The sequence below is a fragment of the Providencia sp. PROV130 genome (assembly GCF_028482225.1).
GTDB lineage: Bacteria > Pseudomonadota > Gammaproteobacteria > Enterobacterales > Enterobacteriaceae > Providencia > Providencia rettgeri.
Window position 1 is genome coordinate 1 of record NZ_JAMPQC010000016.1, and the last position, 229,478, is coordinate 229,478.

206 protein-coding genes, 1 tRNA gene, 7 pseudogenes, 1 riboswitch and 1 other annotated feature are annotated in these 229,478 nt (G+C 39.4%); of the genes and pseudogenes, 104 read left to right on the plus strand and 110 right to left on the minus strand.

What is annotated here, in order from left to right; genetic code table 11:
• Positions 1-286: 286 nt before the first annotated feature.
• Complete coding sequence (locus tag PSF28_RS11005) at positions 287-556, plus strand: helix-turn-helix domain-containing protein (RefSeq protein WP_272685059.1); 270 nt, start codon at positions 287-289, stop codon at positions 554-556.
• Between the two features lie 39 nt (positions 557-595).
• Here PSF28_RS11005 and PSF28_RS11010 read toward each other — a convergent pair whose 3' ends face one another.
• Both PSF28_RS11010 and PSF28_RS11015 read right to left on the minus strand, forming a co-directional pair.
• A complete protein-coding gene (locus PSF28_RS11010; protein ID WP_272564854.1) occupies positions 596-874 on the minus strand; it encodes a hypothetical protein in 279 nt (92 codons plus the stop codon).
• Positions 871-1,116, minus strand: coding sequence for a DinI-like family protein (locus tag PSF28_RS11015; protein ID WP_272685060.1), 246 nt, complete (start codon positions 1,114-1,116; stop codon positions 871-873). The genes PSF28_RS11010 and PSF28_RS11015 overlap by 4 nt, the downstream gene beginning before the upstream one ends.
• Positions 1,117-1,335: 219 nt before the next feature.
• On the opposite strand from PSF28_RS11015, the pseudogene PSF28_RS11020 reads away from it, so the two are divergent.
• The 3 genes and pseudogenes from PSF28_RS11020 to PSF28_RS11030 all read left to right on the plus strand — a co-directional run.
• Positions 1,336-1,500 (plus strand): annotated as a pseudogene (locus PSF28_RS11020) (NADP-dependent isocitrate dehydrogenase); the annotation flags it as partial.
• A 627-nt stretch (positions 1,501-2,127) separates the two neighbouring features.
• A complete protein-coding gene (locus tag PSF28_RS11025) occupies positions 2,128-2,577 on the plus strand; it encodes a hypothetical protein (RefSeq protein WP_210836858.1) in 450 nt (149 codons plus the stop codon).
• Positions 2,564-3,007 carry a hypothetical protein gene (locus tag PSF28_RS11030; protein WP_210836859.1) on the plus strand — a complete coding sequence of 148 codons (444 nt, stop codon included), beginning with the start codon at positions 2,564-2,566 and terminating at the stop codon, positions 3,005-3,007. Before PSF28_RS11025 ends, PSF28_RS11030 begins: the two co-directional genes overlap by 14 nt.
• 427 nt (positions 3,008-3,434) lie before the next feature.
• On the opposite strand, the gene PSF28_RS11035 is transcribed toward PSF28_RS11030, so the two are convergent.
• Both PSF28_RS11035 and PSF28_RS11040 read right to left on the minus strand, forming a co-directional pair.
• Positions 3,435-4,055: a glutathione S-transferase family protein gene (locus PSF28_RS11035; protein ID WP_210836860.1), complete on the minus strand. Its 621-nt coding sequence runs from the start codon at positions 4,053-4,055 to the stop codon at positions 3,435-3,437.
• Positions 4,056-4,234: 179 nt separating this feature from the next.
• Complete coding sequence (locus PSF28_RS11040; protein WP_210836861.1) at positions 4,235-4,717, minus strand: glutathione peroxidase; 483 nt, start codon at positions 4,715-4,717, stop codon at positions 4,235-4,237.
• 429 nt (positions 4,718-5,146) lie between these two features.
• On the opposite strand from PSF28_RS11040, the gene PSF28_RS11045 reads away from it, so the two are divergent.
• Genes PSF28_RS11045 through PSF28_RS11075 form a run of 7 tightly spaced genes read left to right on the plus strand, consistent with a single transcriptional unit; the run spans position 5,147 to position 12,419 of the window.
• Positions 5,147-7,297 (plus strand): TonB-dependent receptor, encoded by a 2,151-nt coding sequence (locus PSF28_RS11045; protein ID WP_210836862.1) that lies wholly within the window; start codon positions 5,147-5,149, stop codon positions 7,295-7,297.
• The gene (locus PSF28_RS11050; protein WP_442958807.1) at positions 7,285-8,139 is read left to right on the plus strand and encodes a heme/hemin ABC transporter substrate-binding protein; all 855 of its coding nucleotides are present in this window, start codon (positions 7,285-7,287) and stop codon (positions 8,137-8,139) included. Before PSF28_RS11045 ends, PSF28_RS11050 begins: the two co-directional genes overlap by 13 nt.
• A 4-nt stretch (positions 8,140-8,143) precedes the next feature.
• The gene (gene hutW / locus PSF28_RS11055; RefSeq protein ID WP_210836864.1) at positions 8,144-9,478 is read left to right on the plus strand and encodes a heme anaerobic degradation radical SAM methyltransferase ChuW/HutW; all 1,335 of its coding nucleotides are present in this window, start codon (positions 8,144-8,146) and stop codon (positions 9,476-9,478) included.
• An 11-nt stretch (positions 9,479-9,489) separates the two neighbouring features.
• Positions 9,490-9,984 carry a heme utilization cystosolic carrier protein HutX gene (gene hutX / locus PSF28_RS11060; RefSeq protein ID WP_272685062.1) on the plus strand — a complete coding sequence of 165 codons (495 nt, stop codon included), beginning with the start codon at positions 9,490-9,492 and terminating at the stop codon, positions 9,982-9,984.
• The gene (locus PSF28_RS11065) at positions 9,984-10,607 is read left to right on the plus strand and encodes an SDR family oxidoreductase (RefSeq protein ID WP_210836866.1); all 624 of its coding nucleotides are present in this window, start codon (positions 9,984-9,986) and stop codon (positions 10,605-10,607) included. The genes hutX and PSF28_RS11065 overlap by 1 nt, the downstream gene beginning before the upstream one ends.
• A gap of 55 nt (positions 10,608-10,662) precedes the next feature.
• Positions 10,663-11,652 (plus strand): FecCD family ABC transporter permease, encoded by a 990-nt coding sequence (locus PSF28_RS11070; protein WP_210836867.1) that lies wholly within the window; start codon positions 10,663-10,665, stop codon positions 11,650-11,652.
• On the plus strand, positions 11,649-12,419 hold the full coding sequence (locus tag PSF28_RS11075) for a heme ABC transporter ATP-binding protein (RefSeq protein WP_272685063.1): 771 nt from the start codon (positions 11,649-11,651) through the stop codon (positions 12,417-12,419). Before PSF28_RS11070 ends, PSF28_RS11075 begins: the two co-directional genes overlap by 4 nt.
• A gap of 205 nt (positions 12,420-12,624) precedes the next feature.
• Here PSF28_RS11075 and PSF28_RS11080 read toward each other — a convergent pair whose 3' ends face one another.
• Positions 12,625-12,876: a helix-turn-helix domain-containing protein gene (locus PSF28_RS11080; protein WP_336298958.1), complete on the minus strand. Its 252-nt coding sequence runs from the start codon at positions 12,874-12,876 to the stop codon at positions 12,625-12,627.
• Positions 12,877-12,917: 41 nt separating this feature from the next.
• The gene (locus PSF28_RS11085; protein ID WP_272664726.1) at positions 12,918-13,241 is read right to left on the minus strand and encodes a helix-turn-helix domain-containing protein; all 324 of its coding nucleotides are present in this window, start codon (positions 13,239-13,241) and stop codon (positions 12,918-12,920) included.
• Between the two features lie 1,092 nt (positions 13,242-14,333).
• On the opposite strand from PSF28_RS11085, the gene PSF28_RS11090 reads away from it, so the two are divergent.
• Both PSF28_RS11090 and PSF28_RS11095 read left to right on the plus strand, forming a co-directional pair.
• Positions 14,334-14,729 carry a hypothetical protein gene (locus PSF28_RS11090; RefSeq protein ID WP_210840543.1) on the plus strand — a complete coding sequence of 132 codons (396 nt, stop codon included), beginning with the start codon at positions 14,334-14,336 and terminating at the stop codon, positions 14,727-14,729.
• A 290-nt stretch (positions 14,730-15,019) separates the two neighbouring features.
• Positions 15,020-15,376 carry an MmcQ/YjbR family DNA-binding protein gene (locus PSF28_RS11095; protein ID WP_210839790.1) on the plus strand — a complete coding sequence of 119 codons (357 nt, stop codon included), beginning with the start codon at positions 15,020-15,022 and terminating at the stop codon, positions 15,374-15,376.
• Between the two features lie 53 nt (positions 15,377-15,429).
• On the opposite strand, the gene tam is transcribed toward PSF28_RS11095, so the two are convergent.
• Together tam and PSF28_RS11105 are read right to left on the minus strand one after the other, a co-directional pair.
• A complete protein-coding gene (gene tam, locus PSF28_RS11100) occupies positions 15,430-16,188 on the minus strand; it encodes a trans-aconitate 2-methyltransferase (protein ID WP_210839792.1) in 759 nt (252 codons plus the stop codon).
• Between the two features lie 67 nt (positions 16,189-16,255).
• On the minus strand, positions 16,256-17,143 hold the full coding sequence (locus PSF28_RS11105) for a PhzF family phenazine biosynthesis protein (protein ID WP_210839794.1): 888 nt from the start codon (positions 17,141-17,143) through the stop codon (positions 16,256-16,258).
• Positions 17,144-17,477: 334 nt separating this feature from the next.
• On the opposite strand from PSF28_RS11105, the gene PSF28_RS11110 reads away from it, so the two are divergent.
• Positions 17,478-17,696, plus strand: coding sequence for a YdcH family protein (locus PSF28_RS11110; RefSeq protein WP_004911507.1), 219 nt, complete (start codon positions 17,478-17,480; stop codon positions 17,694-17,696).
• 55 nt (positions 17,697-17,751) lie between these two features.
• Here the strand turns inward: PSF28_RS11110 and PSF28_RS11115 are convergent, their stop codons facing one another.
• Together PSF28_RS11115 and PSF28_RS11120 are read right to left on the minus strand one after the other, a co-directional pair.
• Positions 17,752-17,961, minus strand: a complete 210-nt coding sequence (locus tag PSF28_RS11115) for a hypothetical protein (RefSeq protein ID WP_210839796.1) — start codon at positions 17,959-17,961, stop codon at positions 17,752-17,754.
• Between the two features lie 176 nt (positions 17,962-18,137).
• Complete coding sequence (locus PSF28_RS11120) at positions 18,138-19,163, minus strand: isoaspartyl peptidase/L-asparaginase family protein (RefSeq protein ID WP_210839798.1); 1,026 nt, start codon at positions 19,161-19,163, stop codon at positions 18,138-18,140.
• A 459-nt stretch (positions 19,164-19,622) separates the two neighbouring features.
• Between PSF28_RS11120 and PSF28_RS11125 the strand changes: the two genes are divergently transcribed.
• Positions 19,623-20,012 (plus strand): nuclear transport factor 2 family protein, encoded by a 390-nt coding sequence (locus tag PSF28_RS11125; RefSeq protein ID WP_210839800.1) that lies wholly within the window; start codon positions 19,623-19,625, stop codon positions 20,010-20,012.
• A 101-nt stretch (positions 20,013-20,113) separates the two neighbouring features.
• Here PSF28_RS11125 and PSF28_RS11130 read toward each other — a convergent pair whose 3' ends face one another.
• Positions 20,114-20,956, minus strand: coding sequence for an MBL fold metallo-hydrolase (locus tag PSF28_RS11130; RefSeq protein WP_272685064.1), 843 nt, complete (start codon positions 20,954-20,956; stop codon positions 20,114-20,116).
• A 183-nt stretch (positions 20,957-21,139) separates the two neighbouring features.
• A complete protein-coding gene (locus PSF28_RS11135) occupies positions 21,140-22,807 on the minus strand; it encodes a methyl-accepting chemotaxis protein (protein ID WP_247605444.1) in 1,668 nt (555 codons plus the stop codon).
• Between the two features lie 359 nt (positions 22,808-23,166).
• Between PSF28_RS11135 and PSF28_RS11140 the strand changes: the two genes are divergently transcribed.
• Both PSF28_RS11140 and PSF28_RS11145 read left to right on the plus strand, forming a co-directional pair.
• Positions 23,167-23,505 carry a GlpM family protein gene (locus tag PSF28_RS11140; protein WP_004911490.1) on the plus strand — a complete coding sequence of 113 codons (339 nt, stop codon included), beginning with the start codon at positions 23,167-23,169 and terminating at the stop codon, positions 23,503-23,505.
• 211 nt (positions 23,506-23,716) lie between these two features.
• A complete protein-coding gene (locus PSF28_RS11145) occupies positions 23,717-24,055 on the plus strand; it encodes a hypothetical protein (protein ID WP_247605445.1) in 339 nt (112 codons plus the stop codon).
• A 47-nt stretch (positions 24,056-24,102) separates the two neighbouring features.
• Here the strand turns inward: PSF28_RS11145 and PSF28_RS11150 are convergent, their stop codons facing one another.
• Positions 24,103-24,885, minus strand: coding sequence for a class I SAM-dependent methyltransferase (locus PSF28_RS11150; protein WP_210839806.1), 783 nt, complete (start codon positions 24,883-24,885; stop codon positions 24,103-24,105).
• Positions 24,886-24,969: 84 nt separating this feature from the next.
• Complete coding sequence (locus tag PSF28_RS11155; protein ID WP_272685065.1) at positions 24,970-25,461, minus strand: N-acetyltransferase; 492 nt, start codon at positions 25,459-25,461, stop codon at positions 24,970-24,972.
• 134 nt (positions 25,462-25,595) lie between these two features.
• Here PSF28_RS11155 and PSF28_RS11160 point away from each other — a divergent pair, with 134 nt between their 5' ends.
• The gene (locus tag PSF28_RS11160; RefSeq protein ID WP_115167132.1) at positions 25,596-25,940 is read left to right on the plus strand and encodes a DMT family protein; all 345 of its coding nucleotides are present in this window, start codon (positions 25,596-25,598) and stop codon (positions 25,938-25,940) included.
• 45 nt (positions 25,941-25,985) lie between these two features.
• Here PSF28_RS11160 and PSF28_RS11165 read toward each other — a convergent pair whose 3' ends face one another.
• From PSF28_RS11165 to PSF28_RS11175, 3 genes are all read right to left on the minus strand, one after another.
• Positions 25,986-27,137 (minus strand): pyridoxal phosphate-dependent aminotransferase, encoded by a 1,152-nt coding sequence (locus PSF28_RS11165; protein ID WP_272685066.1) that lies wholly within the window; start codon positions 27,135-27,137, stop codon positions 25,986-25,988.
• Positions 27,138-27,387: 250 nt separating this feature from the next.
• Positions 27,388-27,726 (minus strand): hypothetical protein, encoded by a 339-nt coding sequence (locus PSF28_RS11170; protein WP_210839812.1) that lies wholly within the window; start codon positions 27,724-27,726, stop codon positions 27,388-27,390.
• Positions 27,727-27,900: 174 nt separating this feature from the next.
• Positions 27,901-28,140 (minus strand): HEAT repeat domain-containing protein, encoded by a 240-nt coding sequence (locus PSF28_RS11175; protein WP_004911467.1) that lies wholly within the window; start codon positions 28,138-28,140, stop codon positions 27,901-27,903.
• Positions 28,141-28,427: 287 nt separating this feature from the next.
• On the opposite strand from PSF28_RS11175, the gene PSF28_RS11180 reads away from it, so the two are divergent.
• On the plus strand, positions 28,428-28,805 hold the full coding sequence (locus PSF28_RS11180; protein WP_210840507.1) for a hypothetical protein: 378 nt from the start codon (positions 28,428-28,430) through the stop codon (positions 28,803-28,805).
• A gap of 57 nt (positions 28,806-28,862) precedes the next feature.
• On the opposite strand, the gene PSF28_RS11185 is transcribed toward PSF28_RS11180, so the two are convergent.
• Both PSF28_RS11185 and PSF28_RS11190 read right to left on the minus strand, forming a co-directional pair.
• On the minus strand, positions 28,863-29,234 hold the full coding sequence (locus tag PSF28_RS11185; protein WP_109912418.1) for a hypothetical protein: 372 nt from the start codon (positions 29,232-29,234) through the stop codon (positions 28,863-28,865).
• Positions 29,235-29,613: 379 nt separating this feature from the next.
• On the minus strand, positions 29,614-29,862 hold the full coding sequence (locus PSF28_RS11190) for a DinI-like family protein (protein ID WP_004253462.1): 249 nt from the start codon (positions 29,860-29,862) through the stop codon (positions 29,614-29,616).
• Positions 29,863-30,444: 582 nt separating this feature from the next.
• On the opposite strand from PSF28_RS11190, the gene PSF28_RS11195 reads away from it, so the two are divergent.
• Both PSF28_RS11195 and yddG read left to right on the plus strand, forming a co-directional pair.
• A complete protein-coding gene (locus PSF28_RS11195; protein ID WP_272685067.1) occupies positions 30,445-31,905 on the plus strand; it encodes an alanine/glycine:cation symporter family protein in 1,461 nt (486 codons plus the stop codon).
• Positions 31,906-32,094: 189 nt separating this feature from the next.
• Positions 32,095-32,994, plus strand: a complete 900-nt coding sequence (gene yddG / locus PSF28_RS11200) for an aromatic amino acid DMT transporter YddG (protein ID WP_272685068.1) — start codon at positions 32,095-32,097, stop codon at positions 32,992-32,994.
• A gap of 63 nt (positions 32,995-33,057) precedes the next feature.
• On the opposite strand, the gene yidA is transcribed toward yddG, so the two are convergent.
• On the minus strand, positions 33,058-33,870 hold the full coding sequence (yidA, locus tag PSF28_RS11205; protein WP_210836339.1) for a sugar-phosphatase: 813 nt from the start codon (positions 33,868-33,870) through the stop codon (positions 33,058-33,060).
• Positions 33,871-34,095: 225 nt separating this feature from the next.
• Positions 34,096-34,479, minus strand: a complete 384-nt coding sequence (locus PSF28_RS11210) for a helix-turn-helix domain-containing protein (protein WP_004911441.1) — start codon at positions 34,477-34,479, stop codon at positions 34,096-34,098.
• A gap of 333 nt (positions 34,480-34,812) precedes the next feature.
• Between PSF28_RS11210 and mgrB the strand changes: the two genes are divergently transcribed.
• Entirely contained in the window at positions 34,813-34,959 is a 147-nt protein-coding gene (mgrB, locus tag PSF28_RS11215) for a PhoP/PhoQ regulator MgrB (protein WP_004911439.1), read from the plus strand.
• A gap of 230 nt (positions 34,960-35,189) precedes the next feature.
• Positions 35,190-36,566 carry an amino acid permease gene (locus PSF28_RS11220; protein WP_210836338.1) on the plus strand — a complete coding sequence of 459 codons (1,377 nt, stop codon included), beginning with the start codon at positions 35,190-35,192 and terminating at the stop codon, positions 36,564-36,566.
• Between the two features lie 78 nt (positions 36,567-36,644).
• Here the strand turns inward: PSF28_RS11220 and pagP are convergent, their stop codons facing one another.
• The gene (gene pagP / locus PSF28_RS11225; RefSeq protein WP_109912424.1) at positions 36,645-37,220 is read right to left on the minus strand and encodes a lipid IV(A) palmitoyltransferase PagP; all 576 of its coding nucleotides are present in this window, start codon (positions 37,218-37,220) and stop codon (positions 36,645-36,647) included.
• Positions 37,221-37,885: 665 nt separating this feature from the next.
• Between pagP and PSF28_RS11230 the strand changes: the two are divergent.
• The 3 genes and pseudogenes from PSF28_RS11230 to thiD all read left to right on the plus strand — a co-directional run bounded on the left by PSF28_RS11230 (position 37,886) and on the right by thiD (position 41,272).
• Positions 37,886-39,442: pseudogene (locus tag PSF28_RS11230) on the plus strand (YjjI family glycine radical enzyme).
• Positions 39,414-40,280: a YjjW family glycine radical enzyme activase gene (locus PSF28_RS11235; protein WP_272685069.1), complete on the plus strand. Its 867-nt coding sequence runs from the start codon at positions 39,414-39,416 to the stop codon at positions 40,278-40,280. The pseudogene PSF28_RS11230 and the gene PSF28_RS11235 overlap by 29 nt, the downstream one beginning before the upstream one ends.
• 194 nt (positions 40,281-40,474) lie before the next feature.
• Entirely contained in the window at positions 40,475-41,272 is a 798-nt protein-coding gene (gene thiD, locus PSF28_RS11240; protein WP_210836335.1) for a bifunctional hydroxymethylpyrimidine kinase/phosphomethylpyrimidine kinase, read from the plus strand.
• A 46-nt stretch (positions 41,273-41,318) separates the two neighbouring features.
• Here thiD and yegS read toward each other — a convergent pair whose 3' ends face one another.
• From yegS to purM, 14 genes and pseudogenes are all read right to left on the minus strand, one after another.
• Positions 41,319-42,218 (minus strand): lipid kinase YegS, encoded by a 900-nt coding sequence (gene yegS, locus PSF28_RS11245; RefSeq protein ID WP_210836333.1) that lies wholly within the window; start codon positions 42,216-42,218, stop codon positions 41,319-41,321.
• A gap of 463 nt (positions 42,219-42,681) precedes the next feature.
• The gene (trhP, locus tag PSF28_RS11250) at positions 42,682-44,067 is read right to left on the minus strand and encodes a prephenate-dependent tRNA uridine(34) hydroxylase TrhP (RefSeq protein WP_210836332.1); all 1,386 of its coding nucleotides are present in this window, start codon (positions 44,065-44,067) and stop codon (positions 42,682-42,684) included.
• 128 nt (positions 44,068-44,195) lie between these two features.
• Positions 44,196-44,891 (minus strand): two-component system response regulator BaeR, encoded by a 696-nt coding sequence (gene baeR / locus PSF28_RS11255; protein ID WP_210836330.1) that lies wholly within the window; start codon positions 44,889-44,891, stop codon positions 44,196-44,198.
• Positions 44,888-46,276: a two-component system sensor histidine kinase BaeS gene (gene baeS / locus PSF28_RS11260; RefSeq protein WP_210836327.1), complete on the minus strand. Its 1,389-nt coding sequence runs from the start codon at positions 46,274-46,276 to the stop codon at positions 44,888-44,890. The genes baeR and baeS overlap by 4 nt, the downstream gene beginning before the upstream one ends.
• Positions 46,266-49,367, minus strand: a complete 3,102-nt coding sequence (mdtC, locus tag PSF28_RS11265; RefSeq protein WP_210836326.1) for a multidrug efflux RND transporter permease subunit MdtC — start codon at positions 49,365-49,367, stop codon at positions 46,266-46,268. Before mdtC ends, baeS begins: the two co-directional genes overlap by 11 nt.
• Positions 49,367-52,489 (minus strand): MdtB/MuxB family multidrug efflux RND transporter permease subunit, encoded by a 3,123-nt coding sequence (locus tag PSF28_RS11270; RefSeq protein ID WP_272685070.1) that lies wholly within the window; start codon positions 52,487-52,489, stop codon positions 49,367-49,369. The genes mdtC and PSF28_RS11270 overlap by 1 nt, the downstream gene beginning before the upstream one ends.
• On the minus strand, positions 52,489-53,733 hold the full coding sequence (locus PSF28_RS11275) for an MdtA/MuxA family multidrug efflux RND transporter periplasmic adaptor subunit (RefSeq protein WP_210836324.1): 1,245 nt from the start codon (positions 53,731-53,733) through the stop codon (positions 52,489-52,491). The genes PSF28_RS11270 and PSF28_RS11275 overlap by 1 nt, the downstream gene beginning before the upstream one ends.
• Before the next feature lie 246 nt (positions 53,734-53,979).
• Positions 53,980-55,332 carry an MFS transporter gene (locus tag PSF28_RS11280; RefSeq protein ID WP_272664744.1) on the minus strand — a complete coding sequence of 451 codons (1,353 nt, stop codon included), beginning with the start codon at positions 55,330-55,332 and terminating at the stop codon, positions 53,980-53,982.
• A 584-nt stretch (positions 55,333-55,916) separates the two neighbouring features.
• A pseudogene (mgtE, locus tag PSF28_RS11285) lies at positions 55,917-57,203 on the minus strand (magnesium transporter); the annotation flags it as partial.
• A gap of 360 nt (positions 57,204-57,563) precedes the next feature.
• A complete protein-coding gene (locus tag PSF28_RS11290) occupies positions 57,564-59,093 on the minus strand; it encodes an exopolyphosphatase (protein ID WP_210836321.1) in 1,530 nt (509 codons plus the stop codon).
• A 4-nt stretch (positions 59,094-59,097) separates the two neighbouring features.
• Complete coding sequence (gene ppk1, locus PSF28_RS11295) at positions 59,098-61,167, minus strand: polyphosphate kinase 1 (protein WP_210836319.1); 2,070 nt, start codon at positions 61,165-61,167, stop codon at positions 59,098-59,100.
• A gap of 54 nt (positions 61,168-61,221) precedes the next feature.
• The gene (speG, locus tag PSF28_RS11300; protein WP_272685071.1) at positions 61,222-61,809 is read right to left on the minus strand and encodes a spermidine N1-acetyltransferase; all 588 of its coding nucleotides are present in this window, start codon (positions 61,807-61,809) and stop codon (positions 61,222-61,224) included.
• A gap of 234 nt (positions 61,810-62,043) precedes the next feature.
• Positions 62,044-62,682 carry a phosphoribosylglycinamide formyltransferase gene (gene purN / locus PSF28_RS11305; RefSeq protein ID WP_272685072.1) on the minus strand — a complete coding sequence of 213 codons (639 nt, stop codon included), beginning with the start codon at positions 62,680-62,682 and terminating at the stop codon, positions 62,044-62,046.
• A complete protein-coding gene (gene purM / locus PSF28_RS11310; RefSeq protein WP_272664748.1) occupies positions 62,682-63,722 on the minus strand; it encodes a phosphoribosylformylglycinamidine cyclo-ligase in 1,041 nt (346 codons plus the stop codon). The genes purN and purM overlap by 1 nt, the downstream gene beginning before the upstream one ends.
• A gap of 353 nt (positions 63,723-64,075) precedes the next feature.
• Here purM and upp point away from each other — a divergent pair, with 353 nt between their 5' ends.
• From upp to hda, 3 genes are all read left to right on the plus strand, one after another.
• On the plus strand, positions 64,076-64,702 hold the full coding sequence (gene upp, locus PSF28_RS11315; protein WP_004253541.1) for a uracil phosphoribosyltransferase: 627 nt from the start codon (positions 64,076-64,078) through the stop codon (positions 64,700-64,702).
• Positions 64,703-64,800: 98 nt separating this feature from the next.
• A complete protein-coding gene (gene uraA, locus PSF28_RS11320) occupies positions 64,801-66,096 on the plus strand; it encodes a uracil permease (RefSeq protein WP_210836314.1) in 1,296 nt (431 codons plus the stop codon).
• A gap of 127 nt (positions 66,097-66,223) precedes the next feature.
• Positions 66,224-66,925 (plus strand): DnaA inactivator Hda, encoded by a 702-nt coding sequence (hda, locus tag PSF28_RS11325; protein ID WP_210836344.1) that lies wholly within the window; start codon positions 66,224-66,226, stop codon positions 66,923-66,925.
• Positions 66,926-66,968: 43 nt separating this feature from the next.
• Here the strand turns inward: hda and arsC are convergent, their stop codons facing one another.
• On the minus strand, positions 66,969-67,325 hold the full coding sequence (gene arsC, locus PSF28_RS11330) for an arsenate reductase (glutaredoxin) (RefSeq protein ID WP_210836313.1): 357 nt from the start codon (positions 67,323-67,325) through the stop codon (positions 66,969-66,971).
• A 12-nt stretch (positions 67,326-67,337) separates the two neighbouring features.
• Positions 67,338-68,801 carry a beta-barrel assembly-enhancing protease gene (locus PSF28_RS11335; protein WP_210836311.1) on the minus strand — a complete coding sequence of 488 codons (1,464 nt, stop codon included), beginning with the start codon at positions 68,799-68,801 and terminating at the stop codon, positions 67,338-67,340.
• Between the two features lie 195 nt (positions 68,802-68,996).
• Between PSF28_RS11335 and PSF28_RS11340 the strand changes: the two genes are divergently transcribed.
• A complete protein-coding gene (locus PSF28_RS11340; protein ID WP_210836307.1) occupies positions 68,997-70,061 on the plus strand; it encodes an AI-2E family transporter in 1,065 nt (354 codons plus the stop codon).
• Between the two features lie 47 nt (positions 70,062-70,108).
• On the opposite strand, the gene bcp is transcribed toward PSF28_RS11340, so the two are convergent.
• On the minus strand, positions 70,109-70,579 hold the full coding sequence (gene bcp / locus PSF28_RS11345) for a thioredoxin-dependent thiol peroxidase (RefSeq protein WP_004253548.1): 471 nt from the start codon (positions 70,577-70,579) through the stop codon (positions 70,109-70,111).
• A 14-nt stretch (positions 70,580-70,593) separates the two neighbouring features.
• A complete protein-coding gene (locus PSF28_RS11350) occupies positions 70,594-71,151 on the minus strand; it encodes a glycine cleavage system transcriptional repressor (RefSeq protein ID WP_004253549.1) in 558 nt (185 codons plus the stop codon).
• 287 nt (positions 71,152-71,438) lie between these two features.
• Between PSF28_RS11350 and dapA the strand changes: the two genes are divergently transcribed.
• From dapA to purC, 3 genes are all read left to right on the plus strand, one after another.
• Entirely contained in the window at positions 71,439-72,347 is a 909-nt protein-coding gene (gene dapA, locus PSF28_RS11355; protein WP_210836306.1) for a 4-hydroxy-tetrahydrodipicolinate synthase, read from the plus strand.
• A 16-nt stretch (positions 72,348-72,363) separates the two neighbouring features.
• Positions 72,364-73,416 carry an outer membrane protein assembly factor BamC gene (gene bamC / locus PSF28_RS11360; protein WP_004911365.1) on the plus strand — a complete coding sequence of 351 codons (1,053 nt, stop codon included), beginning with the start codon at positions 72,364-72,366 and terminating at the stop codon, positions 73,414-73,416.
• Between the two features lie 525 nt (positions 73,417-73,941).
• Positions 73,942-74,655, plus strand: coding sequence for a phosphoribosylaminoimidazolesuccinocarboxamide synthase (purC, locus tag PSF28_RS11365; RefSeq protein ID WP_004911363.1), 714 nt, complete (start codon positions 73,942-73,944; stop codon positions 74,653-74,655).
• Between the two features lie 232 nt (positions 74,656-74,887).
• Here the strand turns inward: purC and PSF28_RS11370 are convergent.
• The 5 genes and pseudogenes from PSF28_RS11370 to PSF28_RS11390 all read right to left on the minus strand — a co-directional run.
• Positions 74,888-75,529, minus strand: a pseudogene (locus PSF28_RS11370) (energy-coupling factor ABC transporter ATP-binding protein); the annotation flags it as partial.
• A complete protein-coding gene (locus PSF28_RS11375; RefSeq protein WP_272685073.1) occupies positions 75,516-76,379 on the minus strand; it encodes an energy-coupling factor ABC transporter ATP-binding protein in 864 nt (287 codons plus the stop codon). The pseudogene PSF28_RS11370 and the gene PSF28_RS11375, both read right to left, overlap by 14 nt.
• The gene (locus PSF28_RS11380; RefSeq protein WP_210836295.1) at positions 76,370-77,074 is read right to left on the minus strand and encodes an energy-coupling factor transporter transmembrane component T; all 705 of its coding nucleotides are present in this window, start codon (positions 77,072-77,074) and stop codon (positions 76,370-76,372) included. The genes PSF28_RS11375 and PSF28_RS11380 overlap by 10 nt, the downstream gene beginning before the upstream one ends.
• On the minus strand, positions 77,075-77,656 hold the full coding sequence (locus PSF28_RS11385) for an ECF transporter S component (RefSeq protein ID WP_272685074.1): 582 nt from the start codon (positions 77,654-77,656) through the stop codon (positions 77,075-77,077).
• Positions 77,657-77,692: 36 nt separating this feature from the next.
• Entirely contained in the window at positions 77,693-78,118 is a 426-nt protein-coding gene (locus PSF28_RS11390; protein WP_210836291.1) for a PPC domain-containing DNA-binding protein, read from the minus strand.
• 582 nt (positions 78,119-78,700) lie between these two features.
• Between PSF28_RS11390 and PSF28_RS11395 the strand changes: the two genes are divergently transcribed.
• Both PSF28_RS11395 and PSF28_RS11400 read left to right on the plus strand, forming a co-directional pair.
• The gene (locus tag PSF28_RS11395) at positions 78,701-79,153 is read left to right on the plus strand and encodes a DUF441 domain-containing protein (RefSeq protein WP_004911348.1); all 453 of its coding nucleotides are present in this window, start codon (positions 78,701-78,703) and stop codon (positions 79,151-79,153) included.
• 7 nt (positions 79,154-79,160) lie between these two features.
• A complete protein-coding gene (locus PSF28_RS11400; protein ID WP_210840245.1) occupies positions 79,161-81,182 on the plus strand; it encodes a tRNA(Met) cytidine acetyltransferase TmcA in 2,022 nt (673 codons plus the stop codon).
• Here PSF28_RS11400 and PSF28_RS11405 read toward each other — a convergent pair.
• Together PSF28_RS11405 and PSF28_RS11410 are read right to left on the minus strand one after the other, a co-directional pair.
• Positions 81,163-81,354, minus strand: coding sequence for a YpfN family protein (locus tag PSF28_RS11405; protein ID WP_210840246.1), 192 nt, complete (start codon positions 81,352-81,354; stop codon positions 81,163-81,165). The genes PSF28_RS11400 and PSF28_RS11405 overlap by 20 nt on opposite strands.
• Positions 81,355-81,500: 146 nt before the next feature.
• The gene (locus PSF28_RS11410) at positions 81,501-81,752 is read right to left on the minus strand and encodes a hypothetical protein (protein WP_247605479.1); all 252 of its coding nucleotides are present in this window, start codon (positions 81,750-81,752) and stop codon (positions 81,501-81,503) included.
• Positions 81,753-81,995: 243 nt separating this feature from the next.
• Here PSF28_RS11410 and PSF28_RS11415 point away from each other — a divergent pair, with 243 nt between their 5' ends.
• Entirely contained in the window at positions 81,996-82,388 is a 393-nt protein-coding gene (locus PSF28_RS11415; RefSeq protein ID WP_210840247.1) for a DUF454 family protein, read from the plus strand.
• Positions 82,389-82,448: 60 nt separating this feature from the next.
• Here the strand turns inward: PSF28_RS11415 and PSF28_RS11420 are convergent, their stop codons facing one another.
• The 4 genes from PSF28_RS11420 to PSF28_RS11435 all read right to left on the minus strand — a co-directional run bounded on the left by PSF28_RS11420 (position 82,449) and on the right by PSF28_RS11435 (position 85,396).
• Positions 82,449-83,117, minus strand: a complete 669-nt coding sequence (locus PSF28_RS11420; protein ID WP_272664761.1) for a M15 family metallopeptidase — start codon at positions 83,115-83,117, stop codon at positions 82,449-82,451.
• A complete protein-coding gene (gene dapE / locus PSF28_RS11425) occupies positions 83,114-84,244 on the minus strand; it encodes a succinyl-diaminopimelate desuccinylase (RefSeq protein WP_210840251.1) in 1,131 nt (376 codons plus the stop codon). The genes PSF28_RS11420 and dapE overlap by 4 nt, the downstream gene beginning before the upstream one ends.
• Positions 84,245-84,257: 13 nt before the next feature.
• Positions 84,258-84,629, minus strand: coding sequence for an ArsC family reductase (locus PSF28_RS11430; RefSeq protein ID WP_247605480.1), 372 nt, complete (start codon positions 84,627-84,629; stop codon positions 84,258-84,260).
• A 146-nt stretch (positions 84,630-84,775) separates the two neighbouring features.
• Positions 84,776-85,396, minus strand: coding sequence for a LuxR C-terminal-related transcriptional regulator (locus PSF28_RS11435; RefSeq protein ID WP_272685075.1), 621 nt, complete (start codon positions 85,394-85,396; stop codon positions 84,776-84,778).
• A gap of 543 nt (positions 85,397-85,939) precedes the next feature.
• Here PSF28_RS11435 and maeB point away from each other — a divergent pair.
• The 5 genes from maeB (at position 85,940) to PSF28_RS11460 (ending at position 94,697) form a co-directional block, all read left to right on the plus strand.
• Positions 85,940-88,219 (plus strand): NADP-dependent oxaloacetate-decarboxylating malate dehydrogenase, encoded by a 2,280-nt coding sequence (gene maeB, locus PSF28_RS11440; protein WP_210838489.1) that lies wholly within the window; start codon positions 85,940-85,942, stop codon positions 88,217-88,219.
• A gap of 118 nt (positions 88,220-88,337) precedes the next feature.
• Positions 88,338-89,204 (plus strand): ChaN family lipoprotein, encoded by an 867-nt coding sequence (locus PSF28_RS11445; RefSeq protein ID WP_272685076.1) that lies wholly within the window; start codon positions 88,338-88,340, stop codon positions 89,202-89,204.
• A 145-nt stretch (positions 89,205-89,349) separates the two neighbouring features.
• Positions 89,350-90,153, plus strand: a complete 804-nt coding sequence (locus tag PSF28_RS11450; RefSeq protein ID WP_272683733.1) for a cell envelope integrity protein TolA — start codon at positions 89,350-89,352, stop codon at positions 90,151-90,153.
• A gap of 12 nt (positions 90,154-90,165) precedes the next feature.
• Positions 90,166-92,298 (plus strand): S9 family peptidase, encoded by a 2,133-nt coding sequence (locus PSF28_RS11455; protein ID WP_272685077.1) that lies wholly within the window; start codon positions 90,166-90,168, stop codon positions 92,296-92,298.
• 140 nt (positions 92,299-92,438) lie between these two features.
• On the plus strand, positions 92,439-94,697 hold the full coding sequence (locus tag PSF28_RS11460) for a TonB-dependent receptor domain-containing protein (protein WP_272685078.1): 2,259 nt from the start codon (positions 92,439-92,441) through the stop codon (positions 94,695-94,697).
• Positions 94,698-94,759: 62 nt separating this feature from the next.
• Here PSF28_RS11460 and xseA read toward each other — a convergent pair whose 3' ends face one another.
• Positions 94,760-96,127, minus strand: coding sequence for an exodeoxyribonuclease VII large subunit (gene xseA / locus PSF28_RS11465; protein ID WP_272685079.1), 1,368 nt, complete (start codon positions 96,125-96,127; stop codon positions 94,760-94,762).
• A 169-nt stretch (positions 96,128-96,296) separates the two neighbouring features.
• Here xseA and guaB point away from each other — a divergent pair, with 169 nt between their 5' ends.
• Complete coding sequence (guaB, locus tag PSF28_RS11470; RefSeq protein WP_210838479.1) at positions 96,297-97,763, plus strand: IMP dehydrogenase; 1,467 nt, start codon at positions 96,297-96,299, stop codon at positions 97,761-97,763.
• A gap of 85 nt (positions 97,764-97,848) precedes the next feature.
• The gene (gene guaA / locus PSF28_RS11475; RefSeq protein WP_210838476.1) at positions 97,849-99,426 is read left to right on the plus strand and encodes a glutamine-hydrolyzing GMP synthase; all 1,578 of its coding nucleotides are present in this window, start codon (positions 97,849-97,851) and stop codon (positions 99,424-99,426) included.
• 241 nt (positions 99,427-99,667) lie between these two features.
• Here guaA and PSF28_RS11480 read toward each other — a convergent pair whose 3' ends face one another.
• Positions 99,668-100,588: a LysR family transcriptional regulator gene (locus tag PSF28_RS11480; RefSeq protein ID WP_210838474.1), complete on the minus strand. Its 921-nt coding sequence runs from the start codon at positions 100,586-100,588 to the stop codon at positions 99,668-99,670.
• A gap of 105 nt (positions 100,589-100,693) precedes the next feature.
• Here PSF28_RS11480 and PSF28_RS11485 point away from each other — a divergent pair, with 105 nt between their 5' ends.
• Complete coding sequence (locus PSF28_RS11485) at positions 100,694-101,719, plus strand: zinc-dependent alcohol dehydrogenase family protein (protein WP_210838472.1); 1,026 nt, start codon at positions 100,694-100,696, stop codon at positions 101,717-101,719.
• A 73-nt stretch (positions 101,720-101,792) separates the two neighbouring features.
• On the opposite strand, the gene PSF28_RS11490 is transcribed toward PSF28_RS11485, so the two are convergent.
• Positions 101,793-102,887, minus strand: coding sequence for a porin (locus tag PSF28_RS11490; protein ID WP_272685080.1), 1,095 nt, complete (start codon positions 102,885-102,887; stop codon positions 101,793-101,795).
• A gap of 367 nt (positions 102,888-103,254) precedes the next feature.
• Here PSF28_RS11490 and alr (PSF28_RS11495) point away from each other — a divergent pair, with 367 nt between their 5' ends.
• Positions 103,255-104,484 carry an alanine racemase gene (alr, locus tag PSF28_RS11495; protein WP_272685081.1) on the plus strand — a complete coding sequence of 410 codons (1,230 nt, stop codon included), beginning with the start codon at positions 103,255-103,257 and terminating at the stop codon, positions 104,482-104,484.
• Positions 104,485-104,702: 218 nt separating this feature from the next.
• A complete protein-coding gene (locus tag PSF28_RS11500) occupies positions 104,703-105,440 on the plus strand; it encodes a phosphatase (protein ID WP_210838466.1) in 738 nt (245 codons plus the stop codon).
• Between the two features lie 69 nt (positions 105,441-105,509).
• On the opposite strand, the gene PSF28_RS11505 is transcribed toward PSF28_RS11500, so the two are convergent.
• Entirely contained in the window at positions 105,510-105,980 is a 471-nt protein-coding gene (locus PSF28_RS11505; protein ID WP_210838464.1) for a GNAT family N-acetyltransferase, read from the minus strand.
• 133 nt (positions 105,981-106,113) lie between these two features.
• Here PSF28_RS11505 and rlmA point away from each other — a divergent pair, with 133 nt between their 5' ends.
• Entirely contained in the window at positions 106,114-106,938 is an 825-nt protein-coding gene (rlmA, locus tag PSF28_RS11510) for a 23S rRNA (guanine(745)-N(1))-methyltransferase (RefSeq protein WP_272685082.1), read from the plus strand.
• Between the two features lie 36 nt (positions 106,939-106,974).
• On the opposite strand, the gene mntP is transcribed toward rlmA, so the two are convergent.
• The 8 genes from mntP to pabB all read right to left on the minus strand — a co-directional run bounded on the left by mntP (position 106,975) and on the right by pabB (position 115,400).
• The gene (gene mntP / locus PSF28_RS11515; RefSeq protein WP_004911288.1) at positions 106,975-107,556 is read right to left on the minus strand and encodes a manganese efflux pump MntP; all 582 of its coding nucleotides are present in this window, start codon (positions 107,554-107,556) and stop codon (positions 106,975-106,977) included.
• Between the two features lie 46 nt (positions 107,557-107,602).
• A riboswitch (yybP-ykoY riboswitch) is annotated at positions 107,603-107,747 on the minus strand.
• A 151-nt stretch (positions 107,748-107,898) separates the two neighbouring features.
• Positions 107,899-108,357 (minus strand): DUF986 family protein, encoded by a 459-nt coding sequence (locus tag PSF28_RS11520; RefSeq protein WP_004911283.1) that lies wholly within the window; start codon positions 108,355-108,357, stop codon positions 107,899-107,901.
• An 89-nt stretch (positions 108,358-108,446) separates the two neighbouring features.
• Positions 108,447-109,298: a PTS mannose transporter subunit IID gene (locus PSF28_RS11525; RefSeq protein WP_102138691.1), complete on the minus strand. Its 852-nt coding sequence runs from the start codon at positions 109,296-109,298 to the stop codon at positions 108,447-108,449.
• Positions 109,299-109,310: 12 nt separating this feature from the next.
• Entirely contained in the window at positions 109,311-110,114 is an 804-nt protein-coding gene (locus PSF28_RS11530; protein WP_004253851.1) for a PTS mannose/fructose/sorbose transporter subunit IIC, read from the minus strand.
• 80 nt (positions 110,115-110,194) lie between these two features.
• Positions 110,195-111,157 (minus strand): PTS mannose transporter subunit IIAB, encoded by a 963-nt coding sequence (manX, locus tag PSF28_RS11535; RefSeq protein WP_272685083.1) that lies wholly within the window; start codon positions 111,155-111,157, stop codon positions 110,195-110,197.
• Between the two features lie 674 nt (positions 111,158-111,831).
• Complete coding sequence (locus PSF28_RS11540; protein WP_210840165.1) at positions 111,832-113,196, minus strand: L-serine ammonia-lyase; 1,365 nt, start codon at positions 113,194-113,196, stop codon at positions 111,832-111,834.
• 280 nt (positions 113,197-113,476) lie between these two features.
• On the minus strand, positions 113,477-114,037 hold the full coding sequence (locus PSF28_RS11545) for a CoA pyrophosphatase (RefSeq protein ID WP_210840166.1): 561 nt from the start codon (positions 114,035-114,037) through the stop codon (positions 113,477-113,479).
• Positions 114,030-115,400 (minus strand): aminodeoxychorismate synthase component 1, encoded by a 1,371-nt coding sequence (gene pabB, locus PSF28_RS11550; RefSeq protein WP_210840167.1) that lies wholly within the window; start codon positions 115,398-115,400, stop codon positions 114,030-114,032. Before pabB ends, PSF28_RS11545 begins: the two co-directional genes overlap by 8 nt.
• Positions 115,401-115,524: 124 nt before the next feature.
• On the opposite strand from pabB, the gene PSF28_RS11555 reads away from it, so the two are divergent.
• Together PSF28_RS11555 and yebF are read left to right on the plus strand one after the other, a co-directional pair.
• Positions 115,525-115,704: a YoaH family protein gene (locus PSF28_RS11555; RefSeq protein ID WP_210840168.1), complete on the plus strand. Its 180-nt coding sequence runs from the start codon at positions 115,525-115,527 to the stop codon at positions 115,702-115,704.
• Between the two features lie 180 nt (positions 115,705-115,884).
• Complete coding sequence (yebF, locus tag PSF28_RS11560; protein ID WP_272685084.1) at positions 115,885-116,250, plus strand: protein YebF; 366 nt, start codon at positions 115,885-115,887, stop codon at positions 116,248-116,250.
• Between the two features lie 76 nt (positions 116,251-116,326).
• Here yebF and PSF28_RS11565 read toward each other — a convergent pair whose 3' ends face one another.
• Positions 116,327-116,557, minus strand: coding sequence for a DNA polymerase III subunit theta (locus PSF28_RS11565; RefSeq protein ID WP_004253885.1), 231 nt, complete (start codon positions 116,555-116,557; stop codon positions 116,327-116,329).
• Positions 116,558-116,847: 290 nt separating this feature from the next.
• Between PSF28_RS11565 and ftnA the strand changes: the two genes are divergently transcribed.
• The 4 genes from ftnA (at position 116,848) to PSF28_RS11585 (ending at position 119,286) form a co-directional block, all read left to right on the plus strand.
• The gene (gene ftnA, locus PSF28_RS11570; RefSeq protein WP_210838350.1) at positions 116,848-117,351 is read left to right on the plus strand and encodes a non-heme ferritin; all 504 of its coding nucleotides are present in this window, start codon (positions 116,848-116,850) and stop codon (positions 117,349-117,351) included.
• 238 nt (positions 117,352-117,589) lie between these two features.
• Positions 117,590-117,976, plus strand: coding sequence for a copper homeostasis periplasmic binding protein CopC (gene copC / locus PSF28_RS11575; RefSeq protein WP_210838348.1), 387 nt, complete (start codon positions 117,590-117,592; stop codon positions 117,974-117,976).
• Position 117,977: 1 nt separating this feature from the next.
• Complete coding sequence (gene copD / locus PSF28_RS11580; RefSeq protein ID WP_210838346.1) at positions 117,978-118,874, plus strand: copper homeostasis membrane protein CopD; 897 nt, start codon at positions 117,978-117,980, stop codon at positions 118,872-118,874.
• Positions 118,875-118,938: 64 nt separating this feature from the next.
• Entirely contained in the window at positions 118,939-119,286 is a 348-nt protein-coding gene (locus tag PSF28_RS11585) for a DUF2511 domain-containing protein (RefSeq protein WP_272685085.1), read from the plus strand.
• Between the two features lie 423 nt (positions 119,287-119,709).
• Here the strand turns inward: PSF28_RS11585 and PSF28_RS11590 are convergent, their stop codons facing one another.
• From PSF28_RS11590 to yebS, 3 genes are all read right to left on the minus strand, one after another.
• Complete coding sequence (locus tag PSF28_RS11590) at positions 119,710-119,943, minus strand: DUF1480 family protein (protein ID WP_004253902.1); 234 nt, start codon at positions 119,941-119,943, stop codon at positions 119,710-119,712.
• Positions 119,944-120,090: 147 nt separating this feature from the next.
• Positions 120,091-122,430, minus strand: a complete 2,340-nt coding sequence (locus PSF28_RS11595) for a PqiB family protein (RefSeq protein WP_272685086.1) — start codon at positions 122,428-122,430, stop codon at positions 120,091-120,093.
• On the minus strand, positions 122,405-123,631 hold the full coding sequence (yebS, locus tag PSF28_RS11600) for a membrane integrity lipid transport subunit YebS (RefSeq protein WP_210838340.1): 1,227 nt from the start codon (positions 123,629-123,631) through the stop codon (positions 122,405-122,407). The genes PSF28_RS11595 and yebS overlap by 26 nt, the downstream gene beginning before the upstream one ends.
• A 132-nt stretch (positions 123,632-123,763) precedes the next feature.
• On the opposite strand from yebS, the gene PSF28_RS11605 reads away from it, so the two are divergent.
• The 7 genes from PSF28_RS11605 to PSF28_RS11635 all read left to right on the plus strand — a co-directional run bounded on the left by PSF28_RS11605 (position 123,764) and on the right by PSF28_RS11635 (position 131,566).
• A complete protein-coding gene (locus tag PSF28_RS11605; RefSeq protein WP_004911236.1) occupies positions 123,764-124,246 on the plus strand; it encodes a GAF domain-containing protein in 483 nt (160 codons plus the stop codon).
• Positions 124,247-124,356: 110 nt separating this feature from the next.
• On the plus strand, positions 124,357-125,046 hold the full coding sequence (gene proQ, locus PSF28_RS11610) for an RNA chaperone ProQ (protein WP_004911233.1): 690 nt from the start codon (positions 124,357-124,359) through the stop codon (positions 125,044-125,046).
• Between the two features lie 19 nt (positions 125,047-125,065).
• On the plus strand, positions 125,066-127,108 hold the full coding sequence (gene prc, locus PSF28_RS11615; protein ID WP_210838338.1) for a carboxy terminal-processing peptidase: 2,043 nt from the start codon (positions 125,066-125,068) through the stop codon (positions 127,106-127,108).
• Between the two features lie 283 nt (positions 127,109-127,391).
• On the plus strand, positions 127,392-128,063 hold the full coding sequence (locus tag PSF28_RS11620; protein ID WP_272685087.1) for a cell envelope biogenesis protein TolA: 672 nt from the start codon (positions 127,392-127,394) through the stop codon (positions 128,061-128,063).
• A gap of 417 nt (positions 128,064-128,480) precedes the next feature.
• Positions 128,481-129,362, plus strand: coding sequence for a protease HtpX (gene htpX, locus PSF28_RS11625; RefSeq protein ID WP_004911228.1), 882 nt, complete (start codon positions 128,481-128,483; stop codon positions 129,360-129,362).
• A gap of 344 nt (positions 129,363-129,706) precedes the next feature.
• On the plus strand, positions 129,707-131,089 hold the full coding sequence (locus PSF28_RS11630) for an alanine/glycine:cation symporter family protein (RefSeq protein WP_210838333.1): 1,383 nt from the start codon (positions 129,707-129,709) through the stop codon (positions 131,087-131,089).
• 198 nt (positions 131,090-131,287) lie between these two features.
• Positions 131,288-131,566 carry a hypothetical protein gene (locus PSF28_RS11635; protein ID WP_004911225.1) on the plus strand — a complete coding sequence of 93 codons (279 nt, stop codon included), beginning with the start codon at positions 131,288-131,290 and terminating at the stop codon, positions 131,564-131,566.
• A 175-nt stretch (positions 131,567-131,741) separates the two neighbouring features.
• On the opposite strand, the gene PSF28_RS11640 is transcribed toward PSF28_RS11635, so the two are convergent.
• On the minus strand, positions 131,742-131,963 hold the full coding sequence (locus PSF28_RS11640; RefSeq protein WP_102138673.1) for a DUF2594 family protein: 222 nt from the start codon (positions 131,961-131,963) through the stop codon (positions 131,742-131,744).
• 370 nt (positions 131,964-132,333) lie between these two features.
• On the opposite strand from PSF28_RS11640, the gene PSF28_RS11645 reads away from it, so the two are divergent.
• The 4 genes from PSF28_RS11645 (at position 132,334) to PSF28_RS11660 (ending at position 136,924) form a co-directional block, all read left to right on the plus strand.
• The gene (locus PSF28_RS11645) at positions 132,334-133,533 is read left to right on the plus strand and encodes a sugar transporter (RefSeq protein ID WP_210838331.1); all 1,200 of its coding nucleotides are present in this window, start codon (positions 132,334-132,336) and stop codon (positions 133,531-133,533) included.
• A 140-nt stretch (positions 133,534-133,673) separates the two neighbouring features.
• The gene (locus PSF28_RS11650; RefSeq protein WP_272685088.1) at positions 133,674-134,006 is read left to right on the plus strand and encodes an SMR family transporter; all 333 of its coding nucleotides are present in this window, start codon (positions 133,674-133,676) and stop codon (positions 134,004-134,006) included.
• Positions 134,007-134,053: 47 nt separating this feature from the next.
• Positions 134,054-134,353 carry a DUF333 domain-containing protein gene (locus PSF28_RS11655; RefSeq protein ID WP_004911219.1) on the plus strand — a complete coding sequence of 100 codons (300 nt, stop codon included), beginning with the start codon at positions 134,054-134,056 and terminating at the stop codon, positions 134,351-134,353.
• 288 nt (positions 134,354-134,641) lie between these two features.
• On the plus strand, positions 134,642-136,924 hold the full coding sequence (locus tag PSF28_RS11660) for an FdhF/YdeP family oxidoreductase (RefSeq protein WP_210838329.1): 2,283 nt from the start codon (positions 134,642-134,644) through the stop codon (positions 136,922-136,924).
• Positions 136,925-136,981: 57 nt separating this feature from the next.
• Here PSF28_RS11660 and dsbB read toward each other — a convergent pair whose 3' ends face one another.
• A complete protein-coding gene (dsbB, locus tag PSF28_RS11665; RefSeq protein ID WP_210838327.1) occupies positions 136,982-137,497 on the minus strand; it encodes a disulfide bond formation protein DsbB in 516 nt (171 codons plus the stop codon).
• A gap of 150 nt (positions 137,498-137,647) precedes the next feature.
• Positions 137,648-139,198, minus strand: coding sequence for a sodium/proton antiporter NhaB (gene nhaB, locus PSF28_RS11670; protein ID WP_272685089.1), 1,551 nt, complete (start codon positions 139,196-139,198; stop codon positions 137,648-137,650).
• A gap of 221 nt (positions 139,199-139,419) precedes the next feature.
• On the opposite strand from nhaB, the gene fadR reads away from it, so the two are divergent.
• Positions 139,420-140,136, plus strand: coding sequence for a fatty acid metabolism transcriptional regulator FadR (fadR, locus tag PSF28_RS11675; protein WP_210838323.1), 717 nt, complete (start codon positions 139,420-139,422; stop codon positions 140,134-140,136).
• Between the two features lie 93 nt (positions 140,137-140,229).
• Here fadR and PSF28_RS11680 read toward each other — a convergent pair whose 3' ends face one another.
• Complete coding sequence (locus PSF28_RS11680) at positions 140,230-140,580, minus strand: hypothetical protein (protein ID WP_117162238.1); 351 nt, start codon at positions 140,578-140,580, stop codon at positions 140,230-140,232.
• Positions 140,581-141,024: 444 nt separating this feature from the next.
• Between PSF28_RS11680 and PSF28_RS11685 the strand changes: the two genes are divergently transcribed.
• The 3 genes from PSF28_RS11685 (at position 141,025) to PSF28_RS11695 (ending at position 144,352) form a co-directional block, all read left to right on the plus strand.
• Positions 141,025-142,326 carry a D-amino acid dehydrogenase gene (locus tag PSF28_RS11685; protein WP_272520108.1) on the plus strand — a complete coding sequence of 434 codons (1,302 nt, stop codon included), beginning with the start codon at positions 141,025-141,027 and terminating at the stop codon, positions 142,324-142,326.
• A gap of 60 nt (positions 142,327-142,386) precedes the next feature.
• The gene (gene alr / locus PSF28_RS11690; RefSeq protein ID WP_272685090.1) at positions 142,387-143,466 is read left to right on the plus strand and encodes an alanine racemase; all 1,080 of its coding nucleotides are present in this window, start codon (positions 142,387-142,389) and stop codon (positions 143,464-143,466) included.
• 133 nt (positions 143,467-143,599) lie between these two features.
• A complete protein-coding gene (locus PSF28_RS11695) occupies positions 143,600-144,352 on the plus strand; it encodes a MipA/OmpV family protein (RefSeq protein ID WP_004911202.1) in 753 nt (250 codons plus the stop codon).
• A 102-nt stretch (positions 144,353-144,454) separates the two neighbouring features.
• Here the strand turns inward: PSF28_RS11695 and PSF28_RS11700 are convergent, their stop codons facing one another.
• Positions 144,455-145,336, minus strand: a complete 882-nt coding sequence (locus PSF28_RS11700) for a D-hexose-6-phosphate mutarotase (RefSeq protein ID WP_004911200.1) — start codon at positions 145,334-145,336, stop codon at positions 144,455-144,457.
• 292 nt (positions 145,337-145,628) lie between these two features.
• The gene (gene gapA, locus PSF28_RS11705) at positions 145,629-146,624 is read right to left on the minus strand and encodes a glyceraldehyde-3-phosphate dehydrogenase (protein ID WP_004911198.1); all 996 of its coding nucleotides are present in this window, start codon (positions 146,622-146,624) and stop codon (positions 145,629-145,631) included.
• Positions 146,625-146,979: 355 nt separating this feature from the next.
• On the opposite strand from gapA, the gene msrB reads away from it, so the two are divergent.
• On the plus strand, positions 146,980-147,393 hold the full coding sequence (gene msrB, locus PSF28_RS11710; protein WP_210839378.1) for a peptide-methionine (R)-S-oxide reductase MsrB: 414 nt from the start codon (positions 146,980-146,982) through the stop codon (positions 147,391-147,393).
• A gap of 107 nt (positions 147,394-147,500) precedes the next feature.
• Entirely contained in the window at positions 147,501-147,806 is a 306-nt protein-coding gene (locus PSF28_RS11715) for a YeaC family protein (protein ID WP_004911191.1), read from the plus strand.
• A gap of 110 nt (positions 147,807-147,916) precedes the next feature.
• Here the strand turns inward: PSF28_RS11715 and pncA are convergent, their stop codons facing one another.
• The 3 genes from pncA to sppA all read right to left on the minus strand — a co-directional run bounded on the left by pncA (position 147,917) and on the right by sppA (position 151,609).
• Positions 147,917-148,543 (minus strand): bifunctional nicotinamidase/pyrazinamidase, encoded by a 627-nt coding sequence (gene pncA, locus PSF28_RS11720; protein ID WP_272685091.1) that lies wholly within the window; start codon positions 148,541-148,543, stop codon positions 147,917-147,919.
• Between the two features lie 22 nt (positions 148,544-148,565).
• Complete coding sequence (gene ansA, locus PSF28_RS11725; RefSeq protein WP_272664812.1) at positions 148,566-149,585, minus strand: asparaginase; 1,020 nt, start codon at positions 149,583-149,585, stop codon at positions 148,566-148,568.
• A gap of 167 nt (positions 149,586-149,752) precedes the next feature.
• Positions 149,753-151,609, minus strand: a complete 1,857-nt coding sequence (gene sppA / locus PSF28_RS11730) for a signal peptide peptidase SppA (protein ID WP_272685092.1) — start codon at positions 151,607-151,609, stop codon at positions 149,753-149,755.
• A gap of 471 nt (positions 151,610-152,080) precedes the next feature.
• Here sppA and PSF28_RS11735 point away from each other — a divergent pair, with 471 nt between their 5' ends.
• The 3 genes from PSF28_RS11735 to PSF28_RS11745 are packed head-to-tail and all read left to right on the plus strand — an operon-like array spanning position 152,081 to position 155,616.
• Positions 152,081-152,632 (plus strand): NAD(P)H nitroreductase, encoded by a 552-nt coding sequence (locus PSF28_RS11735; RefSeq protein WP_004911180.1) that lies wholly within the window; start codon positions 152,081-152,083, stop codon positions 152,630-152,632.
• Between the two features lie 11 nt (positions 152,633-152,643).
• Complete coding sequence (selD, locus tag PSF28_RS11740) at positions 152,644-153,687, plus strand: selenide, water dikinase SelD (RefSeq protein ID WP_272685093.1); 1,044 nt, start codon at positions 152,644-152,646, stop codon at positions 153,685-153,687.
• A 3-nt stretch (positions 153,688-153,690) separates the two neighbouring features.
• Positions 153,691-155,616 (plus strand): DNA topoisomerase III, encoded by a 1,926-nt coding sequence (locus tag PSF28_RS11745; protein ID WP_272685094.1) that lies wholly within the window; start codon positions 153,691-153,693, stop codon positions 155,614-155,616.
• A gap of 65 nt (positions 155,617-155,681) precedes the next feature.
• Here the strand turns inward: PSF28_RS11745 and xthA are convergent, their stop codons facing one another.
• Positions 155,682-156,494: an exodeoxyribonuclease III gene (xthA, locus tag PSF28_RS11750; protein ID WP_210839365.1), complete on the minus strand. Its 813-nt coding sequence runs from the start codon at positions 156,492-156,494 to the stop codon at positions 155,682-155,684.
• 565 nt (positions 156,495-157,059) lie between these two features.
• On the opposite strand from xthA, the gene PSF28_RS11755 reads away from it, so the two are divergent.
• The gene (locus tag PSF28_RS11755) at positions 157,060-157,935 is read left to right on the plus strand and encodes a LysR family transcriptional regulator (RefSeq protein WP_004911163.1); all 876 of its coding nucleotides are present in this window, start codon (positions 157,060-157,062) and stop codon (positions 157,933-157,935) included.
• A gap of 1 nt (position 157,936) precedes the next feature.
• On the opposite strand, the gene PSF28_RS11760 is transcribed toward PSF28_RS11755, so the two are convergent.
• From PSF28_RS11760 to PSF28_RS11770, 3 genes are all read right to left on the minus strand, one after another.
• Positions 157,937-158,021 (minus strand) — tRNA-Tyr (locus tag PSF28_RS11760).
• Between the two features lie 159 nt (positions 158,022-158,180).
• The gene (purU, locus tag PSF28_RS11765; protein WP_210840352.1) at positions 158,181-159,029 is read right to left on the minus strand and encodes a formyltetrahydrofolate deformylase; all 849 of its coding nucleotides are present in this window, start codon (positions 159,027-159,029) and stop codon (positions 158,181-158,183) included.
• Between the two features lie 93 nt (positions 159,030-159,122).
• Complete coding sequence (locus PSF28_RS11770) at positions 159,123-159,602, minus strand: YchJ family protein (protein ID WP_272685095.1); 480 nt, start codon at positions 159,600-159,602, stop codon at positions 159,123-159,125.
• A gap of 125 nt (positions 159,603-159,727) precedes the next feature.
• On the opposite strand from PSF28_RS11770, the gene rssB reads away from it, so the two are divergent.
• Together rssB and galU are read left to right on the plus strand one after the other, a co-directional pair.
• On the plus strand, positions 159,728-160,738 hold the full coding sequence (gene rssB, locus PSF28_RS11775) for a two-component system response regulator RssB (RefSeq protein WP_210840354.1): 1,011 nt from the start codon (positions 159,728-159,730) through the stop codon (positions 160,736-160,738).
• 159 nt (positions 160,739-160,897) lie between these two features.
• Complete coding sequence (gene galU, locus PSF28_RS11780) at positions 160,898-161,818, plus strand: UTP--glucose-1-phosphate uridylyltransferase GalU (protein WP_210840355.1); 921 nt, start codon at positions 160,898-160,900, stop codon at positions 161,816-161,818.
• Between the two features lie 464 nt (positions 161,819-162,282).
• Here galU and hns read toward each other — a convergent pair whose 3' ends face one another.
• Complete coding sequence (hns, locus tag PSF28_RS11785; protein ID WP_004254106.1) at positions 162,283-162,693, minus strand: histone-like nucleoid-structuring protein H-NS; 411 nt, start codon at positions 162,691-162,693, stop codon at positions 162,283-162,285.
• A 532-nt stretch (positions 162,694-163,225) separates the two neighbouring features.
• On the opposite strand from hns, the gene PSF28_RS11790 reads away from it, so the two are divergent.
• Entirely contained in the window at positions 163,226-163,855 is a 630-nt protein-coding gene (locus PSF28_RS11790; protein WP_210838696.1) for a thymidine kinase, read from the plus strand.
• Between the two features lie 197 nt (positions 163,856-164,052).
• On the opposite strand, the gene adhE is transcribed toward PSF28_RS11790, so the two are convergent.
• Positions 164,053-166,758, minus strand: coding sequence for a bifunctional acetaldehyde-CoA/alcohol dehydrogenase (gene adhE / locus PSF28_RS11795; protein WP_210838698.1), 2,706 nt, complete (start codon positions 166,756-166,758; stop codon positions 164,053-164,055).
• A gap of 482 nt (positions 166,759-167,240) precedes the next feature.
• On the opposite strand from adhE, the gene PSF28_RS11800 reads away from it, so the two are divergent.
• From PSF28_RS11800 to oppF, 7 genes are all read left to right on the plus strand, one after another.
• Positions 167,241-167,885 (plus strand): YchE family NAAT transporter, encoded by a 645-nt coding sequence (locus PSF28_RS11800; RefSeq protein WP_004254112.1) that lies wholly within the window; start codon positions 167,241-167,243, stop codon positions 167,883-167,885.
• A gap of 529 nt (positions 167,886-168,414) precedes the next feature.
• Positions 168,415-170,028 carry an ABC transporter substrate-binding protein gene (locus tag PSF28_RS11805; protein ID WP_210838700.1) on the plus strand — a complete coding sequence of 538 codons (1,614 nt, stop codon included), beginning with the start codon at positions 168,415-168,417 and terminating at the stop codon, positions 170,026-170,028.
• A gap of 93 nt (positions 170,029-170,121) precedes the next feature.
• Positions 170,122-171,762, plus strand: coding sequence for an oligopeptide ABC transporter substrate-binding protein OppA (oppA, locus tag PSF28_RS11810; protein ID WP_272685096.1), 1,641 nt, complete (start codon positions 170,122-170,124; stop codon positions 171,760-171,762).
• Positions 171,763-171,833: 71 nt separating this feature from the next.
• The gene (gene oppB, locus PSF28_RS11815; protein ID WP_004254116.1) at positions 171,834-172,754 is read left to right on the plus strand and encodes an oligopeptide ABC transporter permease OppB; all 921 of its coding nucleotides are present in this window, start codon (positions 171,834-171,836) and stop codon (positions 172,752-172,754) included.
• A gap of 14 nt (positions 172,755-172,768) precedes the next feature.
• The gene (gene oppC / locus PSF28_RS11820; protein WP_004911132.1) at positions 172,769-173,677 is read left to right on the plus strand and encodes an oligopeptide ABC transporter permease OppC; all 909 of its coding nucleotides are present in this window, start codon (positions 172,769-172,771) and stop codon (positions 173,675-173,677) included.
• A gap of 10 nt (positions 173,678-173,687) precedes the next feature.
• A complete protein-coding gene (locus PSF28_RS11825) occupies positions 173,688-174,677 on the plus strand; it encodes an ABC transporter ATP-binding protein (protein WP_272685097.1) in 990 nt (329 codons plus the stop codon).
• Positions 174,674-175,675 carry a murein tripeptide/oligopeptide ABC transporter ATP binding protein OppF gene (gene oppF / locus PSF28_RS11830; protein ID WP_004254119.1) on the plus strand — a complete coding sequence of 334 codons (1,002 nt, stop codon included), beginning with the start codon at positions 174,674-174,676 and terminating at the stop codon, positions 175,673-175,675. The genes PSF28_RS11825 and oppF overlap by 4 nt, the downstream gene beginning before the upstream one ends.
• Positions 175,676-175,754: 79 nt before the next feature.
• Here the strand turns inward: oppF and PSF28_RS11835 are convergent, their stop codons facing one another.
• Entirely contained in the window at positions 175,755-176,087 is a 333-nt protein-coding gene (locus PSF28_RS11835) for an HI1450 family dsDNA-mimic protein (protein WP_210838707.1), read from the minus strand.
• Between the two features lie 22 nt (positions 176,088-176,109).
• Positions 176,110-177,570: a cardiolipin synthase gene (cls, locus tag PSF28_RS11840; RefSeq protein WP_117162234.1), complete on the minus strand. Its 1,461-nt coding sequence runs from the start codon at positions 177,568-177,570 to the stop codon at positions 176,110-176,112.
• A gap of 288 nt (positions 177,571-177,858) precedes the next feature.
• Here cls and PSF28_RS11845 point away from each other — a divergent pair, with 288 nt between their 5' ends.
• Entirely contained in the window at positions 177,859-178,032 is a 174-nt protein-coding gene (locus tag PSF28_RS11845) for a YciY family protein (RefSeq protein ID WP_004254127.1), read from the plus strand.
• A gap of 126 nt (positions 178,033-178,158) precedes the next feature.
• Positions 178,159-178,878, plus strand: coding sequence for a TonB family protein (locus tag PSF28_RS11850; RefSeq protein WP_198634851.1), 720 nt, complete (start codon positions 178,159-178,161; stop codon positions 178,876-178,878).
• Positions 178,879-178,964: 86 nt separating this feature from the next.
• On the opposite strand, the gene yciA is transcribed toward PSF28_RS11850, so the two are convergent.
• On the minus strand, positions 178,965-179,393 hold the full coding sequence (yciA, locus tag PSF28_RS11855) for an acyl-CoA thioester hydrolase YciA (RefSeq protein WP_004911119.1): 429 nt from the start codon (positions 179,391-179,393) through the stop codon (positions 178,965-178,967).
• Positions 179,394-179,682: 289 nt separating this feature from the next.
• Here yciA and PSF28_RS11860 point away from each other — a divergent pair, with 289 nt between their 5' ends.
• The gene (locus tag PSF28_RS11860) at positions 179,683-179,880 is read left to right on the plus strand and encodes a YqaE/Pmp3 family membrane protein (RefSeq protein WP_004911118.1); all 198 of its coding nucleotides are present in this window, start codon (positions 179,683-179,685) and stop codon (positions 179,878-179,880) included.
• A 59-nt stretch (positions 179,881-179,939) separates the two neighbouring features.
• On the opposite strand, the gene PSF28_RS11865 is transcribed toward PSF28_RS11860, so the two are convergent.
• Positions 179,940-180,497 (minus strand): septation protein A, encoded by a 558-nt coding sequence (locus PSF28_RS11865; protein ID WP_210838709.1) that lies wholly within the window; start codon positions 180,495-180,497, stop codon positions 179,940-179,942.
• A 225-nt stretch (positions 180,498-180,722) separates the two neighbouring features.
• Here PSF28_RS11865 and PSF28_RS11870 point away from each other — a divergent pair, with 225 nt between their 5' ends.
• Positions 180,723-182,525, plus strand: a complete 1,803-nt coding sequence (locus tag PSF28_RS11870) for a SulP family inorganic anion transporter (RefSeq protein WP_210838710.1) — start codon at positions 180,723-180,725, stop codon at positions 182,523-182,525.
• A 105-nt stretch (positions 182,526-182,630) separates the two neighbouring features.
• On the opposite strand, the gene PSF28_RS11875 is transcribed toward PSF28_RS11870, so the two are convergent.
• Positions 182,631-183,383, minus strand: a complete 753-nt coding sequence (locus tag PSF28_RS11875; RefSeq protein ID WP_210838713.1) for a YciC family protein — start codon at positions 183,381-183,383, stop codon at positions 182,631-182,633.
• A gap of 404 nt (positions 183,384-183,787) precedes the next feature.
• Between PSF28_RS11875 and ompW the strand changes: the two genes are divergently transcribed.
• Positions 183,788-184,426 carry an outer membrane protein OmpW gene (gene ompW, locus PSF28_RS11880; RefSeq protein ID WP_210840439.1) on the plus strand — a complete coding sequence of 213 codons (639 nt, stop codon included), beginning with the start codon at positions 183,788-183,790 and terminating at the stop codon, positions 184,424-184,426.
• Between the two features lie 344 nt (positions 184,427-184,770).
• On the opposite strand, the gene PSF28_RS11885 is transcribed toward ompW, so the two are convergent.
• The 7 genes and pseudogenes from PSF28_RS11885 to PSF28_RS11920 form a co-directional block, all read right to left on the minus strand.
• Positions 184,771-186,447, minus strand: a complete 1,677-nt coding sequence (locus tag PSF28_RS11885) for a ShlB/FhaC/HecB family hemolysin secretion/activation protein (protein WP_272685098.1) — start codon at positions 186,445-186,447, stop codon at positions 184,771-184,773.
• Between the two features lie 531 nt (positions 186,448-186,978).
• Positions 186,979-189,132, minus strand: a complete 2,154-nt coding sequence (locus PSF28_RS11890) for a two-partner secretion domain-containing protein (RefSeq protein WP_272685099.1) — start codon at positions 189,130-189,132, stop codon at positions 186,979-186,981.
• Between the two features lie 489 nt (positions 189,133-189,621).
• Positions 189,622-190,428 (minus strand): tryptophan synthase subunit alpha, encoded by an 807-nt coding sequence (gene trpA, locus PSF28_RS11895; RefSeq protein ID WP_210839762.1) that lies wholly within the window; start codon positions 190,426-190,428, stop codon positions 189,622-189,624.
• Complete coding sequence (gene trpB, locus PSF28_RS11900) at positions 190,428-191,618, minus strand: tryptophan synthase subunit beta (protein ID WP_210839760.1); 1,191 nt, start codon at positions 191,616-191,618, stop codon at positions 190,428-190,430. Before trpB ends, trpA begins: the two co-directional genes overlap by 1 nt.
• Before the next feature lie 63 nt (positions 191,619-191,681).
• A complete protein-coding gene (trpCF, locus tag PSF28_RS11905; RefSeq protein WP_272685100.1) occupies positions 191,682-193,058 on the minus strand; it encodes a bifunctional indole-3-glycerol-phosphate synthase TrpC/phosphoribosylanthranilate isomerase TrpF in 1,377 nt (458 codons plus the stop codon).
• 1 nt (position 193,059) lies between these two features.
• Positions 193,060-194,694 (minus strand): annotated as a pseudogene (trpD, locus tag PSF28_RS23650) (bifunctional anthranilate synthase glutamate amidotransferase component TrpG/anthranilate phosphoribosyltransferase TrpD).
• The gene (locus tag PSF28_RS11920; RefSeq protein ID WP_210839744.1) at positions 194,694-196,268 is read right to left on the minus strand and encodes an anthranilate synthase component 1; all 1,575 of its coding nucleotides are present in this window, start codon (positions 196,266-196,268) and stop codon (positions 194,694-194,696) included. The pseudogene trpD and the gene PSF28_RS11920 overlap by 1 nt, the downstream one beginning before the upstream one ends.
• A gap of 26 nt (positions 196,269-196,294) precedes the next feature.
• Positions 196,295-196,396: a sequence feature (Trp leader region), on the minus strand.
• 139 nt (positions 196,397-196,535) lie between these two features.
• Between PSF28_RS11920 and rnm the strand changes: the two genes are divergently transcribed.
• The 4 genes from rnm to aphA all read left to right on the plus strand — a co-directional run bounded on the left by rnm (position 196,536) and on the right by aphA (position 200,404).
• The gene (rnm, locus tag PSF28_RS11925) at positions 196,536-197,432 is read left to right on the plus strand and encodes an RNase RNM (protein ID WP_210839742.1); all 897 of its coding nucleotides are present in this window, start codon (positions 196,536-196,538) and stop codon (positions 197,430-197,432) included.
• Between the two features lie 150 nt (positions 197,433-197,582).
• Positions 197,583-198,203, plus strand: coding sequence for an L-threonylcarbamoyladenylate synthase (locus PSF28_RS11930; RefSeq protein WP_004911068.1), 621 nt, complete (start codon positions 197,583-197,585; stop codon positions 198,201-198,203).
• Between the two features lie 202 nt (positions 198,204-198,405).
• Positions 198,406-199,323 carry a 23S rRNA pseudouridine(2605) synthase RluB gene (rluB, locus tag PSF28_RS11935; RefSeq protein WP_210839740.1) on the plus strand — a complete coding sequence of 306 codons (918 nt, stop codon included), beginning with the start codon at positions 198,406-198,408 and terminating at the stop codon, positions 199,321-199,323.
• A 367-nt stretch (positions 199,324-199,690) separates the two neighbouring features.
• Positions 199,691-200,404, plus strand: a complete 714-nt coding sequence (gene aphA, locus PSF28_RS11940; protein WP_004911059.1) for an acid phosphatase AphA — start codon at positions 199,691-199,693, stop codon at positions 200,402-200,404.
• A 68-nt stretch (positions 200,405-200,472) separates the two neighbouring features.
• Here the strand turns inward: aphA and PSF28_RS11945 are convergent, their stop codons facing one another.
• The 3 genes from PSF28_RS11945 to PSF28_RS11955 form a co-directional block, all read right to left on the minus strand.
• The gene (locus tag PSF28_RS11945) at positions 200,473-202,620 is read right to left on the minus strand and encodes a two-partner secretion domain-containing protein (protein WP_272685102.1); all 2,148 of its coding nucleotides are present in this window, start codon (positions 202,618-202,620) and stop codon (positions 200,473-200,475) included.
• A gap of 543 nt (positions 202,621-203,163) precedes the next feature.
• Positions 203,164-203,754 carry a cob(I)yrinic acid a,c-diamide adenosyltransferase gene (gene cobO, locus PSF28_RS11950; RefSeq protein WP_210838672.1) on the minus strand — a complete coding sequence of 197 codons (591 nt, stop codon included), beginning with the start codon at positions 203,752-203,754 and terminating at the stop codon, positions 203,164-203,166.
• 5 nt (positions 203,755-203,759) lie between these two features.
• Positions 203,760-204,524, minus strand: a complete 765-nt coding sequence (locus tag PSF28_RS11955; RefSeq protein WP_210838670.1) for a YciK family oxidoreductase — start codon at positions 204,522-204,524, stop codon at positions 203,760-203,762.
• A gap of 177 nt (positions 204,525-204,701) precedes the next feature.
• Between PSF28_RS11955 and sohB the strand changes: the two genes are divergently transcribed.
• Entirely contained in the window at positions 204,702-205,748 is a 1,047-nt protein-coding gene (gene sohB / locus PSF28_RS11960; protein ID WP_004911048.1) for a protease SohB, read from the plus strand.
• Between the two features lie 96 nt (positions 205,749-205,844).
• Here the strand turns inward: sohB and PSF28_RS11965 are convergent, their stop codons facing one another.
• The gene (locus tag PSF28_RS11965) at positions 205,845-206,102 is read right to left on the minus strand and encodes a DUF2498 family protein (RefSeq protein ID WP_094960535.1); all 258 of its coding nucleotides are present in this window, start codon (positions 206,100-206,102) and stop codon (positions 205,845-205,847) included.
• A gap of 290 nt (positions 206,103-206,392) precedes the next feature.
• Here PSF28_RS11965 and topA point away from each other — a divergent pair, with 290 nt between their 5' ends.
• Together topA and sodC are read left to right on the plus strand one after the other, a co-directional pair.
• A complete protein-coding gene (topA, locus tag PSF28_RS11970) occupies positions 206,393-208,999 on the plus strand; it encodes a type I DNA topoisomerase (RefSeq protein ID WP_004911045.1) in 2,607 nt (868 codons plus the stop codon).
• Between the two features lie 318 nt (positions 209,000-209,317).
• A complete protein-coding gene (gene sodC / locus PSF28_RS11975; RefSeq protein ID WP_210838668.1) occupies positions 209,318-209,842 on the plus strand; it encodes a superoxide dismutase family protein in 525 nt (174 codons plus the stop codon).
• A 377-nt stretch (positions 209,843-210,219) separates the two neighbouring features.
• Here the strand turns inward: sodC and PSF28_RS11980 are convergent, their stop codons facing one another.
• Positions 210,220-212,253, minus strand: coding sequence for a M13 family metallopeptidase (locus PSF28_RS11980; RefSeq protein WP_272685103.1), 2,034 nt, complete (start codon positions 212,251-212,253; stop codon positions 210,220-210,222).
• Positions 212,254-212,563: 310 nt separating this feature from the next.
• Here PSF28_RS11980 and cysB point away from each other — a divergent pair, with 310 nt between their 5' ends.
• The 3 genes from cysB (at position 212,564) to PSF28_RS11995 (ending at position 217,221) form a co-directional block, all read left to right on the plus strand.
• Positions 212,564-213,538: an HTH-type transcriptional regulator CysB gene (gene cysB / locus PSF28_RS11985; protein ID WP_004911040.1), complete on the plus strand. Its 975-nt coding sequence runs from the start codon at positions 212,564-212,566 to the stop codon at positions 213,536-213,538.
• 269 nt (positions 213,539-213,807) lie between these two features.
• Positions 213,808-216,480 (plus strand): aconitate hydratase AcnA, encoded by a 2,673-nt coding sequence (gene acnA, locus PSF28_RS11990; RefSeq protein WP_210838664.1) that lies wholly within the window; start codon positions 213,808-213,810, stop codon positions 216,478-216,480.
• Between the two features lie 297 nt (positions 216,481-216,777).
• Complete coding sequence (locus tag PSF28_RS11995; protein WP_272685104.1) at positions 216,778-217,221, plus strand: hypothetical protein; 444 nt, start codon at positions 216,778-216,780, stop codon at positions 217,219-217,221.
• Positions 217,222-217,331: 110 nt separating this feature from the next.
• On the opposite strand, the gene hemB is transcribed toward PSF28_RS11995, so the two are convergent.
• Positions 217,332-218,309 carry a porphobilinogen synthase gene (gene hemB, locus PSF28_RS12000; protein ID WP_210838660.1) on the minus strand — a complete coding sequence of 326 codons (978 nt, stop codon included), beginning with the start codon at positions 218,307-218,309 and terminating at the stop codon, positions 217,332-217,334.
• Between the two features lie 190 nt (positions 218,310-218,499).
• Positions 218,500-219,096, minus strand: coding sequence for a GTP cyclohydrolase II (gene ribA, locus PSF28_RS12005; RefSeq protein WP_004911029.1), 597 nt, complete (start codon positions 219,094-219,096; stop codon positions 218,500-218,502).
• Between the two features lie 213 nt (positions 219,097-219,309).
• Here ribA and PSF28_RS12010 point away from each other — a divergent pair, with 213 nt between their 5' ends.
• From PSF28_RS12010 to yciH, 5 genes are all read left to right on the plus strand, one after another.
• Positions 219,310-220,032: a phosphatase PAP2 family protein gene (locus PSF28_RS12010; RefSeq protein WP_210838658.1), complete on the plus strand. Its 723-nt coding sequence runs from the start codon at positions 219,310-219,312 to the stop codon at positions 220,030-220,032.
• Positions 220,033-220,177: 145 nt separating this feature from the next.
• Positions 220,178-220,495, plus strand: coding sequence for a LapA family protein (locus PSF28_RS12015; protein WP_004911022.1), 318 nt, complete (start codon positions 220,178-220,180; stop codon positions 220,493-220,495).
• Positions 220,496-220,501: 6 nt separating this feature from the next.
• Positions 220,502-221,674 (plus strand): lipopolysaccharide assembly protein LapB, encoded by a 1,173-nt coding sequence (gene lapB / locus PSF28_RS12020; protein ID WP_210838656.1) that lies wholly within the window; start codon positions 220,502-220,504, stop codon positions 221,672-221,674.
• A 44-nt stretch (positions 221,675-221,718) separates the two neighbouring features.
• The gene (gene pyrF / locus PSF28_RS12025; protein WP_210838654.1) at positions 221,719-222,444 is read left to right on the plus strand and encodes an orotidine-5'-phosphate decarboxylase; all 726 of its coding nucleotides are present in this window, start codon (positions 221,719-221,721) and stop codon (positions 222,442-222,444) included.
• Positions 222,441-222,767, plus strand: coding sequence for a stress response translation initiation inhibitor YciH (yciH, locus tag PSF28_RS12030; RefSeq protein WP_210838652.1), 327 nt, complete (start codon positions 222,441-222,443; stop codon positions 222,765-222,767). The genes pyrF and yciH overlap by 4 nt, the downstream gene beginning before the upstream one ends.
• Positions 222,768-222,839: 72 nt before the next feature.
• Here the strand turns inward: yciH and nadS are convergent, their stop codons facing one another.
• The 9 genes and pseudogenes from nadS to PSF28_RS12075 form a co-directional block, all read right to left on the minus strand.
• Positions 222,840-223,124 carry a NadS family protein gene (gene nadS / locus PSF28_RS12035; protein WP_210838650.1) on the minus strand — a complete coding sequence of 95 codons (285 nt, stop codon included), beginning with the start codon at positions 223,122-223,124 and terminating at the stop codon, positions 222,840-222,842.
• A 1-nt stretch (position 223,125) separates the two neighbouring features.
• A pseudogene (locus PSF28_RS12040) lies at positions 223,126-223,445 on the minus strand (type II toxin-antitoxin system RelE/ParE family toxin).
• Positions 223,446-223,606: 161 nt separating this feature from the next.
• Positions 223,607-223,825, minus strand: coding sequence for an osmotically-inducible lipoprotein OsmB (gene osmB / locus PSF28_RS12045; protein ID WP_004911006.1), 219 nt, complete (start codon positions 223,823-223,825; stop codon positions 223,607-223,609).
• Positions 223,826-224,026: 201 nt separating this feature from the next.
• Positions 224,027-225,970: an exoribonuclease II gene (locus tag PSF28_RS12050; RefSeq protein WP_210837306.1), complete on the minus strand. Its 1,944-nt coding sequence runs from the start codon at positions 225,968-225,970 to the stop codon at positions 224,027-224,029.
• Between the two features lie 138 nt (positions 225,971-226,108).
• A complete protein-coding gene (nth, locus tag PSF28_RS12055) occupies positions 226,109-226,750 on the minus strand; it encodes an endonuclease III (protein ID WP_210837307.1) in 642 nt (213 codons plus the stop codon).
• A gap of 19 nt (positions 226,751-226,769) precedes the next feature.
• Positions 226,770-227,486 carry an electron transport complex subunit E gene (locus PSF28_RS12060; protein ID WP_004910994.1) on the minus strand — a complete coding sequence of 239 codons (717 nt, stop codon included), beginning with the start codon at positions 227,484-227,486 and terminating at the stop codon, positions 226,770-226,772.
• Entirely contained in the window at positions 227,486-228,115 is a 630-nt protein-coding gene (rsxG, locus tag PSF28_RS12065; protein WP_210837308.1) for an electron transport complex subunit RsxG, read from the minus strand. The genes PSF28_RS12060 and rsxG overlap by 1 nt, the downstream gene beginning before the upstream one ends.
• Before the next feature lie 10 nt (positions 228,116-228,125).
• Positions 228,126-229,211: an electron transport complex subunit RsxD gene (rsxD, locus tag PSF28_RS12070; protein WP_210837309.1), complete on the minus strand. Its 1,086-nt coding sequence runs from the start codon at positions 229,209-229,211 to the stop codon at positions 228,126-228,128.
• A gap of 11 nt (positions 229,212-229,222) precedes the next feature.
• Positions 229,223-229,478, minus strand: a pseudogene (locus tag PSF28_RS12075) (electron transport complex subunit RsxC); the annotation flags it as partial.

Here is a 229,478-nt window from a genome sequence, read left to right on the forward strand (position 1 = left end):
TGAGAGACTCGCTAAGATAGAAGCAGAGCGATTAGCGCAAGAAGAAGCTAAACGTATTGCTGAAGAAGCGGAAAGGGCAGAGCAGAAAGTCGAATAAATTTAGCAATATTATATTCGATTGTATAAAACCTGATAATGGAGTTAAAAAGATAATACCGCTTTAAAGTAAATAATAAAACGTATCATTATGCGGTGAATAAAAAATCCCCTTTTAATATACTTATTAAAGGGGGCATTAAATCGATTTTGCTTGCAGCAAGAGCATTATTTGAATGGAGTCGCATGAATGATTGCTAAAAATACATATACGGTATTAATTGGGAAAAAAATTAAAAAGTTAAGGATAGGGTCTGGTTACAAGTGTTTTCAGTTCGCTCAACTTATAGGTTGCAAGAGTGAGCAGCAATTGTACCGTTACGAAAGAGGGATAAATAAAATTGACATAGATACATTGATGTCAGCGTTAAAAGTATTAAATGTTGATGTTAGAGAATTTTTTGAACAGTTAGATGAAGAATTCATTCAAGAATCAACAGATAGCAATATGAATATATAGTTGTTATCAAATCAAAGCCGCAATATCTGCGGCTCGTTTTCACATCAAATATTTTTTTACTGGCTCAGGATAGTCATTGTCTGTTTTTTCCAAATACTCTCCGATCTTAGCGTACATATGTTCTGCAATATCACGAGATAAATAGGTTCGCTGTGCCGGTCTATCAATATCTTCCCACTCACGAGTTTCTTTGTTAATGGAACCATCAGCAAAAGTGATTTCCAGTACAAGAACTTCATAAGGGCTATTAACGCCTACCTTCACTTCTGTAATTCTAGGAACAATATCAACGTTGCTTTCACCACGATCATTTTTCATGCTGGTACCCATGAGTCATCAAGCCATATATTTTCGATAATTTCATTTATTTCTTTAGTCGCCTCATCAGTTTTAGCGCCAGTAACAACTAATGATGTTGACGAACTTAACGCTACCCTGACGTTTAGAGGACCGTATTTGTCACCAACCTTGTGTATCACTTGTTCACGTAGGGCATTGCGTACTTTTTCAGATGGCTTATTGTTGTTTTCTTTATCAAAGAGAATTTCAATACGTGGCATAATGTAACCTCTCATTTAACTGTTAATTCATACAGTGTATTTATATACAGTAAATTATCAAATTGCAAATCTTAATTGCCCCTAAAAGCATTCCCCAAAACTATTTATCACTACGATATAAATCAACGGGTTATATGTATAATTCAAACACTTAAAACCATAAATATTAAAGTTTAAATTTATTTAAAATCAATATGATATAGATTAATTGGGAATATACTGCTGCGCCATATGGGCTGGACTGAAGCGGCTGACCTAATCGTTAAAGGTATGGAAGGCGCAATTGCGGCTAAAACTGTCACTTACGATTTCGAACGTCAGTTAGAAGGCGCTAAATTACTGAAATGTAGCGAATTCGGCGATGCAATGATTTCACACATGTAGTTTATTACGTGGTGTAATTAATAACGGGAGCCTAATGGTTCCCGTTTTATTATGGTTTGATAATTTGGTACGGGCGCTTCAAACTCTTACTACACCCAAGTTTTCAATGTTTTTGTCTGTGTCACAGAAAATACTGCCACACATCTGTCTCATACAGATTTAAAATTAAATAATATCGCTATCAGGTTTAATTAAATTTGGTGGATAATATCTACCAGCACGTGGGTATATTTCATTTTATTCTCCCTCCATGTTTATTTAGAAAAAAGTAAATTCATAAATCGTGCGAATTCCTCTAAATCACAATCAATAAAATTAGCGCTATATGCGCTGATTGAATGATTTCGTGCAAATAGAACGCCAAATTTCATTTGTTTTTTTGTTGTATAACGAGTCACTACTAACAGTGATAGAACAATGTGATGTAGATAAAAAGGCCATTCGAGAGATTGAAGTGGGAAGGCATAAAATTGAATTATCTTAGAATGGAGTAACAGTATTTTTTAGTGTTTATATTAAACATGATATAAAATAGCTATACAGTTTGTTTAATAAAAAATGTTTTCTGGCTAACAAGTTTATTCACTGAATATAATGGGTGTTATGTCACCCTTTTGAGAGCGATAAATGAAATTTTTTGTTTTTTTAAAAGGATACTACTATAAAAGGATACTACTAGTAGTCTTCATTGCTCATCTATCATCTTGTGCTACTTTCAAAGGTGGTGATCCTATAGATGGAGGGGTAATCGATTATTTGGAGACTCAATATCCCGAAGATTCACATATCAGAACGATAGTGGCTAAAAGGGTCATCGAGTTAGATTTAGCTCAGATCCGATTTTTGGCACTAAGAGAATTTTGTGAGAGCAATGGCGGAAATTTTCAGCAATCTTATATTTCTTTGGCTTGGTGCTTGAATAAGAACAATGAACCTACATTCATAGTGCACTCTTCTAGGCGCGACTATATGATCGCAGTGGTTGAAAGAAATAAAGGGATTAGCGTTAATGAATGGATAGATTCCGCTAAAGATATTTTCCCAGCTATATGGAAGAACCCTAATGAAAATAATTAAAAATAAATTGCTTCATTATTTATTTCTAATAACGACTATATTCATTGTTTCTGGTTGCTCAAATGGTAAATTGCGCCTAGGGGAGCCAAGAAATAATGGCACTATACAATACATTGAGAAAAACTTACCAGGCGCAGCTGGTGGGATGACAGACAGCGGCCCAATTTCAATACTTAATCTTCGTGAGGATATTTTTTTAAAACTAAAAGAATATTGTGAAGAAAAAAATTACACATTTGAAAACCCATTATTATCTATGGGATGGTGTATTGATAAGGGTAGCATACCTGTGTTTGTTTTTTATGATAGTTTGTATGGGATGAGCATTTATGAGCGTTCAGCGGAAGGTACTGAAGAAGAATGGATAGCCTATACTAAAAACAGATTCGGTATACTTTGGGTTATGTCAAATGTAATGAATTCAAATTAATTATTGGCTCTGGTGAATATGATGAGATGAAATAACGGGGGAAATAATTCGTCAAAGTGGAACTATGCTACTGAGAGCATTTATACTGTATCTAATTAATGCTCTCAAGGTAGCGATATGAGTGATTTTATGATTTTTATTTTAGTTTTGTTTATTTGCGTGGCTATGATGCGCCATCAAGTAAAATCAATGGCCACATATAAACACTTTTTGTTATTTTTTATTGGCATATCAATAGTAATGGTTGTCTACATTGTAAATGCTATATATATGTGGCTGAAATTTGACCTTACTCTAGATTATTGGTTAGTTCTTACTTTATCTATAGTGCTTATAACTTCTGTATTTTCCCTCATTAGAATACTTAGAGATTGATTATATTTAATTCTACAAATGCTATTCATTGAGTAGAATTTGGTATACCAGATTAACTACCTATGACTGCTTTCATTGCTTCGTTTTGTTTCGCAACTGCACTCAGGTAGGCGGGACTCGATTTTAAATTATCATGATGGTTAATAACATTTTGAGGTATTTTGAATCCTAAATTCAAAGCCCATTGAGTCGTTTGGAAAAGGAAAATATCGGCGATAGAAAATTTATTATTAGCGATGAATACATTCCTGTTTAATGCTGAGGAAAGAACTTCAATCGATGAAAGGTATTCTTCTTTAGCTATAGGGATTATATCAACAACTCTCTTTGACTCGGGAAGAAACATTGAATGCTTTAAGATGGTCCATAGTGGGGATTCAAGTTCGTTAATGATAAAAGCAAGCCATTGGTTTATTAAAGCTTTTTCATTGATATCAATTGGAGATAAAAGGTTGCTTCCATACTTCTCAGATAAATAAGTACAAATAGCGGAAGATTCAAAAAATACTAAATCGCCATCGACAAGAGTAGGAACTTTCATTGTAATGCTTGGATTATCTTTATTTTTGTTCATCACATCAAAAAAGATGCATTTGTATTCTAAACCAAGAGCTTCAGCTGTCCACGTTACACGAATAGATCTAGATTTAGGGTAAGTATAGATTTCCATCATTAGCATCCTTTTAGTTAATTTTTTACTCTAGTATATAATCAACTTATCTCAAATTAGACCAGTAGTGTTTATAGAAAGCTCTTGGGAAGACGACAGGTAGAAAAGAATTCTGTTTCTCGCTATTTCTAGATAACAGATATAATCAAATCTCTTGTGATGTAGAGATTTAATTATGATTGTTATTTTGAAAGTGCTGCAAAGATTGCCGTTTCCATTTTTTCAGGGGGTGTATTGGGTGCAAAGCGCTTGAGCGGGGCGCCGTCACGACCAATTAGAAACTTAGTAAAATTCCACTTAATCCTCTTACCTAACAAACCGGGCAGCGCGTTCTTAAGATAGTGAAACACTGGATGTGTAGCGGCTCCATTGACTTCTATTTTCTCGAACATCGGGAAACTTACACCATAGTTAATGTAGCAGGTTTGTGCGATTTCATCAGCGTTGCCAGGTTCCTGCTTCCCAAACTGATTGCAAGGGAAACCTAGCACCACCAAACCTTGGGCGGCGTATTTCTTGTAGAGTGATTCAAGTCCACCGTATTGTGGAGTAAAACCGCAATGACTGGCTGTATTAACGACTAGAACCACCTTACCTGTGTAGTCTGCCATAGAGACAAGCTGACCACTAAGACTTCTAGCTGTTAGTTGGTAAAAGGTATTCATATTCTAGTCCTCAAATGTGTGCGATGTAGCATTGAAGATATTGATGATACAGTTTAGTGCTTTAATTTTATTATTTACATAAATAATTATTCGCAATTGCCATCTCGATTTTTGTCATAAAGCTTAAGAAATTACAGCTTGTGATAATCATAACCTCTATGAACTTAATCAGCTCCAGCGAGAATTTGACGATCTTTCTTTCAGGAACAGGGGCAACTTTGAGCAATATTTTCCCTTTCAGTTTTATGGGGGGAATAAGTTCAGTCTACTGCTGCAACGGATTGCTGGAGCGTGGACTTATAATCTTCGTTATGCTTTTTTGATTTAAATCAAAGTTGCATGCTATTTGCAATTTATTAATTGACCATTAATTATCCTTTAAATTATAAATGATAATGATACTAATTATTATTATCATAAAGGTTAACTATGCGTACGGATATTAATGGAACATTTTTACTCAGCTCATTAGCGCTTTTTGTTAGTCAAGGCGCCTTCTCTGCATCAACGCCTTCACCGCGTGCCCATATTGATGCCAGTGAAACGATGGTTGTCACTTCAACTCGAAGTGAAAGTAGTTTATGGAATAGCCCAGTAACAATGCAAGTCATTGATAAGCAACAGCTTGATAGTTCGACAAACATAGCGCTAGCAGATGATTTACGCGATATTCCAGGTGTTGAAATTACCGATAATGCCTTAGCGGGACGTAAACAAATTCGTATTCGTGGGGAAGCATCTTCTCGAGTATTGATCTTAATTGACGGGCAAGAAGTCACTTATCAACGGGCAGGGCAAGACTATGGTGCTGGCTTGCTTATTGATGAATCCGCATTGGAACGAATTGAAGTGGTGAAAGGCCCCTATTCAGTACTTTACGGCTCTCAAGCTATTGGTGGTATCGTTAATTTCATAACCAAAAAAGGTGGCAATAAGCCATTGGGTGGCACTGTTAAGGCGGTATATAACTCCGCAACGACAGGGTGGGAAGAGTCAGCAGCAGCATGGGGGAGCATAGGCAAGTTTGATTATCGGCTCAACGGAAGTTACTCCGATCAAGGTGACAGAGATACTCCTGAGGGGCGCCTAAAAAATACAAACCATCGCAATAATAGCCAAGGTATGTGGTTAGGTTACACCGAAGGTAAACATAAATTTGGTCTTTCCCTTGATAGATATAAATTGTCGACACAAACATGGCATGAAGACCCAAGCTATGAACACTTCAGTGTCAAAATTCCTGATTTAACTCGTGAAAAAATTGGTCTTTTTTATGATTATCAAGCGGATGGTGAATATATTAAAAATATTCATTTAGATGCTTATGAACAAACTATTGAGCGTGATTTTGAAAATAAGCTGGCAGTTGTGACACCAACAGGGAGCCCAATGATTGGCGATTTACGGGTGGCTAATCAGACTCAATCGAATGACAAACAATATACTCAAGGGATCACACTACAAACAGATATTACATTACCCGCGAATAATCAACTGGTTGTGGGAGCTCAGCTTCAGCGCGACCGTGTAAAGCAGTCTTCAAAAAGTTCAACAGAATCCCAAAGCTCAACGCAGTTCCCTCCTGCCGTCAATTATACAAAAACCAGTGATTCACATAATCGAACAGAGCAAACGAATTGGTCAATATTCGCTCAAAATCAATATGCTTTTGCAGATGATTGGAAGTGGACATTAGGGGCGCGGCAGTATTGGTTAAGTTCGGAGTTGTTAAGTGGTTTTGAAAACACAAATCACTCAACAACGGGGAACACTTATTATAACCTTAAAAGCTCAAAAACTCATGATAATCAATTTATTACATCAACAAGCTTACGATATTCAGGGTTTGAGAATACAGAGCTGCGTATCGCATTCGCTCAAGGTTATGTATTTCCAACATTGAGCCAGTTATTTATGCAAACCTCAGCGGGGGGAAGTATCAATTATGGAAATGAGGGACTGAAAGCTGAGCGTTCTAATAACTATGAAATCGGTGCGCGTTATAACGGTAATCAATGGTATATCGATAGCGCTTTATATTATTCCGAAGCGAAGGATTATATCGCCTTAGTCACATGTTCAGGGCAGTCAATATGCAGTGGAAACAGTAATTCTTCACGAACACGATATCACTATTATGACAATATCAATCGTGCAAAAACATACGGGCTAGAAATGACCGCCGAATACCAAGGGTGGGATATCACTCCCTATGCCACAGGGAATTATTTACGTCGTCAATTTGATGGTGTGAATATAAAAACTTGGGATACCGGAGAGCCTAATGTTAGTGGGCGCTTTGGGGCTAAACATCAACTGATTTTAGACCAAGTGAACTTAACCTCAGATTTATATCTTCGAGCCGCTGCAAAAGCACAGGATAAAACGGGTGAAAAGCCAACAAGCACAGCAGGCTGGGCCACTCTTAACCTTGCGTTTAATACAGAATTTGGCTCAGACGATCAGTACCAAATTAACTTATCGTTAAATAACTTAACCAATAAAAAATACCAAACTGCCCACGAATCAATCCCTGCTTCTGGTTTTAGCGCTGCAACAGGCTTTGTATGGAAATTCTAAAAATGAAAAAAATGATAGCGGCACTATTTGTACTCAGTTTTTCAATGGTGAGTGCTGCGAGTGAAAGAATTGTTGTGGCAGGAGGCTCTCTCACTGAGTTGGTATACGCTTTAGGTGCTGGAAACCAAGTGGTTGGTGTTGACGAAACAACCACTTGGCCAGTAGAAACAGCAAAATTACCTCATATTGGTTATTGGAAACAGTTAAGTACTGAAGGGATTTTATCTTTGCATCCAACGTTGTTTATCACTTGGCAAGATGCAAGCCCTCAACTGGTTTTTGAACAGCTAAAACTGCAAAAAGTCAGTGTATTAACGTTACCTCGAATACCAGCCACAGTTGAACATATGTATCTCAATATTCATACCTTATCGGAGGTGTTACATAAACCGGAACAGGGGAATGCGTTGGTTAATCAGTTACGTAGCCGGTTGGATAATATTGCTCAACTGAATGAAAAGAAAGGCAAAAAAATCAATGTGCTATTTATTCTTTCCGCGGGTAGTAGTGTGCCACAAATTGCAGGGAAAGGTAGCGTTGCCGATATCATTTTGACACTGGCGGGTGCGAACAATCTTGCACAACATACACAGTACAAAAGTTATAGTGCAGAAGCTCTGATTGCGGCAAACCCTGAAGTGATCATTGTAACCAGCCAGATGGCAGAAAAGGGACTTAACCAACTAGAACAAGTTCCCGGACTTACCCGAACTTCTGCTTGGAAAAATAAACGTATTGTGAATATCGATCAGGCACTCATTTTAGGTATGGGGCCTCGAATTGCGGATGCCGTCGAGATTTTACACCACAATCTTTGGCCAGATGAAACGGATAGTGAGTGATAATATGAAATATGATATTGATTTATCGCCTTATTTTGCATTAGAAGGCCATCAACCATTTAAAGATAGGCATGCAACAATGCCTTGGCGCGGGGCGGTACCAATTAGTGCTGATAAACGCCAAGACACATGGCAGAAATTAACCAATTCGACGTTTGAACCACGTAAGCGATTGGTGTACCTGCATATTCCTTTTTGTGCAACACATTGTACTTTCTGTGGTTTCTACCAAAATCGCTATGATGCCTCTGAAAGCCATATTTATACAGAGTATTTGATCCGGGAAATTGAAACGGAAGCTGACAACGTATTACACCAGTCTGCCCCGATCCATGCTGTTTATTTTGGCGGTGGAACCCCCTCTGCACTTTCTGCTAATGATTTAGCGCGTATTATTAATGTGTTACGCCTTCGTTTACCATTAGCCCCTGATTGTGAAATAACCATTGAAGGGAGAGTTCTTAATTTTGATGATGCACGTATTGATGCATGTCTAGATGCAGGAGCAAATCGTTTTTCAATTGGTATTCAGTCATTTAATAGCAAAATTCGCAAAAAAATGGCCCGGACATCAAATGGTGAGGAAGCTCGGAAATTTATGGAAAAACTGTGCCATCGAGATAGAGCGGCGGTGGTTTGTGATTTGTTATTTGGTTTACCAGAGCAGACAACCGAGTTTTGGGGTGAAGACCTGAGAATTGCAAGTGAGATTGGCCTAGATGGTGTCGACCTTTATGCACTTAACTTGATCCCAAGTACGCCACTTGGCAAAGCGGTTGAAAATAATCGAGTCACAGTTCCTGATCCTGCCAAGCGTCGTGACTTGTATTTACAAGGCTGCGAATTTATGGATAAACAAGGCTGGCATTGCATCAGTAATAGCCACTGGGCGCGGACAACACGGGAACGCAATTTATATAATTTGTTGATTAAACAGGGGGCTGATTGCTTGGCGTTTGGCTCTGGTGCAGGGGGCTCTCTCAATGGATATTCATGGATGGGAGAGAGGAATCTGACCTCATACTATGAAGCAATCAATGCGAAAAAAAAGCCACTCATGATGATGATGCAGACGACCGATCCGCAGTATCAATGGCGCCATCGCTTACAGGCTGGTATTGAAACAGCGCGAGTTGTACTTGAACAATTTACCCCTCATGCACAAATGCTGTTTCCACTCTTACAGCAGTGGCATCAATCAGGATTAACACAAGATACTTCGACGGATTTAAGACTAACGAATGAAGGCCGTTTTTGGGCAAGTAATATTCTTCAATCACTTCAAGAGATTATCGTGAATCTTAATTCTATCCAATTCACGCAAGAAAAAATATCGTAAAGGAACATTTAATGAGTAATGTAGCGTTAGCTGATTTTTTGAAAACAGAGCCCGATGGAACATTAGAAACTATTGCAAAACAATATGATACCACCTTATTGGATGTAGTAAGACATTTGCCAGATATAGCTTTGACGACAGGAAAACATTTTGACTTGATTTGGGATGCTGTCCATACATGGGGCAATGTCACCACGCTGGTTCATACGCAGGATGTTATTTTAGAATTTTCAGGTGAATTACCTTCAGGTTTTCATCGCCATGGTTATTTTAATTTACGTGGCAAAAAAGGCATGACAGGGCATATCAAAGCTGAAAATTGTACCTATATTGCACTGGTTGAACGAAAATTTATGGGAATGGATACCGCCTCGATTTTATTTTTTAATCAATCAGGAGATGCCATGTTTAAAATTTTCTTAGGGCGTGATGAACATCGCCAATTATTACAGGAACAACTTGAAGCTTTCCGTTTATTAGTTAAGCAACTTAAAGAGAATAATTAATGGCAAAATGGTTAGTTTTTGGCGCTGGTGGGCAGGGTGTTGGCAACATGATTGCTCAACTGGCAATCGCGGATAAGCAGTCAGTGGTTGCGGTCGTTCGTAATGCAGGAGCCGCCGATAAACTATTAGCGATGGGTATACAGGTATTTGTCGGGGATGCTTGTGACAACCAGGTGGTCACGGAGGCATGCCAAGCTGCAGGTACTCAGGCGACTGTGGTTTCTACCATAGGTGGGGCGCAGGATTATTTAGCTCATCGCACAATCATTGATAATGCTGAGCAAGCAGGTATTACTCGCATGGTTTTAGTGACATCGTTAGGGTGTGGGGATTCATGGCCTTATTTGTCATTGCGCGCTCGGACTGCATTTGGTCAAGCTGTTCGTGAAAAAACGTTAGCTGAATCATGGTTACAAACAAGCTCTCTTGATCATGCCATTATTCGTCCTGGTGGCTTACTCAATGGCGATGCAACTGGAAAAGCAATTCTACAACAAGGTATTGAGGTGCATGGCTTAGTGATGCGAGCCGATGTTGCTGCGTTAGTATACCAACTAGGTCAACAGCCAGAGCTGAAAAAACAAATTTACAGTGTTATTCAACCAGATTTAGCACCTGCTTGAATTAATTGCGGCCAATTTGGTTAAGGCCGCCTTATTTGTCGTGAGTTAATGGAATATGAATGAGTTACGTGCATCTTCTTCTGTATTGTTAGGGTTGACTGTCGTTTTAGGAATATTAGTTTTTATTGCATCAGGACAAGGCGCAATTAAGCTCTCATTTGCCTCTTTGCAAGATGAACAATACCGTGATATTTGGCTTAATATTCGTCTACCTCGAGTATTGCTGGCGGTTTTAGTGGGAGGGGCTCTTGCCGCATCAGGTGTAATTATGCAAGGCTTATTTCGTAATCCTATGGCAGACCCTGCTTTACTCGGCGTCAGTAGTGGGTCGGCACTAATGGTTGGCATTGCCATTGTCATTCCATTCTCTTTTCCAGCGATTTTAATTCTTTATGAGCAAATGATTTATGCCATCACTGGTAGTTTGATTGTTTGCGCTATTATTTATCTGATTAGCCGTCGTTACACGCATGGTGGCGTGATGCAGTTATTATTAGCAGGGATCGCAATCAATGCATTATGTGGTGCCGCAATTGGTGTATTGAGTTATGTAGGAGATGAGCAGCAATTACGCCAACTAACTTTATGGATGATGGGTAATTTAGGACAAGCGCAATGGCCGACCTTGTTGGTTTGTGTTTCATTTATTTTCCCTGCCTTAATCGCTGCAAGTTACCTGAGCCAGCGGCTCAATCTTCTGCAACTTGGTGATGAGGAAGCTCATTATTTAGGTGTGAACGTAAAACGAACTCGCCAGCAATTGTTGTTAATTAGCTCATTATTAGTAGGAGCAAGCGTTGCTGTTAGCGGAGTAATTGGCTTCGTCGGGTTAGTTATCCCCCATTTAGTGCGCATGACGATAGGTGCAGATCACCGTTGGTTATTACCATGTTCAGCGCTTGCAGGGGCTTGTTTATTATTAGGAGCAGATACATTAGCGAGAACAGTGGTTCAACCAGCGGAAATGCCAGTAGGATTACTAACCAGTTTAATTGGCGGGCCTTATTTTCTTTGGTTAATTTTACGTGTACGGAGAATGGCATGATTATCGCGAAAAATTTGAACTATAGCGTGGGCAATAAAAAATTAACCGATAACGTCTCGTTAGTTTTACCTGACGGTGAAATTGTCGCAATTTTAGGCCCTAACGGAGCCGGTAAGTCGACACTTTTACGCCAATTAACAGGTTTTTTACCTTCAGATAGTGGTGAGTGTATGTTGTTGGGGAAATCTCTTAAAGAGTGGCAACCCGAGGCATTAGCTTGTGTTCGAGCCGTTATGCAGCAAAATAGCAATATGGCTTTTTCTTTTCGTGTGCGGGAAATTGTTCTAATGGGATGCTATTTGTCTCCTTCATTAAAAAAGAAGGATAATGCTCAATATATTATGGAATTGTGTGACTGTGCGAGTTTAGCTCACCGTGACTATATGAGCTTGTCAGGAGGAGAGCAGCAACGGGTGCAATTGGCTCGGTTATTGGCTCAGCTTTGGGAGGATGAACCTGTATCTAAATGGTTATTTTTGGATGAACCGACATCAGCGCTCGATATTCACCACCAACAACATCTTTTTCGCTTGCTACGGCAACTAGTCAATACACGAAAAATAAATGTGTGCTGTGTATTACACGATTTAAATCTTGCAGCTCGCTTTGCTGATCGCATTATTTTAATGCATCAAGGGCAAATTATTGCTAATGGATCCCCTAAAGGAATTTTAACCCAGCAGCAAGTGAATACGTTGTACCAAGCCGATATTTCAGTTATTGATGACCCTCATTGCGGAGTGCCTTTCATTATATTAAATCCTTAGTCCTCTAGCTAACAAGGAGCGGCCTTTTTACTGGAACTATCCAAATTATTGCGCTTCATGCAGCCAGCCGCTAGCTTTTTTGCATTTCTTGTTCGCTTGATTTAGGTAAAACAATTGTTTTCTTCAAGTTTAAGTATGAGGCAAATCAGGGTCAGAAGGTTAAAAGGCTAGTAGGAGCCAAGCCTTCTGACACAAGTGGTATTATCTAGTTTTTCAAATAAACATTTAATAATACATTTATATTGATATTAAAAATTTTAGATATGGATATTAAATGGTCTGCATAAATTGAAGTGTCCCCATGCTCATACTCTATGTAATGATTTTCTGTAATATTCAGATGGCTTGCCATTTCATGAGTCGATATCGTACTTTTTACTCTTATAGTTTTTATATATTCACCAAGGTTCTTATTCCTTTGTGTGATTTCTTTCATTATTATTTTTTTATCTGGCATATTGGTGTTGTGCAGTATTTTTTATTTGAGAATAAATATCTTCATAAATAAAGATATTGGTTTCTATTTGGTGATGAGTTAGAGTATAATTTTAATCCTAAATCAATAATCTCACCTTCACTCTCCAATTCTTTTAATAAAGAAACAAAGAAGGATTCTACACTAATATTTAATTGTATTAAAAATAGTAGAATTAGACTGAATGATATAGTATTAACACCATTTTCGTAACGTGAAACCTGTTGTTGGCTGACATGAAGTAATTTGCTTATATCTTCACCGGTCAGGTCATTTTCAATTCGTTTCTGTCTTAAATAATTTCCAATTAAGATGTTTACTTTGCTATTTAAAATAGCACGATCCATATTAACTCCTATAATGAGTAAGAACTTTCTGAGATAAAAAATTAGTCAAATAATAATACTAAGTACAATCGTTTAAAACGCTCAATGGTATATTTTTCATAGGTACAATCGATTGAAATGGAATAATCAATCGTTTGATTTTAATCTTCATTTTGTTATAAATGGATGATAAATAAAAATTAAATTGGTTTTTGTTGTTTTTTTAATATTGCGACATAAATGAATTGATAATCGTAAATACTCGTATGAAGAGTATTTGCAATTTCATTTTTGTATGATACTTTGAATATTAATTTTAATGATTAAATTATGCTTATTGTTTAGTGTTTTATTTATTCTATTTTTTATTCTATATTTCCATTTAATTTATACATATATAAATATTCTTATTTACAATGTCATATCATGTTTGTAATAAAATATTACCAACTGAAATGTTTTGTTACAAATTAATTGATTGGATAATAATAAATCAGTCCGAGAAATTTTATTATGTACGGATTTTACTGTAAGTAATAACGAACCTATATTAAATCTAGTCGTGATTATTTAGAATATCGGCAGTGGTTTTACATACTTGAGTAAATTAATCGTGAAGGGTGAAATTTTCCTGTCTCGTTTCAATATGGAACGATGCGTTTGTTATTCATTTGCTGCTGAAAAATAAAACGGTATAACCATTCATGTTTTCAAAGGTAAAGATTATCTTTAGTGTTTATTGTTATATTCTTTAAATAATTACTTCCTATGTGAATTAAATTGGTGCGTTTTTAACTAAATGTAAAAATCAGCACACTCAAATATTAACTTTCTTATAAAGTAATGGGTAAATATACATATTAAAGATTGATTAAATACACATAATTGATGTTTTATCAGTTGTAATTTCTGTATCAGATTTTATCTGCCATGATAGATACAACATCGAATGATAATAGCGAATTTTAACCGAAAAGGGTTCATGTAAGTGCAAAACAGATATGGTTTTCTTCAAAGGATAAGCAAATCACACGCTAAATAGGGGTTATGATTGCCCTAAACGTATATTAGGAATACATTACAAGCAATTAATTTCAGGAGTGGTAGCTTGCTGTGTACACCAAAATTTTGCGAGTTTTATGTGTTTTATTGTTGATATTATTAGCCTTTATCATAGGTGTTTCAATAAACTTTAGTAAAAAACCAACCCTTATTGATGGCGCTAAACAAACAGTAGTGGATTTTATGCACCAACCGAAAGCTGCTGACATGAGAAATGTTAAATTCTATTCACATGGTTCAATGATGGGTCATAAGGTTGTTGGAGATGTATGTGGTGAAGTATTTACATTTAAAGATGATTTACCATATAAGTATAAGCGGTTTATTGTTGAAGTTGCTGCTAATCATGAAGGCCAGTGCGTGTTTTCCATTCCTTTATTTGATTTCGAGGGGGAAATGATCTCTGAGCCGGATTTTCAGAAGATTTGGGATAATCGATGTCAGTAATTAAGCACATTATTCACTACAATGGTGTTGTGGTTGCTTGGGATCATTAAAGTGATTTCTATTTAGTAACTGTTCTTTGTTAATTTATCGTTCGAAAAATAAATATCGGTGCGATAGTTCCTCTAGAAGATTCACTGGTAATATTCTTGTTTTCATAAGAATTTTAGTAAAAAAACTACTTTAAGTATAACTGCATGAATAAAGATATTGTTACAGAGTGAGCGAGAAGGCGTATAATTCTGTAGGTAAGTAATTTTATTTAATCATCATTGATGAGATGGAATGATAAAATGAACAGAAGTGAATTGATTGATTATATTCAGTATAATTATGGTGTGGAGCCTGAAAGTCCATGGATGAAGTATCCTGAATATATTGTTTTTAGACGAAAAAATAACGCAAAATGGTTTGCAGTTATTATGTGTATTTCATCTAAAAAATTAGAAATAAATAAAAATGAGGAGGTAATTAATATTATCAACCTTAAAGCTCCTCCTGAACTTATTGGTTCATTGCGGTTAAAAGATGATATTTATCCAGCGTATCACATGAATAAAGAGCATTGGATTACGATAAAGTTGCCAGGGCGCCTTACTGATGATGAACTCAAGGAGTTAATCGAAGATAGTTATAGGTTAACAGCATAGTATTTCATTATATTGCTAGACTATCCCATCCGTGGGAAAAGTTTCCATACTAATTAGTTAAGCATTCTTGCGATGATAAACAATCGAGGAAATGGCATTAAAACATGGCCATTATCTTGTGTTGGGTAAGCTTCTGTTAATAATTCATGGTAACGCGCGAGAAATTGTTCGGTTTGTTTTTTATCTAGGTTTTCAACGTAGGGTCTTAATCCTGTCGCGCTTAACCAATCAATGATTGAATCAATAGATGGCATGACGTGATAATAAGTCGTTTGCCATATATCAACAGAACAATGGGCTGCTGAAAGCAAATCATAATATTCAGCTATTGATAAAAGCGCTGTTCTATTGACGGCGGAAATAGCTTGCTCACTGGCCACTTTGCGCATTAAAGCATGTGTGGGTTCATTCCAATTATTTGGCATCTGGATGGCTAAAATACCGTTGCTTTTTAATTGATTAACTAGATGAGGGAATAATAGGTTGTGATCAGGTAACCATTGTAGCGAAGCATTAGCAAATATAAGGTCCTGTTTGATTTCAGGAACCCAGGTTTCAATGTTTGCATCTATAAACTGGCAGTCAGGAAGGTTCTTTTTCGCTTCAACTAGCATGGCAGGAGAGTTATCGACCCCAATTATTCTTGCTAATGGGTATATTTCACGAAGTATTTGAGTTGAATTACCCGGACCACAACCTAAATCGGTTAAATTACATACGTTATCGGCATGAATATGGCTGATTAAGTCGTATGATGGACGCGTTCTTTCCTGTTTAAATTGCAGATACAAATCTGGGTTCCAATCTTGCATGTGCTAGCCTCATTGTTTTATTGAATAATTAAATCATAATTTATGGCCTAAGATATTGTCTTTCTAGTTAAATATGTATTGATCGAGTTCCCATCATGGCGGCTTGGCCGCCAACTTTCACTTGAGTAATATTTTTCGCTTGTGAGTGAATGTTGACTTGAATCGATGAGGAGCATCCCATGGCACGACCTTGCTCAAATAGAAATTGAGTTTCATTTGGTAAGACATAATTGACCAAATAGCAGCCAAGCGCTCCGCTAGCGCTGCCTGTTGCCGATTCCTCATTTATTCCATAGAGCGGTGCGAAATTTCGACAATGTGCTGTGATTGAGGTGTCTTGATTTAACTCAAATACATGAAAGCCGATAGCATTTGATTCTCTACTTATTGTGGTTATTGCGTCATAATTAGGCTGTAGTAAATCTAAATGACCTGTTTTTACAGGAATTATAATGTCGGGTAATCCAGTTGAAATTATCATGATAGGTAAGCTTGTTTCAGTGATAATTTCACTCGTTATGCCAAGGGCTGCTGCAACTTCATTGATATTAGGCCCATCTCGCAGGGTGGGTAGCGCCTGCTCCATAACGATATTGTTCGGGCTAACAGACACACTTAGAATACCGGCCTTGGTTTTTTGGGTGTAACACCCAGAGGAAATCAGCTTAAGTGACGCTAAAGTAAAAAACACCGCTAATGTGGCATGACCACAAAAATCGACTTCACCTTCGGGGGTGTAGAAATCTACTTCAAAATCAGTTTGTTCACCATTATAGACAAATGCTGTTTCTGAAAAACCGACTTGTTGCGCAATAGCTATTTTTTGTGAAGTATTGAGTGCTGGCGGGTTGAGAACAACACCAGCAGGGTTACCACCAGTATTATTTTGTGTGAAAGAATTTACAAGGTATACCTGAATATCTTGCTCAATTTCGCCGGTATTTTTAATTTGCATTTATTTTCCCGAGTTCTAAATAGATATCTTAAATTTTCGAGTGTACCTTACTCGTTGGTTTAAATTTAATAAGAGATAGAAACGCCATATTAACATTAACGCATTGTGTAATAGAGTCATTATGATGCTATTTTTTATTGATAGTTTAATGAACTCATAAATAAAGTATTAATAACCTGCTTAAACTAACATAGTGATGATACTTCACTCAAAATGACATAAAATTTAGTTGAAGTTGGTTAGGAATTTGATATAAGGTGGATGATATTATTTTTGATTTAGGTGAAAATGACTAGATTATGTGCTGATATAACTAACGCAGGAGAAATAACTTATGTTTCCAGAGTACCGCGATTTAATTTCTCAACTTCGTCAATCAAACCCACATTTTCGTGCTCTTTTTGAAAAACATAATCAGTTAGACCATGAAATTGCAAGATTGGAACATTCAGACCGAAGAGGGTATGGCGATGAGGTGGTTGAGTTAAAAAAACAGAAACTACGATTAAAAGAAGAAATATATAAAGTACTTAAAAACCCTGATGAAGAGTAAAATTTTTATTTATATGGCAATAAATTTTATTATTGCCTAGAAGTAATCGTATAATTTAACCATTAGAACAATGTTCAAAGTTATGTTTAAGTTGTTTAATGGCATACTTTTCTATATCCCTTAAACTCATATTCATGGTATCCAAACCTTTTATATCCATTTTAAGTGCATGAACAGAGCTATCATCACCGAGTAAAGTTATATGTAACCCTGTAATCTTTGTGTTTTCTTCTAATATATTTACTTGAGTTAGATTAAATCGCATAAAAATACCTTTTATAAAAGTTATAATTATTAATTAATCTACTCTAATTGCATGTTTATTTCCTTTACAAATAGTTAAAGATTGTAACTGTCATTTATCTTAATATTGTCATAATAGAAATAAAATCCCTCAATACTTATTAATTAAGTCGTGAGGGATTGTTGTTTACTTAAAGTTTATTCTTTATAAATAGATACATGAGGGATACCGTCATTACCTATGGTTCCACGGTACATACCTTCTGAATTAAATTCCATTGCGTAATTGCCAGATTTATCCAACACAATCACACCGCCACTGCCTCCGATAGCTTTAACGTCATCGAGTGCATTACGAGATGCATCAGAAAGGCTGGCTTTATTATATTTTACCTGTGCTGCAATATTATGAGCCGTAGCTGTTCGAATAAACATTTCTCCAGAGCCTGTTGCGGAAACAGCTACGGTATTATTATCTGCATAATTTCCTGCACCAATAATAGGGGAGTCGCCAACGCGACCATACCGTTTGTTTGTCATACCCCCTGTTGATGTACCAGCTGCAAGGTTACCTTGTTTGTCTAAAGCAACAGCTCCAACAGTGCCATATTTATAATCGTATAACATAGGGTCTACAAATAAGGCAGCTGTTTTCCCATCATGATCTAATACGACTTTTTCTTTTTCTTTCGCTTTTTGCAATTGCTTCCAGCGAAAATCAGTACGGAAATAAGCTGGATCGACAATTTCAATGCCTTGCTCAGCAGCAAATTGCTCAGCACCTTTAGAAACCATCATCACGTGAGGGCTTTTTGTCATAACAGCATAGGCGGCATTGATTGGGTTTTTGATAATGGTAACACCAGCAACGGCGCCTGCTTTCAGGTTACTACCATCCATTATTGAGGCATCCATTTCATTTTTTCCATCGTGAGTGAATACCGCACCTTTGCCTGCATTAAATAAAGGCGAATCTTCCATTACATTAATGGAAGCTTGTACTGCATCAAGGCTAGAACCTCCTTTATTCAATATGTTATAACCTGCTTCTAGCGCTTCATTTAGTTTATCTTGGTATGCTTTTTCTTGTTCAGGCGTGATTGTATTTTTCGTAATAGTACCTGCACCACCGTGGATAACTAGTCGGATCGGCGTTTCGGTAGCGGCAATTGCTTGCAAAGAAAAAGAAGCAGTAAGTATGCATCCTAACAAAAGTAACTTCATGATTAACCTCTTTAGGTGATTAGCTAAGATATTTTCATAATGCTTAAAAAGTATGGGATTGGAGTATGATGTTAGCAATTAGGAGAGTCGTAAAATGAGGAAAAAGTCACAGGTTATCAATAATGGTTCTTTAGGGGATGAAATTATTTAATAAAAAAAAGCCCCTGCATGCAGGGGTATCTAATGGAAATGTATATTTATAGTTATTGTTATAAGGTGTCTATTGCTTAGATAGACCATTAGATAATACCAGTGATTAGTACTTAATCCAAATCAGAGTAATCATAAAAATGGTAAATTAAGTGGTGTTTTGTAGATTAATTTACGGACAAATAAGAAATTATTGAAATATAGTATAGGAATAAAATTAAAAAGATAATAAATTGGTTTTTGACTTGAAATACAAAATAATACTCCCATAACAATTATTAATGCTGTTTTTATGATAAGGGATAAAATATGACTAATGCACAGTGGGTAACACAAGCATTAAATGCGGTATTAGGCGAGGATATAGGTTCATTGTCTGTGGCTAAGCAATATTTTTCAGACAAATATATCCAAGTTGTTGATGGGAAACAAATTGATTTTAATGAGTTTATTGCCCATTTGCAGGTATTGAAAGAAGCCACTGAATCAATCGTTATTACTATAAAATCGATCGCAGAAGGGAATGGGTGTGTTCATACTCAGCATCTGGCAAAAGCGACTAAAAAAGATGGTTCAATAAGTGAATTTGAGGTATTTGCTTGTTTTCAAATAGAAGATGGGAAAATTATCCGTTGCGAGGAAATGACAAGAATGATTAAAGGCAGTAATACGGATGAAGATTTGGGTTCAAGAACCTAAATTTTGATTGTTTTTGTAAGGGCTTAATATTACTGGTGTAGGTAAAACCTAATGTAACACTAGGTTTTACCTTATTCTATTTTGTGTTAACTGGTTTTATACTAACTTGAGTAAGTTAACTGTAATCCTGTGCCAACTTCTTGTACGGGCGCAAATTTCGCTAAATGTATTTTGGCGTTAAGATCGGTACAGTGACATGGGTGTATAAATTTTAAATCTTGCTGGCGAAAGTAATTACCTGTTTGTTCTAAAACTTCTTCTGAGGCTTGCTGCAAATGAAACCCGCCTATCACAGTCACAATGTTATTGATGCCAGTTACATGCTTTGCATATTCAGTAATATTGCAAATTCCAGAATGAGAGCAACCCGTTATCACAATTAGGCCTTCCGATGTTTTAATGGCAAGTGCAGAGTCATCAAAGACATAGTCGTCAACGATATTATGGTTGAAGTCGAGGGTAGTACCAATGGGGTCTTTTCCTTCAAAGCTATTGGCTCTAGGAATTTGGCCTAAAAATATAATATTTTCAGAAAGATAATATGGCTTAGTCGTTTCAATACAATGAAAATAAGAAGCTAAAAACTCTTTAGGTGTATTTGCTCCGATGACTTTAGATTGAAATTTTTTGGGAATTAAGGCATCTGGATGGTATATCAGGTGCTTAGCTTCTTGTGTTTCAATGTTACGGCGGTCAAAATGTTGAATTAAGTGACTTAAGCCCCATGTGTGATCGTTGTGGCCGTGAGAAAGAACCAGATCAGTGATATCAGCAAGGTCAATATTTAAGATATGTGCATTATCAATAAATATATCTGAATAGCCTGTATCGAATAATATTTTTTTATTATCAGCTTCGATATAGTAGCAAACACCGGGCTCACCGCAAAAATAGCTATCAATCAGGGTATTATTATCTACAAGAACAGTAATTTTTATTGTCATCATGAACTCATGTTTAATAGAAGTAATCGTAATCAGTTATATCAGATAAACTGTAAAAAGTTATTAAATGGCGATAAAACATAGTAACAAAAATTGGAGGAATGAGAGGGACATGAGAAAATTATCGGAGGCGACTATCGAAAGCCAACCTCCTAAATAAACGGCATACAAAATAATACATGATTAGACAAATTGTTTTACTTTTTTCACTTCGTGGTGAATATCACTGTCAACTTCATGGTCAGTTTTCGGTTCAGTGTGAAAAATAGAAATAATATCTTCTAATAAATCTGATTGAGATTCTAACGCTTTTAAGGATGATTGTAATTCGCGAGTCATAGCCGCATTCGCTTGTGTGGTATTATCTAACTCATTAATTGCTAAGTGTATTTGGCTTACCCCATGGGTTTGCTCATTTGAAGCAAGTGCAACACTTTGGATCATTTCATTGATATTAGATGTGTCTTGTGCAATTGAAACGATATTATCATTTGCATCCGCAGCTAATTGGAAACAGTGATTAATTTTATCGTTTGAATTATTAATTAATAACTTAATTTCTTTGGATGCTTGAGTACAACTAATTGATAATTCGCGTACTTCATTTGCGACAACCGCAAAGCCTTTGCCATGTTCACCTACTCTGGCAGCTTCTACAGCGGCATTCAATGCTAATAAATTAGTTTGAAAAGCAATGTTATCGATGGTGGAGGTGATTTTACTGATTTCTTTGGAAAAATCGACAATATCATCCATGTTTTCTACAACATCAGAAATAAGTTCATTACTTTTATCAATCGTTACACTCGTCTCGGACATCAATTGGCACGATTGATTAGTGTGGGCCGTATTTAATTTAAAAGATGAATCGAGTTCTTCGACACTGGCTGCTGTTTCAACAATGGCTGCGGCCTGTTGATCTGCTCGAATAGAAAGATCGTGATTCATCTGAGTGATGTCACCAAGTTCAACTTTTATATGGTGAGTGTTGTCATAAATATTTTTGACGATATCAATCAGTTTACTTTGCATATTAGACACATGCTGTTTAAGTAACTTGATCTCATATAACCCCTTATTATCAAAGCTGTGATATAAAACGCCTTGGCTAACTTTTTCAATACCATCAATAACTTGGTTTAGCGGACGAATAAAGAAAAGTTGTAGAATAAATCGAATAAATAGAGCTAAGAGGATAACTATTGAAATAGTAATAATTAAACCAATCAAACTTTGTTTATACAGTTGCTCACTTGCAAGAGCAATATCATGATAACTACTATTTAATTGTTGATGATAACTTACGTAGTTTTTTTCAAATGTATCCTGAAATCCTTGAGTAGGCTGATTTAAAAAGTCATATGTTTTTCCTTGAACTAAAAAGACTGAAAGCTCATTCAATGCAGCATATAACGCTTTATATGATTTTTCTAACTCAGCAAATTCACCGCTGTTTTTGTAGAGTGAGGTGGCAGTGAATGCATCCCAATAATTACCTGTTTCTGCCATTTTTTTATGATAAAACTCGATAAGGCTATCTATGTCAGTATTTGAAGTTTTCATCTTATTGATAATCAATAAATGGCGAGAGCTGGCACGATTTAAGGTATTTCGTGCCTGCAATAAAGACTGCCATGTATTATTCAACTGTGTTTGTTCGTTATAGATAGTATCGAGCTTGGTTAATGTTTCTTGATATTGTTTTAAAGAACTAAAGAAAAACCAACAAGTTGAAAGAAGAAGGGCGATAAGTAGGCCTGAAATAAACCAGACTAGGGTTGTTGTCTTAAAACCAGAAAAAGAGACTTTAGCTGAACTAAAATTAATTTTTTTTAAATTACCAGACATCATTGATTATTTCCTTTCATACCATCGAGTAGTATGTTTGTACGCATACTAAGAACGACTTCTAAACATAACGTTATTAACCATGAGCAAATCGAAGCTGTCCGATAGCTAAAAAGTTATATGTAGTCACGCGAAAGCATCAGGCGTAGGGACTAAGTAAATGTATCGGCACTAATTCTGGATACTTTATATTCAACAATTTGACTTAGCTCATAAAATTGAAAGGGATTAGGCAACTTTTACTGATAACGAGGGAATTAAGAGGAAATAATTGTTGTAGATTGCTACCTACAAGAGAGTTAATTTACGAGTGATTTGTGATAATAATAGTCAACGTTTAAAATTTGAGTCTTGAGTACGGTATGCTTTCTTTATTCTTTAAATGCCTTTTAGGTGCTTTAGCCGTATTGATTATTGCACTATTTTCACGTAGCAAAATTTACTATATTGCAGGTTTAGTTCCGTTATTTCCTACATTTGCATTAATTGCACATGTTATTGTCGTTCAAGAACAAGGAACAGAAGCTCTCAGAAAAACTGCACTGTTTGGGCTCTGGTCTCTCATTCCTTATGCAATGTATTTACTAACGGTATATTTATTAGCAACGAAAATGACTGCTTGGGGAAGTTTAAGTATGGCAACCGCTATTTGGATAATAACAGCGGCAATATTAGTTTATATATGGCAACTAACTCAATAAATAACATAGAGTGAAATAATTAGCTATAAAACATCATAAAACTAAACTCTTTCGATATGCTGACGGCTTAAACACACTTGGTTATAGTCGCAAAAATTTAAGTATTAACTATAATGATAAGCAGTGTTTTCTATTGAACTGTACCATTAAAATGTTATTAAGAACCCTGGTATTACTGTTAGTTGCTGGCTGTGCGTATATTGCAGGAATTATGACTGAAGTTAAACTTGATGCTGAGTTAGATACCGAAAGCCGAGTGAAAAGTTCTGTCGAAGATTTTCTTGCTTACCCCTCGGCTGCAAATTATAAAAATGTTCAATATTATGTATTGACGAAAAGTGAAGAAGGGGATGAAACGGGCTATTATTGCGGTGAAGTCTTTGGTTTTGAAAATGAATTACCCCATGGCTATAAAAGGTTTATCGTTAGGCTTCATAAAAATAGAGCTGGAAAAGTAATGATATCCATTCCTTTTGTAGAAAAAACAGATGATATTATTCCCGCAGAACAATTTGAAGCTGTGTGGGATAGATATTGTAAAAGAAGCTAAATTAATGATAGCTCGTTGAGTTGCTAGCAAAACGAGCGTCACTAATATTAATTTGATTTAACTGCCATCGTCGTTAGGAATGTGGGTAGATAATTATCAACGACAAACCGTGGATTAGGTTGCCAGTCCTCTTTAAAGCCAGTGATATGAAAGCCTACCTTTATTTGCCCACCAATGAGATCTGTCAGTGAGTGACCAAATACAAAAGCTTCTTGCCTTGCCTGCTTTTGTGCTATTTGCTCTGCTGATAAAGTAGATAATTCGGAGTAAGGCATAGTATAACTTGGCTTTATTATGCCTTGTTCGTCATATTGTTTATCACGTGCTCCAATAAAAACAACAGGATTAAAAAAACTGGATAACAGCCGTCCATTTGGTTTTAAAACACGGTAGCATTCTTGCCAGACAGGGTTAACATCTGGAATATATAGATTAGAAATAGGATGAAATATAATATCAAATGTTTCATTAGCAAACATGTGTAATGATCGCATGTCACCTTGAACGATCTCTAAGGTTAAATTATCTCTTTCTGCCACCATTTTGTCTTGATCAAGCTGTTTCTGAGAAAAATCAAAAACAGTCACATTTGCTCCTGCTGCCGCGAGTACCGGCGCTTGCTGTCCCCCAGCAGAAGCTAAGCAAAGAATTTTTTTATCTTTTACATTCCCTAACCAAGCATCATCAACAGGAGTTGGTGTTAAATGAACTTGCCATTTTCCCTGTTTGGCATCATTGATAGTTTTGGAATCAACGGGGGTTGACCAAGCAAGTTGTGATTCAGCTTGTTTATCCCATGCTTTTTGATTTGCACTAATGAAATCTGTCATAAAATGACTCCTGTATACAATAATTTGTCACAGTGTAGCAAAAAATAAGCAAATTAAAATAAAAATGTACTAATTAGTACACAATCAATTCCCAACCATTAGTTGATATGTGATGCCATTAAATTCAAAATTAGTGGCATTGCTCATGCCTATTTTTTGATGTGCCATAAGTGATCTGAGATTGTCTGCATTAATAAAGGCAACAGGTTTTCCTTGATTGTATGAACAAATTTTATCAAAAAGAGATTTGAGAATATTTTTCCCTCGATAATCACTATCGATACAAACAGGGCCATAGAACCAGTTATCTTGTATAATTTCTGCATGCTGTTTAATGATCAAATGCGCTATAGCGGGTAGGGATGAAGAGTTAGCGTCAAAGCTAAATACGACAGCAATAATTTTATTTCCATCTCGAGCTACAACGGTAGTCAGACTTCCAGCAAACATTGCATTGACTTTGGCTTGAGGATACTCACCGAGTAACCCACCTTGTTGGGATTCAGAATTAGATTGCAATAATTGGGCGACAGCAGGACAATCTGGTTGTGTCATTAATTCATATTTAATATTCATTATTACCTCGTAATGATTGCTAAATACGTTTAAATTTATGATATGAAGTGCAGGGGTATTTATGGGAGCACATTGTCGTGTGTTAATTCTAACCTCATAATATCGGTTATTTATTCTTTGTCTATTGAATCAGCATGTTAACTAAATTTTACCCAGTATTCTTACTTATTATTTCAAATGTATTTATGATGTTTGCTTGGTACGGGCATTTAAAGTTCACAACAAAGCCGTTGTATGTTGTTATTTTCTTTAGCTGGTTAATTGCATTGGTTGAATACTGTTTTGCAGTGCCAGCTAATCGGTTAGGGCATCAGTATTACAGTGCGGCTGAATTAAAAACAATGCAAGAGGTGATAACACTCTGTGTTTTTGTTCTTTTTTCGGTATTGTATTTAGGTGAAAGCTTTACCATTAACCATTTAATTGGTTTTATTCTTATTTTTGCTGGCGCCTTTTTTATCTTTAAGGGCCCATTTTAATATAAAAAGAGCAGCTTGAACTGCTCTTTTGGGGTTTAACTTAATTTATGCCCACCCTTTTTCATGAAACTGCTTTAATATCACAACAAATTGCTGCATTTCTTCGGGGGTTCCTAGTGTGAGTCTATTCCAGCCAATGGCTGGTGGGAATTCACGGCCAACCATAACATGAGCTTCAGCCATACGTTGTTGATAGGTTTTTACGTCACCTTTAACTTTATGGAAAATAAAATTAGCCTGAGATTGGGCATATTCTAACCCAATCTCATTTAATGCTTTTTCTACGATTTTTCTCGAAATATTGTTAGATTTTAGGCTGTATTCAATAAATGATTTATCCTTTAGAGACGCGATTGCAGCGACTGCTCCTGCTGTATTGGTATTATCAATAGATAAAAATTCGTCTACAGCAGCAATAATTTCGGGAGCCGCAACACCATAGCCAACTCTTAAACCTGCTAAGGCGAAAATTTTTGAGAAAGTACGTGTGACAATCAGGTTACTTTGGCCTTTTTTGACTAATTCAATAGCACTCGTAAAATTCGGGTCTTCAACAAATTCGGCGTAAGCTTCATCAACGATAAAAAATGTGTTGTCAGACTCTTTACCCATCCATTTAACCAACTGGCTATAAGGCGTGATCATTGCTGTCGGATTATTCGGGTTACAAATATAGACCATTGATAAACCGTCAAAATCATTAGCCGCTTTTTCCATTCCTTCTAAATCAAATGATAAATCAGTTTTTAAAGGAATTTTCGTTATCGTAATACCCAATGGCAGAGAATAAAGTTCTGCATAATTGAACGTTGGGTCAGGAGTGACTAGTTGAATTTTTTTACCGAGTTTGTTTGCTTTATTTGCCAACATAGCGACAGCAGCTTGAATCGTTTCAGATGATCCATTACCCATGCTAATGTGCTTATTAGATAAACTGTAGCGCTCACCAATATTATGCTGTAATTCAGCGCGAGCGTCATCCGGATAACGAAATGCATTAGGTAACGCTTTGATAATGGCCTCTTTTGCACTCGGTGACATCCCTAATGAATTTTCATTAAAATTCAGCAAGAGAGGTTGTTTTTCACTTGGTATATTTATGTTGTTTGTTTGCGCAATGGCTTGATTAAAAAGCGAGTTAAGTGCAATTCCACCTGCAACTACTGATGTGGATTTAAGAAACGAACGGCGATCCATAGTTATTCCCTGAAATTATTATCTTTGAAAGTATTAGATTACTCAAAATAGTCTTAAAGTAAATAATTATTTACTTTTTATGATTACTTATTCATTTGATTGGCTTGTGAACTATTGCAAATTTATCTATGGTAAATATGAAAAGAAACATGCCAAGGTAGCAAAGTAAGGGAGAGCAATTATATGGGGGGTATAACCATTGAAGTGATATAAACAAAAAAGGGTAGTGTTATTCTACCCTTGGTAAAAATTATTGGCCTTGTACAGGGGGATTAGGTGTAATTTCTACAACCGCAACTTTAACCATATATTGTTTACCATTTTCTCCTTTAGGAGCATCCGCAGCAATTTTTTTCAGTGTTTCATCTGGTTGAGTAGTTTGAATTGATGTTGAATACTGCATCATACCACGGTGACGATTTGCATAATTAGAGTGGCGGTAATTATCGCAAGGCCTATCATTATATTGCTGTTGGTTTTGGTACCCTCCGCGGTGCCATGAACCATTGCCATCTCCTGGGTAAGCGAATGTTGAAAAGCTAACCGCGATTAAACTTGCACTGAGAATTAATGGCTTTAATATATTCATGTTATATCTCCTTTAGATATTTATTAATTATTATTCTGCCATTTGAATTAATTAATTCAATTGTATTTACTTATCTAAATGAATAAACCATAATTCAGTCATGTTTCTTCCATTATTTTCTCATAATGAAAATTATTTGTTAAATAAATGAATTTTACGTTAAATTGATATTTTTTAGTTGGTTTTATTTTGTTGGGTTTCATGGAAGAATTTGGCTAATTTGCTAATTGATACAATTGATGCGACAGCTATATCTTTATTATAATCCTCACATAAGGCTAATAGTCTATCGATAGCATCTTCTTGCTCAATAGAACAAATATAATCGCCTAATGCATTTATTGCCGCTATTTTAACATCATTGTTGGTTCCATGAGTCAGGCTAACAAGGTTTTTAACGATTTTTTCTTTCATAAAAATATATTAAATCAGTCAAGTAGTATATAGGCCAGTATAAAACTAACTAACTAAATAAAAAATGTTTTTTTTATTAATGTTAATTTAATAGATATAGATTGAATCAATAATAACAGGAAGGATATTGGTAATATTCTCAGTTTATAAAAATTAATTTTTATAAACTAGTGTCAGCTGGTTAGGACAAACGTAAATGAGTAAGGCAAAAGCTCAAATTGTTTACTCAAATTGATATAATACACCTATACTAGGTTGAGTTGTCATAAAATAGAAAGGGTGATGCGTTGAAACGTATAAAAACAAAATTATTAATTGTATTGCTATTGGCTTTAGGCGTATTTGCATACCATTCTTATACCAGTATTGGTGACTCAGATGTTAAAAATGAAGCGCAAAGCATGGTGGAAAAGAAGCTAGGAAACGCATCAGCGATTGAGTTCAGTGATGTGGATATAGTACAAAAAAGTGAGTTTAAGGAAGGAGAAAGTTATCGGGTTTGTGGCTTATACCGCTTATCGACCCAAGATAGCTCGCTACCATTTGTTGCAAATGTCAGCATTAAAGAAGGGCGTTTCTCTGAGCATGGGCAATTGATTATTAGTGAAACACCTGAATTACAATTCTCGATTGAACAGTTGTGTATTAAAAAACCAACCAATTAATAAAAAAACGCTCAAATTTTAGTTTGAGCGTTTTTTCTTTTCTAAAAAATTAAATCATTAAGATTTATTCAAAAGCAGTTCAGTTTGAATTTTACAAGCTGAAATAGAGTCATTTAGTGATTTATTGAAGTCGGCTTCATTAGCAAACTTAGATTTATTGCTACGTACGGCGTCAATCGCTGATGTTAGATTTTCTCGTAGGTCTGACTCTACAGTGGCTAATTGCTTGAGGTCGACATTTTCACTTTTCAATTTAGCAATAGTTGATTGGGTTAATTCACTGCTAGTTTTGTCAGTGCTGTATGCTTCACTTAGTGCTTGACCAGTGATCTCACAATAATCTTTGGCTATTTCACTAATATTTAATGGGGCATTATCAGCCATAACAAGGGCTGGAGCCAGGCAAAAAGCCAGTAACAAACGCTTCATAGTCATACCTCTATTTTGCACACAATGAATAATAACTCTATCTGGTACTAGAAAAATACTATAGCAGATTAGGCCTAAAATGGGGGATGACGAGTAGGTTTTTAGCATGATTTCATAAAAAAGAGCCAGTATAAATACTGGCCGCTATAATTAGCAAAAGCAATGTAAATGAAAATTACGTTATATACATTATCATATAACGGTGTAAGGTAAAGCGATTTTAACTTGTTTTGGTGAAAGTTAAGGTTAAGTATGATCTTGATCAGAGTTTGAACCCATATTAGAGGCGTGTTATCGAAATATGGGCGAAATAAAAAATAACCAGCTAGAGGTCAGGTAGACTCATAGCTGGTTTTGTTCATGTAACCTAACAGGGAGATTACTGCTTTAACCAATGGCCATGTTTTAAGACATCTTCGACAAGTTCATGTAAGACAATATGTGCTTCGTTATCATCATGAAAGCCTTTAGTTTGAAAGGTTGTTGGGCCATTATCATGAGTAATCAAAAGATAGCTGCCAGGGTAGACTTCTAAAACACGTGCTTTTAGCTCAGCAATGAAGGACTCATATGATTTTTCAGGGAGCTGAGAAAGTGGGTCATCAGATAACTTGATATTAATTTCCATACGTTAACCTCTTGTCTATAAAATTTAATTAGGCTCAGTTTATTGTTAAGTGAAAGTATAAGCAACTATCTAATTACGATGGTTGTGCGGTGACGGTTTTTTTGATTATAAATTAACCTCATTCATTGATTAGATATTCCAAATAATAAATAAATTAAACAAAAGAAATATTATAAATATTTTTGTTAAGAAATAAGCTAATTAAGAATGAAACGATGAAATGAATAATGTTTTTTTATTTATTCAAGTAACTTGCTGGTTAAAATAAATACTGAAAATCAATCATTTGATTAATTTCTTACTTAATCATAAAGAATTTTTTCTTGGTTAGGTTTTTCAAGGTGTTATATGTGTTTATTTGGGAGTGTCTAACTTGTTTTAATTAAAACACAATGTAGTTAACGATTGATGAAACGGAAATTAATTTACAATAAAGAGAAAAAAATATAATTTCTGATAATCATATTAAGATGATTGAGCTTTTGTAAGCTAAACTCCTTTTTCTGGGGGTATGTTTTAAATGTGAGGGGTTGATTTTCGATTAATACATTATTAATCGTTCTAATAAAAAAGGAGTGTAATTTGATAGAATTTATAAACTCATTAACTAATATTATTTGGGGTTCGTTACTTATTTATTTATTACTGGGGGCAGGCCTGTATTTTACGCTTCGATCAGGGTTTATTCAAATTAGGCATTTTGGCCATATGTTTAGTGTCTTAAAAAACAGTAAACAATCGGATAGCGCAGGTATTTCCTCTTTTCAGGCACTATGTACAAGTTTAGCCGCTAGAGTCGGTACAGGAAACTTAACCGGGGTCGCAATTGCACTAACAGCTGGCGGACCCGGTGCTATTTTTTGGATGTGGGTCGTAGCTATACTCGGAATGGCAACATCTTTTATTGAATGTACTTTAGCACAGTTATATAAAACCAAAGATGATAAAGGAAATTATCGTGGTGGGCCTTCATTTTATATGCAAAAAGGCTTAAACCAACGTTGGATGGGGGTGTTGTTTTCAATATTCCTGATTATTGCCTTTGGTTTAGTATTTAATGCAGTACAAGCTAATTCTATTGCTCAAGCAACCGCAGTCGCCTTTGATTTCAATCCAATTTATGTTGGCATTGGCTTAGTTTTATTAAGCGGAGTTATTATTTTTGGTGGATTGAAATCCATTGCGAGGGTTGCTGAATTAGTTGTTCCTGTCATGGCGTTAGCCTATTTGTTATTGGCATTTTGGGTTGTTGGGCACCATATTGAACGATTACCTGAAGTTTTTATGCTGATAATCCGAAATGCATTTGGTTTGCAAGAGGCAGCGGGGGGGGCTGTTGGCTATGGTGTTGCTCAGGCTATGACACAAGGTATTCAGAGAGGGCTATTCTCTAACGAAGCCGGGATGGGGTCAGCACCAAATGCAGCGGCATCCGCAGCACCTTATCCACCTCATCCTGCATCTCAAGGATATGTGCAGATGCTTGGTGTTTTTATGGATACCATTGTTATTTGTAGTGCGACCGCAATTATTATTTTGTCATCTGGTGTTCTAGAAAGTGGGATGGATAACATTAATGGCATTGAATTGACACAACTTGCGCTATCTTCTGCCGTTGGTAGCTGGGGAAGCACCTTTATTGCGATTGCTATCTTCTTTTTTGCGTTTACATCAATCATTGCTAACTATGCATACGCTGAAAGCAATATGATTTTTCTAGAAAATAATCATACAGCGGGTTTATTTATTTTCCGTTTAGCTGCATTAGGTATGGTGATGTTTGGTGCACTTGCTGAAATGCCATTTATTTGGAAACTTGCTGATTTATCCATGGGGTTAATGGCAATAACAAATCTAATCGCGATCCTTTTATTATCGGGTATCGCTTTCAAACTCGCTAAAGATTATAACCAGCAATTGGTTGCAGGTAAAATACCGACTTTTGATATTAATCAGCACCCTGAATTAAAGAAACAGTTTGAGGAGGGGATATGGGAAAAAGAAGAAGTCGATAAGTGGGTTGAGAAAGAAACATCTCGCTAATATAAAAAACGTAAAGCATAAAATTCTTAGGTGAAAGCCTGAGAATTTTTTTTATGCAATATTATCAAGGTTTAATAAGAATAAACGCTTGTTTTATAATTCTTTGAGCTATAAGGTTTTTTAAGGTGATGAAATAAATGTATTATCACAGTATATATCCTATTTCTAATTTAAATAGCCGAGAGAGTTATGAAATTGAATCAGTACGCCGCAACGCTGTATGGAGTTATTTCAATCTTGTTGTGGAGCACAATGGTTGGGCTGATCCGCAGTGTAAGTGAAGATTTTGGGCCTGTCGGTGGTGCAGCATTAGTTTATACAGTCGGTTCCCTTGTGTTAGTACTTGCCATGGGGGTGCCTAAAATAACGAAGTATCCCAAACGCTATTTACTCTGGGGAACGGTACTGTTTGTTAGTTATGAAATCTGTTTTGTATTGGCGTTAGGCTTAGCCAATAGCCGGCAGCAAGCTATTGAACTTGGTATGGTGAATTATTTGTGGCCAAGTTTTACTATCGCACTGGCGGTATTTTTTAACCGTCAACGTTTCACTTTATTATTGGGATTAGGGTTAGTTTTAGCATTTATGGGGTTGATCTGGGTAATTTCAGGAAATCAGCCATTGTCGGTGCAAACGATTTGGGAAAATATTCAAAGCAATCCACTGTGTTATTTTTTAGCCTTTATTGGGGCTATTGTTTGGTCGTTTTACAGCAATGTCACTAAGCGAATTTCTGGAGGTCACAATGGTATGGTACTATTCTTTATCATGACCTCTATTGGGTTATGGATTTTGTATTTTTTCAGTACCCCAACACCGTTTATTATCAATAAAGAAAGCCTGTTATTATTACTGGTTGCCTCAATTGCGACTGGCGGAGCGAATGCATTATGGACATTTGCGGTTATCAAGGGCAATGTGGCTTTTTTAGGGACACTTTCTTATTTTACCCCAGTTATATCAACTGCATTCGCGTCTATGTTATTAAGCACGGCATTAACGTTAAGTTTTTGGCAAGGTGTGTTAATGGTGACAATGGGGTCGGTGATTTGCTTTTTAGCGACGAGGCAAAAACCAATAAGTGGTTAAAAGGTGCAGCGCGTCCAGATAAGCGCTGCAACAGAAATTAGACTAAAGTGAATTTTTGCGGACTTATACATTAATAAATTTATTAATGGCGACAGCAACGCCATCTTCATCATTAGTTGTGGTCACAAATTTAACCATTTGGCGAATTGGCTCTAAAGCATTGCCCATTGCGACAGAAACACTGGCGTATTGTAGCATTTGGATATCATTATTTTGGTCACCAATACTCATGACTTTGTCAGGTGTAATACCCAGTTTTTCACAGATACATTGCAATGCCGCGCCTTTACTTGAGGTTTTATTTGACACCTCTAGGAAATACGGGCTTGTTCGGGTTAAAGCGTAATTATCGAAGACATTCTCTGGAAGATAACTGATACCAATATCTAATTTCTCTGGATGGTCAATCATCATAAATTTAGTAAATTCCAAAGAAGAGTCCATTTCATTAACGGGGCAATAGATTAGTGGAGTATGAGTTAAATAAGCATCTGCAACTGTATAGTGACTAATATGGCGGTTTGCCGTGAACATGCTGTTATCCGCAAGAGCATGCATGTGAACCCCGACATTTCTAGCTAGTTCTTCAAAATATTGGAAGTCAGCGAAATCTAACAAATTCTCTGCCAGATGACTTCCATCATTGGCTTGGTGAATGACACTACCATTATTGCTAATACAATAGTTATCTGCGGTATTTAAATCTAATTCCCGTAGGTAAGGGGAGATCCCCGAAAATGGCCTACCTGAGGCTAAGATAATATGTACACCTTTTTGTTTGGCTTGAGTGATAGCCTCTTTTACTGCGGGAGATATTTGGTGTTGGGAGTTAAGTAATGTGCCATCTAAATCAATGGCGACCAGTTTGATTGACATCCAATGCCTCCTAAAATGCGTGCTTTCTGCCAATACCTTACTCCAATTATTCAGAATGTAAATTATACGAATAGTTATAATTTTACTCACAATAGAATAATGGGTGTTTGATATGAAATTGAACAGAATACAAAGCAGGAACTCTGTTCAATAGTCGAAGCTTGAAATGACAATGTTTTATAGCATTAGCATGTGAATCAATAGATTAATGCGGCTAAAATATTCTCACTCATAATTATGAATTAAATGAAGCGGTTGCTTCACATCTAATTGAATTTGGTCATTCTGTCTAAAATCAAATGGCGTAATGCCATATTCTTTACGGAACATATAGGTAAAGTGGGATTGTGACCCAAAACCAAAATCCAGAGCGATATCGAAAATAGACTGGCTGCTATTGCGCAGTAAGTTAACCGCACCAGCAAGACGGCGTTGGCGGATATATTTACCCAGTGAAATCCCTGTGACTTCTTTAAAGATTTTTTGCATATGCCAAAGTGAATAGCCTGAATAAGCCGCGAGCTCTTCTAAGTGGATCACGCGCCCTAAGTGTTCTTCTATCCATTTACTCAAAGCATAAACAAGTGCTAAGTGGTTATCTTGTGGCATCTCAAATGTTTTCTAGTTTTACGGTAGCAGAAGTATACACAACTTCATTTCATGATGACAAAGGCTGCTTGTGCGGTATTTCCCATTTTTAGGGTAAAAAAAGCACAATCAGAATAAGTTAATGACCAATAGCGCCTAAAATGAGCGGAATTTTTGTAAAAAGAGGTCAATTGCATATTTTCCTCAAATTTGATGCTCTAAATTAGAGTACCATTTGTTCTATAAACGCATTACGTGCAATGCCATAAATGATATCTATCATAAAATGGCAGTACCTTAATATTGTAATCATTTGAAAAATAAAATCATCATAGAAATATGAAGGAATTGTCGGTGTTTGGTCGTAAATTAATTATTGCTGTAAGTGCTGTCTTAGCGTGTCTTTTTTTCTATCTCTTAGCGATGGACAACCTGTGTGATCAGGGGGGAGAAAACTTTATTTTTGGTATTTGTCGTGTAACTGACTTGTTACCATTTTGAATTTGCTTTTTAATGCACAATCCATGATATTGAGTTGGGGTAACTATCCTGCGGTATCATTTTGTTATGTGATGAAAAAAAATAACTAATAGCACCTGCTTTTGGGCCGTAAAATATGGTAAAAACAGCGCCAGAAGAATGTAGTGTTAATAAGAAAATTCAAATAAACTTGTGTCATTATCATTATTTTGGACGATAAAAAGCAAGTAAGAGGACGAAAGGGTAAAGTTATGGCGCAACAGCAACAGACGCTAAAGCGGGGATTAAAAAACAGGCATATCCAATTGATTGCTTTGGGAGGCGCTGTTGGTACAGGGTTATTCCTCGGAATAGCAACAACCATACAAATGGCAGGGCCATCGGTTTTACTTGGTTACGCACTGTGTGGGTTTATTGCTTTTCTTATTATGCGCCAGTTGGGAGAAATGATTGTTCAGGAACCTGTCGCGGGTTCGTTTAGTCATTTTGCATTTAAGTATTGGGGTGGCTTTGCAGGTTTTCTCTCAGGGTGGAACTACTGGGTCATGTTTATCCTTGTTGGGATGACAGAACTAACCGCCGCAGGTAAATATATGCAACATTGGTGGCCTGAACTCCCGATATGGGTTTCTGCCGCGGTGTTTTTTATTGCTGTGAATGCGGTTAACTTGGTCAATGTGCGCTCTTATGGGGAAACTGAGTTCTGGTTTGCATTAATCAAAGTCATTGCAGTCGTTGCTATGATTATTTTTGGTTGCTACTTACTGCTCAGCGGTCATGGCGGCCCACAAGCGAAAGTCAGTAACTTATGGGAATATGGTGGTTTCTTTGCTAATGGCTTTAATGGGCTAATAATGGCTTTGGCAATTATTATGTTTTCATTTGGGGGCTTAGAGCTTGTCGGTATTACCGCTGCAGAGGCCGAAGACCCAGATAAAAGCATTCCAAAAGCAATAAACCAAGTGGTATATCGCATCTTGATTTTTTATATTGGCTCGTTAGCGGTATTACTCGCGTTATATCCTTGGGTTGATCTTGATGGCAAAACAAGCCCATTCGTCTTGATTTTCCATGAATTAGGCGATTTACTGGTTGCTAATTCATTGAATGTGGTTATTTTAATTGCTGCGTTGTCTGTGTATAACAGTGGGGCTTATGCAACAAGCCGTATGTTGTTTGGTTTAGCACAACAAAGTAATGCACCTAAATTTCTTGCGAAAGTGAATAAAGGTGGCGTCCCCGTCATGGCATTATTCGTTTCAGGTATTGCGACTTCTGGTGGAATTTTAATTAACTTTGTGATGGAAGGTAAAGCTTTCGAATTGTTAATGTCATTGGTCGTGACAACCTTGGTTCTGAACTGGATTATGATTTGTGTTTCAAATTTGAAGTTCAGAGCAGCAATGAACAAACAAGGTGTTGAAACGAAATTTAAAAGCATTTGGTATCCATTTGGAAACTATCTGTGCTTAGCATTTTTACTGTTGATTTTAGGGATCATCCTGACAATGGACGGCTTGCGCATTTCGGTATTAATTATGCCATTATGGATAGCAGTTCTATGGGTTGGGTATCAATTCTCAGGGGCTAAAAAGCAAGACTTAGCCAAAAGCCAACAATTAAGCTAGATTTGGTTTTTTTCTTATAATAAAAAGACCGGTGGGAATACCCGACCGGTCTTTTTATACTGCGATGAAGCCGTTAGGTCACCACTGCCAACGTAGCCAAGCAAATAATACGTTACCGTTATTATAAGTTCCTGGAATATAAGTGGCTTGCAGCGAAAGCTTGTCATATTCCACTGATACTAGCGGGAGCGGTGCTGGGATTGGAATGTAGTACATATCCCTACGGGCAGTGACACTTAGAGTGAAGCCTGCTCCCATACGAAAACCATCAATGTCCCCTGGGATCCACATTTTTTGGAATGCATAACCACCAATTGGTTCCCAATCATTATGTGAATCTTTAAATGCCATTGCATAGATAGCATGCCAGTCATTGTCTTCATCATAACGATATTTACCAAGGCCAAAACCCCAAGGTCGCTCGTTATACTCATCCGTTTTTTTCTTGTCGTACATTGCACGGTTGTGCCAAGTCACCGCAGGAACATATAACTCATATTTGTCAGAGTCCCATGTGGTACTGACATTATTTTTAAATTTATCCCATAAATTTGCCGATTGCTCTTGCGCAACGGCAGGCGATGATATGCAGATTGAGGCGCTCATGAGTAGCGAAGCACCTACGGCCAACTGTATGTTTTTATAAACTCTCATTGTAAATCCAGTTCTGTATCGCAGATATAAAAATGATGATTAGCTCGCTAATGATTATCAGATTAGCATTATTATTATAATTTTGAGCTCAATTATTTTAATTAAGATGTACAGAATATAACAGTATTAATTACATAGTTAAGGATAATAACTAGCTGGTCATATTAGAACTGTTTAATTTTGCCTATTTTTAAGGGGGATAACTGACAGTAAAAAGGGATATTAGCTGATCAAATTGGCTATTGAATAGGTTAATTCTCCTAAAAAACCAATAATTGACAAAATACTCCATTTTTAATTAGATAATGTGATTACTTGATGAAAATAAATGAGCTGAATTGAGTTAGTAAAGATAAGAAAAACCAATGTATCACTCATTATAGATGTGGCTAACTTTCTGTAATAAAGAGGTATTTCGTATTATTTAGGTGATAACGACTAGTAATGTTGATAGAGCAGACATTTATGAAAAATAGCGTGCAAACAAATCCAAAAAGTATGACGCACGTCAAATAATGACTTGTCTCAATGGGATGAAATGGAGGATATAGGCGGCGGTTATAAGTTGCTGCATGTCAACACGGCTAGGAGCTAGTTCTTGAAAGTCTACGGCATATACATTGCTGTAAGCAACGTTAGCTTCTAACTAAAAAAGGAACATCACCATGATGAAACGTCAAGAACCACTGACTGAATACCAAGCTAAATGCTTGGCTATCGCCACAGATAAAATATTATCACCAAAACAAAAAGCCAATTTTTTAGCGGTAGAGGCGGATAGCCACATTCCCTATCTTGCGATGAGCCAACCCCTCGCAGAGGCGTTAAGTGAACGTGTTATTTGTGATATGTATGAAGGAAATGCACCGTATAAGCCACGCTATGTGTTGCCTGATTATGTAAAATACCTCAACCAAGGTTCAGCATACCTAGAATTAGCCCCTGCAGAGGACTTTGATGATGCGCTTAATCATCTGATGATTTTATATCATCACGTTCCATCGGTAACTAATTTCCCTGTATTTTTAGGGTACTTAGATAAAGTACTCATGCCATATGTAGGGGAATTGACAGAAGAACAATTGTATCCAAAATTAAAAAGATTTTGGATACAATTAGACCGAACTCTACCTGATGCCTTTATGCATGCCAATATTGGGCCGGATGACAACGTGATTTGCCGTTTGATTTTACGTATCGATGCGGAATTGAAGTAAGTCGCACCTAACCTGACATTTGTTTATCACCCACAGCGCACACCTGAATCACTTTTCTTACAAGCGATTGAAAATATTTGTGAATGCAGCAAACCGCATATTGCGAATGATATCATTCATCGTGCTGCATTTGATGAACAAGGTTACGGCATTGTCAGCTGTTATAATGCATTGCCTGTTGCAGGCGGAGGAAGCACTTTAGTTCGTATTAATTTGCGCAAGGTTGCATTACGCAGTCAAAATTCAGCTGATTTTTTAAATGTGCAATTGAAAAAGTATTGTGAGTTACAAATGGAACTCATTGAAACACGTAGCGCATTTTTATTTGAGGAATCAAACTTCTTCCAAACCAGTTTTCTTGTCCAAGAAGGATTAATAGAGCCAGAACGCTTTGCCCCGATGTTTGGTATTTATGGTTTAGCTGAAGCCGTGAATATCCTTATGGAAAAAGATGGAGCGAAAGGTGCGTATCAAGCAAATTCACCTGCCTTGCCACTGTCTTATCAAATCAGTGAACAGTTGGCAGACTTTGTCGAAACCACACCTGTTAAATATGGTTATAAAAACCGAGCCATGCTCCATGCCCAATCTGGGATCAGTTCGGATATAGGGACTACACCGGGGGCTCGCATTCCATACGGTGAAGAGCCCGATCCTGTTTCGCATATCCAAGCCGTAGCGCCTCATCACAAACACTATTTGTCTGGGATCAGTGACATTTTAACCATCGATGAAACGATTAAACAAAACCCGCAAGCATTAATGCAATTGTGCAAAGGGGCATTTAGCTGTGGAATGCGTGAGTTTACTGCAAACGTGGCGAGTAATGATTTAGTCCGTGTTACTGGCTACATGGTACGTTTGTCGGATATCGAAAAATACAAAGAACAAGGTTCTAGAAGTAACACTACCTGGTTAGGAGAGGAAGCGACTAAGAACTGTAAAATTACAGCCCGTCAGCAACGAGTAATTAGTCATGAGCAATCGATGCGCTACGCTGAATAAGGTTATTTCTTTTTCCTGTGTAGATGGCCCTGGTAATCGGCACGTTATTTTTTTGCAAGGTTGCAATTTACGGTGTTTGAATTGCCATAACCCATATACCATGGCGCTTTGTGACCATTGTGGGGACTGTGTTTTAACCTGTCCTCACAATGGGTTATCGTTTGTGGATGGTAAGGTTATCTGGGATAGCGATGCCTGCCAGCTTTGCGATACCTGTTTGCAAACGTGCACTAAAAATTCAAGCCCGATGACGGTGCCATTAAGTGTTAATGACGCCATCAATGACTTGAAAAAAAATGTTGTTTTCCTGAATGGCGTAACGATTAGTGGTGGGGAAGCAACAACACAATTACCTTTTATTATTGAATTATTTAAAGCAATTAAGGCCACACCGGAGCTCAAGCATTTAACCTGCTTTATTGACAGTAATGGACATCTGGCTTCTGCGGGTTGGAATAAAGTGATTGAGTATACGGATGGCGTGATGATTGACCTAAAATCATGGAGTGATGAGTGTGCTTTAAGGCTAACAGGAAAAGATAACCAGCGTGTTTTTCAATCGATTCAATATTTGGCGCAAGCAGAGAAATTGTATGAATTGCGCTTATTGTATATTCCTCAGCAAACAGATTACCTAGAACATATTGATGAACTTGCTGATTTTCTAAATCAACTTCCTACGAGCACACGGATAAAGATTAACGCCTTTCAACAGCATGGCGTAAAAAATGAAGCAGCTAACTGGCCTGCGGCAACCCAAATAGAAGTGGAGGCATTCGCTCAACTATTACAGCAGCGAGGTGTTGATAATATTCATTTGCCTAATGTGTACTTATAAATTATGTTAATTCTCCCTGCGTGAGATATCCTCTCTTTTTATCTAACTCATTAAAATTCATTCACTAACCGCTGGTATTTGTTAAATGTTATGAGACAATTAAGGCGGTTTTATTGTTTGATTTAAAATGATTTCAGTAAACCTTGCTTATCAATCTATTCAATTGCTTTAGCCGACGAAAAGGGGAGTCACTCATGAGGATCAATGCGTTAACCATAGCCGGAACAGACCCATCGGGTGGGGCGGGTATTCAGGCAGACTTAAAAACGTTCTCTGCGTTAGAGGCTTATGGTACGAGCGTGATGACAGCATTGGTGGCTCAAAATACCCGAGGTGTACAATCTGTTCAAGACTTACCCCCTGAATTTGTGGCAGCGCAATTAGACTCGGTTCTCAGTGATGTGCGAATTGATAGCGCAAAAATCGGTATGCTGTTTAATCAAAGTAATGTCGCCGTTGTGGCGAATGCGCTGAAACAATATCCTATTCCGTATGTGGTATTGGACACCGTCATGGTGGCTAAAAGTGGCGACCCGTTGCTATTACCAGATGCGGTTGATGCGCTGCGCCAACAGTTATTACCCCTCGTTTCTATTATTACACCAAATCTACCCGAAGCAGCGGTATTGTTAGACGAAAAAGTCGCACAAACAGAAAGTCAAATGCTGACTCAAGGGTATAAATTGCTTGAAAAAGGTTGCCAAGCGGTATTAATGAAAGGCGGGCACCTAAGTGATGCTGAAAGCCCAGATTGGTTAATCACACCAAAAGGCGAATGGCGTTTTACTTCTGTTCGCATAAATACAAAAAATACCCATGGTACAGGGTGTACTTTGTCGGCAGCTTTGGCTGCGTTGCGCCCTCGTTGCGCGGATTGGCAAGAAACCGTTACGCAGGCTAAAGCGTATTTACAAGCCGCGTTAGAACAAGCGGATAGCTTAGAAGTTGGAAAGGGAATAGGTCCTGTGCATCACTTCCATGCATGGTGGTAACCTTAAAAGATTGAAAGCCCAAATACTCGGGCTTTCATATTATGCTTTAAGTTAATAAGTTACATTGAGGAGGTAACCGGCACTGAATGGCGTTTGGCTGCACTGAGAACGTAAAGGTATCTCCCGAGAGTGGCTCACCATCAAGGTTTAAGATCATATCGTGAGGAGATGAAATTTTTACCCACGATAATTGCTTTTCAACTAAGTGTTCGTTTTTATCAGCTGAAAATAAATTCGATAAAAATGCGGGTATCACATCCCTTGCAGGAATAATCAGTAAATTTAATGCACCGTCATTAATGAGTGCTTGTGGTGTCAGTTGCTGGCCTCCACCTGCTTGCCGGCCGTTTCCGACAGCAATGACTAACGTCTCCCCCTCCCAACTAAAATTTTCCCCTTCAATATGGCAAATGTCCGTTTTCAGTGTGTCAGGACGCAGTAAGCCATTTATTACGTAAGCCGCTCCTCCTAACGCCGACTTTAGTGCTTCTGGTGTTTCGGTGGTAATACGTGTCCCAAAGCCGCCAGTGGCCATATTAAGGAAATAATATTGCTCATTGACTTGCACAATATCAATAGGCACAGCTTTGCCTTTTAATGAGAGTGCTAGTGCTGATTCAATATCCATTGGAATATTCGCGCTAGTGGCAAAATCATTTGCTGTGCCCATCGGGAGGATCCCTAAAGTAGGACGGGACTCGCTAGGGAATTTCATCAGGGTACTGGCAACCGCATTCACTGTGCCATCACCTCCGGCGGCAATGATGGTATCAACACCGTATTTTATCGCCTGAGAAATAAAATAATGCGTATCATCCAGCTCCCAAGGAATACGGACTTGAATTTGATGGCCTTCTTTACGCAGGTGAGTAATGGCTTTTCGCAGCTCGATGTGATTTGCTTGTTTACCATTAAGAATAACCATGGCTGACTGATATTGATTCATAAATACCCATCCATTTGGCTTAACGTATGTCAAATATTCGTTAAAACGAGTATAAATGGATTAATAAAATATGGATGAGTTTTTTTTGATTTTTTTACAGAAATAGCGTTAACAAGAGAAATGAAATAAAAGTAGCAGATAAAAGAAATGGCTAGCTCAAGGGAGATTGAGCCAGCCAAGGAGGTGGTTCCTAGTCTTATTTTATGACTTTCTAGTTCTTCGTTTTCGAGAGTGACTATACGATATTGAATAACCAATTGATGTGATCTGTTGCATAAAATTGGATATTCAGCGCATTTTTTAATGGAAATGTCAATAACGCGAATGATTATCATATAAGAAAAAAGCATATAAAGTGAAATAATATCGTTTTATAGGTAAAAAAAAGCCAAAATATCAAAGTATTAAACGATGAGATTTTGGCTTTTAGTGGGCAAGCTATTTAAAAATAACTCAGTGGTGCTTAGCCTGCAATTTGCTTTTCTGGCTGAGTTTGATGAGGTGCCCGGGTGGTTGTTCCTGCTAGGTTACGGATCAACAAACCAAAATTGACATCAACATCTTCAGGGATTGGTAGATAAACCACATGGCCGTTGCCTGGTGCAACATCAATCGTTTCGCCTTTGCGGTTTGCTAAAGCGTCTAAGGTAAAGACAATATTACCCGCAGGTGTCATCATCTCTAAGCTATCTCCAACGCTAAATTTATTTTTTACATCAACTTCAGCCATACCATTGACACGTTTGCCGGTAAATTCACCCACAAATTGCTGAGTTTCAGAAACAGAGTAGCCATATTCATAGGTTTGGTAGGCATCGTGGGTATGGCGACGTAAGAAGCCTTCAGTATAACCACGGTGGGCTAATCCTTCTAAAGTGGAGAGTAACGTTGGGTCAAAGGGTTTTCCAGCGACAGCATCGTCAATTGCACGCCTATAGACTTGTGCAGTACGAGCACAGTAATAAAACGATTTTGTACGGCCTTCAATTTTTAATGAGTGAACACCCATTTTTGTTAAGTTTTCAACGTGCTCGATTGCGCGTAAATCCTTTGAGTTCATGATATAAGTGCCATGTTCATCTTCAAAGGCAGTCATATATTCGCCAGGTCGTTTGGCTTCTTCTATCATAAAGACTTTATCTGTTGGCGCACCCGCACCTAAGGTTGGCGTCACATTTTGTACTGGGATGGGCTCATGGATATGGACAATGTTACCCACATCGTCTTCTTTACCTTCTTGTACGTTGTATTCCCAGCGGCAAGCATTGGTGCAAGTCCCTTGATTAGGGTCGCGTTTATTAATATAACCGGAAAGTAAACAACGGCCGGAATAGGCCATACAAAGGGCACCATGGACAAAGACTTCAAGCTCAATTTCCGGTACTTGTTGGCGAATTTCAGCAATTTCATCGAGGGATAATTCGCGCGATAAGATCACGCGTGTTAAGCCCATTTGTCTCCAGAACTTCACCGAAGCCCAGTTAACCGCATTGGCCTGTACAGATAAATGAATATCCATCTCAGGAAACGCTTCACGAACCATCATAATAAGGCCAGGGTCAGACATAATCAGTGCATCTGGGCCCATTTCAATGACGGGGGTTAAATCACGAATAAAGGTTTTTAATTTTGCATTATGAGGGGCAATATTCACAACCACATAAAACTTTTTACCCAGCTCATGGGCTTCTTGAATGCCTTTGGCTAAGTTTTCGTGATTAAATTCGTTATTTCGTACGCGTAAGCTGTAACGAGGCTGGCCCGCATAAACGGCGTCTGCGCCATACGCAAAAGCGTAGCGCATATTTTTTAACGAACCGGCAGGGGATAAAAGCTCTGGTGTAAACATGGTTATTCTCTATCTGATGTCAAGTCAGCACTCACTCATACGAGAGAGTGTTTTTAAGGGATGGGGATTTTACTCCTATTTACTAAAAAAACCAAATATCCCACAAGAATAGTATGTCTATTGATTACTTAACATTCATCCCAGCGGTAGCCGAGGCCATAGATTGAACGGATAAAAGTTTTTTCGTTATCGAGGGACTCTAATTTACGGCGTAAATTTTTGACGTGGCTATCAATTGTGCGGTCCGTTACCACGCGGTGGTCGTCATACAAGATGTCCAGTAACTGGTCGCGAGAAAATACCATACCTGCATTATCAGACATAAATTTAAGCAATCGAAACTCAGCAGGTGTGAGTTCAAGTAACTGAGAGCCGTAACGTACTTGAAAGGCATTTTCATCGATAATAAGTTTGGTTTGATTATTGCTGGTCGTTATGTTTGGTTGGCAACGACGTAAAATCGTTTTGACACGAGCCACAACTTCTCGTGGGCTAAAAGGTTTACAAATATAGTCGTCAGCGCCGATTTCTAACCCTAATAAGCGATCAATCTCTTCAGTTTTTGCCGTCACCATAATAATGGGAACATCACTGAATTTTCGCAATTCACGACACACCGAAATGCCGTCCAGACCCGGTAACATTAAATCTAATAAAATGAGCGCAGGTTGGTGCTGTTTCACATAGTCAATGACTTCGTCACCACGTGCAATTAATGCGGGTTGGTAGTTTGCAGCTTGTAAGTAATCAAACAGCAGTTGGCCTAGTTTAGGTTCATCCTCCACAACCAAAACAGGGGTGTTGCTTTGTTCAGCCATGATCATAACCCTTTATCTTTTAATTGAATCGGCAAATTGATGGTAATTTTGACACCTCCTAATGATGACGGTGCTGCAGAAATTGTACCATGGTGAGCTTCAACGATATTATAGCAAATGGCTAGCCCTAAACCAGAACCACCACTGGCGCGATTACGTGAGCCTTCAGCACGATAAAAACGCTCAAATAAATGTTGGCATTGCTCAGTTGTAAGCCCCGGGGCGCTATCTTGCCAAATTATACAGAGCTGGTCTTGGTCTTGTGTGACTTGGATGGCAATTTTACCTTGTGGATCCGTATAGCGTAAGCTGTTTTCCATTAAATTATAGAACAACTGGGTGATGCGATCTGGGTCTGCAAACACGTAACCTTGTGCAATAAATTGTCGTTCAACCGAAAGTTGTTGGTCTTCTAACCGCCAGCGAGCTTGGCCTATTGCCATTTCAATTAAAGGAATAATATCGGTAAGTTGCATGCGATAAACCAATGAGCCTCTATCCGATAATGAGAGCTGGTGGAGGTCATTAACTAGCTTAATTAAAGTTTGGGTTTCATTGAGTAGGGAATTGATTGTTTCGGGAGTAGCTTGGCGGACACCATCTTGCACGGCTTCTAATTCGCCTCGCAGAACTGACAACGGCGTGCGGAGTTCATGGGAAATGTCCGCCATATAGTCACGACGCATTTGTTCATTTTTTTCGAGGGTCGAGGCAAGATGGTTAAAATCTTTAGCCAGTTGCCCTAACTCATCGCGACCAGACTCGGGAACCCGTGTGGCAAAATCACCATTGGCGAGCCGGTTAGTGCCCTCGAGTAACCGCTTAATCGGTTTTAAAAAACTACGAGCAAGGAACAATGTGGCAATCAGAGCCACAAACAAAGACAGCCCAGCGATGATCCAACTGGTATACATTTGCTTGGTATCAAAACGGCGGTCAAGGGCGCTGCTAATTCCTGTTTCATAACTGGCAACGAGCCAGCCGACGGTATCGCCATTGCTAGTCACAATAGGTTCACGAAGAACTTTGCTCGGTAAGGGCGTGTCTTGCCCGAAAATGAGTCGGTCTTGTGTATCATAAACCCAGAAAATGGTTCGCCAGCGTTGGCGCATCGGGCCGCGATGTTGTTGATGTTCTACAGAGCGCAAAATTCGAAAGAAAATGCGCTCATTACCAATCAGAAAAGCCCAATTACCCATTTCTTCATATTGTTCCGCAAGGGCAGAAGAAACCAGCTCAACACGTTGTTGATCATTTTCTTTAATATAATCAATAAAACCGTGTTGAAAGCTCATGCGTACGCCTTGGTGCATAATCAACACGAGCAGCAAGCATGTCGCAAAAATAGCCAGAAAGAGCCGAGTACTTACGCTATTCAACCTAAGCTTCATGGGTATCCTCCGCAATTTGCTGTGTTACTGATTTCTTGCGCTGCCAACGTTGTCTCAAGCTATCAAAACTTAAATACACAACAGGAGTGGTAAATAAGGTCAGCAATTGGCTCATTATTAAGCCACCGACAATGGTGATCCCGAGAGGTTGACGCAATTCCGCGCCATCACCGCTACCTAACATTAACGGTAATGCACCAAAAATAGCGGCGAGTGTTGTCATTAAAATAGGGCGAAAACGTAATAAACTGGCACGGAAAATGGCTTCTTGGGCCGTTAAACCCGCGGTTCTTTGTGCTTGAATGGCGAAGTCGACCATAATAATCGCATTCTTCTTGACGATCCCAATTAACAGCATGATGCCTATTAAGGCGATTAAACTAAATGGCGTATCGAATAATTCAAGAGCTAATAATGCCCCGACACCTGCAGAGGGTAGGGTTGATAAAATAGTCAGTGGGTGAATATAACTTTCATATAATATACCCAGTACCAAATAAACGGTCACAATGGCGGCTAAAATTAAAAACAATTGTGACTGCAAGGTTTCTTGGAATATTTGTGCCGTTCCTGCAAAAGTGCCTCTCACTGTCGATGGCACGCCAAGTGCAGTCATGGTTTTTTCAATTTCGACAATGGCATCATTTAAGGTATAACCGTCCGCGACATTAAATGCGATAGTGGATGAAGCAGATAGCCCTTGGTGATTCACACTTAGCGGTGCATTTGCGGGTTGCCAACGTGCAAAATAAGACAGTGGGATAGCGTCGCCATCTTTGTTGATGACAAACATTTTGTCGAGAGCACTGACATCTTGCGTATATTCAGGAGCAACTTCCATTACGACTTTATATTGGTTCATTGCCTCATAAATAGTGGAAACTTGGCGTTGGCCAAATGCGTTGTTAAGCAAACTGTTAGCTTCACGGACATCGATACCTAGCTGGGCCATTAAGTCCCTATCGTAGGTGATCGCCATTTCCGCACCTTTGTCTTCCTTATCCGAGTTCACATCTGTCAGCTGTGGCAATTCACCGAGTGCTTTACGAATGGCGGGTTCCCAGTCACGCAATGCAGAAAGTTCATCTGCAAGCAGGGTAAACTGGTAACTGGCATTGGCCTGTCGACCGCCCACACGAATGTCTTGTACTGGCATCATAAACAGGTTAGCCCCAGGCTCATTGGCTAATTTCATGCGTAACCGATTGATGACTTCAGCTGAACTTTCAGTACGTTCACCCAGTGGTTTTAATGAGATATACATAAAACCGCTGTTGACCCGGCTACCGCCAGTAAAACCCGTGACATTATCCGTCGCTGGGTCGGCTTTAACTTGCTGCATAAAACGGGTCATTTTTTCTTTCATTGACTGGAATGAAATACTTTGGTCTGCGCGCACAAAGCCCAGCACTCGGCCAGTATCTTGTTCAGGAAAGAAAGTTTTCGGAACGGTGATATACAGGTAAACATTTAAGCCGATTGTGGCAAATAGCACTGCGAGAACACTCCGTCGATGTCCGAGCACCCAATTTAAAGCGACACCATAACTTTCTTGCAAACGCAGTAATACACGTCCAAATCCGCGATGCTTGGCTTTGACGTTGCGAGGACGTTTCTTCAGTAAATAAGCACACATCATGGGGGTGAGCGTTAGCGAAATCACCAATGAAATACCGATAGCGGTTGCAAGGGTAATGGCAAATTCGCGAAATAAGCGCCCGACTAGCCCATCCATTAGCAATAGGGGAATAAAAACAGCCACTAATGAAATGCTCATGGAAACGACGGTAAAGCCGACTTCATGCACGCCTTTAACCGCGGCAATAAACGGTTTTGTGCCATTTTCGATATGACGTGAGATATTTTCTAATACCACAATCGCATCATCGACCACAAAGCCAGTCGCAACCGTTAATGCCATCAATGACAAGTTATTTAAACTAAAGCCACATAAATACATGGCCGTAAACGTCCCAATCAATGAGACGGGGACGGCAACGGCAGGGATCAAAGTAGCGCGACCTGAACGTAAGAACAGCAGCACCACGAGGATCACCAAGGCAACGGCAATCAGTAAGGCGCGCTCAACTTCTGCTAAAGATGCGCGGATGGTCGGAGTTCTATCTTGTGCCACTTTTAACTCGATGGCGGCGGGGATCATGTCATTGAATTCGGGTAATTCATCACGAATACGGTTAACCGTTTCAATGATATTGGCACCCGCTTCACGACGAATGACAATCAAAATAGCCGGTTTACCGTCTGCCATACCTGCCGCACGCACGTTTTCAATGGAATCTTTAACATTGGCGACATCACTGAGTTTAACGGCATTGCCTTGGCTATAATGAACAATAATAGGCCGATAATCTGCGGCTTTTTTTAATTCATCATTGGTCTGTACCTGATAACGTTTTTCGTCATCATTGATATAGCCTTGCGGTTGGCGAACGTTAGCACTGCTGATGGCTGAGCGCACGGCATCAAGGGAAACCCCTTGGTTAAATAGGGCAGTTGGGTTGAGTTCAACGCGTACGGCAGGGAGCGAGCCTCCCCCCACAGAAACTTCGCTAACCCCTTCAATTTGGGCAATTCGTTGGGCTAAACGCGTCGAAGCAATATCATAAATTTCGCCAGTATTTAGGGTGTCTGAGGTCATGGTCAAAATCATAATTGGCGCATCAGACGGGTTTGACTTGTAATAACGTGGACGGCTTGGCATACCGCTGGGTAGTAGGTTCTGTGCGGCATTAATTGCGGCTTGAACTTCCCGTGCAGCGTTATTAATGTCTTTGTCGAGATTGAACTCAAGGGTAATGGTGGTTCGCCCAAGCGCACTGCTTGAAGTCATTTCGCTGATCCCAGCAATACTGCCTAAAGAGCGTTCAAGTGGCGTCGCAACGGAGGACGCCATCGTTTCGGGTGATGCCCCTGGAAGTGACGCTGTCACGTTAATCACAGGGTAATCCACTTGAGGCAACGGAGAAACGGGTAAAAACAGAAAGCTCAGGGCACCACACAAAGTAATCGCAACGCTGATAAGCGTCGTTGCTACCGGGCGGCTAATAAACAGAGCAAAGAAGCGCTTCATTATGACACCTGTGCCTTCTTCGCTTGGCGACGATCTTTAAAGTAATGAGAAAGACGGTCGAACAATAAGTAAATAACCGGTGTGGTAAATAAAGTGAGGATTTGGCTCATAATTAAGCCACCAACCATACAAATCCCTAATGGTTGACGTAATTCTGCACCTACCCCAGTACTCAGCATCAATGGTAAGGCACCCAGCAAGGCCGCCATGGTGGTCATTAGAATTGGGCGAAAACGCAGTAAGCAAGCTTGATAGATGGCATCATAAGGGGACATTCCCTGTTCACGTTCCGCGGCAAGGGCAAAGTCAATCATCATAATGGCATTCTTTTTCACAATACCGATTAGTAAGATGATGCCGATGACCGCGATGACATCAAGGTCTTTCCCTGCCATCATTAAAGCAAGTAATGCACCAACCCCGGCTGTCGGTAGGGTAGATAAAATGGTAATCGGGTGGATAAAGCTCTCATATAAAATACCTAATACGATATACATCGCCACAATAGCAGCCGCAATTAACCAAATAGTGCTGCTCAGTGCAGCCTCAAAGGCTAAAGTCGCCCCTTGGAATTGCGTTGTAATAGATTTTGGCATCGCAATTTGTGATTCGGCTAATTTCACTGCATTGACAGCTGACTCTAGAGAAGCGCCATCCGCCACATTAAACGAAAAGGTTACAGCGGGAAATTGATCGAGGTGATTAATGGCTAATGGCCCATTACCTTCTTGAATATTCACTAAAGTACTCAGCGGTACAATGGCACCATCAGTTCCTTTTAGACGGATATCATTCAGCGCATCCATACCATCACGAGTTTGTGTGTCATGCTCTAATATCACACGATATTGATTTGACTGCGTATAGATAGTCGAAATCATTCGCTGCCCAAACGCATTATATAAGGCGTTATCAATAGCCGACATCGTGATACCAAAACGGCTTGCCGTATCACGATTAACATTCACATAGGCAACTAACCCTTTATTTTGCCAATCACTACTGACATCGGTGAGTTCAGGTTGCTGTTTGAGCACATCTAATAACTGGGGAACCCAAGTGGTTAATTCTTCTAATGAACCAGCCTGTAAAGTAAATTGATACTGTGTGCGCGCTACTTGCGTATCGATGGTGAGATCTTGCATGGGTTGCAGATAGAGATTCACTCCAGCAATGTTATCCACGGATTGCTGGAGACGATCAATAATCGCCATCACTCTGTCTTCACGCTCATCAAGAGGCTTTAATGTAATTTGGAGACGCGCATTGTTTAATGTCGGGTTGCTGCCATCAACACCCACATAGGTGGTGACATTGTCGACTGCAGGGTCTGCCAATAATTTTGACGCGACTTCTTGCTGCTTTTGCGCCATGGCTGCAAATGAAATAGATTGGCGGCTTTCAATTGAGCCCTGAATAATTCCACTGTCTTGCAAAGGGAAAAACCCTTTTGGGATCCACAGATACAGTAAAACAGTCAGCACCATGGTACCTAGCGCCACAGAAAGGGTTAACCATTGGTGATTAAGAATACGTTTTAACCAAATTGCGTATCCAGCAACCATACGGTCAAAGAAGCGCTCACACGCTAGTTCAAAACGGTTATGTTTATGCTGCGACTCCGGTTTTAATAAACGCGCACACATCATTGGCGTTAGCGTCAATGAGACGACAGCAGAGATCAAAATAGCCACGGCTAGGGTAATGGCAAACTCGCGGAATAACCGGCCGACAATATCCCCCATAAATAACAGTGGGATTAATACTGCAACCAAGGAAAAGGTGAGGGAAATAATGGTAAATCCGATTTCACCAGCCCCTTTGAGTGCGGCGACCAGCGGTTTATCGCCTTGCTCTAAGTAGCGAGAAATATTTTCAATCACCACTATCGCATCATCGACCACAAAACCGGTGGCGATGGTTAAAGCCATTAGGGTGAGGTTATTGACAGAAAAACCACAGAAATACATCACTGCAAAGGTACCAACAAGTGACAACGGTACGGCAATACCCGGAATTAAGGTGGCAATTCCATTACGTAAAAACAAGTAAATCACCATCACAACGAGGGCGATGGCTAACATTAATTCAAATTGGACATCATTAACAGATGCACGAATGGTACTGGTTCTATCGGTTAAAATTTCAACATTAACCGATTTAGGTAAGCTTTCAATCAATTCGGGCAATAGCGTACGAATGGTATCTGTGGTTTCAATCACGTTAGCGCCGGGCTGTCGCTGAACATTGATCACAATCGCTTGCTCATTATTGGCCCATGCACCTAAATAGGCATTTTCAGCACCTTGTGCAATCGTTGCTATATCGCCTAAACGCACAGGCGCACCATTTTGGAAGGCCACAATAAGTTGACGATAGTCGTCAAGTGATTTCATTTGGTCGTTAGCAGACAGCGTTACCGCACGTGTAGGGCCATCGAAACTCCCTTTTGCGGAGTTGACGTTCGCATTATTAATGGCAAGGCGAATTGTTTCGCTATCCAGCCCTTTAGCAGCCATGGCTTGTGGGTTAATATTCACACGAACAGCAGGGCGCTGGCCGCCAGCTAAGGTCACTAAGCCCACCCCATTCACTTGGGATATTTTCTGAGCAATTCGCGTTTCAATAATATCCTGTACTTGCGTTAACGGCATTGCATCAGAGGTGACCGCTAAGGTGAGTACAGGTGGATCTGCGGGGTTTACCTTATTATAAATTGGAGGATAGGGTAAATCCGAAGGTAGTAAGCTACTGGCGGAATTAATCGCTGCTTGAACTTCTTGTTCGGCAACCTCTAGAGGCAAGGTTAGTTGGAACATCAGCGTGATAACGGATGCCCCTCCTGAACTTTGCGATGACATCTGTTTAAGCCCCGACATTTGGCCGAACTGGGTTTCCAGTGGTGCCGTCACTGCCGAGGTCATCACATCAGGGCTAGCGCCTGGATAAAGGGTAACAACTTGAATCGTTGGGTAATCGACTTCGGGCAGGGCTGAAACAGGTAAGAAGCGATAACCGATGATCCCTGCGAGTAATATAGCCACCATGAATAATGTGGTTGCTACAGGGCGCAAAATAAATAAACGAGAAGGCCCACCGCCTTTTAACATTTCAGGCCGCATTACGCTTTCTCCGCGCTATTAGGTTTACCTTTGCGGGGCTCTTTTTTAGCGATGCCTTCAGGGGTAACGACTTCGACCGTTGTGCCATCGGTGAGTTTATCAACACCATCGGTGATAACTTTGGTATTTGCCGCGAGCCCACTTTCAATAACCACTTGTTGGCTATCTTGCATACCCACAGTTACATTGTGTTTGCTGACTTTATTATCATCACTCAATATCCAAACATAGTGGCCTTCATTGCCCATTTGCAGTGCAGCGGTTGGAATGACCACGGCATTTTGCAGCGTTTCAACTTGCATTTTTACGTTAACAAATTGATTAGGAAAAAGTTTTTCTTCTTCATTGGTAAAGCGGGCTTTTATTTTAAGAGTACCAGTCGCAGCATCAATTTGGTTATCAGTACTGAGTAGCTCACCACTTGCGATTAGCGCGATATTGTTTCTGTCCCAAGCTTCAATCAATACTTTCTCACCAGAGGATTGTGCCTGCTGGATCGCAGGAATATCGCCTTCAGGTAAAGCAAAAAGGACATCCGCGGGTTGAGTTTGTGTGATGACGACAAGAGGGGTTGAGGTCCCGGAAGAGATAAAGTTTCCAACATCTACTTGTTTTAAACCCACGCGTCCTGAGATAGGCGCAGTAATTTTACTGTAGGTTAATTGCAGTTTGGCATTATCAACAGCCGCTTGGTCGACTTTAATACTGCCTTGCGCCTGTAATACCGCCGCTTTTTGGTTGTCTAACTCTTGTTGCGAAATTACTTTAGTGCCAGCAAGCTTTTGATAACGAGCTAAATCTAATTGTGCATTTGCTAATGTTGCTTTGTCTTTTGCCAATTGCCCCTCTGCTTGTGATAGCTGAACTTCAAATGGGCGAGGGTCAATTTGCGCCAATAAATCTCCCTTATTGACGTATTGCCCTTCAGTAAAATACAGCTGCATTAACTGGCCTTCAACACGGCTGGTTACGGTGACAACATTCGCGGCTTGGACTGTGCCTAAACCCGATAAAAAGCGCGGAACGACTTTCTGTTCAGCGACGGCAAATTGTACAGGGGCTAAAACACGTGGTGGGCGGCCCATTGCACTTCGCTGTGAATTTGGTTTTGCTACAGCATCAGTAGATTGTGTATCTGATTGTTTGTCTTGATGATAAAAATACCAAGAAGCGCCAGCTGCCGCAATAATGGCAATAAAAATGGCAGAGCGAATAAAAGGTTTACGTTGTTTTTGTTTATTCATTTTGGGTAATTCGCTTAACTCAAAAAAGTGGATGAGATCCGTCAGGCTGTATACTAAAAAACTAACAAAAAAGAGTCAGTTAGACATATTAGTAGTTTAACGTGATAGGTACAAAGAAAAATGGAGGAAATATGAATAAGTGTCAATTTCTGTACTGGTATGCTGTTGTGTGTGTAAAGGAGGGCGTGGGGGAAATTAACTTTTCTCGATGAGAATTGCACCCTAATAAATAGGGTGCAAGAGATTTTATAGACTAGAAGCGTTTAGAACCGCAGATTTTTCGTTTGAGGACTCAGAATTAACTGTCCAACCTTTCCAAGATAGTGGAATAAAGGCCACAGCAACTGCTAATAATGAGACGCCAGCAACATAATAGGCAGGTGCCATGTGAGACTGCTGTAACCAAGCACCGGTTAATATTGGTGTTAAACCACCAAAAATTGCATAAGCCACATTGTAAGCGAATGACAGGCCAGAATAGCGAATTTCAGGTGGAAATGCGCGTGTACTGATAATTGGTGTCGTTGCAATCGCGCCAACAAAGAAGCCCATCAAGCCATAGTTAAAAATCAATGTACTCGCCGCAATATCACTGGATAATGACGAATAGAAGTAAATTGCTGTTACGGCTAACCCACCCCAGGATAAAGTCATTGAAGCACGTGTTCCTGTTTTATCACCTAACCAACCCCAGAAGATACAGCCTAATGTTAAGGTTAATGTTGCGGCACAGTTGGCTTGCAATGCAATATTTCGGTCAATGTTATAGATCCCTTTTAACACCACATCTGGCGTCATCAAAATAGTGACAACAATAGCGGTTGATAATGACCACGTCAGTGCCGCCGTGATCATACAGGCTTGCTTATGAGATTTAATCACAGTTTTGACGGGTAATTCTTGTGACAAAGCCTTTTTCGCTGCCAGTTCTTTGAATATTGGGGTTTCTTGTAAAAAACGGCGTAAATACACAGAAATAAACCCGAAAATACCACCAAGAATAAATGGAATACGCCATGCGAAATCATGAATTTCAGTTGTGGTATAAGAGCGTTCAATAATAATAGCGACGATAGAGCCTAATAAAATACCGCCAGTGATCCCTGAAGTCAGTGTACCAACACCTAAGCCATAGCGTTGCTTTGGTGTATGCTCTGCAATAAATACCCATGCTCCTGGCATTTCACCACCAATCGCGGCACCTTGCATAATACGCATTAACAGCAGCAATAATGGGGCTGCAGCACCAATGGTTTCAAAAGTTGGCAAAAAACCAATGACAAATGTTGGGAATGCCATTAAGAAAATACTTAAGGTAAACATTTTCTTGCGGCCAATTTTATCCCCAAAGTGAGCCATAATAATGCCACCAAGAGGACGAGCAAGATAACCTGCTGCAAATAGACCCAGAGTTGCCATTAGCGCGAGAAATTCGTTATCCCCTGGAAAAAATAGTTGGGAAATAATTTTTGCGTAAAAAACAAAGATAACGAAGTCGTAAAACTCAAGGGTACCCCCTAAAGAGGATAAGCCTAATGTTTTATAGTCTTCTTTGCCCAAAGGCCTCGCAGAGGGCTGGCTGGCTGTTTGCGGTGTCATTATAGTTTCCTTCTAACTACCTGAAATACTAAATTGCATAAATTCAAAGTAATAAGCATTGGCTCATAATAATGAGCTAATCATTTTTATTGGTGCAGATAAGAGGTATAAAACGTTGGATGGGTATAACTTAGTTTAATACACAGTATCTTTTTTGCATGTGTATATTTATAGCAGGAAATTCTATATTCTGTAAACCTCAACCCTAAAAACAAGAATAACATTCCAATTAATTTTGTTTGTCTGGATTATTGATTCGGCGTGGTGATAAATAACCTTATATGATGTTAATAATATGAATTTTGCAGAATATCGTATATTTAAATTAGTCAGTTACAGTGTTAATTATATTTAATTTAATAAATTCTTACTGAAATATAGTAAACAAATATTACCTAATTATTTTTCGTTATAATTAACTTTACTCATCTCGATGAGCTAAATAACTATAAAAGCATTTAATTAATAGATAAATAATAAGTCTACTTGTGAAATTTTGGATTTTTAACGGGGTTTTGTTAGTACAGGGAGTGTTTTGTAAATGGCACGCGCCCGCCAAGAAGCAGGACGCGTGCAAAGTAAATTTAAACGAGGAACAGTGTGGCTAAGCCAAGGAAAATAAAGAATCCGCCAGTGTCTGTGATAGCGGTGATCATCACGCTAGAGCCGATAGCAGGGTCTTTGCCCATTTTCAGCATAATGAGTGGAATAAGTACCCCCATAATCGCTGCCATTAGTAGGTTCAAGATCATTGCTAATGTCATTACAGCGCCCATAGCGATATCGCCATACAGGAAGTAGGTAACGACACCCATAATTCCGCCCCAAACAACGCCATTAATAAAGGCGACGCCAAGCTCCCTTAACATTAAGAAAGAGAAACTATTATTTTGTATCTGGTGCAGGGCAATGGCGCGCACAATCATGGTGATGGTTTGGTTTCCCGTATTCCCCCCAATTCCTGCCACAATTGGCATTAATGTGGCTAACGCAACTAATTGGGAAATGGTATCTTCAAAGACGCCAATAACACGAGAAGCGACAAAAGCGGTACATAGGTTAATGGCTAACCATGTCCAACGGGTTTTAACGGCTTGGCCAACCGGGGCGAAAACGTCTTCTTCAGGGCTTAACCCCCCCATACGACGAATACTGTTATCGTTTTCTTCACTGATGTTATCAACGATATCTTCAACCGTCAGGCGGCCCATCAGTAGGCCGCTGTTATCAACAACAGCAGCAGAAATTAAGTCATAACGTTCGAACGCACTAGCGGCGTCTTCGCCTTTTTCATCGGGCAAGAAGGTCACAGTGTCAGTTTTCATGACATCGGCCACTATTTTTTCAGGGGATTGCGTCAAAATAGTGGTTAGTGGCAATTCACCTTGCAGATAATTATTGTTATCGACAACGAAAATTTTATCGGTGGCTTCTGGGATTTTGCCTCGTTGGCGTAAATAACGTTGAACCGTTTTCAGCGTCACATTTGGGCGTACGGTGACGAATTCAAAATCCATCATTTGCCCGACGCTATCTTTCGCATATTGTAAAACTTCGCGAATGCGGCTACGTAGGCTAGGCTCTAAATAGGTGAGGAGTCGGCGCATGGTGTCACGAGGTAAATGCTCAGCAATATAAGCTTGTTCGTCAACATGCAAATTAGCAACGGCGCGAAGCAGTTCTCTGTCCGACATATCCTTAATGAGGCTATCCCAAACAGACACGGAGGCCTCAACTAAGACTTCACCACGTTCGTTATTATCAACAAGACGCCATAACGCGAGACGCTCATCATAAGGGAGCATTTCTAAGATATCGGCGATATCCGCAGTATGTAAATCAAGCAGCAATTCTTTTACAAGACTAATTTTTTCACTAATTGCTTTGTCATCAATACTGACGTGTTGATCATTTTCAACAAGCGCATGGACGAACTCTTCGTCATCTAAAAATAGCGTCAGGATTTGCTGGCGAATATGTGCCAGCTTTTGAGAGTGCGGATTGACTGTTGGCACCGCATCGATTGAAAAAGCAGGTTGTGACATTTTAATCCTTAAAGCAATAGCAGCGCAAAAGCGCTTTTTATGAATTCGTCTGCGAGCGGACGAAATTTATTATCATTATTGTCGCCTATTTAAATAATATATCAAATAGTTGAGTCAAATAAGCGGTGATTTTAAAGTCATCAGTGATGTATAATAAGCATAAATCACTACAATAATGGCCGCAAATCACTCATTTTCTGCACAAATTGTTAACGACCAACCGGGGACATCTTCCCAATAGCCACTTTCCTTTTCTAAATCCAATATCATCAATGTATTTTGTACGAGATATTCAGATGGTAAATAGAGAGTCCAGTGCCCATCATCCGTTTCTATCCGTAACGAAGAGGGGATTGTGGTAGATTGGCGTTGGTTATTTAACAAAATGGCTAGCCGCAAAATTTGAATAAGCGGCATAAATTGTTTTCTTTTAAATAAATTAAATTTAGGGATATCGTCATACTTGATAGCCCTTCGATGGTTACGCACCAATGTTGCCAGTAATAACTGCTGTTCTTGGTTGAAACCCGGTAAGTTGGTATTTTGCAAAATATAAGCAGAATGGCGGTGCATACCACTATGATTAATACTTAACCCAACTTCATGGAGCATAACTGCCCATATTAAAATGGATTCCAGCTGTGGGTTAAGTTGCTTGGGGTTTTGTTGCCCCCACTGGAAATAGAGTTCTTCCATGGTTTTTAATACGCGTTTAGCTTGCTCTCTATCGATATTATAATGCTCAGCAAGGCTTAAAGCAGTACGCTGGCGGATATCTTGGTGACGGAAGCGGCCTTCCATTTCATACAAAACACCTTCACGCAATGCACCGTCAGATAAACGTAACTCTTTAATTTCTAATGAATCAAATACGGCAAGTAAAATCGCTAAGCCAGGAACAAATACGTGTTTACGTTCATTCGATAGGCCTAATATATTCAGGGTGCTAAATGACTTATATTTCAGCGCCATTTGCTTGATTTCGATAAGACGTTCCCGTGTAATAATACCGTCTTTATAACCTAATTCTTGTATCACACTATGGGCAGCTTTGATGGTGCCCGAGGCGCCCATCGCAACGTCCCAAGTTTGTTTCTTAAATAAAATTGCGGTGCTTTCTAACTTTAAGCAAGCCCCTAGGTAGGCTCGATTAAAAAATTCAGGGGTAATTTCTTCATTTGGAAAGTAAGTACGGGCAAAGCTAACACAGCCCATACGGCGACTTTCAATCAAAAGCGGCTCAAATTTTTCACCAATAACTAACTCTGTTGAACCACCACCGATATCGAGTACTAATTTACGGCCTTTTTCGGGTTGAGTGTGCTCAACTCCCATAAAAATCAACCGTGCCTCTTCTTGGCCTGAAATGATTTCAATAGGGTAAGGCATGATTTCTTTCGCGCGCTGCAAAAACAGTTTTACATTCGTTGCTACACGTAATGAGTGAGTGCCAACAATGCACACGTTTTCAGGGGGAAAGCCTTGTAACCGTTCGGCAAACAACGCGAGGCAGGCAAGCCCACGTTCCATGGCTTCTTCACTTAATTCATTGGTATCACTTAGGCCATCAGCAAGATGAACACGCTTTTTTAACCGTGTGAGAACTTGCAATGCACCGTTAACGATGCGAGCTATGACCATATGAAAACTGTTTGAACCTAAATCTATAGCCGCAATTTCTTGTGGTCTCGGTGTTGAGGCGTTGGTTATTGGCATATTTTTAAGCTCTTGTATCCGGTGTTTCGATTGATTTTAAATAATCATACACAGCAAGCTGGGCCTGAATTTTACGTTTATTTCCGCGGGGAACATAATGATTACTTAAATCTTTGTCAACATAACGTGCTTTAACAGTATCACTAAATTGCAGCTCTAAAATATCCAATACCCGTTGTTTTAAATGCGGGTCGACTAAGCTAACGGCGACTTCAATGCGGTAATCAATGTTGCGGGTCATCCAGTCAGCAGAAGAAATAAAGACTTTTTCGTCACCCGCATTGGTGAAAACATAAACACGGTCATGTTCAAGGAAGCGGTCAACAATACTGGTTACCTGAATATTTTCACTGTAGCCGACTTGGCCGGCGACTAAAGAGCACATCCCTCTGACTAACAAACGAATTTTGACACCTGCGTTGGAGGCATCGTACAGTTTGTCAGTCAATTCTTTGTCGACTAAGTTGTTAATTTTTAATGTAATGCCACTGGGCCGTTCAGCGAGCGCATTTTCGATTTCTTGGTCAATTAAGGCCATCAAACGAATACGTGTATTTTGTGGTGACACCATTAAATTATCAAAAGTCACTGGACGATAAGGATTTTCAATAAAACTAAAGACCCGCCGAACTTCGTTGGTGATCAGCTCATTTGCAGTGAGTAGGGAGTAATCGGTATAAAGCCGAGCGGTTTTTTCGTTAAAATTGCCCGTACCAATATGGGCATAACGCACGATTTGGCCTTCTTCCATGCGTGAGATAATAAATAATTTTGCATGAATTTTCAGCCCTGGCGCGGAGAAAATAACATGTACGCCCGCTTCAGTTAATCGTTTTGCCCAATGAATATTAGCGGCCTCATCAAATCGTGCTTGTAACTCAACGACCACCGTGACTTTTTTTCCATTATGGGCGGCATGAATGACAGAATCGATAATGCGTGAGTCTTTTGCAACACGGTAAATATTAATTTTTATCGATAATACATTCGGGTCAAAAGACGCTTGGCGCAATAATTCTAAAGTATGTTCAAAGGTATAGTAGGGATAATATAACAGTACATCGCGTTCGCGAATGGCATCGAAACCGTTACGGAAGTTATCAAACCAGCGGTGACGCAGCCTTGGTAATGGCTTGTTTAATAGGTTTTTATTTCCTTCATTAGGGAAATTAATAAAGTCTTTAAAATTGTGGTAGCGACCACCGGCAATCACGGAGTCATCGTTGGATAGCCCCAGTTTTTCACGTAAAAGAGCAACCATTTCGTCAGGCATATCACGCTGATAGACAAAGCGGACGGGTTCTGCGGTTAAACGTTGCTTTAATGTGGATGACATTATTTCGAGCAAGCTCGATTCCATCTCTGTTGCGATGTCGTACTCTGCATCACGCGTCATTTTCATCGAATAGGCATTGAGCTTATCGTAATCAAAGAAGCCTTTGAAAATTTCATCGAGCGTATAGCGAAGGATATTATCAATTAGGATCATCGACTTGCGACGTTTTGGCATTTCCGGAGGCAGGTTAACAAACCGCGGTACTTTATCGGATGGAATTTCCAATAGTGCATATTGAATCTGATTGCCATTGATGATTTCAACAGCAAGATAAGTGTAGTCATCTTTTAGAAATTCAACGAGATTGGTATCAGGATTAATTAATATTGGCGTAATATGCTGGCGCAGATTCTGGCGGAAATACTGGCGTAACCAAATCTGTTGGCGAGGTGAAATTTGACGTTCGTTAATTAAGAATATTTGATTGCGCGCCATTTCCAATAATAAGTCATTATAGAGAATGTCGAATTCTTGTTCTTGTTTGGCAACTCTTGACTGAATTCGTTTTAATAAGTGGCGAGCACCGCTTGCCGAACCGCGCTCTTCATTGATTAAAATACGGCGTTTAACATCGGCGAAGCGGACTTTATAAAACTCGTCTAGATTATTAGAATAAATTCCCAAAAAACGCATTCGCTCAATAAGAGGGTTACGCTTGTCGGCTGCTTCTTGTAAAACACGCTCGTTAAAAGACAGCCAGCTTAACTCTTTTTCATGATAGAGACGTTCTTGGGACATTCTAACTCCGTATTAGACTCTTGTTACTTTATGGCTATGATACCAGTCAGTTAGCTAAATGTGTTGTTTAATTGCTTTATCTTGGGTAATAACACTTTCAGGATTGGCAAATTGTTGCTTCATCGTAAAATATTGCTGCTGAAAAATACACATACGGATAGCGGTGTGATAACGACCATTGACAAAAAATTCGTCGATCAATTCACCTTCAGTATGGAAGCCTAGTTTATTATAAATATGGATAGCTTTAACATTTTCTTTATCAACAATAAGATAAAGTTTATATAAGTTTAGTACGGAAAACGCGTAGTCCATTGCTAATTTTGCAGCACGACTCGCATAGCCATGCCCTTGATGGCTCGGAGCAATGATAATCTGAAACTCAGAGCGTCGGTGAATATAATCAATTTCGACTAACTCAACTAGGCCAACTTTCTCACTGTCATTTTCAACGATAAAGCGGCGTTCAGACTGGTCATGAATATGTTTATCGTAAAGATCGCTTAATTCAACAAAAGCTTCGTAAGGTTCTTCAAACCAATAGCGCATAACACTGGCATTGTTATCAAGCTGGTGAATGAATGCTAAATCTTCACGTTCAAGTGGGCGCAACCTAAACGGATGAACTTGCCCGATCGTCATAAAAATACCTCTATTTAGTTAGGAAAATGGTTTTGTTCTTCGACTATAAGGATAACATTTATTTGCGATAAAATAATGACACAGCACAGAGAGATTATCACCTTGTTGAAAAATAGTTCACGTTACCCAACGCTAATGTTTTTTATGTAATAGCTTGCGGTCGTGTTTTTATGTGAATGCGAAGAAAAAGGGTGGTTACCCACCCTTGAAATGAAGTTTTGGTCATCACGAATATTATTCGTTAGCATAACCTTGTTGCGGTAAAATTTTGTTATCTAACATAGCCTTACCATTTTGCATTGCTAATCGGCCACTAATGAACCACTCAACGACTAATGGGTAAATCATATGTTCTTGGGTTTTTACCCGCTCGATAATATCGTCTTCGGTATCTTGTTCAAAGATAGGCACTTTGGCTTGCAAAATAACGGGTCCACCATCCAGTTCTTCGGTAACGAAATGAACGGATGTGCCATGTTCTTTATCCCCATTTTCCAGCGCCTTACGGTGCGTGTGTAAACCGGGGTATTTCGGTAACAAAGAAGGGTGGATGTTGAGTAATTTACCAGCAAAGTGGTTGACGAATTGGGCTGATAAGATACGCATAAAACCCGCTAATACGACTAAATCAGGTTGAAATTGGTCGACTTGTGCGAGTAATGCAGCATCATATGCTTGGCGGTCAGTATACTGTTTGGCATCTAAAAAACAGGCTGGTATTCCAGCCTGTTGTGCTCGAACAAGCCCATAAGCATTGGCTTGGTTGCTAATGACAGCAACAATGTGAGCGCCAATTGCCCCAGTGCGGCAGCTATCAATTAATGATTGCAAATTACTACCGCTGCCAGAAATGAGGACAACAATTTTTTTCATTAGCGGATCACAACCTGCTCTTCACCCGCGGGTAATGCGCCAATTGTACCGATTTGCCATGCGTTTTCACCAAGCTTGTTCAACAGAGCAAGTGCATTTTCAACTTCCTGCTGTGGCAGAGCAATAATAATTCCCACACCACAGTTGAAGGTACGGTACATTTCATGAGTGCTCACATCACCAGCTTGCTGTAGCCAGTTAAAGACAGCAGGCCATTGCCAGCTGCTACCGTCAATAATGGCTTGTGTGTTGTCAGGCAGTACGCGAGGAATATTTTCCCAGAAACCACCGCCAGTAATGTGGGCAATTGCATGGATATCACTGTTTGCGATCAGCTCTAATACATTTTTAACGTAAATGCGTGTTGGTTCTAATAAGTGGTCAGCTAAAGATTTCCCATCTAATTGAGTTTCTTCTGGATTGGTTTGACTGACTTCGAGGATCTTGCGAACCAGCGAGTAACCATTTGAATGTGGGCCACTAGAGGCTAAAGCAATTAAGGCATCTCCGGCACTCACTTTGCTACCATCGATGATTTCTGAGCGCTCAACAACTCCCACACAGAAACCCGCTACATCGTAGTCTTCGCCATGGTACATTCCTGGCATTTCGGCGGTTTCACCACCCACTAACGCACAACCCGATTGTTTACAACCTTCTGCGATACCCGTAATCACACTCGCAGCGGTATCGACATCCAGTTTACCGGTCGCGTAATAATCAAGGAAGAACAGGGGCTCTGCGCCTTGAACAATCAAGTCATTGACACACATTGCCACGAGGTCAATTCCAATGGAATCATGACGTTTTAAATCCATTGCTAAGCGTAATTTGGTACCGACACCGTCAGTGCCTGAAACTAAAACGGGCTCACGGTATTTCTGTGGTAGGGAACATAATGCACCGAATCCCCCAAGACCTCCCATGACTTCTGGGCGGCGGGTTTCTTTTACGACACCTTTAATACGTTCAACCAAGGCGTTACCCGCATCAATATCAACACCGGCATCTTTATAGCTGAGAGAGGTTTTATCAGTCACTACGGCCCCCAAGGCAATTACATTTTTGAGAAAAATAACATCATTGACATTATTCTAACAGGCTAGGCAAACGTTTGCGATAGCTTTGTGTTGGAAATTTTTGGGTACGTACAATCAAAGAATGGAGAACGTTATAGAAGTTGTACAGCAAAATAATAAATGTATTTATTTAAATCAAATTTGCGGTTTAGCCAATTTCAACTTAACTGAGATGAGGTATAATTTAAAAAAAATGATGTTAATCGTTGTTGTTTTGACCAAAATCAAGCGTTATCTAGTGGCAACCAAAGCTAAAAGAGGTATAATCCGGCGATTTTTTTGTCCGCCGCCGTCTTAAATAGTAGGAGAAACCCATGAAGATCGTTGAGGTAAAACACCCTCTCGTTAAACATAAACTCGGCCTGATGCGAGATCATGATATAAGCACAAAACGCTTTCGTGAACTGGCCTCAGAGGTTGGTAGCCTACTGACTTATGAAGCAACTGCTGACCTTGAAACTGAAAAAGTGACTATCGATGGTTGGTGTGGTCCTGTAGAAATAGAACAAATTAAAGGTAAGAAAATCACTGTAGTACCAATTCTTCGTGCGGGTATTGGTATGATGAACGGTGTATTAGATAGCATTCCAAGTGCACGTATCAGTGTGGTAGGTGTTTATCGTGATGAAGAAACACTGCAGCCTGTCCCTTATTTCCAAAAACTCGCGTCTAACATTGAAGAGCGTATGGCATTAGTGGTCGACCCAATGTTAGCGACGGGTGGCTCAATGATTGCTACCATTGATTTATTAAAAAATGCGGGTTGTACCTCGATTAAAATCTTAGTTCTTGTTGCAGCGCCTGAAGGTTTAAAAGCGTTGGAAGCTGCGCATCCAGATGTTGAATTATATACCGCTTCAATTGATGAGTATTTAAATGAAGAGGGATATATCGTTCCGGGTCTCGGTGATGCGGGCGACAAGATATTTGGTACTAAATAATGATAAGCCGACTGAGAAGTCGGCTTTTTTTTGATTAATTGTAGAGACTCACTGCTTATTCAGTGATTAGCCATTTCGCTAAAAGAGGATAAAGTCAAATGACACGTCGCACCATCAGTGTTGAAGAAAGACCCCCATTATTACAAACTATACCACTGAGCCTTCAACACCTATTTGCTATGTTTGGCGCAACCGTTATCGTACCGATTCTGTTTGGTGTAAACCCCGCTACAATTTTGCTGTTTAATGGGATCGGAACGCTGCTGTATCTGTTTATTTGTAAAGGGCAAATACCTGCTTATTTAGGTTCAAGTTTTGCATTTATTTCCCCAGTGCTGATTTTATTACCATTAGGTTATGAACTGGCGCTTGGCGGCTTTATTATCTGTGGCGTGCTATTCTGTATTGTTGCGCTGATTGTTAAAGTTGCAGGAAGAGGGTGGATAAACGTTATGTTTCCCCCAGCAGCCATGGGGGCAATCGTAGCCGTAATTGGTTTAGAATTAGCTCAAACGGCTGCAGGTATGGCTGGGCTATTGCCTAAAGATGGGGCTGCGGTCGATTCGAACACGTTAATTATTTCTCTGACCACGTTATCAGTCACTATTCTCTGCGCTGTCGTTTTCCGTGGATTTTTATCTATCATTCCAATTTTAATCGGTTTTTTAGCGGGTTATGCATTGTCCTATTTTATGGGTATTGTGGACTTTACCCCAGTTATTGAAGCGCCGTGGTTTGCTATCCCAACGTTTTATACACCGCGTTTTGAATGGTTTGCTATTTTAACCATTTTACCTGCCGCGCTAGTCGTTATTGCTGAACACGTGGGGCATTTAGTGGTGACAGCAAATATTGTTGAACGTGATTTAATGAAGTCGCCAGGCTTACACCGCTCAATGTTTGCAAATGGGTTTTCTACGGTGATCTCCGGTTTCTTTGGTTCAACACCGAACACCACTTATGGTGAAAATATTGGTGTAATGGCTATTACCAAGGTATATAGCACATGGGTCATTGGTGGCGCTGCGGTAATCGCCATTTTGTTATCTTGTGTTGGTAAATTAGCGGCCGCTATCCAATTAGTGCCTGTGCCTGTGATGGGTGGGGTTTCACTCTTATTGTACGGGGTGATTGGTGCATCAGGTATTCGTGTGTTGATTGATTCAAAAGTCGATTATAACAAGCCACAAAATTTGATTTTAACCTCAGTGATTTTAATTATTGGTGTCAGCGGAGCCGTTATCCATATTGGTCAAGCTGAACTCAAAGGTATGGCACTGGCAACGATAGTCGGGATCTTTATGGCATTATTATTCCGTTTTATAACGTTTGTTAGGCCTGAAAAGCAATTTGTGACATCTGAAGTCCAAGAGCTTGATAGCAATAAAAAATAAGCCACACAATTTTCCATAATGCCGTTCAATTGTTTGAACGGCATTTGGTCACCGTTCTTATTCATCTATCCGTGTTTTTTATGGTAAACTGCTAGATGAAAATTGATTTGTACAGCCAGAGGCGCTTCTGAACACACCATCACAGCTTTCATTACCACTATATCTGCCAGATGATGAAACCTTTGCGAGCTTTTATGCAGGGGAAAATGGGGCGTTGCTGTCTGCTATTCAATCTGCTATTAATCAACCACATGGCAGTTATATCTATTATTGGTCGCGTGAAGGCGGTGGGAAAAGCCATTTACTGCACGCAGCTTGTGCAGAGTTGTCTGAACAAGGCATTGCGGTCGGTTATGTTCCTTTAGATAAACGTGCGTATTTTGTTCCTGAAGTACTAGACGGTATGGAACATTTATCACTCGTTTGTATTGATAATATTCAGTGCATCGGGGGTGATGAAGAGTGGGAAATGGCGATTTTCAATTTGTATAATCGTATTTTGGAAATTGGTCGCACTTGTCTATTAATTACTGGGGACCGGCCTCCTCGGCAAATCGAACTGAAATTACCCGATTTAGCCTCTCGCCTTGATTGGGGGCAAATTTATAAATTGCACCCACTGAGTGACGAAGATAAGATTTGGGCACTACAATTACGCGCTCGCATCCGTGGTTTTGAATTACCAGAAGATGTTTGCCGTTTTGTATTAAAACGTCTAGATAGAAAAATGGGAACGTTGTTTGATATCTTAAACAAACTTGACCATGCATCAATCGTTGCTCAGCGCAAATTAACGATTCCTTTCGTAAAAGATATTTTAAAACTCTAGTTAATTAAATGAGTTGGCAGCCGTATAGCTGCCAAAATAGAGTTTATAAGATTTCACAGACCTGCTCAGGCGGACGACCTAAACGTGCTTTATCACCATTAACAACAATAGGGCGTTCAATCAATTTAGGGTTTTCATTCATTGCTTTAACGAGTTGATCCTGTGTTAAGCTGTCATCGTTTAAATTCAATTCCTTATACAGCTCTTCTTTGGTGCGCATTAATTGACGAGCATCTTTAAAGCCTAACATTTTAAGGAGTTTTTTGATTTCAGCAGCCGTTGGGGGCGTTTTTAAATATTCGATCACGGTGGGAACAATACCCTTATCAGTTAAAAGGGCTAAGGTTTCGCGGCTTTTAGAACAGCGTGGGTTGTGGTAAATCTTAATCGAATCCGTCATTATTATAATTCCTTACGGTTTTGCATTTTTGTCACGTAATTGTAGTTTTCTAAGCTCATCAATGCGAGCGTCATAACGCTGTTGTTCATAGCTGCCTAAACGGCTTTGACGGCTAGCATCACTGAGATAATTAATTGCAGTGTCATAGTTACCCCGTAACGCCATTCCTTCTGCGTAAGCAGCAAGTTCTTCGGTACGCTTACCTTGTTTTGCGGACGCTTCTGCCAGTAAATCCCAGCCAATCGGGTCATCTGGGTAATCAAACGTATATTTATTCAGTAAGGTTGTTGCTTCTTTATATTGATGATTATTAATTAATGCGTTGGCAAGGTTGACAATAAATACGGTATTTTTCGGTGATTTTTTCAAAGCATTCTGTAAACGAGAGACCGCTCTAGAGACTTGATGTTGTTCAATATCAACATCAGTCATGCTATCGATAAACCAAGGGTTATCGGGTTGTTTCGCTAATAGCTCTGTCAGGATTTTTCCTGCCTCTGCGTACTTTTTGTCTTGAGAAAGTAGTAGCGCTTTACCGTATTGCGCTGCAATTTGTTCTTGTGCAGAACCTTTACCATAGTTTTCAATGATTTGGTCTAAAGCATGTTTTTGCTCGGTACTATACATAGCCAAAATACGAACTCGGGCTAACATAAAGTCCAGTGATGATGGCACACTCACTTTAGGATATTGATTCGAACGGTTTCTTGCATCAGCTAAACGGCTATCCGGCAAGGGGTGCGTTAATAGAATTTCAGGGGGCTTTGACATATAGCGAGTTTGGTCTGACATTGTTTGCATAAAATCAGCCATCGCATGCGGGTCAAAGCCAGAGCGTCTTAATGTCTGCAAGCCAATACGATCAGCTTCTTGCTCATTGGCTTGGGTAAAGCTGATCATACCTTGCTGAACCCCTGCCATTGTTCCTGTTAAAGCGGCAAAACCGGCTTGAGGATTCGCCATCACTAACAGTAAAGAACCAATGGTCCCAGCAATCGCGAGAGGAGTGGTACTTTTTTGATCTTCCATCATTCGCGCAAGGTGCCTTTGCGTAACGTGAGATATTTCGTGCGCCATGACGGATGCTAGCTGACTTTCATTCTGGCTGTACCGGAACAATGCGGAGTGCAGCACTACATTGCCCCCAAAATAGGCGTATGCGTTAATATTGGGGTTGTTGACTAAATAGAACTTAAACGGTGTTTTAACTGAGTCGGCATTTTTCACTAACCGCATGCCAAGTTTGTTAACATATTGGGTTAACAATGGGTCATAAATAAGAGGGGTGCTGGCACGTATTTGTCGTGTGATAGCATCTCCCATAATAATTTCTTGGTTGATGCTAAGTGTGCCTCCTGCTGTAGTTCCTATATCGGGTAAGGTATCTTCAATTGCACTATAAGCAGGTAAAACTGCACCGTTCATTAGCGCAGCGATCATGAAAGCCAATAATGGATATTTTAAATTTTTCTTCATGAAACGTGAGTATCCCATACAACATTTTAATTTAGGGTAAGTACCGACTTTATTTCGGGTGTGCTTTAAGTAAGGCACCTAAAAATGCGAAAAGTTTAAAACACATGATAGCAAAAGCTATCGTAAAATCTGTTCTTCGGTATAATTTTCGTTACTTTAGGAACTGTCCTTTGTGTTATTCCCTAGGAGCAATAAATGCTGGAATTGTTTTTACAGTGGTATCGTCGGCGTTTTGCTGACCCACAAGCCATAGCCCTCTTTACATTACTCGTATCGGGGTTTGTAATCATCTTCTTTTTCAGCAGTATACTGGCTCCATTGCTGGCGGCAATTGCTTTAGCTTATTTGCTTGAATGGCCAACCAATTTATTACAACGCATAGGGTTATCCCGTTCAGTTGCTGTCGGTATCATTTTGACCTTATTCGCCGGAATAAGTGCCATGGTTATTTTAATTATTGCACCAACCGCATGGCAGCAAGGGATTAATTTGATGGCCGATCTGCCAAATATGGTTAACCGTTTCAATGAATTTGCACAAAAATTGCCAGAGCAATATCCCGCATTAGTGGATGTCGGTATTATCGATATGATGTCAGATAACCTGCGTAGTCGTATGTCGGGTATTGCAGACTCAGTGGTTAAAGCGTCAGTTGCTTCATTAATTGGTATTTTTACTTTAGCGGTTTACTTAGTTCTAGTGCCGTTGATGACATTCTTTCTTTTAAAAGATAAAGAGCGTATTAGCAAAAGCTTTCTCAAGCTGTTACCGAAAAATCGTTTGTTAGTGGGTAAAGTTTGGGTCGAAATGAATGAACAAATCACTAATTATTTGCGAGGAAAAGTCACGGAAATGGTGATTGTTGGGGGAGCAACATATTTATGTTTTGCTTACTTTGACTTGCGTTATTCCGTATTGTTGTCGGTTCTTGTCGGGGTGGCGGTATTAATCCCTTATATTGGTGCGGTCGCAGCCACGATCCCCGTGGTTATTGTTGCGCTCTTTCAGTACGGTATTGGCAGTGAATTTTGGTACTTAATGTTGGCTTATTTAGTCATTCAAGGTTTGGATAGCAACGTTGTAGTGCCTTTATTATTTTCTGAAGCCGTGAATTTACATCCGCTAGTGATTATTTTATCTGTTGTGGTGTTTGGTGGGTTATGGGGCTTTTGGGGCGTGTTTTTTGCAATACCATTAGCAACACTGATTAAAGCGGTGATTCATGTATGGCCGGAAGAGCCAACGGAATCAACGAACTAGGTTAGGAATAGTGCTGTATGGGGGCATACAGCACTAAGAAGTAACGATTAAGCGTGTGTATTGATGTAATCAAGCACGATTTCGTGGTGGTTACTGGTTTTAAAATTGTCAAAGACGTGTTCTATTTTCCCAGTAGGGTCAACAAGGAAGCTAATGCGATGAATACCATCATAGGTTTTCCCCATGAATTGTTTTTCACCCCAAACCCCAAATTGCTCACATACTTGGTGGTCTTCATCTGATAATAAAGTGAAGTTCAACATCTCTTTTTCAGCGAAACGAGACAGTTTCTCTGGTTTGTCTGTGCTAATACCTAATACTTCGACACCTTTCGCTTTAAGTGTATCCATTTCATCACGTAGACCACACGCTTGAACAGTACAGCCAGGAGTCATCGCTTTAGGATAAAAGTAAACTAATACGCGCTGACCCTGGTAATCAGAAAGATTGATGAGCTCACCATCTTGGTCAGGAAGGCTAAATTGAGGCGCCTTATCACCGGCTTTCAATGGGTTCATTACATATATCTCCGTTAACTTTGCATGTTGGGGTTGTTAACAATACTTATGTTGCCTTTAGCATTTAGCATTGTACACAGTTGTTGAAATTTATTTTTTATAATTATGCCATTATCGTCCAACGGATCGTGTGCAGTAATCTGAATTTCCAGTTGAGCGGGCATATCATTATTGGCTGGTTGTGTTTTAGAAACAAGCTCCGCGATATTACATTGCGAGGTTGTGAATAAATTTGTGAATTGCTCGACAATACGAGGTGCGTCGTCGACAACAACATTCACTGTTACTGTCGATGGGTAATAGGTTGTTTGCACGCTCTGAGTTCTTTTCATTACGATGAGCAAGTCGAGCTCGGCACCTTTAGGTGGCAATGTCGCCTCTAAAAGAGTGATAGCATTCCAACTGCCTGATAACATCATAATGAAGGTGAATTCCTTGCCAAACATCGCTAAGCGACTATCTTCAATATTACAATCACACTCGCTGACGAGGCGTGTAATGGTATTCACAATGCCCGGACGATCTGTTCCCAGCGCAGTAATGACAAGAAATTGCTGTTCAGTCTTAGGCAAAGTCTATTCCTTAGTATTTTAATTATGTCAGTTAAACATTTAATTAGAATATAGCAGTAAAATTCTAGCGCTAACAACTGACTGACTATGAGGGTAAGGAAACCATAAAAAAGGCAATCTGCCAAGGGGATAAATAGACTCTTGCGAGAAATATCAGTGAATTATTACTTCTATTTAAGTTAATGTCCTCGGCATTAACAAAATTCATTAAATTCTTGCTATTGAGTGGTTTTCTTCTTTGAAATGAAAAAGTAACATGGTAGTTCAATTATTAAGGGGGTATCGCTATGGCTAATGGAAACGCAAATTATAAAGATTTTTTAACGGGAAGCATTGTTGCAGTTATTACACCAATGGATTCGGCAGGGCGTTTAGATAAAGCCAGCCTGAAAAAGTTGGTGGATTATCATGTTGAAAGCGGAACAACTGCGATTGTTTCTGTTGGTACAACTGGCGAATCAGCAACCTTAACGCACAAAGAACATGTGGATGTCGTGAAAGCGACGCTTGAATTAGCAGATGGCCGTATTCCTATTATTGCAGGAGCTGGTGCAAATGCTACCGCTGAAGCTATTTCGCTGACAAATGAGTTTGAAAACAGTGGTGTAGTTGCTTGCCTGACGGTAACACCTTATTATAATAGGCCTTCTCAAGAAGGGCTATATCAACACTTTAAGGCAATTTCAGAAAACACCAGCTTGCCACAGATTCTTTATAATGTACCATCACGCACAGGTTGCGATATGCTGCCAGAAACCGTGGGGCGCTTAGCAAAATTGAAGAATATTGTCGCAATTAAAGAAGCGACAGGGAACTTAGCAAGGGTTCATCAAATCAAAGAGCTGGTTGATGACGATTTTGTGCTGTTAACGGGTGATGATGCTACGGCGCTTGACTTCATGCAGTTGGGTGGAAAGGGTGTTATTTCAGTCACATCTAACGTTGCGGCCGCACAGATGGTAAAAATGTGTGACTTAGCGCTTGCAGGCAAATATACTGAGGCGCGTGAATTAAATAAAAAACTGATGGGGCTTCATCTTCAGTTATTTGTTGAACCAAATCCAATTCCAGCGAAATGGGGCTGCCACCGCTTAGGCCTGATTGCAGATGGGACATTACGGTTGCCAATGACACCGTTAACCACCTCGGGCCAGCAAAAAGTTGAGGAAGCCTTGAAACTCGCTGGATTACTGTAAAATTTAGGGAATTTTAATGGCAACATTATTGCAAAAATCGAAGGTTATGAAGGTTGCTGGCCTGTCACTTGTCGTGTTACTGGCAGCCTGCTCCAGCGATCAGCGCTATAAACGACAGGTCAGTGGTGATGAGGAATATCTCAATGCTGCGCCATTGAAAGTGTTGAATGTGCCACAGGGGCTTACATTACCAGAACAAAATGGTGAGTATGATATCCCTAAAGCCACATCAACAGGGGCAATAGGAAAAGCGTTAGACATTCGTCCACCAGTACTGACAATTTCGCAATTAGCGGGTTCTCGTACAGAGGATAGCGCTCAAGCAAGTCGTTTGTTGCTAGAAAATACACCTGAAAATAGTGCGCTTTGGTCACAAGTTACGATGATCTTAGAGCAAAGAGGGATTCCAGTTTCATCTAAAGACGATGGCTCTCGCTCAATTGAAACCGATTGGGTGAAATGGGATCGCGCAGATGAAAACGTACCGATTGAGAGTCGCCATAAAGTTACGGTGCAACCAGAAAACGGTATGATGGCATTAACGGTAACTAGCTTAGGCTTACGTCAAGGGGGGGAGACAATTACGGATGTTGTCGAAACTCAACGTTATAACAAGCTGTTATTGAATGAATTAACCGATAACTTATATACGTTACGTGATACTTCAAACAAAAATAGCATCCAAAATGCTTATGGTATCATTGATGTTCAAACCGGTAGTGACGATACTGGCTTACCTTTAGTTGTGGTTCGTGCGCCATTTGATGCAGTATGGGAACGTTTACCTCACACCTTAGAAAGTGTTGGTATGAAAGTGGGTGACCGTACGCGCTCAAGTGGTTCTGTGATGGTAACTTACAAAGGTTTAAGCAGCTCAGAATGGCAGGCTTTGGGTATTGATGACCCCACTGTGCCAGAAGCAGATTATAAAGTGCAGGTTGGTGACTTAAATAACCGTAGTACACTGCAATTTATCACCACCAAAGGTGTGCCTTTAACACAAAAACAAAATGATGAAATGGTTGCAGCGCTGAAAGCAGCATTTAGTAAAGCACCTGCCAAAAAGTAATAATTCAACATTTTGAGGTGACTAATTAAACCGTAGCTTAAATACAAGCTGCGGTTTTTTTATTTAAATTGGATGGAGTTGTATTAGGGTAAAGATATTAAGTTTCATACGCATAGGCTGGTGGTTATCAGCTCTGTATTTTGTTTATTTCATGCTACTCGTAATCTATATACTTAGTTAGTTATTAAATAGCATTTCATCAATTTCAATTTTCCTTCTCTGGTCGGCTAATTTTATCTTTCATGTTTTCACCTAAAACAAATGGACAAAAAATCAGTGTTTATGGTTAAGTAATCGTTTGCGTCTACTCGGGAATTTTATTATCATGATTAGCAGTTAATTATAAAATATTGAATATCAGCTAGTTAGCGTTTTACGTGGTGAATTTCAGTAACTGACTGAAACAGAGCAGAAAATTAACAATGAATAGGCCATTTAATTGGCTTTTGTTCTTCTGTTACTTATCTGAATCTGCTGTGCAGGTTGATTTTTGTTTAGTTTAATCACATCCCTGGAGTGTGTAAGATGCAAAAGAAAGCTGAGTTGTATCGTGGTAAGGCAAAAACAGTCTATACCACAGAGGATCCTGATCTCTTGGTTCTGGAGTTCCGTAATGATACATCAGCACTCGATGGTGAGCGTATCGAGCAGTTTGACCGTAAAGGTATGGTAAATAACAAATTTAACCATTTCATTATGAGCAAATTAGAAGCCGCTGGTATTCCAACACAAATGGAAGCATTATTGTCTGACACTGAAGCTCTAGTGAAAAAATTAGACATGGTGCCTGTTGAGTGTGTGATCCGTAACCGTGCAGCCGGTTCACTAGTCAAACGCTTAGGTGTTGAAGAAGGCATGGTGTTAAATCCGCCACTATTTGACTTATTTTTAAAGGACGATGCCAAACACGACCCAATGGTGAATGAATCGTACTGTGAGACTTTTGGTTGGGTGAGCAAAGAAAACTTGGCAAAAATGCGTGAGCTAAGCTACAAAGCCAATGAAGTGCTCAGTAAAATCTTTGCGGATGCAGGGCTAATCTTAGTCGATTTTAAACTGGAGTTTGGCTTGTATAAAGGCCAAGTGGTATTAGGCGATGAGTTTTCGCCAGACGGCAGCCGTTTATGGGATAAAGAAACGCTCAATAAAATGGATAAAGACCGTTTTCGTCAGAGCCTTGGTGGCTTAATCGAAGCTTACGAAGAAGTCGCACGCCGTATTGGCGTACAGCTAGATTAATCAATTTCCTATAATTTGAATGAGATTTTAGCCTGCATTGCAGGCTATTTTTTTAGTCGCTAATCGAGGGTGATTGTTGGCTAATAAAATGTGTAATCCATGATGAGAGAACGGTATCAGTAGTCTTTATTTGTAGTTGTTGACTAAGTGACATCAATGTAGGCGCGGGCAATGGGCTTTCGACTTGTAACTCTGGATGGCTTAATATTTCAGCTGGCTGACCGTCAGCGATGAGTTCTCCATTTGATAAATGCAATACGCGTTGAAAATGGCGGGCAACAAAATCAAGGTCGTGGCTAATAGAAACGATGGTTACCCCTTTTTCGCGCTGCAAGGTTAGCCAATGCTCAAATTTGCGTAGCCAAAAAGCGTCGAAGTCACGGCTTGGCTCATCAAGCAGCAATAACTTAGGTGAAACAGCCTCTAAACAGGCAACAGCAACCATCCTGCGTTGGCCTGCATGTAAATCTAAAGGGTGTTTATCTGCTACATCGGCTAGGTGACAAATTTCAAGTGCTTGCTGTACTCGTGCGTGAATATCACGTTTATGATATCTCTGGCGTTTTAAACCAAAAGCAATCTCATCACGCACACAACTATGAAAAATTTGTTTCTCAGCTTCTTGGAATAAAATACCGATATGGTTGGCTCTTTGTGGTGAGGAAAGAAGGTTAAGCGGTTGGCTATCAAGCTGAATATCACCTTGTGTAGGGCGTAATAACCCCGCGAGAAGGCGTAATAATGTTGATTTACCTGCACCATTATCCCCAACTAAAGCGACCCATTCACCAGAGTGAATAGATAGAGATAAAGATTGTATATTATCAATAGTAGAGCTGGGCCAACGATAGCTCAGGTTTTTAATCTGTAACATTCCGCTCCTTAAACATCTGTAGCAATTGTGCTTCATTGTGGGGAATTGTTTCTCGCCAATGCCCTAATTTGGCCAATTCACCTATAGCACGCCAAGCCTCTGGCATATTGATTGTTTCAATAGCATCAAGAAAAACATCATCCAAACAGCCTGTAGCAACCACTTTTCCAGATTCTAAAAAGGCTTTGCCGGTACTCAATAAAAGGAATGAATCACAGAAACTGATGGCAGGTAATAAATTGCGTTCAAAAAAAATAATGCTGCAGTTTGTGTGTTCTGTATAGTGTTGCAATTGCGCTAAAATACGCTGTGTTGCACTGGGTGTTAGCCGACTAAAGGCTTCATCGAGCAAGAGGAGTTTAGGTTGCATCGCTAATGCACTTGCTAACACGACACGTTGTGCTTCACCGCCCGATAATGTCGCAGGATGGCGCTTACGTAGAGCTTCACAAAACGTGAGTGCAATCGCGTGTTCAACTCGTTCACTAATTTCACTGGGTGATAAGCCAAGGTTTTCAGGCCCGAACGCAATTTCCTGTTCAACGGTAAACGCGCAACCTGAGAGTTGTAATTGAGGGGATTGCTGAACAAGTTGGCGTGATATAGATACCTGAACCACAGAGCTGTCAGCCAAGGGGGCTTGTAATACCTCAGCGGTTCCTTCTATTTTCCCTTGAATAAGGTCACTATGCCAACCTGCAAGTATTTGTGCTAGCGTGCTTTTCCCGCTGCCATTACCACCAAATACACATAGCCATTGGCCTGCATTAAGCTGAAGATCAATCGGCCCTAATAAGGACTGCTCCGCGCTTTGTGGAATGAAGCGCATTTGTTGTAGATTCACCACCACAGAGAGAGACCACCTTCAATAAAAATTAACAAAACTAGCCCATACCTAAGTAGGGCTTGGAATGAACTATCCGTAGGTGGGTTCAATGTCGTGCGTTTAGCACAATAGCGAAAACCACGCATGTCTAATGCGGCTCCACGAATACTCAAATCACTAAGGGTATTACTGGCAAGTGGAAATAATAGGGCAGGTAATGATATAACACGTTGCCAAAAGCGCCCATCAAGGGGAACGCCTCTTGCCAATTGTGCCTCACGGATGGTGTTTAATTGCTGACGAAATTGTTCTGCAAGCAATAACGGACCTGCGAGTAGATATGCAAAACTAGCAGGTAAACGGCTAGCAAACAACGCACGAATAAAGCGTTCAGTCGGTACATATTGTAACCAAAGCTGAGAAGCGCTAATAATCGTTAATAACTTAAACCACAATGCCAGTGCAAATTCAGGGCGGCTATTTTTTAAGGTGTCGCCGGTTAATAGCTGGGCTAGCCAACCCCCGTGAATTAACCAAAGCCCTGCCGCCATGGGGAGCATAATCCATGTAACAATTTTCCAACGATGACGTGCAGGTCGCCAAAGTAATAAAGCAGCGAAAGTACTGCAACCAAGCACAATTAATAGCCAGCTCAGTGGTAAGAAAAGCGAACTTACACTGAGCCAAAACCAAATTGTTAGCGAGGTGAATGGATGCATTTAACTTACCTTCGCCATATTTGGATAATTACGTTGGACACGTTCTGGTAATTGTCGAACGAGTAACCAAGCAATAATGGCAGATGCAACTTTGTCCGCAATATTGGCGCCTAATACCGTAATTGCTACCGATTCTAATAAGTTATCGCCAACAGCATGGAAATACGCGACAAAGAAGTCAGCTCCGCTACCGGTTGTTCCTGCAAATAAGTATGTGCGAATAGGAACAGCAACTATCATTAACGCAAAAGTGATCACTACACCGGATAGAGCCACTCTTGGTAAGGTGCGAAAACCACCTGCGCGAGCTAATAACCCAGCGCTAAGGCCAATCATCATCGCAACAGGCGCAAATGCAGCGGCAATTGGCCCACTGAGTAAACCCCATAATAAATTAGTTAATAAACCACTTAATAACGCAACCCAAGGGCCTGCTAATAACGCACAAATTAATGTTCCTATAGAATCCAGAAAAATAGGCAGTTTTAGCATTGAACTTAATTGGCCAATAACCATATTAATGGCAATAGAAAAAACAATTAAAGTCAGTGTACGACTAGAAATAATCGACGTTTTAGCCATGACAAAGTCATTCCTTACAGTAATGGAATAATAAAATTAGCGAGAAGTGATGATAAGCTCTTCATAGCCTGATAACGGGCAAGGTTCACGAATGAAATTTACCTTTTCCAGTTCCCCAATAATCAGTTCTAATGTTGTTCTAACTGTGCAACCCGGCATCATATGACCACCGAGGACTTGCCCTTGCTCATCAGAGACAGCTAAATGCAGGTGTTCGCCTTTGGCATCTAAAGTGCCAATTAATGAAACAATTTCAAATTTACCTGTTGTGTGAAAGGTATCTTCTTGGCCTGCAAAACGTAGTGCAACGTCAGTTAAGCTACCGACACTGCTAGCAATGAATGCAGCTTGTAGGCCATGCTGCTCAATTTTATGTCTTAATGTTAAAAGTGCGTCTTCGCCAGGGATTAAGCGAATAGCAATAAAGCGCGCGTTTGAATAGGGCGATAAAGATTGGTTCATATTCTTAATCCTAATAATTGTGCTTATGCAGAGCGTCGCACAACCATTCAAATCATTAAAATTATAAATAATGCTAAGTTATGATTTTTCTGTATTAATTGTCTTTGCTTATTATACGCAATTGAGATGAATTGTCTGGTTGTAAAGGTATTTAGGACTATCTTCAGCAAAAGGCACCACAAGTTGGTTTTTATAATGATAAATATAAGAAAAACGTAGAAATAAAAAAATAAACAGTGATGAATATTCCGAATATTTAGCTTAAGTTTTTTCAGGGGTGGGTATTATCTGCATTACCATGCTAATTTTTATACAATTAAGCTTGTTGCCGTGAAATATGCTGAGATGCCATCTTTCGAGAAGTATTATAGAGATAATAAAGAACAACTAAAATGTCGCACTTTAGTTAATTAATTGTGTGGAGATAGTAAGGTTTTTTATTAATTAAAAATATCGTCGCCATAAAAATAAAAAGAGTTGGTGTTAATATTTGCTTCTTTGATGATGAGCCAATAACATGTTTTTAAATCGGCCTAGTTGCTGCTAATAAATTATAATTGTGCGTTTTACAGGGACAAATCTATGAGTCATGTTGATCCAACATTAATCATTTTACTGGTCTTAGCCGGGTTAGGTATCATTAGTCATAATATGACCGTCACCCTTGCGATGCTATTTTTATTGGTGGTTAGAATAACACCATTAAATAATTATTTTCCATGGATTGAAAAATATGGCTTAACCATTGGGATACTTATCTTAACAATCGGTGTTATGGCTCCAATTGCGAGTGGTAAAATAACGGCTAATGAGGTATTAAGCTCATTTTTGAATTGGAAGTCGATTCTGGCAATTGTTATTGGGATCGCGGTTTCTTGGTTAGGTAGCCGAGGCGTCACATTAATGTCCCATCAACCGTCTACGGTAGCAGGCTTACTGGTTGGAACCGTCATTGGTGTTGCTTTATTCCGTGGTGTACCAGTGGGGCCCTTAATTGCAGCTGGGATTTTGTCACTATTAATTGGTAAATCATAGTATTACGATGGTGAAATTACTTCCTGTCATTATAGAACAACTGCATATAGTTGGTATGCGTCGTCTTATGGTTCTCTCTGGCGACGATGCATGGGTAGAACAACAACTCAAACAACTTCAAGTTACTATTGATGGTGATTGGTTAACAGTTTCATCAAACTTACCGCAAGGGGTTTCCCCTGAAAATGCACATCTATTATTGGGCCGTGAATTTTTACATGGCATCTTTGATGTACGTAAAGGGTTTCATAGTGAAGCAATAGCCATGCTTGCTGGCACGTTAAAAGCAGGGAGCTTGTTAGTTTTATGTACGGCACCTCAAAAAGCGTGGGCGACAAATACCGATTTAGACAGCCTGCGCTGGAATGAACAATTGGGGCTCATTTCGACACCAAATTTTGTTCATCACATGCAGCGAACTTTCCAAACATCCCCCGATATTTTATTTTATAAACAAGGGAATGAGCCTGATTTTTCATTACTAAAAAACAAACCATTATGGCAAGCACCGACAGGCCAGCCAACAGAACAGCAGCAGCAAATAATTAGTCGATTATTAAGAGCAGAACATGGAGTTTGGGGTTTGATAGCGCCGAGAGGGCGCGGTAAATCGGCAATAGCAGGGATGTTAATACAACATGTTGTGGGGGAGTGTTGGTGTTGTGCACCTGCAAAAGTGGCGACGGAAGTCTTAAGCCGGCATGCAGGCCAAAAGATTAATTTTTGGTCCCCAGATAGCTTACTCGCATACTGCCGCAGCAATGAAAATATAACAGCAGATTGGCTGATCATCGATGAAGCTTCTGCAATCCCTAATTATATTTTACGAGAACTCGTGGGGTATTTCCCTCGAGTTTTATTAACCACGACAGTTGATGGCTATGAAGGAACAGGGCGTGGATTTACGCTAAAGTTCTGTGCAAGTTTAGCCCATTTCACTTTACTGCAACTTGATAACCCAATGCGCTATGCGGCTAATGATCCCTTAGAATTGTGGGTCAATGAGGCTTTATTGCTGCAAGAGCCCACTACTCAAACGGTTCTTGCTGGCAATATTGAATATAAAGCGTTAACCCAGGCATCATTAGCGGAAAATAATGAGCAATTAAAAGCGTTTTATGGCTTATTGATGAGTGCACATTATCGAACGTCACCATTAGATTTACGACGACTATTGGATGCCCAACAGCAACATTTTATGGTGGCAAAAACCGAGTCTCATGATTGTGCCTATTTAGGTGCATTATGGATGGTAGATGAAGGACAATTGACCGAATCATTGAGCTGGCAAATATGGGCTGGGCTTCGTCGACCAAGAGGAAATTTAGTTGTCCAATCTTTAGCCGCTCATAGTTATTTCCCTATTGCAGCACAATGGCTATCTCGCCGAGTGATGCGTATTGCCGTTGATGCGAATCACCGTAGGCGCCAAATTGGTTTGACGCTTTTAGAAAAACAGAAAGCAATTGCTACAGAGCAAGGGTTAGATTTTTTATCTGTTAGTTTTGGATTAACACCGGACCTAGTCGCATTTTGGCAAAAAGCGGGCTTTCGGTTAATACGAATAGGTTCGCACAAAGAAGCGAGCAGTGGCTGTTTCACGGCAATGGCGATATTACCGCTATCAGATCGGGCAAGCCTACTTTGTCAACAAGGGGAAATGCAATTAAAACGCGATATTTATTGGCGAAATGATCTGTCTGAGTTTGCTTTAGAAACCAGTGAGCAGCAGCAATTAACCCCTGATGATTGGATAGAACTGATCGGTTTTAGTGAGTTTAAACGTCCTATTTCTGCGAGTCAAAGTGCGATTATGCGTTTATTAAGGGAAGAAAAAACTGGGCTTGCGATCCTCAGACGGCACTTTGTGTCGTGTGAGCCTATCGCACAGATTTGTGTGGATATTGGTATGACAGGGCAAAAGCAATGGTTACAACGAGTAAGAAAAGAGGTTGGTATACAGGTAAAACTATACCAACCAGCGCTTTTAGCTGAAATAAAGCAAAAGGTTACTTCTTCTTGTCTTTAGGCCAATCGTCTTCATCATCCCAAAGGTGGTTATTATCTTGATGTGGAGGGATTTCTGGCTTGTCATCTAAAAACTTTTTGGGGTCCAATTTCATCATTTCTTTGACTGAATTCCAGATAAGACCTACCAATAAGAGTAAAATTATCCACCAGTAGTCGGCTAACCATTGCATACATTACCTCTATGAAATTGGGTAAAAGCTAAATGTTGATTTTAAATTATTTAAAATTTATACCGTTAGAGTACCATTTGCACTTTGTATGAAACTGTATGTTTTTCAGAGATAACTACAGAAAATATACCTACAGAGCTTACTGTTTATTTAAATACCATGGCAAATGCACCAGCAATACCAAGCAAAATATCAGAGCCTGTAAGTGCGTAGATATTTTTAACCTCTTCACCACGAATATCAGCAAAGCGTTCAAGCGCTTTTTCTGTTGAAACGGCGTCAACTTCTTCAAATTGCTTTTCATATCCGGCAGCAATTAGCTTTTGAGTCTCTTGTTCATTTGGTGTAACGATAGCAATAACTTTTCCGGCCTTCATAAAAAAAGAGTAATGATTCATGGGGCTTCCTAGTAATCTTAAGTTTAGGCTCCTGTCATTTTCTCAGGCTTAGCAAGTCATGACTGGGGCTATTAGCGCTCTTTTCGTAGTAGAGCGAGGGAATAATAATCGCATCAACAGGCAAAAGCGACTTTTCATTAAGCTTGTTTACCATTAGAGTATACCATTGATATTATTATGAGTTACCACAGATTTTATGCGGTTTTTACCATTTAATTTATTTATTCGGGAGGCGGGGGAATTTTGAAAAAATTGTTCCTCATTGCTATTGGATGGTTAGCTGTTGCGCTGGCTTTTGCTGGCGTCGTTCTTCCGGTTTTGCCTACCACGCCTTTCTTATTATTGGCGGCATGGTGCTTTTCTCGTTCATCTCCACGTTTTCATCATTGGTTATTATATCGCTCTTGGTTTGGGGGGTATATTCGTCACTGGCAAAAGCATAAAGGGCTACCGAAAGGGGCAAAGCCAAAAGCAATTATATTGATAATACTTACTTTTTCACTATCAATCTGGGTTGTTAGTTATATATGGTTAAAAATGGGTTTATTGGCACTGTTGTGTTGGCTGCTTATTTTTATGTATCGACTTCCAGTTGTTGATGAACAAATTTCCAAACAAAATAAAGAAGCCCCATAAATGATGTCGCATCACCTATGAGGCGTTGGCGTTATAGAAATTGTTTTGTTAGCTTAGAAATTATTCAGGAACCCTAATATAGCGTTCAAATACATAATCTAAGTTAGTGTTTAACCAATTTTTCCCGCAAATATCTTCTTGCTTGAGAACTTGCTTAATGACTTCTGGCGTTAAAAGCTGTTCAGCTTCATGGGACAGCGGCCAGTAACTAATATGCCAAGGTTCATCGGCAACCCCTGCATTTTTTGCCGTGAAGGGACGATAAAAATCAAATGTCGCCATGTTATCCGTCAGCCAGTGGTTTAGTTCAGCAAAATAGCCGCCAGTTTCATATTCCCAAGGCTCTAATTGTAAAGTTTGCCCTGCTGGGATCCGTAATGGGTCATAAACATCTATTTCGGTTCCCCAATGATGACGGCTTGCTCCTGGTAATGCAGACCAATGTAAAATAGCTTCACACAGCTCACCTTCTGAAAGCGTTGTAATATCTAAAGGTTGGCTTTGTGCATCAAGAACAGGGCGAAGACCGGTGAATTTTTCATTCCAAATTAACTGTTGACGTGAAAAATCACGAAATGCACTTGCTGATTGTAACTTGAAGCCCGCTTTTACTGCAGCTTGTTGCATGGCTAAAAATGCCTTGGTGGCATTAAATTGTAGGCGATGAGGGCCACCAAGTGTCACTAAATGGTCCGTGGAACGGCCTGTTAGCATTGCGATGGTAATCATAATAACAATAGCTCCATGACTCGCTCATAAATTAAGGCAAGTTGTTGCAAGTCTTTGACACTAACGCATTCATCAACTTTATGTATAGTGGCATTCAATGGGCCAAGCTCAATCACTTGAGTACCCATTTGGGCGATAAAACGACCATCTGATGTTCCACCACTGGTAGATAGCTCAGCGTTAAGACCCGTCAATTCATGGATTGCTTGCAAAGTTGCAGTGACAAGTTCTTGTTTTTCAGTCAAAAATGGCTGACCAGATAATGACCATTCTATTTTATATGCCAGACCATGGCGGTCTAACATACTAGTGACCCTGTCACGTATTTGTGTGTCGGTCAATTCTGTGCTGAAACGAAAATTAAATTGAACAAATAACTCACCGGGGATCACATTACTTGCCCCAGTACCCGCATGAATATTGGCAATTTGCATGGTGGTGGCAGGGAAAAATTCGTTGCCGTTATCCCAGATAGTTGAAGTGAGCTCTTGCAAAAAAGCGGTTGCACGGTGCACCGGGTTGTCAGCTAGATGTGGATAAGCGACATGCCCCTGTGTTCCTAAAATAGTCAAATTTGCTGTAATAGAGCCTCTACGCCCATTTTTTATGATGTCGCCTAAATGAGATTGGCTTGATGGCTCACCGACTAAACAGTAATCAACGCGCTCATTACGTGCCATTAATGTTTCTACAACTTTAACCGTGCCATCTAATGCATCAGCTTCTTCATCTGAGGTGATTAAAAAGGCCAAGCGTCCTTGGTGGTGAGGGTGTTTTTCGACAAAGCGCTCTGCTGCGACAACCATTGCTGCGACAGAACCTTTCATATCAGCAGCACCACGGCCATATAAATGTTGATTAATAATTGTTGGGTTAAACGGAGGAGTTTGCCAATTTTCGCTATTGCCTGCGGGTACAACATCGGTATGACCTGCAAATGCGAGGGTTGGCCCTTGAGTGCCTCGGTGTGCCCAAAAATTTAATGTGCTACCAAAATGCATTGGTTCAATGGTAAAACCAAGTTGGTTTAAGCGCTCGGTAAGTATTGCTTGGCAGCCTTGGTCATCGGGGCTGATAGAAGGGCGTGCAATCAGTTCTTTGGCTAGTTGAATAACGGGACAATCCATTAAATCCACCTGATTATCGAATGAAGCTTTGGTAGTCATTAGCGTTAAACCCAACTAAGTATCGGTTATCTGGAGAAACAAGTATGGGTCTTTTGATCATGGCAGGCTCTGCAATTAGCACTTTTTTAGCACTGTCTGCGTCAATAACTGCATTTTTTTCATCATCAGTCAGTTTTCGCCAAGTTGTTCCTCGTTTATTGACTAATACTTCCCAATCAATATGTTCCATAAAGGTAGAAAGTAGTTCATCGCTAATACCATCAACACGATAATCATGAAATTGATAGTTAACTCCATTGTCTTCTAAGTAACGGCGTGCTTTTTTAATGGTGTCACAGTTTTTAATTCCGTACATAATATAAGGAGAGTTAGGTGTATTGGGCATATGATTTTCCTCAAAAAACTAGCGATAATCCTTACATAATGCGGCAAAACTCACTTGGGATCTAGCCCAAATGTGAGAAATATATAATAACCTTATAATGACATTAAATGTAATTTAGCTCAGATAATTAATATATTAAAAATAAATTATCTTGAACGCATATACATTAAGCTAGCTTCAAGACGAGATCGAACGCGTAATTTTTTAAGAATATTTCGAATGTGAACTTTAACGGTTTCCTCTGAAATAAAAAGTAAGTTAGATATTTCACGATTTTTTAAACCTACAGCCATTTCATGCAAAATTTCAGACTCTCGTTTTGTCAATGCGGATAGCGGGTCATTATAATGATGACGTGAAATAAGATGTTGATAAATTTTCTCACTAAAAACTAATTGCCCTTTAGAGGCTTTTTTCATACTGTAGAATAGCATATCAAGCTCACTATTTTTTAATAAATAACCTTGTGCTCCCGCGTCAATAGCACCATATATATCTGTTTTAATCGTCGAGGCAGATAACACTAATAAGTAGCTATCATTGCAGTGTTTACGAAGTAAACGTATAGTTTCAAATGTTTTAATACCTTGAATATTAATATCTATAATAATTAGGTTAGGTTTTAACTGCCTTGCCATACTTAGAGCTTCGTAGCAACAAGCGCACTCTGCTGTGATAATAAAGTGTGTATCGGTATTGATGAGCTGCCGCAATCCCAAGCGTATAATAGGGTGCTCGTCAATAATCATTACTGTATATTTAGACATAGAGGGTTCCTTTTTATGTCTCAAATGCCAACGTCTAGTTAGGTATTTCCTATAAAATAGACAATTTAATTTCGGTACGTTTATTATATTTAATTGGGGTTTTAATAATTATATAATCAGCAGTATGGAGAAGTGAGATTTATATTAATCGTTTACTTAATATTTTATAGTTCCATACTAATAATATGGTGCTTGGTGATAATACATTAAAATCGGGAAAATCATATCTAATAGTTAAATTAAAGTTAAACAGATGAACATATTTAAGGTGGAATTATATTGTATTATTATGCAATTAATTATTTATATATATTAACCTCATAAAATTAATAATAAATTATTTTTAGTTGTATCTTTTAAAATTAAAGCGAGGTTGCGATATGAACAACATAACCAAGGCGATTATGTTTTACTCAGGCAGTGACCTAACTCTATTGTAACTGAAAGATTTTTCTGGAAATTGCCAGTATGATCATGATTTGCTAGTGAGATGTGTTTATACTGTTATCGCTCTTACCTTACTTCTTTTGAAAGGACTTGACGATGGATGACAAATTAAAACAAAGTGCTCTTGATTTTCATGAGTTTCCACATCCTGGGAAAATTACGGTTACCCCAACTAAACCACTAACAACCCAGAGAGATCTCGCATTAGCATACTCACCAGGTGTTGCAGTGCCATGTCTAGAAATTGCAGATGACCCACTTAAAGCTTATCGTTACACAGCTAAAGGTAACCTTGTCGGGGTTGTCTCTAATGGTACTGCCGTCCTTGGGTTAGGTAATATTGGTGCCTTGGCTGGTAAACCAGTCATGGAAGGAAAAGGTGTACTATTTAAAAAGTTTTCTGGTGTTGATGTCTTTGATATTGAAGTTGATGAAACAGATCCAGACAAATTAGTTGATATCATTGCGTCTCTTGAGCCGACTTTTGGTGGTATTAACTTGGAAGATATCAAAGCACCAGAATGCTTTTATATTGAACAAAAGCTCCGTGAGCGGATGAAAATCCCTGTGTTCCATGATGACCAACACGGAACCGCTATCATTTGTACTGCTGCTGTTATCAATGGATTACGCATTGTAAAAAAAGAAATTGGTGATGTCCGCCTTGTAGTTTCTGGCGCTGGCGCAGCATCAATCGCTTGTATGAATTTACTCGTCGCGTTGGGGTTGAAACGCGAACATATCACCGTCTGTGATTCAAAAGGGGTGATTTATAAAGGCCGAGATGAACGCATGGATGTCACCAAAGCTGCGTATGCCATTGAAGATAACGGTCAGCGTACTTTGGCAGATGCTATTCCTAATGCGGATATTTTCTTAGGTTGTTCAGGTCCACGTCTTTTAACGCCGGAAATGGTGAAAACCATGGCAAAAGATCCGCTAATCTTAGCACTGGCCAATCCTGAACCCGAAATTTTGCCACCATTGGCGAAAGAAGTTCGCCCTGATGCCATTATTTGTACTGGCCGCTCTGATTACCCAAATCAGGTTAATAACGTGTTGTGTTTCCCATTCATTTTCCGTGGTGCGTTAGATGTCGGTGCAACAACGATTAATGAAGAAATGAAACTGGCTTGTGTGTATGCCATTGCAGACCTTGCATTGGCTGAGCAAAGCGAAGAAGTGGCTTCAGCGTATGGTAACCAAGATTTATTTTTTGGCCCTGAATACATTATTCCGAAGCCATTTGACCCACGTTTGATTGTTAAAATTGCACCGGCTGTGGCAAAAGCAGCAATGGACTCAGGGGTAGCAACGCGTCCAATTGAAGACTTCGATGTCTATATCGAAAAATTAAATCAATTTGTTTATAAGACAAATTTATTCATGAAACCTATCTTCTCTCAAGCTAAGACTGCGAAAAAACGCATTGTTTTAGCTGAAGGGGAAGAAGAGCGTGTACTACATGCTACACAAGAGCTGGTTTCTTTAGGTTTGGCTTTCCCAATCTTGGTTGGGCGCCCAAGTGTGATTGAAATGCGTATTCAAAAACTTGGCCTACACATTGAGTTAGGTAAAGATTTTGAAGTGGTTAATAACGAAAACGACCCGCGTTATAAAGAATACTGGCAAGAATATTACCAAATCATGAAACGTCGTGGTGTATCCCAGGAAATAGCGCGTCGTGCAGTGATTAATAACCCAACCTTAATTGGTGGGATCATGGTGTTACGCGGTGAAGCTGACGGGATGATTTGTGGTACCGTGGGCAGCTATGGCGAACATTATGAAGTTGTTAAAGATTTATTCGGTTTCCGCGAGGGTGTTCATGCTGCAGGTGCAATGAATGCATTGTTATTACCAACGGGCAATACGTTTATCGCAGATACTTATGTTAATGAAGACCCTTCACCAGAAGAGTTAACTGAAATCACGTTAATGGCAGCGGATACGGTAAGACGCTTCGGTATTGAGCCAAAAGTGGCTTTATTATCGCGTTCTAGCTTTGGTTCTTCAGACTGCGCATCAGCACAAAAAATGCGTGATACACTCTCGATGATCAAAGCGCGTGACCCTCATCTTGAAATTGATGGCGAAATGCATGCGGATGCCGCATTAATTGAATCTATCCGTAAAGATGTGATGCCTGATAGCCCATTAAAAGGTTCAGCAAATTTATTAATTATGCCGAATATGGAAGCGGCACGTATTAGTTATAATTTACTACGTGTGACAAGCTCTGATGGCGTGACTGTCGGGCCGGTATTGATGGGCGTAGCGAAACCAGTACATATCTTGACACCAATTGCATCGGTACGCCGTATCGTGAATATGGTGGCATTGGCAGTGGTTGAAGCACAAACGAACCCACTCTAACAGTTAATATTAATTAATTTGTGTTAAAGGCTTCTATGATTTTATAGGAGCCTTTTTATTGAAAATGATTCTCATTATCTGTATCTTGTGAGCTTGACGACATAAGATGGAAAGCATAATGATTTCAATTAGATTGACCTCTCGAATAGCCACTTTAATGGTTGGGTTATTTTTCCTTATCGGTTGTACACAAAAAATTGAACCGACAATCGTACAATTAGATAGCCAACTAACAGTAAGCAACCAAATTATTGACTTAGCAACAGGTAAGTCTTTAACACCTCAGCAATTAGTCGAGCAGCTTGCTCAATCTCCACGTGTCATTGTCGGAGAAAAACATGATAACCATTATCACCACCAAATTGAGCAATGGCTTGCACAAGAAATGCCGAAAATACGACCTCAAGGCGCGGTTCTACTCGAAATGCTGACACCGTCGCAGCAAAATAGTGTGAACCGTGTACAGGCGCAGATGCAAAATAACCCTTATATTCGTGACGAAAAGCTACAGTCCGCTTTAAATTGGAATAGCGGTTGGCCTTGGGAGCAATACGGGGCTTTAATCCGCCATTTGCTGAGTTCGCCTTATCCGCTACTGTCTGCAAACCTAGATAAAGAAGAGGTGCTTGCCGCCTACGCTAAACCGTCATCAGTAACGGGGCAATATTCAGCTCAACCCATTGTTCAAGAACTTATCAGTAAAACGATTGAAAGTTCTCATGGTGGGGAACTGACAGCGGAACAAGTGGCAAAAATGACCGTTATACAGCAGTTGCGTGACCGCCGTATGGCAGAGTCGTTATTAAATGGACCTACACCCGCGCTCCTATTCGCAGGTGGCTATCATGCAACAAGAGCAATTGGTGTGCCTTTACATGTGCAAGACCTCGCCCCCGAAGAACCCGTAAAAGTATTAATTATTTCAGAAAGAGGTGACGAAATAGACCATTTACATGCTGATTTTGTGTGGTACACGCCTAAATGATGACTAAGTAATAGCAAGTTAATGATTTCAAAAAAGTTAATTTTGTGAAGTAATCTTTATTTTCAGCAAGAAATGATTTCCATTTTCATTTGTTATTAATTATCATTTGCATTTATATATGAATACGTAAGTACGTAAGATAAAAATGAGTATAACAACATTTGAAAATGAGTATTTGAAGCGAACAACGAAGATGAGTGGGGGCTTCATATTGGCAATTGCTCTTCATATTGGGGTTGTTGGGTTATATATATGGGTAACTCACAATCAACAATGGGAAGAGTTATTGCCTCCGCCATCAGTGGTAATGGAAATTTCAATTGAATCGCAAGCCGAACAATTGACAGAAGCTAACATTGGTCAACTACAAGAGTTATCGGTGGCGAGCCAGGCTCATGAAGCACCATCAGAAGAGAAAATTATCCCACCATTAACCATCAATGAGCAGGCAGAGGTGCAAGTTGCTAAAGCGGTGAGTCCAAAACAAACAGCTGAAGTCAAAAAACAAAAGCGTGAAAAGCAGGTAGTTGAACAAAAACAAGCGACTGATTCAAAAGCCAATGATGCCCCTGTCACCAGTGATGCAGCAGCGCCATTACAAACTCAGAAAATTGCCGCAGAATTTAATAGTCAGTCACAATCGATAGATAACGCGAAAAGGCTATGGGAAGCACAAGTATTGGGGAAACTAAATAAATACAAGCGATTCCCTGAAGACGCCGTAAGGCGGGGGCGAGTCGGTCAATCAACAGTAACATTTACGGTTGATCCACAAGGTTTTTTGCTTGGTAGTGACCTAGTAAGTTCATCAGGAACACGATCTTTGGATAGAGAAGCATTGCAGGTGCTATCGAGAGCAGCACCTTTACCTGAACCCCCAGCTGAAATTTTAATCAATGGACGAGTAACTGTCAGGATACCTATTGATTTTACTCTTAATGAAAAATAGATTGGATAAATTATGCGTAATAAACTCACTGAGTTTTGTTTTATTACTTTACTTGGTTTATATGCAGCAACCAGTGCTGCGGAGGATAGAATGTCAGCACCAATAGCCAAAAAACAACCTCATACCATCACCACTCACGGAGATGCCCGTGTAGATAACTATTATTGGTTAAGAGATGATCAACGCGAGTCTCCAGAAATTATCGAATATTTAACGCAAGAGAATAATTATACGCAGCAACAACTTGCAAAAGGTGAATCGTTAAAAAAAGAAATTTACGATGAATTGTTTTCACGTATGAAGCAGGACGATGAGTCAGTTCCCTATAATTATAATGGTTATACCTATCGTTCACGAGTTGTCGCAGGTAAAAATTATTCTATCTATGAAAGACGCCCTGTAAATAGCCAAGATGAATGGGTTGTATTAGTTGATGGTAATGAACGAGCGGAAGGCTCTGAATATTATCGTATGGGAGCGTTAGCGATTTCGCCGGATAATACCACGCTAGCGATTGCTGAAGATCGCCAAGGACGTAATGAATTTGCAGTGTCATTTCGCAAAATTGATGAGAGCAAGTGGCAGGAAAATGTATTAACCAATACTTCAGGTAATATTGTCTGGGCTAATGACAACCAAACGCTATTCTATGTGAATAAGGACAAGCAAACATTACTACCTTATCAGGTGGTTAAACATCAATATGGTACACAGCAAACGCAAGACAAACTGGTGTATGAAGAAAAGGATGATACTTTTTACGTTAGTTTAGCGAAATCGACTTCAAAAGATTTTATTTTAATGGGTATCACGAGTACTGAAACCTCTGAGTACCGCTTAATTGATGCCAATCAGCCACAAAATGACGTTAAAATTTTAAAACCACGTCAAACGGGGGTTGAGTACTATCCTGACCATTTCAACGGTAAATTCTATATTCGTTCTAATCACCAGCATCCATTATTTGGTTTATATATTGCAGACAATATTTCAGCACCATGGGTAAGCTTTATTGCGCCGCGTGATGGGGTTGATCTTGAAGGTTTTGCTTTATTTAATAATTGGTTAGTTGTGGAAGAACGCCAAAATGGTTTAGTGAATATTCGCCAAATCAGTTGGTTAACGCATAAAGAAAACCAAGTGAGCTTTGATGACCCAACATACATGGCGTGGATCGGAAATAACCCTGAGCCAGATACGGATAAACTACGCTACGGTTACTCATCAATGACCACACCGTCTTCAGTATATGAAATTAATATGCTGACTCAAGAAAAGCAGCTGTTAAAACAAGAAGAAGTTAAAGACTTTAATAAGCAAAATTACCAAAGTGAGCGTATTTGGGTTACTGCACAAGATGGGGTAAAAGTCCCGGTTTCATTGGTTTACCGTAAAGATCTTTTCAAACATGGCCAAAACCCATTGTTAGTCTATGGTTATGGCGCTTATGGATATGGCATTGACCCTTCATTTAGTTCATCTCGTTTGTCTTTACTGGATCGCGGCTTTGTTTATGCGATCGCACATATTCGTGGTGGTGGTGACTTAGGTAAAAATTGGTACATACAAGGCAAAACAATCCACAAGATGAATACCTTTACTGACTTTATTGATGCAACCAAAGGGTTATTATCAGAAGGTTATGGTAAAGCAGGACATGTGTATGCCATGGGGGGCAGTGCGGGTGGCTTATTAATGGGCGCGGTTGTGAATATGGCGCCTGATTTATACGAGGGCGTTGTTTCCGCTGTTCCATTTGTTGATGTGGTAACCACAATGTTAGACCCATCAATCCCTCTGACCACCGGGGAATACGATGAGTGGGGTAACCCTGAAAATGAAGAAGATTACTGGCGAATTAAAGCGTATAGCCCTTATGACAATATCAAAGCACAACATTACCCACATATTTTAGTGACTACTGGGTTACATGACTCTCAAGTTCAATATTGGGAACCAGCAAAATGGGTGGCTAAATTACGAGATATTAAACAAGGCAATTCATTATTATTATTAGATACTAATATGAATGCGGGGCATGGTGGTAAATCAGGGCGTTTTAATGCACTAGATGATATCGCCCAAGAATATAGTTTTATTCTCATGCTTGAAAATAAAGATAAATATTTTCCATATTTAAAATAATAATTAACCTATAAAATTTAGGTGATTTCAGGCCAGCAACAATATCAATGACATTGTTGCTGAGCCTCTTCACAGGCTTTATTTGGCCTGTGCTAGCGGTGTGAGCGTATGACACACAGTACGTTTACAGGAATGGTTTAATGAATAATAAAACAATAATTATGGTTGCTAGCATTATTGCCACTAGCTACCAAGGGATTGCTTTGGCTGAAAATACGCAGCAGCAGAATAAGCAGAAAGAAGGTGTGGTTAATTTTAGCCAATTAAAAGTCTCAGGTGCGCAAAAACAAACGCCATTAGTCAAAGCATTGGAAAAACCGGGTGCTTATAGCGCGGTGGGTACGGAAAATAAATTGCAATCAATGGATAAAATTATTCGTACCATGCCCGGAACCTATACTCAAATGGATGCCAGCCAAGGTACCGTTAATGTCAATATTCGCGGGTTGAGTGGTTTTGGTCGCGTGAATATGATGGTGGATGGTGTCACGCAAAGTTATTATGGAATTTCCCCAAGTCAATATACACATGGACAACAGCCAAATAATGATTTTGGCGCTTTAATTGACCCAAATTTTATTGTTGAAGTTGAAGTAGAGAAAGGGCAATTAAATGGAGGCAATAGTGTTAACGCTTTAGCAGGGAGTGCAAATTTTCGTACTATCGGTATTGATGATGTGATTTTTAAAGATAATGTATATGGGCTGCGTAGTAAAGCTAGCTGGGGAGATAATGGTCTCGGTTATAATGGTATGGTAGCGGTCGCAGGAAAGACATTATTGCAAGATGATGGCTATTTTGGCGGTTTAATTGCGGTTAGCGGCCACAATATTCCTGGCAGTTATAAAAATGGCGATGGGTTTGATAGTGATGAATTTGCCACTGACTCCACTTTCAAACAAAAGCCACAATCGCAATTAGCTAAATTGAAATATAAACCTAATGACAGCCATGAATTAGAATTCAGTGGTCGTTTTTTACAAAATAAGCTCACGCGAAGAAAGATTAATAGTGAAGATTATTATATTAAATATAAATATACGCCGTTAAATGAATTAATTGATGTTGAGGTTTTAGCGAGTCATGGAAAAAATGACCAACAATTTGAAGGTGACTCATTAGGTTGGGCATTAAGGCAAGGCAAATCCAAAAATATTGGCGATGGTCTTAATCTTTCTAATACAAGCCGGTTTTCCTATGGTGATATTGATTTTGAATGGAAAATAGGTTCTAAGTTATCTAAAACGAAGTATGAGCGAGAGGTTAGCTCTGTTATTGACCAAGATACGTTGAACTATAATCCATTCTCGCCAAGTGGGTCATTAGATCTTGCGAGCGCATATACACAATTGGAAGCCAAGTATGGTATCTATACAGCAACTTTTGATTTGAATTATATGAATTATCACTTAAAAGGTTTTAAACCTGCATGTGGTGATCAAGATTTTTGTTTTCCACAAGAAGCCGCGACTTTAAATTTACGGGGTAATGGTTTTAACCCCGGAGTTTTATTATCAGCAGAAATTATTCCTGAATTCCAGCCATTTGTTAGTTATGCGCATTCAATGAGAGCGCCGAATACGCAAGAGGTTTTTTATTCTCAAGAAGGTGGTAATTCAATGAACCCATTCTTAAAAGAAGAGAAATCACAGACATGGCAAGTTGGTTTTAATAGCTTTAAACCTGATTTAATTTTTGAAGGTGACCAATTTAATATGAAGGCATTATGGTTCCATACAAAAATTAAAGACTATATTACGAGCAAGCCTTATTTACTCTGTCGCCCAAGATCAAATGCTGAACTGGCTTGGTGTTTAATGAATGATGATGTATGGGACAAAGAATTCCCAGAATTTATGCGTAAAAGCTATATGTACGTCAATGAGCCTCATGATGTTAACCTGCGAGGCTATGAATTACAGGCTAATTATGATGCAGGTATAGTTTATTCAACATTATCCTATACCAAAGAAACTGGGGATCAACCTAACTCCATAGCTAAGGTTGCTGATTTTAGTGCGGGAGATTTCACTGAGCTTCCTGATTATTATGTGACCTTGGATTCAGGTGTACGTTTATTGGATGAAAAATTAACCGTAGGTACAACTATTACATGGACCGGCCCTTCAAAACGAATAGGTGTAGAGTCTGTCGTTGATAATGATGGAAATGCACTAAAAGATAAGTATGAAAAACAACCTACAATCATTGATTTATATACAGACTATGAAGTTAATAAAAACTTTAAATTGATGATGACGGTTAATAATATCACGAATAAAAATTATTCGGATGCATTAAATCGTGCAAATTCTACCGCTATTATGGAAGAACGCGGTAAAAATAATGCAACAGCAAGAGGGCGTACTTACATGTTAGGTGGACAGGTGCGTTTCTAATCAACGTATAAATTTAACACCACTTATCTCGTTATTTTTATCGAGATAAGTGGTTAAAATAATTATTTCGATATTCTTTTTACTTTAACCTTCTCAATATGAGTAACTTGGCTTTCAACCCAGCCATCATTCAGGCGAGTTTTCAGTGGTTGGCCAACTTTCACTTGGCTGGTTTTTTTCAACACAGTGCCTTTAGGGGTTTCACTGATACTAAACCCGCGAGCTAGGGTGGCTAATGGGCTAACCGCTTCCATTTTTGAACAAGCCACGGCAAAACGTTGGCGGTAACTATTAACCAAACTCGTGACCATATTCTGCAAATGATACTGTGTTTGCTGCAACTGACGCTGTTGTTTTTGCAATTGAGGGCGCAAATCGTTTTGCAGTAAACGGCGATTAATTCTTTCATATTGCAATGTGGAATTTTGTAACGTCCTAGACATCGATTGAGCAAGCTTTTGCTGTAACAAATTAAGCTGGTTATGTTGCCTTGCCAAGCGTAATTGCGGGTGTTGCTGTTGTAGGCGGTGATGCAAGCGTGCGAATTTTTGTTGTTGGCCTGCGATAAAATAATCCATGGCCATTTCAAGGTGTTGTTGCGCTGATTTTAGCTGACGGAGCATTTCTAATTGATTACGACTAACAAGCTCAGCCGCCGCAGATGGGGTGGGTGCTCTTACGTCCGCCACATAGTCGGCGATGGTCACATCAGTTTCATGGCCCACAGCACTAATTATCGGCAATTGGCTGGCAAAAATCGCTCTAGCAACGATTTCTTCATTAAATGCCCATAAATCTTCGAGTGAACCGCCTCCGCGACCGACGATTAACACATCACATTCTTGACGCAAATTTGCTAGCTCAATCATCCGAGCAATTTGTGCTGGTGCCATCTCACCTTGAACGGCCGTTGGGTAGATGATGATAGGTAGGGAAGGGTCGCGACGACGTAAAATATTTAAAATATCATGTAAGGCTGCACCCGTTGCAGAGGTAATGATACCGACGGATTTAGCTGGGCTAGGTAGCGTTTTTTTATGAATAATATCAAACAAACCTTGGGCACTTAGTGTTTGTTTTAATAGCTCAAAACGCTGTTGTAGTAAGCCTTCACCGGCGGGCTGCATGCTTTCAATGATTAGTTGGTAGTCGCCACGCGGTTCGTACAAGGTGACAGTCGCTCTGACTAACACCTGTTGGCCATTCTGAGGACGGAAGCTGACCCGTGTATTTTGTCCACGAAACATGGCCGCACGAACCTGAGCCCGATCATCTTTTAAGGTTAGATACCAATGACCGGAGCTGGGCTGCGAAAAATTAGAAATTTCAGCTGTTAACCAAATACGCCCCATTTGGCTATCGAGAAGTTCTCGAACCGATTGGTTAAGCTTGCTAACAGAGTAAATTGCGTTATTTTGTGAAGTCGACATGTGAGCCAGATCAAATTTTAAAACAATGACTTAATCGCTAGATACTAACGCAGCTATAGGAGTTATCAAGTTTTTTTTCAAAAAAAGGCTGGAAGCAACCGATTACGGTGTGTATAATGCCGCGGCAATATTTAACCCTTTCATAACGCTGCCTGGTGGGATATTGCCTATGTTACGCATTAAAAAAGAAGCTCTAACTTTCGACGATGTTTTACTCGTCCCTGCACACTCAACTGTATTGCCAAATACGGCAGACCTCTCTACTCAACTGACTGCAAAAATCCGCCTGAACATTCCTATGCTCTCTGCAGCGATGGATACCGTCACCGAATCTGATCTGGCTATCGCACTTGCTCAAGAAGGTGGTATTGGCTTTATTCATAAAAATATGTCTATTGAGCGCCAAGCTGAAGAAGTTCGTCGCGTGAAAAAACATGAAAGTGGTGTGGTTACTGATCCTGTCACCGTAACACCTGATACCACCATTCGTGAAGTCCAAGAGATGGCGCAGCGCAATGGTTTCGCGGGTTATCCGGTTGTTGCTAAAGACAATTCACTCGTCGGTATCATTACGGGCCGTGATGTTCGTTTCGTCACAGACTTAGACCAACCTGTTACTGCGGTGATGACGCCAAAAGAACGTTTAGTCACCGTGAAAGAAGGCGAAGCACGCGAAATCGTATTACAAAAAATGCACGAAAAACGCGTAGAAAAAGCCTTAGTCATTGACGATAATTTCCACCTGTTAGGCATGATCACCGTTAAAGACTTCCAAAAAGCTGAACGTAAACCAAACGCGTGTAAAGATGAACAAGGCCGTTTACGTGTTGGTGCCGCAGTAGGTGCTGGTGGCGGTAACGAAGAGCGCGTTGATGCACTGGTCGCAGCAGGTGTTGACGTTTTACTTATCGACTCATCACACGGGCACTCTGAAGGCGTTTTACAACGTATTCGTGAAACTCGCCAAAAATACCCTGAACTACAAATCATTGGTGGTAACGTCGCAACAGCAGAAGGGGCGAAAGCACTGGCTGATGCAGGTGTTAGTGCCGTTAAAGTCGGTATTGGCCCAGGTTCTATCTGTACTACGCGTATCGTCACTGGCGTGGGCGTACCGCAAATTACCGCTATCGCTGAAGCGGCAGAAGCCCTTGAAGGGACCGGTATTCCAGTTATCGCTGACGGTGGTATTCGTTTCTCAGGTGACATCTCTAAAGCTATCGCGGCAGGTGCTGCGTGTGTGATGGTCGGCTCAATGTTCGCAGGAACTGAAGAGTCTCCAGGAGAAACTATTTTATTCCAAGGCCGTACTTACAAAGCATACCGTGGTATGGGCTCACTTGGTGCGATGTCTAAAGGCTCGTCAGACCGTTACTTCCAATCTGATAATGCGGCAGACAAACTAGTGCCTGAAGGTATTGAAGGCCGCGTAGCATACAAAGGCCGCTTAAAAGAAATCATTCATCAACAAATGGGTGGCTTACGCTCCTGTATGGGGCTGACAGGTTGTGGTACTATTGATGCATTGAGAACAAAAGCAGAATTTGTTCGTATCAGTGGAGCCGGTATCCAAGAAAGCCACGTCCATGATGTTACTATCACGAAAGAATCTCCAAACTATCGTTTGGGGCAATAATCGATAAAATTTCTCAGGGTGGCGCATTCGTTCGATTGCGTCACCGATTCTTATTTTTGACTTGAATTTTTGGAATTCTCCTCAAATGACAACAAATATCCATAAACATCGCATTCTTATTCTTGATTTCGGCTCGCAATATACACAGCTGATCGCCCGTCGTATCCGTGAAATTGGCGTTTACTGTGAACTCTGGGCGTGGGACGTTACAGAAGAACAAATTCGAGAATTTAATCCAAACGGTATCATTCTTTCTGGTGGGCCAGAAAGTACGACTGAATCAGATAGCCCACGAGCTCCTGATTACGTATTTAATGCAGGTGTTCCTGTATTAGGTATTTGTTATGGCATGCAAACCATGTCAATGCAACTGGGTGGCGCAGTTGAAGTCTCTGGTGAACGTGAGTTCGGTTATGCCAATGTTGAAATCACTGAGCAGTGTGAATTATTCCGTGACATTCATGACTCTATGAACGAAGCTGGCAAACCAGTACTTGATGTCTGGATGAGCCATGGTGATAAAGTTACCGCTATTCCTGCGAGTTTTAAAACTATTGCCAGTACGCCAAGCTGCCCATATGCCATCATGGCAAATGAAGAGAAGAAATTCTATGGTGTTCAGTTCCACCCAGAAGTGACTCACACTCACCAAGGCCTAAATATTTTAACGCGTTTCGTTAAAGATATTTGCCAATGTGAAGCTCTGTGGACACCTGCTGCAATCATCGAAGATACAGTTGCTCGCTTGAAAGAGCAAATTGGTGATGACCATGTACTGCTCGCGCTATCGGGTGGTGTTGACTCATCGGTTACGGCATTGCTATTAAACCGTGCAATTGGTAAACGTTTAACTTGTGTGTTCGTGGATAACGGTTTATTACGTTTAAACGAAGCAGACCAAGTGATGGAAATGTTTGCAGGTAAATTTGACCTGAACATTATCCATGCTAAAGCGGAAGATCGTTTCTTAAATGCATTAGCGGGGATCAGCGATCCAGAAGCTAAACGTAAGAAAATTGGTCATGTATTTATCGAAGTATTTGATGAAGAGTCATCTAAGCTGCCTAATATCAAATGGTTGGCTCAAGGGACTATTTACCCAGATGTTATTGAGTCAGCGGCATCAGCAACTGGCAAAGCGCATGTTATTAAGTCTCACCATAACGTCGGTGGTCTGCCGGATGACATGAAACTTGGTTTGGTTGAGCCATTAAAAGAATTGTTTAAAGATGAAGTCCGTAAAATTGGTCTCGAGTTAGGCCTTCCGTACGACATGCTGTATCGTCATCCATTCCCAGGTCCAGGTTTAGGGGTTCGCGTATTAGGTGAAGTGAAGAAAGAGTACTGTGACTTATTACGTCGTGCAGATGCTATCTTTATTGAAGAACTGCACAACGCGGATTTATATCATAAAGTTAGCCAAGCGTTTACCGTATTCTTACCTGTCCGCTCTGTTGGCGTCATGGGTGATGGCCGTAAATACGACTGGGTGGTTTCATTACGTGCAGTAGAAACTATCGACTTTATGACCGCTCATTGGGCGCACTTACCATATGATTTCCTAGGCCGCGTTTCAAACCGCATTATCAATGAAGTCAATGGGATCTCCCGCGTCGTTTATGATATCAGCGGTAAACCACCTGCAACAATTGAGTGGGAATAAACTAGTTATTGTTGATAACAGTTTTTAGTTATCGATAAATTCAAAGGCATCAGTTAGTTACTGGTGCCTTTTTGTTTTTAGGTGACGAATAGGTCATTTTATTCTGGTTAAATGATGATCACTTCATTGATTAATATACTTATAGATGGAACTGAAATGAAAAAGTAACAATGGTTTTATAGAGATACTCTTAGATTTATAGGGCAACCTAAAAAGCACTTCAATAGAGTACTCGCAAATACTATATCTGTGCTTCAATGACGTCTATCATACTCGGTAATTCACTGATTAGCTTATCGATAGCAAGCCTAACTTTTAATGAACGGTGGGGCGTGCGCAACCATACAGCATATATAGGCCAGCTTGCTGAAGAGTGTTCTTTTAATATTTCTTTCAAACTGCCACTGGCGAGCTGCTCACGGACAAGCCAGTAAGGTAACCAAGCAATTCCACCACCCGTTATCGCAATATCTTTTATCGCCTGCATATCGTCCATCATAAGCCGGCTAGGCGGATTAACTTCTATATTTTCCCCTCTTTCATTTTTAACTTGCCACTTCAGAATACGTCCTGAACGGACATAAGCAATGGCTTCATGTTGTGCCAAATCATCTAATGAAATTGGCTCCCCTGCTTGTTGAAAATAACCGGGAGAAGCACAGAAAATCATCGAGTGAGAAGCCAGATGTCGTGCTATCAGGGTACTGCTGTCAGGTAGTTCACCGATCCTGACAGCTAGGTCAAAACCTTCTTCAGACAAATCTACCTGCCGATCGCTGAATGAAATTTCGAGTTCTAACTTTGGATGTTCTTTTGCCAACGAGGACAATAATGGTGCTATACAGAGATGCCCGAGTAAAACTGGAACAGAAACCCTCAACTTTCCGCTTACCTGAAGCTTGCCACCTTCCAAAATATCTTCTGCCATTTTTATTTCATTCAACGCTCGGCGACAGAATTCATAATAAAGCAAGCCTTCATCAGTCAAGCTCTGGCTACGAGTAGTACGGTTAAATAAAGTTATACCAAGCCTTTCTTCAAGGCGGGATATAGTTTTTGCCACCGCCGATCGTGTGACATACAGTTTTTCCGCAGCCTGAGAAAAATTAGAAGACTCAGCGACGGTTACAAAAATAGGAATACTGTTCATCTCACCTTTCATATTGTCACCTAAATGGAATCAATAAGGAGAAATAGTATCTCCATTATCAACTAATAGGCAATGATAGAATTCTGTTCATCAGTTAATTACTACTTAGGAATTTCTATGAAACAAACAATGAAACGCTGGGAGCTAAACGAAATCGGACGCCAAAATTTGAAACTCTCGGAAGCCGAAATCCCACAGCCCGGTTCAAATGAAGTTCTGGTTCGAGTTAATGCGGTCTCACTAAACTTTCGCGATAAAGTCATTATTGAAGGTCATATGGGAAATAATATGCCAATGCCTTTCACGCCGGGTTCTGATATGGCCGGTGTTGTTGTCAGTGTCGGACCAAGAACGACTCGTTTCAGTCCAGGGGAGCGAGTTATCTCATCTTTTAACGCAGATTGGATTGATGGGAAGTTGAAAAATACGGCTAAAAACCCGAACTACAACACAGTAGGTTATGCATTTCAGGGCGTTTTGGCTGAGTATGTTGTGATGAATGAAGAGTGGTTGGTTAAAGCTCCGAAGATGTTGAGCGATGTCGAAGCGAGTACGTTGGTTTGTTCAGGGTTGACTGCTTGGTTTGCACTGATTGAACGAGGTGGGTTACGTGCTGGCGAAACCGTATTAATTCAAGGAACAGGAGGTGTGGCTCTCTTTGCTCTTCAAATAGCGAAGTCTGTAGGAGCCGAAGTATTTATCACCTCATCGAGTGATGAGAAGCTGTCTGCTGCGTTAGCCCTTGGTGCTGATCACGCTATTAACCGTAACAAAGAAAACTGGGTTGAAGCCATTTACCACCTGACGAACGAGAGAGGAATTGATCATGTCGTTGATACTGTAGGTGGTAGGAATTTTGCAGACTCTGTCCGTGCGGTGGCTTCCCATGGTCGAATCTCCTTGATAGGCATGATGGACACAGACGATACGTCAGCATCAGGAATGTTATTGCTATTAAAATCGCCAACTATTCAAGGAATTGGCGTAGGTCATCGACGAGCTCTTGAAGATTTAGTTCGGGCTGTTGATGCTATAAAACTAAAACCCGTCATTGATAAATTATTCCGTTTCGACCAACTGCCGGAGGCACTTGAATTGCTCGATCAGGGGGCATTTGGAAAAATTGTTATCAAGGTAAGCTGATACCTAGAACTATTATATAGTAAAGGCATCCGTTTATAGCGGAAGCCTTTACTTTAAATTAGGGGTGATAATATTAGAATTGATACACTAACCCTAAGCCAAGCACGTTATCGGTATTCACTTTGTAATGGTCAGTAAAATCATTATTGTTTAACAAGTTGATTTTATAATCGATAACAGCGCTCAGATTTTTATTAAAGTCATAAGCTGAGCCGATGGCGATATAATTCACTAATTCTTTATCCCCAAAGCTACCTAAGTTTTTACCTTTGGAATAGTTATAGCCAATTGATGGAGTTAGACCGAAGTCAAAAGAATACAGGGCAACCACTTCAAGGTTCTGAGTTTTATTTGCTATTGACTCCATATCATCATTACCAAAACGACTCATATTAAGCGTTTGGCCATACATGACGGCGAGATAGAGGTCTTCGTATTCAAATTTCCCCCCTACGTTCCATGCTTCGGCGCGTTTACCTGTCGCACTACTGGTTGCGGCATCTTTTTGTTTTGGTGTGCGGGAAGATGAGGAGTAACCACCGCCAAGGGAAATGCCATAACCTAGCTCATAAGCGGTCGATAACCCAAAACCATCACCGTTATCGGTTAATTCATCTCCGGATGATAGATTTTTTTCACCATTTTTACCCTGATATTGTAGTGCGAAGCTTAAACCGTCAATGTAACCAAAAGCATTATTATTGCGATAAGTGAGTAAATTGCGGTTACGGCTTAACATGTAATTATCTTCTTGATCCATCGTATCCGCTCCCCAGAGTGGTAATACGTCTGTCCAAGCATTGGTATCATAAATAACACCATAATTACGGCCATAATCAAGAGAGCCGTAATCTGCAAATTTTAAGCCTGCATAAGCTAAACGATTGCTATTTTCTTCAGTTGATTCCGATTGGTTAGTTTTCGTTTCCCATTCAAAACGCCCAAAGCCAATCAGCTGGTCGGTGATTTGCGAATCACCTTTTAGCCCTAGTCTGACACGTGAGTCGTCACCATCTTCGCCGCTACGGCTTTTGGCAATATGATGGCGGACATCAATTTGTCCGTATACATCAAGTTTATTACCATCTTTATTGTACATTTCAGCGGAGCTAGCAACATTGACAGTAAGTAGTGTTGGAATAATGAGTGCGAGTAATTTGTACTTCATAACATAGCCTTATGGATTGAGTGATATTTAGTAAAAATTCCTAATTGATAGTTATTATCATTTAAGCATATTAATTCGCCAAATAAAAAGTGTAACAAAAGTAAATGTTAGTGAAATTATTGCCATAACCTATTAAATAATAAAAATAATTTGATTTACGATGATTTCAACCAAATGTTTTATTTCTAAAGAAGAAAAATCAACTTGAAAAAGGTATTTTTGTTTTTTTATGCAAAAGAAGTGAATTATTACTTGTTTGAGGTATGAAGGTTGGTATTATTTAAAACCGATACATATTTTGTCTATTTCCACCCAGAATTATAAAAATAATGTCTTGGTAAAAATCACTAGAGATAAGGAACAACACGTGGCTTTTCGTTTGAAGTATCTGGCATTACTCCCTTTACTGGTTGCTGCAACAGCTTGTCAGCAGCCTAATAATATCACAACACCAGTAGAAACATATGCGACACAAAACCAACCGGTGGTGGTTAATAACGCATGGATTGAAATATCTCGCAGCGCATTAGATTTTAATATTAAGAAAGTACAAAACCTACTAGGTGATAAATCTTCGCTGTGTGCCGTTTTGAAAGGAGATGCGTATGGGCATGATCTTTCTTTAGTTACGCCAATAATGATTGAAAATAATGTGCAATGTATTGGGGTAACAAATAATCAAGAGCTTAAGACCGTGAGAGATTTAGGTTTTAAAGGCCGCTTAATGCGAGTGAGAAGTGCGACAGAGCAAGAAATGGCTCAGGCCACACAATATGAAACGGAAGAATTAATCGGTAATTTAGAAATGGCGCAGCGTTTGAATGCGATTGCGAAAAAGCAAAATAAAGTGATTCCTATTCATCTGGCGCTGAACTCAGCCGGGATGTCGCGCAACGGCTTAGAGGTGAGTACACTTGCTGGTCTTAATGATGCTAAGCTGATTTCGCAATTACCTCAGTTAAAAATCGTCGGCATTATGTCTCATTACCCAGAAGAGGATGAAGCACAGATCCGTAATGACCTCAAAAAATTCAAGAAAGAATCTCAACAAGTATTGAATATGACAGGGTTAAAGCGTGAAGACATTACATTACATGTCGCGAATACTTATGCAACCATTACGGTACCAGAATCATGGTTGGATATGGTACGTGTGGGTGGCATTTTCTACGGCGATACTGTCGCGACAAATGACTATAAACGCGTGATGACGCTGAAATCGAACATTGCCTCTGTCAATCATTATCCGAAAGGTAATACAGTGGGTTATGACAGAACCTATACCTTGAAGCGTGATTCTGTATTAGCCAATATCCCTGTAGGTTATGCAGATGGCTATCGCCGTGTATTTAGCAATGCGGGGCACGCATTAATTAATGGCCAGACAGTGCCTGTTTTAGGAAAAACATCAATGAATACGGTCATGGTTGATGTTACTGATTTAAAAAATGTTAGCCCAGGAGATGAGGTTGTATTTTTTGGCAAACAAGGTAATGCTGAAATTACAGCCGAAGAGGTTGAAGACATCAGCGGTGCGTTATTTACTGAAATGTCAATTTTGTGGGGAGCGACCAATAAACGAATCTTAGTTGATTAAGTTAATTTTTAATTCTGTTTATTTTAACCCGCAATAATCGCGGGTTTTTTTATCCTGAAAGTCTCTTAGGATATTATCAAATATACTGCAATATGTTGATAAAATGCTGTTTAGGTGAATGACTATCGAAACTTTTAAATTGATATGTTAGCTTGGTTGAATCTTTCCTGAGCAGGTAGGTTCGGAAGGCAAGTAGAAAAATTAGAAGGAAATCATTTATGTATCAAGTTGATTTACATGCGCATACTATTGCCAGCACCCATGCTTACAGTACAGTTAATGAATATTTCGCTGAGGCCGCAAGTCGTGGTGTCAAACTATTTGCGATTACTGACCACGGGCCTGAAATGCAAGATGCTCCACATGAGTGGCATTTTGGTAATATGCCTATCTTGCCGAGAATTGTTGATGGGGTTGGTTTATTGTACGGTATTGAAGCGAATATAAAGAACAAGTTGGGTGAGACAGACTGCAATGAAAAGATCGCTCGTCATTTAGATATTATATTAGCGGGTTTCCATGAGCCAGTTCTTGAACCTCAAAGCTTAGCGGATAACACGGAAGCAATGATTGCCACCATTCGCAGTGGCAAGGTGCAAATCATCACTCATCCAGGGAATCCCAAATACCCAATTGATATCAAGGCTGTGGCACAAGCTGCGAAAGAGTGTAATGTTGCTTTGGAAATGAATAACTCTTCATTCCTACATTCAAGAGCGGGTAGTCAACAGAATTGCTTAGAAATCGCTAAGGCAGTTAAAGAAACTGGCGGGTGGGTTGCATTAGGTTCAGACTCACATTTTGCAGGGTATCTCGGCCGTTTTGATCGCGTAGTTGAAATGTTGGAATCAATTGATTTTCCACAATCACAAATTTTAAATGTTTCTCCACGTCGTGTATTGGACTTTTTAGAGTCCCATGGACGTAAACCTATCCCTGAATTTGCTGATTTTTAAATCGTAATATACATAGTTTATAAAGCCACAAACAATTTAGTGGCTTTCAACTTATAGGTAAATTGTAATTTATAATTCAATTTCCATTTGAATGCAATTTAAGTGGGTTTGTGCGAGTGAAGAATAGTAACTGCCATGCTTAATCGAGGTAAACCCATGTTTTTGGTAAAATCGTTCCGCATTAGGTGATGAATCTAATATTAGTTTTTTGATATTTCTTTTTTTTGCTTCCATTTTAATGGCATCTAATATTAACCCTGCGGCTCCACAACCTGTGTATTGCGGTAAAGTAAATATTGCATCAACACTGTTTGTATCTAAATTAAGGAAGCCAGTTGCAACGGGGTTATTATTTTCATTTGTCACAACAAAGAATGGATTGTTTTTTACCATGTATGTATAGCTTGGTGGCATTTCATCCGGCGTCCATGCGGCGATGGTTTTTGCATCAAAACTGGTCGTACAGCCATGGCGAATGGCTTGGTTACGTATAGACCAAAGAAGTTCGGCTTCATCGGGGGTTGCTAACCTAATTTTCATCGTGAGACACCCGCTAATGTTTTTTGATTACTTTCATAGAACAAAAAATACAGTTAAAAAGCAAGATATATAACAGAAAGAAAACTAATTTGAATATGGTATACTCACCTTTATTTTTAAATCAGTGACTGCTATGAATTATCAATGTCCTCTCTGTTTTACACCACTAAATCTTGCCAATAACAGTTATCGTTGCACAGAAAACCATCAGTTCGATTGTGCAAAAGAAGGTTATGTTAACTTGTTACCTGTACAACATAAACGTTCTAAAGACCCCGGTGATAATGCTGAAATGATGCAAGCGCGTAGGCAATTTCTTGATGCTGGGCATTACCACCCTATGCGTGAAAAGGTAGCAGAAAAACTCATTCAGTTTATTCCATCATCTTGTACTAACCTGTTGGATATTGGGTGCGGAGAAGGGTATTACACAGACTATTTTTCACGAGAACTTGCAAAACATTTTGAAAAATATACAGTTTTAGGTCTAGATGTTTCGAAGGCAGCGATTCGTTATGCGGCGAAACGCTATAAATCAGTTCGTTTTTGCGTTGGTACAAGTCACCGCTTACCATTTTCAGATAACAGCTTGGGTGGAATTATACGAATTTACGCACCCTGCAAGGCACAAGAGTTAAGTCGTGTATTGGTTTCTAAAGGTATGTTAATAACCGTTACGCCTGCGGCGGAACATCTGCAAGAATTAAAAGCGTTAATCTACGATGAGGTTAAGTTTCACCCAGCGAAAGATGAAGATCTGCCAAATTTTTCGTTAATAGATAGTTGCCAACTAAATTATAGGATGGTGCTGACTGGGCAAGAAGCTTATGAATTATTGATGATGACACCATTTGCTTGGCGTGCATCAGAACAGGTTAAAGGTGATTTACACAAAGCTGAGGTGAAAGAGTATACAGCTGATTTTTTAATTCGCGTTTATCAATCTAATGCAGAGTAGAGCAGAGCTATTGCCCCCATATAGGGGGCACAAAAACTAATGGGCATACATAAATAGTTCAAGGTGCTCAAATAAGATATTAAAACCAATACCTATTAGTACCAATCCACCGATAATTTCTGCTTTTTTTCCGAGTAATGGGCCTACATAACGGCCAATCATCATACCGATAGTGGCCATGATCATTGTCATTAAGCCGATAGTCATTGCAGTATGAACGATATCCACTTGTAAGAATGCTAAGCCTAAGCCGATGGCCATTGCATCAAGGCTGGTGGCTATTGCAGAAAAAATCAGGCTTGTTGAGCTATGACTAGAAGGTTTAGAGCAGCATTCTTCATCTTTTGTTTTAATGCTCTGCCAGATCATCCTAGCACCTAAAACAAATAATAAACCAAATGCAATCCAATGATCCCAGCGAATAACATATTGGCTGGCTAAAATACCGATGCCCCAACCAATAATAGGGGTGATGGCTTCAATAAAACCAAAAATAAAACCAGTACGGAGAATTTCTCTAAAGCGGGGTTTATGAAGCACTGCACCTTTACAAATAGCAACAGCGAAGGCGTCCATTGATAGGGCAAGGGCTAAGATAAGGGTAGCATAGAAACTCATAACAGAACCTCGGTTGGGTGATTCCATATACACATAAATTACCCCCAACCAAAAGGCTTATTTATGTGTCTATGGTCTTGCCAACCGAATTTTGGTGTCCGCACCACGTTTGAAACCAAACGAGTATGTTGATACGGACTTTCTGGTATTATATATAAAACCAGAACAGGCTACTCCCCAATGACGTGGAAAGAAAGATACCATAAATTATATTAAAGGCAACACTTAATTAATTGTGGATATTAAACGGTAGTGAGAATTATTATCAATAAGGTTATTGATAAAAACAAGGCTAATTAAATTAATAATTAACCTTGTTTTTAGTGATAATATAAAATCTATTTACTTATGATTAATAAGGAATTCATAAATTCTTTGTAAATCATCAAGATGTGAAACTTGTATGTTAATTTTCTTTTTTTCTAAGCCTATTATTAATACACCGTCTTCGGATAAATTCATTGTTTTTATTCTGTCATATAATATAAAGGCATTGGCAAAATAAAAACCAGTTTGTTTAAAGAATAGCTTAGGTGTTCTTATAAACGCCAAATAAATTGACATGAAAATAGTAATCAATAATAAGTAAGTGGTTAATAAATTACCATGGCGTACAATATTTGTATAAATAACGATACAAATTAGAACAATAAAAATAATCGCATCTGCTCGATGTTTTCTTTTTAGATTAATTTTTAATAAGGTTTTACCCTTTAACAAATGCTGAATGAATTCATCATAAATCGCATAAACAAGCATGATCAAAATGATTATAGCAAGAATGGCATCATTGAAGGTCATTTGTGAGCCCTTGGATAAGTAAACATAATGCAGAGCTTAAAATTAAAAAAGGGAGGCTGCAACCTCCCAATTCAAATAATGGTGGAAAATTATGGCGCTAGGAAGTTCAGCCAAGCACCAAGGATACCCAAGCCAAAGAAGCCGATAATAATCCACAATGCGTTAACTTTACGACGCAACAACCACATGCAGGCGAAGGTTAGCAATAGCGGGACTAAGCCTGGCATGAGTTGATCAAGGATCATTTGGACAGTGGTAATGTCTTCAGTGCCCGTTGTTGGGTTTTTGATCCGTGAAACTTCAAGTGGAATATTGACATGTGTCCATTTGTTTACCAATGCGCCCATGACAAACAAACCGAGAATGGATGCTCCTTCGGTGAGCTTTTGTAGGAAACCGCCACCAATGTCTTGAACAATATCAATCCCTTTTTTGTAGCCATATGAAACACCATAGTAAAGGGTTAATAAACGTACAAGGTTAAACAAAACAAAGAACAGTAGAGGGCCAAGTAAGCTACCCGTCATTGCGATACCTGCACCGAGAGCCGCAAATACAGGGCGAACTGTTCCCCAGAAAATTGGGTCTCCAACACCGGCTAATGGCCCCATTAGACCGACTTTGATACCATTTATTGCACCGTCATCAATGTCTGCACCATTGGCACGTTGCTCTTCCATTGCCATTGTGACACCCAGAACAGGCGCTGCAACATATGGATGGGTATTGAAGAATTCAAGATGGCGTTTAATTGCTTGTTTTCTGTCATCATTATTTTCTGGATAAAGACGACGAATAACCGGAACCATTGAATAGCAGAAGCCTAGGGCTTGCATACGTTCAAAGTTCCAAGAACCTTGCAATAGGTTAGACCGTAAGAATACGCCGCGAATATCGCTTTGTGTAAGCTTTTTAGCTGTCGGTTTTGTGATATCTACCATTATACGTTCCTCCTAGTCTAGCTCATTATCAAGGTTGTTATTGCTACTATTTCCTTGGGTAACAACAGTTTGCGATTTATTGTATTTTGGACTGAGTTGGATATATAAGATAGCCATCACAGTACCGATTACCCCAAGTGCAACTAGGTTGAAATCAGTAAATGCCGCGGTAACAAAACCTAAGTAGAAGAATGGCATTAAGTAGCCTGCGCGCATCATATTGATAACCATCGCATAACCGACAACGACAATCATACCACCCGCAATATTAAGGCCGTCAGTGACAACTTGTGGGATAGAGTCCAACATTTGTTGTACTTCGGATGTACCAACCGAAATGGCAACAATCAACGCGGGTATTGCGATACGCATCGCTTGCAGTAGTAATGCAGATATATGAATAAAGCCAATAGCCGTTAAATTGCCATTGAGGGCGGCTTTATCGGCAGCATGTTGGAATGCAACTGTCACTGTACGAACGATAATGGTTAATACTTGACCTGCAGCTGCGAGTGGGATAGCAATGGCAATACCTGCACCAATACTTTGACCACCAGCAATGACGAGGATAGTTGAAATAATAGAGGCTAAAGCGGCATCAGGTGCAACAGCAGCACCGATATTCATCCATCCAAGTGCGATCATTTCTAATGTACCACCAATGATGATACCCGTTTTCATGTCTCCCAGAACGATACCTATAAGTGTACAAGCAATGAGGGGACGGTGAAATTGGAATTCATCAAGGATTGATCCCATCCCCGCGATACACGCGACGATAAAGACCATTACTATTTGAACAACGGTAAGTTCCATTGTTTAATCTCCTGTAACCAAAAGTTTTAAAATCTGTTTTGAGTAATGGATTAAAATCAATATAAAAATTGCGATAGAAATTATTTTTTGAGCTTATTAATCAAGTCCATCATGTAAACTTTGCTATCTGATGAAACTTTCCTGACTTCAAGTTCAATATTTTTGTCGTTCAAATAGTTAAATGCATTAATGTCTTCTTGATTGATAGAGACGGCATTTGTGACCATGGTTTTTCCGTCATGGTATGCCATGCCTCCAATATTCACAGATTTCACATCAACGCCTTCTTCGACGATACGTTTAACATCAGTTGGGTTAGTGAAAAGCAACATAACACGCTCACCGGCATATTTCGGGTTGTTATAAACGCGAATACATTTAGCAACATCGACAACATGTGCGGTGACACCTGGCGGTGCGACTTGTTTTAGTAATGTTGACCGAACGTGGTCTTTAGCCACGTCATCGCTGACCACAATAATGCGCTTAACTTGAGTTTCTTTCGTCCAGCGTGTTGCGACTTGTCCGTGAATTAATCTGTCATCAACACGAGCAAGTGCGATCACCATATGTTCACCGGGGCCAGCTTTCACTGGTGCTGGGGCAGGGGGAGTGGGTGCTACAGGAGCGGCTTCTGCTTCAGCTTCTTTGAATTTAAATGAACGAACACCCCCGCGTCCTGTTTCAAGTGCGACAGTGATTAGTTCACTCATAGATGGGTCATCATCACGGCACATAAAGGTTTCAACTAACATTGGAACATTCACGCCTGTAATAATGTCATAATTACTATTTTCATTAACAATGCGACTAGCGGCGTTAAATGGACTACCTCCCCATGTATCAACAAGGAATAAGACACCCTTTGATGTATCTAAATCAGTTAGCTTTTGGGTGTACTTATCAAATAGGGTGTCTGCGTTTTCCCCAGGGATAAAGTCAATAAACGAAACGTTCTCTTGCTCGCCTATTAACATCTCGGTGGTTCGAAGAAGCTGCTCTGCGGCGACTCCGTGTGTACCAATCATAATAGCTATACTCACTATTTTTCCCTCATAGATAGATAAAACAAAATATCATCTGTTGATAAAATGGACACTTAAGTTAGACTCCTTTTTATCAGTTTCCCCTGTAAGATAATTTTAGCTGAATAATTACAAACGTCTCATAATATTCATGAGCTAACTCATGGTGTTGTTAGTATCAATTACATTATTAGCATATCATCTCGTATTATCCTAAAAACTTGTTTCGCGTCAGAAAAATAAGAATACACCTAAAAAATGATATTAAATCGCAGTTAGTTGCTGTTTATTTTTATTTAAAAAAATCAATAAACTAAATATTTATTTTTTATTGGCTTATTATTTTGTTATCGGTAACAAAAATAGCCAAAAAAATAGTGTGATATTGATTTTTAGAGTAAAAAACAACCAAATTTCAATGGGGAACAGTTATCTTTCAGTCATGTCAAAACAGTCTTTAGCACAAAATAGTATAAATTTTGTTTTGATGTAGTTTGCTGAGCATAAGAAAATTGAATTAATTCAATGAAAAAACTGTGGGTAATTGATTAGTTGAATTGGACTATATGGGAAGAGAAGCATAGCAAAAATAGAAAAAACTTTTTAATACATGCTAAAAAAGCACCCTAAAAATCCTGTTTAAAGTGATAACAGAATAGAAAAGGGTGCTTAAGGATTAAATGCTAATAAAATTAGTCACATTGTACTTTGATGGCTAACCCGCCTCGGGATGTCTCACGATATTTTGCATTCATGTCTTTCCCTGTTTCGTACATAGTTTCAATGACTTTATCAAGTGAAACTCGTGGTTCGCTTGTTCTACGTAGAGCCATACGTGTGGCATTCACCGCTTTAACAGATGCGATGGCATTTCGTTCAATGCAAGGAACTTGAACTTGGCCAGCAACAGGGTCACAAGTTAAACCTAAATTGTGCTCCATACCGATTTCAGCAGCAATACACACTTGCTCAGGGCTACCACCGAATAATTCGGCCAGGCCAGCCGCGGCCATCGAACATGCCACACCGACTTCACCTTGGCAGCCAACTTCAGCACCTGAAATGGACGCATTCATTTTGTATAAAATACCAATAGCGCCTGAAGCTAAGAAATAGCGCATATATAACTCAGGCGTTACAGGTTCTATACAATGGTTATAGTAAGCTAATACGGCAGGTACGATGCCACATGCACCATTAGTCGGGGCTGTCACAACACGGCCGCCCGCAGCATTTTCCTCATTTACGGCTAAGGCATACATATTGATCAGGTCAACGACATTCATTGGGTCATTAGATAGCTTACTTGATGAGGTCACCATTCGGTTAAGTGCCGGTGCACGACGAGGTACACGTAATGGGCCCGGTAAAACGCCTTCGGTGCTTAAACCACGCTCGATACAGGCTTGCATGGTATGCCATACATCAGCAAAATAGGCTTCAATTTCTTCTTTGGTATGAAGATCTAACTCGTTTTTCATCATTAAGCTAGAAATAGAAAGACCGGATTTTTTGCAATTTAATAGTAGCTCTTCCGCGGAATTAAATGGATAAGAGACGGGTTTGCTATCAAGCGTTGATTCGCCAAAATGCTCTGCATCGACAATGAAACCACCACCAATGGAATAATAGGTTTTGGTGTAAATTTCATCATTATCGGCAAAAGCATGAATAGTCATGCCATTTTCATGTAATGGCAGGTTATCTTGACGAAAATTCATGCCACCCTCATTAGGGAAGTCAACGACCTGAAGGCCATTTGCTAATGATAACTTTTCTGTTTCTTCTACATTCTTGATAAAAGTTGGGATGGATTCAATGTCAACAGTGGCAGGCAAATTACCTGCTAGCCCCATAATAATGGCGATATCAGTATGGTGCCCTTTTCCAGTAAGCGATAATGACCCATAAACATCCACTGAAATACGAGTGACGTTAGGTAATAAATTTTTGCTTACTAAATCATCGACAAATTCTTTCCCAGCTTTCATTGGACCAACGGTATGAGAGCTTGAAGGGCCTATGCCCACTTTAAACATGTCGAAAACGCTTATCACGCAGGACTCCTTAAAAAAAAGATGAAAATGTAGTGCATTATTTTAAAAGGCGCTACTTTACTGTTATTTAGTAGTGTTAACCAGTAAGTTTAAAGTATTTTTTGAAATAAGGTAGTTGCTGAAGGGTAATTGATTGTAAATAGCACAAAATGTCTGTGATATGGCTAAAAAAGCAACATGTGGTAGAGGTATATTTTGTCATATATGACGCGATATCTTGTCATCTTAAATAGATTTTACTGCAATAGTGGCATTATATGGTGAAAAGTTGTGTTAGCCGTTAATCTAACTGCAAGGCAAGTTGGTGAATAATCGAAGCGGTTAATCCCCAAACTAAATGGCCTTTATACCAATAAAAAAAGATGCGGTTATGCCGCCCTGAACGCTTAATATCGACATACTTATGATGTTGGAGTGAAAGCGCATCAAACAATGGAACTTCAAAGATGTCAGCAACTTCACTGGGGTTAGCCTGATATTGAATATTATGTGGTACTAGCCCAACAATTGGCGTAACTTCATAACCACCATAACTTTGTAAAGGGCTTAACTGACCCAGTACGGTGACTTTTTCCGGAGGGATAGCCACTTCTTCATAAGCTTCACGTAAAGCGGTATTCACAAGCGTTCCATCCTCTGGGTCACTAGCCCCTCCTGGAAAGGCGACTTGGCCAGCATGGGAGCGTAAAAAAGGAGACCTTTGTGTGAGAAGTAACGTTGGGTTTGGTTTATTGATAATGGGTAAAAGAACAGCCGCCGATTTACCCGCCTTAGCTTCAAATTGGCGGGTAGCCGGTAAAGTAAACTGAAAACGATTGATAAAGTTATTCAGTTCAGTCATCGTTATTGAGCGCTCCTAATAAAGGTAAGATCAGGCTTAATTTATCAAAGGTTTCTTGATACTCTTTGTCTGCTTGGCTATCTGCAACAATACCACCACCAGCCCAACAATAAACCTGTTTTTTATATGTCAATAAAGTACGAATAGTAATATTGCTATCCATATTGCCATTGAAACTAATATAGCCTATTGCTCCACAATAGCCATGTCGGCGATGGGGTTCTAATTCTTCAATTATCTCCATTGCACGCACTTTCGGTGCACCGGTTATTGACCCGCCAGGAAAACACGCTCGTAATAAATTAGTTGCACGGTATTGGCTATCTAACTTTGCCGTGACGGTACTAACCAGATGATGTACTGCCGGGAAAGCTTCAACAGCAAATAACTCAGGAACACTGACAGTACCCGGTCTGGCGACGCGGCCAATATCATTACGCAGCAAGTCGACAATCATTAAGTTTTCTGCGCGATCTTTTACTGAATTAGACAATTTTGCTGCTTGAGCAAGGTCATCTTGTTCATTGTCTAAGCGCGGAAGCGTTCCTTTTATTGGACGGGTTTGAATATCTCCATCTTGCAAAAAGATAAAACGTTCAGGTGAAATACTGATAACCGTATTTTCGGGAAGACGTATAAAAGAAGAGAAGGGAGCACCATTGCGATCAAGTAGTGCTAAAAATGCATTCCATTCATCTCCTTTATACTTGGCTTTAAATCTTTGCGCTAAATTGATTTGGTAGCAATCACCATTACGTAAATATTCATGGATGCGCGCAATATTATGATGATATACCTCTTCTGACATATTGGATTGCCATGCAGAGGTTAATTGGAATTTGTTTTTACGTGGCCTTTTTTGGTTGTTTAGCCAAGCTAACCGAGCATCAACATCATCATAACTAATTAATGTAGTGGTTTTATCATGATGATCAACAATGAGAGCCCACAAGTAGATGCCAACTGCCATGTCTGGGAATTGTAGCTCTGTGGTCGAAATTTCAGGTAATTTTTCAATGCGTCGCCCTAAATCGTAACTCCAAAGGCCAAGGGCCCCCCCGTTGAAAGGGCACTCACTATCTTCCTGGCGTTTCGGTTGGTATTTATCAAGCAATCCTTGAAGGAGTTCAAAAGGGTCTGACTCAGAAACGAGAGCAGCATGATTTTGCTCTGTAATCGTTGTTTTAAGCTGATAAGTCGTCAGTGTGGCAATCGGGTCAGCAACGATAATATCAAAGCGATTATGTGAGTGTTTTGCATTACCTGAATGCAGTAACATCGCCCATGGCTGGTGTGCTAGTGGGGTAAAATAATCAATGGCTGCGTTAGGGCTATAAGGTAATTGGATTTTTTTGATAACCATAATGATGAGTCTAAATTTCCGCAAGTGAATCAATACAGATTAACATATATTCTTATCTTAATAGGCGAAGAGATGTTAAAATCTTAATCATTGATTTTAGTCTTTTATTCATGAGGTTTAAACCATGTTTTCTGGTATGCCAGCACTTAATCACGAAGAACAGCAAGAAGCTGTTGAAAAAATTCATCAATTGATGGCGGAAGGTATGAGTAGTGGTGAGGCGATTGCAATAGTCGCTCATGAAATTAGAAAAAAGCACCAAGGTAAAGAGCAGATCCACGTCCGTTTCGATGATGAAAATTAATAATTTATAAACATACTATTAACATTCATACATAAATCTGATAGATTAATATTAGTTAAGTCATTCTATTTATCAATGAAGACTAGATAATAACCAGAAGATAACTGGTATCTGATAGGCTGAAATAAGCCGCTAAACTAATCAAAAATCTTTACCTAGTAATGGGTATCGGAGGATGGTATGGAAGCGAATCGAAAAATTGCTGTAATTTTAGGTGCTTGTGCTCTGGTTTTTAGCTCTTTTGCGTTAAGCACAAATAATGAAGAAGGTAAAGCTGCGCCTTTCGTCAGCTGTGGTACGTTAACTGAGCCACAAATTGCAGCACAGGTGAAAAGTGACTTTATGCATAATCGTTTGCCTCGCTGGGCAGATGAAAAAGCGGCTTTAGGCAAAAAAGCGGTTGCTTGGGTCAATGATAGTGAAGTCACTAAAACTGAAACAGGTTACACCGTGCCGCTGGTTGTTCGAGGTGCAAAATCTGATTTGCATTATTCAGTCGCGGTAGACTGCCAAAATAATACCGTGACATATAATACAACAAAATAAAATTTTTATTGAATATCAAGGGGTAACCATAAAGGCTATCCCTTTTTTGTATCAGTTTTTCTGTGTATCCGTGAGCCTAGCGATTACGTGGTTCATAAGGCATACGAGCAAAATTTTGTGACAGCTGACGGTAGTATACTAATCGCTCTCTGAAGTATTCCCTTAAGTGTTCAGGTTGTTCTCGCTCAACAGCTTCAGCAATGATGGCAATGTTATAGCGCTCTTTAAATGCAACACCGGAAGCCAAAAGGTCGACATTGACCTTATCCATTTCATCTTTAGGCAATAAAGCAAGGTTGTGACTCATATTTGATCTCTACGGTTAAATTAATACCTTATTATTGTAACTGGATAATGAGAAAAAATCTCATTACATTAATTATAATAATAAAAATAAGAGTTAAATTTATCTATTTATATATTTAGCTATTAATAGAAAAACAGGGAAAGATAATGAGATTGATTATTATTGTTTTTAACAAAAGTTATTAATTATCAGTAAATTGGGTTTTTTTGTTTTAAGATTGTTTTAGGGTTTTAATTATTTTAATACTGTGCATAATATACGCATGAATGATTAACCGATAAGGCTTAAATATGTTAACTACAGATATGGTCAAAAAATTAAACGAGCAATTAAATCTTGAGTTTTATTCTGCAAATCTCTATTTGCAAATGAGTGCTTGGTGTAGTGATAAAGGCTATGAAGGCGCTGCAGCGTTCTTAAAAGCACACTCACAAGAAGAAATGGAACATATGCAGCGTTTATTTGATTATCTTAGTGACACAGGGGCGTTGCCACTGTTAGGGCAAATTGCTGCGCCGCCCGTTGATTTCAAATCAATTAGTGATGTATTCACCCAAACTTATGAACATGAGCAATTAATTACTCGTGAAATTAATAAATTGGCTCATTTAGCAATGACAACACAAGATTATTCTACATTTAATTTCTTACAATGGTATGTTGCAGAGCAACATGAAGAAGAGAAATTATTTAAATCAGTACTGGATAAACTGGATATGGTGGGTGAGTCTGGTAAAGCACTATTCTTGTTAGATAAAGATTTGAAAAACTTGTCAGCAGCAACACATATCTGATTTATCCACCAATAGGTAGATAGAAATCGAGTTTTTATCTCTACTTGATGCATAAAGATCTCTCTAGACTTATGGGCATGAATTCTGTAATTCAATGTTCATAAGTCTTTTTCTTTTCATTTTGTGTGAAAACTCACAGGACAGGCCAATAAAACCCATTTTTAAGCGGTAAAATGGTTTGTTTTCCGTATAATGATTGGCAATTATTCTAAATTCACCTGCAAATTAAGAGGTTACTATGCCAATTAACCCTATTAAATCTTCATGGCGCAAACTTAGTGCTGTCGCTGTTCTATTTTTAGGAATGTCTTTCCAACAAGCATTTGCCCATGCTCATTTAAAAGACCAGCTTCCTGCTGAAGGTACGGCAGTGGAGCAAGCGCCAGAGTCTATCTCATTAAGCTTTTCTGAAGGTATTGAAGTTAATTTCACTAAGGTCAGTATTATCGGGCCTGAAAATAAAATAGTGAAAACTGGTAAAGCAACGTTAGACCCAAGTAACGACACAAAAGTGATCGTTCCTGTGGAAGACAAGCTCATTGCTGGGAAGTATGATGTTAATTGGAGCGTCGTTTCTGTCGACGGGCACAAAACAAAAGGAACGTATAGCTTTACAGTGAAATAATATGTCACTAGAAGCTTTTTATACCCTTATTCGCTTTATTCATTTTATCGCTGCAATATTGATGTGTGGAATGTCAATATTTGCAGTGGTACTTAGTCGTGGCTCATTTAATTATTTACTAAGCCGCTATTTAAATAAAGGCATTTTCTTTTGTGCCATCGTTACTGTGCTAACAACTTTTAGCTGGATGATTGCGCAAGCAGGTCTGATGGGTGATGGCTGGGAAGATAGTATTGATTGGCAGATATGGCAAGGGGTTTTAGGGACGTCATTCGGCCAAATATGGCGTTGGGAACTTTTGTCATCTGTATTATTGCTATTGGTTTTATTTATAAAATCAATTCAATTACGATCGAAACTAATATTAGTTTTTTCAGTAATCCTACTTGGTTTGCATGCTTTTATTGGGCACGCAGCTATGCATGATGGCCTACTCGGAACGTTCCATCGTATTAATCAATTTATTCATCTCATTAGCTCCGCCTATTGGTTTGGCGGTTTGTGGCCATTTTTAATTTGCATCCAATTTTTACGCAATAAAAAAGAATTGGCAGAAGGGATGGACAAACAAATTGTGAATACCATGATGCGTTTTTCGCGTTTCGGCCATATCGCTGTTGCACTGGTGATCATTACTGGGGTCATTAGTGCCATAACGCTCTTACCTGGCTGGCCATTAAACTATTCAGGGTCAGAATACCAATCACTACTTTGGTTTAAGATCATTTTAGTGGGAGGAATGCTTTTATTAGCTATTATCAATCGTTATTACATCGTACCTATTATTAAGCAAAAAGGGCGAGTCAATTACCTAATCATTAACAGTTGGGTTGAGTTACTGTTAGGTACGATGGCGATTCTTTCTGTGGCAATTTTTGCAAGCTACCAGCCAATCTAGCTAAACTTTTATATTTAATTGATAATATGCAAAGATATCTTCAATGTCTAATAAGGTCACTACCATGAAATTTAAACTCATTATTTGCTCACTATTATTGGGTGGAACCGTGAGTACCGCTTTTTCTGCGCCGTTAACATCTGTGAGTAAAAAACAATTTGGTGATGATTGGCCATTTACTCGAGAGGAAGTCATGCTAGAGTGCCGCCATAATGGGGCTTTGGTCGTCATTAACCCTGCCACGCTAATGCAATATCCATTAAATGACATAGCGACTGAATTGATGATTAAAAAAGAAATTAAAGCACAGCCTATTGGTGTGCTGCTTAAGCCTACCGACAGCACCAAAGCAGTTGAGGAAAGAATATTGCCTATAAAAGAAGCTGCTGCAAAATTGTGTGCGAGCAATTAAGTTCATCGCTCAGTTAAAATTATCAACCTAGAAGGGAAGTGGAAAACAAAAAAATTATTGTTATTATTCAATGTATTGATTAATTGAAAGGTTTGAATGATTACATGAATAGGTATAACCTATTAAACAAATAGTTCAATATTAGAAAATTAAGAAATAAATTGTGTTAATAATATGTAAAATATTTGATAATAAACATGGTAAGAACGTGCATTGAAAGCTAGTATTAGATTGTACTTTGTTACGTCTCAATGGCAATTTTAGCGCACGGCTCTGCCAGAGCCATTTCCCAAGGCCCGGTAATCGGAATCTACCAGGCCTCTTTTTTTGCCTATTATTTTGTCAGTTCTCATTTCATATCAGCTTATCGGTTCCTACCTATTTATATGCTTAGCTAATAACCTAAGCATACTACCAAAACTATTAAGCAAGTTTCATCACCCAATGGTGATTTTCTTTGTCATAACGATCACGGTAGAGTAGCACCGGTTTTTCATCTAAAGTTGCGGGGATACTTGTATGCTCGTCCCAGCCATCAAGTTGCATGCAAAAGTCTGTATCAGAATCACATGGAATACTTACTGTATCGCTTTTATGGGAAGCCATAACCGCATCATTAATTTCATAGGAAGATATTTTCAATTTTACAATACACATAACAGCACCTCATTCATCGATTTTAACCATATATAATCAGCTCAACGAATTTAAGCATAGTATAAATGGAATTAATTTCCAAAATATTTTTTAAGGCACTTGTGAGGGAAGGGTGCTATATATGGTTAATATGCACCCTAATAGTGATTATTTTTTCGGGATAGATGTTCCCCAGTCCACGTAATCTTTAGGGGACTCCAATTTTAGGATGAAATGCTGTTCAGGCTTAGCTTGTGGGGCTAGAGGTACTGACGGTGGCGTTGCGAGGGAAATACCGCCGCGCACAAATTGTTTGAAAGTCCCACTTTTGGCAACGCCTCCTGTTAAGCCAAATGAAAAATTAAAACCAGAAGATTGCCAAAACTCAGTATTATTACGAATGAGATATTGGTATTCCTTACCAATACGTGTCGCAACATATACGCGATCGGAAAGCTCTCCCAAATAGAGACCTGTAACAACACCGACTTCTAGACCTCTAAACAAAATAGGTGTACCAATTTGAATGGCACCTACATCACTCGCATCAAGGTAAATAGTTAAACCGTCTAGATAACGTGAGTCTGTAATATTGGCAGTTTGTAATTCAAATTGATAACGGTTTTTACTGTTGCGCCCCGGTTCAGCACTGATGTAAGGCTGTAATATACTATCTAAATTATTTAAACCCGCAGGGGATAGTTCAGGTGTTACCACAGCGAAACGACTTCCTAACCGGGTAAAGGTACTGACATACTCAGGATATAGAATTGCTTTAGCTTGTACTTCACGTTTGTCAGATGACAATTTTAATGATTCAATTTGGCCAATATTAATACCTAAATAACGGATTGGCATACCTTCGGAAAGCTTTGATGCATCAAATGTGGTTAGCGTAATAATGCTTCCTATTGCCTTCGCCGAGGTTTCATTTGGGTAAAGTGTGTGTTGTCGAGCAGTATTGGCAACGCCACCATCTAAGTTATCAAAGCTAATTGCACCGCTAATCGCTCGGCTCAGCGGTGCAGCTTGAACGGTTAAACCATTACTATTGAGCTGAACTTTTGCGCCGCCTTCAGCCCAAAATACACTATTTTCTGTGAGCAAATGAAGATATTCATTTGAGATATTTACATTGATAGCAAACCCAGCTTTAGTTGGTTTAATGTCAATGATTTTGCCGACTGCAAATTGGCGATAAAGAACAATAGAACCCGCCTGAATGTCTGGTAGTGTCGTGGTATTTAGGGTGATAGTTGTAGGGGGTAAAGCGCCTAAAATACCGGCTTTTGCATTATCATCACTACGATATAAAGGAAAGGTTTCGGGAAGTTTATCTTGGCTTTGTCCAGCTATCAGATGAATCCCGCCATCTAACCATTCTTGGGGGGTAGCGCCTTGGAATTGTAATCCATTAAGGCCTAATTGGATATCTACTCGGCTATTCGCAACAAATTTACTGTCTTCACGAACAAGGTGCTGGAACTCATCATAGATTAGGATACTAAAATTCACTTTTTCAGTTGCTAGGTGACGCTGTAACACTTCGCCAACTTGAATGCCTTTATAAACAATGGGTTGTCCTTTGTCGATACCATAGGTTTCATGTGCCCAAAGTGTTAGCATGAAGGGCTCTTTGCCGTCTTGTTCTGCAGTTTTGGCTATTTTTTTACTATCTTGCAGAACAAATTGTTGTCCTTCTTCCGCTTGAGGACTACTTTGTGGTGAGTCAAAAGCAATGGCGCCATTTATCACAGCAGAAAGGCTTTCCATTTTTACACTCGCTCCAGATTTAAGGTCGAAGCTACCTTGTAACCCAGATACATTCCAAAACTGACTCTCTTTGCGTACTAAGTTAGCATACGGTTTTTTGACAACAGCAGAGATAGAAACACCTTGGTTATCTGGCAAAACGGTATAGTCTGAAATATAACCAACAGGTACTTTCCGGTAATAAATCGGAGAGTTTTCGTTTAACGAACCTAAATCTGGCGCAGTAAGGTGAATAAGTAATTCACCTTTATCTATGTTTAGCTGCGGTGGTGTATCCTGTGCAACAAAAGAGAATTGCTCTGTTCCCGTGCTTGGTAACATTCCAATGTAGTTCCCACCAACTAACGCATCAAGACCAGAAACGCCTGCTAATGATGCTTTAGGGGTCACTAACCAAAATTTAGTCCCTGAATTCAAGGCTGGCCGCATGTCTTTATTCACACTAGCGGTAACAATAATGGTTTTCATGTTTTTACTGATAGCAACAGATTGCACTAAACCGACTTCAACACCCTGATAGCGGATAGGTGTTCGGTTGGCAACTACTCCGGGTGCAGATGTAAACTCAATAGTAATATCCGTTCCTCGTTCAACCCAATGCTGAAACAAAAGCCAACCGGCAATGAAAATAGCAACTAAAGGCAATAACCAGAAAGGCGAAATTTGTTTGCGCTTACGTAATATAGCTTCTGATATTTCTTCAGAGGGTTCATTTTGCGGGTTTTGATTTTCCATAAGAATCCCAAATTAAACGGCTATCTAACCACTCAACAGCCAAAATTGTTAAAATAACGGCTGTACCAAAATACAGTGCGGCAGGCCCCATAGTAAAAGACATCAGTTGGTCGCGATTAACGAGTGTCATCATCAAAGCAATGACAAATAAATCTAGCATGGACCAACGACCAATCCATGAAACAAACCTAAGTAATTTCATACGTAAAATAGGGTCAGTATTGCTTTTGAAATGGATAGAAAACAGTAGCAATATCATAATAATAATCTTAATAAAGGGCACCAATATACTGGCAATGAAGACAATGACTGCAATTGGCCAGTTACCTGAATCAATTAAAGAAACGACTCCAGAGTAAATGGTGTCCTCTAAACGCTGCCCATTGAGATAAAAAATAGATATTGGCATTAAATTAGCAGGAAATAATAGCACCATGGCAGCAATTAGTGCGGCCCATGTTTTTTGTAAACTGTGCGGTTCGCGATAGTGAAGGGGACGATGACAGCGTTGGCATTTTCCATTGCTAGTTGCAGGGCCGCAATAATGACAAGCTGTACAGACCAGTAAGTTATCTTGTCCTTTTTTATTATTAATGGGATAAAATTTGTTCCATAACTCATCTACGTTTATGTGAATGAGGATTAATATACTGAGAATAGACATGGTGATAAAAGCGATTAAACCATGACCAATGAAAACACTCGCATAATCTTGCATTTTAATCGCAGCAATACCTAGCGCGATGAGGTAAACATCTAACATAACCCATTCTTTGATGTGACTTAATACTAAAAGAACAGGTCGGAGATTCAAATTGATATGCTGACCAATAGATAATAATAAAATCAAAATGGGTAATAATAATGGGGCTGCAATAGCACAAAAAGCCACTATACTGGCCGTAAATGGGTCCCCTTGTTGATTAATTAAGTGAATACCTTCAATGACGTTTGCATTGATTTGGCTTCCTAATAAGTGAATAGAAATGAGTGGTTGCCAAAATGCAATAGGGGCAAGCATCAATAAGGTGATAGCCAGTATTGATAAACGGTTGAGTGACCAAGAACGCCCATCATTAAGTTGACTAAAACAACGAGGGCAAACAACAACTTGCCGTATGTTGAATCGAGGCGTTAGTAACTTCTGATCGCAATGATTACAACGTTGAAAAAGCAAATCAGTGTGATTAATGTGGTTCATATTGACTCATTTTAGGTGGTTACCTCGATGTAATCTAGTGTAAAAAAATTTACCTCAAAGTGACAAATTGGTAACCTTAGGGCTACGCTTACAAATATTTGATTAATTGCTTGATTATTACAAGAAATAATTATGGATAAAAAGAAGTATTATCACGAACTTTCAGACAATCTCTCTGCGCTACTTGCAGGGGAATATGATTTAATTGCAACCTTAGCAAATACCAGTGCATTATTATATGACTGTTTAGAGGGGGTTAATTGGGCTGGTTTTTATCTCAGTAATGGGCAAGAATTAGTACTGGGTCCTTTCCAAGGTAAAGTTGCGTGTGTTCGGATCCCTTTTGGTAAAGGCGTGTGTGGAACAGCGTTTAGTAATAACCAAGTTCAGCGTATCGAAGATGTTCATGCATTCCCAGGTCATATTGCCTGTGATGCAGCAAGTAACGCTGAAATTGTCTTTCCTTTGGTAGTTAATGGGCAAATTATCGGGGTTTTAGATATAGATAGCCCAAATATTAGCCAATTCGACCATGAAGACGAAAAAGGGCTACAACACCTTGTAAACCAGTTGTGTCAACACCTGGCAATGTGTTCTATGCCTAAATATCACTAAATAATGGTCAGTTAAATTAATAGTAACGTGGCAATTGTCAGCAACACGATTATAATGTCGGCTTGTTCATGCCCGTGAGGTTGGCAAAATCGTTGTTATCAGGAAATTTCATGGAAAATCAACCTAAGTTGAATAGTAGTAAAGAAGTTATCGCATTTCTAGCAGAGCGTTTTCCTCGCTGTTTTATCGCTGAAGGCGAAGCACGTCCGTTAAAAGTCGGAATTTTTCAAGATATCGTAGGGTGCTTAAAAGAAGAAGATGGTATTAGCAAAACGCAATTGCGTTCTGCATTACGCATGTACACTTCTAGCTGGCGTTATCTCTACGGTGTTAAAGAGGGCGCTAAACGCGTTGACCTAAACGGTGAAGATTGTGGTGAATTAGATGCAGAACATATTGCTCATGCGCGCCAACAATTAGCCGAGGCGAAAGCTCGCGTTCAAGCACAACGTGCTGAACAAAAAGCGCAAAAACGCCCAGTTGCACAAAAAACGGGTGATAAAACACCACGTACACAAGACGCAACTAAGCAAAAAGCGCCTCGCCGCCGTCCAACAGACAATAAAGAACGCTCGCAAAATACATCAGCTAAAGCCCCTCGCCGTAATACACCTGCACCAGAGCAAAATCTGAAATCAGTGACTGACATCAACACACTCCAAATTGGTCAAACTTTGAAAGTCAAAGTTGGTACTAGTGTGATGGACGCCTCTGTTTTAGAAATTGCGAAAGATGGTGTTAGGGTTCAATTGCCAACAGGGCTGGCAATGATTGTACGCGCGGAACACTTAAAGTTCTGATACGGAGGTCAATCAGGTCATGAACAAATTTCTTAAAATTGCATTGGTGGTCAGTCTAGCGACCTTTGGCAGTGCAATAGCTAATACTCAAGCAGTGACTCCGGTCACTGCGGCTCAGTTACCGGTCTTAAAGCAGAGTGCACAGCACGGTACGGTGAGTGAGAGAGTGACATCTCGGTTCACTCGCTCACATTACCGCCAATTTGATTTAGACAATGCGTTTTCTGAGAAAATATTTGATCGTTATCTTAATATGTTAGATTTCGGCCATAATGTTTTACTTCAATCCGATATTGACCAATATGCCAAAGATAAAGGCAAAGCAGGTCAGTGGCTTGAGGATGGCAAATTAGATACGTTCTATGACCTGTATAACCTGTCTCAGGAAAGACGTTTCGAGCGTTTTAAATATGCATTGGCTCGTTTAGAGCAACCTATCGATTTAAATGCGACGGATTCTATTGAAGTTGATCGTTCTAAATCACCGTGGCCTAAAGATAAGCAAGAACTTGATCGTCTATGGGACCAAAAAGTCCGTTATGACTGGTTGAATTTAAAACTATCAGGCAAAGATGATAAAGAAATCAAAGAAAAATTGACGAAACGTTATAATTTTGCGTTGCGACGTTTAACGCAAGCGCAAAGTGAAGATGTTTTTCAATTGATAGTTAACTCTTTTGCTCGTGAAATCGATCCACACACAAGTTATCTATCGCCTCGTAATACTGAACAATTCAATTCAGAAATGAGCTTATCATTAGAAGGAATTGGTGCGGTCTTACAGCAAGATGATGAAAATACGGTTATCAATTCGTTGGTTGCTGGGGGCCCAGCAGCTAAAAGCAAAGAGCTAAAAGTCGGCGATAAAATTATCGGTGTAGGCCAAACGGGTAAACCTATTGTTGATGTAGTTGGTTGGCGACTTGATGATGTGGTTGCTTTAATTAAAGGCCCGAAAGGAAGTAAAGTTCGGTTGGAAGTCGTTTCTGATACTAAAGGGGCGAAACCTCATATAGTCACCATAGTTCGGGAGCAGATCCGGCTAGAAGACCGAGCTGTCAAGTTGACAATCAAACAGCAAGGTAAAGATAAAGTTGCTGTTTTAGATATTCCTGGTTTTTACGTTGGTTTAACGAATGATGTTAAAACTCAATTGCAAAACATGGCAAAAGATAATGTTTCCGCATTGATTATTGATTTACGTGGTAATGGTGGTGGGGCATTAACTGAGGCGGTCTCCTTATCTGGCTTGTTCATTCCACAAGGGCCAATAGTTCAAGTTCGTGATAACAATGGCCAAGTTCGTCAAGATATCGATGATGACGACGTTATTTATTATAAAGGCCCTCTCGTTGTTTTAGTCGACCGTTTTAGTGCATCTGCATCTGAAATTTTTGCTGCGGCAATGCAAGATTATGGCAGGGCGATGATTGTTGGTGAGCCGACCTTTGGTAAGGGAACTGTTCAGCAACACCGTAGTTTGAGTCGTGTTTACGACCAAATGCTGAAGCCTGAATGGCCTTCCTTAGGTTCTGTTCAGTATACTATTCAGAAGTTTTATCGGGTTAATGGTGGTAGTACACAACGTGAAGGGGTAACCCCTGATGTAGTCATGCCAACAGGTCAAGATCCCGCTGAAACGGGTGAAAGCTTCGAGGACAACGCATTGCCATGGGATAGCATTCCACCGGCAAAATATACGCCTGTTGGTGATGTTTCTTCTGATTTATCGTCAATAAAAACGCAGCATTTGGCGCGTATTAGCAAAGACCCTGAATTCAATTATATTGATGAAGATATTGCACGCTATAAAGTAAACAAAGAGAGTAAGAATCTTATTTCACTCAACTATGCTGAACGCCAAAAAGAAGATTCTGAAATTGAAGCGACAAAACTGAAACGTATAAACGAACGTAATACTCGGGAAGGCAAACCGCTATTGAAATCAATTGATGATCTGCCAAAAGATTATGAAGGACCAGACCCATACCTTGATGAAACGGTGAAAATGGCGATCGACTTAGCGAATCAGCACACTAAGTTATTATCAAATAATAAATAATATCCCTCTTATTATCTGTCGGGTTAAGCCAGCGTAAGCTGGCTTAATTTTTGTGTCTTTTCAATACAACCTAAATACATACAGCAAAACAGAAACTGAATAGTAACTTATTGTTAATTTTGTTTTTTTTAGCAAGTATCCCCTAGGTAGATGCAGTTTTATGCTGTGTTTACTTTATTTTTAAAATGACTGACTGAAATTAATAATTAACTATAGGTTTCTTTACCTTTACTTAATTTATCCTAAACTTTTGGTATAGATTCCTTAGCAACGAGGCAATACCATGCGTAAATTATTTGTAGGGTTAATAGCAGTTAGTGTAATGATGGTTGCATCTATTAATACAGCGAATGCAAGAAACTACCCTTGTTCTGGAAGTAAAGGGGGAATTGATCGCTGTGAAGATGGTAAATTTATTTGTAATGACGGTTCTACGAGTCGCTCAGAGCAAGTGTGTACTATTGAACTAAAAAATGATATCAACAGCAAAGCGAAAGCCGCTGGTGCTGTGATTGGTGCTGGTGTTGCCAAGCAACCAAGTAAACCGTCTGTATCTGATTCAATAAAAAGTACGAGTGATAAAGCCGACAAGGCCAGTGACAAAGCATCTGGCACTGCTAAAACAGTAAAAGAAAAGGCCTCTAAAACTGCGGATAAAGACGTTAAAGAGGTGAAAGATAAAGCGACTAAAGCCAAAGATAAAGAATCGGCTAAAGCAGTAAAAGAAAAAGCGCCTAAAGCCGCAGATAAAGAGCCAGCCAAAGTAGTAAAAGAAAAAGCGCCTAAAGCCGCAGATAAAGAGCCAGCCAAAGTAGTAAAAGAAAAAGCGCCTAAAGCCGCAGATAAAGACTCAGCCAAAGCAGTAAAAGAAAAAGCGTCTAAAGCCAAAGATAAAGAATCGGCTAAAACAGCAAAAGATAAAGTAACAAAAACGACTAAAGAAAAAACTAATTAGCTTTAGAACAAAACAACAGATCGAAATAGAATAAATAGTGCCACTTAATGTGGCATTATTTTTTAATAGAATGAAAGTAAAAATGAATATTCATTCATTTGGTGAACAAAATGAGTGATAAGATAGATAAATACACTAAATTGCTTTTGGTGATTGAGTAAACAGCTTTATCGTTTCAATTAAAATTAACTTTAAATTTAAGTGGTTATTAAATGAACCTTTAAAAACAAATGGTTAAATTTTTATAGTAAGAGGTTATAATTTATTTAGATTATGATAATGAGTTTTGAGCATAGCTATGTAAAGTTATGTTATTTTTTAGGGTTTTCGCGTTAATGCACTTGAAAAAGTGTGAAAAAACCTTATTTATAAAGTAAATTCTACGTATATTTGTTTTTACCAAGGAATACATAAAAAATGATGAGAATTGCTTTATTCTTACTCACGAACTTAGCGGTTATGTTTGTGTTTGGGATAATCCTAAGCTTAACTGGGATCCGCGGTAGTAGTGTTCAAGGCCTGATGATCATGGCTGGTCTATTTGGTTTTGGTGGTGCTTTCATATCACTATTAATGTCTAAATGGATGGCGCTGAAATCAGTAGGTGGTGAAGTTATCGAAACTCCACGTAACCAAACGGAACAATGGTTAGTCTCAACTGTTGAGCGCCAAGCACAACAAGTTGGCATTCAAATGCCACAAGTGGCTATCTATCATGCGCCTGATATCAACGCGTTTGCAACAGGTGCCCGTCGTGATGCTTCACTTGTCGCGGTGAGTACTGGGTTATTAGAAAATATGAGCCGTGATGAAGCGGAAGCGGTTATTGCTCATGAAATTAGCCATATTGCCAATGGTGACATGGTGACGATGACTTTATTACAAGGTGTCGTGAATACGTTCGTTATCTTTATTTCGCGTATAATTGCACAGGTTGCGGCAGGTTTTATGTCCAACAGTGATAACGAAAGTGAGAGTAGCAATGGTAACCCAATGGTTTATTTCGCGGTTTCTATGGTACTTGAAATTGTCTTCGGTATTTTGGCGAGCATCATCACTATGTGGTTCTCTCGTTATCGTGAGTTCCATGCGGATGCGGGTTCGGCAAAATTAGTCGGTCGTGAAAAGATGATAGCTGCTTTGCAACGGTTAAAAACGAGCTATGAGCCACAAGAAGAAGGCCGTTTAATGGCGTTTTGTATTAATGGTCGTGGTAAAGCATTTAGTGAGTTATTTTTATCACACCCGCCATTAGACAAACGCATTGAAGCATTGCGTTCAGGTGAATACTTAAAGTAGCTGAGATAATGAGTCTAAGTTAGCTTTATATAGACAACTATTTTAGTATCTGCCCAGTAATAGTTTAATTACTGGGCATTTTTATTGACACAATATGCAAATATATTCCCTCAGAATACCTATTCATATCTAACAAACTCAATCTTAATTTAGATTCGCAATTAATTGTATTAATAACTGCAATCAATAAACCACAAGTGAGCTTACTCACAATCTTCTACTTTAAATGATGAATTATTGAAATTTAATTCGCTTTTATATCACTTTTAATCTTTATTAGATTGATAAGAAATTGTTATTAATTTGATTGCCTTGTTAATTAATACGAGTTAATTGGGGGTAGGATGGATTTGATAACTACGTGGTTAAGTGAACTAAATGGAGTGGTGTGGGGAGTACCAATGCTTGTTGGGATCTTAGGCGTTGGTATTTATATGCAAATCCGGCTTGCATTCTTACCGATAAGAAAAATTGGAACAGGTTTTAAGTTATTATTTCAAAAGAACGAATCACGCGGTGAGGGACAAATATCACCTTTTAATGCATTAATGACAGCGTTATCGGCAACTATCGGTACGGGGAATATTGCCGGGGTAGCGACGGCAGTTGTCATGGGCGGGCCAGGTGCATTATTCTGGATGTGGATGACGGCATTAGTAGGAATGGCAACAAAATATTCGGAGGCTGTTTTAGCCGTTCGCTTTCGTGAAGTGGATAAATATGGCCAGTATATTGGCGGTCCAATGTACTACATTAAAAATGGATTAGGCCCTAAATGGATTTGGTTGGGAACATTGTTTGCCTTTTTTGGTGCATGTGCCAGTTTTGGCATCGGAAATACAGTACAAGCGAACTCAGTGGCAGATGTACTAGAAAGTAACTTTGGTGTGCATAAATGGTTGACTGCAGGGGTTTTAGTTTTATTAGTTGGTGCGGTATTGATTGGTGGGCTGCGACGTATCTCTGATGTTGCAGGAAAACTTGTCCCATTTATGACCGTTGCCTATTTTGGTGCGGGTGTCATTGTACTTGGCATTTATTTTACTGAGATCCCTGCGGCACTTTCACTGGTTGTTACTTCGGCCTTTAACCCAGTTGCTGCCCAAGGTGGGTTTGCGGGGGCGGCAGTATGGGCTGCAATCCGTTTTGGGGTTGCACGAGGCGTATTTTCCAATGAAGCTGGTTTGGGTAGTGCACCTATCGCCCATGCCGCTGCAAAAACACAAAACCCTATTCGCCAAGGACTTATTGCGATGTTAGGGACATTTATTGATACTATCATTGTGTGTTCTGTCACGGGGTTAACTATCATTATAACTGGTGGGTGGTTGACTAGTGAAACAGGAGCGACATTAACCGCATCATCATTCCAAACGGCAATACCAGGTGGAAATTATATTGTTGCTATCGCATTAGCCATATTTGCATTTACCACTATTCTGGGTTGGAGTTTTTATGGCGAAAAATGTGTGCAATATTTATTTGGGTTGCGTGCGATAAAGCCATATAGAGTGTTATGGTTGATTGCTTTACCTATCGGTGCAACGCAATCCCTTGATTTTGTTTGGTTATTGGCGGATACATTAAATGCCATGATGGCGATCCCTAATTTGATAGCCTTGTTGCTGTTAAGCCCCGTTGTTTATCGGTTAACACGTGACCATATAAAAGATGTGAATGCAGACAGCATTGATATGGCAAAACAGTTGTACGACAACAAATCATAAACCAGCGATAATATGCTTCATTTTAATCGTGAAGCTTATTATTTCATCAGTACCTCCTGTCATTCATCAATATTCTCTATGGATATTATATAAATCGTATGTTTTTATAGGTAAAATCACGGAATTGCGTTAAATGCGCTATGCTTAGAAGGGATAGTGCAGTCCGTGCATATTTTATAAATTAAACAAGGGGATAGAATGGATATTCTGGAGAAAACGTTATTATTTGGTAATGATTTTTTGACAACGACAAATCCCGCTAGGCTAGTTCCGTTTAAATTTGAGATCTATCGTTCTGAGCAAGGTTTTTACCATCGGGTGTATAAGCAAGTTGGTATGTCAGGGGCTAACTTTGGACAAACGTTTCAAGTGTGGGCTTTTGAAGAGCAGAAAAGTTGGGATAAGCAAACCGACGATACAACAGTTGATGAATACATTCAGCATTGCCAAGATATTTATAAACGCAATAATACATAAGCTTTAGAAAAAAAGCCCCCTTCATAGGGTTCTGAAGGGGGAGCTAAATGAATAAAGAATGGTTTAATTCATGAATAAAGATAGATGATTTTCACGATTAAAACTTAGTTATTTGTGCAGTTTAAACCACTTAATAGTAGGTATATCCTTAAAATAGCATTTATCGCTAAATAATCTATTGGCGATACCCTGTTTTTATCTGTTCTAACGTATTTTTGTAGGTTTCTGCCTGCTTTTCGTCTTCCATTTGTGCAATTTCACGCTGCATCTTAATTAAGATTTTACCTGCATCCGCTTGGCCGATAGCTTTTAGCATATGTGTCAGTAAATTTTTAAGACAAGTCACTTCATCCGCTAAGGTATTAACGTTAGGTTCAGTTGGAAAATGGTTTTTCATTAAAGCGGTCCTTTGAGCATAAAAAATAATAGTGAGATTGTAGCATAGAAAGTAATGCGATGTGTTTTCATATAACTGAATGTAATAAATATTCAGATAAATGGCTTAAATTTGAACGAATAATTAAATGGAAGAGTTGGGGAAATAAAAATAAGTAGGCAAGATATTTTTCTTGCCAATAGGTAAAGAGGACTCTTTATGAGTAATGAAAAATCGTGATACAATTCACAAAAAAGTGTTGTTAGCAATATAGATTGCGCAGTAACGACTCAATTCTGTACTAAATACCAATATCCTTTCGCAGCATTTTTTACACACGGTTAAGCCGTGGGCATCTATTATTTGTGGGAAAGTGAAGGCTAAGAGAAATATGACGCAAGTTTCTAGAAAAACAGCTTGGATCCGTGTAATAGCATTAGCAGTTGCTGCATTTGTTTTTAACACAACAGAGTTTGTGCCTGTTGCATTACTCAGTGATATTGCAAAAAGCTTTGACATGACGGTCGCACATACTGGATTAATGATAACAATCTACGCGTGGGTTGTGGCTTTGATGTCGTTACCTTTGATGCTATTAACCAGTAAAATAGAGCGTCGCAAATTATTAGCTTTCTTATTTGTTATCTTTATCGTTAGTCACATCATTTCAGGGTTTGCATGGAGTTTTGATATTTTAATAGCAGGGCGTATTGGTGTCGCTTTATCTCACGCTGTCTTTTGGTCAATTACGGCATCTTTAGCGATTCGGGTCGCTCCTGCAGGTAAAAAAGCTCAAGCGCTTGGGTTATTAGCGACAGGAACGGCATTGGCAACAGTATTAGGTCTTCCCCTTGGCCGTGTAGTTGGGCAATTCTTAGGTTGGCGAGCGACATTTTTAGGTATTGGTGTTATAGCATTGTTCACTATGGTTGTGTTGATTCGCTTTTTACCACGCTTACCAAGTGAGCATTCAGGCTCACTAAAAAGTGTGCCGATGCTATTCCAACGGCCTGCACTCGTTGGAATGTTTGCGTTAACTGTTTTGGCAGTTACTGCACATTTTACGGCTTACAGTTATATTGAACCTTTTGTTCGCGAAGTTGCCTTACAAAGCCAAAACTTTGCCACTTTACTACTACTGATTTTTGGTGGAGCGGGTATTGTTGGAAGTGTAATATTTAGTCGCTACAGCAGCAAATTTTCATTATCATTTTTACCTGCAGCAATCGCATTTATGACGATTTGCTTATTATTATTGATGCCATTAGGTAGAGATGTTTGGTCGTTGATTATGTTATCAGTGTTCTGGGGAATGGCCATGATGTGTATTGGTTTAGGAATGCAAGTTAAGGTCATTGATTTATCTCCAGATGCCACCGACTTGGCTATGTCAATTTTCTCTGGAATTTTTAACATTGGCATTGGTGCTGGCGCACTGTTAGGTAATCAAGTTATTGTTCATATGGGAATGACCCAGATTGGTTATATTGGTGGTGCAATTGGTGTCATAGCCTTCATCTTGTGTGTCTATTTATTCAAGCGTTATAGTGAGTCTCTTAACGATAGAGTAGACGTTGCCGCAAATCACTAACTCGCATTCTCATCATAAAATAGAGGTGAAAGCTCTGTGTTATTTTAATGATAAACAGAGCTTTTTTTATCGTTACCTGAGTAAATAATCAAAAAAATGATAAATTTTATCATTACTAATTCTAATAATAAGGAAATATAATGAAGGGGCTGGGTTTTTTATTAATGTCGATTATTGCCGAAGTCATTGCAACGACAACACTGAAGGCGTCTGATGGTTTTAGTCGTTTTTGGCCATCGTTGATTGTTATTATGGGTTATGCAGTCTCTTTTTGGGGGCTTTCGCAGGTAGTAAAAATCATGCCATTGGGTATTGCTTATGCAATTTGGTCAGGTTTAGGGATTGTATTGGTTTCTGTCGCTGCAATTTTTATTTACAACCAAAAACTCGATTTACCTGCAATTATTGGTATGCTATTAATTATTATTGGTGTCTTAGTCATCAATCTATATTCAAAAAGCGGCGGGCACTAAGCGGTTATTGCAGAATGTTCAGGCAGCATCTTTGGAGAAGCAGGAAAATGAGGCATAGGGTTAATCAATTTTTTAAACCAGTACTAACAATGTTACTCACTGGGGCTATATCTGTCATGCTATCTGCGTGTGGTAGCTCAAACATAGATAACTCTGTGGAACATTCTGCGAGTCAATATGCCCAACAAGTGGTCAATTTAGGCCCTGGGGCACAAGAGGCCTGTGTTTCAGCGGGTGGGTTACCAGCGCTCACATTAGAATTAAATGGGTCACAAACAGCTGTATGCCAATTTGCGAATGGTAAACGTTGTGCTGTTGACATTATACAATCGGGTGCTTGTATATAACTCTTCTTTTTATGAAGTTAATTAACCTTTTATTAATCATTAATATGAGGTTAATTAACTATATGTATTCATTTAAATTAGTTTTGTTTTAATATTTATCTTTTCATTTATTGAGTTGTATTTTCATTTCTTATTCTTAAGTCGTCTAATTACGAGCATCTATTTAAGTGGTTATTTTAATTATTGATATTTAACGATGATATTACTAATATTAAATAACAAAGAATATTTTAGATAATTATAAAAGCACATATAAAGACATTTACATTTATTAAAGAGTAATGCCAAATGAAAAAGAAAATTGAAGAGTATGATGGCCCCGCTGCCGGTTGGGGGGCTGTAAAAGCAGTTGCAGAAGCATTACGTGGCCAAATGAAAGTGGGTCATGACATAATTGCGATGTTTGAAATGAATAAGGTAGACGGCTTTGATTGCCCTGGCTGTGCGTGGCCTGACCCAGTACATACGGCGTCATTTGATATTTGTGAGAATGGTGCAAAAGCAATTGCTTGGGAAGCAACATCTAAAAAAACAACGCCGGAATTTTTTTCTAAATATACTGTAACAGAATTACTTGAGTGGGATGATTTTCATTTAGAGGATGAAGGGCGTTTAACTCACCCCATGAAATACAATTCACAAACAGATAAATATGAACCTATCGAATGGGAAGATGCATTTCAACAAATAGGTACGCGTTTACAAAGTTATTCAGACCCAAATACTGTTGAATTTTATACATCAGGTCGAACTTCAAATGAAGCCGCATTCTTATATCAGCTACTTGCTCGTGAATATGGCACAAACAATTTCCCTGATTGTTCAAATATGTGCCATGAACCAACGAGTGTTGGTCTTGCTGACTCTATTGGTGTCGGCAAGGCGACAGTATTGTTGGACGATTTTGATAAAGCGGATTTAGTTATATGTATAGGTCATAACCCTGGGACTAACCACCCGAGGATGTTGAGCTCATTGCGTGAAGTTTCTAAACGTGGTGCTAAAATCATTGCCATAAACCCTTTAAGAGAGCGTGGTCTTGAACGTTTTACCTACCCGCAAGACGTGGTAGAAATGCTCACGTTAGAGTCTACTCCTTTAGCTGGACACTATTATAAAGTTCGTGTTGGTGGAGACACTGCGTTACTTAAAGGTGTGATGAAGTTATTGATTGAAAAACACCAAGCTGCAGTCGATGCAGGAAAAGAGCCTATTCTTGATACTGAATTTATATCAACTCATACACAGGGTTATGAAGCTTTAAAAAATGACTTACTGACAACGAGTTGGAAAGATATTTTAAGGGTTTCTGGCTTACCGCGTGAGTCTATCGAAGAGATTGCGGATCTTTATATTGAGGCAAAAAGTACCATTATTTGTTATGGCATGGGGATCACTCAGCACGAGCATGGTACGCAAAACGTTCAGCAACTCGTTAATTTATTACTACTGAAAGGTAATATTGGTCGGGAAGGTGCGGGAATTTGCCCTCTGCGTGGTCATTCGAATGTTCAGGGTGATAGAACCGTTGGTATTACGGAAAAACCGTCAAAAAGCTTTTTAGACAAAATTGAACAACGATTTGGTTTTAAACCACCAAGCGAATTTGGTCATGCAGCCGTCGCGAGCATGCAAGCCATTTCTGAAGGAAAAGCGAAGGCCTTAATTTGCATGGGCGGAAACTTAGCTGTTGCCATGCCAGATAAAGACGCTTGTTTTGCAGGTATGAAAAAGCTTGATTTAGCGGTGCATACTGCAACTAAACTAAATCGCTCCCATTTATTAACCGCTAAGCAGACATTTTTATTACCTGTATTAGGACGCAGTGAAATAGACAGGCAAAGCAGTGGTGTACAATGTGTGACCGTAGAAGACTCAATGTCGATGGTTCACGCTTCAAAAGGTTTACTTAAACCGTGCAGCCCTTATCTTAAATCTGAGTGTGCGATTATTGCAGGGATAGCTAAAGCGACAATACCGCAGAGTAAAGTTGAATGGGATGATTTTATCGGCAATTACGATTTAATTCGTGACGCGATGGAAGCAGTATTACCCGGTTTTGATGATTATAATGCACGCATTAAAATACCCGGAGGATTCCATCTGACTAATGCGGCTTCTGAGCGCCGTTGGTTGACGCAATCAGGCAAAGCTAACTTTGTACCGACAGAAGGTGTTATTGAAGACCCGAACTCAGCAGTTAACAGTGAACTCATTTTGGCAACATTACGTAGCCATGACCAATATAATACTACAATTTATGGATTAAATGACCGATATCGCGGTGTGTTTGGGCAACGAGATGTTGTTTTCATCAGTGGTGCAGAAGCCCAAAAGCAGAAGTTACAAGCGGGAGATAGAGTGAATCTCATCGCATTAGATCGCGAGCAGAAACCAACAAAACGCCGTTTAGATAACCTCACTGTGGTGATTTATGATATGGCAGACCGTAGTGTTGCCACTTATTTCCCTGAAGCTAATAATTTAATTTCGTTGGATAATTTCGACCCGCAATGTGGTATTCCTGCGTATAAAAATATCCCTGTGAAATTAGAACGAGTCATTCAATAGGTTAATTTTATTACTTAGGAACCCCAAATGTTGAATTTAACATTTGGGGTTTAAAGGCTATTTTTTGGCTGGGAAGAACTGGCTGATGATAACAATGATTGCAACTAAGAGATAAGCCGCGAAGATACCAATTAACCATTGTGGCATATCAAGCCCTAAGAATGCCCACTGCCTAACGGCACAGTCACCTGTAGCTTCGAATACTGCGGGTACCCACTCTTGTAATGGTAACCAATCAGGGAAATTAACGAAGAAATCACATGATGCAAATGGTGAAGGATAAAGTTGTAGCATGGTATGTTCCCATGCAAGGTCTAAGCCGCGCCAAGCAGAGTAAATCCAAATAAGAATAGCAACCCAGCGTATGACCATGTTCCGTGGTGCTATCGCCCCAATTAAGCCAGCAACCATAATGCCAAGTAATGCCACGCGTTCATAGATACACATAACACAGGGTTGTAGTTTCATAACATGCTGAAAATATAAAGCCGCGCACTCGAGCATAAAGGCAATAAATGCCATGAGTAGCCAAGCGCCTCTTCCTTGCGAACAGTAGTTAAAAAATCTGAACATACTTAGTATCCTAATTGAGTAATGCGCACATTTTGCCCCTATCGGCCCGATAAAAAAAGTAATTAAAGTGAAATAATGCAATTTTAGAGAGGGTTTTACCTAACATTACAATTAGCCGTATTGGTGTACGGCTAATTATTTAAAGTATAGTTATTGTGCGAACGTAATCAACCCGATGCTTTCCATCCAATGTGTGATGGGAACTAGCCAGAATTCGACCCCTAATAGCCCAACAATGGTCATTACGATGGTATATGGCAGTGCCATCCACACCATACGGCCGTATGATAAACGGATTAGAGGTGATAACGCTGACGTTAATAAAAACAAGAAAGCAGCTTGCCCATTAGGCGTTGCAACAGAAGGCAGGTTAGTCCCTGTGTTAATTGCAACAGCTAATAATTGGTATTGTTCCGTTGATACTAAACCTTCATTTGCCGCTTTTAAGGCTTCAGTAATATAAACCGTCCCTACGAATACGTTATCTGACACGGCAGAAAGTAGGCCATTAAATAGATAGAACAATGATAATTGTGACGATTCAGAGGATTGCAACACAAACTGAATAAATGGAGTGAATAATTGCTGGTCAATGATTACAGCAACAATGCTAAAGAATACGGTCAGTAATGCGGTAAATGGTAACGCTTCCTCAAAGGCTTTTCCCAGCGCATGCTCTTCTGTGATACCACAAAATGCGGTCGTCAATACGATGACGGATAGGCCAATCAGACCAACTTCCGCTAAATGGAAAGCAAGGGCGACAATTAGCCAAATACCAATTAAGCCCTGAACGACCAACTGTGCGAGATCTTTTTTGGTGCGTTTCGCCGTCAGTTTTTTATCGTGCTCAGTTAGAATCTGACGCACAGAGTCTGGAAGCTCAGCACCGTAGCCAAATAACTTGAATTTTTCCACAACAAAACAGACGACTAAGCCACAAATAAAAACAGGTATAGTGACAGGCGCCATGCGGATATAAAAGGTAATGAAATCCCAGTCAACATGTTTAGCAATGATGAGATTTTGTGGCTCACCAACCATAGTCATGACACCACCTAGCGCGGTACCAATACCAGCATGCATCATTAAACTACGTAAAAAAGCCCTAAATTGTTCGAGGGTTTGTTTTTGTTCTGCACTTTTAATGAAACCATCATTTTGCAAGTCTGTGTTGCTAGGTTGATTAGAGGCATATTGGTGATAGATAGAATAAAAACCAATTGAAACACTAATGACGACAGCAATAACGGTCAGTGCATCTAAAAATGCAGATAAAAATGCACTCGCCATACAAAAAGCAAGGGAAAGAATGCGTTTAGAACGCACGTTTATCAACAGTTTGGTGAATACAAACAGCAGCAATTGTTTCATGAAATAGATACCAGCTACCATAAAAATCAGTAACAAGATAACTTCAAGGTTATTGCTAATTTCATGTGAAATTTGTGCAGGGGTGGTCATGCCGATAATTACGGCTTCTATAGCGAGAAGGCCACCGGGTTGCAATGGGTAACATTTGAGAGCCATTGCTAATGTGAATATAAATTCAACAACTAATAACCAGCCTGCGACGAAGGGACTGATAAAATAGAAGATAATAGGGTTAATTATTAAAAATATAATAATTGCTAATTTGTACCAATCAGGCGAGTTTCCCAGAAAATTTTTCAAAAAAGCCGTTTTTAAACTAAAATCCATTATGGTTCGTTATCCTCTTTTATGCGGATGTCGTGTATTGTGCTATACATACTACTCTTATCTTTTACGGATTTTAAGCTTATTTGCTAATTGATAATGTATGAATTATATGGAAATTCTATGATTTGCTTCACTCTTTATTTTTAGTCTAACTATATCAGGTGATGACAATCTGGTATGATTTGCCCAATATCCGTCTAAATGTTTGGAATAATAAAAATATGGTTATTAAAGCTCAAAGTCCGGCTGGTTTCGCGGAAGAGTATATTATTGAGAGCATATGGAACAACCGCTTTCCACCAGGTTCAATTTTACCCGCGGAGCGCGAGCTCTCGGAATTAATCGGTGTGACACGAACAACCTTACGTGAAGTGTTACAACGTTTGGCTCGTGACGGCTGGCTAACCATTCAGCATGGTAAACCAACTAAAGTGAATAACTATTGGGAAACGTCCGGCCTTAATATATTGGAGACATTGGCTAGGCTAGATCACGATAGAGTGCCACAGTTAATCGATAATTTATTGGCAGTACGTACCAATATCGCTGCTATTTTTATCCGTACGGCCTTTCGAAATAACCCTGAGAAATCAATAGAGGTGTTAGCTGGACGGGAAAAAGTGGAAGATAATTCAGATGCATTCAGTGATTTGGATTATAACATTTTCCGTGGGCTTGCATTTGCATCCGGCAACCCAATTTATGGCTTGATTATTAACGGTTTAAGGGGGTTGTATACCCGTGTAGGCCGCTATTATTTTTCGAACCCTGAAGCGAGGCGCTTAGCGTTAAACTTCTATCAGCAATTAAGCCATCTTTGTCGTGAGCAAGCCTATGACCGTATTATGGATTGTGTGCGTAATTACGGAAAAGAAAGTGGGATAATCTGGCATAGTATGCAAAGTAATATGCCTAGCGACTTAGCACACATCCGCTAAACTCGAATGACTCTATCACCAATTAAACCAGCTGATAATTTTTGCGGCTGGTTTTTTTGTTTTTTAAGCTTTAAAACGGCTTGAGGCTAGTTGTCAATTATTGGGGCACGCACAGGACTTAGCAGCAAGTGTCGTGTCTGAATAATCCACTTTCTTGTGTGATAGGTCCAAATCCACTCTATCAGTCCAATCCAGACCATCGGGAAGCGGATGGTCAGTTTTAAATAAACAATGGTAATCAACCCTTACTGGATAACTGTCTATGACGATGGCAGGGCTGAGGCATACAGAAATAGGTTTAGTGCTTAAACAGATAATATCTCCTTTATCATAAACTTGTGTTCTTAAAGCGAGAGATGATTTACAAAGTTCATCGGCAAGACTCATCCCTGCAGATAAAAATAAAATAATAAATAAGGTAAATAATTTTCTTTTTCTAATCATGGGGATACCCTAAATTCTAATTGATTAATAAGATGATTTGGTTAGTTTATTTCATTATTAAGATGACTAATTCGATGGAGCAGTCAAATTATCTATACAATCATAATTTAAAGAGATAAAAAAATAGTATCATTAGTTTTGTTAAATGTTGTTAAAAATGGTTAGCGACATAATGTTTCAATATTAAAGTATTAAATACTGAATTTATTAGTTAAAGAAATCATCAATAATTGATTTTATTGGGTTAATGCATTGAAAATCAATAGGATATTAAATAACCTTAAAATCTTCAGTGAGAATATTCATCTGTAATGTAAATGAGATGTGAATCAAAATGGATTTATTATCTGTATTGTTAAAAGTGTTAATTCACCATATTGGCAAATAATTTCTAGAATATTATCCTAAAATAAATGATGCATACTTTTATTTTGTGGGGAAGCTATGAAAATTCTAGTGTTAGGTGCAGGAGTGATCGGTGTAACAACAGCATGGTATTTAGCACAAGAAGGGCACGAAGTGCTGGTGGTGGATAGACAACATGATGTCGCAGAAGAAACAAGTGCCGCAAATGCAGGGCAAGTATCTCCTGGATATGCAACCCCATGGGGAGCTCCCGGGATCCCCCTTAAAGCCGTGAAATGGATGTTTGAAAAACATGCACCTCTGGCGATACGCCCAGATGGAACGTTATTTCAGCTGCGCTGGATGTGGCAGATGTTAAAAAATTGCGATATTCAACATTATGCAATGAATAAAAGTCGTATGGTACGTATCGCCGAATACAGTCGCGATTGTATTCGCCAATTAAGAGCAGATACAGGTATCGAATATGAAGCTCGTCAGGGGGGTACCTTACAGCTTTTTCGTACTACTGAGCAGTTCGATAATGCAGCGAATGACATTGCAGTCTTACAGCAAGAAGGTGTTCCGTACGAACTATTAGCATCAAATGAATTAGTTAAAGCGGAACCTGCGTTAGAATTTGTCAAACACAAGCTCACCGGTGGGCTGCGATTACCCAATGATGAAACAGGGGATTGCCAGCAATTTACCAAAAAATTGGCAAAGATGGCACAAAATGCTGGAGTTCAATTCAAATTTGGTAGCCATGTAGAACAGATTTTAACAGAAGGAAATAAAGTTAGTGGCATTAAAATTGATGGTGAAATTTTGCAAGCGGACAGATATGTCGTTGCAATGGGCTCTTATTCTACTTCAATGTTACAAAGCCTAGTTCAAATTCCGGTCTATCCACTCAAAGGCTATTCATTGACTATGCCAATTATCGATGAACAGCGTTCCCCAATGTCCACCATCTTGGATGAAACATACAAAATTGCAGTAACGCGGTTTGATCAGCGCATTCGAGTTGGTGGAATGGCTGAAGTTGTTGGTTTTAATTTGAATATCCTGAAAAAACGCTGCGAAACATTGAAAATGGTGGTACAAGATTTGTATCAAGGCGGTGGTGATATTGCACAAGCACAATTTTGGACGGGCCTGCGTCCAATGACACCAGATGGTACCCCAATAGTTGGGCCGACAGCATACGGTAATTTATATTTAAATACTGGACATGGGACTCTGGGCTGGACAATGGCTTGTGGTGCAGGGAAACTGCTGGCAGATTTAATTTCAGGGAATACACCGGAGATAGCGTCTGATGATTTATCGGTATTTAGGTATCTTGATGGTTTTAATACCAAGCTGACTACTCATGGTGATTTAACGCCAGCACGTTAAGTGTTTGATATTTTATACTATTGTAATTTTAGAATTAATTAAACGTACTAAGGAATTAAAATGCCGCGCCCAATAAGTGCTGTCATTCATCTACAGAATTTACAACATAATTTGTCTGTCGTACGGCAACATGTTGGAAAATCAAAAATTTGGTCAGTTATGAAAGCAGACGGTTATGGTCACGGCATCAAGCAAATTTGGCCTGCGCTAAAAGAAACGGATGGCTTTGGGGTATTAGATTTTGATGAGGCCATTTTATTGCGAAAAGAAGGGTGGAAAGGGCCAATTCTATTGTTAGAGGGTTTTTTCCAGCCTCAAGATTTACAATTAATTGACCAGTATAATTTAACAACTAGTGTCCATAGTGAGTGGCAATTATTCGCCATTGAAAATGCTCAATTATCATCACCAATTTCAGTCTATATTAAGCTAAACAGTGGAATGAATCGGTTAGGTTTTCCACCGAACGATTACGAAAATGTCGTACGACGGTTATCTAAAATGCCGAATGTACGTAGTTTAACGTTAATGAGTCACTTTGCTAATTCAGATACCAAAACTGGCGTTGCTGAGCCTTTTCAACAAATCCAGCAATTTGAACACTTATCTTTAGAAACCTGTATCGCAAACTCAGGGGCAACATTGTGGCATAAACACACCCAATATGATTGGGTCCGTACGGGTATTTTGCTGTATGGTGCGTCTCCAAGTGGTACATCTACTGATATATCTGGGTTAGGCTTGAAGGCAGCGATGACATTACAATCAGAAGTGATTGCTATCCATGAAATTCCATCAGGTCAATCAATTGGTTATGGTAGCCGGTTTACATCAACTAAACCGATGCGTATTGCGACAGTGGCATGTGGTTATGCAGATGGTTACCCTCGACATGCTGCAAATGGAACGACTGTATGGTGTAAAGGTAAACGCTGTGCGCTATTGGGAGCGGTTTCGATGGATATGATGACAATTGATATCAGTGATTGTGACGATATTAAGCTTGGTGAGCGAGTGGAAATGTGGGGGCAAAATTTACCGGTTGATGAGGTTGCGCAAGCCGCGGGGACAATAGGTTATGAGTTACTTTGTGCGCTTGCAAAAAGAGTTCCTGTTTCTTATGAAAATAACGTAGAATAATTATTAATCAATCACGCTAAAAACAGTTAGAATTTAGCTTTAAATGTGATTTTGATTACAAATATTGGGATTATAGCTATATTGATATAACATATAGCGGTGATCTATTTCTCATTATTTTTAGGTTAAATATATGTCTAAAGCAATTAAATTAACGACACTTGCTGTGGCTTTGAGTGTGTTATCTGGGGCCGCGTTTGCTGGAACTTGGTCTGTTGGTGGTTCAGTATTAGCGCAATCAACACCTTATAAAGGAATTAAGAGCCGTGATTATGTCACGCCAGTGCCTATTGTTAATTATGACAGTGAGAACTTCTATTTTCATACATTAGCAGCTGGTTATTACCTATGGAATGATACGCAAGACCAACTATCATTAGATGCTTTTTATTACCCGCAATTTTTTAAACCTAAAGACAATGATGATAAAGCAATGCGTGAATTAGACCGTCGCCGTGATACGGTGATGACGGGGCTGACTTATCGTCATAACGCTGATTGGGGTACGCTGAGAACGAATATTTCTGGTGATATCCTAGGTATCAGTAATGGTATCCGTGGTGAGTTTGCCTATCTGTATGGTTTTGAGGGTGATAAGTGGTCAATTACCCCAGGTCTTGGTATTAAATGGGATAGCAAGAACCAAAACCGTTATGAATATGGTATTTCTTCAAAAGAATCTCGTAATAGCGGTTTAAAACGTTATAACCCAGGTTCAAGTTGGACACCGTACGTTGAAGTGACAGGAAATTATCGCTTTGATGAAAATTGGACGGTATTTGCAATGGGGCGTGTTGACCGCCTACCAAGTGAAGTGAAAGATAGCCCAATGGTGAATAAAGATGTTTCCGCCATTATGTGGACAGGTGTCACTTACACATTCTAAGTTTGTTATCGAAAGTTAAATTATTGAGCCCCTGATATCATTATGTTTATCAGGGGTTCAATTTTATCTATTTAGAAATCTTATACAACTTAGACTGGATAATTAATCTTGTGGTTTATTATCGCGGCTGACCATTACTAATGAAAGGCGAGCGGGGTGCTGTGCCTCACTTTTCATTGGGACATTAATCCTTGCCGTTTCTACACAAGCCATTTGTTTGTACCCATTATTTGGCATGTCGTCCATACTGCATGATAACTCTGCCCAAGGGTTCCAACAGACAACATCACTATTATGGTAATGATGAATTTCTATTGTACGAGCCCATCCATCATCACGTAATAGGCTATATTCATCCGGTTCTGAATAAATACGGTCAGTATGTTTATTAAATTTGAGAGGTTCATTGGCATAAACTTCTTTATCTGCGACTTTATCGAAATAGTGACCGCCTAACCCATAGACGGTGGCTTTTTGAATATCACTGATATTGAAATAACTATGCAGTGCGGCAGTAGTTTCGAAATCCCCATAACTTTCTAGTTCAAGTTCACATGTTTCACCTAGTTTCATACGGAGGATCAGAGTGAACTCATGTGGCCATAATTTACGGGTATAGTCGGTATCTGTTAACGTGAAGGTTAAAATAACACCATCTTCATGCTCATTATGTGCGGTGAATTGCCAAGGTAAAATTCGCGCAAAACCATGGCTAGGACTAGCAACAGGGCCGAACCAAGGCCAACAAATAGGGATGCCACCGCGGATAGCAACACCTTCTTTAAAAGCACTTTCTGAACTTAGCCATAAGCAAGGTTTTTGCCCTGCGGGTTGCCAATCAATAAGTTGAGCACCTTGTAAACTGACGGCCCCACGCACCTTAGGATGCGAGATGACAATGAGTGGAAGCTCGCCGAGTTGGCGTTGAGTGATGTAAGCAGAGACTTGTTTAATGACTGGTAGTGCAAAAAGTTTGTCGTGCATGGTATTAGGCCTGTGTTAATGGAACAGTGTGAATACTCGTCATCTTTCAAACTGCAGCATTGCTGACTGTGTTCATTCACTTGAATTATTTAGAGTATCTATTCGGCATATTTAAAGGCGCAGTGACGCGGTGAATAGTATTCATTCTAAAATAAGTCATGTTTATAGCGTATCCAATAGGAGATCAACCATAAGCGATATAGCAGAAAATATGAAGTGTTAATTTGTTATTGGATACGATACAAAAGAGCCGCCAATCGGCGGCTCAGTTAGACAAATTTCGTTACAGCTCTTATTTAGAGATGTGAGCGATCAAGTCTAATACTTTGTTAGAGTAACCAGTTTCGTTGTCATACCAAGAAACTAATTTAACAAAGTTATCGTTCAGTGCGATACCAGCTTTAGCATCAAATACTGAAGTCAGTTTCTCACCGTTGAAGTCAGTTGATACAACGTCATCTTCAGTGTAACCCAGAACGCCTTTCAGCTCGCCTGCTGCTGCTTCTTTGATAGCATCACAGATTTGAGTGTAAGTTGCTGGTTTTTCTAAACGAACAGTTAAGTCAACTACAGAAACGTTAGGAGTAGGTACACGGAAAGACATACCAGTCAGTTTGCCATTCAGTTCTGGAATAACTTTACCTACAGCTTTAGCTGCACCTGTTGATGATGGGATGATGTTTTGAGCAGCACCACGACCACCACGCCAGTCTTTGTGTGAAGGGCCATCAACAGTTTTTTGTGTTGCAGTTGTTGCGTGAACAGTTGTCATCAGGCCTTCAACGATACCGAATTTGTCGTTGATAACTTTAGCCAGTGGAGCTAAGCAGTTAGTTGTACAAGATGCGTTAGAAACGATTTCTTGACCTGCGTAAGCTTTGTGGTTAACGCCCATAACGAACATAGGAGTATCATCTTTAGAAGGGCCAGTCAGAACAACTTTCTTAGCACCTGCTTGGATGTGTTTACGTGCAGTTTCATCAGTTAAGAAGATACCTGTAGCTTCAGCAACGACGTCAACACCGACTTCGTTCCATTTCAGGTTTGCAGGATCTTTTTCTGCTGTTACACGGATTTTTTTGCCGTTTACAACTAGGTGACCATCTTTAACTTCAACAGTACCGTTGAAACGACCATGAGTTGAGTCGTATTTCAGCATGTACGCCATGTATTCTGCATCGAGCAGGTCGTTGATAGCAACGATTTCGATGTCAGAACGCTCTTGTGCAGCACGGAAAACGATACGGCCAATACGACCAAAACCATTAATACCTACTTTGATAGTCATAGTATTTCCACCAGCTATTTATTCGTGAATTAAGTTGTAGTTAAAGTTACCAAAACCTTGCCAGCCGTCAAGCGGAATCGTGTCAATTATTGAAAAAAATCAATTCTGATACCACCAATTGCTTATTTGTCAGCCACTTCAGCGGCAAATACAGCCGCACGTATTATCGGGATTGTGCGGCATAATGAAACCATCTATCAGTGATATATGTGATACGGTTCACAAATCAAAACGGAAAGTAAGATGCTTCTTAGTTTAGAATAGTTTTACAGAAAATGTTGTTAATTTTTTGTTGATTGAAATTGATGTATGATAACCATTGAACATTTTAGTTATTTAAATATTTAGGTGTGATATGTCAAAAAAAGATAACCAACTTATTGATATTTCAGAATTAAATGAAATGCAACGCTACGTTACACAGCAAGCTGGTACCGAGCCGCCATTCAGTGGTCAATTATTGCATAACCGTAAAGACGGTGTGTACGAATGTTTATGCTGTGGTTCACCTTTATTTATATCTGAGACCAAATTTGATGCAGGTTGTGGTTGGCCAAGCTTTTATCAACCCGTCAATGAAGAGGCTATCAAATACATTGAGGATTTCTCGCATGGGATGCATCGTATTGAGGTTCGCTGTCAACACTGTAATGCGCATTTAGGGCATGTATTTCCCGATGGTCCTCAGCCCACGGGTCAGCGTTACTGTATTAATTCAGCATCATTAAGCTTTATTGATGATGATAGCGGTGAAAAGACCCGTGGATAAAGAGCTGAAGGGTGCTGAAATTTTAATATTAGAATGACAAAAACGATTCAGCTAAAATTAAGAATAATAAAATAACGTGTTAATTGCGTACTTGAAGGAGCCTTACCGTGAGCGTTGAAGTTAATCCAGAGCAACTTGAACAATTATTAGCAGTAATGACACCTGAAATCTATCAGCGCCTAGTAACCGCAGTTGAGCTTGGCAAATGGCCGGATGGGGTGATGTTAACGCCAGAACAAAAAGAGCATAGCTTGCAAATGGTATTATTGTGGCAGTCGCGGCATAACCATGACCCAGAGCATATGACGGTAGGGACTAATGGCGAAATTACGATGAAGAGCAAGCAAGAGCTAAAAACGTTGTTTCAAGGTGAAATGTTGGCAACATTAAAACCGCAAAATAATGATGAGTAACAGTGACTTTGTAAAATAGGTTGGTTATTCAATATGATGCTGCACAGTGACAGCGTCACTAAGACAAGTTTTCTCATCTGACATGAGAAAACTTGTCTACAGAGTATGGGTTAATGCAGGTTAGTTAACGTGATTAACCCCGCACCTTGCTTTTGCATTTCGTCTAAAGCTTCTTGGCTGTCATTGGCTGCAAGATTAACACCTCTACATCCATCTACTAAAACATCTACGCTATAGCCTAATTTTAATGCATCTAATACGGTAAATTTGACACAGTAATCCGTCGCAATTCCCATAATAATTAAATGCGAAATGTGTTGTTCTTGTAACCATGCATGTAGGCGGGTTTGGCTGATTTTATCGTTATCGAAAAAGGCACTATAGCTATCAACCTGCGGGTTTTCCCCTTTGGTGAAAGTTGCACTAATCAGCGATTGGTTTAAATTTGAATGTAATTTAGCGCCGTGCTCACCTTGTACGCAATGAATAGGCCACCAAACTTGTGTAATGCCATTTAACTCACCGACTTCGCCAATTTGAGTATTTGAATTAGCCGTGAAACTAAGATGTGTCGCGGGATGCCAATCTTGGCTTGCAATGATGTCTATCTGTTTTTGTTGGCAAATGGCCATCGCCTTATTAGCAACATCAATAACATGTTCACTTTCATTTACTGCTAATGTGCCACCGGTGCAAAAATCGTTTTGTAAATCGACTAACAGTAATGCTGCTTTCATTGTGTCCTCAGTATGTTATCTGTTATTCATCAGCATAGCTCAACTCGCCGCGTAAATTATTCTGCATTAACTCTCGGATTAAAGCTGGGGTATAATTTTGGCTTAGTAAGTAGTGCAATTTACTTAAGGCGGCTTCAAAAGTCATGTCGTATCCACTTATCACACCAGCTTCTGCCAGAGCGTGTCCTGTGGCATAGCCTTCCATATTAACACGGCCAGAAATACATTGTGTCAGGTTCACCACAATAATGCCTCGGTTCGTTGCCTCGCGGAGTATACGTAGTAATTCAGGTTGCTGAGGGGCATTACCGACACCATAAGAGCGCAATATAAGCGCTTTAACAGGTTGTTGGAGAATATTGCGAACAATCTCAACCGAGAGTCCCGGATAAAGTGTAACAACACCGATAGGTTGAGGCGTAATTCGGTGGCTTTTAAATTCACCTATGCCAATAGGTGCAGGGCACGTATTGAATGTGCGAATATTGATACCCGCCTCCATTAAGGGGGAGCAGTTAGGCGAACTGAAAGCATCAAAGCCGTCAGCATGAGCCTTAACGGTGCGGTTACCGCGATATAATTTGTTATTAAAAAATAGCCCAACTTCATTAACTGGATAATTAGCCGCTAAATATAAGGCATTTAATAGATTCGTTTGCCCATCAGAACGTAATGCTTCTAACGGTATTTGTGACCCTGTCACGATTACCGGCTTTTTCAAGTTTTCAAACATGAAAGATAACGCTGAGGCGGTGAAAGCCATGGTATCAGTGCCATGTAATATAACAAAGCCATCATAAAGTGGATAATTTTCCTGAATATCATCAGCGATGAGCTGCCAATCTTCAGGGGTGATATCAGACGAATCAATCAACGGTTGATGCTCACGGATGGTAAACTCAGGCATTTCAGGGCGGTGAAACTCGGGCATTTGAGCTAACTGAGTTTGCAAATGACCAGAAACAGGAACATATCCCTGTGGTGAATGGCGCATGCCAATTGTGCCGCCAGTGTAGACTACATAAATTGATTTCTTCTGCATCTTATTACCTAATTTATCCAACTTATCGAAGGAGAGTGATTATTAGGATTTTGACGTATTTGTTAGCGTATTACTATCGTTAACTTGCGAATAATTAGATTGATATGGGGTTATTGATGGGTTTGTGAGAGAAATCCCCTTCATCAGCGCTGAAGGGGATTGAGCGATTAGTTAATTTCCGCGCAATTTAAGCAAAATGCGTAGCGGTTTTGAGGGTCATTCATTTTTAAGAAAAACTGAGCTTGCTGGCGGATATCCGTTGCGACTGCGGGGGGTAAAAACACCTGTAGTACATCCGGCATCGCGGCTTGAACGCTAGTGGTTAATTCAAGCAACAATTGATCCATAAAGGTCATCTCAGGCTTCATCCAATCTAGCTTAACATCAGTGAGTTTAGCGAGTTCAGCGGCTTTATCTATGGCATTGTCAAAATCACCTAGCTGGTCTACAAGGCCATTTTTAAGCGCGTCTTGCCCGATCCACACACGGCCCTGAGCGATTTTATCTATCTCTGCAGGTGTTTGATGGCGAGCTTTCGCGACTAAGCCAATAAATGTCTCATAACCATTTTCAATCGTAATTTGCATCATGTCAGCAAATTGTGGGCTAATCCCTTTAGTCAGAGAAATATCGGCTAATGGTGATGTTGATACTCCATCAGTATACACCCCTATAGAATCTAAAGATTTTTCAAAGGTATTGATCACACCAAATATACCAATTGAACCAGTCAGCGTGTTTGGGCTGGCAATAATATAGTCAGCTGGAGTCGATACCCAATACCCCCCAGATGCTGCCATTCCCCCCATAGAAACCACCACGGGTTTACCGGCAGCATGGGCCGAAGCCAGCTCACTGCGAATCAAATCAGAAGCGCTTACGCTTCCCCCCGGGCTATTAACGCGTAACACAATTGCTTTAATATTATCATCAAGGCGAGCATCTCGAATTTGTGCTGCGATGGTATCGCCTCCTGCAATCCCAGCCGTTTGCGGGCCATCCATGATAGCACCTTGAACAACAATCACGGCGATATTGCCACTTTGATTCGCATTGGTATCTGTTATTTTAGCGGAGTAATCATAGATACTAATATTATTGAATTGCTTATCATCTTTATTCCAGCCAAAGTGTTTACTGAGTAAATCTTCAACTTGTTCGTTTGTATAAAGTTTATCAACCAATTTTTGTTTTAAAGCATATTGTGCGCTATCGCCTTTCACAGAACGTAATTGTTCTAAAATAGCATCAGCCCCAGGGAAAATTTGTGTGCTGGTTGTATTGCGGTTTTTGGCGATCTCTTCTAGGTAATTATTCCACAGAGCATCCAACCATTGTTTATTGGCCAAACGTGCTTCAGGGGACATTTCATCACGCATTAATGGCTCAACCGCTGATTTATAGGTACCAACACGGAAAATATGGCTGCTAACTTTGAGTTTTTCTAGTAGTGACTTGTAATACAAGCTATTAGTTGCAAAACCATATACCCCAACAGCGCCTTGCGGTGTGAGGTAGATATCATCAGCGTAACTGGCGAGATAGTATTGTGATTGGCTATAACTGCTACCGATGGCGTAAACCTGTTTCCCTGAACTTTTAAATTCATTGATTGCTTTACCGATATAAGACAGAGAGGGTTGGTCGGCGCCAACTAAATCATCTAGGCGTAATACCATTCCTGTAATACGATCATCATTTGCGGCGGTACGAATGGTGTCAACGATGTCGAATAATGAATTTTCTTGCATGCGGCTATTTGAAGTACCAAGTAGTTCACGGCTCATACGACCAAATGGGTCCGGAGCAGAAACTTGGTCTACGATAACGCCTTGCAAATCAACATACAAAGCACCAAAATAATTTTTTTCGGGTTGAGTCTCTGTTTGGTAAAGGGCAATTGACCCAATAACGACAAAGAATAACACTAAGAAAATGGCGTTAAAAACGAATTCCCTAATAAAATTTAGTGCTCGCCAGCTAATTCTAAAGATGGTAGCGATGATGTCCCAAAGTTGACGCATGTTTTCTCCTATCCTGTATATTTTGCACCATACGGGTGTTGGCTTCACTGGTTTGCCGTTGGCTTATGGCACAAACTATTTTTGGATATCACATAAATATTTCTTTCTACAGTTGGGTTATTTCCGCCTGTAGCACGAATTTACGACAGTATACTCAAAAGCAAATCTGTTACCCGGTCATCACATCGAACTGTTGATGTCTTAGTTGTATCAATACAATTAGTTGCAACTGCAGGCTATTTTTATGCATAACAAAATTATGATACGCAAGGTACAATGCTTCAATGATATTTTTCACGTGTGACAAATGATACAATTCAATGAATTTATAACGTAATTTTACCTAGCGAATAACCGTTATTATTGTATTAGTGTAAGCGATTTTCCTTTAAGCTTAAACAATAGATAGCGTGGGTATCATTATCTAATTGAATGATTATCATATCAGTTTACTCTTAAACGGAGACAAATATGGATGCTTTAACCCTTTTGTTGAACCGCCGTTCAGCTTCAAGACTCACATCACCAGCACCCCAAGGTGAAGAACTTAACAATGTACTTGCTGCGGGGATGAGAGCACCTGATCACGGTGCTTTGAAACCATGGCATTTTGTTGTTATGCAAAATGAAGGTATTAACCGCTTCAGTGAGCTATTAGAAAAAGCGGCAATTGAAGGGCAATTAGGTGCTGAAGTAGAAGAAAAAGCACGTAACGCACCTTTTCGTGCTCCACTCATTATTACTGTAATTGCAAAATTAAAAGACCATCCGAAAATACCACAATGGGAACAATTAGTTGCTGCGAGTTGCACTGTTCAAGCAATGCAAATGGCTGCGGTTGCTCAAGGGTTTGGCGGTATATGGCGCTCAGGAGCATGGACAGAAGATGCTGTGGTTCGTGCGGGATTAGGTTGTGGAGATAACGACCGTATTGTTGGGTTTCTTTATTTAGGAACGCCAGAGCTTAAAGCACCAGCAAAAGTACAAACTCCTGATATGACAGGTTTTGTATCTTACTTCTAAAGAGAATAATAATGACTGAAAAAATTAGATTAACACAATATAGTCATGGTGCAGGCTGCGGCTGTAAAATTGCACCGAAAGTATTAGAGCAAATTTTACACACAGAACAAGCAAAATTTCATGACCCACATTTGTTAGTTGGAAATGAAACGAAAGATGATGCGGCGGTTTATGATCTCGGTAACGGGATTGGTATTATCAGTACGACAGATTTTTTTATGCCGATCGTTGACTCTCCGTTTGAGTTTGGCCGTATTGCTGCAACTAACGCGATTAGCGATATCTTTGCTATGGGTGGAAAACCGATTATGGCAATCGCTATTTTAGGCTGGCCAATTGCTAAGTTACCGCCTGAAGTGGCACGTGAAGTGATTGAGGGGGGCCGTGCCGCTTGTGCGGATGCTGGTATATCATTGGCTGGAGGGCACTCTATTGACGCACCTGAACCTATTTTTGGTTTGGCAGTTACAGGTGTTGTGAATACGGAATATGTGAAGAAAAATAGTGCCGCAACAGCGGATTGCGAATTGTACTTGACTAAACCGCTTGGAATCGGTGTTTTGACAACCGCTGAGAAAAAAGGTGTGCTTGCGCCGGAACATCAACACTTAGCGGCAGAAACCATGTGCCAAATGAATAAGTTAGGGGCGGTGGTTGCACCTTTAGAGGGTGTGACGGCTATGACGGATGTAACTGGTTTTGGTTTATTGGGGCATTTAAGTGAGATTTGCGAAGGGTCTAAAGTTCGCGCTGAAATTTCCTTTAGTAAAGTTCCTAAATTAGCTAACGTCGAAAAATATATTGAAGCAGGTTGTGTTCCTGGCGGAACAACACGTAACTTCGACAGCTATGGTCATCTTATTGGCCCAATGAGTGATATGCAACGTCAGTTATTGTGTGACCCGCAAACCTCTGGTGGCTTACTCATTGCAGTAAAACCTTCCGAAGTCTCTAAAATTAAAGAGATTGCACAGCAGCAAGGTGTTTTGTTACAGTCTATCGGTAAATTATTACCCCATCAGGATAATGTTCCTTTAGTTGAAGTGATAGATTAATTTATGCGTTTGTTTATTGCGGAAAAACCGAGCCTTGCAAGGGCCATTGCAGATGTATTACCCAAGCCCCATAAACGAGGTGATGGTTTTATTCAATGTGGTGATGGCCAAACCGTAACATGGTGTATTGGCCACCTTTTAGAGCAGGCGGAACCCGATGCTTATGAACCTCGGTACGCACGTTGGAATCTTCAGGATTTGCCAATTATCCCGGATAAGTGGCAATTGAAGCCCCGTCCCGCAGTAACTAAACAATTAAAAACCATTGAAACATTACTGAAGCAAGCTTCAATAGTTGTCCATGCAGGAGACCCCGATAGAGAAGGTCAACTGCTAGTGGACGAAGTGCTTGATTTTTTAAAGCTCGATCCTGAGAAACGCAAAGCCGTAAAACGTTGTTTGATCAACGACCTTAACCCACAAGCCGTTGAGCGGGCAATTGACCGCTTAAGAGAAAATCGTGAGTTTATCCCTCTTTGTGTCTCCGCCTTAGCGAGAGCACGGGCAGATTGGCTATATGGCATCAATATGACTCGTGCTTATACACTATTAGGGCAACGAGGTGGATATCAAGGTGTTCTTTCTGTTGGGCGGGTACAAACGCCAGTTTTGGGCCTAGTTGTTAGGCGCGATGAAGAAATAGAAAATTTTATCCCTAAAGACTATTTCGAGGTGAAAGCCCATATTGTTACGCCAAAAGATGAGCGTTTTGTGGCGATATGGCAGCCAAGTGACTCCTGTATTGATTACCAAGACGAAGAAGGGCGTTTGTTCCATCGGCCGCTTGCAGACCATGTGGTATCGCGTATTGAGGGGAAGCCTGCCATAGTGATGCAATATCAGGACAAGCGCGAGTCTGAAATTGCACCATTGCCTTTCTCTTTGTCGTCTTTACAGATTGAAGCCGCTAAAAAGTATGCGTTGAGTGCACAAGAAGTGTTGGATATATGCCAACGCTTGTATGAAACACATAAGTTAATTACTTATCCACGTTCAGATAGTCGCTATTTACCTGATGAACATTTTGCAGGGCGACACAGTGTATTGAATGCGATTGCTGTGCATCAGCCTGATCTCACTGAATTTGAACTGCCAGAGTTAGATAAAAAGAATCGTTGTTGGGATGATAAAAAAGTGGACGCCCACCATGCAATTATTCCAACAGCAAAAACGGCAGCAGTAAAATTAACGGAAAATGAAAGTAAAATTTACCAACTGATTGCACGCCAATATATTATCCAGTTTATGGCAGATGCGGTATACCGTAAGTGTACAATTGATCTTGAAATTGAAAAGGGTAAATTTATTGCAAAAGCTCGTTTTCTTGCTGAAGCGGGTTGGCGAGTTGTATTAGGCAATAAAGAACGTGATGCCGAAAACGATGGCATGCCTTTGCCGGTTGTGAGCAAAAATGATGAGTTGTTATGTGAGAAAGGGGAAGTTGTCGAACGGCAAACACAGCCTCCGCGCCCTTTTACGGATGCAACGTTATTATCAGCAATGACTGGGATCGCGCGGTTTGTGCAAGATAAAGCATTAAAAAAAGTATTGCGAGAAACGGATGGGCTTGGTACAGAAGCGACAAGGGCGGGCATCATTGACTTACTATTCAAGCGCCAATTTCTCTACAAGAAAGGGCGTTACATTCATTCCTCTCCGGCTGGAAGGGCTCTAATTCATGTTCTACCCGATATGGCAACATTACCGGACATGACCGCTCATTGGGAATCAGTGTTAACTCAAATTAGTGAAAAACAATCACGTTATGATGACTTTATGCACCCGCTAGCTCAAACGTTGATGCAATTAATTCACCATGCCCGCCAATTTACAAATTTGAGGGCATTTCGAGAATTACCAGCCCCATCAGCAAAAGCAGGGAAAAAATCAGCAAAAACGGGTAAGAAAACGAAAAAGAAAGAGGATTAGCTGAGTCTGGTAAACCAATAAAAGGCGCTTTAAGCGCCTTTTTGCATTATAACCAGTGAGGAAAATTATTTTGTTAGGTCAAACTCAGACCACACCGGTGCATGGTCTGATGGTTTTTCCATTCCGCGAATATCATAATCAATACCCGTTGCAATACAACGTTCAGCAAGGTTATTTGAGGCTAGTAATAAATCAATACGTAAACCGCGGTTATCATCAAAACCCTTAGAACGGTAGTCAAACCATGAGTAGCAATCAGCAACATCAGGATTTTTAGCTCGGTATGTATCGACCAAGCCCCAGCCTAACAATTTAGCTAACCATTCACGTTCTTCAGGTAAAAAAGAACATTTTCCGGTTTTTAACCAACGTTTGCGGTTTGCATCACCAATACCGATATCCAGATCGGTTGGGCTAATATTCATATCACCCATAATGAGTAATTGAGATTCAGCCGTTTGTGTTGATGTAATGTAATTCTGTAAATCTTGATAAAATTTTTCTTTTGCTGGAAATTTTGTTGGGTGGTCGCGGCTTTCCCCTTGAGGAAAATAACCATTAACAACAGTCAATGGGCCACGCCCTGTTTGGATGTCAGCCATGATAATACGGCGCTGTGCGTCATCATCATCAGTTGGAAAGCCTTTGCGGACAGCAAGAGGTTCATTTTTTGTTAAAAGAGCCACACCATAATGGGCTTTTTGGCCGTGATAAAAAACATGATAGCCGAGCTGACTAACCTCTTCATAAGGGAACATATCATCATGGACTTTTGTTTCTTGTAAGCCAATAACCTCAGGTTGATGTTTTTCGATGATTGCGGCGAGTTGGTGAGGACGTGCTCGGAGGCCATTGATATTGAACGATATGAATTTCATGGTTTTTTATCACCTAGTTTTATGATTATTATGCGTATTCTACCAGATGGTAGCAATACTGTAACCCCGAGTAGCATGTTTCAACGATTAGGTTGTTTTATAGCCAATAACGATTATGATAAAAATGGTCATTACATAACTCATTTTTGGTATAGTATCAAAAATGAGCGCTTAATATAAAAATAATAATAAATTTAGTTAAACAAAAAATATTATGATTAATTAAATTTATTATGGGGGCTAGAATTTAATTTCCGATTAAAATTAAATTAATAATTTCAATATTAACTAATTTTAATTTCATTTAAAGTCAATTGGTTATTTATATTTTAATGTGATTTAATAGTGGAGGCATAAAAAATAATTAATCGAAACAGTATAATATATTGCTTTGTAATGATGGAAATTATAAAAATACTTTTATGAAATATTGTTAATCATTCAATAAAAAATCAACTTTGACTTTTTATTTTCTGGATTAATTTATGGGCTAATCAATATAATTATTAATGAGAAAGTTAAGTATGTTGATTAACATTTTAATAAATGGAATGGGGTCATAGATATGTTCTTTTCAAGAAAATTAGAGGCGTTTATGGCGGTTGTTGAGAATGGCTCGTTAAGCAAAGCGGCAAGAGTGATGAACCGTACGACACCTCCCATCGCGAAGTCAATCAAAGACTTTGAGACAAGCCTAGGTAAACGGCTTTTTAAACGAGAAAAATTTGGAATGACATTAACTAAGGATGGCCAAGAACTTTATAACGATCTAAGAGATCTTTATTTACAGGAGAAGGAAATAACGAAAAAACATTTTTCAGGTTATATAATCAATGAGGCTAATATTTATTATGACTGGGGTAAGGAAAATCATTTAATTAATTTATATCAATCAGCACATCAAAATAATGTACAAGTAAATATATTAAGGTTTAATTATGATGAAGTAGATGAAATTGTCGATTATGATGGAAATACACTTATTCTTAGTTCAGAGCAGGTTGTCAGTGAGCGATTTTCATTACAAAAAATAATAGAAAATTCACCATTAGGTATTTATTGTCGGAAAGAACTGTATGAGAAATTTCATTATGATCTTGTTACATTATTACAAAAAAGTACCTGGCTATGTGACCCAGCATTTTATAAAAGTTCATTGATGAGCGATTTATTAGCAAAAATTGAAACGGTTGATAATAAAACGAGCGTGAGGCAAATGGATAATATTGGCTGTTGCCAAAGTTTTATTCAAGATGGTGACTTTATAGGCATTATAGACCACTATCCAGAAGAAGAATTAATCGATAAATCATTAATTTATATACCATTAAACAAGATTTTGGGGAAAAGTGTTTGTTACATTTATAAATCGAAATCACACTCTAGTGTACTAAATCGTTTTATGGGTGTTGTTGATAAATTAGGGGGGGATGTTAATTAAATGGTGGTGGGAGAAGGATTCGAACCTTCGAAGTCTGTGACGGCAGATTTACAGTCTGCTCCCTTTGGCCGCTTGGGTATCCCACCAGATTTTGAATTGCTGTAATCATTGACAGCGGGCGGCATCATATCAAATGACGCGCCGCTGTAAAGCATTAATTTTCAATAAAATGGTTGTTTGCTGTTTTTTTATTCTTAATGCGTGTTAAATCAACAAAGTGTTGCTAAATAAGCCACAGTGTTGGCTTATAAAATAATGGTGCGATTACCATATACAAATACACGTTGAGCTAAAACCCAGTAAAGAGCATGGCTTAGTACATTTTTTTCAACATCACGTCCAGCACGCATCATATCATCCGCTGTGAATGTATGGTCTACATTAATCACGTTCTGTGTAATGATTGGTCCTTCATCAAGGCTGTCATTAACAAAATGCGCAGTAGCACCAATAATTTTTACGCCACGCTCATAAGCTTGGTGATACGGGCGGGCACCAATAAAGGCAGGTAAAAACGAATGGTGAATATTGATAATCTGGTTTGGGTAATGCTGAACAAATGCAGGCGTTAATACGCGCATATATTTAGCCAACACAACATAGTCAGGCTGATACTGGTCAATCTGTGCTGTCATTTTTTCGTCATGTTGTTCGCGAGTTAAGCCTTCATGACTAATATGGTGGAACGGGATGCCAAATTGTTCGACTAAGTTCTTTAGTGTATCGTGGTTTCCAATAACCGCAGCAATTTCAACATCCAAGCCATCATAAGCACTTTTCATGAGTAGGTCGCCCAGACAATGCGCTTCTTTGGTTACCATGACGACAATACGACGTCGACCTGCAGTATTTAATTCACGTTGAGACCCGACAGGTAATGCATCATCGAGATCAGCTAATAATGTTTCATCGTTGAAAATACCTTCTAGCTCAGTTCTCATGAAGAAACGGCCAGTGTGATGATCAACAAATTCATTATTTTGTACAATGTTGAGTTGGTGTTTATAGCAAATATTGGTGATTTTCGCGATTAATCCTTTCGCGTCAGGGCAAATTGTCCTGAGAATTTTCTTTTGTACAATTTTGTGTTGCATGAAACAGCCTAATCCTTAACTAACAAAGCGATATAAAAAATGACGGATTGAGTATTAAATGTGTCTTGTTGACAGGTATTAAATAAAGGGTAATTAGTCTGGGTGCCCACACTTTTTATATTTTTGGCCAGAGCCACAAGGACATAAATCATTACGACCGATTTTTGGGGTAATACCGTCTATATAATACCAATACGAATCCATCTTAATAAAACGCGAACGTTCATGAATAAGCTGCTTATGATCAGCTTTTTCATCAATAAAGCAAGCCGAAAATTCGACATAAGCTTCATCGGGATTTTTAGCATAAGAAGAACTAATAACACGAAGACCACACCAGCGTGTCTTCGAAAAACTATTTACAATTTCTTGGTGCCATTCTTGAGCATGGCAATCCGGGTGCCATGTTTTAATCAGATAATCGGCATTTTGGTGTACATAAGCGCTATATCTGGAGCGCATAAGCTGTTCAGGCGTCTGTGGAATAGATTTCCCTTGTAAAAAAGGGGCGCAGCATTGTTCAAATTGTGCTTCGTTGCCACAGCAACACCTATCTTCTACTTGTGATTTCATAACACTCTCTATAAAAATAAGTATAAGATTGAAAAGTCACTATACTTAAATGATGGCGAATAAATGATTTTATCGTATGAATAATTGTATTGTTAATTAAACCAGGCTTTTGCAGTAGGTATCTTATGAAAAATAGAAAAGTACTCATAATAGAAGACGAAATCACCTTCTGTACAATTTTAAAAAATTACCTCGAAACGCTGGGTATTGAGATCTATACCGCAGATAATGGTCAATTAGCAATAGAGATGTTAACAATAGACGGTATCAACCCTGATATCATTCTATGTGACCTTAATATGCCGATAATGAATGGTGAAGCGTTTATGCGAGAGCTGATCGCTCGTAATATTGATATTCCAGTCATTGTGATTACAGCAACAACCGATTTTACCCAGTTAGATAGAATGTTTCGTTTAGGGGCAAAAGATGCTTTGCTTAAGCCAATAAAAAATTTAGATGAAGTTAAAGTGACCCTCCTTTCTGCACTGTATCCTGAGAAAAATAATCTAACAGAGCTAATGGGGGAGGAAATTCATCAAATTTCTACATTAATGCAAGATCATACTCAAGATATGTTGACAGTGTTGAAGCAGTTACAACCGCCGGTACACCAAATTATAAATAATTACCGAATTAACTATCGCCAACTTAATGAGGCTAACCGCTTTGGCTTATTATTAGATTTAGCCGCTATTTCAGACAGTCAAATAGGATTTTACTGCATTGACACTGAGCGCTCTCCCCAGGAAGGTATTATGGCTGCTTTTTTGATTCGTGTTGTGTTCAATGACCTATTAAAAAGTGCGGTAAGCTACCCAGAAAAAAAATTACCGAATATTGATAGGATTATTAATCAAATAAACTATTTACTAGAGGACTCGGGGTTTAGTGGGCAATTCCCTCTCTTATTGGGGTATTTTAATACACAGAATAAAGCAATTATAATGGCGAGTGCAGGCTTAGAAGCGGAAATAACGACAGAAAATACGCATGTTAAGTTACCAAGAAGTCTTCCTTTAGGCACACTTAAATTTTATCAATCTAATCATTTAGAGGTAAAAGGGACTGCTTGGCAGTGTTTAATTCGTAATGATAGCCAGAAAATAAAACTTATGTTTAACTCGGAGACATAACTAATGCCTAAAATACATGCATATGTCATCTAAATAACTCTATTCAGACTCGTCGCTATTTATTCATAAATATTTCCTGATATACTTTTGCGCACTTAAAATGCCTCTTGATACTTTAGTGAAATTCGAGAGACAAGGATGATATCTGGAGTGATAAAAATGACACAGCGCAAGGTGCGTAAAGCGGTAATCCCCGTTGCGGGCTTAGGGACACGTATGCTTCCTGCAACAAAAGCGATTCCAAAAGAAATGTTGCCAATAGTCGATAAGCCACTTATTCAATATGTTGTTAATGAGTGTATTGCTGCGGGGATCAATGAAATTGTTTTAGTAACACATTCATCAAAAAATTCCATTGAGAACCACTTTGACACAAGCTTTGAGTTAGAAGCTATTTTAGAAGCGCGTGTTAAGCGCCAGTTATTGGATGAGGTTCAATCTATTTGTCCAAGCCATGTAACGATTATGCAAACGCGACAAGGAATAGCAAAAGGATTAGGGCATGCAATTTTGTGTGCTAAACCGTTAGTCGGTGAAGAACCTTTTGCGGTTATTTTACCTGATGTCATTTTAGACCGTTACAGTACAGATTTAACCAAGTTTAACTTGCGTGAAATGCTCGAACAATATGAATCAACAGGTGCAAGTCAAATTTTAGTTGAACCAGTCCCTGAAGAAGATGTATCTAGCTATGGTATTGTGGATTGCAGTGGAGAAACACTAGCGCCTGGGGATAGCAAAAGAATTGTTCGTATGGTTGAAAAACCAAAACGTGAAGAAGCTCCATCTAATTTATCTATTGTTGGTCGCTATGTTTTATCTGAAAAGATTTGGGATGCATTAGCTAAAACAGCCCCCGGTGCTGGTGATGAAATACAATTAACTGATGCTATTGCATTAATGATGGAAAATAATGAGCCTGTAGAGGCCTACCACTTATGTGGTAAAAGTCATGACTGTGGAAATAAATTAGGTTATATGAAAGCATTTGTTGAATATGGAATGCAGCATGATGCGTTGGGTGAAGAGTTTACTCAGTGGCTGACGAAATTATCAATGTCATTGAATTCAACAAAATAAAATTTCACAATAAATTTTTATTAAAGGCTAACTTAATTTGTTAGCCTTTTTTATGCGTAAAAAAATAAATTATTAACAATAAACATCAGGTATTAAGGCGTATCGCTCTGATTTAGACTGTTTAGTTGCTACTCATTATAAGTGAGAGGTGTACAAAAATTAACATATAACCCCATTATATAAATAAAATCACTGAACAATATTTAAGTTTATCTAATTAAGCTTACATATCTTTACTACTCTTTTTTATTTATCATGATTATTTGATTGGTAGTGTAATACAGCGCAAAGGCTTAAACAGAACAGTTAATTGAAGTGGGGCGGTAGTTATGCGGCTTTAGTGCTAAAAAAGGGGGGTATAATAGCTAAGCGCTTTTCTTAGTAGAGGTTAATATAAAATAATATATAAAGGTTTAAACAAAAACACCCTTATAAAAGGGTGTTTAGAATACATGTTGAGGCTATTAGATTAAGAAATCATCTAAAGATTTGCCTTGTTCTTCAATGGCAACCTTGATTACCGCTGGAGTACGGCCTTGGCCTGTCCAAGTTTTAGTTTCGCCATTTTCATCAACATATTTATATTTAGCTGGACGTGCAGCACGTTTAGCGCGGGTGCTAGTGCTTTTACCTGAGTCCATGGTTTGCAGAAGGTCATTTAAATCGACGCCTTGCTCAAGAATCATTTCACGAACTTTTTCCAATTTACGGTTACGTTCTTCTAATTCCGCGCGAGCTTGGCTCTCTTCATCACGACGTTCTTCAACAACGACGGTTAATTTTTCCAGCATTTCTTCTAAAGATTCTAAAGTTACTTCGCGAGCTTGAGCACGAAGAGTACGGATGTTATTTAACGCTTTTAATGATTCGCTCATTTTCCTGGTCTCAAATTATTTGTTGGCATGTGTACAGTAATAATAGAATGCTATTTTAAATTCTGCAATAGCTAAATTACTTCCTTAGTTTAAAAGTAATCTTTAACGAATGCAATTTTTTTACAAAAGAAAAATAAACTTTTCGTAGATATATATATAGCTATTATCAATAACTGAACTAAACGAAAAATAGGAATAAGCCAAAATCTTAGTGATTAAATAATTCAAAAAAGAAGAGGCGTGTCTCATTTTACTTTTACTCGGAATGAATTGAAGGGAAGGTCTGGCTTAAATTTTCTTTTTTTGATGATGTTTTTTAGCGGAATGTGCTTTAGTTGAAACTGTTTATAGTTAATATCAAATTGATTTTTATTGCATACGAGCTAAGCAGTTATTTGCAATAAGGTGTAAGTTGATCCTAAAAAAAAGTTAAATTTTCAATAAGTAAAGGACATCTACACCAATATTGTTAATCCTGAAGTATGTTTTATGGTAAAATTATTATGTATATTAATTTTGAGGGAACAGCCAAATGGCTCAGCTTTACTTTTATTATTCAGCAATGAACGCGGGAAAATCAACGTCATTATTGCAATCATCGTATAACTATAATGAAAGAGGAATGCGTACGGTTATTTTTACGGCAGAGATAGATAACCGTTTTGAACAAGGAAAAGTCTCATCGCGAATAGGTTTATCTGCGGAAGCGTTACTATACTCAACGACAACAAATATGGCCGAGTTAATCAAAAAAGAAAATAGTGAACAAAAAGTACATTGTGTTCTTATTGATGAATGTCAGTTTCTAACAAAAAAGCAAGTTGAAGAATTATGTGACATAGTCGATAACGAGGATATTCCAGTTTTATGTTATGGGTTGCGTACCGACTTTGCTGGGCAATTATTTGAAGGTAGTCAATATTTGCTTGCTTGGGCGGATAAATTAGTTGAGCTAAAAACAGTTTGTTATTGCGGGCGTAAGGCGAGCAAGGTATTACGGATAGGAAGTGATGGGGTGCCTGTATATGAAGGCTTACAAGTCGATATAGGTGGTAATGAAAAGTATATCTCTGTTTGTCGTAAGCACTATTCAGAAGCAATAAAACAAGCTCAGTTGATGAATGAGGGCGTTATACCTAAGCAGCCACTTCATTTCCGATGAGCAAAAATATTTTGATGTAGGGATTAAAATAGGCTTCGGTTATCGGATTATTACGGCAGTTAATGAAATCAACTCAGTGGGGTAAATCATTTTATATAATATTGATTTATGTATTCTTACTGTCATTCATTTCAAATAGCGAAACAAAAGGCACTACAATAATTGCAGTGCCTTTATTTTAAATAATGTTTAACACATTATTTCTTAGTGTTTTTCTTTTCTGCTTCTTTTTTTACGGCTGTTTTTTTCTGAGGTGCTTTTTTTTCCTCTTTATCAATCGCTGGCGCATCTTGATGCTCAACAAACTCACGACCATAATAAGAATCCAGTAATAACTGTTTAATTTCAGAGATTAAAGGATAACGGGGGTTTGCTCCTGTACATTGGTCATCAAATGCATCTTCAGAGAGTTTATCTACACGGGCTAAGAAGTCGGCTTCAGTAACACCAGTCTCCCGGATAGACTTAGGAATGCCTAAATCAGCTTTCATTTCCTCCAACCATGCGAGTAATTTTTCAATTTTCTCAGCAGTCCGATCTCCGACTTTAGTGAGCCCTAAATGATCTGCAATTTCTGCATATTGGCGGCGTGCATGAGGTCGGTCGTATTGGCTAAACGCGGTTTGTTTTGTTGGATTATCATTAGCATTAAAACGGATAACATTACAAATTAACAATGCGTTCGCAAGGCCATGAGGAATATGGAACTCTGAACCAAGTTTGTGAGCCATTGAGTGACATACACCTAAGAATGCGTTTGCAAATGCAATACCCGCAAGTGTCGCTCCGTTATGTACACGTTCTCTTGCAACAGGGTTTTTAGCACCTTCGTGGTAACTGGCTGGTAAATAATCTTTTAACAAACTCAGGGCTTTAAGTGCTTGCCCGTCAGTAAATTCATTAGCTAAAACAGAAACATAAGCTTCCAATGCATGGGTGACAGCATCTAAACCACCAAAAGCAGTTAACGATTTAGGCATATTCATGACTAAGTTCGCGTCAACAATTGCCATATTTGGTGTTAATGCATAATCCGCTAATGGATATTTTTGGCCTGTTTTATCATCGGTCACTACCGCAAATGGAGTCACTTCTGAACCTGTACCGGAAGTCGTTGTGATAGCAACTAATTTAGCCTTAACGCCCATTTTAGGGAAACGGTGAATACGTTTACGTATATCCATGAAACGTAATGCTAATTCCTCAAAATGAGTTTCGGGGTGTTCATACATAACCCACATAATTTTAGCCGCATCCATTGGTGAACCACCACCTAATGCAATAATGACATCAGGTTGGAATGCTTGCATTTGTGCTGCACCTTTACGAACAACCGTTAATGTCGGGTCTGCCTCAACTTCAAAGAAAACATCAGTTTCAATGTGATGTTTTTTGAGAACACTAACGACTTCATCAACATAACCATTATTGAATAGATAGCCATCGGTTACGATAAAGGCTCGTTTTGCACCGTCAGTTGCAATCTCTTCAAGGGCGATAGGTAGACAACCACGGCGGAAGTAGATTGAGTTCGGAAGTTTATGCCACAACATATTTTCAGCTCTCTTCGCCACAGTTTTGGTATTGATAAGGTGTTTTGGACCGACGTTTTCAGAGATGGAGTTACCACCCCAAGAACCGCAACCTAGTGTAAGTGAAGGCGCTAATTTAAAGTTGTACAGGTCACCAATACCGCCTTGTGACGCTGGCGTGTTGATTAAAATACGCGCAGTTTTCATTTTTTGGCCAAAATAGTTAACTCGCTCATGTTGGTTATCTTGGTCAGTATATAGGCAAGAGGTATGGCCAATTCCCCCCATTTCAACTAATTGTTCCGCTTTTGCAACTGCATCTTCAAAATTCTTACCACGATACATGGCTAATAATGGAGACAGTTTTTCGTGGGCGAACGGTTCTGACTCATCAATGGCTTTTACTTCACCAATTAAGATTTTAGTTGTTTTTGGCACGCTAATACCGGCCATTTCGGCAATTTTATAAGCAGGTTGGCCAACAATAGCGGCGTTTAGGTTGCCATTTTTTAAGATGATATCTTGAACCGCTTTGAGTTCTTTTCCTTGTAGCAGGTAGCCACCATGGCTGGAAAAACGCTCGCGAACTTGGTTGTAGATTTCATCCACGACCACAACGGATTGTTCAGATGCACAAATAACCCCGTTGTCGAATGTTTTTGACATCAAAATAGATGCGACAGCACGCTTAATATCTGCTGTTTCATCAATCACCACAGGGGTGTTACCAGCACCAACTCCGATAGCGGGTTTACCCGAGCTATAAGCGGCTTTCACCATGCCTGGTCCACCAGTCGCTAAAATCAGGTTAATATCAGGATGGTGCATTAAGGCATTGGATAGCTCAACAGAAGGGGAGTCAATCCAGCCAATAATGTCTTTTGGTGCACCCGCTGCAATAGCAGCATCAAGCACGATTTTTGCTGCACGGTTAGTAGCAATTTTGGCGCGAGGGTGCGGAGAAAAGATAATCGCGTTACGCGTTTTTAAGCTAATGAGTGATTTGAAAATGGCGGTTGAAGTTGGGTTAGTTGTTGGCACAATACCACAGATAATGCCAATCGGCTCAGCTATCGTAATTGTCCCAAATGTTGGGTCTTCAGATAGCGTACCGCAGGTTTTTTCGTCTTTATAAGCATTGTAGATATACTCCGAAGCAAAGTGGTTTTTGATCACTTTATCTTCAACAATGCCCATTCCAGATTCTTCGACAGCAAGTTTTGCTAGGGGGATACGTGCGTCAGCAGCAGCGAGGGCAGCAGCTCTAAAGATTTCATCAACTTTTTCTTGGGAAAAAGTTGCGAATTCACGTTGAGCTTTTTTGACACGAGCAACGAGTTCATTGAGTTCGGTAACGTTAGTTACGGACATATAGATTACTCCTGATAAATGTTAAACTTTTTAAGCCAATGAGCAATGCATCTATAGAACGAAGAAATGCTTAAAGATGAAAGTATAGATGTAATCTATAATAACGCTGCTCATCATCGCTTATTGGCTTAAAAACCTTATTCAATATTGAGTTAATATCCTAATTAGCTCTGTCTATCAGTTAAGAGTAGATTAACAAAACGGTAATTAAATAAAGTGATCTAAATCACGAAAACGTCAAGCTGACTCCTTTCAGCACATGTATTTATGCACAAGTTGAATAAATGTTGTTCATCTATTGCTTAATTTAATATTATCAAAACAATTTGTGCAGATAATCTATGTCTATCTAACTAAATATTAAATAAATTTAGCAAGTTAAAGAAAATATTGTTTTGCTCAAGGAAATTAATAACATCGGTGGTAAAATTATGAAAGGTATCAATGAATCTCTAAAGAGAATTGCTTAAGGAAATGAATGGGTGAGTAGCGCATTACTTGATTTATCGGGTTATATTAAATTTTTTATTGGTTTATTTGCACTTGTAAACCCAGTTGGCATATTACCTGTGTTTATTAGTATGACAAACTATCAAAGTAATGCCGGGCGAAATAAGACTAACACCATTGCAAATACCTCAGTTGCGATCATTTTATGTACATCATTATTAATTGGTGACTCAATACTGCAATTATTTGGTATTTCAATTGATTCCTTCCGTATTGCTGGGGGAATTTTGATCGTCACAATCGCGATGTCAATGATTAGCGGTAAAATTGGTGAAGACAAACAGAACAAGCAAGAAAAAACAGAAACCGCGGTTAGGGATAGCATTGGTGTTGTACCTTTAGCTTTACCTTTAATGGCGGGGCCTGGTGCAATAAGCTCTTGTATTGTATGGTCATCTCGTTGGCATGGTTGGCAAAACTTTTTAGGCCTAGCATTGACGAGTATCGCTTTTGCCTTTTGTTGTTGGTTACTATTTCGTTCAGCGTCTTTATTGGTTCGTTACTTAGGTCAAACAGGGATCAACGTAGTGACTCGTATCATGGGTTTATTACTGATGTCGCTGGGAATAGAATTTATTGTGACGGGTGTTAAGGCCATATTCCCAGGGCTATTGTAATCTCATTTCTTTTTATGGCTGCAAATCGACCCTATTTGCAGCCATACCTATTGTTAATTTACCTCGCATTACACACATTAATTTTGCTATTCAGATAGCATATTTCGCTTCGCTTTAATTGGCTGTCTAAAATTTTAGCTATCAATAATCACGTCTAAAAAAATGATACCTGTAATTATATGTGGCATTTATTGCTAAAACAGGGATAAAAAGTAAGGAATTGTGAGCTACGTAAATTTATTCACTATTCTAATTGGTGTTTGTTAATGATATGTTTGGAAATGTGCTTGGGGGCTATCTTATAGCATATAACCAATATTTCATTAACCAATTGTAATGCAAGTGAATTATAACCATGGCTCCTATTTTTTTTAAAACTTACTTAAAATTTTTAACTGACTAATGTTAATTAATTGTTTTAATTATTTGAGTTCATTAAGTGGATTGCCCATAAGGAAATAGCGGTACTAGGGCTTAAATATCAGCGTAAAGAAGGTTGCTAGTGAGGTTATAGCACCATCAATGAATCATGAGGGATAGGATGTTCAAATCAACACTTGGTTTTGGTGTACTCTCTTTATTATTTGTTACGTTACAGGCAAGTGCCACGGAAAAAGTAAAACAGGTTATTACAATTAACAATGGCTCAGAAGTGACTTCACTTGACCCCCACAAAGTGGAAGGGGTGCCAGAAGGCAATGTGATATTAAACTTATTAGAAGGCCTAGTGTATACCGATATAGACGGTAAGTCGGTTCCTGGCGTTGCTAAAAGTTGGAGTAATGAAAATTTCACCACGTGGGTTTTTACTTTACGAGACAATGCAAAGTGGAGTGATGGTTCGCCAGTAACCGCTGAAGATTTTGTGTATAGCTGGCAACGCTTGTCTGACCCAAATACCGGCTCGCCTTACTCTAGTTACTTACAAAATGCATATATTTTAAATGCAGATGCAATTCTAGCAGGGAAAATGCCAGCAACAGCGCTGGGAGTCAAGGCGCTTGACCCGCAACATTTGCAAGTGACGCTTAGTCACCCAGTGCCTTATTTTGTAGATATGCTTTCCCATACATCTATGAAACCCGTGAATAAATCTGCAATTCAACGACATGGTGATAAATGGACCCAGCCTCAAAATTTTATTGGAAACGGGGCATACGTATTGGATAACTGGATGGTAAATGAACGTATTGTTGTCAAACGAAATCCATATTATTGGAATAACCAGAATAGCCGTATTGAGCAAGCGACCTTTTTAGCGATTAGTTCCGAAGTGAGCGATATTAATCGTTATCGTAGTGGTGAAATTGACATTTCTAATTCAGCAATCCCACCTGTTTTATATAAAAAAATGCAGCAAGAAAGGCCCAATGAGTTATATGTTCGGCCTTATTTATGTACGTTCTATTACGAAATTAATAATCAAAAAGCGCCGTTTAATGACCCGAGAGTGCGTGAAGCAATAAAACTAGGGTTAGATAGAGAAACAATCACCAACAAAATTATTGCTCAAGGACAAAAAGTCGCTTATGGCTTTACGCCAACCTTTATTAATAATGGCAATTTTACATTACCTAATTGGGCAAATTTATCGGCGGAGCAACGTTACCAACGAGCAAAAGATTTGCTTTCACAGGCAGGTTATAACAAAGAAAACCCATTGAAATTTGCTTTACTGTACAACACTTCAGATCAAAATAAGCAGCAAGCTATCGTTGCGGCATCCATGTGGCAGAAAAATATTGGCGCACAAGTTACGTTGCAAAACCAAGAATGGAAAACATCATTACAAAGTCGCCATGAAGGAAACTACGATGTTGCTAGGGCGACATGGTGTGCAGATTACAATGAACCAACCGCCTTTTTGAACATGATGCTGTCTCAAAACAGTAATAATACCTCTTTTTATAATAATCCGGACTTTGATGCCTTACTTGAGAAAGCGTTAATTGCACCAGATCCTTCATCTCGTCATGCGATATACCAACAAGCTGAAGCTTTGCTAGACAAGGATTCGGCGATTGTTCCTGTTTATTATCGTGTCAGTGCTCGAATGATAAAACCGAGTGTTAGTGGATTTAAAGGTAATGACCCTCTTGATTATACGGATATTAAACGGTTATATATAAATGAAGCTAATTAATAATATCTAAATAATTATAAAAAGTGTTCATCATCGTAGATGAACATGTATCAACACACAATCATAATAATATATATGGGAGTAACCGATAAGATGAGTAAATCAATCAATAAATCGATTATTGCACTTAGCGTAATGACTGGGTTAGCAATGGGCTCTATAGCAACAAGTTTTGCTGCAACGGTTCCTGCTGGAGTTGAACTGGCAGAAAAACAGGTAATGGTTCGAAATAATGGTTCAGAACCTCAATCTTTGGACCCACATAAAATTGAAGGGGTGCCTGAGTCTGCTTTAGCGAGAGATCTTTTCGAAGGGATCACGATAGTGGGGCCTGATGGTGAAATTTTACCTGGTTCGGCAACCAGCTGGGAAAACAATGATTTTACAGAGTGGACATTTAAAATTCGTGATGGTGCTAAATGGTCTAATGGTGACCCTGTCACGGCAGAAGATTTTGTGTATAGTTGGCGACGATTGGCTGACCCTGATACCGCATCGCCTTATGCAAGTTATTTGCAATATGCTCACATCCAGAATATTGACGATGTTATCGCGGGTAAGAAAAAACCAGAAGAACTTGGTATTAAAGCCCTTGATGATAAAACCCTAGTTATTACACTGAGTGAAGCTGTCCCTTATATTCCTAAATTATTAGCGCACTCATCTATGTCGCCAGTCAATAAAAAAGTCATTGAACAACATGGCGCTAAATGGACGCAGCCACAGAATTTTGTGGGGAATGGGGCATATAAATTAAAAGATTGGACGGTAAACGAGCGCATTGTATTAGAACGTAGCCCAAGCTATTGGGATAATGCGAATACGGTTATTGATCAAGTTACATTTTTACCTATTTCTTCAGAAGTCACTGATGTTAACCGCTATCGAAGTGGCGAAATTGATATGACATACAGTAACTTACCTATCGAGCAATTTAAAAGCTTACAACAAAATATGCCGAATGAGTTACGTGTAAACCCGTATCTCTGTATTTACTATTATGAAATTAATAATGAAAAACCGCCGTTTAATGACCCTCGTGTTCGTGAAGCGTTAAAGCTATCTATGGATAGAGATACAATTACCTATAAGGTCAAAGCACAAGGGGATATTCCTGCATATGGTTTCACACCACCATTTACCAGCGGTATGAAAACAGAAAAACCGGATTGGTATGCGAATATGACCCAAGAGCAACGTAATGAAAAAGCGAAACAGTTGCTAGAAGAAGCGGGATATAACAAAGCCAATCCATTAAAATTCAACCTATTGTATAATACTTCAGACTTACATAAGCGTATTGCCATCGCAGCTTCTTCTATGTGGAAGAAAAATATTGGCGCGGAAGTGAAACTAGAGAACCAAGAATGGAAAACCTTCTTAGACAGCCGACATCAAGGTAACTATGATGTCGCACGTGCAGGCTGGTGTGCCGACTACAACGAGCCTTCCTCCTTCCTGAATATGTTACTTTCCTACAGCAGTAATAATACGGTTCATTATAAAAATACAGACTTTGATGCGGTGATGAAAAAAACATTACAAGTCAAAACAGATGATGAACGTGCAGAACTCTATCAACAAGCCGAAAAATTACTTGATAAAGACTCCGGTATTGTTCCTCTTTACTACTATGTTAATACGCGTTTAGTGAAACCTTATGTCGGCGGTTATAGTGGCAAAGACCCATTAGATAACCTGCATACTAAAGATTTATACATTATTAAACACTAATACAGTTGCACTGGCTCCATTCATTGGGGCCAGATATTCGCCTATTTAGGCAATAGAAGTAGGAAAGAGCGATGTTGAAATTTATTTTTCGTCGGTTGTTAGAAGCCATCCCGACTCTTTTGGTTTTGATTACCATTTCATTTTTTATGATGCGATTAGCCCCAGGGAGTCCGTTCACTGGCGAGCGGAAATTGCCACCGGAAGTGATGGCAAATATTGAAGCTAAATATCATTTAAATGACCCAATGTATAAGCAGTATTTTAATTATTTAATTCAGCTTTCTAAAGGTGACTTTGGTCCATCATTTAAATACAAGGATTACAGTGTTAATGATTTAGTTGCTAAAGCATTTCCGGTCTCAGCAAAATTAGGGGCAACGGCATTTATTGTTGCTGTTTTGTTTGGGGTATCCGCAGGGGTGATAGCCGCACTAAACCAAAATACCAAATGGGACTTTACAGTCATGGGGTTTGCCATGACGGGGGTTGTTATCCCAAGCTTTGTTGTTGCACCGTTATTGGTGCTGATTTTTGCCATTCATTTGAAATGGTTTCCTGGCGGTGGCTGGGATGGTGGAAACCTAAAACACATGGTGCTCCCCATGGTTGCGCTTTCATTAGCTTATATCGCCAGCATTTCCCGTATTACACGCGGTTCGATGATCGAAATTATGCATTCTAATTTTATTCGTACTGCTCGTGCAAAAGGGTTACCGCTAAGAACTATCATTTTACGCCATGCACTCAAACCAGCGTTGCTTCCCGTGCTCTCATACATGGGGCCAGCCTTTGTGGGAATTATTACTGGGTCAATGGTAATTGAAACTATTTTTGGGTTACCAGGGATCGGCCAACTCTTTGTTAATGGTGCACTTAATCGTGATTATTCACTGGTATTGAGCTTAACGATTTTAGTTGGGGTACTGACAATTACATTTAATGCAATTGTCGATGTTTTATATGCAGTTATTGACCCTAAAATTCGTTACTAAGTCGGAGAAACACGATGCTATCGAATCAAAAAAATAGTGAAGCTCTGGCGAATTTTTCAGAGCAGCTCGATATTGAAGGGCGCAGTTTATGGCAAGACGCAAGGCGCCGTTTTATGCACAACCGTGCGGCAATTTTCAGCTTATGTGTCTTATTTTTAATTACTCTGTTTGTTATTTTTGCTCCCATGTTATCGCCTTTTTTGTACGATGACACCGACTGGGAAATGATGTCAATGCCACCTGATATGGCAACTGGACATTATTTTGGCACAGATGCTTCAGGCCGAGATCTATTAGTGCGTGTCGCGATTGGTGGGCGTATTTCCTTAATGGTGGGAGTCGCAGCTGCACTAGTTGCCGTGGTGGTAGGAACGTTATACGGTTCATTAGCTGGGTATGTGGGTGGAAAAGTGGATTCCATCATGATGCGGATATTAGAAATTTTAAATTCTTTCCCATTTATGTTTTTTGTGATCCTCCTAGTCACATTGTTTGGTACCAATATCTTATTGATCTTTGTGGCGATTGGGATGGTATCGTGGTTGGATATGGCGCGTATTGTTCGCGGGCAAACACTTGGATTAAAGCGCAAAGAATTCATTGAGGCAGCGCTGGTTTGTGGTGTTAGTACACGGCAGATTATTTTACGTCATATTGTTCCTAACGTTTTAGGTGTCGTCGTGGTGTATGCCTCATTATTAGTTCCAAGTATGATTTTATTTGAGTCATTTTTGAGCTTTTTAGGTTTAGGTACACAAGAGCCATTAAGTAGTTGGGGGGCTTTATTAAGTGATGGAGCGAACTCAATGGAAGTCACTCCGTGGTTATTACTGATCCCAGCAGGTTTCTTAGTCATTACGCTATTTTGTTTTAACTTCATCGGTGACGGGCTGCGTGACGCGCTCGACCCGAAAGATCGCTAGAGGGAATAATATGTTAAATAACTCAATGAAAAGCCCTCTGTTATCCGTGAAAGATCTCAGTGTGACATTCGCGACCCAAGATGGTGACGTTACCGCCGTAAATAAATTGAACTTTGAATTAAGTGCGGGGGAAACGCTAGGAATTGTTGGTGAATCCGGTTCAGGAAAATCACAAACAGCTTTCGCTCTGATGGGCTTGCTTGCCAAAAATGGCAAGATTAATGGCTCTGCCATATTTAACGGCCGTGAGATCTTGAATTTAAGAGAAAAAGAATTAAATCGGATGCGAGCGGAAGAGATTTCAATGATCTTCCAAGACCCAATGACATCATTGAATCCTTATTTGAAAATTGGTACGCAACTGTCGGAAGTTCTCATGTTACATAAAGGCATGAGTAAAAGGGAGGCTTTCGAAGAATCGGTTCGTATGTTAGATGCAGTTAAAATGCCTGAAGCACGTAAGCGGATGAGTATGTATCCACATGAATTTTCAGGAGGAATGAGACAACGAGTCATGATTGCAATGGCATTATTGTGTCAACCCAAGTTGTTGATTGCTGATGAACCTACGACGGCACTTGATGTGACAGTACAAGCGCAAATTATGACTTTGCTCAATGAGTTAAAACAGGAATTTGATACTGCGATTATTTTGATTACTCACGACCTTGGGGTCGTCGCTGGGGTATGTGATAAAGTTCTCGTAATGTATGCGGGGCGCACGATGGAGTATGGTACCGCTAACGATATTTTTTATCAGCCATCTCATCCATATTCACTTGGCTTGTTAGCTGCTGTTCCTCGCCTTGATGGGGATGACGAGAGTTTAGCGACCATTCCCGGTAACCCGCCTAATTTACTACGTTTACCTAAAGGTTGCCCATTTTCACCTCGTTGCCAATACGCCGTTCAGCAATGTGTTGAACAAGAACCTGCATTAACCACTTTTGGTCAAACGCGGTTACGAGCCTGCTTTAAGCCGCTGGAGGAGTTGGTATGAGTACCCATGAAAATAGGCCAGTATTGTTAGAAGTGAATGATCTTAAAGTCCATTTTGAGATTAGAGATAAAAAACAGTGGTTTTGGCAGCCAAACAAAAGCCTCAAAGCTGTCGACGGCGTCACTCTACGTTTATATGAAGGTGAAACATTAGGTGTGGTTGGGGAATCGGGGTGCGGAAAATCCACTTTTGCTAGAGCACTCATTGGGTTAGTGAAAGCGACGGATGGCACTGTAAGTTGGCTTGGGCAGAACTTATTAGGTAAAACCGATAAAGAGTGGCGCAGCGTTCGCAGTGATATCCAAATGATTTTTCAAGATCCATTGGCTTCTCTTAATCCGCGAATGACTATTGGCGATATTATCGCCGAACCATTAAAAACATATCATCCTAAAATGCCACCATCACAAATCACCGAAAAAGTGAAAAAAATGATGATGCGGGTTGGTTTATTACCAAACTTAATTAACCGTTATCCCCATGAGTTTTCTGGAGGGCAATGCCAGCGTATTGGTATCGCAAGAGCATTGATTTTGGAACCTAAGCTTGTGATTTGCGATGAGCCCGTTTCGGCGTTAGATGTGTCAATTCAAGCACAAGTTGTTAATTTATTGCAAGAATTACAACGTGAAATGAAATTATCCCTCATATTTATCGCACACGATTTGGCAGTCGTTAAGCATATTTCTGACCGTGTGTTAGTGATGTATTTGGGCCATGCCGTTGAGCTTGGTACCTATGATGAGGTATATAATAACCCATTGCATCCTTATACACGTGCATTGATGTCTGCGGTGCCGGTTCCTGATCCCGATAAAGAAAAAAATAAGGTGATAGAGCTTTTAGAAGGTGAATTGCCATCGCCAATTAATCCGCCTTCAGGTTGTGTATTTAGAACCCGTTGCCCATTAGCAGATGAAGAATGCGCAAAAACCAGGCCATTATTAGAAGGGAGTTTCAAACATGCGGTGTCTTGTTTGAAAATTGACCCTCTTTAGTACGTTATAGATGCCCAGTAAGTTAAAAACAGAGCCAAGTGCTCTGTTTTTTTATCGAATAATCTGAATAGTGATATTCCTATTTTTTCCACAGGATATGGTGAAACGGTTTAGAAGGGTGGCGGCTAATTAATACGCGGGCAAAGACATCGTCTAGCTCGGCATCAGGGCTTTGAGCTAACCCGATAACCACTTCACTTAATTGTGCTAATTCAATGTCATCATTAATAATATTTTGCCAGTTATGACTAAAAGGGACAATTTCTGCAGCACCTAACTCTTCAAACTGCAACGCAAAAATTAACTGGTCAGCCGGCTCTAAATTATCCATTGCCCCTTCAAGAAAAAGGTCATAAGCGATTTCAATTATATCATCTTCATCGATTAACGTTGTATTTTGTATTTCAGTCATGACCTTTCCTAATAAACTTAATTTATAACAATGGACTAAAGAAGTAGCAAATGCGTTCAACGACACGGTTCCAGAAAGGGCGTTGTTCCCACTCTTCGATTTCTAAACGAGTTGAACGCGCAATATAATCATACTGAACTAACGTGAGATCGCTACCAAAACTTTTATCATCAATGACCACGGTGATTTCAAAATTGAGCCATAAACTGCGCATATCAAGATTGACTGAGCCAACTAGGCTGAGCTCGCCATCAACTAATACGCTCTTGGTGTGCAATAAGCCATCTTCGAATTGGTAAATCTTAACGCCAGCTGCTAATAATTCACTGTAAAATGAACGGCTTGCCCAGCGGACAAGGAATGAGTCATTCTGCCTTGGCATAATAATACTGACATCAACACCCCGCATTGCTGCCGTGCAAATTGCATGTAAAAGGTCATCGCTAGGTACAAAATAAGGAGTCGTCATGATCAGTTGTTTGCGCGCAGAGAACATGGCGGTCATTAGCGATTGTTGAATCAGCTCATCAGGGAAGCCTGGGCCGGAGGCGATAATTTGTGTTGTATGGCCATTCGCTTGCTCAAAAGGCATGATATTACTATCAGGCGGTGGTGGAAGTACGCGTTGGCCAGTTTCCATCTCCCAGTCAAAAGCATATACTATACCTAATGTGGTACTCACTGGGCCTTCCATACGCACTAGAATGTCAACCCATTCACCAACCCCTGAATCTTGTTTAAAATAACGAGGGTCAACCATATTCATACTACCTGTATATGAAATATAGTTATCGATAACGACTATTTTACGATGTTGACGTAAATCCATCCGACGCAAGAAGAAACGCATCAAATTAACTTTTAGTGATTCTATAAACTCAATGCCTGCAGCGCGCATTTTTTCGGGGTAATCACTACGGAAAAAGTGCCAGCTTCCCGCAGAGTCCACCATAATACGGCATTTAACGCCCCGTTTTGCAGCGTTGAGTAATGCTTCGGTAACACCGTCAACTAAACCACCCGGTTGCCAAATATAGAAGACCATTTCAATCGAGTGCTGAGCATTATTGATATCATTGACTATTGCTTTTAATGAATCTTCACAAGTGGTTAAAAGTTGAATTCTATTACCTTTAACCCCAGCAATACCTTGGCGTTTTTCAACTAATTGAAATAATGGCTCAGCGACGGGGCTGTTATCAGTGGCAAAGATATGTTTTGAATTTCGTAGATTTTCTAACCATGTTGCGACAGAAGGCCACATATCATGAGCTTTATCGACTCGACGTTTGCCGAGGTGAAGTTCACCGAAGGCGACATACGCAATAATACCGACTAATGGTAGAATATAAATGATAAGGAGCCATGTCATGGCTGAGGTGACCGGCCTTCTTTTGACTAAGATGCGGACTGTAATTGCTGCAATAATTAGCCAATATAGGAAGAACAAAAGCCAACTCATAAGTGTATAGACGGTTGCCATAACGGGTCACATGCCTCACTGATAAGAAAAAAGGTTCAAAAAAAGATAGTTTAGCTAAAAAAACTGTTAGTAAAATATCAACTTAATAGAATTTAGCAAAATTCTGCAGTAAAAGCTTCGTGAAATAGAGTAATTCGTAAGGAAAAGTAATTTCTAAAGGTGATATTATCATTATGAAATTAAATATTGTACCCTAAGCGTGCATAAAAAGTTCCTCTTGGTTCTTTTTTTCAAAGGAATATAATATTTTTTTCTAATAATTTTTAGACGATAAAAGGACACAATTAAATGAGACGTAGTAGGCATGAAGTAGGGCGTTGGCGTATGTTGAGGCAATCCCTACGTCGCCGCAGACGCTGGCTAGAAGGGCATTCAAGGCGAAACATGCGCATCTATGCAATGCGTAAAATTGATATTTACCATCGTCGACATTCCCTACTTTTTACCCAATGGATTGAGTAAGGTTATTACAGCGTACACTCACATTTTTCACTTTGTATGACAAACCTTATTGAATATGATTGCTATTTGCATTTAAACTATCAGTCATATTCTTTTTGGTAGACAGGTGTAGGGTAGAAATTGCATATGCGTTGGATGCGTTGGACTTTAATTATCGTCATTTCATTATCTATTCATGCGGGCCTTGCAATGGCATGGATTTTTAATCAACCTAACTTAGCTAGAGATCCTGAGCCATTAACGATTGCTATGGTTGCTTTTGCTGCCCCTGAACCTGCTTCTGAACCTGTTGAGCAGGTTGAAACACCGGTAGAGCCAGAGCCTGAACCCGTTATTGAGCCAGAGCCCGAACCGGTGGTTGAACCCGTTATTGCATTACCTAAGAAAAAGCCTGAGGTAAAGAAAAAACCTAAGCCAAAACAGGAAGAAAAGAAAAAGGTTAAAGAAGATGTGAAGCCGGTTGAAAAGCAATTGGCTATGAATAACCTAAAATCAGATGTTACTGCACCGAAAACGAATAACAACCCAATAAAAACAGCTAACAATACTGGGGCAAGTAATAGTCAATCAACTAAAAAGGGTGGCCCTAGGGCTCTGCATAAACAGGCACCTTCCTATCCTGAACGTGCACGTCGTTTAGGTAAAGAAGGTTATGTGAAAGTCCGTTATGATATTGATGATGGTGGGCGAGTGACGAATATTGAATTTGTTGAAGCTTCACCTAAAGGGTTATTCGAGCGGGATGTTAAACGTGCTATGAACCGCTGGACTTTTGAAAAGCAACCTGCAAAAGGCTATGTGACCGAAATTTATTTCAAATTGGATGGAACCGTTAGCCAAGTATAAGTGTTCTTTTCTAGCAAGATAAAAAAGCACCTTTAATTAATGAGGTGCTTTTTGTTTTATCTATATCTTAAGATAGGTATTGAAGTTTAGTCTGCGTGTTGCTCAGAACTGGCTAATTGAAAATGCTGCTTTTCTTTGGGTAATGAACGAGAGGTGCTATCGTCATTAACGGCAACATAGGTAAATACGGCATCGGTTGCACGATAGCGGTGACCAACGGGCTCGGTTGCTACTTTTTTTACCCAAACTTCAATATTAATTGTAATTGAGCTTTTCCCCGTTTTTAGGCAGCGTGCGTAGCAACAAACAACATCACCTACGGCAACCGGCTTTTGAAATTTAATCCCATTTACCGCCACAGTAACTACTCGTCCTAGCGCAATTTCTTTCGCTAAAATAGCCCCACCTATATCCATTTGTGACATCAACCAGCCACCAAAAATATCACCATTCGCATTCGTATCCGCGGGCATGGCTAATGTACGTAAAACCAACTCACCGTTCGGCAATTGCATATCAGACTCTTATTAAAAGGGTTATTACTTTTGATTTTGCATTTATAACAAATTACATAGGTAATAGTAAACCTGAACCTCGTAGTTATTGATTGATAATGACTATTTGAGTGAATTGCTGCAAAAATAAGACAAATATGATACCTATTATTAATAAACGACTGCTAAATATGATAAAAAGATCAACTTTTGCAAAGAAAAAGCAAGAAGTGTTTTTTATATTTAGCCAACTGATTGAATTAGCTATACTCAGTAATATGAATTTTATTGATTAATTTAGAGGTATGAAATGAGATTGTTATTGGCAATATTATTACCTTGGTTGCAATTTTTTACGATAGGGCGCCCCTTTGCTGGGATCATTTGCTTAATTTTGCAGATCACTCTGATTGGTTGGTTACCCGCCGCTATTTGGTCGGTATATGCTCTATCACAGTACAATACAGATAAAAAAATTGAAAAAGCATTTGGTGACAAGCGCTATTAACATATAAAAAAACCTGCTAAGCAAGATGCAATTAGCAGGTTTTTAACTCTATTTATAAATTATTCTTCGTGTTTTTCTACAGGCTCTTTAACCATATTTTTAAAGATATAGACTACACTCAGTACAGTAAATATTAATGTTCCTGCTGTCAGACCAAAGACTTTGAAGTTAACCCAGATATCTTGAGCCATCCAGAAAGCAACATAAATATTCAGAAGTGCACAGAAAATAAAGAAAATAGCCCATGCACTATTAAGTTTATTCCAATAACTATCTGCAAGTTTTATTTCTTGGTTACTGCCTAACATGCGCTGAATGAGTGGTTTTTCAGTAAACCATTGGCTAAAGAGTAATGCACCAGCAAATGCAGCATAGATAATAGTGACTTTCCATTTAATAAATGCATCACTATGGAAAATAAGAGTTAAAGCCGCAAAACCCATTACGATTGCACAGGTAATTTTTGCAACTTTTTCAACTTTCTTATAAATAAGATAAGTTGCTAATAACGCTAAAGGAGTGGCCACCATTAATGCGCCACTCGCATAGAAAATATCGTATCTTTTATAGACAATAAAAAAGATTATCAAAGGAATAAAATCAATAAGTTGTTTCATAACAGTGAATACAGCGCCTCAACGTAAAGATAATGGAGTAGTTTAACCGATTTTGGCTTTAATTGTTAAAAGTTTGCACCTTTTTACCAATAAACATGCTTTGTTACCAATCATATTTGCACTATTTTACGATTATTTGACTTACTTCTAGATAAACTTTATTAGTTCGGATATATATAGTATATAAAATAATATAACTTGCTAATTTATAGGTACTTTTCCCCGATGATAAAGGCAAAGCTATTTGTCTGGATGCCAGGTTTAAAAACGTTATTTAACTATCAACGTTCAGATTTAGGACCTGATGTTAAAGCTGGGCTGTCTGTTGCTGCAGTTGCCTTGCCCGTTGCTATTGCCTATGCCGAGTTAATGGGGGTAAATGCGATTGTCGGGCTGTACTCGTGTATTTTACCGATGTTTTTTTATGCATTATTTGGCACATCGAAACAATTGATTATCGGTCCTGATGCCGCTACATGTGCTGTAATTGCAGCCGCAGTCGCACCTCTTGCCATGGGGGATGAAACTGTTCGTTGGCAGCTGATTATTGTCATGAGTTTTATGACTGGGGTTTGGTGTTTGATTGCAGCGAAATTTCGCTTAGGGACTTTTGCCGATTTTTTATCCAGACCGATATTACAGGGCTTATTAAATGGGGTTGCTCTCACGATTATCGTCAGCCAAATCAGTAAAGTATTTGGTATCAGTACGTTACCTTCAGGGTTTATTGAACGCTTAATAGCATTACCATTAGCGGTAGTGGAAACTCATATTCCGACATTATTAGTTGCCATTGCAACATTGGTCATTACTCTATTGATTAAGCGAGTGCGTAGTAAATGGCCATCGTTATTAATTGCAATGGTGTTGGCAACAGCGGCAAGTATCCTATTTAATCTCGAGCAATATGGTATTAGCACGGTTGGGGATTTAGGTGAAGGACTTCCATATATCCCAATGCCAGATTTTCCGCCTGGCTTACTTCGAGACCTTGTCATTCCATCATTAAACTTGGCTGTGATCAGTTTTGTTAGCTTTATGATGACGGCTCGTAGTTTTGCGAGCAAGAACGGTTATACCGTTGATGCAGACCAAGAACTAAAAGCGCTAGGAATGGCAAATATTGCTTCTGCTTTTGGTCAGGGTTTTGCTGTTAGTGCTGCGAGTAGCCGTACTGCGGTGAATGATATGATGGGAGGAAAAACGCAATTAGTTTCCCTTGTGGCCGCAATAGCCATCTTAGCGGTTTTACTTTTTTCTATGAATTTATTGGAATATATCCCAATGCCTGCTTTAGGGATAGTTTTGATTATTTCAACGTATTCATTACTCAGTTTTCGCAGTATTTTATCAATGCGAAAACGCAATAGAGAAGCTTTTTTCTTATGTATTTTCACTTTATGTGCAGTGCTGGTGGTTGGCTTGATTAGTGGTGTAGGTTTAGCTGTTCTATTAGGTTTGTTGCAGTTTATCCGAATTATATTTAGACCTACAGATCAACTACTCGGTGTTGATGAGCATGGTATGTTGCACTCGATGACATCAGAAAATGATATTCAAGAAGTTGATGGCGTCTTGATTTATCGTTTCAATTCTCCACTTACCTATTTCAATGTTAATTACTTTAAAGAACGTTTAAATAAACATTTAGATAATCAACGAAAGAGGCCTGCTTGGGTGATTGTGGATGCTGCGGTCAGCTTCACACACAATGATGTGAGCGTATTTTCCACCTTGAATGATATTGTGACATCTTTGAAGGCGAAAGGGGTGACTTTAGTATTAGCAGGGCGCAGAACGTCGCTTAATCGTTGGCTAGAACAAAACAAAATCAATCGTTCAGATGATGACTTATTAGTGGTACCGGATATCTATTTTGCAATCCGTTTAATTCAAAGTAAGCAACAAATTCAAATGAAATGCGTTGAAGAAAGAAAAGCACAAGAGTGCCAAATAGATTTCGGTATATTGGAACATGATTGTGAAAGTCGAATTACACCGATGGATATTCGCTCAGATAATACTTAAAAGATAATGTAAATAAAAGGGTATCTTTCGATACTTGAAGTTGTTGGCAAAGCGAGATAAAGCGCTGTTTTTCCCGCTTTGGGTTATCAGCTGAAAATCAATAAATCAATTTTTAGTGATTAGCATATATAAACGATAAAAGTAAATTAAAGCGAATGCTGCTACAACATTATTGAGTAAAAAAGAGATGCCATTAATAACAATGTGATTCATATTAAGGTTACCCAATAGAACACTAATAAGCATTTGAGCTGCCATCCAAATTAAAATCATCGGTAAGGCAACACGCCAATTCGCATAAGCCATTTTCCAGCTTTTTCCCATCGCACTGAAAGGGTTGGTACGTTCTGTTATTAAAATCGCTGGTGCTAAGGAAAAACCAATGGCTAACACAATACCAGGTAGAACCATAATTGTGATACCTAACTGGATAAGCAGAGAACAGACGACCAATAGAAGGAACATAGAAGGTGCTTTGTTCAGTGATGATGTTATTGCCTGTAGCCCTGTCATATCTTCACCGCGAGACATACCAGAGATATAGGACAATGTACCACAAATAAGGAACAAACTTCCAAAAGTGACGGAGAGGATTAACCCGAAAGAAACACGTAAAATACTACTTTTATCTTCTTCAGATAGACCTAAAATCCAGTCTTGTAACCCCGAATTACCAGATTCAATCATCTGACTTTGTGCTTGTGCCAGAACACCTATCATCTGTTCACTTGGGATCATCACCGCATAGATAACGAGGCTCACTACGGTGGCTAAAAGCACGATGGTGAAGAGGCCACTCAATTGATTTTTAAAGAAATTGACACTATCACTAATGAGTGAGTTGGCCGAAATGGACATGACACTGCTCCTATCTACAAACGGGATCAAAAATTTATGCCAATTGTAACCGAGTATCACGCCTAGAGGTAGAGAAAGATAATAAAATTCGGGAGGTTAAGACAAATATAATGGACATAATGATTGAATTTAATTAGCAAAAGAAATGAAATTATATAAGTTGTATTTTCAATGTATGTTTAAGTTTCGAAATAAATATATATATTTCGAAATCAAATTTTTATTTTGTTAGTTATCTTCCAAAAATTGATTTAAATCAAAATTAAAAAAATAATAAATGAAATAATAAATCCATATTTATTGGTTTACCTTTAAATTAGTAAAAGATGTGATCTTGATTTGAACATCAATTTAAATAATGCGGTATATTTTCCTAAAATAAAAACACAGGAATGGGATTGATAATGAAAAAACTCACTGCGCTTGTATTAGCTGCTGCAACTTTAGCACCAGCAGTTTCTATTGCTCATGAAGCTGGCGACTTTATTTTCCGTACAGGTACTGCAACAGTACGCCCAAATGCAGGTTCTGAAAATGTATTAGGTTTAGGTTCATTTGATGTTAATAACAATACTCAATTAGGTTTAACGTTTGGGTATATGATCACTGATAATATCGGTGTGGAATTATTAGCAGCAACTCCGTTTGAGCATAAAGTTGGCGTAGGGCCTTTAGGTACAATTGCAACTGTTAAACATTTACCACCAACTTTAATGGCGCAATATTATTTTGGTAGTAAAGAAGATAAATTACGCCCTTATTTAGGCGCAGGTGTTAACTACACCTTCTTCTTTGATGAGAAATTTAACTCAACAGGAAAAAGTGCTGGTTTATCTGACCTAGACTTATCAAGCTCTTGGGGTTTTGCAGCGCAAGCAGGTATGGATTACATGCTGACTGATAACTGGATGTTAAACGCCTCTGTTTGGTGGATGAATATTGAAACAGATGTAAAATTTAAGCATGAAACATTGGGTAATCAAAAAATTGATACTCGCCTAGACCCATTTGTATTTATGTTCGGTGCGGGTTACCGTTTCTAAGAATTTGATAGGATGCAATACAGGTAATACCTGAATTCTGATGGATTAGAGTGAAGTAGGAAATCCGAGAATATTCGTATTCTCGGATTTTTCAATCTTTATTAACCATAAACATATAATCAACAAATAAATAATGAAATAATAACATAAAGAGTGACATTGGTTTAATAGATTAATTGGTGTTATAGCGTGATAATAAAGCAAATACATTTATTGATTATCTTATTTTATTAAGATAAATAAGATTGAATAACAAAATATCGGCATTATCTACATGAAAATAAAAAGCCGAATATAGGAGTGATATTCAGCTTTAAGGTATAATTAAATTTTAAGATATTAACTTACCAAAACCATTGCACATTTAACCCCGCATTGACGCTACTAGTTTCATATTCATCAGGTTTATAAAGTGGTGTGCCTAAAAATAAATCATAGCTGAATATATTAACATTACCTCTCATGCCAATAGCCGTTCCTAATAGTTGGTCATCAGAATAGAGACCTAGCGGATAAACACCTCCAAGTATTCGTCCATAGTCAATAGCATAATAGGGATAAAAGGAAAAGCCAGGAATATAAAAGTTAAACTCATTACGTAAGTAAAAACCCTTATCACCGATCAGTGAAAACTCTTCATCGAAACCACGTACAGTCCAACGGTTCCCTAATGAAAATTGATCTTGAATGGTTAAACGGTCGCGTGAGTACTGTACAAATAGTTGTGGGTTATAACTCATAATAAAATTGTCAAATGAGAAGGGGAACATTCCCGAAATATCGGCAGTATAAACACGGCTCATTGTGCTGACATCACCATATTTCATATCCCAGCTTTCTTCCGCGCCAAACCAGGGTACGTTGCGTTGATGGTATAATGATGCATCAATGGTAGAATTGTTGATATTCTGGCGGTGGCTAACACCCAGTTTAAGGCTGGTAAGGTCTCGTTGTTGGGAAAGTAGGGTGACATCCTCTAACTTATATTTTGATTTTCTTTTAATCAATTGGATTGACGCTGTATCTTTAAACGTTTGGCCGCGCAAAAAGACATTACTGGCCGTAGCGTTATAATATTTACTGTCACCATAATACTTATAGCTGAGTACAGAGTCATTAATAGTTTGCTTATAGTCACTTTTACTTGCGTACAATGAGAAAAGCCAATAATTATAGGGAACAGCATAATAAATAGAAGCATTACTGGTGCTATTTCGCGCTTGGTTTTTTGCATTTTTTCCTGCAGATACATATATTGTATCGTTTAAACTCGTTAGGTTATTAGCATACAAAGTCACTCCAACTTGGTCTTTACCTGTTTGGCGACTTCCAGAGTTATTGTAATATCCACCTGCATTAAAGTGAGATGATTTTTCTCTTTGTATTGAAATATCAGAGGTGGAAAACTCTTTACCTGGTGCAAGTTCAATATTGACCTTCGCACCAGGGATCCGTTCAAGGTTTTCTAAACCTTGTTCAATGTCACGGATATTCAGAATGTCTCCTTCTTTAGCAGGCATAATTGCCCCTAAAGTAATATAAGTATCGCTACCTTCAGCAAGTTTAACATTCGCAACTTTACCTGGAATAATTTGGAGCGTTAAAGTCCCTTCACTGATGTTTTGTTCCGGAATATTAACGCGTGTTGTGACGTAGCCTGATTTAATTATTTTATCTTGTAAGCCTTTTGCTAAGGTTTCAACTCCATTAATACCAATACATACTCCAACAACTTGGTTAGCGTAAGTTTCTAGAGGGCGCATAGAAGGGAGTTTAGGTTCAGAAATTAAGATGACTTGTTTCATTTGAAAACAATCTTTTTCATCATCAAAAACTAAAATATTAGCTGAACGCTCTCTCGTTTTACCTAAGGCATCTTTAGCTTCAAGTTGAGTCTGTTGTTGGCGAGAGCGATCTTGGCTAGCTTGATTATTGATTTGTTGGTCAATAATTTGTGCGGTATTAGCTGATACAGCTAAAGGTAATAGCGTTGACAATAAAAAAATAAATCGAAAATTCATGTGCACCACATTAATTTTTAAAAATATTAAAGTTATTTTTATGTTAGGAAATATAATAAAGAAAATTGCTAATGAACAATATTTTATCAGAACTATCTTATTAACTTGCCATCAGGGCTTTATTTTGAAAAGGTTTTCATTTAGATCCCTATAATAAAACTATTATTAAGTTGTTTTTTCTTTTCGTATTTTTAATTATGCTTTAAATACATTGAAAATAAAAATTAATTAAATTGATTGAGTTGGTGCAAATACTTTTGGAGATTGTTACTAGAAATGCAAATAATACGATTTATTCTATGGGTGTTTTATTTATCCCCAATAAAATCAATGGGTAATGAATACTCTGTATTAGATTAAATAAGTTTTTTTACTTAGGCTTGGAACGATTCTATTTACTGTTAATATGAGTAATAATTAGAAGGGCTTAAGGGACATTTATGGTGCTAAAATAATTTTATTTATTATATTGTTAATACTCTGGTTTGGAGTAAATAATAAGGAGGCAAATAGCCTCCTTGTTTTACCTAATTAGTAATAATTAGGTGTATTTAAAATAATCATTGAACCTAGAATTTGTCCATAAGGGCTATTATAAATTACAGGACTGGTAATTTTAGTCGTTCCCATTGAGCTTAAACGACCATTATTATTATCTATACGAGTAAAGGCGTCGATAGTTAAATTCTTACCAGCGTCTACAGTACCAGAGTAGGTATTATTTAATTTATTTACATCTAATGTGACATTATTTGCACCTTGAATTTTTCCATAACGGTTATCAAGGTCATTTCTTAATTTTATATCAATACTACCTTTGCTTGGTGCTTTTTCTGTTTGGTTGGCTGTAATAACACCTGAGTAGTTATTCAAGCTATCAGCTTTGATGGTCACTGAACCATCTTTCGCGTAGATCCCACCCGTTTGGCCAGCAACACCAAATTTACTCGCGTAACTATTAAATCCACTAGCGTAGCTATTATCAACATTTGTTGCATTAACAACCACATTTGAATCTGCAGTGATTAAGCCTCTCCCATTACCTAAATGGGTGGTTTTGATGTCTAAATTATTGGCTTTGATAAATCCATACTGATTATTAAGAGAATAAAGATCAAATTTTGATTTACCTGCGCCCGAAGCAAGTGAACCTTGGTTGTAAATGATGTTAGCTTTGATATTCAATGCCTTTCCACTATCGATTGCAGCATAACCGTTATTTATTAGGTTACTTGATAGGGTGATATTAGTTTGTCCATTGGTGGATTTAATCAGTGAGTTATTATTTTGTAACGTAACAGAATCGATATCGATTTTTCTTTTAGCTAGAATCTGCGAGCTATTATCATTCGCGACAATATTACGGGCATTTATTGTGATATCACGGCCTGATAACGTAGAGTTATTATTTGCAAGTGTTGTCGTATCAATTGATAAATCACCGCCTGCTCGAATTCCTCGTTCGTCTACATTAATGACGTTATTACGTAGGGTATAGTTATTATCAATCTTACCTGTCGCACGAATTGCAATATTTCCACGATTAGTTTTAATTGAACCGTTAGTGTTAACAATATTTGCAGTCGCGATGTTCATGTCTTGTTGAGCATGAATAATACCACTTCGGTTATCAACACTCGTAGCTGAAGCCAGTTTGAGATCGCCACCATTAGACTTAATCTGTCCATTCACATTACTCAGAACTGAGTTTTGTGCATTAATATCAACATCACCATTCGCTACAATAGTCGCTGTATTATATAACCCATTGGATTTTACATTGATATTACCATTGGCATTCATTTTTCCAACTTGGTTATACACTAAGCCAGTTGAGTCAATGTTAATTCCACCAGTTCCAGCAATTAAGTTTCCGTTATTAGAAACACCAGTTCCACTTTCCGTGGAAACTAGCGTAATTTTATCGGCATACATCCCCCCCATAGCCGCGACATCAACACCAATTCGCGTGGCAGACCCAACGCCTTGTACCTTAGTAATGTAATTACCTTTTGCATCAACAAAGTTATTGCCTGCTACAACATTAATTTCTTTGGCGTGAATGTCTCCACGGATCACTGCAGAGCGAGCGATAATATCAGTAGGGGAATCTGACTGTAAGCGGCTATTAATAATAATCTGACCTTTTTCAACGTTATAGCCAAGAACTTCACCACCAGCAACAATTGGCTTACCTGTTGTTAAAGTCACCCGATCGGTATTAATAAAACCACAGTTATTACATGTGATGCCTGATGCGTTAGCAACAATAACTTGCGCTTTATCACCAGCGACTTCAATCATACCGCCTAAAGTACTTGCTTTATTTGAATTAACTTCATTCAAAATAACTTTTGCAGGGCCATTACCATTATTTAAATTTAAGTTGCCATTTATTTGGCCCCCTAAAGTGGTATTCGTGTTGGTTGTACTGTTATTTAAAATAACCCCTTTTTGGTCAACATCAAATTGGCTATAAATGTTGTGTGAAACACCTTTGTCACTTGCGCCTTTAATATGAACGATAGTAGGACCATTACTTTGATTTATTACGCCAGCACCATTGGTATTAACAACAGCACCGTGAGCAATAGATATTGATCCTAAAATAAAAGACACACTTAAAAAGAGTGGCTTAACTCTCATCATAGGATGAGTGATAGAATGATTGGTAGAATGTTTCATAAATATCCCTAAAATAGACTATAGATAAAATTAAAAATAGCTAATTAAAATTCCATTAAAGCATAAGGATTATGCGTTATATTAATTTTCATTAAAATTTAATTGTATTTAAGTTGAGTCAAAGAAATATAGGTAGAGTAATACTCCCATATTATACTATAAATAGTGTTTTATATATTTAGCGCGTAAAATGATAATATAATCAAATGGTAACACTTACTCCGCTACAGACATGATAAGAGGAAATACTAGTGTAATAACACGTATCTGTTAATTTTAATATTGGTGGTTTATATTAATAAATATTATGATTAGTTATTTTGAACTATTTGAGGGATTTTAAACTGAAAAATACTGAATATATTTAAATAATATTTCTAAAAATAACGTTAAAAGGATTAAAAATCGCCCAGACAAAATTTAATTATATGATTTAAGTAATCAAGCCAATAAACTTAAGTATGACTTGATTACTATTTATTGTTTAGCCTATTTCTGTGTTGCTGCTTTCATTTTTGCAACAAACTCAGTTAATGATGTAAGCATAACATCAGGGCGATTTAAGTTGTTTTCGATGATTTTAACCACGGCTGAACCAGAAATTGCACCTGCTGCACCATTTTTAATCGCTTCTTTGACTTGTTCAGGTTCAGATATCCCAAAACCTTGTAGGGCAGGAGCCGCGTTATACTGATTTAATTGACTCAATAAATGAGCTAATGGCGTTTCAGCGCGTTTTTCTGTGCCTGTTACGCCTGCACGTGATAACAAATAAGTATAACCTTGGCTATATTTCCCAATTTGTTGTAGTAATTCATCATTGGCATTGGGCGGGCAAATAAAAATGGGAGCAATGTTGTGTGCCAATGCAGCTTCACGAAATGGCTGTGATTCGGACATCGGGACATCTGCAACTAATACGGAGTCAACACCTGCTTTTTCGCAGCGAATATAAAAATTTTCAATACCATTGGTAAAGACTAAATTTGCATACACTAATAAGCCAATCGGAATAGTAGGGTGTTTTTCTCTAATACGACTTAGTAACTCGAAACAAATTGTCGGGGTGATTTCACTTTTAAATGCGCGTAAATTCGCATTTTGGATAGTCGGGCCATCGGCCAATGGGTCAGAAAATGGAATACCAATTTCTAATGCATCAGCGCCACCAGCAATTAAGGCATCAACAATGTTCAATGATAATTCAGCATCAGGGTCACCTAATGTGACAAATGGAACAAATGCCCCTTGGTTATCGTGAGTTAAACGTTTAAAAAGTTGGGTATAACGTTCCATTAAATTTCTCCTCTGCTGGCTAAAATATCATGCACTGTAAAAATATCTTTATCACCACGGCCAGACAAATTGACGATTAATAATTGTTCTTTATTGGGTTCTTGCTCTGCCATTTTTAATGCATAAGCGAGGGCATGAGAAGATTCTAATGCTGGAATAATTCCTTCTTTACGTGATAACAATTTAAAAGCATTCAAGGCTTCGTCATCGGTAATTGAAACATATTCTGCGCGACCAATACTATTTAAGTGAGCATGTTGAGGCCCTACGGAAGGAAAATCCAATCCTGCTGAGATAGAATATGACTCTTCAATTTGACCTTCACTGGTTTGCATCATCGGTGATTTCATACCGAAATAAATCCCAACACGACCATGCTTTAATGGCGCACCATGTTGGCCGGATTCAATACCTAACCCAGCAGGTTCTACACCAATTAGTTTCACATTTTCTTCTGGAATAAAAGAGGCAAATAAACCGATTGCATTTGAACCACCACCAATACAGGCAACGACAGCATCAGGTAAACGGCCTTCTTTTTCAAAAACTTGTTGTTTGGCTTCATCACCAATCATACGTTGGAATTCACGTACAATTGTTGGGTAAGGGTGCGGTCCCGCCGCAGTTCCTAATAAATAGTGAGCTTTATCATAACTGCCAGACCAGTCCCTTAATGCTTCATTACACGCGTCTTTCAAGGTTGCCGAACCGCTATGAACAGGAATAACTTCAGCACCCATTAATTTCATACGAAATACATTGGGAGACTGGCGTTCAACATCTTTAGCGCCCATATAGATACGGCATTTCATATTCAATAAGGCACAAGCCAGTGCGGTAGCAACGCCATGTTGCCCAGCACCTGTTTCTGCAATAATTTCGTTTTTTCCCATACGCTTAGCCAGTAGCGCTTGGCCTAATACTTGGTTGGTTTTATGTGCGCCGCCGTGCAGTAAATCTTCACGTTTCAAATAGAGTTTTGTTTTTGTACCGGTAGTTAAGTTTTTACATAATGTTAGTGCAGTAGGGCGACCTGCATAGTTTTTTAGTAAGTCGTGAAACTCACGAATAAACTCAGCATCATTCTGTGCGTCGATAAATGCATCTTCTAATTGGTTTAATGCAGGGATCAGAATTTCTGGGACATATTGCCCACCAAATTCGCCAAAATACGGATCTAATTTACTCATGATTTATTGTCCATTTTATCAGTTACATTAATTGGTATTGGAGCTTTATCTTTTCGTTGTGTATTAGTGAGCCGTTGATTCGGCTAACAACGCTGACAACACCAAATTTATTTTTTGTTCACTTTTTATACCAGGTTCAATTTCAACCCCTGAATTAAAGTCTAATCCGTTGCACAGTAACTTTGCAGCGTCTAGGCAGTTATCAGACGTAAGTCCCCCCGCAATCATTATTTTTTGTGTGGCAGATGAAGGGATTTCTGACCAATTGAAGGTTTTACCTGTGCCACCTTGTCCGTTATCCAGTAGTAACACATCAATGTCTTGTGTGTCATAGTCATTTAAAGTTGTTCGTGACATATCAAACGCTTTCCAAACTTCACAGTGGCTTGGTAAAAATGTTTTTAACGTATTGATATAAGAAGGATCTTCTTCACCATGTAGTTGCACCGCAGATAACGCAAGCTGTTTGGCAATATGGGCGACAAAATCGGCGGACTGATTGCGGAAAACACCGACATATTTTAACGGCGCGGCATGGATGATGTTTCGTGCTTGTGACAGCGTCACTTTTCTCGGGGAGGTTTCAGCAAAAATTAATCCACCGTAGTGTGCTCCTGCTTTAAATGCGGCTTTTGCATCTTGTTCGCGGGTTAAACCACAGACTTTATGTTCCCCAACTAACAGGCTTCGAATGGCTTTATCTAAGTCAGCTTGCTCCATTAGTGCGCTACCAATTAAAAAACCATTTGCAAACTGTCTCAGTGACTGAATATGTTGGTGTTGATGAATACCTGATTCACTGATCACTATCGTTTCTTCTGCTAAGCGAGGCGCGAGCTCACGAGTCCGATTTAAATCAATAGAAAGGTCGCGTAAATCCCGGTTATTGATGCCAACCACTTTGGCTTTTAACCGAATTGCTCGCTCTAATTCTTCTTCATTGCTGACTTCCGTTAATATCCCCATACTCAGTTGATGAGCAACTTCAGCCAACGCGATATATTCATCATCATTTAAGACAGATAACATCAATAAAATGGCATCCGCTTGGTAGTAACGTGCAAGGTAGATTTGGTATGGGTCAATGATAAAATCTTTGCATAATACGGGTTGCTTTACGGTGTTACTGACTATCGTTAAGTAATCCATATTACCTTGAAAATATTTTTCATCAGTGAGAACGGAAATAGCACTCGCATAAGGTGCATATGTCTTGGCTATCATTGCAGGGTCGAAGTCAGCACGGATCAAGCCCTTTGAAGGAGACGCTTTTTTGCACTCCAAAATAAAAACAGGGCGTTTGGCGTTTAGTGCGTTATAGAAACTACGCTGGCTAGGTTGAACCTCAGCAATAAAGCTTTCTAACGGTTGCTGGGCTTTGCGTTCAATTAAATAGTCAACTTTATCATCAACAATTTTTTGTAAGACTGTCGCTTTCATTTTATTGGTTCCTTGCCGCGAGTGCTGTAACGCGGTCAAATGCTTTACCGCTACGAATAATTGCAAGTGCGTGTTCGCTGTTTTGTTTTAAATCTTCATGGCCATTAATACGCATCAGCATGGCAACATTGGCCGCTACAGCCGCTTCGTGAGCCGCTTGGCCATGGCCTTGAAGTAAATGGCTAAGCAATACGCGATTTTCATCAGGTGTACCGCCTTCTAAGTCGCGCAATTGATACGGCGCCAGTCCAAAATCATCAGCAGTTAATTGATAATGTTGTACTTTGCCATCTTTTAATTCAGCGACTTGAGTGACTGCATGTAATGAAACTTCATCCATCCCTCCACTGTGTACCACAGCTGCACGGGTAAAACCAAGCATCTGTAATGTTTCAGATACCGGTTTTACCAATGATTCTTGGTAAACACCGATAAGGGCAATCGGTGGGCGAGCCGGATTAATTAATGGTCCCAATACATTAAATAGCGTTCGAGTTTTTAGCTGTGTACGTACAGGGGCGGCATGACGGAACCCACTGTGGTACTGCGGAGCAAATAAAAAACAAACACCAAGCTCATCTAATGCGTCACGAGCACCTTGCGCACTGAGGTCTAAGGCGATACCAAAGGCGGCTAGTAAATCCGAAGAACCTGAACGGCTCGAAACACTGCGATTACCGTGTTTAGCCACTTTAATCCCACATTCAGCAGCAACGAATGCGCTTGCTGTGGAAATATTGATACTATTTGCGCCATCTCCCCCAGTGCCAACGATGTCGCTGAATGGGTAATCAGGGCGGGGAAATGGCTGTGCATTTTCCAAACAAGCCAACGCGGCTCCAGCAATTTCTTGCGGTTGTTCACCTCGCATTTTCATACTGATTAACACAGCAGCTAATTGAGGTTCTGTTAATTCACCTTGAATAATGGCATTAAACAAGTACTGGCTTTCTTGTTGAGTCAGTGGTTGCGCTTTAAATAACTTATCATAAATATTTTGCATAATTGGCTCTTTAGTATTCCGTTAGTGCGAATGAGTAGGTTCGGTTGCATTGGGAGTAGAAAGAGCCCATGCCACAGTGTTTTCTAGCAACTGTTTACCTTGCGTTGTTAAAATGGATTCGGGATGAAATTGGAATCCACAAACTCTATCGCTATCATTACGTACAGCCATGACCATGCCATTTGATTGGGCACAAATGGTTAAGCTTTCCGGAATTTGGCTACCAACAAGAGAGTGGTAACGCGCCACTGATATTGGGTTTTCAAGATGATTAAACATAGCTAAACCATCATGTGTGGCAATCGAAGATTTACCATGCAAAATTTCACCTGCTGCTGAAACTGTTCCGCCATAAGCTTCAACGATAGCTTGGTGACCTAAACAAATACCAATAACAGGAATTTTACCTTTTACTCGCGTTAATACTTCTGGCATTGAACCTGCTTCGCTTGGTTTACCGGGGCCGGGTGATAAGACTAATATCGGTGAAATCATTTGATTTAATACAGATAAAATATGTTCTACATTGACTGTATTGCGATAAATAACCACGTTATGGCCACCTGCACGCAGTTGGTCTACTAGGTTATAAGTAAAGGAGTCAACGTTATCGAGTAGTAAAATGTTCGCCATTAGAATAACTCCTTAACTTGATGTGCTTGGGCAATTGCACGGATCACTGCACGTGCCTTATTACGGGTTTCATCGGCTTCAGCTTGAGGTACGGAATCTAGAACGACACCACCTCCCGCTTGTACAGTGGCAATGCCATTTTCTACGTATGCAGAACGGATAACGATGCAGGTATCAAAATCACCATTTCCTTGGAAATACCCTACAGCTCCCCCGTATGAACCTCGGCGCTCTTGCTCATATTGGGCAATCAGTTGCATGGCTTTTACCTTTGGTGCACCCGTTAAAGTCCCCATATTCATGCAAGCTTGGTATGCATGAAAAACATCTAAATCTTGGCGCAATGTTCCCACAACATGAGAAACTAAGTGCATCACGAAAGAGTAGCGGTCAACCTTAGTTAGGTTGGCAACATAACGGCTACCCGCTTCACAAATACGGGCTAAATCGTTGCGCGCTAAGTCAACTAGCATGATGTGTTCAGCGAGTTCTTTTTCATCTGAGCGCATGGAAAGTTCAATTCGGCTGTCTAAGTCGAGATCTAATTCACCCTGTGCGTTACGGCCACGAGGGCGGGTCCCCGCGATTGGATAAATTTCCACTTTACGATTTGCTGTTGCATATTTGAGTGCGCTTTCAGGCGACGCACCAAAGAGAGTGAATGCTTCATCTTGCATGTAGAACATATAAGGGCTAGGGTTTTGTGCTTTGAGCTTTTGATATGCAATTAAAGGATGTGAGCACGGCATCGTAAATTTACGAGAAGGCACAACCTGAAAAATATCACCACGGTATATGGCTTCTTTTAATGAGGTGACAATTTCCCCATATTGCTGGTCATTTTTGTTTATCGAAACCGCAAAATCAGGTGCTGTTGCTAAAGGAAGTGCGGGTAAGAACGGGCGGCACGAAGCGATAATTTGTGCGTGACGTTGTGTCACCGTTTCAGCATCTTGCGCATTTTGCGTAAATAGGCAACTTTTGAGCCGAGCAGCCTGATTTTGGTGGTCGATCACTAAATAATGTTCAGCCACAAAAAAACAATAGTCAGGGCAGTGATTAACGGTATTCACATTGGGTAAATCTTCAAAACTGGCGACTAAATCATAAGCAAACAAACCACCCACAAACAGGTTTTCAGGTTTTGTTGAATAGGCTTGCGCGAGAGCCGGCAGAGCACGTAAAACGTCTAAACAAGATGCGGCCTTCAGACGACTGTCTTCGTCTAAATCTTTTGCCGGCGAGCTGAACGTTACCGTTAAGCTATTTTCTTGCATGCTATGATGTGTGATTAAATGGGTTAACTGTGCTAACAGCTTTGGTAATAATGCTTGGCCATTTGGCGTCAACGCTTCTATTTCAACTTGTTGACCAAAAGCACGAATACGTAGCGCGCTGTTGACAACCAGCAAGCTTTGTAAGTTGGCCTTATTATTAATTTCAGCAGATTCCAACAACATTGTTGATGGAACTTGATGGCACAGATGATTAAATAATAATGTAGGATCAGGCTGATAATTAATTGGGCTATCCAGATACTTAAAATGTGCTAATGTGGTGTTTTGTTCGTTCATTATGTTGCCTTACGCTAATTTTTGACATAAAAAAACCCGCCGATGAAGGGCGGGTTTGGCACTGAGACATACAATAACTATGCGTGTGCGGCTTCCGCCCAATTTGGGAAGTCACGCCACCAACGATTTGATAAGTTAAATAAATTCATTGTATGCCTCACTGGATAAACTGATGATTTTTAGCCTTAGCTATCTTGCGTACTAGTTAACTGGATCGCGTTGTTTATGTCAAGAACTTTGTTACTTTATTAGGAAATATAGTTGTACATGGAAATTAGAGAAGATATCAATTTGTCGACTGCCTCGCCGCCATTAGTGACTCGCTACGACTTACATAGCCATACGAATGCTTCGGATGGTGATCTTACTCCAGCAGAGTTAATCGAACGTGCGATTGAAAAAGGGGTTAATATTATAGCGATCACCGATCACGATACCTGTGAAGGTGTATTTGAGGCTCGTCGCTATCTTACTGAAAATGAAAGGCCAATTGAGTTAGTCAATGGTGTTGAAATTTCGACACTGTGGGAAAACATTGAAATACATATTGTGGGGTTAAATTTTTCGCCTTCACACCCCGCTATGGCTCAATTGTTGAAAGCACAATCTGAACGTCGCTTCGAGCGTGGTATTGAGATGGGCAGGCGATTACAAAAATCGGGGATTGATGACGCATGGGAAAATGCGCAACATATTTCTGGTGGTGGGCAGGTAACGCGGGCTCATTTTGCACAGTATATTGTGAAAATAGGTAAAGAAAAAACCATTAATAACGTATTTAAGCGTTATTTATCAAAAGGAAAAATAGGATACGTTCCTGCGAAGTGGTGCTCAATTAAAGATTCTATCGACGCAATCCATGCGGCCGGTGGTATTGCGGTATTAGCTCATCCTGCGAAATATCAATTATCCAATAAATGGTTAAAACGGTTGGTTGCGTATTTTAAACAGTGTGAAGGTGATGCCATGGAAGTTTCTCATTGCCAGCAGCCGCCACATGAAAAGCAGTATTTAGCCGAATTAGCCAATAATGCAAATTTACATACATCGGTGGGTTCAGATTTTCATCGGCCATGTTCTTGGATAGAGCTTGGCCGAAATTTATGGTTACCTAATGATGATAATGCAGTCTGGACGCTTTGGAATGCGGTAAAAAGCAGCTAATTAATTGATGTATTAATAATGCGGTGTAAAATAATTATTATAAGTGATGATTTATTTCTGAGTAGGTCATCTCATGGAATTAAGAGATAGTAGCATTTATAGGTATTTTTGCCGGGTGATGCTGTCGATACCCAAAAATTAGAGGTATGTATGAGCCAGTTTTTTTATGTCCATCCGGATAATCCTCAAGCAAGGCTGATTAGCCAGAGTGTTGAAATTCTAAATAAAGGCGGTGTCATTGTTTACCCTACGGATTCAGGGTACGCCATTGGATGTCGTTTAGAAGAAAAAGATGCTTTGCAACGTATTTGTCGTATCCGTCAGCTTGATGCTAACCATAATTTCACTTTAATGTGTCGAGATCTCTCTGAGCTATCGAATTACGCGCATGTTGATAACACCGTTTTCCGTTTAATAAAAAACAATACGCCAGGTAATTACACCTTTATTTTACGGGCAACGAAAGAAGTTCCACGGCGTTTAATGAATGAAAAACGTAAAACCATTGGCTTACGTGTGCCATCAAACCCGATTGCTCGAGATTTACTCGAAGCTGTTGGTGAACCTTTGATGTCAACGAGTTTGATTATGCCTGGTGATGATTTCACTCAATCAGATCCTGAAGAAATTCGCGACTTACTTGATAAACAAGTCGATTTAGTCATACACGGTGGTTATATCGGGCAAAAACCAACAACTGTGATTGACTTTACTGATGATACACCTGTTGTGGCACGTGTCGGAACAGGGGACCCAACGCCTTTTGAATAAATGCAAATACCTAAAAGCCTAAGATTTAGCACTGAATTAAATAAAATTGTATTGAAAGTGCGATATTCAGATAAGTTATAGGGGTTCAGGACAAACCTGTGTATAATGCGCGGGTTTTCAAATTCATTACTTTTTGGTACGGCAACAAGATGACGCGCCAAAAAGATATTTGACGCCTGTGAAGGCGACAACAGAGGGTTACATGAGCGTAAAACCGCAAAAAACTGAAAAATTACAGAAAATCCTTGCTCGTTCAGGGCATGGTTCTCGTCGAGAAATCGAAACATTCCTGCAAGCGGGTCGTATTAGTGTTGATGGTAAAATTGCGACACTCGGAGACCGTGTTGAAGTCACACCTGCAACAAAAATTCGTTTAGATGGTCGTTTATTAGCTACCAAAGAACCTGAAAAGGAAATTTGCCGTGTAATGGCTTATTACAAGCCAGAAGGTGAATTATGTACACGCCATGATCCAGAAGGGCGCCCAACTGTTTTTAACCGTTTACCACGTTTAACGGGAGCGCGATGGATTGCTGTTGGCCGCTTAGATGTTAACACCAGCGGTTTATTGTTATTTACGACTGATGGTGAGCTAGCTAATCGTTTAATGCACCCAAGCCGTGAAGTTGAGCGTGAATATGCTGTACGTGTGTTTGGTGAAATCAATGAAGCAAAAATTCGTCAATTAACACAAGGCGTACAGTTGGAAGATGGTCCAGCTTCTTTTAAAACGGTTTCTTACCGTGGCGGAGAAGGGATGAATCAATGGTTTAACGTCACTTTAACTGAAGGGCGTAACCGCGAGGTCCGCCGCCTTTGGGAATCGGTTGGTGTTCAAGTAAGCCGTTTAATCCGTGTGCGTTATGGTGATATTGATTTACCAAAAGGTTTACCACGTGGAGGATGGACGGAATTGGGTTTAGAACAAACCAATTATCTCCGTGAGCTGGTGGAATTACCAGTAGAAACTGAAAGCAAAGTTGCCGTTGAGCGTGACCAACGTCGTATTAAAGCAAACCAAATTCGCCGTGCGGTAAAACGCCATACGCAAGTTGCATCACGTCCTGCATCAAAACGTCAATCTTCAAGACCAACGGCGAAACGTCGTACTCGCATCTAGATTAATTGCAATTCTCGAATAGTAAAAAAGCTGAGGCTCCACCCTCAGCTTTTTTTGATGTATGGAAGTGATTCTCATATATCAACGTAATGATTTTATTGAATATAACCTTGTTAATAATAAGAAAATTAATGTTCTAGTTCACATTATTATGAAAGCTATCAGTAAGAGATGATATTTATGAGATATCCATCTCATTTTAATGTAATTAAAAGTCTTAGTATGACCCTTCTTGTGGGATGTATCTCACAAAATATTGGGTTGCTACTGATAATAAAGACAAATTTACAGATAAACCTATTACTTACCCAGTTTATCCAGATAAATAAAGAATGGTTTAAGTGGATAAACCTGAATAAGGACAAACATGAAAAAAATAACACTGACTTTGAGTGCGATTGCATTGGCATTAAGTTTTACAGCAACGTCTCAAGCAAAAATTCCAATGCCAGAAACCGTAAGCCCTGGGGTTACCGTTGTTGAACTTGCTCAACAACAGCCTATTCATTGGGTTTCCATCGAACAAATTAAACAAAGCCTAGAAGGCAAAGCGCCAATGGCTGTTGGGTTTGATATCGATGATACGGTGTTATTTTCGAGTCCAGGTTTTTACCGTGGCAAACTAGAGTTCTCACCTAACGATTTTAGCTACCTAAAAAATCAACAATTTTGGGAAAAAATGAATAATGAGTGGGACAAATTCAGTATGCCAAAACAAGTGGGTATTGATTTAGTCAAAATGCACTTAGATCGCGGTGATACTGTCTATTTCATCACAGGCCGTACGAAAACAAAAACAGAAACGGTGACTAAATACGTTCAAGAAGGTTTAGCAATACCTGCAGATAAAATGCAACCTGTCATTTTTGCAGGCGATGAACCAGGGCAAAATAATAAAGTGAGTTGGATGCGCGATCACAAATTAACCATCTATTATGGTGATGCTGATGCAGATATCGCGGCAGCCCATGAGTTAGGTATTCGTGGTGTCCGTATTTTACGTGCAGCTAATTCATCTTATCAACCATTACCAAAGGCAGGGCGTTTTGGTGAAGAGGTGGTGATTAATTCAGAATATTAATTCTGTAATGAGCCATAATAAAAAGGCAGTCATTTAAAAATGACCGCCTTTTTTGAACGTAAACTAATTTAGTTAGTTACAACAGCATCAATAATCACACGATTACCTGAGATGCTTCCTGTTGTTCCATTAGTGACGATAGGGCTGGTGATCTTAGTGGTATTAGTCGAACGTAAAGCCCCATATTGATTATTAACTAGATTTTTGGAATCAATAGTTAGGTTTTTCCCAGCAGTCACTTTTCCTGCGTAGTTTTCTAATGTGCCGACATCAAGTCTTTGGTTATTAACAGTGGTAATTTGTCCATAATTATTATTGAGTGTCGCTTTGAGCTTAATATCAATATCGTTACGTGCAGCGACATTATTATCTACATTAGCAGTAATTGAACCATACAAGTTACTCAGAGTATCTCCTTTAACTTTAATCGTACCATTATTGGTTTGTAGGCCGCCATTTTGGTCCGTTAGCCCAAATTTGGTATTAACGAGTTTAAAATCACTACTGTAATTGTTGTTCAAATGACTGGTTTCAATCTCAAGACTATTTTCTGCATTAATTAAGCCTGATTGGTTATCAATATTATGGGCTTTGATTGTAAGATTTTTCCCTTTGATATAACCAGAACGGTTGTTCATTGAATTCGTATTAATGACGGATTTACCGTTATTTGAAATAATCGCACCGGAGTTAATGAGTTGGTTTGTGTTGATATTCATCACGCGGCCACTATGAATGGTGGATGATCCCGCATTGGTGAGTGATACTGATGCATCCAAATCCATACGGCCATTAGCGGCATTTATTTCAGAATTAGATTGCGTCAAGTACATCGTACTGATATCTGTATGGCGTTGTGCAATGATTTTGCTATTGGATGTATTTTCAATACTAGATTGCGCGCTGATCTTGCTATCTCGTCCCGCAGTGATATTGGAATTTTCATTCACAACACGAACGGCATTGATAGTTAAATCACGTCCGGCATTGAACCCTTTTCCTGGGTCATTTGGGTTAGCGAGATTGTCTCGGTTATAAATTGTATTCATAGAATGAACATCTATGTCACCTTTAGTAGATTGAACTATACCATTATCATTTATAAAGGAATCAGAGAGTGTACTGACATTCTGTTGGGCAACAATTGAACCTCGGTTGTTACTCAGTGTTCCTAACGTGGTTAAGTTAATATCATTGTTATAAGAGGTGATAATCCCATTATCATTATTAATCGCCCCAGTACCTGCAACTGTGATATTGACCTGTTTATTACCTGCAATACGACCATTATTCGTAATACCCGCAGCATTAATCTTAATGTCACCAGCTGCATTCATATTGCCATTGGTATTGTTCACTGTTCCTGCTGTATCAATAGAAATAGCGCCATTATGTGTGCCAATATCCCCTAAATTACTTACGCCAACACCTGTTTCAGTGGTAATTAATGAAATTTTATTGGCATACATACCGCCAATTGAAGAAACATCAATCCCGACAATAGGTTTTGTGCCGATTGCAGTGGCAGTGCCCGTCACATTCCCTGCCGAATTGACATGATTGTTTCCAGCTACCACATTGAGACGCTGAGCTTCAACAACGCCATTGATGGCAATAGAACGGGCAATTAAATCTGTTGGCGAATTTGAATCTAATCTTCCATTGACGGCAATTTTACCTTGCTGCACATTATAGTTAGCAATAGAACCATCATTGGCTAACTCTACTTTACCCGTCGTTAACGTTGTGCGGCTGGTATTGATAAAACCACAGTTGTTACATGTAATACCCGAAGCGTTAGCAACGATGACTTGCGCTTTACCACCTGCGACTTCAACCATGCCATTTAAGGTTGTTGCCGTATTTGAGTTTATTTCATTTAAAATAATTTTTGCTCGCCCGCCAGCAACGTTAGTGTTTCCACCAATTTTACCACCAATGACTGTATTAGAATTGCCTGCGCTGTTATTTAATATCACACCTTTTTGGTCAACATCGAATTGACTATAGGTATTATGGGAAACACCGGCTTGGCTTGGTTTATTAATATAAACGACAGTAGGGCCATTACTTTGATTCAATACGCCTGCACCATCGGTTGGCGTAATTGCAGCTTGAGCAACGGTAGTTGTACCAACGATTATTGAAACACATAAAAAGAGTGGATTAAATTTTAATGTGGTAAAATTTAAATGAGTATTTAAAGCATTTTTCATATATATCCCTTTAAATAAAATAGAAGAATCTAAAATAACTAACAATCCATTATTGCTATTTAATTATGCTTAAATAGAAAATTAAATAAAATTAATAATGTTAACATGGATAAATATATCGTTATTAGTTGATAAATAACCAAAACTGATTAAAATCGGATTAATATCAGTTATTTTAAAATAATCTCTTTTTTATTAATGAGTTGTGTTTCTATGCTTTTGGTCTAACAAGGGGGGTCTACTGACGTAGCTATACGTATTCAGTTTAATGGAAAAGATGAATAACAACGAATAGTATTAATTATTTTTATGTTTTATTTTTATTGCTATAAATTAATTGTGATATTTGATGTGCTGAAGTTATTAAAAGTAATTTATATTATCTGAAATATTTTTTATTTTTAAACTCACACTAAATTGGTGTGATAAACGAATAAGAATAAATGACTTTTTTATAGATTGACTGATGGAGTAGTTAGATAAAAATAGATTAAAAGTGCAATAATTGAAAAAATCGTATTATTGCACTTTCTTAGTGGTTAATTACCAATCAATCCCTTTTTGAGCTTTAATTCCAACATCAAATGCATGTTTCACTGGGCGCATTTCTGTTACCGTATCAGCTAATTCGATCAAATCTCGGTGGCAACCTCTACCTGTGATCACGACAGACTGATTGGCAGGACGGCTTTGTAATGCTTGAACCACCTCTGCTAATTCGAGGTAATGATAACTCACCATATAAGTGAGCTCATCTAAAATGACTAAATCGTACTGTGGGTCACTTAATAATTGTTTGGCGTACTGCCAAGTTTCCATACAAGCAAGGGTATCGGTCTCTTTATTTTGTGTTTCCCACGTGAAGCCTGTTGACATAACATAGAAGGGAACGCCTTGTGGTTCAAGTAGTTCGCGCTCTCCATTATCCCAACCTCCTTTAATAAATTGAACAACAGCGGCTTTCTTACCATGACCTACTGTACGGCAGACAGTTCCAAATGCAGCTGTGGTTTTGCCTTTCCCATTTCCAGTAAAGACAATAACGATCCCTCGTTCAATTTGTGCAGCTTCAATACGCGCATCTACCTTTTCTTTTAGACGCTGTTGACGTTCTTCGTGTCGACTTTGAGACATCGTTTTTACTCCGCAGCACCAGGTTTACGTCCGGGTTGTGCATCATAACTACTCCCCGTTTTACGCAGGCTATCATCACCCATCAAATAGATATATATAGGCATGATATCAGTAGGGGTTTTCAATTTAAGCGGATTTTCATCAGGAAATGCACTTGCTCGCATTGAGGTTCGAGTGCCGCCTGGGTTAATACAATTTACCCGAAGATTGCTCTGCTTATATTCTTCGGCTAGCACTTGCATTAAACCTTCAGTCGCAAATTTGGAGACAGAATAGGCACCCCAACCGGCGCGACCTTGTTTACCTACGCTTGAACTGGTAAAAATTAACGAGGCATTAGGTGCTTTGAGTAATAGAGGAAGTAAAGCTTGAGTTAGCATAAACGTGGCATTGACATTGACTTGCATGACATCATGCCATAGGTCGCTGGGTTGCTCAGAGATAGGGGCAACGACACCAAGTATTCCTGCATTGTGTAATACGCCATCTAAATAAGGAGTTATGGCGGCGATTTGTGTGGCAAGCGTATGACAGTCATCAATAGTTGCAGTTAATAAGTCTAATATAAAGCAAGGTGAATTATTTCCACCTAAAGTGGCTATTTCATCACTAACTGATTGTAATTTATGCTGTGTTCTACCAACAAGGATAAGGGATGCACCATAGCGCGCGTAAGTGAGAGCGGCTTCACGGCCAATGCCATCACCGGCACCGGTTATGAGAATCGTTTTACCTTTTAATAGGTCTTGTCTAGGTTGATATTGGAGCATATTCTTTCCTACTATTGTGATTAGCATGTACGGTTATCATCGCACTGATTGTGATAATTGGCTAATCTAACATAGTTATTAACGAAGTTTGTGTGCTAACTCTGTTTTTTTCTGGTTGTTTGCACGTAATCGTGAGATTATTTTTGTATTGAAGATAAACATCAAAAGGATCAGATTGTGGAGTATTTCTCATTGTATGGGCTATTTTTAGCAAAAGTCGTTACTATTTTGGTGGCGGTGGTTTTGCTAGCTGTCTTTGTGTTTGGCGTAGGTATGCGCCGGCAAGGGGCTAAAGGTGCTTTAAAAATCACAGATTTAGGTGAAAGTTATCGTGAGCGCCAACGCCAAATGCAACAAATTAAAATGAATGAACCAGAACATAAAGCGTGGTTGAAAGCATTTAAAAAGCAGCAAAAAGCTAAATCAAAAAGTGAGAAAACAGGGGCGAAATTAGGCCAAACAGGGGTTAAAAAACCTTGTTTATATGTCTTAGACTTTAAAGGTAGCATGGATGCCCGTGAAGTTGCCTCTTTACGTGAAGAGATCAGTGCAATTCTTGCTGTTGCCGACCAACAAGATGAAGTTTTGCTAAGACTTGAAAGCCCTGGAGGAATGGTTCATGGTTACGGTTTAGCAGCTTCACAATTATTAAGAATCAAAGAAAAAAATATCCCACTTACCATTGCGGTTGATAAAGTTGCAGCGAGTGGCGGATACATGATGGCATGCATTGCAGATAAAATTATTGCTGCACCATTTGCCATTATTGGTTCGATTGGTGTGGTTGCTCAAATTCCGAATATTCATCGGTTATTAAAAAAGCATGATGTTGATGTTGAACTTCATACCGCAGGTGAATACAAGCGTACATTGACCATGTTAGGTGAAAACACGGAACAAGGCCGCAAGAAATTTGTTGAAGATTTAAATTCAACACATGAATTGTTTAAACAATTTGTTCATCAAAATCGCCCATCTTTAGATATTGACGCAGTTGCGACAGGGGAGTATTGGTATGGCTCACAGGCACTTGATAAAGGGCTAGTGGATAATATTGGTGTAAGTGACGATTTTATTATTAATGCGATTGATACCAAAGAAATAGTTAGTATTCGTTATGTGTTAAGTAAAAAAATGATGGATAAGTTTATGGGAAGCGCGGCAAAGAGCGTGGATAACTTATTATTGCGCTGGTGGCAACGCGGACAAAAGCCACTTTTGTAATTTTGAATTTCGCCTAGCGAATAAGCGTTTTTAAATCTACTATTAATTTACCGGCGTTAAAGCCGGTAAATTTTATACAAAAAGCATACGTGTTAATTAGTTATTATCACTTAATTGGTATTGTTCTGACAGTACATGAGCGAGGTGTTTGTACATATTAAAAGCAGCTGTACTTTTTAAAGTAGGGATATTGTTCTCATCTAAGAAGAACTCCCCTTTAAATACCAATGTACCCCGATGCTGCTCAACGGTGTCAACAAACATACCATGAATATAATCATCATGTTTCTTTATGATATCATTAGCTTTTTCAAGTAACTCTTTTTTTGTGATGAACGGTAAATTGTCTTGCATAATTTGGCTTCCTTGAAAAAATAATTGGTTGCTTCTAGCATTTTATCAGGTAGAGTGTGTGGTTTTCAATTGTGACTAAACATCTTTATGTGGTTAAAATCAGTCAACTAGAAGACACTTTGTGCTTTCTAGAATAACGTGATTGAGTTTATAAGTTTTGTTTCAACACAAATAATTGTTTAAAAATATATTGATATATTGTGATTGTGTCGCAATATAAAAAAGAGATTCTCATTTTGCGCATTTTAATGTAGAAATGCGCCATTGTTGATATTTAGGTAAAGGTAAATATGGGTAAAGCTCTTGTTATAGTGGAGTCCCCGGCAAAGGCCAAAACGATTAATAAGTATCTTGGCAGTGGCTACGTTGTAAAAAGCAGCGTTGGCCACATTCGTGATCTGCCGAAAAGCGGCTCTGGTTCACAAACCGGCTCACAAAAGAGTACAGGCTCATCTACCGACAAAACAAAGAAAGTAAAAAAAGATCCGCGTGATGCGTTAGTTAAGCGCATGGGGATCGACCCTTACCATGGTTGGAAAGCGAATTATCAAATTCTACCGGGTAAAGAAAAAGTGGTTTCTGAACTTAAATCACTGGCGGAGGATGCCGAACACATCTACCTCGCAACGGACTTGGACCGCGAAGGGGAAGCTATTGCGTGGCATTTACGCGAAGTGATTGGTGGAGACGATTCTCGTTTTAGTCGTGTTGTATTTAATGAGATCACCAAAAATGCGATCACTCAGGCATTTGATAGCCCTGGGGAATTAAACATAGATAGAGTTAACGCACAACAAGCGCGTCGTTTTATGGACCGAGTTGTGGGTTATATGGTTTCTCCGCTGCTGTGGAAAAAAGTCGCTCGTGGCTTATCGGCTGGTCGTGTTCAGTCAGTTGCAGTGAAACTCATTGTTGAACGTGAGCGAGAAATTAAAGCTTTCGTCCCTGAAGAATATTGGGAACTGCATGCCGATTTAGCCGATAAAGATATCGCTAACTTGCGTATGGAAGTCACTTCACAGGGTGGTAAGGCATTTAAGCCAGTCAATAAAGCGCAAACAGAGGCAGCAGTTAAGCTGCTTGAAAAAGCCCGTTTTGCAGTTGTTGATCGTGAAGATAGGCCGACATCAAGTAAGCCGAGCGCACCGTATATCACGTCAACGTTGCAACAAGCTGCCAGTACCCGCTTAGGTTTTGGCGTGAAAAAAACCATGATGATGGCTCAGCGTCTTTATGAAGCAGGGTATATCACCTATATGCGTACTGACTCAACAAACTTGAGCCAAGATGCATTGGATATGGTTCGTGGCTACATTAATGATAATTTTGGCGCTAAATACCTGCCAAAAGATGCGAATGTTTATAGCAGTAAAGATAATTCGCAAGAGGCGCACGAAGCCATTCGTCCTTCTAGTGTCGATGTTTTACCTGAATCATTAAAAGACATGGAGAACGATGCGAAAAGGTTGTATCAATTAATTTGGAATCAGTTTGTGGCCTGTCAAATGACGCCAGCTAAATATGATTCAACAACCTTGACAGTCAAAGCAGGGGATTTTGAACTAAAAGCCAAAGGGCGTACGTTACGTTTTGATGGTTGGACGAAAGTCATGCCTGCACTGCGTAAAAATGATGAAGATAAAACATTGCCACCAATACAAGTTGGTGCTGAGTTATCTTTAATTGAGCTATTACCTAGCCAGCACTTTACGAAGCCACCAGCTCGTTTTAGTGAAGCATCTTTAGTTAAAGAACTCGAAAAACGTGGTATTGGTCGCCCTTCGACGTATGCAGCGATTATTTCGACGATCCAAGACAGAGGTTATGTCAAAGTTGAAAATCGTCGTTTCTATGCAGAGAAAATGGGTGAAATTGTCACGGATCGTTTAGAGGAAAACTTTAACGACCTGATGAACTACGATTTTACTGCGCGTATGGAAGACCAACTGGACCATGTTGCAAACCATGATGCTGAGTGGAAAGCCGTATTAGATGAATTCTTCTCTGACTTTAGTAAGCAACTAGATGTTGCTGAAAAAGAACCAGAGGAAGGGGGAATGCGCACTAACCCAATGGTGATCACCTCAATCATTTGCCCTGATTGTGAACGCCATATGGGGATCCGTACCGCATCAACCGGGGTATTTTTAGGTTGTTCTGGTTACGCACTACCACCAAAAGAACGTTGTAAGAAAACAATAAACCTTATCCCTGAAGACGAAGTCTTGAATGTGCTTGAAGGGGATGATGCGGAAACTAATGCGTTAAGAGCAAAACGTCGTTGTCCAAAATGTGGCACCGCGATGGACAGCTATTTGATTGATAATGGCCGTAAATTACATGTATGTGGTAATAACCCTGCATGCGAAGGTTATGAAATCGAAGAAGGCGAATTTCGTATTAAGGGTTATGACGGCCCAGTCATTGAATGTGACAAGTGTGGATCAGAAATGCACCTTAAAATGGGGCGTTTTGGTAAGTACATGGGTTGTACTAACGAAGAGTGTAAAAATACGCGTAAAATCTTACGAAGTGGTGAAGTCGCACCACCGAAAGAAGACCCGGTTCCATTACCGGAACTTCCATGTGAAAAATCTGATGCGTATTTTGTGTTACGTGATGGAGCTGCTGGGGTTTTCCTTGCGGCAAATACATTCCCAAAATCACGAGAAACGCGTGCACCATTAGTTGCAGAATTACAGCGCTTTAAAGACCGTTTACCTGAAAAACTGGCTTATTTGGCTGAAGCACCAGCTGAAGATGGCGAAGGTAATCCAACTGTCGTCCGTTTTAGTCGTAAAACGAAGCAGCAATATGTTTCTTCAGAAAAAAATGGTAAAGCGACGGGTTGGAGTGCGTTCTACGTTGATGGTAAATGGGAAGTGAAAGAGAAATAATAGTTCTCTTTTATTTTCAAGCAAAAAAGCCAATCATTTAATTTGATTGGCTTTTTTATTAACTTGTCAATTTCATATCAATGCCTATCGGTGAATAACCCGCTGTTATACTGTCATTTCCTTTATTTCTTATCGCTCACTGTGATATAGCCGCCAATTTTTAACTAAACTTAAATGTAGCACCAAAGTGATAACTAATTTGTGTTAACTTAAGATAGAGTCATTGTAATTATCAATAGATAGTAATAGTTCTTACCTTGTTAAGGTCTTTAGGTAAGTCGATGGAATGATAGATAAAAGTTATCCACCGGAGGCAAAATGAAGTTAAAAATGTGTTTACTGGCTGCATTATTGACAGTGGGGACAGCATATGCTGCTCAATCTACTGTTGTATTAAAAGAAGCAACCCCAACAGGTGATGGTAAAGCAATAGGTGAGGTTGTTATCTCAGAAACAGAATATGGATTACTATTTACGCCAAAATTAACGGGCCTACAAGCAGGCATTCATGGGTTTCATGTTCATGAGAACCCAAGTTGCGAACCCGCAGAGAAAGATGGCAAATCGGTACCTGCATTAAAAGCCGGTGGCCATTTAGACCCCGCTAAAACAGGTGTCCACAAAGGCCCTTATGATAACACAGGGCATTTAGGTGATTTACCCGGCCTAGTTGCTGATAGCCAAGGTAACGCTGATTATGCGGTACTAGCACCACGATTAAAATCACTAAAAGATGTTCAAGACCGCGCATTAATGGTGCATGTGGGTGGTGATAACTATTCTGATAATCCAGAAGCGTTAGGCGGTGGTGGGGCTAGAATGGCCTGCGGCGTCATCAAATAATACGCGTCATATTTCAAGCTGTGACGTTGTTAGCTGCGCTTGCTAACCCTAGTCACATACTTATGTATGCTCCTAGGGCTTAGCGCCGCTTGCTGCCTAGCCACAACTTGAACTATTTAGCGTATTGTACTGATTATAAAGTAATTTAAACGACAGTATTGCATTAATTAGAAAGTGATTTAAACAACAGAATTGTTATTTGAGCTTACTGATTTTAGTTACATACTGATGTATGCTCCTAGGGCTTAGCGCCGCTTGCTGCCTAGCTATAACGTGAACTATTTAGCGTATTGGATTGATTTGAAAACAATTTAATTTTGCTAGTCATAAAAAGAAGGCTCAAGTTAAACCTCGAGCCTTCTTTTTTCATTGGTAAACTACCAAATACGAATACGTTGCTCCGGCGCCAAATACAGTGCGTTATTTTTATCAACACCAAATGTTTGGTACCAGTCATCAATATTGCGTACCACGCCATTAGCACGGAATTGGTTAGGGCTATGAGGGTCTGTCATAATCTTATTCCGCTCAGATTCTTTATTTGACAGTTCTTGCCAAGTACGAGCCCAAGCAATGAAGAAACGTTGTAACCCAGTTGTTCCGTCAATAATTGGGGGCTCACCATTTGGATAATTTTCTTTGGCAAATTGTTTATAAGCACTCAAGGCGATATTTAACCCACCGAGATCACCAATGTTTTCACCTAATGTAAGCTCACCATTCACATTTAAACTATCAACAGCAAATGCGTTATACTGCTCGACAAGCTTGGCTGTTTTCTCTTTAAAGTGAGTTTTCGCACTCTCACTCCACCAGTTACGTAATTGCCCCGTACCATCGTATAAACTACCTTGGTCATCAAAGCCATGTCCCATTTCGTGGCCAATTACAGCGCCAATTGCACCATAGTTATAGGCTGGGTCAACATTAGGATCAAAGAAAGGTGCTTGTAAAATTGCCGCTGGGAACACAATTTCGTTTTGAACAGGGTTGAAATAAGCATTGACTGTTTGTGGCGTCATGCCCCATTCCCATTGACGGACAGGTTGGCCAATTTTGCCAATCATATCATCATATGACCAGGCTAAAACTTGTTTATAATTCTCTAATAATGAGTCAGGCTTGAGGTTAATTGTGCTGAAGTCATTCCATTGATCTGGATATCCCACTTTAACAGTGAATTGCTCTAATTTTTTAAGGGCTTCTTGGCGAGTTGGCTCATCCATCCAGTCATTGATTTTTAGGCGTGAATTAAATGTGCCTCTCACATAACTGACCAAGTCTTTAATTTTTTCTTTAGCTTGCGGGTCGAAGTATTGTTCGACATAAATTTGCCCTAATGGCTCACCTTGGAGTGAATTAACTGTCTGCAATGCACGTTCTTGGCGAGTGCGTTGCTTTTCAATTCCATTGAGTTTTTTCGAATAAAAATCAAATTGAGCATCCGCGATAGTTTGGTTTAAATAACGTGCGTGTTCACTAATATATTGGAAGGTTAGGTAATCTTTTAGTGTCGAAACCGGGGTATCAGCAAAAATTTTTGCGGTTTGTTCCACTGCGCTATCTGTTTCAACGATGATTTTCTCAAGTTGTTTATCTGTTAGTTTACGACTGGTAATAAAACTAGTCCAATCAAAACCTTGAGTATAATTTTTCATTTCAGCTAGGGACATTGCATGGTAATTTTTGATAGTGTCACGGCGTGCTTCTGGACTCCAATGCACCGTCGCAATCGCTTTTTCCAAATCAAAAATTTTCTGTGCTTTTGGTTGTACATCTTTTTCACCCGCCAGTTCTAGCATGGTAGCGATATAAGCGATATAACTTTTTCGAATATCTTCCATTTGTGGGGTGTTATCGAGGTAATAAGTACGGTTCGGTAGCCCTAAACCACCTTGACCGATATAAAGCACATAGGTATCAGGTGCTTTGGCATCTAAATCTACCCAATAAGAAATTAGTGACTTATAGTCGGGCTGAGTCATTAGTTGGCTAATATCATGATGGTTTTTAGCTTTTGCAATGGCATCTAAATCGGATTTTATTGGGCTAATACCCGCTTGCTCGATAGCTTTTTCATTCAGGTAGCTGAGATATAAATTTCGAATATTTCGTTGGTTATGCGTGAGCTTGTTTGCAGGGATCTGTTGTAGTTGGTCAATAATCGATTGAATGTGTTTCTCTGTGTTTAAGTATAACTCAACAAAAGAGTTAATACGTGGCATACCAGTGGGGATTTGCGCTTTATTTATCCAATCTTCATTAACATAACGGTAAAAATCATTTCCGGGTTCAATTGTATCAGACAAAATAATTTTTTGTTGTCCATAAGTAACTTCTTTCGCCAATAGCATAGGGGCAAATGAAATCGTCGACATACCAATAATTAAAGCCAAAACATTTAAACGCATGTAACCACCTCTCTTCGTTGAGAATTATGATATTCACTCTAATACGTTAAATTTTACAGTGATGATCCTGCAAGATTCATTTTACTTATTGAACCACATAATGAAATAAAGTTAATCCGTCTTTGCACTATCTTACGGCCTTTCATCAGTGTAGTGGCATTTTGATGAAATTTTATCATCATACTGTTTATTCTTCTGTGAATGATGTTATATTGGTTATATCAAGTAATCCCATTATAACTTTTGGTTATATTTAATATTCTTTAGCTATACCAAAAGCACTTTATTCATGTATGAGGTAGACTGAAATATGAAATTGCAGCAATTACGTTATATTGTTGAAGTGGTTAATCATGACTTGAATGTCTCCTCAACCGCTGAGGGGCTTTTTACGTCACAGCCCGGAATCAGTAAACAAGTGCGGATGCTTGAAGATGAGCTTGGGATCCAGATTTTTGCGCGTAGTGGTAAACACTTAACGCATGTTACCCCCGCAGGGGAAGAGGTCGTGCGGATCTCCCGAGAAGTGCTATCAAAAATAGAAGCAATTCGTTCGGTTGCTGGGGAGCACACCTATCCAGATAGGGGAAGCTTGAGTATTGCGACGACACATACACAAGCTCGTTATGCTTTACCTCCAACAATCAAAGGCTTTATTGAGCGCTACCCACATGTTTCATTGCATATGCAGCAAGGGTCACCAACACAAATAGCTGAAGAAGTTTGCAAAGGTAATAGTGACTTTGCGATAGCAACAGAAGCACTACACCTGTATAACGATTTGATTATGTTGCCATGCTACCATTGGAACCGCTGTGTCGTTGTGCAGAAAGACCATCCGCTCGCGACGAAAAAAAATGTCACTATTGAAGATATCGCGGAATATCAAATTGTAACTTATACCCATGGGTTTACTGGTCGTTCAGAATTAGATGTGGCATTTCAGAAGATTGGCCTTGAGCCCAAAATTATTTTTACCGCAACCGATGCAGACGTGATCAAAACCTACGTCAGATTAGGGTTAGGGATCGGTATCATCGCGAGTATGGCAGTTGACCCAGTGAGTGATAGCGATTTAGTTGTAATTGATATGCGTGATAAGTTCAGCTATAGCACAACTAAGATTGGTTTTAAGCGCACCAGTTTCTTACGTAGCTATATGTACGATTTTATGTGGCGCTTCGCACCGCATCTAACTCGTGATGTAGTCGATAAAGCGGTAGCTATTCGTAATAATGAAGAAATTGAAGAATTTTTTAAAGATATGAAATTGCCTATCATTTAATTTCTTTATATTTCTGTACTACCCAATAAAAACCCTAGTGACTGTATTTCTAGGGTTTTTATTATCAATACTTCGCCGGTGTACCAAGCTATTTTCTGACTTATTTCCCTTCTTATCTTAAATTTCCTATTATTAATAAAGAAACATTCAATATTTGGCACAAAATCTATAAATCAAATTTCTAGAGCAACTATGATTACAATTGGTTAACAAAAAATAATGGCGGTAAATACACATATTGCCATAGCCATAAAAACCAAGGAGGAGTTATGTCGTTGAGTCTAAAAACAACGAGTGCCTCGACACTCAATGTTGGAAACAAGCAGTATAATTACTTCAGTTTAGCGCTAGCTGAAAAAAAGCTCGGTGAGGGGACGAAGTTACCTAAATCATTAAAAGTCTTACTTGAAAACCTATTACGCCATATTGATGGAAGCTCAGTTGTTGAACAAGATTTACAAGCCATTATTGACTGGCAAAAAAATGCACATGCAGATAGGGAAATTGCGTATCGTCCCGCGCGTGTGCTTATGCAAGATTTTACTGGAGTTCCTGCTGTTGTTGACCTGGCCGCGATGCGTGAAGCGGTTAAATCATTGGGGGGCAATGTTGAGCAAGTGAATCCGTTATCACCTGTAGATTTAGTCATTGACCACTCGGTGATGGTGGATGAGTTTGCCAGCCAATCTGCCTTTGGGGATAACGTTGAAATTGAAATGGCGCGTAACCATGAACGTTATTTATTTCTACGTTGGGGGCAAAAAGCATTTAACCGTTTTCAAGTGGTACCGCCTGGTACGGGTATCTGCCATCAAGTCAATTTAGAATACCTTGGTAAGGCGGTATGGTATGAAGAAATTGACGGTAAATTATATGCTTATCCAGATACTTTAGTGGGTACTGACTCTCATACGACAATGATCAATGGGTTAGGCGTATTAGGTTGGGGGGTTGGTGGTATTGAAGCGGAAGCTGCGATGTTAGGCCAACCGGTATCAATGCTAATCCCTGACGTTGTTGGTTTTAAATTAACGGGTAAATTATCTGAAGGGATCACGGCAACTGACCTTGTGTTGACAGTGACACAAATGCTACGTCAACATGGTGTAGTGGGTAAGTTTGTTGAGTTCTATGGTGACGGCTTGGCCGATTTACCATTAGCAGACCGAGCAACAATTGCGAATATGTCCCCTGAATATGGTGCAACGTGTGGCTTTTTCCCTGTTGATGAAGTAACACTGTCTTATATGCGTTTAACTGGGCGCAGTGATGATGAAATTGCGCTGGTGGAAGCTTATAGTAAAGAGCAGGGTTTATGGCGTTATGCGGGCGATGAACCGATTTTTACCAGTACACTTGAGCTAGACATGTCGACAGTTGAATCCAGTTTAGCCGGGCCTAAACGTCCACAAGACAGAGTTGAACTTAGCCAAGTACCAAAAGCATTTCGTGGCGCAGTAGAGTTAGAAGTCAATAAAAAGATCCAATCGAGCTATCCTTCTGTTAAATATCAAAATAAAACCTTTGAATTAACCGATGGCGCGGTCGTTATTGCGGCAATTACCTCTTGTACAAACACGTCGAACCCAAGTGTATTAATGGCGGCGGGGCTATTAGCGAAAAAAGCCGTTGAAAAAGGGTTAGTTCGCCAACCGTGGGTTAAATCATCATTAGCACCGGGTTCTAAAGTGGTTACTGATTATCTTGCCGTTGCGGGTTTAACACCGTATTTAGATAAGCTTGGGTTTAACCTTGTCGGGTATGGATGCACAACCTGTATTGGTAACTCAGGGCCATTACCAGAACCAATAGAAGAAGCGATTAAACAAACGGATCTTACCGTTGGTGCCGTGCTGTCAGGTAACCGTAACTTTGAAGGGCGAATTCACCCACTGGTGAAAACTAACTGGTTAGCCTCTCCGCCGCTTGTTGTTGCCTATGCACTGGCGGGTAATATGAATATCAACTTGAAAACCGATCCTATCGGGGTTGATAAATCAGGTAATGATGTCTATTTGAAAGATATTTGGCCATCAAGTGCTGAAATTGCGCAAGCTGTACAGCAAGTTAAAACAGATATGTTCCGTAAGGAATATAACGCGGTCTTTGAAGGTGATGACGCTTGGAGAGCATTAAAAGTTGAAAGTTCTTCAACCTATCACTGGCAAGTAGACTCGACCTATATCCGCCATCCACCTTTCTTTGAAGGAATGCAATCTCAACCAGACCCTGTTAAAGATATTCATGGCGCAAATATTTTGGCGATCCTCGGTGACTCTGTTACTACTGACCATATTTCTCCAGCGGGAAATATCAAAAAAGAGAGTCCAGCAGGGCGGTATCTGCAAGAACACGGTGTTGCTGTCGCAGATTTCAACTCTTATGGTTCGCGTCGTGGTAACCATGAAGTGATGATGCGAGGGACATTTGCAAATATTCGTATTCGTAATGAAATGGTGCCAGGTGTAGAGGGTGGTTATACCTTACATATACCGACAGGCAAACAAATGGCGATTTATGATGCAGCGATGCTGTATCAACAAGAAAATCGTCCATTGGCCATCATTGCAGGTAAAGAATATGGTTCAGGTTCTAGCCGAGATTGGGCCGCCAAAGGCACGAATTTATTAGGTGTGAGAGTCGTCATTACTGAGTCATATGAGCGTATTCACCGTTCCAATTTGATTGGTATGGGGGTTATACCTTTAGAGTTTAAAGATGGGGTATCCCGTAAAACACTCGGTTTAAAAGGTGATGAACGCATTGATGTCACCGGGCTACAGTCAATTACCCCTGGGCAGGATATCAAAGTGAAAATTACGTATGGCAATGGTGATATAAAGGAAATCATAACCCGTTGTCGTATTGATACTGCAACGGAGATGGATTATTACCGTCATGGTGGTATTTTACATTATGTTATAAGACAGATGCTGCATTAATCATTCAATTGTGTTACTGAAACGCCTGTAAGATTGTTATCCTACGGGCGTTTTTATTTTTTAATATTTAATCTTATTTATCAATTTTGTTTTTTCTCAATATTTTTGATGGCAATCTACGTTATGGTGTTAAATAGACGGTAGATTAAAGGAGAAAATAGTCGCTACTAGGCTAAATGAAAATAGGGTGAAGTTCGCCATAAATAAGTTTCTTTGTGCAAATTAATTGAATGTAATGGCTTTAGCACAGGTCACCATGTGACTGAGCTTATCGAAAACACTATAAAGGAAATGAGTATGGCAGATATCAATGAAACCGATTTCTATAAAGGGGCATTGTGGGCAGCAGATATCTTATTAACCACATCCCATTTTGATGGTGCGAACGAAGAGGTTCGTGACATTTTGGAGCACATACCTAACTTATATTCTATTGTGATGAGAACACCTGAAACGGAAGTCCATGATTTGCGTTTATATGCAGACAAAGAATTTCCACTCGGCTTAAATGCAGATTACACCACCATTACCATTGCACCATTACAAGACTATTTTGATATTTTGCCTATGCCCGATCAAAACCCTGAGAGTATTACGGTTGAAGTTGATTACTGGGGAGTGGTTGCAACAACATCTGCGGGTAAACAAGATTTATTAATTGCCGGTTTAGCAACGGCAGAGCAAGCACAGCATTATGTGAAAACATTAACCCAACAACTTGAATTGCAAAGAGCAAAATAGCCAAATGGCTATAAAATAGGCGCTTTAAGTACTATTATTCAACAGAAATGACAAAAAACCGCACTACTGTGTTTATGTACAGTAATGCGGTTTTCTTTAACGGAATGAGATTATAACGCGTTGGCTTCGGCTAACTGTAAAGCGAAATAAGTGAAAATAAGATCAGCGCCTGCGCGTTTAATTGACCCTAGTGTTTCAAGAGCCACACGCGTTTCATCAATTGCACCCGCTTGAGCTGCAAATTTAATTTGTGCGTATTCTCCACTGACTTGATAAGCACCGATAGGTAATTGAGTGTGTTCGCGTAAATCACGAATAATATCTAAATACGCTCCGGCAGGTTTTATCATTAGCGCGTCAGCACCTTCGCGTTCATCAATTAGTGATTCATGGAGTGCTTCACGGCGGTTCATTGGGTTCATCTGATAGGTTTTTCTATCGCCTTTAAGGCATGAACCCGCTGCATCTCGGAATGGGCCATACAGTGCGGATGCAAATTTTGTGGAGTAAGACATAATTGCAGTGTCTGTAAAGCCAGCTTCATCAAGAGCATGACGGATTGCAGCAACCTGGCCATCCATTGCGGCAGAAGGGGCAATGAAATCAGCGCCTGCACCTGCGGCGGCAACCGCTTGTAAACCTAGGTTATGGATAGTTGCATCGTTGTCAACGACATGACCGTGCATAACGCCACAGTGACCATGAGAGGTGTATTCACAGAAACAGGTGTCAGACATCACTATCATTTCAGGAACGGTTTCTTTGCAGATACGTGACATGCGTGCCACTAAACCATTTTCTTGCCATGCATCACTACCATTATCATCAAGATGATGGGAAACCCCAAAGGTCATCACTGATTTTATTCCTGCATTTGCGATACGCTCAATTTCATAGGCAAGGCGTTTTTCAGGAATACGCATAACACCCGGCATGCTATTGATTGGCATATAGTCGTCGAGTTCTTCTTCAACAAAAATTGGCAAGCAAAGGTCATTAACGGAAAGATGGGTTTCTTGGAATAAAGTGCGGAGTTTTTCGGTCTTACGCAATCTTCTCATGCGTTGAATTGAATGCAGGTTGTTCACAGTATCTCCTGGTAGTATGCGGAATAAACCTCAAGAGCTCAGTTTATTCGTCAGGGTAATCAGATGGCTAACAGTATAAACCTTATAGAAAGAAAGTGAATATAGCAGCGGGTAAATGGCACACTTTGAATGATGATAATCAGACTGGGAAAAAGAAAGGGAAGAGCAGAACGCTCTTCCTTTGGTGAGATCACTGATGCTTAAATAGCATGTGTCCCATTTTTTCTGCTTTAACGTCAAGGTAATGTTCGTTACTTGGGTTACGGCCGACAATCAGTGGAACACGCTCTACCACGTTAATTCCAGCTTCACGCATGATGTCTATTTTTTTCGGGTTATTTGTCAATAAGCGGACTTCATTAATTCCCAATAATTTATACATATCAGAGCATAAGGTAAAATCACGTTCATCGGCTTTGAATCCGAGTTTGATGTTGGCTTCAACCGTATCAAGGCCTTGATCTTGCAATGCATAAGCACGGATTTTATTCAGCAAGCCTATGTTTCGGCCTTCTTGGCGATGATAAAGTAATACCCCTCGGCCTTCTTTACTAATCTGAGAGAGCGCGGCTTCTAATTGAAAACCACAATCGCAACGTAGACTAAATAACGCATCTCCTGTTAAACATTCGGAGTGGATCCGGCTAAGAACCGGTGTATCTCCTGAGATATCGCCAAAAATTAACGCTACATGATCACGACCGGTTGCGATTTCTTCAAAACCCACCATTAAAAACTCACCGAAAGGTGTTGGGAGTTTTGCTTCGGCAACGCGTTTTAGCTGCATATTTTCTTTCATTAGTTAAAGTAACTCTTGCTTAATTAATAACGTTTATCGATATAAAGTAGCTTAACTATAATACATCGACGCTATATGACGTTTAGCATATAGAGGTTGGTATTCTTTGCACACGACCAACGCTGTATTACTATAACAGAGTTAATAATAGGTGAATGGAATATTTGTATATTTAATAGAACTTTATTTGGAACACATTGAATGAAAAAAACTGTTTTGGTCGTTTGTGCTTTTGCATTGTTATTAATCATCCCACCCATAGTGATGATAGTTACAGGGTGGCATTGGTCACCAGAAACCCAGTTTAACTCAATGAAATGGCTTCTTTGGCTGACAGACACTGCGGGAGCGCCTTATAGTATTTTAACGTCTTTGTTATTTCTTGGAGCCGTTGTATTCATTTTCCGTTCAGAAAAGAAACAGCGATTGAAAATTTTGTTTGTTCTGGTCAGCGTGGTATTACTACAACAAGGTTTGAAGAGCGCATTAAAAAGCACATTTAAAGAACCGCGTCCTTATGTGGAATGGTTGGCAACTCAATATCAAATTCCTTCATCAGAGTTTTATGAGTTAAAACGCAGTGAACGAGCGAAATTAATTAAAAATACGGTTAAACAAGATGAAAATATAGCTAAGTGGCAGCGTAAACATTGGCAAGCAGAAACGGGGTATTCTTTTCCTTCGGGCCATATGTTATTTGCGGCAGGCTGGGCATTGTTTTTAATTGTGCTTTTTTGGCAACAACGTTTATATGTTTTATCGATTGGGCTTGCTATTTGGGCAGAGGGTATTGCGTTTAGTCGGATGTTGTTGGGAATGCATTGGCCTATAGATATAATAACCTCAGTGATCATCAGTGCTTGTTTTACCCTATTTGGTTATTATATTTTACGGGTATGGGGACTATTCAGTAAAGCCGATTAATCTTTCATCAAGTTAACCATTATTAAGGGAGATCTAACTTAAATCTCTCATTGTATAAAATAAATTGCTTTGTCTGAATGCGCTGGAAATGCTACCTTAACAGGTAGATATTATTGGATGAATAGAACTGATAACGGGAATAAATGTGAAATATTTTCTGATTTTATTACTAGCGGTCGCTTTTTTTATTGTTTCGATTACGCTAGGTTCAAGCAATGATCAGGTTATTACATTTAACTACCTGATTGCAAAAGGGGATTTTTCATTATCGACCCTTCTTGCATCACTTTTTGGTGTCGGTTTTGTGCTAGGTTGGCTAGTCTGTGCCGTGTTTTATTTACGAGTCATCGTTAGCCTGAAAAATGCACGTCGTAAAATTAGACGTTTAGAATCACAATTAGGTGCTGGAGAAAGTAATATTTCCGACTCAACCTCATTAGTGACGACTCAGAACAAGGAATAATCCTGTATGTTCGAGTTGCTGTTTCTGCTGCTACCGGTTGCTGCTGCTTACGGTTGGTACATGGGGCGCAGAAGTGCTCAACAAGATAAGCAACAACATGCGAATCGCTTGTCACGTGATTATGTAACAGGCGTTAACTTCCTATTATCTAATCAACAAGATAAAGCTGTCGACCTATTCCTCGACATGCTGAAAAATGAAGACAGCTCCGCTTTTGAGGCTCATCTCACGCTGGGAAATTTATTTCGCTCTCGCGGGGAAGTTGAACGTGCTATTCGTATTCACCAATCGCTGGTGGAAAGTGCCGCATTATCATTTGAACAACGCTTATTAGCTACCCAACAACTTGGCCGAGATTACATGGCTGCGGGGGTTTATGACCGTGCAGAAAACATGTTTCAGCAATTGACGGATGAAGTCGATTTCAAACAAAGTGCCTTACAATCCCTCTTAAATATTTATCAACTCACCAGTGACTGGACAAAAGCCATTGAAATAGCAGGAAAACTGGTTAAATTAGGGCACCCCGAGTTACGTGAGCAAATTGCGCATTTTTATTGTGAATTAGCGACCCAACAACTCGCTAGCGATGATCTTGAAGATGCACTGACATTATTAAATAAAGCAGAGCAAGCCGACAACCACTGCGCTCGTGTTTCAATTATGAAAGGTCGGTTGTTTATCGAACAAGGTAATTACGACAAAGCGATTTATGTCTTAAAACAAGTCTATCAACAAGATAGAGAACTCGTCGCTGAAACATTACCTTTACTGTTTGATTGCTACCAACATACTGGCCAAGCAGATGAGTGGGAAGATTACCTTCGTCAGTGTGTTGCAGGTAATTCAGGGGCTATCGCAGAACTTTATTTAGCCGATATTATTGTCGAAAAACAAAATCATGAAGCGGCTGCGAATTACATTAACGACCAAATTCAACGTCATCCTACCATGCGTTTATTTTATCGTTTAATGGATTACCATCTTGAAGAAGCGGAAGATGGAAGGGCAAAAGAAAGTTTGATTTTGCTGCGTAAAATGGTAGGGGAACAAATTCGTACAAAACCCGATTACCGCTGTCATAAATGTGGGTTTACATCGCGTGCATTATATTGGCATTGTCCATCTTGTCGCTCTTGGGACACCATTAAACCTATTCGCGGGCTAGATGGTCAGTGACAGCGTCACTTTTTAAATAATAACGACTCTTTAAAGGCTAAGAAATGATTTCCTCAACTGAGAACCACACACATTCACCAATTATTGTGGCACTTGATTATGAAGATGCTAATGAAGCTTTGGCTTTTGTGGATCGCATTGACCCACGTGATTGTCGCTTAAAAGTTGGCAAAGAAATGTTTACTTTTAATGGTCCTCAATTTGTTAAGTCACTCCATGAACGTGGTTTTGATATTTTCTTAGATTTGAAATTTCATGATATTCCAAATACTGTCGCTCGTGCGGTTGCGGCTGCAGCTGAAATGGGGGTATGGATGGTTAATGTTCATGCTGGTGGTGGGGCTCGCATGATGGATGCTGCTCGCCAATCTCTTGAGCCTTATGGCAAAGAAGCGCCATTACTCACTGCGGTAACAGTATTAACGAGTATGGATGAATCTGACCTCATGGGTGTTGGAATTAACGCTTCACCAGCAGCTCATGCAGAGCGTTTGGCCTTATTAACGAAGCAATGTGGGTTGGACGGTGTAGTTTGCTCTGCTCATGAAGCTCAACGTTTAAAACAGTTATGTGGTGCTGATTTCAAATTGGTTACCCCAGGTATTCGCCCTACAGGAAGTGATGTCGGGGACCAACGTCGCATTATGACACCACAAGATGCAGTGAAAGCAGGTGTCGATTATATGGTGATTGGGCGTCCGATTACACGTAGTGAAAACCCAACTGTCACATTACAACAAATCAATCAATCTATTGAAGGTTTGCTATGAGTGATTCAAATAGTCGTCTTGTTTACAGTACAGAGACAGGACGTATTGCTGACGAGAAACCCAAAGTTGAAAGGCCTAAAGGCGATGGTATTGTGCGAATTCGCCGTGAGACATCAGGACGTAAAGGGAAAGGGGTTTGTGTTGTTACAGGTCTTGACCTTGAAGATAGCGAATTAGCAAAACTAGCGGCTGACCTTAAAAAGAAATGTGGCTGTGGCGGGGCTGTCAAAGACGGTAATGTTGAAATTCAAGGCGATAAACGCGATGTTATCAAACAGTACCTTGAGGCGAAAGGTTTTCAAGTCAAGTTAGCTGGTGGCTGATTGACTCGACAATTTTGCTATTTTTCATGAGTGGCGACTGAGAGAGCCACTCATTTTATAACGAAGAAGTGGTTAAATTGCTGCTAACTCGGCAAATAAAGCAGGATTACGCTTAATGGCGATGAGTATTTTAGCCGCTAATCCTGTTGGGTTACGTCGTTTAAGCTCCCAACTTTTAATGGTGTCGATACTCGTTCCTAGCGCATGAGCTAATTCGCTTTGGGAAACATTAAGTTGTTCTCGAATTGCTTTGACGTCAGTAATTTCGTAACGAGTGACATTAGCGGCTTTTTGGTGACCGTGTTTAGTGTCAACAGCTTCTTCTAAAGAGGCTTTTAATTCGTTGAATATACTCATTTTATAACTCATTTTTTAGTAATTTCGTTAGTTTCTTTAATTCTGCTTTTTCTAAGTCATTTAGCGTATCTTTGACATTCTTTGGGTAAGTCATTATAAAATAAATGATTTCTGGTGTGGCTAGGAAGTAAATAACCCGTACACTTGCACTTTTTCCTTTATTACCCGTTGCCATCCTAATTTTGCGAAGGCCACCTGTTCCTTGAATAATATCGCCTTTATCTGGGCATGCGATAAGTTCATTTTGTAGTGTTCTAAGTTCTTCTTGTGTTGCTATCGATTGGATTTGTTTAGTAAAAAACTTGCTTCAATAAATTCAATTGGTGACTCACAGAGTTCCCTCCCTTTGTATTAATTACAAGTGTACCTTGTACACTTTTTCCGCCAATAGTTTAATAGATTATCGGATATGAAAAATAAAATAGCGCTCATGATGAACGCTATTTTAGATTAAGGAGAGAAAATAAAGGATGTAATGAGATTTATTTGCCGACTTGGTGACCGATAATTCCGCCAATAGCAGCACCGCCAACGGTTCCTACAGAGCTTCCGCCTGTCAATACGGCACCGCCAACAGCACCGACACCAGCACCAATCGCTGTGTTTTTATCGCGTTTAGACATATTTGAACAGGCACTGACACTGATAGCGACTGTGGCTATCACCATGAATGATAAAATACGTTTGCTTACTGTGTTCATTTTAGTGATCCTTAGTACAGATTTAACAGTTAACAAAATATCATGATAGGTAATTATACGAATAAGAATAATCAGGAAAAGATCTGGAAAAGTGCTCGCTGTTTAACGTTTAATGCGAATATGATGTTAAAAAACAATTTATAGAAAAATAAAAGACCATAGATATCAAACTATGGTCTTTTAAGAATAGCAGAAAAGTTGTTATTCGGCTGGTCTAGCAACGATATTACGCGTTTCCATACGAACTTCATTAATGGTGACATTAATAATATCGTTAAGTTGGTAAGCTATTTCACCTTTAACAAGCACATTGCCTGTTTCTTGGCTACATTGAATCTCATCACGAACGCTATGAATAAAGGGGGCAGGGACAAATGCAACGGCACCATTGTCGACTAAGCGAACTCGCACTCCACCACGGGTAATATCGATAATTTCAGCTGGGAATTTAGTATCTGTACCCTCAAAAGGCTTTAAGTAACGCGAATAGAGCCAATCACCAACATCACGTTCAGCCATACGATTTGCACGACGACGTTCAGCTAATTTGATTGATAATTCTTCGGAGGGTTTATCCGTAGAAGGTTTGCCGGCAATAATAGACTTTATTAAGCGATGATTGACGATATCGGTATATTTACGAATTGGTGAAGTCCAAGTCGCATAAGCATCAAACCCTAAACCAAAATGTGGACCGGGCTCAGCTTTGACTTCCGCAAAAGTTTGGTAACGACGAATTCGGCTATCAAGGAATTGAGTCGGCTGTGAATCTAATTGACGGCGTAGTTGACGGAAACCTTCTAGTGATAACAACGATTCAGCCGTTGTTTCAATGCCGTTATCTTTTAGTGTTTGCACGACTTGGTCAATTTGCAGAGGTTCAAACCCCATATGCACATTAAACACCCCAAACCCTAATTTTTCTTTTAGCACCGCAGCAGCGCAGAGGTTAGACGTGATCATAGCTTCTTCAACAATGCGATTAGAGCTACGGCGACGTTCAGTTACGATGTCAACCACATTGCCTTTGTCATCTAATACAAAGCGGTAATCGGGGCGGTCTTTGAAGACGAGGGCATTGTTTTCACGCCATTGTAAACGTCTATCTGACATTTCTTTAAGCAGTAAAATTTGCTGTTTATCAGTATCATTTGCTGGCTGCCAACTGCCTGTATTTTCAAGCCAATCAGAGACTTCGTCATAAACTAATTTAGATTTTGATTCAACCCAAGCACTGAAAAACTCAATGTTATCGTCAATACGACCATCTTCTTTGATTAGCGCAATGCAAACTAAAGCAGGGCGGCGTTCATTTGGGCGTAAAGAGCACAGGTCGTCAGATAATTTGCGCGGTAACATTGGAATATTGAAACCAGGCAAATAGTTGGTATAGCCACGGGCTAATGCCAGTTTATCCAGTTCGCTGCCTTCGGGTATATAACTTGTTGGGTCAGCGATAGCGATATACAGCTTTAAGTCGCCATTATCGGTTCTTTCAACATAGAGCGCGTCATCAATGTCTTCAGTACTAGCATTGTCTATCGTCGTAAAATGCAAGTGAGTTAAATCAACGCGTTCTATTCCTTGATCGTCACGTTCACTATCAACCATTTTAGGTTCATCACGGTCTAATTGGTGACGGCGTAACGTTACCCACCAAGGGGCAAAATGGTCATCACCATCGGTGATAAATTCAGTTATTTCAGCATAAAAGGTTTTATCGCCCTTTAATGGGTGGCGACGCATTTGTGCAACAACCCAATCATCTTGTTTGAATTCGTGATTGATGCCATTAACAGGACGGCAAGAAATCATATCTTTCAGTAATGGGTGATCGGGAATGACAAATAAGCGGTTATCATTGTCTTTTTTTTGTATTTTCCCAACAAACCTATCTAAAAAAGGTTCTACCAGTTCTTCTGGCTCTGCAAATTCACGGTCTTTATCTGTACGAACTGCAGCAATAACCCGATCGCCATGCATGACTTTTTTCATTTGAGGCGGTGGAATGAAATAGCTTTTTTGGCCATCAACTTCGAGGAAGCCAAAACCTTTTTCTGTGCTTTTTACCAGCCCTTCGACACGTGGAGTCTGGGCATGTAGTTTTTGTTTAAGTTGTGCGAGCAGTGGGTTGTCTTGGAACATACTTACCGTTTTATTGATATTGGGTTTGGCTCTATTGTTACGTAAGACAAAGTCTTAGAGCAAGGAAAAAATGCGTTACTGACTAGATTCATCATTAAAAATACCGTTTATTGGTAATGTATAAAAATAGCATTTTGATCAATCTTCTGGGTATATTTTATCTTTAAATTCGCATAAATCTTCGATAATACATGAGCCACAGCGGGGTTTGCGGGCAATACAAGTATAACGTCCATGCAAAATAAACCAATGGTGGCAATCTACTTTAAACTCTGCGGGGACAACTTTAAGAAGTTTTTCTTCTACTTCAATAACATTTTTACCCGGAGCAAAGTTAGTACGATTGCAGACACGAAAAATATGCGTGTCAACAGCGATAGTCGGCCAGCCAAAGGCGGTATTAAGAACCACATTTGCAGTTTTACGGCCAACACCGGGTAAGGCTTCTAAAGCCTCTCGGTTTTCAGGAACCTGACTGTTGTGTTTTTCGATTAAAATTTTGCAGGTTTTATAGACACTTTCAGCTTTGGTATTAAATAAGCCAATGGTTTTAATGTACTCTTTTATCCCATCCACACCCAGTGCCATAATAGCTTCAGGTGTATTAGCAACAGGATAGAGCTTTGCTGTCGCTTTATTGACACTCACATCAGTCGCTTGAGCTGACAATAAAACGGCGATTAATAGCTCAAAAGGGGAATTAAATTCTAACTCCGTTGTAGGGTGCGGGTTGTTATCCCGTAGACGAGTTAGAATTTCAATGCGTTTTGATTTATTCATTGCTCACAAAATATCGTTGTTAAGAAATATGGCTACCGCAACCTTGCTGTTTTTCATATTCACGCTCGGGTTGAATACTGGATTGTCGTGCGGCTCTTTTTTTCATTTTTTCATCAATTAAGTACTTCGCTGCTAATAGTAACGCGAGCCCAATGAAGGCACCAGGCGGTAGCATAGCGAGTAAAAATGGCGAATCAAGATGTAATACTTCAATACGAAGGGAGGTGGCCCAAGAACCAAGTAGCAAGTCAGCTCCATCAAACAAGGTACCATTCCCTAAAATTTCACGAATTGACCCTAGAACAAGCAAGGTCGCCGTTGCGCCTAAGCCCATGGCAAACCCATCTAGAGCAGATAACCCAACAGGATTACGAGATGCATAGGCTTCTGCTCGTCCAATAACAATACAGTTGGTGACGATTAACGGAATAAAGATCCCAAGAGATTCATATAAACCAAAAGCATATGCGTTGATTAGCATTTGTACGGCACTAACAACAGAGGCAATAATCATCACATAGATAGGGATACGAATTTCAGATGGTACCCAACGACGTAAAGCAGAAACAGCAACATTAGTACAAACTAAGACTAATGTTGTCGCTAAGCCTAGCCCTAATGCGTTTGTTGCTGTTGATGAAACAGCAAGAAGCGGACAAAGCCCTAATAGTTGAACCAATGCAGAGTTGTTTTTCCACAAACCTTGCATTAATAAGTCTTTAGATGTATCGCTCATTATTCATCCCCACAGCGTGGATAATTCGATAATTGTTGTGGAATTTGTTGCATAAATACAGCAGTACGTTTAGTCGCATTGACGACTGCTCTGGGCGTAATTGTTGCTCCAGTAAACTGATCAAATTCACCACCGTCTTTTTTAACTGCCCATTTAGGGTCATTGTCAGAGGCTATTTTCTTACCGCTAAAATAAGTAATCCAATCAGATATTCGTGTCTCAATCTTGTCACCAAGCCCGGGTGTTTCATGATGTTCTGTAACACGAGCTCCCAGTACAGTGCCGTTAAAATCGGCTCCAACTAATAAATGTATCGCGCCAGAGTAGCCGTCTAATGCCGTTGTTTCTAATGCTGCAGCAACGGGTTCACCATTTTTACGGGCTAGATACAAGCGCCTAGGTTGTTTGTTACCAAGTATGGCTTCATTAGTGACTAAATAACACTCTTTTGCGAGGTCGTTGTCATATAAATCACTTGGTATAACTTGGTCGAGTAGTTTTTTCTGAACAATAGCGGCTTGTTCAGCAATAGTCTCTTTAGTTAACGTGTACACTGCAGCACTAAGCGCGGTCGTGCCTGCCGCAAAGATTGCTAACGTTACACCATGGCGTCTCATCGTGTTTAACATACGGTTATCCTTACTTATGTCCATGGCCGTACGCACGAGGCTGCGTATAGTAATCAATTAATGGAACGGTAATATTGGCGAGTAACACGGCAAATGCGACAGCGTCAGGGTAACCACCGTATACACGAATCACCCAAACAAGGAAACCAATGATCACACCAAAAATAATTCGTCCTTTAGGTGTTGTCGATGCAGTTACAGGGTCAGTAGCAATAAAAAATGCCCCTAGCATTGTGGCGCCAGACAATAGATGAACCCATGGTGATGCATGCTGGCTATCATTAATTAAGTGGCTAACAATAGCCAAGATTGCCAATGTACCTAAGAACGACACAGGGATATGCCAGCTAATAATACGGCGCTGTAATAAGAACAACCCACCAATTAAATAGCCAATATTTACCCATTGCCAACCAATCCCAGCTAAAGAACCTTGTAAAATAGGTTGTTGTAATACTTCAGAAATAGAATGAGTCAGTAGGCCCGTTTTAAAGCTATCAAGCGGGGTTGCTTGGCTCATACCATCAATTCCCGTTCGTAGCTGCTCGAGAGTAATACCTGTTGGAGTATGGCCACTAAGAATAATTGACAGGCTATCAAGGGCTGAAACCGACATAATTTGTAATTCATGCGGGGGTAGCCAGTTTGTCATATGAACAGGGAATGATATCAGCAAAACAACATAACCCACCATTGCGGGGTTAAAAGGGTTTTGGCCCAATCCACCGTAACATTGTTTAGCAATCGTAATAGCAAAAAATGTCCCTAATACGATTAACCACCAAGGTGAGAGCGGTGGCAGGCTGATGGCTAATAATAAAGCAGTTACAATGGCTGAATTATCTTTTAGTACAGGGACTACAGGTTGTTGGCGTAAACGAATAGAAACCGCTTCTGTGATAACGGCTGTTAGCATCGCTAAAATAATTTGATATAAGGTGCCAACGCCAAAGAAATAAATTTGAGCCGCAATACCGGGTATTGCAGCTAAAAGTACCCAAAGCATGACTAAACTGGTGCTTTGTTTATTATGAGTAAATGGCGCGCTAGCAATTTTTAAACGGCGATTTTTCGCATCAATTGGCCTGAATTTCATCTCGTTATCACTTACTCTGTAGTCGTTTGTTCATGTTGTTTTTGTGCTTGCTTAGCTTTTACTCGCGCGATCGCAGCGGCAACGGCAATTTTTCGAGGGTCGGTTTCCTCGTCAATGGGTTGTTCGGCAGCAGGAGTGAGCTCTTCTTGTGCGAGTTGTTCTGCTTGCGCGGCTTTTTTGGCTTTCGCTCTTGCAATAGCCGCAGCGACAGCCGCTTTACGTGGGTCAACTTCGGTATCTGCTACCGCATCAGCGACTGGCGAAGTA

Coding starts and splice junctions, on each gene's coding strand:
- PSF28_RS11640 (WP_102138673.1), bottom strand. CDS start 131,963: ATGAAAAACCATTTTCCAACTGAACCTAACGTTAATACCTTAGCGGAT.
- xseA (WP_272685079.1), bottom strand. CDS start 96,127: ATGTCGACTTCACAAAATAACGCAATTTACTCTGTTAGCAAGCTTAAC.
- PSF28_RS11890 (WP_272685099.1), bottom strand. CDS start 189,132: ATGAAACATTCTACCAATCATTCTATCACTCATCCTATGATGAGAGTT.
- PSF28_RS11410 (WP_247605479.1), bottom strand. CDS start 81,752: ATGAATCATTACTCTTTTTTTATGAAGGCCGGAAAAGTTATTGCTATC.
- PSF28_RS11850 (WP_198634851.1), top strand. CDS start 178,159: ATGCGTTGGATGCGTTGGACTTTAATTATCGTCATTTCATTATCTATT.
- PSF28_RS11110 (WP_004911507.1), top strand. CDS start 17,478: ATGTTTCCAGAGTACCGCGATTTAATTTCTCAACTTCGTCAATCAAAC.
- PSF28_RS11435 (WP_272685075.1), bottom strand. CDS start 85,396: ATGTCTAAATATACAGTAATGATTATTGACGAGCACCCTATTATACGC.
- PSF28_RS11885 (WP_272685098.1), bottom strand. CDS start 186,447: ATGAATTTTCGATTTATTTTTTTATTGTCAACGCTATTACCTTTAGCT.
- alr (WP_272685090.1), top strand. CDS start 142,387: ATGCCGCGCCCAATAAGTGCTGTCATTCATCTACAGAATTTACAACAT.
- PSF28_RS11030 (WP_210836859.1), top strand. CDS start 2,564: ATGAAAATAATTAAAAATAAATTGCTTCATTATTTATTTCTAATAACG.
- oppB (WP_004254116.1), top strand. CDS start 171,834: ATGTTGAAATTTATTTTTCGTCGGTTGTTAGAAGCCATCCCGACTCTT.
- PSF28_RS11335 (WP_210836311.1), bottom strand. CDS start 68,801: ATGAAGAAAAATTTAAAATATCCATTATTGGCTTTCATGATCGCTGCG.
- PSF28_RS11490 (WP_272685080.1), bottom strand. CDS start 102,887: ATGAAGTACAAATTACTCGCACTCATTATTCCAACACTACTTACTGTC.
- PSF28_RS11480 (WP_210838474.1), bottom strand. CDS start 100,588: ATGAAAGGTGAGATGAACAGTATTCCTATTTTTGTAACCGTCGCTGAG.
- yegS (WP_210836333.1), bottom strand. CDS start 42,218: ATGAATCAATATCAGTCAGCCATGGTTATTCTTAATGGTAAACAAGCA.
- PSF28_RS11770 (WP_272685095.1), bottom strand. CDS start 159,602: ATGAAATCACAAGTAGAAGATAGGTGTTGCTGTGGCAACGAAGCACAA.
- PSF28_RS11755 (WP_004911163.1), top strand. CDS start 157,060: ATGTTCTTTTCAAGAAAATTAGAGGCGTTTATGGCGGTTGTTGAGAAT.
- ribA (WP_004911029.1), bottom strand. CDS start 219,096: ATGCAGCTAAAACGCGTTGCCGAAGCAAAACTCCCAACACCTTTCGGT.
- purN (WP_272685072.1), bottom strand. CDS start 62,682: ATGAAAAAAATTGTTGTCCTCATTTCTGGCAGCGGTAGTAATTTGCAA.
- PSF28_RS11445 (WP_272685076.1), top strand. CDS start 88,338: ATGATTTCAATTAGATTGACCTCTCGAATAGCCACTTTAATGGTTGGG.
- htpX (WP_004911228.1), top strand. CDS start 128,481: ATGATGAGAATTGCTTTATTCTTACTCACGAACTTAGCGGTTATGTTT.
- PSF28_RS11420 (WP_272664761.1), bottom strand. CDS start 83,117: ATGATTACCATCGCAATGCTAACAGGCCGTTCCACGGACCATTTAGTG.
- pagP (WP_109912424.1), bottom strand. CDS start 37,220: ATGAGAGTTTATAAAAACATACAGTTGGCCGTAGGTGCTTCGCTACTC.
- purC (WP_004911363.1), top strand. CDS start 73,942: ATGCAAAAGAAAGCTGAGTTGTATCGTGGTAAGGCAAAAACAGTCTAT.
- PSF28_RS11695 (WP_004911202.1), top strand. CDS start 143,600: ATGTCTAAAGCAATTAAATTAACGACACTTGCTGTGGCTTTGAGTGTG.
- PSF28_RS11275 (WP_210836324.1), bottom strand. CDS start 53,733: ATGAATAAACAAAAACAACGTAAACCTTTTATTCGCTCTGCCATTTTT.
- PSF28_RS11520 (WP_004911283.1), bottom strand. CDS start 108,357: ATGACCTTCAATGATGCCATTCTTGCTATAATCATTTTGATCATGCTT.
- rlmA (WP_272685082.1), top strand. CDS start 106,114: ATGAATTATCAATGTCCTCTCTGTTTTACACCACTAAATCTTGCCAAT.
- fadR (WP_210838323.1), top strand. CDS start 139,420: ATGGTTATTAAAGCTCAAAGTCCGGCTGGTTTCGCGGAAGAGTATATT.
- proQ (WP_004911233.1), top strand. CDS start 124,357: ATGGAAAATCAACCTAAGTTGAATAGTAGTAAAGAAGTTATCGCATTT.
- oppC (WP_004911132.1), top strand. CDS start 172,769: ATGCTATCGAATCAAAAAAATAGTGAAGCTCTGGCGAATTTTTCAGAG.
- ppk1 (WP_210836319.1), bottom strand. CDS start 61,167: ATGTCCCAAGAACGTCTCTATCATGAAAAAGAGTTAAGCTGGCTGTCT.
- PSF28_RS11955 (WP_210838670.1), bottom strand. CDS start 204,524: ATGCTCCAATATCAACCTAGACAAGACCTATTAAAAGGTAAAACGATT.
- yciH (WP_210838652.1), top strand. CDS start 222,441: ATGAGTGATTCAAATAGTCGTCTTGTTTACAGTACAGAGACAGGACGT.
- trhP (WP_210836332.1), bottom strand. CDS start 44,067: ATGTTTACACCAGAGCTTTTATCCCCTGCCGGTTCGTTAAAAAATATG.
- PSF28_RS11210 (WP_004911441.1), bottom strand. CDS start 34,479: ATGCCACAAGATAACCACTTAGCACTTGTTTATGCTTTGAGTAAATGG.
- PSF28_RS11660 (WP_210838329.1), top strand. CDS start 134,642: ATGAAAAAGAAAATTGAAGAGTATGATGGCCCCGCTGCCGGTTGGGGG.
- PSF28_RS11045 (WP_210836862.1), top strand. CDS start 5,147: ATGCGTACGGATATTAATGGAACATTTTTACTCAGCTCATTAGCGCTT.
- hutW (WP_210836864.1), top strand. CDS start 8,144: ATGAAATATGATATTGATTTATCGCCTTATTTTGCATTAGAAGGCCAT.
- dsbB (WP_210838327.1), bottom strand. CDS start 137,497: ATGTTCAGATTTTTTAACTACTGTTCGCAAGGAAGAGGCGCTTGGCTA.
- dapA (WP_210836306.1), top strand. CDS start 71,439: ATGGCTAATGGAAACGCAAATTATAAAGATTTTTTAACGGGAAGCATT.
- PSF28_RS11620 (WP_272685087.1), top strand. CDS start 127,392: ATGCGTAAATTATTTGTAGGGTTAATAGCAGTTAGTGTAATGATGGTT.
- PSF28_RS11095 (WP_210839790.1), top strand. CDS start 15,020: ATGAACAGAAGTGAATTGATTGATTATATTCAGTATAATTATGGTGTG.
- rsxG (WP_210837308.1), bottom strand. CDS start 228,115: ATGTTAAACACGATGAGACGCCATGGTGTAACGTTAGCAATCTTTGCG.
- bcp (WP_004253548.1), bottom strand. CDS start 70,579: ATGAACCCATTGAAAGCCGGTGATAAGGCGCCTCAATTTAGCCTTCCT.
- adhE (WP_210838698.1), bottom strand. CDS start 166,758: ATGTCCGTAACTAACGTTACCGAACTCAATGAACTCGTTGCTCGTGTC.
- PSF28_RS11185 (WP_109912418.1), bottom strand. CDS start 29,234: ATGAAGCGTTTGTTACTGGCTTTTTGCCTGGCTCCAGCCCTTGTTATG.
- PSF28_RS11735 (WP_004911180.1), top strand. CDS start 152,081: ATGGATGCTTTAACCCTTTTGTTGAACCGCCGTTCAGCTTCAAGACTC.
- PSF28_RS11485 (WP_210838472.1), top strand. CDS start 100,694: ATGAAACAAACAATGAAACGCTGGGAGCTAAACGAAATCGGACGCCAA.
- PSF28_RS11220 (WP_210836338.1), top strand. CDS start 35,190: ATGGCGCAACAGCAACAGACGCTAAAGCGGGGATTAAAAAACAGGCAT.
- PSF28_RS11270 (WP_272685070.1), bottom strand. CDS start 52,489: ATGCGGCCTGAAATGTTAAAAGGCGGTGGGCCTTCTCGTTTATTTATT.
- PSF28_RS11140 (WP_004911490.1), top strand. CDS start 23,167: ATGCTTTCTTTATTCTTTAAATGCCTTTTAGGTGCTTTAGCCGTATTG.
- PSF28_RS11685 (WP_272520108.1), top strand. CDS start 141,025: ATGAAAATTCTAGTGTTAGGTGCAGGAGTGATCGGTGTAACAACAGCA.
- upp (WP_004253541.1), top strand. CDS start 64,076: ATGAAGATCGTTGAGGTAAAACACCCTCTCGTTAAACATAAACTCGGC.
- yebF (WP_272685084.1), top strand. CDS start 115,885: ATGGAAGCGAATCGAAAAATTGCTGTAATTTTAGGTGCTTGTGCTCTG.
- PSF28_RS11145 (WP_247605445.1), top strand. CDS start 23,717: ATGACTGAAGTTAAACTTGATGCTGAGTTAGATACCGAAAGCCGAGTG.
- PSF28_RS11530 (WP_004253851.1), bottom strand. CDS start 110,114: ATGGAACTTACCGTTGTTCAAATAGTAATGGTCTTTATCGTCGCGTGT.
- pyrF (WP_210838654.1), top strand. CDS start 221,719: ATGATTTCCTCAACTGAGAACCACACACATTCACCAATTATTGTGGCA.
- rsxD (WP_210837309.1), bottom strand. CDS start 229,211: ATGAAATTCAGGCCAATTGATGCGAAAAATCGCCGTTTAAAAATTGCT.
- PSF28_RS11865 (WP_210838709.1), bottom strand. CDS start 180,497: ATGAAACAACTTATTGATTTTATTCCTTTGATAATCTTTTTTATTGTC.
- oppF (WP_004254119.1), top strand. CDS start 174,674: ATGAGTACCCATGAAAATAGGCCAGTATTGTTAGAAGTGAATGATCTT.
- PSF28_RS11385 (WP_272685074.1), bottom strand. CDS start 77,656: ATGGCTAAAACGTCGATTATTTCTAGTCGTACACTGACTTTAATTGTT.
- PSF28_RS11595 (WP_272685086.1), bottom strand. CDS start 122,430: ATGGAAAATCAAAACCCGCAAAATGAACCCTCTGAAGAAATATCAGAA.
- PSF28_RS11080 (WP_336298958.1), bottom strand. CDS start 12,876: ATGCCAGATAAAAAAATAATAATGAAAGAAATCACACAAAGGAATAAG.
- nhaB (WP_272685089.1), bottom strand. CDS start 139,198: ATGGATTTTAGTTTAAAAACGGCTTTTTTGAAAAATTTTCTGGGAAAC.
- PSF28_RS11190 (WP_004253462.1), bottom strand. CDS start 29,862: ATGGAAATTAATATCAAGTTATCTGATGACCCACTTTCTCAGCTCCCT.
- PSF28_RS11980 (WP_272685103.1), bottom strand. CDS start 212,253: ATGCGTTTAAATGTTTTGGCTTTAATTATTGGTATGTCGACGATTTCA.
- PSF28_RS11825 (WP_272685097.1), top strand. CDS start 173,688: ATGTTAAATAACTCAATGAAAAGCCCTCTGTTATCCGTGAAAGATCTC.
- PSF28_RS11835 (WP_210838707.1), bottom strand. CDS start 176,087: ATGACTGAAATACAAAATACAACGTTAATCGATGAAGATGATATAATT.
- copD (WP_210838346.1), top strand. CDS start 117,978: ATGTCACTAGAAGCTTTTTATACCCTTATTCGCTTTATTCATTTTATC.
- PSF28_RS11015 (WP_272685060.1), bottom strand. CDS start 1,116: ATGCCACGTATTGAAATTCTCTTTGATAAAGAAAACAACAATAAGCCA.
- PSF28_RS11650 (WP_272685088.1), top strand. CDS start 133,674: ATGAAGGGGCTGGGTTTTTTATTAATGTCGATTATTGCCGAAGTCATT.
- PSF28_RS11430 (WP_247605480.1), bottom strand. CDS start 84,629: ATGCCCAATACACCTAACTCTCCTTATATTATGTACGGAATTAAAAAC.
- PSF28_RS11995 (WP_272685104.1), top strand. CDS start 216,778: ATGGCAGATATCAATGAAACCGATTTCTATAAAGGGGCATTGTGGGCA.
- yciA (WP_004911119.1), bottom strand. CDS start 179,393: ATGCAATTGCCGAACGGTGAGTTGGTTTTACGTACATTAGCCATGCCC.
- PSF28_RS11945 (WP_272685102.1), bottom strand. CDS start 202,620: ATGAAAAATGCTTTAAATACTCATTTAAATTTTACCACATTAAAATTT.
- PSF28_RS11635 (WP_004911225.1), top strand. CDS start 131,288: ATGGATATTCTGGAGAAAACGTTATTATTTGGTAATGATTTTTTGACA.
- guaB (WP_210838479.1), top strand. CDS start 96,297: ATGTTACGCATTAAAAAAGAAGCTCTAACTTTCGACGATGTTTTACTC.
- yebS (WP_210838340.1), bottom strand. CDS start 123,631: ATGAACCACATTAATCACACTGATTTGCTTTTTCAACGTTGTAATCAT.
- PSF28_RS11605 (WP_004911236.1), top strand. CDS start 123,764: ATGGATAAAAAGAAGTATTATCACGAACTTTCAGACAATCTCTCTGCG.
- yddG (WP_272685068.1), top strand. CDS start 32,095: ATGAAATTGAATCAGTACGCCGCAACGCTGTATGGAGTTATTTCAATC.
- rnm (WP_210839742.1), top strand. CDS start 196,536: ATGGAAATTAGAGAAGATATCAATTTGTCGACTGCCTCGCCGCCATTA.
- PSF28_RS11590 (WP_004253902.1), bottom strand. CDS start 119,943: ATGTGTATTGTAAAATTGAAAATATCTTCCTATGAAATTAATGATGCG.
- PSF28_RS11025 (WP_210836858.1), top strand. CDS start 2,128: ATGAAATTTTTTGTTTTTTTAAAAGGATACTACTATAAAAGGATACTA.
- acnA (WP_210838664.1), top strand. CDS start 213,808: ATGTCGTTGAGTCTAAAAACAACGAGTGCCTCGACACTCAATGTTGGA.
- maeB (WP_210838489.1), top strand. CDS start 85,940: ATGGATGACAAATTAAAACAAAGTGCTCTTGATTTTCATGAGTTTCCA.
- guaA (WP_210838476.1), top strand. CDS start 97,849: ATGACAACAAATATCCATAAACATCGCATTCTTATTCTTGATTTCGGC.
- PSF28_RS11050 (WP_442958807.1), top strand. CDS start 7,285: ATGGAAATTCTAAAAATGAAAAAAATGATAGCGGCACTATTTGTACTC.
- PSF28_RS11150 (WP_210839806.1), bottom strand. CDS start 24,885: ATGACAGATTTCATTAGTGCAAATCAAAAAGCATGGGATAAACAAGCT.
- nadS (WP_210838650.1), bottom strand. CDS start 223,124: ATGAGTATATTCAACGAATTAAAAGCCTCTTTAGAAGAAGCTGTTGAC.
- tam (WP_210839792.1), bottom strand. CDS start 16,188: ATGCAAGATTGGAACCCAGATTTGTATCTGCAATTTAAACAGGAAAGA.
- PSF28_RS11870 (WP_210838710.1), top strand. CDS start 180,723: ATGATAAAGGCAAAGCTATTTGTCTGGATGCCAGGTTTAAAAACGTTA.
- topA (WP_004911045.1), top strand. CDS start 206,393: ATGGGTAAAGCTCTTGTTATAGTGGAGTCCCCGGCAAAGGCCAAAACG.
- PSF28_RS12060 (WP_004910994.1), bottom strand. CDS start 227,486: ATGAGCGATACATCTAAAGACTTATTAATGCAAGGTTTGTGGAAAAAC.
- PSF28_RS11545 (WP_210840166.1), bottom strand. CDS start 114,037: ATGACTGAACTGAATAACTTTATCAATCGTTTTCAGTTTACTTTACCG.
- thiD (WP_210836335.1), top strand. CDS start 40,475: ATGAGGATCAATGCGTTAACCATAGCCGGAACAGACCCATCGGGTGGG.
- trpB (WP_210839760.1), bottom strand. CDS start 191,618: ATGAGTAAATTAGATCCGTATTTTGGCGAATTTGGTGGGCAATATGTC.
- selD (WP_272685093.1), top strand. CDS start 152,644: ATGACTGAAAAAATTAGATTAACACAATATAGTCATGGTGCAGGCTGC.
- PSF28_RS11930 (WP_004911068.1), top strand. CDS start 197,583: ATGAGCCAGTTTTTTTATGTCCATCCGGATAATCCTCAAGCAAGGCTG.
- PSF28_RS11125 (WP_210839800.1), top strand. CDS start 19,623: ATGACTAATGCACAGTGGGTAACACAAGCATTAAATGCGGTATTAGGC.
- PSF28_RS11505 (WP_210838464.1), bottom strand. CDS start 105,980: ATGAAAATTAGGTTAGCAACCCCCGATGAAGCCGAACTTCTTTGGTCT.
- cysB (WP_004911040.1), top strand. CDS start 212,564: ATGAAATTGCAGCAATTACGTTATATTGTTGAAGTGGTTAATCATGAC.
- PSF28_RS11175 (WP_004911467.1), bottom strand. CDS start 28,140: ATGAAAGAAAAAATCGTTAAAAACCTTGTTAGCCTGACTCATGGAACC.
- PSF28_RS11700 (WP_004911200.1), bottom strand. CDS start 145,336: ATGCACGACAAACTTTTTGCACTACCAGTCATTAAACAAGTCTCTGCT.
- PSF28_RS11460 (WP_272685078.1), top strand. CDS start 92,439: ATGAATAATAAAACAATAATTATGGTTGCTAGCATTATTGCCACTAGC.
- PSF28_RS11085 (WP_272664726.1), bottom strand. CDS start 13,241: ATGGATCGTGCTATTTTAAATAGCAAAGTAAACATCTTAATTGGAAAT.
- trpA (WP_210839762.1), bottom strand. CDS start 190,428: ATGGAACGTTATACCCAACTTTTTAAACGTTTAACTCACGATAACCAA.
- pabB (WP_210840167.1), bottom strand. CDS start 115,400: ATGGTTATCAAAAAAATCCAATTACCTTATAGCCCTAACGCAGCCATT.
- PSF28_RS11585 (WP_272685085.1), top strand. CDS start 118,939: ATGAAATTTAAACTCATTATTTGCTCACTATTATTGGGTGGAACCGTG.
- purU (WP_210840352.1), bottom strand. CDS start 159,029: ATGCAACACAAAATTGTACAAAAGAAAATTCTCAGGACAATTTGCCCT.
- PSF28_RS11130 (WP_272685064.1), bottom strand. CDS start 20,956: ATGACAATAAAAATTACTGTTCTTGTAGATAATAATACCCTGATTGAT.
- rssB (WP_210840354.1), top strand. CDS start 159,728: ATGAAAAATAGAAAAGTACTCATAATAGAAGACGAAATCACCTTCTGT.
- PSF28_RS11405 (WP_210840246.1), bottom strand. CDS start 81,354: ATGCAATGGTTAGCCGACTACTGGTGGATAATTTTACTCTTATTGGTA.
- baeR (WP_210836330.1), bottom strand. CDS start 44,891: ATGATCATGGCTGAACAAAGCAACACCCCTGTTTTGGTTGTGGAGGAT.
- PSF28_RS12050 (WP_210837306.1), bottom strand. CDS start 225,970: ATGTTCCAAGACAACCCACTGCTCGCACAACTTAAACAAAAACTACAT.
- trpCF (WP_272685100.1), bottom strand. CDS start 193,058: ATGAAAGCGACAGTCTTACAAAAAATTGTTGATGATAAAGTTGACTAT.
- PSF28_RS11160 (WP_115167132.1), top strand. CDS start 25,596: ATGTTAACTAAATTTTACCCAGTATTCTTACTTATTATTTCAAATGTA.
- PSF28_RS11010 (WP_272564854.1), bottom strand. CDS start 874: ATGAAAAATGATCGTGGTGAAAGCAACGTTGATATTGTTCCTAGAATT.
- cobO (WP_210838672.1), bottom strand. CDS start 203,754: ATGTCTCAAAGTCGACACGAAGAACGTCAACAGCGTCTAAAAGAAAAG.
- PSF28_RS11005 (WP_272685059.1), top strand. CDS start 287: ATGATTGCTAAAAATACATATACGGTATTAATTGGGAAAAAAATTAAA.
- PSF28_RS11065 (WP_210836866.1), top strand. CDS start 9,984: ATGGCAAAATGGTTAGTTTTTGGCGCTGGTGGGCAGGGTGTTGGCAAC.
- yidA (WP_210836339.1), bottom strand. CDS start 33,870: ATGTCAATCAAACTGGTCGCCATTGATTTAGATGGCACATTACTTAAC.
- PSF28_RS11680 (WP_117162238.1), bottom strand. CDS start 140,580: ATGATTAGAAAAAGAAAATTATTTACCTTATTTATTATTTTATTTTTA.
- PSF28_RS11655 (WP_004911219.1), top strand. CDS start 134,054: ATGAGGCATAGGGTTAATCAATTTTTTAAACCAGTACTAACAATGTTA.
- mntP (WP_004911288.1), bottom strand. CDS start 107,556: ATGAGTTTCTATGCTACCCTTATCTTAGCCCTTGCCCTATCAATGGAC.
- PSF28_RS11115 (WP_210839796.1), bottom strand. CDS start 17,961: ATGCGATTTAATCTAACTCAAGTAAATATATTAGAAGAAAACACAAAG.
- PSF28_RS11135 (WP_247605444.1), bottom strand. CDS start 22,807: ATGATGTCTGGTAATTTAAAAAAAATTAATTTTAGTTCAGCTAAAGTC.
- PSF28_RS11450 (WP_272683733.1), top strand. CDS start 89,350: ATGAGTATAACAACATTTGAAAATGAGTATTTGAAGCGAACAACGAAG.
- lapB (WP_210838656.1), top strand. CDS start 220,502: ATGTTCGAGTTGCTGTTTCTGCTGCTACCGGTTGCTGCTGCTTACGGT.
- PSF28_RS11845 (WP_004254127.1), top strand. CDS start 177,859: ATGAGACGTAGTAGGCATGAAGTAGGGCGTTGGCGTATGTTGAGGCAA.
- PSF28_RS11390 (WP_210836291.1), bottom strand. CDS start 78,118: ATGAACCAATCTTTATCGCCCTATTCAAACGCGCGCTTTATTGCTATT.
- mdtC (WP_210836326.1), bottom strand. CDS start 49,367: ATGAAGCGCTTCTTTGCTCTGTTTATTAGCCGCCCGGTAGCAACGACG.
- prc (WP_210838338.1), top strand. CDS start 125,066: ATGAACAAATTTCTTAAAATTGCATTGGTGGTCAGTCTAGCGACCTTT.
- aphA (WP_004911059.1), top strand. CDS start 199,691: ATGAAAAAAATAACACTGACTTTGAGTGCGATTGCATTGGCATTAAGT.
- PSF28_RS11745 (WP_272685094.1), top strand. CDS start 153,691: ATGCGTTTGTTTATTGCGGAAAAACCGAGCCTTGCAAGGGCCATTGCA.
- PSF28_RS11395 (WP_004911348.1), top strand. CDS start 78,701: ATGAGTCATGTTGATCCAACATTAATCATTTTACTGGTCTTAGCCGGG.
- bamC (WP_004911365.1), top strand. CDS start 72,364: ATGGCAACATTATTGCAAAAATCGAAGGTTATGAAGGTTGCTGGCCTG.
- PSF28_RS11630 (WP_210838333.1), top strand. CDS start 129,707: ATGGATTTGATAACTACGTGGTTAAGTGAACTAAATGGAGTGGTGTGG.
- PSF28_RS11280 (WP_272664744.1), bottom strand. CDS start 55,332: ATGACACCGCAAACAGCCAGCCAGCCCTCTGCGAGGCCTTTGGGCAAA.
- PSF28_RS11235 (WP_272685069.1), top strand. CDS start 39,414: ATGAGCAATCGATGCGCTACGCTGAATAAGGTTATTTCTTTTTCCTGT.
- sodC (WP_210838668.1), top strand. CDS start 209,318: ATGAAGTTAAAAATGTGTTTACTGGCTGCATTATTGACAGTGGGGACA.
- gapA (WP_004911198.1), bottom strand. CDS start 146,624: ATGACTATCAAAGTAGGTATTAATGGTTTTGGTCGTATTGGCCGTATC.
- PSF28_RS11120 (WP_210839798.1), bottom strand. CDS start 19,163: ATGAAGTTACTTTTGTTAGGATGCATACTTACTGCTTCTTTTTCTTTG.
- PSF28_RS11790 (WP_210838696.1), top strand. CDS start 163,226: ATGGCTCAGCTTTACTTTTATTATTCAGCAATGAACGCGGGAAAATCA.
- cls (WP_117162234.1), bottom strand. CDS start 177,570: ATGGCAACCGTCTATACACTTATGAGTTGGCTTTTGTTCTTCCTATAT.
- PSF28_RS11965 (WP_094960535.1), bottom strand. CDS start 206,102: ATGCAAGACAATTTACCGTTCATCACAAAAAAAGAGTTACTTGAAAAA.
- rluB (WP_210839740.1), top strand. CDS start 198,406: ATGAGCGTAAAACCGCAAAAAACTGAAAAATTACAGAAAATCCTTGCT.
- speG (WP_272685071.1), bottom strand. CDS start 61,809: ATGACGATCGGGCAAGTTCATCCGTTTAGGTTGCGCCCACTTGAACGT.
- PSF28_RS11105 (WP_210839794.1), bottom strand. CDS start 17,143: ATGCAAATTAAAAATACCGGCGAAATTGAGCAAGATATTCAGGTATAC.
- msrB (WP_210839378.1), top strand. CDS start 146,980: ATGTCAAAAAAAGATAACCAACTTATTGATATTTCAGAATTAAATGAA.
- galU (WP_210840355.1), top strand. CDS start 160,898: ATGACACAGCGCAAGGTGCGTAAAGCGGTAATCCCCGTTGCGGGCTTA.
- ompW (WP_210840439.1), top strand. CDS start 183,788: ATGAAAAAACTCACTGCGCTTGTATTAGCTGCTGCAACTTTAGCACCA.
- PSF28_RS12010 (WP_210838658.1), top strand. CDS start 219,310: ATGAAAAAAACTGTTTTGGTCGTTTGTGCTTTTGCATTGTTATTAATC.
- xthA (WP_210839365.1), bottom strand. CDS start 156,494: ATGAAATTCATATCGTTCAATATCAATGGCCTCCGAGCACGTCCTCAC.
- PSF28_RS11380 (WP_210836295.1), bottom strand. CDS start 77,074: ATGCATCCATTCACCTCGCTAACAATTTGGTTTTGGCTCAGTGTAAGT.
- PSF28_RS11645 (WP_210838331.1), top strand. CDS start 132,334: ATGACGCAAGTTTCTAGAAAAACAGCTTGGATCCGTGTAATAGCATTA.
- PSF28_RS11040 (WP_210836861.1), bottom strand. CDS start 4,717: ATGAATACCTTTTACCAACTAACAGCTAGAAGTCTTAGTGGTCAGCTT.
- nth (WP_210837307.1), bottom strand. CDS start 226,750: ATGAATAAATCAAAACGCATTGAAATTCTAACTCGTCTACGGGATAAC.
- PSF28_RS11035 (WP_210836860.1), bottom strand. CDS start 4,055: ATGATGGAAATCTATACTTACCCTAAATCTAGATCTATTCGTGTAACG.
- baeS (WP_210836327.1), bottom strand. CDS start 46,276: ATGAAGCTTAGGTTGAATAGCGTAAGTACTCGGCTCTTTCTGGCTATT.
- ansA (WP_272664812.1), bottom strand. CDS start 149,585: ATGCAGAAGAAATCAATTTATGTAGTCTACACTGGCGGCACAATTGGC.
- copC (WP_210838348.1), top strand. CDS start 117,590: ATGCCAATTAACCCTATTAAATCTTCATGGCGCAAACTTAGTGCTGTC.
- PSF28_RS11920 (WP_210839744.1), bottom strand. CDS start 196,268: ATGAACGAACAAAACACCACATTAGCACATTTTAAGTATCTGGATAGC.
- PSF28_RS11070 (WP_210836867.1), top strand. CDS start 10,663: ATGAATGAGTTACGTGCATCTTCTTCTGTATTGTTAGGGTTGACTGTC.
- PSF28_RS11875 (WP_210838713.1), bottom strand. CDS start 183,383: ATGTCCATTTCGGCCAACTCACTCATTAGTGATAGTGTCAATTTCTTT.
- sppA (WP_272685092.1), bottom strand. CDS start 151,609: ATGCGTCAACTTTGGGACATCATCGCTACCATCTTTAGAATTAGCTGG.
- PSF28_RS11170 (WP_210839812.1), bottom strand. CDS start 27,726: ATGAATATATTAAAGCCATTAATTCTCAGTGCAAGTTTAATCGCGGTT.
- PSF28_RS11165 (WP_272685066.1), bottom strand. CDS start 27,137: ATGGATCGCCGTTCGTTTCTTAAATCCACATCAGTAGTTGCAGGTGGA.
- pncA (WP_272685091.1), bottom strand. CDS start 148,543: ATGAAAGCAGCATTACTGTTAGTCGATTTACAAAACGATTTTTGCACC.
- PSF28_RS11155 (WP_272685065.1), bottom strand. CDS start 25,461: ATGAATATTAAATATGAATTAATGACACAACCAGATTGTCCTGCTGTC.
- PSF28_RS11400 (WP_210840245.1), top strand. CDS start 79,161: ATGGTGAAATTACTTCCTGTCATTATAGAACAACTGCATATAGTTGGT.
- hns (WP_004254106.1), bottom strand. CDS start 162,693: ATGAGCGAATCATTAAAAGCGTTAAATAACATCCGTACTCTTCGTGCT.
- osmB (WP_004911006.1), bottom strand. CDS start 223,825: ATGAACACAGTAAGCAAACGTATTTTATCATTCATGGTGATAGCCACA.
- PSF28_RS11860 (WP_004911118.1), top strand. CDS start 179,683: ATGAGATTGTTATTGGCAATATTATTACCTTGGTTGCAATTTTTTACG.
- oppA (WP_272685096.1), top strand. CDS start 170,122: ATGAGTAAATCAATCAATAAATCGATTATTGCACTTAGCGTAATGACT.
- uraA (WP_210836314.1), top strand. CDS start 64,801: ATGACACGTCGCACCATCAGTGTTGAAGAAAGACCCCCATTATTACAA.
- hutX (WP_272685062.1), top strand. CDS start 9,490: ATGAGTAATGTAGCGTTAGCTGATTTTTTGAAAACAGAGCCCGATGGA.
- dapE (WP_210840251.1), bottom strand. CDS start 84,244: ATGGATTGTCCCGTTATTCAACTAGCCAAAGAACTGATTGCACGCCCT.
- PSF28_RS11555 (WP_210840168.1), top strand. CDS start 115,525: ATGTTTTCTGGTATGCCAGCACTTAATCACGAAGAACAGCAAGAAGCT.
- PSF28_RS11565 (WP_004253885.1), bottom strand. CDS start 116,557: ATGAGTCACAACCTTGCTTTATTGCCTAAAGATGAAATGGATAAGGTC.
- PSF28_RS11290 (WP_210836321.1), bottom strand. CDS start 59,093: ATGCCAATAACCAACGCCTCAACACCGAGACCACAAGAAATTGCGGCT.
- PSF28_RS11075 (WP_272685063.1), top strand. CDS start 11,649: ATGATTATCGCGAAAAATTTGAACTATAGCGTGGGCAATAAAAAATTA.
- PSF28_RS11500 (WP_210838466.1), top strand. CDS start 104,703: ATGTATCAAGTTGATTTACATGCGCATACTATTGCCAGCACCCATGCT.
- PSF28_RS11805 (WP_210838700.1), top strand. CDS start 168,415: ATGAGGGATAGGATGTTCAAATCAACACTTGGTTTTGGTGTACTCTCT.
- arsC (WP_210836313.1), bottom strand. CDS start 67,325: ATGACGGATTCGATTAAGATTTACCACAACCCACGCTGTTCTAAAAGC.
- PSF28_RS11340 (WP_210836307.1), top strand. CDS start 68,997: ATGCTGGAATTGTTTTTACAGTGGTATCGTCGGCGTTTTGCTGACCCA.
- PSF28_RS11525 (WP_102138691.1), bottom strand. CDS start 109,298: ATGGTAGATATCACAAAACCGACAGCTAAAAAGCTTACACAAAGCGAT.
- PSF28_RS11455 (WP_272685077.1), top strand. CDS start 90,166: ATGCGTAATAAACTCACTGAGTTTTGTTTTATTACTTTACTTGGTTTA.
- ftnA (WP_210838350.1), top strand. CDS start 116,848: ATGTTAACTACAGATATGGTCAAAAAATTAAACGAGCAATTAAATCTT.